This is a genomic window from Streptomyces sp. NPDC093795 (genome assembly GCF_044764665.1).
Lineage (GTDB): Bacteria > Actinomycetota > Actinomycetes > Streptomycetales > Streptomycetaceae > Streptomyces.
This window is the reverse complement of record NZ_JBIWIO010000007.1, coordinates 228,077-455,396: the sequence shown is the minus strand read 5'-3', so window position 1 is coordinate 455,396 and position 227,320 is coordinate 228,077. Positions and strand designations below refer to the sequence as shown.

The window sequence follows — 227,320 nt, the reverse complement described above, 5'->3', positions numbered from 1 at the left end:
CCGTTGACGATCTCGGTGTGGATCTCCTCCGTGACCGCCACGAAGGGGACTTCGCGATGCAGCTGCACCAGCGGCAGGCCCGCCGTCCGCGCCGTCTCCACTATCGTCGCCGGGAGCCGGGCGAAGCGCGGGCCCAGTTCGACGACGAGCGCCGCGATGCCCCGGTCCGCGAGCCGGCGTACGAAAGCGCGCTGTTCGGCCGGGCGGGTGCCCAGGCCGAGGCCCGTCGTGAGCAGCAGCTCGCCGCCCTTGAGCAGCGACGCCATGTTCGGCACCTCGCCCGCGTGCACCCAGCGCACCGTGCGGTGCAGCCGGTCGGCGCCGGCGACGACCTCCGGGAGCCCGCCGCGCAGCCCCGGGAGCTCGAGCGCCCGCTGCACGGTGATCCCGCCCTGATTGTCCATGGGGCCGGACGCTACCCGCGTCCGTGTTCCGGCGACATCACCCCACGGTTACGGCGCCGGACAGTTCGTACACCAGGGCGACAACTCGTCGTGTCGTGGCGTGAATTGTGCGACCGCATGTCGATTGTGGCCTGCGTCACTCGCGAGGATGCTCTCGCGCCATGGCAGAGAACTCCACCCCAGAGGTCCACCGGCTGAAGGCGAACTCGGTCGGGCTCGTCGGCGTCGTCTTCATGGCCGTGGCCACCGCGGCGCCGATCACGGCGATGACCGGCAACCTCCCCATCGCCGTCGGCTTCGGCAACGGCACCGGCGCACCCGCCGGCTATCTCTTCGCGACGCTCGTCCTGACCGTCTTCTCGGTCGGCTACGTCGCCATGGCCAAGCGGATCACGGCCGCCGGCGCCTTCTACGGCTACATCTCGCACGGCCTCGGCCGGATCGCCGGCATGGCCTCCGGCATGCTCGCGGTCCTCGCGTACATCGTCTTCGAGGCCTCCATCGTCGGGGTCTTCGCGTACTTCGCCAAGACGACGGTCGCCGACCAGTTCGGCGTGGACGTGCCCTGGATCCTGTACGCGGCCGTCATGCTCGCCGTGACGGCCGTCCTGTCGTACTTCGACATCAACCTGACCGCCAAGGCGCTCGGCGTGATGCTCGTGGCCGAGATCGCGGTCCTCTTCGCGGTCGCCACCGCCGTCCTGATCGCGGGCGGCGGCCCCGAGGGCATACCGGTCGAGCCGATCAACCCCGTGAACGCCTTCACCGGCTCCTCCGCGGGACTCGGACTCTTCTTCGCCTTCTGGTCCTGGGTGGGCTTCGAATCGACCGCCATGTACGGGGAGGAGTCGCGCAACCCCAAGAAGGTCATCCCGCGCGCCACCCTGATCTCCGTCATCGGCGTCGGCCTCTTCTACATCTACGTCTCGTGGATGACGATCGCCGGCAACGGCCTCGCCGAATCGGTGAAGCTGTCCGCCTCCGCCTCCCCGCTCGACCTGTTCTTCGCGCCCACCCAGAGCTTCATCGGCGCCTGGGCCGTCGACGCCTTCCAGTGGCTGCTGCTCACCGGCTCCTTCGCCTGCGGCATGGCCTTCCACCAGTGCGCCTCGCGCTATCTGTACGCCATCGGCCGCGAGGGCTTCCTCCACCCGGCGCTCGGCCGGACACACACCCGGCACGGCTCGCCGTACATCGCCTCGTACGTCCAGAGCGCGATCGCCGTCGGCCTCGTCGCCGCCTTCTGGCTCACCGGCCAGGACCCGTACATCCACCTCTACACCCTGCTCGCGATCCTCGGCACGATGGCGATCCTCATCGTCCAGACCCTCTGCTCCTTCGCCGTCATCGGCTACTTCCGCAAGAACCACCCCGAGGACCGGCACTGGTTCAGGACCTTCACCGCCCCGCTCCTCGGCGGGATCGGCATGATCGCCGTCGTCGTCCTGCTGATCATCAACCTGGAGACCGCGGCCGGACTCGCCGCCGACTCCCTCTTCTTCGACGCGATCCCCTGGATCGTCGGCCTCGTCTTCTTCGGCGGCCTCGGCCTCGGCCTCTACCTCAAGGCCAAGCGGCCCGAGCGCTACGAGATCATCGGCCGGATCGTCCTGGAGGACGCCACCGAGCGCGACGACGAACCCCGCACGGAACCCGCCCCCGTACCCCAGGCCTGACCTCCCCCTTCTCCTCCAGGAGCGCCCCATGGCACGCACCAACCCGATGCACCTCCTGAAGCGCCTCGCCGCCGAGCACGCCGACGCCCGACGGCTGAACCTCCCCGTCGACGAACTCCGGGGCATGAGAGCCGACGCCCCCGGGCGCCGGACCCTGCTCAAGTACGCCGCCGCGGCCGGAGTCGCCGTCGGCGTCGGCGCGGGCACGGCCGTCCCCGCCCGCGCCGCCGTCCCGGACCCGCCCGTCAGGAGCACCGCCCGGGTCGCCGTCGTCGGCGCCGGGATCTCCGGCCTCACCGCCGCCCTCACCCTCCAGGACGCCGGCCTCAGCCCCGTGCTGTACGAGGCCAACCCGTCCAGGGTCGGCGGCCGCATGTGGACGCAGCGCTCCCACTGGGCGTACGGGCAGACCTCCGAGATCGGCGGCGAGCTGATCGACACCAGCCACAAGAAGATCCTGGAACTCTGCCGCCGCTTCGGCCTCGACGTCGAGGACTTCCTCGGCGGCGGACCCCAGGGCGCCGAGGAGGTCCTCTGGTTCGACGGCGCCTACTACCCGCGCCACCAGGCCGACGAGGACTTCAAGGCCGTCTACCAGGCCCTGCGCCGCGACCTCTCCGAAGCGGGGGAGGTCCTCTGGAACCAGACCACCCCCACCGGCACCGCACTCGACAACATGTCGATATACGAATGGATCGAGACCCGGGTCCCCGGCGGGCACACCTCCCCGCTCGGCCAGTTCATCGACGTCGCCTACAACGTCGAGTACGGCGCCGACACCACCGAACAGTCCTCGCTCGCCCTCGTCCTGCTCATGGGCTACCAGACCAATCCCGGCAACTTCAACATCTGGGGCCTGTCCAACGAGCGCTACCACATCGTCGGCGGCAACGACCGCCTCCCGAACGCCATCGCCGGGGCGCTCGCCCCCGGCACCCTGCGCCACGGCTGGTCCCTGACCGCCGTACGGGCCAACGCCGACGGCACCCAGACGCTGACCTTCACCGAGGCCGGCGTCACCAGGACCGTCACCGCCGACCACACGGTCCTCTGCCTCCCGCTGCCGATCCTCAAGCAGCTCGACCTCTCCCTGGCCGGCTTCGACCCGCTCATGCGGAACCTGCTGCGGGACGCCCGCATGGGCCACTGCACCAAGCTGAACATGCAGTTCGGCACCCGCCCCTGGCGCGGCACGGGAGCCTGGCCCGGAGTCTCCGCGGGCGACTGCTTCACCGACACCGAGGTCCAGCAGACCTGGGACACCACCAAGCTCCAGGGCGGCACCGGCGGCATCCTCATCCAGTACGGCGGCGGCAGCCTGGCCAAGAACCTGAACCCGGCCGGGCCGTTCTCCACCGAGTCCGACCCGTACGTGCGGAGCCTCGTCACCCGCTACCTGGCGGGCATCGACGCCTTCTTCCCCGGGACCTCCAAGGCGTACACGGGCCGCGCCCAGCTCTCCGCCTGGCACAAGAACCCGTACACCCTCGGCGCGTACTCCTGCTGGCCCGTCGGCTACCTCCACCGGTACGCCGGCTACGAGGGCACCGCCCAGGGCAACGTCCACATCGGCGGCGAGCACTGTTCGTACGACTTCCAGGGCTTCATGGAAGGCGGGGCGACGGAGGGCGAGCGGGCCGCGCGGGAGGTGATCGACGCGCTGAGGTGAGCCTCGGGCGGCCGGTGCGCCCGTCCGCCGCGTAGGAGGCTCCCCCTACGCGGCGAACGGGTCGCGGGCCTCAGCCGCCGTACGCCCCGCTCGCCGTCAGCCGCAGTGCCGTGTCGATCAGCGGGACGTGGCTGAAGGCCTGCGGGAAGTTGCCCACCTGCCGCTGGAGCCTCGGGTCCCACTCCTCCGCGAGCAGCCCCAGGTCGTTGCGGAGCCCGAGCAGCTTCTCGAAGAGGGTGCGGGCCTCGTCCACCCTGCCGATCATCGCCAGGTCGTCCGCGAGCCAGAACGAGCACGCGAGGAACGCGCCCTCGTCGCCCTCCAGGCCGTCGACCCCGGCCTCCTCGCCGGCCGTGGGGTAGCGCAGCACGAACCCGTCCTCCGTGGACAGCTCCCGCTGGATCGCCTCGATCGTGCCGATGACCCGCTTGTCGTCCGGCGGCAGGAAACCCATCTGCGGGATCAGCAGCAGCGAGGCGTCCAGCTCCTTGGAGCCGTACGACTGCGTGAAGGTGTTCCGCTCGGGGTCGTAGCCCTTCTCGCAGACGTCCCGGTGGATCTGGTCGCGCAGCGCGTGCCAGCGCTCCAGGGGGCCGTCGGCGTCCCCGGACTCGATGAGCTTGATCGTACGGTCGACGGCCACCCAGGCCATCACCTTCGAGTGCACGAAGTGGCGGCGCGGGCCGCGGACCTCCCAGATGCCCTCGTCGGGCTGGTCCCAGTGCTTCTCCAGGTAGTTGATCAGCTTGATCTGGAGGAGCGAGGCGTAGTCGTTGCGGGAGAGCCCCGTCATGTGCGCGAGGTGGAGGGCTTCGGTGACCTCGCCGTAGACGTCCAGCTGGAGCTGGTTGGCGGCGCCGTTGCCCACCCGTACCGGACCGGAGTTCTCGTACCCCGGCAGCCAGTCGAGCTCCGCCTCGCCGAGCTCCCGCTCGCCCGCGATGCCGTACATGATCTGGAGGTTCTCCGGGTCGCCCGCGACCGCCCTGAGCAGCCAGTCCCGCCAGGCGCGGGCCTCCTCGCGGTAGCCGGTGCGCAGCATCGACGAGAGGGTGATCGCCGCGTCCCGCAGCCAGGTGTAGCGGTAGTCCCAGTTGCGGACGCCGCCGATCTCCTCGGGCAGCGAGGTGGTCGGCGCGGCCACGATCCCGCCGGTCGGCGCGTACGTCAGCGCCTTCAGGGTGATCAGGGAGCGGATCACCGCCTCCCGGTAGGGGCCGTGGTACGTGCAGTGGTCGACCCACTCGCGCCAGAAGTCGGCGGTCGCCTCGAGAGAGCCCTCGGGGTCGGGCAGAGCCGGCGGCTCACGGTGGGAGGGCTGCCAGGACAGCGTGAACGTGATCCGGTCCCCGGGATTGACGGTGAACTCGGAGTACGTCGTCAGGTCCTTGCCGTGGGTCTCGGCGTCCGTGTCCAACCACACCGAGTCGGGTCCCGCGACGGCGACCGTGCGCTCGCCGACCTTGTGGACCCACGGCACGATCCGGCCGTAGCTGAACCGCATCCGCAGCGCGGAACGCATCCGCACCCGGCCGGAGACGCCCTCCACGATCCGGATGAGCTGCGGCGCGCCGTCACGCGGGGGCATGAAGTCCGTCACCCGGACCGTGCCGCGCGGGGTGTCCCACTCGGACTCCAGGATCAGCGAGTCGCCACGGTAGCGGCGCCGGTCGGCCGCGGGCGGTTCGGCGTCGGCGGGCCCGGCGGGGCCCACCCGCCAGAATCCGTGTTCCTCGGTGCCGAGCAGCCCGGCGAAGATCGCGTGGGAGTCGAAGCGGGGGAGACACAGCCAGTCGACGCTGCCGTCGCGGCAGACCAGTGCGGCGGTCTGCATGTCTCCGATGAGTGCGTAATCCTCGATGCGCCCGGCCACGTGCTTCACTCCAGTCGAACGGCCACGTCCGCCCCGCGGGGCGCTTGCTCAGATGCTCCGGCCGGATGGCGGCCGGGTCTGCGTGTATCAGCGGTCAAGGGGTCTTCGACGAGCTCTTGGTCCGGAAGACGGGCGGGGTGGTGCCGCTGGCCGGCCGGCTCGGCGGGCTGTGTCCGAGCAGGATACTTCGCACCCTAGTGACCCGGTGATCACCCCGGTAACGGTGCTGCTCCGATCGGGTGAACCCGTCCTACTCGTAGTGCCCCACGCCGATGCGTGGTCCGTCCTGTCCCTGATGAGAGGGTCCCCCCTTTCCGTCGGGAGGGTCCGCCCCGCCCGCGCGTCGCCGTCCGTGTACACCCGACTGCCGCGTGTGGCCGGAAGCGGCCTCCCGATGTCGCTGATACCCTGGTACCCCGTGGACCGGTGGGAAACGGCGACAGCCGAGGACCCCGAAACCGCAGCGACGGCACCCCCCGATTCTTCCGGAGGGCACGCCGGTACGCACCTCCAGAACGCGACCACGGGAGCCCCCTCTTGGCGATGCCGCCCAAAACCACGACGACCAAGCACATCTTCGTCACCGGGGGTGTCGCCTCCAGCCTCGGCAAGGGCCTGACCGCCTCCAGCCTGGGTGCGCTCCTCAAGGCCCGGGGCCTGCGGGTCACGATGCAGAAGCTCGACCCGTACCTGAACGTCGACCCGGGCACGATGAACCCGTTCCAGCACGGCGAGGTGTTCGTCACCAACGACGGCGCCGAGACCGACCTGGACATCGGCCACTACGAGCGCTTCCTCGACGTCGACCTCGACGGCTCGGCCAACGTCACCACCGGCCAGGTCTACTCGCAGGTCATCGCCAAGGAGCGGCGCGGCGAGTACCTCGGTGACACCGTGCAGGTCATCCCGCACATCACCAACGAGATCAAGTCCCGGATCCGCCGCATGGCGACCGACGACGTGGACGTCGTCATCACCGAGGTCGGCGGCACGGTCGGTGACATCGAGTCGCTGCCGTTCCTGGAGACCGTCCGCCAGGTCCGCCACGAGGTCGGCCGCGACAACGTCTTCGTCGTGCACATCTCGCTGCTGCCCTACATCGGCCCCTCCGGTGAGCTGAAGACCAAGCCGACCCAGCACTCCGTCGCCGCCCTGCGGAACATCGGTATCCAGCCGGACGCCATCGTGCTGCGCGCCGACCGCGACGTCCCGACCGCCATCAAGCGCAAGATCTCGCTGATGTGCGACGTCGACGAGGCCGCCGTGGTCGCCGCCATCGACGCCAAGTCGATCTACGACATCCCGAAGGTGCTGCACACCGAGGGCCTGGACGCCTACGTCGTCCGCAAGCTCGACCTGCCCTTCCGCGACGTGGACTGGACCGTCTGGGAGGACCTCCTGGACCGCGTCCACAACCCGGAGCACGAGGTCACCGTCGCGCTCGTCGGCAAGTACATCGACCTGCCCGACGCCTACCTCTCGGTCACCGAGGCCATGCGGGCCGGCGGCTTCGCCAACAAGGCGCGGGTCAAGGTCAAGTGGGTCACCTCCGACGACTGCAAGACCCCGGCCGACGCCGAGAAGCAGCTCGGCGACGTCGACGCGATCCTCGTCCCCGGCGGCTTCGGCGACCGCGGTGTGAGCGGCAAGGTCGGCGCGATCCGGTACGCCCGTGAGAACAAGGTGCCGCTGCTCGGCATCTGCCTCGGCCTCCAGTGCATCGTCATCGAGGCGGCCCGGAACCTGGCCGACATCCCCGACGCCAACTCCACCGAGTTCGACCCGGCCACCGCGCACCCCGTCGTCTCGACGATGGAGGAGCAGCTCGCGTACGTCGAGGGCGCCGGCGACCTGGGCGGAACGATGCGCCTGGGCCTGTACCCGGCGAAGCTCGCCGAGGGCTCGATCGTCCGCGAGGTCTACGACGACCAGCCGTACGTGGAGGAGCGTCACCGTCACCGCTACGAGGTGAACAACGCCTACCGCGCGGAGCTGGAGAAGAAGGCCGGTCTGGTCTTCTCCGGCACCTCCCCGGACAACAAGCTCGTCGAGTACGTCGAGTACCCGCGCGAGATCCACCCCTACCTGGTCGCCACCCAGGCGCACCCGGAGCTCCGCTCCCGCCCGACCCGCCCGCACCCGCTCTTCGCGGGCCTGGTCAAGGCGGCCGTGGAGCGCAAGACCGCGAAGTAGCACGGCGCGTTAACGTTGCCGGGGTACGGGTCCCTCTCGGGGGCGCGTACCCCGGCTTTCGTATGTGGGAGGACGCAGATGGAGTTGCAGGACACCCCGGAGGAGTGGCGGGTCGTCGCCACGGTTACCCCGTTCCAGGGAAACAAGACGAGCGTCCGCACGGACGACGTGGTCATGCCGGGTGGCACGGTCGCGCGCCGCGACTACCAGGTCCACCCCGGGTCGGTGGCCGTCCTGGCCCTCGACGAGGAGGACCGGGTCCTGCTGCTCAAGCAGTACCGGCACCCGGTGCGGCAGAAGCTCTGGGAGATCCCGGCGGGGCTCCTCGACGTACCCGGTGAGAACCCGCTGCACGCGGCGCAGCGCGAGCTGTACGAGGAGGCGCACGTCAAGGCCGAGGACTGGCGGGTCCTGGCCGACGTGTACACGACGCCCGGCGGCTGCGACGAGGCGGTACGGGTCTTCCTGGCGCGGGATCTGTCGGACGCGGAGGGCGAGCGCTTCGAGGTCGCGGAGGAGGAGGCCGACATGGAGTTGGCGCGGGTGCCGGTCGCGGACCTCGTGCGGGGGGTCCTCGCGGGCGAGCTGCACAACAACTGCCTGGTCGTGGGGGTGCTGTCGCTGGCGGCCGCGCGGGCGGGGGAGGGCCTCGACGCGCTCCGCCCGGCCGAGGCGCCCTGGCCGGCGCGCCCGTTCGAGGCGTAGCGCCCCGAGGGTGAGGTGGTGTGACCATCCGCTGATCCGATCGGGCGACGTGTCCGCCCTGCTCCGCCGGGTCCGTGCCGTGCCCTGAACTACGCTCGGAATCGCCCGTGCGGAGACCCCCGCGGGATCGGCTCGTGCGCAGGTGGACGGGAGCGTGGCCCGTGACGGATCAGGCGGTGGCGACGGCCGGCAACCGGCAGTTCTTCGGCCGGCAGCGGGAGTTGAAGGCCCTGCGCGCCGACATCGAGCGGACCGGCCTCGACACCCTCACCGGCCGCAAGGCGCCCCGCGCCCGGGTCCTGCTCATCGCGGGCAAGCCCGGCTCCGGACGCACCGCGCTCGCCGAGGAACTGGCCGCGGGGCTCGCCGACCGCTACCCCGACGGGATCTTCCGGGCCCGGCTCACCGAGCCCGGCGGCGACCCGGTCCCCACCGCCCGCGCCGCCCAGGAACTCCTCGCCGTCCTCGGTGTCGCCGAACCCCCCGGCGCCGCCGAGGACGAACTGACCGAACTGGTCCGCGGCGCCCTCGCCGAACGCCGGGCCGTCCTGGTCCTCGACGACGCCGTGGACGCCGCACAGGCCGATCCGCTGATCCCCGACAACCCCGACGCCCTGGTGGTGGGCGTCTCCCGGGGCCCGCTCACCGGCATCGCCGACGTACGGCCCTGCACGCTCGGCGGGCTCGACCCCAAGTCGGCCATCGAGCTGCTCACCTCCTTCACCGGCTCCGTACGCATCACCGTCGACCCGCAGGCCGCCGAGGCCCTCGTCGAGGAGTGCGGCGGACTGCCCGGCGCGGTCGTCCTCGCCGGCGGCTGGCTCTCCACCCACCCCAAGACCTCCGTCGCCGACCTCGCCAAGCAGCTGCGCGGGCTCGGCGGCGACCCCCTCACCCGGGCCTTCCTGCTCGCCCACGAGGCGCTGCCCGCCACCGCCGCCCGGATACTGCGTTACCTGTCCCTGGCCCCGCTGGGCCGGGCCGACGCCCACACCGCCTCCGCCCTGGCCGGCTGCTCGGTCTCGGCCGCCGCCACCACCCTCGCCGACTTCGCCGCCCTGGGGCTCCTCGCAGGCGGCGAGGACGGGCAGTACGAGGTCCCCGGCCATCTCGTCCCCCTCCTGCGCGCCCAGCTGGAGGAGAGCGACCGGCCCGCCGAGGTCCAGCTCGCGCGGGCCCGGATGCTGGAGCGGACCGTACGGCTCCTCCAGTCCTGCCGTGCGGTCACCGAACCCGAGGGCTCGCCCGCCCGCCGGAAGCTGGCCGGGCTGCCGCGCGCCCTGCGCTTCCCGAACGCGGCCGCCGGGGCCGACTGGCTGCGTTCCCGGCAGCCCGTCCTCCTCGCCTCCGCCCGGCTCGCCGTCGCCGACGGCGAGCTCGACACCCTCGCTCGCCGCCTGGTCGCGTCCCTCGTCAGGGCGCTCGCCGCGCACCGGGGCGCCGAGGCGGCCGCGCCGGAGCTGTACGGCCTCCACCGGCTGGTCCTGGACGTGGCCGAGCGGCGCGGGCTGCACAGGGAGCGGGCCGCCGCCCTGCTCAACCTGGCCGATCTCGACGCCAGGACCGGCAGGACGAAGGACGCACTTCTGCGATATCGGTCGGCTTTGGAGGCCGGACGCACAGCAAATGACCCGTATGCGACCGGTCGCGCAATGGAATCCGTAGGTGGCTCCTATCAGGAGCTGGGGGACTGGCAGCGGGCCGGCGACTGGTACGGACGGGCGCTCGCTCAGCGCCTCGCCCGGGACGAGCGGGCCGACCAGGCCCGGCTCTACGCCCGCCTCGGCGCCGTGCAGACCTACGCGGGCCGGTACGGCGAGGCCCTGCGGAACTGGCGCGCCGCCGCGGCCGGCTACCGGCGGCTCGCCGATCTCCCGGGCTACGCACGGGCGTTGAGCGAGGCGGCCCGGGTCCAGGAGTACGCAGGGCGGCCCGAGGAGTCCCTGCGGACCTGCGAGGAGGCGGTGGAGTGGGCCCGGCGCGCCCAGGACACCCGGCTCCAGGCCGCGCTGCAGCTGCGGCTCGCCGACACCCTCGACCGGCTCGGGGACCCCGCGGCCGCCCGACTGCACCGGGCCGCCGCCGACAGACTGCTCGAAACAACAAGATCCGCCTACGAAATCCGCAGTGGGTCCGGCGAAGATTAGTACTTTGAAAGGCTAGACAGGGAGAACTCCTTCATTAGACTGGGTGCGCCGCGTTCGAACGTGGTCTGCCCCGGTGCGCCGCAGTGCATCCGGGTATGTATCGCAGTGCCCCAGATATCCCCCCTGATTCAAGGACCGTGATCGACGATGAAGGTCGGCATCCCCCGCGAGGTCAAGAACAACGAGTTCCGCGTGGCCATCACCCCTGCCGGTGTCCACGAGCTCGTCCGCCACGGCCACCAGGTCTTCGTCGAGCAGAACGCCGGTGTCGGCTCCTCGATCACGGACGAGGAGTACGTCTCGGCCGGCGCCGAGATCCTCCCCACCGCCGACGAGGTCTGGGCCACCGCCGACCTGCTGCTCAAGGTCAAGGAGCCGATCGCGGAGGAGTACCACCGCCTCCGCAAGGACCAGACGCTCTTCACGTACCTGCACCTCGCCGCTTCCAGGGAGTGCACGGACGCGCTCCTGGCCTCCGGCACGACCGCCATCGCGTACGAGACCGTCGAGACCGTCGGTCGCGCGCTTCCGCTGCTCGCCCCGATGTCCGAGGTCGCGGGCCGCCTGGCCCCGCAGGTCGGCGCGTACCACCTGATGCGCTCGGTCGGCGGCCGCGGCGTCCTCCCCGGCGGCGTCCCCGGCACCCACGCCGGCGAGTGCGTCGTCATCGGCGGCGGCGTCTCCGGCTGGAACGCCACCCAGATCGCCGTCGGCATGGGCTTCCACGTGACCCTGCTCGACCGTGACATCAACAAGCTCCGCGAGGCCGACAAGATCTTCGGCACCAAGGTGAAGACGATCGTCTCCAACGCCTTCGAGCTGGAGAAGGCCGTCGTCGAGGCCGACCTCGTCATCGGTGCCGTCCTCATCCCGGGCGCCAAGGCCCCGAAGCTGGTCACCAACGAGCTCGTCGCCAAGATGAAGCCCGGAAGTGTCCTTGTCGACATCGCGATCGACCAGGGCGGCTGCTTCGAGGACTCGCACCCGACCACCCACGCCGAGCCGACCTTCCAGGTCCACAACTCGGTCTTCTACTGCGTCGCCAACATGCCCGGCGCGGTCCCGAACACCTCCACCTATGCCCTCACCAACGCCACGCTGCCCTACATCGTGTCGCTGGCGAACAACGGCTGGGTCGAGGCGCTGCGCCGCGACGCCGCGCTCGGTCTCGGCCTCAACACCCATGACGGCAAGGTGGTTTACAAGGAGGTCGCCGAGGCGCACGGCCTCGAGCACGTCGAGCTGAGCAGCCTCCTGGGCTGACGCTCGCGGCATCGCCGTCAACGCGTGCCGTCAATCCGCGCCCCGGCCGGACCTTGTTCGACAAGGTCCGGCCGGACGTGTGTCCGGACCCGGCGGAACGTTCGGCCAACTCGCCTCGAACGTAACTGTTTAACCGTTTCGCACACCCCTGAAACGTGTGGATGCATGCCTGCGCACCCTTGACAGAGAGGTGTTCGGTTGCCGACACATCGGGCCGGGTCCGGCGGATTGTGTTGCTGCGGACCGGTGACACGCCATAGAGTCGCCAACCGTCGGCATGGTGCCACGCTGACCTATCGATAAATGTTCCTGGTGACATCCAAGGAGGTAAGACGACTTGTGAATGAGTCGACAATTACTCCCGGGAGCGGTGTACCAGGTGCTCCGTTCGGCTCCGTCGCGGTGCGGACCTTCGCGACGCACCAGCCCATGACGACAGCCCACACGATGAAGACGATGGACGGCCTACACGTGAACGCCACGGCCGGCAACGAGATGGGCCGAGAGTCCACCCACTTCGCCGCCTATGACGAGGTGCCCGAGGGGCACTTCTACGACCCCGACGCCGAGTACGAGCCCGATCCGGAGTACGCGGCCACCCTCGCACCCGACGCTGCCCGTCAGCGCCGTGAGCGGATCGGCCCCACCGGACGGCCGCTGCCGTACTTCCCGATCCCGGGTCCGCTGACCGACCACGGACCCGCGACGATCATCGCGATGTGCAACCAGAAGGGCGGCGTCGGCAAGACCACGTCGACCATCAACCTGGGCGCGGCGCTCGCCGAGTACGGACGACGGGTGCTGCTCGTCGACTTCGACCCGCAGGGAGCCCTGTCGGTCGGCCTCGGCGTGAACCCGATGGAGCTCGACCTCACCGTCTACAACCTGCTCATGGAGCGGGGCATGTCGGCGGACGAGGTCCTCCTCAAGACCGCGGTGCCCAACATGGACCTGCTGCCGAGCAACATCGACCTCTCGGCTGCCGAAGTCCAGCTCGTCAGCGAGGTCGCGCGCGAGTCGACGCTCCAGCGCGCCCTGAAGCCGCTGATGAACGACTACGACTACATCGTGATCGACTGTCAGCCCTCGCTCGGCCTGCTGACCGTGAACGCCCTGACGGCGGCTCACAAGGTCATCGTGCCGCTGGAGTGCGAGTTCTTCGCGCTGCGTGGAGTGGCGCTGCTGACCGAGACCATCGAGAAGGTCCAGGAGCGGCTCAACCCCGAGCTCGAACTCGACGGCATCCTCGCCACGATGTACGACTCGCGGACCGTGCACAGCCGTGAGGTCCTCGCGCGCGTCGTCGAGGCCTTCGACGAGCACGTGTACCACACGGTCATCGGGCGGACCGTGCGCTTCCCGGAGACCACCGTCGCCGGCGAGCCCATCACCACCTACGCCTCCAACTCCGTGGGCGCCGCCGCCTACCGCCAGCTCGCCAGGGAGGTGCTCGCCCGGTGTCACGCCGAGTGAGTCTGCCCGGCGCCGACGAACTCTTCCGTACGACCGGGGGGATGGCGCTCCAGGGCTCCGCGTCCCGCCGGGCTGTTCCGGCACCGGCGAGCGAGAGCGACCCGACGGCGGCCGAGGGCTCAGGCACGGCGGAGCACACGGCGGCGGACTCCGAGGCGGCGGAACCGCGCGCCAGGACGGCGGAGCCCGAGGGCGCCGCCCCCAAGGGCGCGCCCACCGCCGCCGTACCCGCCCCGGCGGCGCGGCGGCGCGGCGGCCGCGCCCCGAACCGGCGGCCCAGCGGTCGCGAGCGCCACGACGAGAAGATCACGGTCTACGTCTCCGCCGAGGAGCTGATGGACCTGGAGCACGCCCGGCTCGTGCTCCGCGGTGAGCACGGTCTCGCCGTCGACCGGGGCCGGATCGTCCGGGAGGCCGTCGCGGTCGTCCTGGCGGACCTGGAGTCCCGCGGCGACGCGAGCATCCTCGTCCGCCGTCTGCGCGGCCGCTGACGGTAGCCTGCGGGCTACCGCGCTCCCCGTTCTCCCCTGGACCTCCATGCACCACGCCTCCGACGAAACGTCCCGCCCACCACGCCGCCGCGTCCTGGGGCGGGGCCCGGACGCGGGGGAGGAGGCCGGTCACTCCGAGGCGAGCGCCGCAGCCTCCGCCGCCCCCGACGCGGGCAGTGCGCCGCCGGGCGACGCCGGGGGCGGCTCGGGTGATGGCGCCGGTGGCGCGGGCGAGGGTGGCGGCGCGGACGTCGACGGCGGTGGCCGGTTCACCGTGCGGCTCTCGAACTTCGAGGGGCCCTTCGATCTGCTGCTCCAGCTGATCACCAAGCACAAGCTCGACGTCACCGAGGTCGCCCTCTCCCAGGTCACCGACGAGTTCATGGCGCACCTGCGCGCCCTCGGGCCCGACGGGGACCTCGACCAGACCACCGAGTTCCTGGTCGTCGCCGCCACCCTGCTCGACCTCAAGGCCGCCCGGCTGCTGCCCGCCGCCGAGGTGGAGGACGAGGCCGACCTCGCGCTCCTGGAGGCGCGCGACCTGCTCTTCGCCCGGCTCCTCCAGTACCGGGCGTACAAACGCATCGCGGCGATCTTCGAGGAGCGCTGGGAGGCGGAGGGCCGCCGCCACCCCCGTACCGTCGGACTCGAACCGCACCACGCCGCGCTGCTCCCCGAGGTCGTCATCTCCATCGGCGCCGAGGGCTTCGCCCGGCTGGCCGCCAAGGCGATGCAGCCGAAGGCCGCACCCCAGGTGTACGTCGACCACATCCACGCCCCGCTCGTCAGCGTCCGCGAGCAGGCCGCCGTGGTCGTCGCGCTGCTGCGGGAGCGCGGGTCCGCGCTCTTCCGGGAGCTGGTCGAGGACGTGGGCGACGACACCCTGACCGTCGTGGCCCGCTTCCTGGCCCTCCTGGAGCTCTACCGGGAGAAGGCCGTCGCCCTCGACCAGGAGACCGCCCTGGGGGACCTCACGGTCTCCTGGACCGGCGGGGACGACGGTGACGAGGAGACCCGCGTCACGGACGAGTTCGACCAGGTACCCGAGCGAGAAACGGAGGCGCCGCGGTGAGCGACCTCAAGCCCGCACTCGAAGCCGTCCTCATGGTCGTCGACGAGCCCGCCACCGAGGCCCATCTGGCCAAGGTCCTGGAGTGCGCCCCCCGCGAGGTGGCCGACGCGCTGCGCGAGCTGGCCGACGAGTACACCGCCCAGGGCCGCGGCTTCGAGCTGCGTCAGGTGGCCGGCGGCTGGCGGTACTACACCCGCCCCGAGCACGCCCCGGCCGTCGAGGCCTTCGTCCTGGAGGGGCAGCAGGCCCGGCTCACCCAGGCGGCCCTGGAGACGCTGGCGGTCGTCGCGTACCGCCAGCCGGTCAGCCGTTCGCGGGTCTCCGCGGTCCGCGGAGTCAACTGTGACGGCGTGATGCGGACCCTCCTCCAGCGGGGTCTGGTGGAGGAGACGGGCGCGGAACCCGAAACAGGTGCGATCCTGTACAGGACGACGAACTATTTCCTGGAGCGGATGGGCCTGCGCGGTCTGGACGAGCTCCCCGAGCTGGCGCCCTTCCTCCCCGAGGCGGAGGCGGTCGAGCCGGACTCGCTGGAAGGGGTTCCGTCGTTCGATCCGGATGCACCGGATCGTGAGGACGACGACGACAAGACGGAAGTTTGATGCGAAGCAGCAGCGGCAGGAACAGCAGCGGAAACAACGGCGGGAGCCGTGGTGGCAACAGCGGCGGCCGCGGCGGCAGCAGCGGTGGCGGCCGCGGTGGCAGCGGTGCCGGCGGTGGCGGTGGCTACCGCGGCTCCGGTGGCAGCGGCAGCGGCAGCGGCGGTGGCGGCTACCGGGGCTCCGGTGGCGGCAGCGGCTCCGGCTCCGGTGGCGGTGGCTACCGGGGCGGCAGCAGCTCGGGTGGGAGCGGCTCCGGTAGCGGTGGCTACCGGGGCGGCAGCAGCTCGGGTGGGAGCGGCTCCGGCGGCGGTGGCTACCGGGGCGGCAGCAGCTCGGGTGGGAGCGGCTCCGGCGGCGGTGGCTACCGGGGCGGCGGCGGTGGTCGTGACGACCAGCGCCCCAGCAGCCCGCGCCGGCCTCGCCCCGAGGAGCGCTCCTACGACGTGAGCCCCCCCGCCGAGCCCCCGAAGAAGGGTCGCGGCACCGCGGCCCGCGGCGGCGCCAAGGGCGGCCCCAAGGCCCCCCAGGGCGGTACCCCGCCCCGTCGTGGCCCGCACGGGCAGCGGCAGGCCCCGGCCCGCTCGCGCGAGCTCGAGGCCAAGATCGAGCAGCGCAACCGGGAGCGGTACGAAGGCCGCCCGGAGATCAAGACCCCGAAGACCTTCCCCGGCGCCGAGCAGGAGGGCGAGCGGCTGCAGAAGGTCCTCGCCCGGGCCGGCATGGGCTCGCGGCGCGCCTGCGAGGAGCTCATCGAGCAGGCCCGCGTCGAGGTCAACGGCGAGATCGTCCTGGAGCAGGGCAAGCGCGTCGACCCGGAGAAGGACGAGATCAAGGTGGACGGCCTGACCGTCGCCACCCAGTCGCACCTCTTCTTCGCGCTGAACAAGCCCGCCGGTGTCGTCTCCACGATGGAGGACCCGGACGGCCGCCAGTGCCTCGGCGACTACGTCAACAACCGTGAGACCCGGCTGTTCCACGTCGGCCGGCTCGACACGGAGACCGAGGGCATCATCCTGCTCACCAACCACGGTGAGCTGGCCCACCGCCTCACGCACCCGAAGTACGGCGTGAAGAAGACCTACCTGGCCGCCATCACAGGACCGCTGCCCCGCGAGGTCGGCAAGCGGCTCAAGGACGGCATCCAGCTGGAGGACGGCTACGCCAAGGCCGACCACTTCCGCGTGGTCGAGCAGACCGGCAAGAACTACCTGGTCGAGGTCACGCTGCACGAGGGCCGCAAGCACATCGTGCGCCGCATGCTGGCCGAGGCCGGCTTCCCGGTCGAGAAGCTGGTCCGGACGGCGTTCGGCCCGATCGCCCTGGGCGACCAGAAGTCGGGCTGGCTGCGCCGGCTCACCAACACGGAGGTCGGCATGCTGATGAAGGAAGTCGGCATGTAGGGCCTCTGCCCACCGTGACGGGGAAGCCCGTGACCGCTCTGGCGGTCACGGGCTTCTCCGCGTTCCGGCCGCGATGTTCGGGCTTGTGGCCGGAGTCCGCGACCCTTTATAGTCAGGGTGACTCTTAAGGAGGCGGGCGTGAGCCTCGCGGACGTACTCGAACCCCTGCAACAACCGCTCTTCACCGTCCTGGACACCCCGGTCAGCTGGACCGAGGTCCTGGGATTCGGCAGCGGAGCACTCTGCGTCTGGCTCGTCGCCCGCCAGCACCTCGCCAACTGGCCGATCGGCATCGCCAACAACCTGTTCTTCGTCCTGCTCTTCACGCAGGCGGGGCTCTACGCCGACGCCGGCCTCCAGATCGTCTTCATCACCCTCGCCGTGTACGGCTGGTGGACCTGGACCCACGGGGGTGGACCAGGCTCCGACGCCCTCCCGGTGCGCCGCACCACGCGCACCGAGTGGACGTGGCTGCTCACGGCGGGGGTGGTGGGGACCCTCGCGCTCACCCTGCTGCTCGACCGTGCCACCGACTCGACCGTCCCCTTCTGGGACGCCGTCACGACCGCGCTCTCCCTCATGGCGACCTACGGCCAGTGTCGGAAGCGGTTGGAGTCCTGGTGGCTGTGGATCGCCGCCGACGTGATCTACGTACCGCTGTACGCCCACAAGGAGCTGTACCTGACCTCCCTGCTGTACGTCGGCTTCATGACGCTCTGCGTCCTCGGCCTGCGCAACTGGAACCTCTCCGTACGGCAGCGTCCGGTGGAGGCGACGGCGTGAAGCGCTTCGGACACGGCCTCGTCCTCGGCAAGTTCTATCCGCCGCACGCCGGCCACCACCATCTCGTCACCACCGCGCTGGGCCGCTGCGAGCGCCTCACCGTCCTCGTCTGCGCCTCCTCCGTCGAGTCCGTCCCGCTCGACGAGCGCGTCGCCTGGATGCGCGAGATCCACCCCGACGCCCTCGTCGTCGGCGCCGTCGACGACATCCCCGTCGACCTCCAGGACCCCGACGTGTGGGAGGCACACATGGCCGTCTTCCGGGCCGCCGTGCCCGAGCCCGTCGACGCCGTCTTCACCTCGGAGCCGTACGGGGAGGAGCTCGCCCGCCGCTTCGGCGCCGAAGCCGTCTGCGTCGACCCGGACCGCACCCGCTTCCCCGTCTCCGGCACGGCCGTCCGCGCCGACCCCGCCGGTTCCTGGGACTTCCTGGAAGCGCCGGTACGGGCCGCGCTCACCCGGCGGGTCGTCGTCCTGGGCGCCGAGTCCACCGGCACCACCACCATGGCCCGCGCCCTGGCCGACCACTACCGGCGGCGCGGCGGTGTCTGGGCCCGCACCCGGTACGTACCGGAGTACGGCCGCGAGTACAGCGAACTCAAGCTCGCCGAACTCCGTGCCGAACGCCCCGACGCGACCTGGGCCGACGTCGCCTTCCACTCCGCCGACTTCCCCGTCATCGCCCAGCGCCAGGCCGAACTGGAGGAGGAGGCGGCCCGCGAAGGTTCGCCCGTGCTCTTCTGCGACACGGACGCCTTCGCCACCACCATCTGGCACGAGCGGTACATGGGCACCGCAAGCCCCGCCACCGGCGAGATCGCCGCCCATGGCCGACAGCACCTCTGGCTGCTCACCGACCACCGGGGCGTCGACTTCGAGGACGACGGACTGCGCGACGGGGAGCACCTGCGGCCCTGGATGACCGCCCGCTTCCTCACCCAGCTCGCCCACAGCGGCCGCCGCACGGCTGTCCTCAGCGGGCCCCACGAGGAGCGGCTCGCGTCCGCCGTCGCCGCCGTGGACGCGCTGCTCGCCGAGGGCTGGCACTTCACCGACCCCCTGCCGGAGCGCCGATGACCGGCCACCGCGTGCCCGAGGGCTACGACCCGCGCGCCTTCGAGCCCTTCGCCGTCACCGTCGACCTCGCCGTCCTCACCCTCCGCGAGGAGCGCCTCCACGTCCTGCTCGTCGAGCGGGGCCAGGAGCCGTACGCCGGATCCTGGGCGCTCCCCGGTGGATTCGTGCTCCCGCCCGAGTCCGCCGAGCGGGCCGCCCGCCGCGAACTCGTGGAGGAGACCGGCCTCTCCGAGGCCACCGTCGCCGGGCTCCACCTCGAACAGCTCCGCACCTACAGCGAGCCGGACCGCGACCCGAGGATGCGGGTCGTCTCCGTCGCCTTCACCGCGCTCGTGCCCGACCCGCCGGAACCGCGCGGCGGCGGGGACGCGGCCCAGGCGCGGTGGCTGCCGTACGACACGGTCCAGGGCCTCGCCTTCGACCACGACCGGATCCTCGCCGACGCCCACGAACGGGTCGGCGCCAAGCTGGAGTACACCTGCCTCGCGACCGCCTTCTGCCCGCCCGAGTTCACCCTCGGCGAGCTGCGGCAGGTCTACGAGACGGTCTGGGGCGTCGAACTCGACCGCCCCAACTTCCGGCGCAAGGTCCTCACCACGCCCGGCTTCGTCCAGGCCGTGGAAGGACCCCCGCGCCTCACCGGCGGACGGGGGAAACCGGCCGCTCTCTACCGGGCGGGCGGGGCCACGGCCCTCCACCCGCCCCTCCTGCGACCGGAAGGACGATCCACGTGAACCTCGCACGCACCGCGACCAAGCAGGCCGCGACCGGCTCCCTGATCGGGCTGGCGCTCGGCGACGCGCTGGGACGACCCACGGAGTTCATCGACGTACAGCGTGCCATCAGCTGGTACGGCCCGTGGCGGGACATGGAGCTCCCCGACCCGGCCCTCGTCACCGACGACACCCAGATGGCCCTCGCCTTCGCCCGGGGCATCCGTACCGCCATGGACCGCGGAGTGCTCGACCCCGAGCGGCTCGCCGGGCCCGTCCGGGAGGAGTTCATCGCCTGGTACCGCTCCCCGGAGAACAACCGCGCCCCCGGGAACACCTGCCTTCAGGCCTGTCGGCTCCTGATGCTCGACACGCCCTGGCAGGACGCCAGCCAGATCGGTTCCAAGGGCTGCGGCGCCAACATGCGGGTCACGCCCGTCGGGCTCGTCCCCGGGCTGAGCGAGGAGCAGCGGGCGGGCGCCGCCCAGCTCCAGGCGGCCCTCACCCACGGTCACCCCACCGCGCTCGCCGCCTCCGACCTCACCGCCCGCGCCGTGTACCTCCTCGCCCAGGGCGTGGACCCGGCCGGCCTGGTCGGACAGCTGCGCTCGTACGCGTACGAGAACCGCTCCCGCTACCACGAGCACTGGCTCGGCGACCTCTGGACCCGCTCCCAGGACCCCTCCGCCGTCTCGTTCATCCAGCGCGGCTGGGACGAGTGCCTGGCGATCCTGGAGCGCCTGGACGCCGTCCAGCGCACCGCCGACCCGGAGCTCGACCCCTGTACGTACACCGGTGACGGCTGGATCGCGGAGGAGGCCCTCGCGACCGGGCTCCTCTGCTTCCTCCTCTTCCCCCACCAGCCGCTCACCGCACTGCGCAGGGCCGCCTGCACCCGCGGCGACTCCGACTCGATCGCCGCCCTCGCGGGCGCCTTCGCCGGGGCCCACCTCGGCGCCGACGCCTGGCCGAAGGAGTGGGCGGAGCGCATCGAGTACCGGAGCGACCTGCTGACCCTGGGCGCGCTCTGGGACGGGTGAGTCCGACGGTGTTCCGTCGTGGCGGTTTCCCGTGGAGCGTTCAGACGGCCGCTCGGCGGACGCGGATCAGGAAGTCCTCCACGCGTGCCTTGTCCGGGCCGGGCGGCAGCGGGGAGCCGGTGAGGGCGGTGTCCGCCTCGTCCTGGAGGCGGTTCATCCAGGACTCGACCTCCGGCCAGGAGACCTCGCCCCGCTTGACCGCCAGGAGACGCTCGCGGGCCTCGCCCACCTCGATCCGCAGTTCGCCGGTGCGCAGCAGGTCGCGGCAGCTCGTCAGCAGCCGCAGCAGGTGCATCGCGTGCTTCCAGCGCGGCTGCCCGTACTGACGCACGTCCGCGTCGAGCTTGCGGCGCTGGCCGTCCGCGTAACGGACGAAGGTCTGGTGGGCCTGCCGGGAGAGGAAGGCCCCGCGCAGGGAGAGGAGTTCCCGGCCCAGGTCGTCGACGCGCTCGACGACGGGGGAGTGCAGGCACTCCAGGACGTTCGGGTTGTTGCGCAGGGCCAGCTCGCAGAATCGCTCCAGCTCCCAGCTGAACTGGTCCTCGCCCGGGCCCTCCACATGGGCCGGGGGCTTGTCGAAGCGCCAGAAGAGGGGCGTCGGGGCGACATAGACGCCCCGCACGTCCGTGTCGCTGCTCTCGGTCGCGAGACCGAAGGCGCGCGAGCCCATCACGCAGGAATAGATCGTGCGGTCGCGCACCAACTCGTCCGGGGTCATGCGGAGAAGACTAGGCGAGGGTGATCGATTCTCCCGAGACAATAATCTGCTCGGCCGGGAGCGGGCGGGTGGCCGGGCCGTTCACCACCGAGCCGTCGGCGACGCGGTACTTGGAGCCGTGGCAGGGGCAGTCGATGGTGCCGTCCGCGACCTTGTTCACCAGGCAGCCCTGGTGGGTGCAGACCGCGGAGAAGGCCTTGAACTCGCCGGCGGCGGGCTGGGTGACGACCACCTTCCGCTCGGCGAAGACCATGCCGCCGCCGACCGGGATCTCGGAGGTCGTGGCCAGGGGCGGGGTGCCGGTCGGAGAGGGCGACGCGGGGGACGCCGTGGAGGATGTCGCGGGGGCGCTCGGGGTGGCCGGGGCGCTGGTGGTCGTACCGCCGTCGCCACCGTCACCCCCGCCGTCGGAGCCGCAGCCCGTCGTCAGGGCCGCGGCGGCGAAGAGGACGGTACGGCGGTTCGTGGCGCGTGAGGTCATGCCGCCCAGCTTGGCGGCGGGCCGGGCGGAGGGCCCGCAACACGCCTGTACCCGGGGCGTCGGCTCCCTCGCACGGCCGTCCGCTGTCGCGGCGGACCACCTGGGGCGCGGGTTCGTCGGCCGAGTGCACCGGCGTGTACCCCGAGTGGCGGAGTGGGGCGGTATGAGCGAAATGGGGCTCTGGCAGCCCGGCGCGCGCCCACCGCCCGTCTCGGAGGGCGGGCGCCGCGACGTGCCGCCCCACCGCTGACTAGGCTGAACGGAGCACTGACGCAGGCGAAGGAGCACGACGTGGCGGTACGAGCGGTCCGAGGAGCCGTCCAGCTGGAGCGGGACGAGGCCGGACACATGCGCGAGCAGGTCGAGGAACTGCTCACCGCCGTCCTCGCGCGCAACGACCTCACCGCCGACGACCTCATCAGCATCTGGTTCACGGCCACGCCCGACCTCCACAGCGACTTCCCGGCCGCCGCGGCCCGTGACATCGGGATCGTCGACGTACCCCTGATCTGCGCACAGGAACTCGACATCGAGGGCGCCATGCCGAGGGTCGTCCGGCTCCTCGCCCACGTCGAGACCGATCTGCCCAAGTCCCGGATCGCGCACGTCTACCTCGGTGCCGCGGCCGCCCTGCGCAAGGACATCGCCCAGTGAGAACAGCGCTCGTCATCGGCACCGGACTGATCGGCACCTCCGCCGCGCTCGCCCTCGCGGGCCGGGGCGTCACCGTCCACCTCCGCGACCACGACCCGGCGCGCGCCCGGACGGCCGCCGCGCTCGGCGCGGGCACCGACGAGACGCCCGAGGGGCGCGTGGACCTCGCGATCGTCGCCGTACCCCCCGCGCACGTGGCCACGACCCTCGCCGAGGCGATGTCGGCCGGTCTCGCGCGCGGGTACCTGGACGTGGCGAGCGTCAAGGGCGGGCCGAAGCGGGAGCTGGAGGCGCTGGGCCTCGACCTCACCGCGTACATCGGTTCGCACCCGATGTCCGGCAAGGAGCGCTCGGGGCCGCTGGCGGCGACCGCGGACCTCTTCGAGGGGCGGCCGTGGGTCCTCACGCCGACCCGGGACACCGACACCGAGGTCCTCAACCTCGCCCTGGAGCTCGTCGCCCTCTGCCGGGCCGTGCCCGTCGTCATGGACGCCGACGCCCACGACCGGGCCGTGGCGCTCGTCTCCCACACCCCGCAGCTGGTGTCCTCGATGGTCGCCGCGCGGTTGGAGGAGGCCGACGAGTCCGCCGTACGGCTCTGTGGGCAGGGCATCCGCGACGTCACCCGGATCGCGGCGTCCGACCCCCGTATGTGGATCGAGATCCTCTCCGCCAACCCCGGGCCCGTCGCCGACGTCCTCTCCGGCGTCGCCGCAGACCTCGACGAGACGGTCCGCGCCCTGCGGTCCCTCCAGTCCGCCGACGAGGAGAAGCGCCGGGACGGCGCCTCGGGCGTCGAGGACGTCCTGCGCCGGGGCAACGCGGGGCGCGCGCGCGTTCCCGGCAAGCACGGCGCCGCGCCCACGGTCTACGAGACCGTCGCCGTCCTCATCAGCGACCAGCCGGGTGAGCTGGCCCGGATCTTCGCCGACGCGGGTCGGGCCGGGGTCAACATCGAGGACGTACGCATCGAGCACGCGACCGGGCAGCAGGCGGGTCTGGTGCAGCTGATGGTGGAGCCGTCGGCGGCGGCGGTGCTGGGTGCGGCCCTCCAGGAACTGGGCTGGTCCTTGCGCACGAGCTGACGCCCGGCCGCCCGTCGAGAGCCGGCACCGGGCCCGGGGGCCTAGGCTTCCGCGCCTGTACCCGCACCCCGTGTGCGCCGCGCCTGGTGGTGCGGGTCCAGGCACCAGGGGCGGAGGCGCCGCCGAGAGCGCCGTCCCGTGTGCCCACCCGTCCCGCCCTGCGGGACGATTGCCCACACGGGGGGTGGGGGCGGGCGCGGGACGATTGCCCACGCGGGGGTGGGGGCCGGTGCGGGTCCGGGCACACGGGGACGGGGGCGGTGGTGCGGTGCGCCCGCGCGCCGGGGCAGTGGTGCGGCGCCCGCACCGCGCGGCGATGTGGACGTGTGGGGCGTGGGCGTGGGTGCTGGGCCGAATGGGTGCTGGGGACTCGGTAACCTTGTGGTGGCCCCCCGCATCTCCGCCGGGTCCCGCCCCTCACCCAGGAAGGTGTTCCCACCGTGGAATCCGTGATCGTCGCCATTGACGGGCCCTCCGGCACGGGCAAGTCCAGCACCTCCAAGGCGGTCGCCGCCAAGCTGGGGCTGAGCTACCTCGACACCGGTGCCCAGTACCGGGCGATCACCTGGTGGATGATCAGCAACGGCGTCGACGTGCACGACGCCGATGCCGTCGCCAACGCCGCCGCCAAGCCGGTCATCGTCTCCGGCACCGACCCGGCCCGGCCCACCATCACCGTCGACGGGGCCGACGCCGCGGGACCCATCCGTACCGAAGAGGTCACCTCCAAGGTCAGCGCCGTCAGCGCCGTCCCCGAGGTGCGGAGCCTGATCACGGAGCTCCAGAGGTCCATCGCCCGCGGCGCCGAGCACGGCATCGTCGTCGAAGGCCGGGACATCGGCACCACCGTCCTGCCGGACGCCGACCTGAAGATCTTCCTCACCGCCTCGCCCGAGGCCCGCGCCGCCCGCCGCTCCGGCGAGCTCAAGGGCGTCGACGTGCACGCCACGAGGGAAGCCCTGATCAAGCGGGACGCGGCCGACTCCAGCCGTAAGACCTCCCCGCTGGCCAAGGCCGACGACGCCGTCGAGGTCGACACCACCGACCTCACCCTGGACCAGGTCATCGAGTGCGTCGTCACCCTGGTGGACGAGAAGCGGGCGGCTGCCAAGTGACCCTGCCCTCCGGCAAGGGCGCCGCCGTCGGCCGTCGCATCGGCATCGGGCTGATGTACGGCTTCTGGAAGCCGCGCGTCCTCGGCGCCTGGCGGGTGCCGGCCTCCGGCCCCGTCATCCTCGCCGTCAACCACGCGCACAACATCGACGGACCCATGCTCATGGGCACCGCACCGCGTCCCGTGCACTTCCTCATCAAGAAGGAAGCCTTCGTCGGGCCCCTCGGGCCCTTCCTGGAGGGCATCGGGCAGGTCAAGGTGGACCGCGACAGCACCGACCGGAACGCGATAGGCAACGCCCTGGGCGTCCTGGAGCAGGGCGGCGTCCTCGGGATCTTCCCCGAGGGCACCCGGGGTGACGGCGACTTCGCCTCGCTCCGCGCGGGCCTCGCCTACTTCGCCGTCCGCAGCGGCGCACCGATCGTCCCCGTCGCCGTCCTGGGAAGCACCGAGCGCCGTGGACGGTTGGTCAAGGCACTGCCTCCGCTGCGCGGACGCGTCGACGTCGTCTTCGGCGACGCCTTCGAGGCGGGCGACGGCTCCGGCCGGCGCACCCGCAAGGCGCTCGACGAGGCCACCGTACGAATCCAGGGGAAGCTCACCGACCACCTGGAAAACGCCAGGCGTCTCACCGGGCGCTGAGCGAGACTTTCAGTAGTGGGCCCCGCGGCCCGGGGACCCACCGACCACGAATGATCAAGGAACGGACTTCATGAACGACCAGCACGACCACGGGGCACTTGGCGACGCCGAGTACGCGGAGTTCATGGAGCTCGCCGCGGAAGAGGGCTTCGACGCCGAAGAGGTCGAGGGCGCGATCGAGGAGGCCGGTCACGGCCCGCTCCCCGTCCTCGCCGTCGTCGGCCGCCCGAACGTCGGCAAGTCGACCCTGGTGAACCGCATCATCGGCCGCCGCGAGGCCGTCGTCGAGGACAAGCCGGGCGTCACCCGTGACCGCGTCACCTACGAGGCCGAATGGGCCGGGCGCCGCTTCAAGGTCGTCGACACCGGCGGCTGGGAGCAGGACGTCCTCGGCATCGACGCCTCCGTCGCCGCCCAGGCCGAGTACGCCATCGACGCCGCCGACGCCTGCCTCTTCGTCGTGGACGCCACCGTCGGCGCCACCGACACCGACGAGGCCGTCGTCAGGCTGCTCCGCCGCGCGGGCAAGCCGGTCGTCCTCGCCGCCAACAAGGTCGACGGCCAGTCCGGCGAGGCCGACGCCACCACGCTGTGGTCCCTGGGCCTCGGCGAGCCGTTCCCCGTCTCCTCGCTGCACGGCCGCGGCACCGGCGACCTCCTCGACGAGGTCCTGAGGAAGCTGCCCGAGGCCCCCGAGCAGCGCTTCGGCACCGCGGTGGGCGGCCCGCGCCGCATCGCCCTCATCGGCCGTCCGAACGTCGGCAAGTCCTCCCTCCTCAACAAGGTGGCGAACGAGGACCGCGTCGTCGTCAACGAGCTGGCGGGCACCACCCGCGACCCGGTCGACGAGCTGATCGAGCTCGGCGGCGTGACGTGGAAGTTCGTCGACACCGCCGGTATCCGCAAGAAGGTCCACCTCCAGGAGGGCGCGGACTACTACGCCTCCCTGCGGACGGCCGCCGCCGTCGAGAAGGCCGAGGTGGCCGTCATCCTCATCGACACCACCGACAACATCTCGGTCCAGGACCAGCGCATCATCACGATGGCGGTCGAGTCGGGCCGCGCCATCGTCATCGCCTACAACAAGTGGGACGAGCTCGACGAGGAGCGCCGCTACTACCTCGAGCGCGAGATCGAGACCGAGATGCAGCAGGTCGCCTGGGCGCCCCGCGTCAACGTCTCCGCGAAGACCGGCCGCCACATGGAGAAGCTGGTCCCGGCCATCGAGACCGCCCTCGCCGGCTGGGAGACCCGCGTCCCCACCGGCCGGCTCAACGCCTTCCTCGGTGAGATCGTCGCCGCCCACCCGCACCCGATCCGCGGCGGCAAGCAGCCCCGCATCCTCTTCGGTACGCAGGCGGGCACCAAGCCGCCCCGGTTCGTGCTCTTCGCCTCGGGCTTCCTGGAGGCGGGTTACCGCCGCTTCATCGAGCGCCGCCTCCGCGAGGAGTTCGGCTTCGAGGGCACCCCGATCCACATCTCGGTCCGGGTGCGTGAGAAGCGCGGCCGCAAGAAGTAGTCCTCACGCGCGCGAGGTGACATACGGCTGAGGGCCGGGGCTGATCGCCCCGGCCCTCAGCCGTGTCCCCCGTGCCGCGTTTCCCTTTTTCCCTGGAAGCTAGAAGCCCCTGCGTGGCGCCGGCGGCAGCGCCGCCTGCGTCGGCGTCGGGGAGTGCTGCGCCGACCACGCCGTCGGATACGCCGTCGCGTAGCGGTGCCCCTGCCCGTGTCCGTAGGCCCCCGTGCCCACCGTCGTACCGAAGGCCCGGAAGGTCACGTCCTCCTCGCCGCTGCGGTCACCCGGCAGCGTGCGGAACGACCTGCGGAACTCCGAGTACAGCGCGTCGTAGATCGGCGTGGGCGACGCGCCCGCCGTGACGTCCTGCGCGGGGCGCATCGAAGGGATCTGACTCGGATACGGCTGGGGGAAGGGGTCGTATGGGTGCACGTAGGTGCCAACGACCCCGCCGCCCGTCGGATGCGGGCGGCTCTCCGAATGGGACGCCCGCCGGGGACGCGGCACGGTCGGGACCCCCGGCGCCCCGGAGCCCGTCGGCCCCGTCGGTACGCCCGAGACCCGCGCCCACCCTATGCCCGGCCGGCCGTCGTCCATCAGGTACCGGCCAGCGGCATCGCGGCGGCGACCAGGCGCCCGTTCGCCGCGGCCTTCTCCAGCGCGTCGCGCAGCAGGTCCTCACGCGGCTGCTGGCCGATCGATCCCACGGGGGCGGCGAAGACGAGCACCGTATGCGACTTGTTGGCCGCCGCGCGCCAGCCCTCGGTGACCTGGAGCGGCTGGTGCGCCTGCCACCAGGCGGCCTGACCGGCGCCGCCGGGACCCGGCTGGAGGACGGAGTGCAGCTGGCCCATGGCGACCAGGACCGACCAGCCCGGCAGCGCCGCCGGTTTGTCGTTCAGGCTCATGACCTGGTGGAACCCCTGCTCGGCCAGGAGCGGCAGGAACTCGTCGGTGAGACCGTCCGAACCCGGGCGGGCCACCGGGGCGGTCGGTTCCACGACGAGCGCCGGGTGCAGCTCGCCCTCGATCAGGACGAGACCGCTGGTGACCCCGAGCACGGCCTGCTCGGGGTGGGCGGCGGTCAGCGCGTCGGCCGTGTCCGCGGCCGTGATGGAGGCGACAGCGCCCTGGAGCTGCTCCTCGGCGACCCGGACGACCTGCGACGGGATGCAGCTGGCGTGCGCGAACGCGAGGACCGCGGTCTCCTCGCCGACGAACAGCACCGTGCTGGTGCGCTCCTGCTCGGAGTCCCCCGGCGTGCGGCAGGAGGTGCAGTCGTAGCTGCCCGGGGCGTTGTCGCCGGCGAGCAGCCGGTCCGCTTCTTCGTCGCCGATCTCGGCGCGTACGTCCTCGCTGACGTCGAGCATGCGCGGCACGGGGGGCTCCCTGGACTCGGTACGGGCGGACGCCGGGCCGATCCCGGTCGTCTCATGCCGAGTTCAACGGGTCAGGCTCGGCCGGAGTCACGCGCGGAAGCGAGGTAACTTGCCGACGGCTCGTGCGGCGGGGCGGGTGACTCCGACCGGGTGGGGTGTGAACGGTGTTCCGCGCGGCTCGGACCGGGGCGCCGGGGCGGTGCCTAGCCTGCACCGATGTCGAAGATCCGATTTTGGACGACCGGTTCCCTCGTGGTGGCGTCCGCGGCCGCGCTGCTGACCCTGGCCCCGGCACCCGCCCAGGCCCGGGAGGCGCGGGGCGGGCCCCGGGTCGAGGCCGGCGTGCCCTCCTACCCCTGCGCGAAGGACCAGTGGCCGTGGGGCTGCATCGCCGAGTGCGAGAGCAGCGGCGACTGGCACATCAACACCGGCAACGGCTTCTACGGCGGACTCCAGTTCTGGCATCCGACCTGGGTCGAGCACGGCGGACTGAAGTACGCGCCCCGCGCCGACCTGGCGACCCGCCCGCAGCAGATCACCGTCGCGGAGGCGGTCCTCCGCACCCAGGGGTGGAAGGCCTGGCCCGTCTGCTCCAAGCGGTACGGGCTCAGCGGGCGCGTCCACACCGTCCAGCCGGGCGACACGCTCAGCTCCATCGCCCGCCGCTTCGGGATCAAGGGCGGCTGGAAGGCGCTGTACGAGGCGAACCGCAGCCTGATCGGGGCCGATCCGAACCGGATCGTCGTCGGGACCATGCTGCGGATCGACCCGCTCTGACGCCGCCCGTCCCGGTCAGGTGAGCTCGGCCGGCTCCCCGCTGAACGCGAGGGAGCCGCGCCGCAGCTCGTGCACCAGCGAGCCGGGCGGCAGCCCGTCCGGTACGCGCTGCTCCGCCAGGACCACGGCCGCGCCGCCCTCCACCGCGAGCGCCGCGAGGCTCCGGTACGTACGGGCCGCGATCGGCGGAGCCAGACCGAGCGACGGCTCGTCGACCAGCACCACGCGCGCGCGTACGGCGAGCAGGGCGCGGGAGAGCGCCAGCACGCGGCGCTCCCCGCCGGAGAGGGTCCCGGCGGTGCGGGACAGCAGGGGGAGGAGTTCCGGGTACGGGGGTGCGGCGCCGGGACCGCTCAGGGCGAGGTTCTCGGCGACGGTCAGGTTCGCGTACACCGCCTCCAGGTCGGGTACGAGGCACAGCCCCCGGCGCGCCCGTTCGTGGGCCGGCAGGCGGGTCACGTCGGTGCCGCGCCACACGACCCGGCCCGCGGAGAGCCGTACCGTGCCCGCGAGGGCGCGGAGGGCCGTCGTACGCCCCGAGCCGTTACGGCCCAGGAGAACGGTCACCGTACCGGCGGGCACGGGCAGGTCCAGGCCGTGCAGCGCCTCCAGCGGGCCGTAGCGGACCCGGGCGGCGCGCAGGGCGATCTCGACGCTCATGACACGATCCGGCCGCCTTCCATGGTGTGCACGGTGTGGGCGATCCCGGCGACGAGGTCCAGGTCGTGCTCGACGACGAGGACGGTCAGGCCGTCGGCGGCGAGGGCGGCGAGGATCCGGGCGAGTGCGGCCGTCTCCTCGGCGTCGAGACCGGCGGCGGGCTCGTCGAGCAGGAGGGTGTGCGGCTGCCCGGCGAGCGCGCGGGCCAGCTCGACCCGGCGCAGGGTCCTGGTGGGCAGGTCCGCCGCCGTCTCGTGCCGTACGGGTCCGGCGAGCCCGAGGAGACGCAGGCTGCGTTCGACGGCGGCGGGGTCCTCGCGGACGTGGCCCCGCTCCTCGCCGAGGCGGACGTTCTCCTCGACGGTGAGCGAGGGGAAGACGGCGAGCCGCTGGAACGTCCGGGCGATGCCGAGGCGGGTCCGGGCGTGGGCGGGTCGGGAGGTGATGTCGGCTCCGTCGAGGGTGATCCGCCCGTGGCGGGGGCGGGCGGTGCCGGTGAGGCAGTCGAAGAGGGTGGACTTGCCGGCGCCGTTGGGGCCGACGAGGGCGGTGATGCGGGAGGGGGCGAGGGTGAGGGTGACGTCGTCGAGGGCGGTGATCCCTCCGGGGTGGGTGAGGGTGAGGTGGTGGGCGCGGAGGGTGGGGGCGGGTGTCGGTGCGGGTGTGTGGGGATGCGTCCGGCCTTCGGCCGGACTGGGGTTCCCACCCGCACCACCCGTTCTACTGATCGACCGAGATGCGGGTCTTCCCTGTGGCAGCAGGTTCGTCAGAGGGGGGAGGCGGCCTGTGAGGGCTGCCAGGAGGCCCAGGAGGGCTGCTGCCGTGCCTGCTTGCGGGCCCGCGTCCAGGGTGGTCAGGAGGGCGGCGGCGGCCAGGGGGGTGAGGAGGCTGTCGGCGCCCAGGACCAGGACCGCGGCGAACCACAGCAGGCCGCGGACCGGGTCGTACGCCTCCGGGTCGAAGGCGCGCAGGCCCATGCCGAGGAGGCCGCCGCCCAGGGCCGCGAGGGCCGCGCCCAGGACGAACGCGAGCAGCTTGAGGCGGGGCACGGCGACGCCCGCCGCCTCCGCGCCCGGCTCGTGGTCCCGCAGCGCGGCGAGCGCCCTGCCCGTGCGGCCCCGCCGGAGCGCCGCCACCAGGGCCAGGCAGCCCGCGAGGACGACCAGTTCGAGGGCGTAGAAGGCGCGGTCGTCGGAGAAGCCCGCCGGGCGGCCGAGGGACAGGCCCGCCGTCGCGTACGGCTGGGTGAGGACGAAGCGGCTCACCGCCACCCCCGTCGCAAGCGTCACCAGCGCGAGCGCCAGACCGTGTCTGCGGATCGCCGGCCGGCCCGTCAGGAGTCCGACCGCGGCCACCAGCGGCACCGCGAGGCCGAGCGCCACGAGACCCGGTACCCCGCGCGCCGTCAGGAGCGCGGTGAACAGCGCGCCGAGGCCCGCGTACGCCGCCTGCCCCAGCGCGATCTGGCCGCCCCGCCCCGCCACCACGACCAGGGACAGCAGGATCACCGCGAGCGCCGGCACCTGGATCGCCGTGTGCAGGTCCGAGCCCGCGAAGCCGAGCGGGAGGAGGAACAGGACACCCACGACGACCCACAGTCCCCCCGGCACCCGCCCGGAACGCACCGGCGGCGGCAGCGCGTCCCTGCCCCTGCCGCCGACACCCGGCAGGACGAGGGCCGCGACCAGGAGCGCCACCACGAACAGGTTCGCCCCGACGGCCTGGAGCAGCGGGCCCGCCCAGCCCTCCGGGTGCAGCCGGGTCAGCTGGGCCTGGGCCACGCCGATCGCGAGCGCCGCCACCACCGCGACCGGCAGCGACCGCATCCGGGCGATGACCGCGACCGCGATCACCTCGACGACGAGCAGCGGCATCCCGTACGGGTCGAGGCGCACGTACGGGGCGAGCAGCACCCCGGTCAGGCCGGCGGTGAACGAGCCGAACGCCCAGCCGGCCGCCGCGACCCGGTCCGCGTCGATCCCGGACACCACCGCGAGCGGCCGGTTGTCGATCACGGCCCGCAGCTCCCGCCCGAACCGCGTCCACCGGGTCACCGCCCCCACCAGACAGGCGAGCGCCACCACCGCGCCGAGCTGCGCCCAGGGGTCGTCGCCGAGGAGCACCGGAACGTCGTCCCGCGCGCCGGGGCCCCACAGGAGCAGCGCCGCGCCCACGAGCAGGACGAACACGCCGACGGAGGCCACCAGGGGCTGGGCCGGGTTCGCCTCCCGCCGCGCGAGGGGCCGGAACACCACACGGTCCAGGACGAGCCCGATGCCGGGGGCGACCACCAGGAGGGTGACGAGCGCGGCCGGCGGCAGCGGCCAGCCCTCGACGACCACCAGCTGGCGGAGCACGTACGCGCAGATCATGGCGACGGCCCCGTGCGCCAGGTTCAGCACCCCGGTCGCCCGGTAGGTGACGACCAGGCCGATGCCGGTGAGCGCGGCGGCGCTGCCGACCGCGAGGCCGGCGAGCGTCAGCTCGTACGTCAGGGAGGCCACGGCTCACACACCGGACAGGGGCTCAGGGACGGGTCGTCCCCCGCCTCCACCGCCGTCGCCCGGCCCGCGACCAGCGGGCAGTCGGGCCGGTGCGCCAGGGTCCCGCCCGGGACCCGGAGCGGCGGGCCCTCGGAGGACGGGGACCCGGGGGGAGTCCCGTCCGCCTCGGGACGGCGCGGCTCCGGAGGCCGTACGGGAAGGGCGTACGCCGCCGTGACGAGCACCGCTCCCGCCACGAGCAGCGCCGCCCCCGGCACCGTGCACGAGGCCAGATAGGGCAGCTGCCGCTCCGCGAACCGCTCGCCGGAGATCCCGTACCAGCCGAGCACGCAGAGGACCGCGCCTCCGGCGGCCGCCGCGAGACCGCTCCACAGCAGGATCCGGGATGTCGGCACGGAGGCCTCCCTCGTCTCTTCCTTTGCACTATGCCCCGATACGCCCCACCCTGGAAGCATCCGGCCGCACGGCCCCGAAGGACACCCGGTGGTGAGCCAGATGGTTTCCGAACGACCCGGCCGACGCCCCCGGCTCGCCGCGCTCGCGGCCGCCGCCCTCCTGCTGCTCGCCCCCGCCGTCGCGAGCTGCGCCGACGACGGCGAGGGCCGCTCCGCGGACCTGGAGACCTCCGCCCCGCCCGGGATGACGGCCGAGGCCCCCTCCGAGGCCCCCGGCACCTCCGACGCCGACGAGCCCGACGACCCCGCCGCGGCCGAGGCGGAGATCACCGAGAACTGGACGAAGTTCTTCGACCCGAAGACCCCCGTCGCCGACAAGGCGAAGCTCCTGGAGGACGGGGAGCGGATGCGGGAGGTCCTCGGTGCCTTCGCCGGCGACAGGAACGCGGCCATGACCTCGGCGAAGGTCAAGGGCGTCGACTTCACCTCCGCCACCGGCGCCGACGTGACGTACGACCTGCTGGTCGGCGGAGCCCCGGCCCTGCCCGACGCGCGCGGCACCTCCGTCCTGGAGGACGACACCTGGAAGGTCTCCGTGAAGACCCTGTGCGGCCTGGTCGAGCTGAGCGGTGTCACCGTCCAGGGCTGCTGAGGCGGGAGCGGCGCTGCTCCTCGCGCTCGCGCTCCTCCTCCTCACGGCCTGCGGCAGCCGGCTCCCCGAGCGCGCCTTCGCGTCGCGGCCCGCCGCCCACCCCTCCGGCGGTGAGCCGCTCCGCGTCGGGATCATCACCAGCGCCACCAGCCCCGTCGGCGGGCAGGCGCTCACCGGCCCGCGCGACGGGGCCCGCGCCTACTTCGACGCCCTCAACGCCCGCGGCGGCCTCGACGGGCGCCGGATCGAGGTGGAGACCTGCGACGACGGCGGCAGCGGCGTCGGCAACAACACCTGCGTGCATCGGCTGGTCGACGAGCGCCGGGTCTTCGCCCTCGTCGCCACCACCGCCCTCGACTACGCGGGCGCCCCCCTCGTCGCCCGGGCGGGCGTCCCCGACATCGGCGGCCAGCCCCTCACCCCCGCGTACGACACGTACCCGCACCTCTACGGGATCTACGGCAGCTCCGCGCCGCGTACCGGCGGGGAGCCCGGCTGGGGCGGCGTCCTGTACGGCGGGACCGAGGTCTACCGCTGGTTCGCGCGGGAGCGTGACGCCAGGACCGCCGCCGTCGTCTCGTACAACCAGGCCGCGTCCGCCGCGTACGCCCGGCTGGTCACCCGGGGGCTGCGCGCCGAGGGCTACCGGGTCGTCGAGGAGCAGGTGGACTTCGCGCTGCCCAACTTCCGGGCGGTCGCCGCCGATCTGCGGGCCCAGCACGTCGACGTCCTCTTCGACGCCATGGACACCCACGGCAACGTGCGCCTGTGCGAGGCGATGGAGACCCTCGGGGTACGGGTCGCCGCCAAGGTCACCCACGCGCAGAACTGGTCCTCGTCCGTCGCCCGCGACTACGCCCGCGCCCCCGGCTGCCGGGACGCCCTGTGGGTGACCGGCGCCAGCCGCAACCACCAGGACACCGGGCATCCGGCGGTCCGCGAGTTCCGCGCGGCGATGGGCGGACGGGCGCTGTCCCAGTGGCAGCTGGAGGGATGGGCGGCGGCGATGTGGTTCACCGACGCGGCCCGCTCCTGCCTCGCCGGGGGCGGGCTCACCCGCGCGTGCGTGGAGCGGTTCATGAACCGTCCGGAGCCGTACACCGCGCGGGGGCTTCTGCTCCCCGTCCGCCACGAACGCCTGGAGCGACCGCCCGCGACCCGGAACACCTGTCTGTCGGTGGCCCGTTGGCAGGAGGGCAGGGGCTGGGTGCGCCAGGGCGAGATGACGGAGAACTGCGCGACCGTGCCCCAACTCGGCTACCGGCCGTGACCCCCGCTCGGCTGCGCCCGTGAACGGCGGCCCGTCACCGGCAGTACAGTCGAGCGACCGATCAACTCACCGGGGGGAACCGGCGGCGCGATGCGAATCTCCTTTCTGCTCCACAACGGCTACCACTACGGCGGCACGATCCGGACGACGTTCACCCTCGCCGAGGAACTGGCGGAGCGTCACGAGGTCGAGATCGTCTCGGTGTTCCGCCACCGCGACCGACCCCTCCTCGGCCTGCCCTCGGGGGTGACCCTGCGCCACCTCGTCGACCTGCGCGAGGACAGCCCCGGGTACGACGGCGAACACCCCGACTTCCGCCGCCCCGCCGAGGTCTTCCCGCGCGGCGACGGACGCTGGAAGCAGTACAGCGCCCTCACCGACGCCCGGATCGGGGAGCACCTGCGGGGCGTGGAGGCCGACGTCCTCGTCGGCACCCGCCCCGGACTCAACGTGCACCTCACCCGGCAGGCCCGGCGCGGCCCCGTCCTCGTCGGCCAGGAACACCTGATCCTCGACGGTCACAGCTTCCGGCTGCGCCGGGACATCGCCCACGAGTACGCGCTCCTCGACGCCGTCACGACGGTCACGGAGGCGGACGCCCGCGCCTACCGGAAGCTCGGGCTGCCCGGCGTACGGATCGAGGCCGTGCCCAACAGCGTGCCCGCGCCCGCCGGGCCGCCCGCCGACCCCGCGGCGAAGACGGTCGTCGCCGCCGGCCGGCTGACCCGCGTCAAGCGGTACGACCTGCTGATCGACGCCTTCGCCGAGGTGGCCGCCGACCACCCCGACTGGAAGCTGCGGATCTACGGCGCCGGTGACGCGGTCCAGAACGTCAAGGGGCCGCTGGCCCGGCAGATCAAGGACCGGGGCCTGGGCGCGCAGGTCTTCCTCATGGGCTCGGTGACCCCGCTGGAACCGGAGCTGGCCAAGGGCTCGATCGCCGCCGTGACCTCCCAGCGCGAGTCCTTCGGCATGACCATCGTCGAGGCGATGCGCTGCGGACTCCCGGTCGTCTCCACCGACTGCCCGCACGGGCCCCGCGAGATCATCGAGGACGGGGTCGACGGGCTCCTGGTGCCGGTCGACGACGTGGCCGCGTTCGCGCGGGCGCTGCGCCGGCTCGTCGAGGACGACGAGCTGCGCGCCAAGACGGCACGGGCGGCGCTCGGGGCCGCCGAGCGCTTCGACCCGGCCCGGATCGCCGCCCGGCACGAGGCGCTCTGGACGGAACTCGTCGAGCGCGGCGCGAGCCGGCGCAGCCACCCCGAGGGCAGGGCGTCGCTGCACCGGGGGGTCGGCCGGGCCGTCGACGCGGTCTACACCCTGAAGGCCAGGGCCGGCCGGCTGGTCCGCCGCTTCCGCTGACGCATCGCGCGCCCTTTGAGGACAGAAGTCGTCCGCGAGGGCTGGCAGACTCGGCGCCATGTTGGAGACCTCCGCACGGCTCTTGCGTCTGCTCTCGTTGCTCCAGGCCCACCGTGAGTGGTCCGGTGCCGACCTCGCCGAGCGGCTCGGGGTCACGCCCCGCACCGTACGGCGGGACGTCGACCGGCTGCGGGAGCTCGGGTACCCCGTCAACGCGAGCCCCGGCACCGGCGGCGGCTACCAGCTGGGCGCCGGGGCCGAGCTGCCGCCGCTGCTCCTCGACGACGAGGAGGCCGTGGCGGTCGCGGTCGGCCTGCGCGCCGCCGCGGGGCAGGGCGTCGAGGGCATCGGCGAGAGCTCCGTACGCGCCCTGGCCAAGCTGGAACAGGTGCTGCCCGGGCGGCTGCGGCGCCGGGTGAGCGCCCTGAACGCCTTCACCGTGCCGATGCTGCGCACTCCGCGCGAGCGGATCGACCCGGCCGTGCTCACCGAGCTCGCCAACGCCTGCCGGGACACCGAGCGGCTGCGCTTCGAGTACCGCGACCACGGCGGGACGGCCACCCGCAGGACCGTCGAGCCGCACCGCCTCGTGTGCAGCGAGCGCCGCTGGTACCTGGTCGGCTGGGACGTGGACCGGGCCGACTGGCGTACCTTCCGGGCCGACCGGATCACCCCGACCCCGCCGCACGGCCCCCGCTTCCCGCCGCGCGAGCCGCCCGCCGAGGATCTCGCCGCCTATGTGTCGAAGGGCGTGTCCACGGCCGTGTACGCGACCGAGGCGACGATCCGGCTGCATGTGCCGCTCGACGAGGCCGCCGCGGCCGTCGGCGCCGCCGCCGGTGTCCTGACGGCGGAGGGGGAGCACGCCTGTCTGCTGCGGACCGGCGCCCACAGCCTCGACGTGATGGCGATCCATGTGGCGATGATCGGCTTCGAGTTCGAGGTGCTCGACCCGCCGGAGCTCGTCGACCGGGTGCGGGCGCTCAGGGACCTGTTGTCCCGCGCTCTCGACCGGCCGGGCCGTCCTGCGGCGGACTCGTGACGTACGCCAGCTCGTACTCCGCGAACTCCGGGTGGTGCAGGTCGAAGGCGGGCGCCTCGGAGCGGATCCGGGGCACCGTCACGAAGTTGTGCCGGGGCGGCGGGCAGGAGGTCGCCCACTCCAGCGAGCGCCCGAAGCCCCACGGGTCGTCCACGTCGACCTTCGTCCCGTACCGCCAGGTCCGCCACACGTTGTAAAGGAAGGGCAGGGTGGACGCGCCGAGCAGGAAGGCGCCGATGGTGGACGCGGTGTTGAGGGCGGTGAAGCCGTCCGCGTCCAGGTAGTCGGCGTACCGCCGGGGCATGCCCTCCGCCCCGAGCCAGTGCTGCACCAGGAACGTCAGGTGGAAGCCGATGAAGAGGGTCCAGAAGTGGATCTTCCCGAGCCGTTCGTCGAGCATCCGGCCGGTGAACTTCGGCCACCAGAAGTAGAAGCCGGCGAAGGTCGCGAAGACGACCGTGCCGAACACCGTGTAGTGGAAGTGGGCGACCACGAAGTACGAGTCGGTGACATGGAAGTCCATCGGCGGCGAGGCGAGGATCACCCCGGTCAGGCCGCCGAAGAGGAACGACACCAGGAAGCCGACGGACCACAGCATCGGGGTCTCGAAGGAGAGCGAGCCCCGCAGCATCGTCCCGGTCCAGTTGAAGAACTTCACCCCGGTGGGCACCGCGATGAGGAACGACAGCATCGAGAAGAACGGCAGCAGCACCGCGCCCGTCACGAACATGTGGTGCGCCCAGACCACCACCGAGAGGCCGGTGATCGCCATGGTGGCGCTGATCAGCGTCGTGTACCCGAAGATCGGCTTCCGGGCGAAGACCGGGATGATCTCGCTGACGATCCCGAAGAACGGCAGCGCGATGATGTAGACCTCGGGATGGCCGAAGAACCAGAAGAGGTGCTGCCAGAGCAGCGCGCCCCCGTACTCCGGCTGGAAGACCACCGAGCCGAGGCGCCGGTCCGCCTCCAGGACGAGCAGGGCCGCGGCGAGGACCGGGAAGGCCATCAGGACCAGGACCGCGGTGAAGAGCACGTTCCAGGTGAAGATCGGCACCCGGAACATGGTCATGCCGGGCGCGCGCATCCCGATGATCGTCGCCAGGAAGTTCACCGAGGTGAGGATCGTGCCGAAGCCGGAGAGGGCGAGCCCCATGATCCACAGGTCGGCCCCGATGCCGGGGGAGCGTTCGAGGCTGTTCAGGGGCGCGTACGCGGTCCAGCCGAAGGCGGGTGGTCCGCTGGGCACGAGCAGCGAGCCCACCACCATCAGGCCGCCGAGGAGGAACAGCCAGTACGAGAGCATGTTCAGGCGGGGGAAGGCGACGTCGGGCGCGCCGATCTGGAGCGGCACCAGCTCGTTGGCGAAGCCGGCGAACGTGGGCGTCGCGAAGAGCAGCAGCATGATCGTGCCGTGCAGGGTGAAGGCCTGGTTGAACTCCTGGTTCGAGACGAGCTGGAGTCCCGGGCGGGCCAGCTCGGCCCGCATCAGCATCGCCATGATCCCGGCCATCAGGAAGAAGACGAACGAGGTCACCAGGTAGAGGTGGCCGATCTTCTTGTGGTCGGTCGTGGTGAGCCAGTCGATCAGCACGCGGCCGTGCCGCTGCCGGCCCGATTCGACGGTCGCGGTCAGTGTCCCGTTGCCCATCGCTGCCTCCGCCTCGCCGTCGTCCCGGCTCCGCGTCTCCGGGCGTCCGGACAGCGTAAGCATTGTGTAAGGGAAGAGTGAGCGCCCTGCGTGCGCGTCGCCGACACAATTCAGGGCGGATGCGGGGGAAGAGGGAATGACGTCCGTGCTATCGGCGCTTCGGCGCCGGATTCCGGACCCTTCGTGCGAACTGCCGGGAGTCCCCCGGAATTACTGGAGAAACGGCTGGAAAGCATCCCTCCGTGCGGCGGCGGAAGCACCAAACATATGTCGGTAACTTGTGACACAAGCGTGACCGCGAAGGTACTAACGTGAGGGTCATGGCACCCACATCGCGTACTCCCGAACCGCCCCGCGACAGCCCCGAGTCCTATGTGGGCCTGGACGCGGAAGGCGCCGCACAGCTCGCAAGGACGCGGGGCTGGAGCACCGTCAGGTCCCTGCCGCCCGGCTCGATCATCACGATGGAATACCTGGTCGGACGCATCAACTTCGAGGTCGAGAACGACACGGTCACCCGCTGCTGGGTCGGCTGAGGAGAACGCGAAGGGCCCCGGCCGATGACGGCCGGGGCCCTTTGTCGCTGACGTTTCCCCGTACCTCCGGGTACTTCTCCGAGGTGACGGAGGTCAGCCGCCGGTCGCCGGAGTGCGGCGGCCGGCCACTCCCACGGTCTCCCTGACCGGCTCCTCGGGCGCGGGGAAGAACCCCGGGCGGGGGCCGCCGGAGGCCACGGGCAGCGAGGGCACCAGCCGGCGACGGTCCCGCAGCCGTTCCCGTACCCGGTCACGCACGGCGAGGATCCAGGACTCCGCCACGGCCAGGACCGGCTCGCACCAGGGCAGCGCCAGGAGCACGAGCAGCCCGGCCGCCCAGCCGAGGAGGACGTCGCTCAGCCAGTGCGTGCCCAGGTAGACGGTGGTGAGACCGACGCCGAGCGCGACCACGGCGGAGAGCGCCGACAGATAGCGCCTGGCCCGCGGGGTGGTCGCCAGATAGGCGAGGATGCCCCAGGTCACCACCGCGTTGGCGGTGTGACCCGAGGGGAATATGTCGCCGCCCGCGAAGAGCTCGGCGGAGCCGACCTGGGTCGCGTAGTGGGGGCCGAGGCGGCCGAGTCCGAGCTTGACCGAGCCGACCGAGACGTTGAGCAGCAGCAGGGCGGCGCCGAGGCAGAGCAGGGGCCGCAGGGTGTGCTGGCGCCAGGAGCGCCAGCCCAGCCAGGCGGCCACCATGACGGCCGTGGGACCACGCTGACCGAGGACGACGTAGTAGTCGAGGAAGCCGTGGATCCCCGGCCACTGCTGGTAGGGCCGGAAGAGCATGATCTTCCAGTCGAGGGTCACCAGCCACGTCGAGAGCAGCACGGCGACGACCATGGCGAGATAGAACGCCGACGTCCCGCCGAAGAGGGCGAGACGCGTGCGGGTCATCCGCGGGACCTCTATCTTCGGCGGTTCCGGCTCCCGGTCCAGCCGGGCAAAGATGTCGGTACGCACCCAATCGACGTTACAGGGAGTGAGAAGCCGACCCGGTCGATCCGCCCCCTTCGTGATGTTGATGTGATGTGGAGTAGGTCTCAATGGCCGACCTATTCCGGGCGTCCGTCGGGAAATCCGATGACCTTCCGCCCTATTGCCGCACGGGCGATTCCGGAAGCGTGTTTGAACGCGCGGGAATTACTTCAAACAGACGTCCGTACGGAATTCCATGCGACGCGCGGCCCTTCCCGAGTGGCGTACGCCACACCGGCGGGGCCGTCGGGGTGAGAGCTGCACCACGCGCCGGGGGCGTGGACTCGCGTACGCTGACGGCTCACTCGCCCGTCGATGCCGGGCCGCCCCAGGGGCATAAGCCCTGGTCGGGGCCCGCCGAGCGCGAGAGCTTCACTGGGAGGTACGGACATGTCGCGGACGAACACGGCCCAAGGACCACCGCGCTCCGCCGTCGGAGCCGGAGCCAACCGCTGGGTCGTCCTCCTCGTCCTCTGCGTCAGTCTCCTCCTGGTCGCCCTCGACGCGACCATCCTCCACGTCGCCGTCCCCTCGCTCACCGAGGACCTGCGCCCCAGCTCCACCGCGCTGCTCTGGATCGTCGACGCCTACCCCCTGATCTGCGCCTCGCTCCTCATCCTCTTCGGCACCCTCGGGGACCGGGTCGGACGACGGAGAGTGCTCCTCCTCGGCTACGCCCTCTTCGGCGTCGCCTCGGCGGTCGCCGCGCTCGCCACCGAACCCTCCGTCCTCATCGCGGCCCGCGCGCTGCTCGGCGTCGGCGGCGCCATGATCATGCCCGCCACGCTCTCCATCCTCCGGACGGTCTTCCCCGACCGGCGGGAGCGCGCCACCGCCATCGGCGTCTGGACCGCGGTCGCCGCGGTCGGCGCCGCCGCGGGACCGGTGCTCGGCGGCTTCCTCGTGGAGCACTACTGGTGGGGCTCCGTCTTCCTCATCAACATCCCGCTGATGGCACTGATCCTGCCGCTCGGCCGCCGTCTCCTCCCCGAGTCCCGGGGCGCCGCCGACGGACCCTGGGACGTCCTCGGCGCGCTCATGGCCGCCGCCGGAGTGCTCGGCTGCGTCCTCGGGGTCAAGCGGGCCGGGGCCGGCGACCCGCTCCTCGCCCTCCCGACCGCGGGCCCGCTGCTGCTCGGCGCCGCGCTCCTCGTCCTCTTCGTACGGCGGCAGAAGCGGCGCCCGCACCCCCTGATCGACATGCGGCTCTTCTCCCGGGCGGCCTTCACCACCTCCGTCGGCTGCATCGTGCTCGCCATGCTGGCCCTGGTCGGCCTGGAGCTGATCGCCGTCCAGTACCTCCAGCTCGTCCTCGGCCTCACGCCCCTGGAGACCGGGCTCCGGCTGCTTCCGCTCACCTTCGCCGCCATGGCCGCCGGCGCCACCGGCTCGTACACCCTGCGCAGGATCGGACCGCGCCGGATGGTCGGCTGGGGCTTCGTGCTCACCGCGGCCGCCGTGCTGCTCCTCACCTTCATGGGGCAGCACGACCGGCCGCTGCTGCTCACGGTCGGCTTCGTCCTGCTCGGCTTCGGCCTGCAGACCACGCTCTTCTCGGCGTACGAGTCGATGCTCAGCGAGGCGCCGCAGCGGAGCGCGGGTGGCGCGGCCGCGATCGGCGAGACCTCGTACCAGCTCGGCGCGGGCATGGGCATCGCCCTGCTCGGCAGTGTGATGAACGCGGCGTACGCCCCCGGGCTCGCCGCCGTCCCCGGGGTGCCCGCGGAGGCGCGCACGGCCGCCGCGAACTCGCTCGGGGAGGCCTACCAGGTCGCGGAGCAGCTCGGCGGCGCGGCCGGCGGAGCCCTGCACCAGGCCGCCCGGCACTCCTTCGTGAACGGGCTGCACATCACGCTCTTCGTGAGCGCGGGGCTGCTGCTCCTCGGCGCGGCGATGGCGCGGCGCCTGCCCCGGGTGATGGACTGCCCGGTCGATCCGGAGGAGACGTCCGGTCCGGAGGAGACGGCGGGGACGGAGGAGACGGCGGAGTCGGCGGGGAAGCCGGCGACGGCGGCGAAGGTGGATCCGGCGGAGCCGGCCGTTCTGGTGGAGACCGCGGCCGCGTGGGCGGAGCCCTCCGGGCTCTCCCGGTCGTCCGAGCCGCGGGTGCCCGCGACCCGGGAAGCGATCGAGCCCGCCGGCTCCGGGCGTCCGGCGCACTGACCCGGTCGTCCGGGTGGTGTCCGGCCTGGCCGGCGGGCCCGCTCAGCTCTGGTTGAAGAAACCGTCCTGCCGGCGGCGGCCGCTCTCGCCGGTGACGATCTGGGTGTCGGCCGGAGTCAGCAGGAAGACCCGCGTCGCGACGCGCTCGATCGAACCGCGCAGACCGAAGGCGAGACCGGCGGCGAAGTCGACCACGCGCTTGGCGTCGCCCGGCTCCATCGCGGTCAGGTTCACGATCACCGGAACCCCGTCCCTGAAGAGCTCGCCGATGCCCCGGGCGTCCCGGAAGCCGTCAGGGGAGACGGTGGCGATCCGGCGTCCCCGGTCCTCGGCGGTGTCCGTGGCGACCCGCACCCGGGGGTCCGTCACCCAGGCGTCGCCGCCCTCGGCACCGTCGGCGTACTCGTCGTCGTAGTAACGCTCGTCGTTGTCCTCGACGAGTCCCAGCCAGGCGCTCGCCTTGCGCACCGATCCCATGGACGCCTCCTTTCAGCGCGGTCACTTGTGGTTCCGCATATCCCTATCGTCGTCCATGATGCGGATCGCGCGCCAAGTGGTTGGGCGTCGCGCCTTGGATTCGTGACGGTACTGGTGCAGAACGTGAGCACCGTTTCCTGGCGATTCGTCAGGAAACTTGCGGTATGCGGGGGCTGGGGGAGGGCCATGTAGCTGAAAATATGAAAGTCGGGCTGGAAGGGTGACGATGGGCGCGTACGGGTGAACACGCCCGCTCGCTACCATGCCGCGAGGCGCTCGACGGCGTCGCCGCAGTCAGTTCACGGGGGAGTCTCTTGTTCGGAATCGTCAGGCCCTGCGCCCACCGGCTCACCGACGGTCTGAAGGTCGAGTGGATGGCCCACCTCTGCGGCCTCTGCCTGGCACTTCGCGCCGACCACGGCCAGTTCGCCCGGGTCGTCACCAACTACGACGGGCTCATCGTCTCCGTCCTGACGGAGGCTCAGACCGGCGCCGTGACCAGCGGACGGCGCACCGCCGGACCCTGCCCGCTGCGCGGGATGAGGACCGCCCCCGTCGCCCAGGGGGAGGGCGCGCGCCTCGCCGCCGCCGTCTCGCTCGTCCTCGCCTCCGCGAAGGTACGGGACCACGTCGCCGACCGGGACGGCCTGTTGGCCCGCCGCCCCGTCGCCGCCGCGGCCCGCCGGGTCGCCCGCTCCTGGGACAAGGCCGGTGCGAGGACCGGCCGCGCCCTCGGCTTCGACACCGCCGTCCTCGTCGACGCCGTCGACCGCCAGACCGGGATCGAGGCCCTCGCGGGACCCGGCACCTCCCTGCTCGCCGTCACCGAACCGACCGAGACCGCGACCGCGGCCGCCTTCGCGCACACCGCCGTTCTCGCCGGCCGGCCGGGGAACGCGGAACCGCTCGCCGAGGCGGGCCGGCTCTTCGGGCGCCTCGCGCACCTCCTGGACGCCGTCGAGGACCAGACCGCCGACGCGGCGAGCGGCGCCTGGAACCCGCTCACCGCGACCGGCACCTCCCGCGAGGAGGCCCGCCGGCTCGCCGACGACGCCCTCCACGGCATCCGGCTCGCGCTGCGGGACGCCGAGTTCGCCGACGGCAAGCTGGCCCACGTCCTCCTCGCCCACGAGCTGCGCACCTCGGTGAACCGCGCCTTCGGCACGACGAGCTGCTCGCACGTGAGCCCGGGCGCGGGGGCGGGAGCGGGGGCGGGTCAGGGGCATGGGGCCGCTCACGGTCACGGGCCGGTGCCCGGGAACCCGTACGCCCCCGATGGCCCGGGCCCCGTCCCGGGTGGTCCGTACGCCCCCGGCCCGGGTGGTCCCGGCGGCCCCGGTGGCCCGTACGCCCCCGGCCCCGGTGGTCCGGGCGGCCCCGGCGGGCCGTTCCCGCCCGGGCCGCCGAACCGGCGCGGCCTGATAGCCGGATGCGCCCTCTGGGTCGGTCTGGCCTGCACCTGCCAGATGTGCTGCGGGACCTTCGAGGACCCCTGGAGCCGTGAGCGGCGCGGCGGGCTCTGCCAGCAGTGCGACCCCGGCAGCTGCTGCGACTGCTGTGACTGCTGCAGCAACTGCTCCTCCTGCTGCGAGGGGGAGGGCTGCTGCGGCGACTGCGGCTGCGGCTGCGACTGCTGACGACCCGTCCGTGATCCGCCCCGCCGGAGCCCGTCACCTCTCCGGTGCCGGGAGCTCCGGCGGGGAGATCCGCGAGCGTTCGATCCCCGAGGCCGTCACCCCCCACTTCCGCAGGATCCTGTCGTACGTCCCGTCCGCCTTCAGGCCGTTCACCGCGGCCTGGAAGGCGGGCGCGAGCGGGGTGCCCTTCCTGAAGGCGAAACCGACGTCGAGCCGCCGGTACTCGCCCAGGAACTTCACGTTCTTCTGCTGCGTCACCGCGTACCGCAGGCCGTTGATCGTGTTCATCACGACATCGCTGCGGCCCTGCTGGAGCGACATCCAGATCGCCCCCGTCTCGCTGTAGACGTTCACCTCGTACGGCGGCTTCCCGGCCTCCGCGCACCGGCCCTTGTTCTGCTCCAGGGTCCGTTCGAAGGTGGTGCCCGCGTTCACGGCCACCTTCAGGCCGCACAGCTGCGTGAGGTCGGTGACCGCCTTCAGCGGGCTGTCGGCCCGGCTCGCGAACCCCTGCCCGTCATTGATGTAGGTGACGAAGTCGATGGCCTTGCGCCGCTCCTCCGTCACGCCGAAGTTCCCTGTCCCGACGTCGTACTTGCCGCTGCCGAGCGCGGGCAGGATCGCCTCGAAGCCGACGACCTCACGCTTCAGCTCCAGGCCGAGGGCCTTCGCCACGGCGCCCGCGAAGTCGGCGTCCACGCCCACGACGGTCCTGCCGTCCGGCAGATACGCCGAGCTGGGCGGGGTCGCGACCGAGGCGGCGATCGTGAGGCTGCCCCGCTGCCGTACGCCGGCCGGGAGCAGCTTCGCCGCGGCCTCGTTCTTCGCGACCGCCGACACCACGTCCTCGGCCGGCAGCGCTCCCCCGGGGGCGCCCGCCGCCCCGGCCGGAGCCGTCGCGGGCTCGCCTCCCGCGCAGGCGGTGAGCGTGAGCGCGGCCGCTGTGATCAGCGCGAAGGCGAGGGTCGTGCGGGCTGTGCCGGGGCCGGCGCCGGTAGTGGTGCCGGTCCCCGTACTCGTACGCGTGCTCATGGCTTCGGTTTCTCCAGGAGTTTCTCGAACGGCAGCGGACCGATCGACTCGGGATCGGCGGTCAGGTCGAACAGCGGCCGGTAGCCACTCGCCAGGTAGAGGCCCCTGGCCTCGGGCTGGCGCGGGCCGGTCGTCAGGAAGAGGCGGGAGTAGCCGTGGCCGGCGGCCTCCCGTTCGAGCACGTCCAGGACGCGGCGGGCGAGCCCGCGCCTGCGGTGTGCCGAATCGGTCCAGATCCGCTTGAGTTCGGCGGTGTGCTCGTCGTAGCGGCGGTAGGCGCCGCCCGCCACGGGCCGGCCCTGCTCCAGGAGGAGCAGGAAGGCGCCGTGGGGAGGGGCGAACTCCTCCGCCGGGTAGCGGCTCAGATCGTCCGCGGAGCCGTACCGGGTCGTGTACTCGTGCGCCAGCTCGTCGAGGAGCGGGCGCGCCAGGGAATCGGTGGTCGTGGTCCGGTGCACGGACAACGCGAAGGTCATGACGGTCCTTCAGGGCGAAGGAGGGCGGCGTCGTCCCTCAGAAGGGAGGAGGACGGCAGGGCAGGGCGAGGGGAGGGGAGAGCTCAGGCACCCACGGGGGGCCCGTATGTGAAGGCGCCGCGGCGGACAGCACGCGGGCGGGGCAGAACAGCGGGTCGGCTCAACAGGAAGAGGACCACACACGACCGAAGTCGATGTGGGAGCGCGTGACCAGCTGCTGCTGCGGATGCATGGCCCCAGTGGAACAGGCATCCGTTCCTCCGTCAACCGCGATGAGACGTACGGCTCACAGTGCGGACACCCTTGACAGCGGGCCGTGTTGACCGCATAGCCTCGAAGGGCGGATCGGGCTGAGGGGCCCGCATCCGTGCTCAGCGCGTGTGAAGGCGCACCCCCGTGTTCGATCCGCCCCCTGGCATCCACGGAGCCTTCGCATGTCCGCGACCCTCGTCAAGATCCCCTCCACGGCCCCGCCGGCCGATCCACCCCTCCGTATCGTCCCCGCCCGCCGCGCAGGGCAGTGGACCGCCGCAGGGCTCCTGCTCGTCCTCCTCGCGCTCGGCCTCGTCTCGGTCGTCCGCAACGAGGCCTTCCAGTGGGACGTGGTCGCCGAGTACTTCACCTCCGCGTCCGTCCTGCGCGGCCTCGGCCTCACCCTGTGGCTGACGGCCCTCGTCATGGCCCTGGGCTTCGCCCTCGGGACCCTGCTCGCGGTACTGCGGCTCTCCGCCAACTCCGTTCTGAGAGCGGTGAGTTGGGGGTACGTCTGGTTCTTCCGGTCCACCCCGATCCTGGTCCAGCTGCTCTTCTGGTTCAACATCGGAGCGCTCTACCCGCAGATCCTCGGCGTGAACACGGTCAACCTCCTCGGCCCGGTCTCCGTCGCCGTCATCGGCCTCACCCTGCACGAGGCCGCCTACGCCGCCGAGGTCGTCCGCGGCGGCATCCTCTCCGTCGACCGGGGCCAGACCGAGGCCGCACAGTCCCTCGGGCTCGGCCGGTGGCGCAGGCTCTTCCGGATCGTGCTGCCGCAGGCCATGCGCGCGATCGTCCCGCCCGCCGGGAACATGCTGATCGGCACCCTCAAGGGCACGTCGATCGTCTCCGTCATCGCCGTCCAGGACCTGCTCTACTCGACCCAGCTCGTCTACCACCGCACGTACGAGATCATCCCGCTGCTGCTCGTCGCCACCCTCTGGTACGTCGCCGTCACCTCGGTCCTCGGCATCGGCCAGCACTACGTCGAGCGGCACTACGCCCGCGGCACGGCCGGTGCGCGATGAGCCCCGTCCCGACCGCCCCGGCCGCCTCGCGCACCCGGCGGCCCCGCCCCTCGATCGTGATCGTGGGCGCCGGACCGCGGGGGACCGGCCTCCTCGAACGCCTCGCCGCCAACCTCCCCGAGCTGTACGGCGAGGGCCCCCTCGACGTCCACCTCGTCGACCCGCACCCGCCGGGCCCCGGCCGCGTCTGGCGCACCGGGCAGTCCCCGCTGCTCTGGATGAACTCCCGGGCCGAGGACGTCACCATGTTCACCGACGAGACCGTGGACCTCGAGGGACCCGTCCGGCCCGGGCCCACCCTCGCCGCATGGGCCGGCATCGACGGCGGCACCTTCCCCACCCGCACGCAGCAGGGCGCCTATCTGCGCTGGGTGTACGAACGGGCCCGGGCCTCCCTGCCCGCCTCCGTCACCGTCCACGAACACCGCACCACCGCCCTCCGCGTCAGCGGCCCCCGCGAGGGACGCCAGCGGGTCTGGCTGGAAGGCGGCGCCGCGCCCCTCCTCGCCGACCTCGTCGTCCTCACCGTGGGCCACCTCGACGCCGAACCCGACCCGGAGCAGCGGGCCCTGGCCGGCTTCGCCGCCCGCCACCGGCTCGTCCACCTGCCGCCCGGCTTCACCGCCGACACCGACCTCGCCGTCCTGCCCGCCCGGGAACCCGTCCTCGTCCGCGGCCTCGGACTCGCCTTCGTCGACCTGATGGTGCTGCTCACCGAGGGCCGCGGCGGACGGTACGAGGGCGAGGGCGACACGCTCGTCTACGTACCGTCGGGTGAGGAGCCGGTGCTGCACGTCGGATCGCGGCGGGGAGTCCCGTACCACTCGAAGATCGGCTACCGCCTCGACGGCGAACGGCCACCACTGCCACGGTTCTTCGGGCCCGAGCAGACCGACGCCCTGCTGAAGCGGACCGGGCCGCTCGACTTCCGGCGCGATGTGTGGCCCCTCATCGACAAGGAACTCGGCTGGGCCCACTACCACCGGCTCTTCTCCACCCACCCCGAGCGGACCTCACTCGCCTGGAGCGACTTCGAGCGGGCGTACGAGGAAGCGCCGCCGCGCGGGGCCGAACTCGCCGCCGTCGTCGCCGCGGCCGTCCCCGACCCCGCCGACCGGCTCGACCTCGACGCCCTCGACCACCCCCTGGACGGCATCCGGTTCGCCTCCGCCGAAGCCCTCCAGCAGGGCCTGCGCGACTACATCACCGACGACCTGACCCGCCGACACGACCCCGCCCACAGCCCCGACGCCGCCGTCTTCGCCGGTCTCCTCTCCGTCTACGGACAGCTCCTGCGGCTCGGCGAGCGCCTCGACCCCGGCGCCTCGTGGCACGGCTTCTTCAGCTACCTCGCCTCCGGCCCGCCCGGACCGCGGCTGCACCAGCTCCTCGCCCTCTCGCGGGCCGGAGTGGTGCGCTTCCTCGGACCGGGGGTCACCGTCGAGACCGACGAGGAACGCGGGCTCTTCCGGGCCGCGTCCGCCGCCCTGCCGGGGGAGTGGACCGGGGCCCGCGCCCTGGTCGAGGCCCGACTGCCCGAGCCCACCCTCGAACGCACCGGCAGCCCGCTCCTTCGCGCCCTGCACGAGGACGGGGCGCGGGCCACCGCCGGCGGTCTGCTCGTCGTCGACCCCGCCGACGGCCGGGTCCTGGAGCGGGACGGACGACCGCACCCGCGCCGCTTCGCCCTCGGCCCGCACACCACCGCCCGTACCGGCGGGGCCTTCACCCGGCCCCGGACCGGCGGGGTCGCCTTCGGGCAGAACGACGTCACCGCGCGGGCCGCGCTGACCTTCCTGCGCGAGGACCGGCAGTGTCGGCGCCCGGTCCCCCTGAGCGCCTGACCCCACGCGCGCTCGCCCGCCGCCCGCGCCGCTCCTCCCGCCGCCCGACCCTTCTCCGAGGAACCGCCATGTCTCTCACCAGCGCCGACGTCGGCGTGAAAGACCCCACCACGCCACCCGCCGCCGCCCCCGCCGCGCTCGTGGTCGTCCCCGTACGCCACCCCTGGCGCTGGGTGGCCGTCGCCGCCACCGCCGTCCTGCTCACCCAGTTCGCCCACGGCCTGGTCACCAACCCCGGCTGGGAATGGGACGTCTTCGCCGCGTTCTTCACCACGGAGACGATCCTCCAGGCCGTCTGGGTCACCCTCCAGCTCACCTTCCACGGCACCGCGCTCGGCTTCGCCATCGGCATCGTGCTCGCCTTCATGCGCCTGTCGGCCAGCCCGTTCCTGCGGTCCGTCGCCTTCGGCTACATCTGGGCCTTCCGTTCCATCCCGCTCATCGTCCAGCTGCTCTTCTGGTTCAACCTCGCCTACCTCTACAAGGAACTGAGCATCGGCATCCCCTTCGGGCCGAGCTTCCTCTCCTTCGACACGACGGGCCTGGTCGGCGAGATGAGCGCCGCCGTCCTCGGCCTCGCCCTGCACCAGGCGGCCTACGCGGCGGAGATCGTCCGCGGTGGCGTACTCGCCGTGGACGAGGGGCAGTCGGAGGCCGCGGCCTCCCTCGGCATCCCGAGGCTCCGGCAGCTCCGGCGGATCGTGCTGCCGCAGGCGATGCGCTCGATCCTGCCCAACGCCGCCAACGAGATCATCTCGCTCTTCAAGGGCACCTCGATCGTCTCCGTCATGGCGATCGGCGAACTCTTCTACCAGGTGCAGGTCGTCTACGGCCGCAACGGGCGGGTCGTCCCGCTCCTGATGGTCGCCACCGCCTGGTACGTCCTGCTCACCACCGCGCTCTCCGTCGTCCAGCACTACGTCGAACGCCACTACGCGAAGGGGAGCGTCCGATGAGCTCCGTCACCACCAAGGACCCGAGGACGACCACCGCAAAGGTCGAGATCCGGGCCGTCCACAAGAACTTCGGCCCGCTCCACGTCCTGCGCGGCATCGACCTCGACGTCCGCGCCGGCGAGGTCACCGTCGTCCTCGGCCCCTCCGGCTCCGGCAAGTCCACCCTCCTGCGGACCATCAACCACCTGGAGAAGGTCGACAGCGGCACCGTCAGCGTCGACGGCACCCTCGTCGGCTACCGCCGCTCCGGGAACAAGCTCTACGAGCTGCGCGAGCGGGACATCCTCAAGCAGCGCACCCGGATCGGCTTCGTCTTCCAGAACTTCCACCTCTTCCCGCACCTGACGGTCCTGGAGAACATCGTCGAGGCCCCCGTCTCCGCCCTGAAGCGCCCCCGCAAGGAGGCCGAGGCCGCGGCCCGGCAGCTGCTCACGCGCGTCGGACTCGCCGACAAGGCGGAGGCGTACCCCAAGCAGCTCTCCGGCGGGCAGCAGCAACGGGTCGCCATCGCCCGCGCGCTCGCCCTCGAACCCGGCCTGCTCCTCTTCGACGAGCCGACCTCCGCGCTCGACCCCGAACTGGTCGGTGAGGTCCTCGACGTCATCAAGGACCTGGCCGCCTCCGGCACCACCATGATCGTCGTCACCCACGAGATCGGCTTCGCACGCGAGGTCGCCGACACCGTGGTCTTCATGGACGAGGGCCGGATCGTCGAGCAGGGACCGCCGGCCGAGGTGCTCGAAAGCCCACGCCACGAGCGGACTCGGGCCTTCCTCTCCAAGGTCCTCTGACTCTCCCCTTTTTCCCTTCGCTCTTTTCCCTTCTCTCCCAGGAGCATCGCCGTGAAGACCCGTCGTACCGCCCGTCCCGCCCTCACCGCCCTCGCCTCGCTCACCGCCCTCGGGGTCCTCACCGCCTGCGGCGCGGGTGACGCCGCCGTCGAGACGCTCACGCCGGCGGGACAGAAGGGCCCCGGCATCAACCTGAGCCCGGAGCAGAACCGCGTCCACACCCCCAAGGTCGACGCCCTCGCCGCGCAGCTGCCCGAGGCCGTCCGCGCGAGAGGCAGCCTCGTCCTCGGCGTCTCCGCGACCGGCAATCCACCGCTCGTCTTCCACGCCACCGACGACAAGACCCTGATCGGCGTCGAGGTCGACCTCGCCACCCTGGTCGCCGACGCCCTCGGTCTGAAGCCCGAGTTCCACCCGGTCTCCTGGGAGAACCTCTTCGTCGGCCTCGACAGCGGCAAGTACGACGCCGTCTTCTCCAACGTCACCGTCACCGAGGAGCGCAAGGACAAGTACGACTTCGCCACCTACCGCCTGGACGACCTCGCCTTCGAGGCGAAGAAGGGCTCCGGCTGGAAGGTGAAGGGCCCCGAGGACGTGGCCGGGAAGAAGATCGCCGTCGGCTCCGGCACCAACCAGGAGAAGATCCTCGTCGACTGGTCCGCGCAGAACGAGAAGGCCGGCCGCGAGCCGGTCGACATCACGTATTACCAGAACACCTCGGACTACTACCTGGCGCTCCAGTCCGGCCGGATCGACGGCTACCTCGGCCCCAACCCCGTCGCCGCCTACCACGTGCTCTCCGCCGGACAGACCGAGATCGTCGGCAGGTTCTCCGGGGCGGGCGCCGGACTCCAGGGCAAGATCGCGGCCACCACGAAGAAGGACAGCGGTCTCGTCGCCGCCTACGCGGCCGCCCTCGACCACGTCATCGAGAACGGCACCTACGCCCAGGTCCTCAAGCGGTGGGGCCTGGACGGCGAGGCCGTGAAGAAGTCGGAGATCAACCCGCCGGGCCTTCCCCGCACCGAGAACTGACGCCCCCTCCGCTCCGTCCCGGGAGAGACCGCATGACCAGCACCAGCACCAGCACCAGCACCAGCACCGGCACCCGTCCCCTCCACCTCGCCGCCGAGCTCACCCCGGGCCCCGGCGCCTCAGGCCTTGGCGTCTCAGGCCCCGGCGCCCCGGGCATCGCCCCTTCGACCGCCGCCGCGCGTACGGTCGCGCTCGCCCGGCTCGCCGAGGCCGCCGCGCTCGACTTCCTCACCCACGACGACTCCTTCGCCCGGCCCGGCCTCGACGCGCTCGCCGTCCTCGCCCGGGTCGCGCCCGAGACCCGTTCCGTCGGCCTCGTCCCGACCGTGACCACCACCCACACCGAGCCCTTCCACGTCCAGGCCGCCGTCGCCACCCTCGACTGGGTCAGCCGGGGCCGGGCGGGCTGGCGGATCGCGGTCTCCCCGACCGGGGCCGAGGCCCGGCTCTTCGGCCGCCGCGAAGCCCCTCCCACGGCCGCGCTCTGGCAGGAGGCGGGCGAGGTCGCCGAGGTCTCCCGCCAACTGTGGGACAGCTGGGAGGACGACGCCGAGATACGTGACGTGGCGACCGGACGGTTCGTCGACCGCCGCAAGCTGCACCACGTGAACTTCCAGGGCGCGACCTTCTCGGTCAAGGGCCCCTCGATCGTGCCCCGGCCCCCGCAGGGCAACCCGGTGACCGTCGTCGACGCCACCCGCCCCGCCGCCCGGGGCACCGCCGCCCACCACGCCGACGTGGCGCTGGTCCGGGCGTCGTCCGCCGAGGAGGCCGCGGCGCTCCGCGCCGAACTGCGGCGGGGAGCCCGCGCCCACGGCCGGGACCCCGGGCAGCTGCGCGTCCTGCTCTCGGCGACCGTCGACCTCGACACGTACGAGGGCGGGCCGGCGGCGCTCGCCGAACTGATCGCCGGCTGGCACGGCGGCGGCGCGGTCGACGGCTTCCACCTCGTACCGGCCGTGCCCGAACGGGACCTGGCGCGGTTCACCGCCGACACCGTGACCCGGCTCAGGGACCGGGGTCTCTTCCGTACCGCCTACGAGGGCGCCACCCTCCGCGACCACCTGGGGCTCACCCGCCCCGCCAGCCAGTACGCGACGACGGGAGCAGGCGCGTGAGCATCCCCGAGGGCCGGAAGCGGATCCATCTCGCCGCACACTTCCCCGGCGTCAACTCCACCACCGTCTGGGCCGATCCGCGCTCCGGATCACAGATCGACTTCTCCTCGTTCGAGCACCTCGCGAGGACCGCGGAGCGCGGCCTCTTCGACTTCTTCTTCCTGGCCGAGGGGCTGCGGCTGCGCGAGCACAACGGCCGCATCCACGACCTCGACGTCGTCGGCAGGCCCGAGTCGATCACCGTCCTGGGCGCGCTGGCCGCCGTCACCGACCGGCTCGGCCTGGCCGCCACGGTCAACGCCACCTTCAACGAGCCGTACGAACTGGCCCGGCGGTTCGCCTCGCTCGACCACCTCAGCGCGGGCCGGGCCGCCTGGAACGTCGTCACCTCGTCGGACGCCTTCACCGGCGAGAACTTCCGGCGCGGCGGCTACCTCGACCGGGCCGACCGGTACAGCAGGGCCGCGGAGTTCCTCGCCACCGCCCGGGAGCTGTGGGACTCCTGGACCCCGGACGGCACCCCGCGGCCCTTCGCCCACAGCGGGCCGCAGTTCGGGATCGAGGGCGAGTTCACCGTCCCGCGCTCCCCGCAGGGACATCCGGTCGTCATCCAGGCGGGAGACTCCGCCGAGGGGCGGGAGTTCGCCGCGTCGGCCGCCGATGTGATCTTCACCCGGCACTCCACCCTGGAGGCCGGCCGGGAGTTCTACGCCGACGTCAAGGGGCGGCTCGCCCGGTACGGGAGGGACCCGGGCGACCTGAAGATCATGCCGGGGGTGACGTACGTCCTCGGGGACACCGACGCCGAGGCGCGGGAGCGGGCCGCCGAGATCCGCCACCAGCAGGTCTCCCCGCAGAACGCGATCCTCGCCCTGGAGCAGATCTGGGGCCGCGACCTGTCCGGCCACGACCCCGACGGGCCGCTCCCGGACATCGACCCCGACCCCGATTCGACGCTCGTGCAAGGCCGGGTGCGGGTCGCCGACCCGCTGGCGGTGGCCGAGAAGTGGCGGGCGCTCTCCGAGGCGAAGGGGCTTTCGATCCGTCAGACGGTCGTCGAATCCTCCGCCCGCCAGTCCTTCGTCGGCAGTCCTGCGACGGTGGCGGCGGCCCTGGAGGAGTTCGTCGCCAAGGACGCCGCCGACGGCTTCATCCTCGTCCCCCACCTCACCCCCGGCGGCCTCGACGACTTCGTCGACCGGGTCGTCCCGCTGCTCCAGGAGCGCGGAGTGTTCCGTACGGAGTACTCCGGCACGACGCTCCGGGCGCACCTCGGGCTTCCCGAACCCGTATGGAAAGGTGGAACACCATGAGCACGGATCCCCAGCAGGACTGGCAGCACTGGCACGCACAGCGCGAGGCCGCGGTCTCCTCCTCGTACGGCCCGCTCTCCCTCTCGGGCACCCACTGGCTCGCGGACTTCCCGGAGGGGCGACTTCCGGCCGTTCCCGGTGAGTGGCGGGAGGACGGCGACGAGGTGCTCCTGTCGGCGGGGGCCGAGGACGCCCTCACCCTCGACGGCAAGCCCTTCACCGGCACGGTCCGGCTCACCGCCGACCACGGCCCGATCCACGAGTCCCGGGTCGGGTCGGCCGGCCGGCGGCTCGTGGTGCTGCGGCGCGAAGGCCTTTGGGCCGTACGGGACTTCGACCCCGGCTCGGAGGCGCGCCGCGCCTTCCGGGGCATCGAGGCCACCGCGTACGACGAGCGCTGGGTGGTGCCCGGCGTCTTCCGCCCGTACGGGGAGACCCGCAGCGTACGGGTCGAGAACGCCGACGGCAGGGAGCGCGGTCTCGGGCTCACCGGTGAGCTGGTCTTCGACCTGCACGGCGGCGAGCACACCCTCCAGGTGGCCGTCGAGGACGACGGTTCCCTGTGGGCGGTCTTCGCGGACGCGACCAGCGGCCGGGACAGCTACCGCTTCCGTTTCCTGCGCCCGGCGGCCCCGGCGGCGGACGGTTCGGTGACGGTGGACTTCAACCGCGCGCTGCTCCCGCCGTGCGCCTTCGCCGACCACTTCATCTGCCCCTTCCCGCCGCCCGGGAACACGCTCGACACCGCCGTCCCGGCGGGGGAGCGGCGACTGAACCCCTCCTGACCAGGGCTTCGACGGGGAGAGGGTGCGGATGACGGATGCCCCTGGCCAAGGCGGCGGGGGCATCCGTCCGTTCGGCGGTCTTGTGCGTCCGCTCAGGGAGGTCCACTATCGCTGACGGTGCATGTCAGGAACACGTCACCTGATAGCGCCTCGCGGGCCCGCCATCCACGGGCCCCTCCGCTTTTCCCAGAAGGAGAACTGTGAGGAGCACAGTGAGGAACACCCGCACCCGTCTGCTCGCCCTCGTCGCCGGTGTCGCGGCCGTGACGGCCGTCGGACTCCCCGGCGCCCAGGCCGCCCCCGTCCCCGGCCCGGCCGGAGCCGCCCAGCTCGCCCGCGCCGACGCCGCCGTCGACGCCGCGGGGGTCGGTGGCACCGCCTGGTACGTGGACAGAGCGGCCGGCCGGGTCGTCGTCACCGCCGACGCGACCGTCACCGACGCGGGGATCGCGAAGATCCGCGAGGCGGCCGGCGCCGACGCCGGGGCCCTCCGCGTCCAGCGCACCCCCGGCGTCTTCAAGCCCCTGCTCGGCGCGGGCGACGCCATCTACGGCAACGGCTACCGCTGTTCGCTCGGCTTCAACGTGCGCAGCGGCAGCACGTACTACTTCCTCACCGCCGGCCACTGCGGCAACGTCGTGAACACCTGGTACGCCAACTCGGCGCAGTCCACCCTGATCGGCGCCACCACCGGGTCCAGCTTCCCCGGCAACGACTACGCGCTCGTCCGCTACGACAACGCCTCGCTGACCCACCCCGGCGGCTTCACCGCGGCCAACGCCTACGTGGGGGAGCCGGTCAAGCGCTCCGGCTCCACCACCGGCACCCGCGGCGGCACCGTCACCGGCCTCGACGCCACCGTCCACTACTCCGGCGGCGGCACCGTCCGGGGCATGATCCAGACCAATGTCTGCGCCGAACCGGGCGACTCCGGCGGCGCGCTCTACGACGGCACCAAGGCCCTCGGCATCACCTCGGGCGGCAGCGGCAACTGCTCCACCGGCGGCACGACCTTCTACCAGCCGGTGCCGGAGGCCCTCGCCAAGTACAGGGTCAGCCTCTACTAGACGGCACGCGGGAGGAAGCGCGTAGGCCGGATCCGCCGAAGGCCCCCGCCGTGACGGGGGCCTTCTCCGTGTGCTGCGCGTCTCCCTGTGTCCTACGCGCGGACCCCGCCCACCTCCCCGGCGATCGGTTCCGCCCGTTCGGGCCCGCGCCTCAGCGAGGACATCACCAGGGTGACCGCCGCGCCGACGACCGCCCAGGCCGAGAGGACCAGCATCGAGCCGGTCATGTCGTTGCCCTTGAAGTACGCGATCGAGCGCGCCGCCCAGGTGCCCGCGCCCGGCGGCAGGGCGGGGCCGATCGCGTTCCAGAACGGCGGCAGCATGGGCAGGGGGAAGGCGCCGCCCGCGCTGGGGTTGCCCGCGATCACGATGAGCAGGATCGCCAGGCCGATGCCGACGATCCCGAAGACCGACTGGAGGGCGAGGGTGGCGGCGCCGACGGCGAAGACGACCAGGGCGCCGAGCCCCCACAGGGCGGCGACGCTGCCGGGCAGGGCGTTCAGGATCGGGCCGACGATGACCGCGCCGCCGAGGCCGCCGATGACCGAGTAGAGCGCGAGGACGCCGAGGCGGATGATCGCGCGCTCGCGGTTCGCGGGCCGGGAGCCCGCGCTGATCGCCAGGATCGCGGCGCAGATGTAGCCGCCGACGCACCAGCCGACGACGAGGTAGAAGGCGGAGAGGCCGTCGAAGTCGCCCGGCGATGCAGGGGCCACGTCGACCGTCCGCACGGTCCGCTGCTTGGCCCCCTCCACCTTAGTGAAGATCGTCTCCAGGGCCGAGGAGAGCACGGTGCCGCCGCCGGAGGCGACGAGCAGGGTGTCGGTGCGGCCGCCGGGGTCGACGATCAGGGCGCCGTCGAGGTCCCGGTTCAGGATCTGCTTCCGCGCCTCGGCCTCGTCGGCGACCGTGCGGGGGTCGAGCGGGTCGCCGGGGAGCTTCTCCAGCTGCCCGAGGAGCTGGGCGGAGACCTGTTGCGGCGCGACGACGCCGAAGGGCACGTCCCTCGGCTTCGGGTGGTGCAGCGCCCCGACGTACGAGGTGATGAACAGGAGCTGGAGGGCGAGGACACCGACGACCAGGAGGGCGGCTCGGGGCGTGACGGCGCTTTTCAGTTCGTCGACGAGGCTCATGCCCTCACGCTCCGGGGGAGGGGATGTTTCCGCAGGTGGGATACGCCCGAATGGCTGACGGGAGGTGGTCCCGCACGGCTTATCGTACAGACGTTCGAAATGGGTTAAGGTGAAGAACAAGGGGTGGGAACATACGTACGAATCGATGCGGGAGTGCGGGAGGTGCGCCATGCCGGGATTCACGCACCTGCACACCGCGTCGGGCTACTCCCTGCGATACGGCGCCTCGCACCCCCAGCGGCTCGCCGCCCGCGCCGCCGAGCGCGGCATGGACGCGCTCGCCCTGACCGACCGCGACACCCTCGCGGGCACGATCCGCTTCGCCAAGGCCTGCGCGAAGGAGGGCGTCCGCCCTCTGTTCGGCGTGGACCTGGCGTACGAGACGGCCGGAATCCCCGGGACCCCCGGTGTTCCGGGTGTCCCCGGCGTCCCGGGTGTCCCCGGATCCGCAGCCGCCTCTGGATCCGCGGCCGCCACCGGGTCCGCGGCCACCTCCAGATCCGCAGCCGCCTCCGGATTCGCAGCCGCCTCCAGATCCGCGGCCGATTCCGCCTCCGCCTCCGCCCGGCGGGTGCCCGTCCGGGGCGGGGCCTTCGTCGACGAGTCCGCGCCCCGCGCCCTCTTCCTCGCCCGCTCCCGTACCGGCTGGGCCTCCCTCTGCGCGATGGTCACCGCCGCCCACGCCGGAGACGGGGAGCAGCCCCTGCTGCCCTGGTCCGCCCTGCGCGACGACGACGTGTTCGTCCTGCTCGGCCCCACGTCCGACGTCGGCCGGGCCCTCGCCGCAGGACGCCCCGACCGGGCCGCCCGGCTGCTCGCCCCCTGGCGCGAGCGGTGCGGCGACGCGCTGCGGCTCATGGCCGTCGACCACGGCCGCGCCGGCGCCGGGCCCGGCTCCCTGCGCCTCGCCGCCCGTACCGTCGGCTTCGCCGCCGAGCAGGGCGTCCGGCCCGTCATCGGCAACGCCGTCCGCTACGCCGACGCCGGCCAGGGACAGGTCGCCGACGTCCTCGACTCCGCCCGCCGCCTGGTCCCGATCGACCCCCGCAAGGAGCTCGACAGCGGCGAGGCCTGGCTCAAGGGCCTCGAAGGCCCGGACGGCATGCTGGCCGCCGCCGAGCGGATCGTCGAGGCCGCGGGCTTCCGCCGGGACACCGCCCACCGGCTCCTCGAACAGACCGCGACGGTCGCCGCCGCCTGCCAGGTCGACCCCGAGGACGACCTCGGCATGGGCTCCGCCCACTTCCCCGAACCGCACCTCGTCGGCGCCGAGCACCGCACCGCCCAGCGCGTCCTCACCTCCCGGGCCGCCGCCGGCATGGTCCTGAAGGGGTACGAGAAGCGGCGCGACTACTGGGACCGGATGCATCGCGAGCTGGACGTCATCGCCCACCACCACTTCGCCACCTACTTCCTGACGGTCGCTCAGGTCGTCGACGACGTCCGGGACATGGGCATTCGGGTCGCCGCCCGCGGCTCCGGCGCCGGCTCCCTCGTCAACCACCTCCTCGGCATCGCCCACGCCGACCCGGTCGAGCACGGCCTGCTGATGGAACGCTTCCTCTCCAAGCGCCGCACCGCCCTGCCCGACATCGACATCGACGTGGAGTCCGCCCGCCGCCTGGAGGTCTACCGGGCGATCATCGACCGCTTCGGCACCGCGCGCGTCGCCACCGTCGCCATGCCCGAGACCTACCGGGTCCGCCACGCGGTACGGGACGTGGGCGCGGCCCTCTCCATGGACCCGGCCGAGATCGACCGGATCGCCAAGGCCTTCCCGCACATCCGCGCCCGGGACGCGCTCGCCGCCCTCGACGAACTGCCCGAGCTGCGCGAACTCGCGGGGGAGAAGGAGAAGTACGGGAAGCTCTGGGAGCTGGTCGAGGCGCTCGACGCGCTGCCGCGCGGCACCGCCATGCACCCCTGCGGGGTACTGCTCTCCGACGCCTCGCTGCTCACCCGTACCCCCGTGGTGCCCACCAGTGGCGAGGGGTTTCCCATGTCCCAGTTCGACAAGGAGGACGTGGAGGACCTCGGGCTGCTCAAGCTGGACGTCCTCGGGGTGCGGATGCAGTCCGCGATGGCCCATGCCGTCACCGAGGTCGAGCGGGCCACGGGCGCCCGCCCGGACATCGACGCGATCCCGGAGGGCGACCCCGAGACGTACCGGCTCATCCGCTCCACCGAGACCCTCGGCTGCTTCCAGATCGAGTCGCCGGGCCAGCGCGACCTGGTCGGCCGGCTCCAGCCCGCCACCTTCCACGACCTCGTCGTCGACATCTCGCTCTTCCGGCCCGGGCCGGTCGCCGCCGACATGGTCCGCCCCTTCATCGAGGCCCGGCACGGCCGCGCCCCCGTCCGCTACCCGCACCCCGACCTGGAGGAGACCCTGAAGGAGACGTACGGCGTGGTCGTCTTCCACGAGCAGATCATCGAGATCGTACGGATCATGACCGGCTGCCGCCGTGACGAGGCCGACCAGATCCGGCGCGGACTCTCCGACCCCGAGTCGCAGGGCCGGATCAGGCTCTGGTTCGCCCGGCAGGCCTCGGCGCGCGGATACGCGGACGAGGTCGTCGCCCGGACCTGGGAGATCGTGGAGGCCTTCGGGTCGTACGGCTTCTGCAAGGCGCACGCGGTGGCCTTCGCCGTGCCGACGTACCAGTCGGCCTGGCTCAAGGCGCACCACCCGGCCGCCTTCTACGCCGGGCTGCTCACCCACGACCCCGGCATGTACCCCAAGCGGCTGCTGCTCGCGGACGCGCGGCGGCGCGGGGTGCCGGTGCTGCCGCTCGACGTGAACCGGTCGGCGGTCGCTCACCGTATCGAACTGGTGTCTGATTCTCCTCCGGTGTGGGGACTCCGGCTCGGCCTCGGCGACGTCCACGGCATCGGCGGGACCGAGAGCGCCCGCATCGAGGCCGGACAGCCCTACGCCTCCCTCCTCGACTTCTGGGAACGCGCCCGCCCCCGCACCCCCGTCGCCGAACGGCTCGCCCAGGTCGGTGCGTTGGACGCCTTCGGCGCCAACCGCCGCGACCTCCTCCTCCACCTCACCGAACTCCGGCGCGTCCACCGGGGAGCCGCCTCCCACGGCGGACAGCTCCCGCTCGCCCAGGGCGGCAGGACCGCCCCCGTCGGCCTGCCCGACCTCGACGAGACGGAACGCCTCAGCGCCGAACTCGGCATCCTCGGCATGGACGCCTCCCGCCACCTCATGGGCGACCACCACGCCTTCCTCGAAGAGCTCGGCGTCGTCTCCGCCCAGCGCCTCCGTGAGACCCCGCACGGCCGGACCGTCCTCGTCGCGGGCGCCAAGGCCGCCACCCAGACCCCGCCGATCCGCTCCGGCAAACGGGTCATCTTCACCACCCTCGACGACGGCACAGGACTGGTCGACCTCGCCTTCTTCGACGACGCCCACGAGCGCTGCGCCCACACCGTCTTCCACTCCTGGCTGCTTCTCGTCCGGGGCGTGGTGCAGCGGCGCGGCCCGCGCAGCGTCAGCGTGGTCGGGGCCGCCGCCTGGAACCTCGCCGAACTGGTCGAACTGCGGGCGTCCGGCGGTCTGGACGCGGTCGGGGCACGCCTCGCCGAACCCGGTCCTTCCGGCGGAAACGGCGACTCCGGCCGCCGCATCACCCTGCCCACCGGCTACGAGCTGAACCCCTGGGCCGACCTCAAGCCGGCGGGCGAAGGGGCCCCGAGCGGAAGGAAGCTGTGGCACAGCAGTCCGGGGAGCGCGGGATGATCCTCTGTGTACGGTTCCGGCTCGAACCGATGTGGGAAGTTCTCTTCCCCCAACTCTGCGACCTCCTGGGCGAGTTCACCCCGACCGTCGAGGCCGCACCACCCGGCGAGGCGCTCGCCGACGTGCGCGGCGCACTGCGCTACTTCGACCGGACCCCGGCCGAGCTCGCCTCCGTGATCCGGGTCAGGGCGCTCGCCCTGTACGGCGTCGACTGCGTCATCGGCGCCGGGCCCAACCCGATGCTGGCCCGGATGGCCGCCCGCGAGGCCCGGCCAGGCGCGACGCTCGTCGTCGACGACCCCGCGGCCTTCCTGCGCGACCGCCCGGTTGTCGCGCTCGACGGCGTCGGCCGGACCACCGCGCGTACCCTCTGCGGCTACGGACTCGACTCCGCGGGACGCGTCGCGGACGCGCCGCTCGCCGTGCTCCAGCGACTCATCGGCGCGAAGGCCGGCCGCGAGGTGTGGGAACGGGCCCAGGGCATCGACCGCACCCCCGTCGTCCCGCACGCCGCCTCACGGTCGGTCGCGGCCGAACGCGCTTTCCCGCGCGACGAGACCGACCGGACGGAACAGCGCAGGGCCCTCCTCTCGCTCGCCGAGGAATTGGGCGCCCGGCTGCGGACGGAGGGGCAGGTGTGCCGCGGGCTCGCCGTCACCGTGCGGTACGCGGACCGGACCACGACCACCCGGAGCCGTACCCTGCCCGAACCCACCGCCCACTCCGCCGCGCTCACCACCCTCGCGTACGCCGTCCACGACTCCTTCGGCCTCCAGCGGGCCCGGGTACGGGGCATCGCCCTGCGCGCCGAGGGCCTGGCGGGCGCCGAGGGGGCCGCGCACCAGCTGTCCCTGGACCCGGCGGACGAGAAGGCCCGGCGGATCGAGGCGGTGGCCGACCGGGCACGGGCGAGGTTCGGTCCGCGAGCGATCCTCCCGGGCTCGCTCGCGGCCTAACAGCCTTGTCGCTAGGCCTTCTTGATGACGTATCACTTTTTACCGACGCGTAACTTCCCAGCCATGACTACTCGTGCGTAGCTTGGCTGAAGCGCATCCCCACTTGTGGTCCGGACCGCAGGGCGTCACACCCCACCTCTCCCTTGAGCCGCAAGGAGATCGCCCGATGCTGCCCCGGAACCCCTGGAAGCACGCCGTCAGAGCGCTGTCGGTCCTGCTCCTCACCGCCGCCGCCACGCTCGCCCCGACCACCGCCGCCTCGGCCCAGGCCGAGACCGCCACCACAAGCCGGGGCTGGAACGACTTCTCCTGCAAGCCCTCCGCCGCTCACCCGCGCCCCGTCGTCCTCGTCCACGGCACCTTCGGGAACTCCGTCGACAACTGGCTCGTCCTCGCGCCGTACCTGGTCAACCGCGGCTACTGCGTCTTCTCGCTCGACTACGGCCAGCTGCCCGACGTGCCGTTCTTCCACGGCCTCGGCCCCATCGCGAAGTCGGCCGAGCAGCTCGACACCTACGTCGACCGGGTCCTCGCCGCCACCGGCGCCCCCGAGGCGGACCTCGTCGGACACTCGCAGGGCGGCATGATGCCCCGCTGGTACCTCAAGTTCCTCGGCGGGGCCGAGAAGGTGAACGCGCTCGTCGGCATCGCCCCCGACAACCACGGCACCACCCTCCTCGGACTCACCAAGTTGCTCCCGCACTTCCCCGGCGCCGAGGACCTGATCAGCGCCACCACCCCGGGCCTCGCCGACCAGATCGCCGGCTCGCCCTTCATCACCAAGCTCAACGAGGGCGGCGACACCGTCGCGGGCGTCCGTTACCACGTCATCGCGACCCGGTACGACGAGGTCGTCACCCCGTACCGCTCGCAGTTCCTGTCAGGTCCCAACGTCACGAACGTCCTCATCCAGGACAAGTGCGCGCTCGACCTGTCCGAGCACGTGGCGATCGGCACGGTGGACCGGGTCACCTTCCACGAGGTCGCCAACGCCCTCGATCCGGCCCACGCGACCCCGACCACCTGCCTCTCGGTGATCGGCTAGCAGCCGTGTTCGCTCCGTCGGCGTAAGGAAGCCGCGCCCTGATGGCGCAGTGTCACAGGATGGGGGCTAATCGTGCTCAAGCGTGCGTTTCTGGCGCATCACGAGACAGCCACGGTGAACGCGTACGGAATGTTCACGAATGGAGCCTGTGACATGACCACCGACCTTCCCCCCACCCGTCCGGCGGAAGACGAGATAGAACCGACCGCGGGGCCCGCCCGAGGTCCGACCCTCCACTCGGCTGTCTCCCCACCCCCGGCACCCGGGGCGCCGCCCATCCCCGCCCGGCCGACGCTGCCCCCCGTCGTGCCGGCGGTCCCGGTCCTGACGGCGACCCCGGCCAAGGAGGCGCTTCCGGTCAGGGAGGAGCCCCCGGCCAAGGTGGAGCCTCCGGTCATGGACGCTCCGGTCAAGGTGGAGTATCCGGCCAGGGTGGAGTACCCGGTCAAGGTGGAGTCTCCGGTCAAGGCGGAGTCTCCGGTCAAGGTGGAGCCTCCGGTCATGGACGCTCCGGCCAGGGAGGACTCTCCGGCCAAGGAGGAGTCTCCGGCCAAGGAGGCGCCTCCGGTCATGGAGCCCCAGCTCAAGGGGGAGCCTCCGGTCGAGGAGCCCCAGGCCCAGGACGAGAACGGTGACGAGGCGGTCCACACGCTCCTGCGGACGGCCGCGACCGAGCGCCCGGTGGCCGAGGTCGCCGCACTGGTCGCACGACTCCAGGAGACCGGCGCCGTGTCCAGCCCCGCCGACGTGGCGCTCCGCGCGGCCGCCGTCACCCGCCCCCTGGACGAGGTACGACAGCTGCTCGCGCTCCTGAACGCCTCGGGGTACGACCTCCACCAGGCCGAGACCACGCTGCGCGCCGCGGCGGTGGGCCGGCCGATCGAGGACGTGGTGCGGCTCGTCGGCATCCTCGGGACCGACAGCAGCGACTGGCAGCCCGCCGGCGAGCGGAAGCCCGCACCCGGCCAGGACGCCGGAAACGCGGCCGCGGCCGCCACCGTCCCGAAGCGCGGCCGGGGCGCCGCCGAGCGGCCGAAGTCGACGCTGGACGGCGGCCTCGCCACGGGGCCCGGCAGCCACAGCAGCTCCCCGGCGCTGCGGTCGGCGCTGCGCTGGCCGACAGCCGTCGCGCTGTTCGTCTGCGGCCTCCTCCACCTGCCGACGGACCTCGCGGGTCTGCGCTCGGGCGGGGACGCGGAGACCGTGTCCGTGGTCGTCACCGTGCTCTGCCTGGTGGCCGCGGTGTGGCTCGCCGCACGGGACACCCTGCTCGTCTGGGCCGCCGTCGCGGGCCTCGCCATCGTCGTCATCGCACTCCACGGAGTCGCGAGCGCCCGCACCGTCGACCTGCTGAGCAGCAGCCTCGGCACCACCTTCGCCTGGGCCAAGGCCCTGGCGCTGCTGAGTGCCGTGGCCGTCGTCCTCCTGACCGGCACGGCGGTGGTCCGTCACACGAGGATGGCCGGCGCGGCGGACAGCACCTGAGGGCCGACCCCCGCACGCCATCTCCGCCCGGGCAGCCTCGCGCCGCCCGGGCGGACGCGCGTCCTAGGCCCGCCGACGCCGGGTCGCGCCGAAGAGGACGGCCGCGCCGGTCGCGAGCACGGCGGCGCCGCCGATCGCGAGGTACGGGGTGGCGGCGTCGCCACCGGTCTCGGCCAGCCGCTCACCGGAACCGGAACCGGCGGCGGGAGCGGGCGCGTTGGGCGACGACTCCTGCGAGGGCCCCTCGGTGGGCTCCTCGGCGGGCTCCTGCGCGGACGTGGGTTCCTGTACGGGAGCCTGCGTGGCAGAGCCGCCCGCAGCCGGGGCCGCCGCCGTCTCCTCCGCGCCCGTGGCCGGGTCGCCGTCCCCGTGCCCGCCGTGCTCGACGGAGGACTCGTCCTGGCCCTCCTCGATCTGCTCGTCGCTCGGGGCGGAGGCGGTCGGCGCCGGAGCCGTACCGCCGCTGTCCTGCCCGAACACCACGTCCGAGCAGGTGTAGAACGCCTCGGGGGAGTCGGAGCGCTGCCAGATCGAGTAGATCAGGTGCCGGCCGGACCTGTTCGGCACCGTGCCCTCGAAGACGTAGTCGCCGCTCTCCATCCGGGGGTCGGTCACCGTGGCGAACGGCTTCTCCTCCAGGTCCGACCACGTCAGCGGCTTCGACGGGTCGTAGCCGTCCTTCGTCACGTACAGCTCGAACGAGCCCCGGTGCGGCGCGGTCCCCTTGTACCGGAAGGTGTGCGCCCCGGACTTCATGCTGCTCGCCGGCCAGTCGGCCCGCGCCAGGTCGAGCCCCCGGTACTTGTCGTTGCCCGCGTTGCACAGCTTGCCGTCCGGGATCAGCTCGCGGTGCTTCCCGGCGGCGTTCGCGATGTTCACCGCGTTCCAGTCGTAGAACGCCTGCGCCCCGCTCGCCGCCACCGCGGCCTTGCAGGCCGCCGACCTCGGGGACTCGGGCCCCTCCGCGTAACAGGTCGAGACCCGGCTCACCGGATCGGTCATCGACCCGTGCGCGGACGCGGACCCGGCGGCGAGCCCGGACAGGACCAGCACGGTGCCGGCGGTGACGGCCGCGGAGAAACGACGAGAGGTCATGGGGGGACAGCTCCTTCACGAGGGTGAGGCGTGGGGGGTTGCCAAGGAAGCTAGCCGCCGCCACCCGCGAAAAAGCCGCTGGAGAAGGGGAGAAGACGATTCTTAGGACCGCTTTAAGGCGGAGGTAAGAGGCCCCTGAGGAACGCCCTGGGGAGCGTCTCGGGGAATGTTCTGAGGGACGTCCTGAGGACCGTCAGCCGAGCCGCCGGTAGCGCCGTTCCGGGCGCCCCGTGCCTCCGTAGCGCAGGGTGATCTCCGCGCGGCCCGTCTCCGCGAAGTACTCCAGGTAGCGGCGGGCGCTCACGCGGGACAGCGAGCCCGCCTCCGCGCACTCCGTGGCCGAGAGGCCCGCCGGGTGGGCGCGGAGGACCGAGTCGACCAGGTCGGCCGTGTGGGCGGCCAGGCCCTTCGGGAGTTCCCGGGAGCCGCGGGGGCGGGTGCCGAAGATCTGGTCGACGTCCTCCTGGCGGGCCTCCTCGAGCTCGTCGAGGCGGCTGCGCAGCGAGGCGACATGGCGGAGTTGCTCGTGCAGCGCCGCCTGGCTGAACGGCTTGATCAGATAGTGCAACGCCCCCGCCCGCAGCGCCGACCGGATCGTGTCCACGTCCCGCGCCGCCGTGATGAAGAGCGCGTCCATGCCCAGGCCCGCCGCGCGCATCTCCCGCAGCACCTGGACCCCGTCCATGTCGGGCAGGAAGACGTCGAGCAGTACCAGATCGGGCCGCAGCCGCTCGGCCGCGCGCAGTGCCTCCGCGCCGCTGTGCGCGACCCCGGACACCGAGAAGCCCGCCACCGCCGACACATAGCGGCAGTGCAGCTTGGCGACCATGAAGTCGTCGTCCACCACCAGCACTCTCGTCACGCCGACCCACGCTAGGTCCCGACCACAACGACCACAACGTCCGTTGATTGCGGAAGAGAGACAGCTTCTTAACGCGCAGGCAACATGTGGGCCACCTCACATCCCCCTACCCCTTCGAATCGAGAGGCGGCACACGTGCGGTTGCGCACCCCCTTCGCCCTCCTCGGGGCCGCGCTGCTCGTCCTGGTGGGTCCGCCGCTGCTCAGTCCGGGCAGCGGCACCGACACCGGCACGCGGATACCCGGACTGCGCTTCATGGTCCCCAACACTCCGGGCGGCGGATACGACATCACCGCCCGCACCGCGGCCAAGAACGCCGAGGAGGCGGACCTCACCGGCGACATCGAGGTCTTCAACCTGCCCGGAGCGGGCGGCACCGTCGGCCTCACCCGGCTCGTCGGCGAACGCGGCAACGGCCGCCTCGCCATGTCCATGGGCCTCGGTGTCGTCGGCGCCGTCCACACCAACGAGACCCCGATCACCCTCGCCGACACCACCCCGATCGCCCGGCTCACCGAGGAGCAGGACATCGTCGTGGTCGGCAAGAACTCCCCGTACACCACCATCCAGGAGCTCCTCGCCGCCTGGAGGGAGAACCCCGGCAAGCTGCCCGTCGGCGGCGGCTCCTCGCCCGGCGGCCCCGACCACCTCGCCCCGATGCTGATGGCCCAGGCCGCCGGGATCGCACCGAAGGACGTCAACTACGTGCCCTTCGACGGCGGCGGCGAGCTCCTCGCCTCCATCCTCGGCGACAAGGTCGCCTTCGGCGTCTCCGGCGTCGGCGAGTACCTCGACCAGATCAAGGCGGGCGAGCTGCGCCTCCTCGCGGTCACAGGACCGAAGCGGGTCCCCGGACTCGACGCCCCCACGCTCCGCGAGGCCGGCCTCGACACCGAGTTCACCAACTGGCGCGGCATCGTCGCCCCGCCCGGTCTCTCCGACGCCGAGCGCGACAAGCTCGTCACCCTGGTGACCGCCCTGCACGACTCCCCGCAGTGGCGCGCGTCCCTGAAGACCCACGGCTGGGACGACGCCTTCCTGCCCGGCGAGGAGTTCGGCGCCTTCCTCACCGAGCAGGACCGCCGCGTCGCCTCCGTCCTCAAGGAGCTCGGCCTGTGAAGACGCCCCAGAAGCCGACCCCGACCCCGCAGACGTCCCCGAGGACGCCCCTGAAGGCCTGGCTCCGCGAGCGCTCCGAGTTCGGTGTCGGCGCCCTCCTCTTCCTCCTCGGCGTCCTCGTCCTCACCGACGCCCTCACCCTCGACGCCGACCTCGCCGGCCGCGGCCCGGTCGGCCCCGCCACCGTCCCCCTCGTCGTCGGCTGCGGCCTGCTCGTCGTCGCCGTGCTCCTCTCCGTCGACGTGCTGCGCGGCGGCCGCGGCGAGGCCGAGGCAGGCGAGGACGTCGACCTGACCGAACCCGCCGACTGGCGGACGGTCCTGCTCCTCGCCGGTGTGTTCCTCGCCTTCGCCGTCCTCATCGGTCCCGTCGGCTTCCCCGTCGCCGGAGCGCTCCTCTTCTGGGGCGCGGCCTACGCCCTCGGCAGCCGCCACGTCCACCGCGACCCGCTCATCGCGGCCGCGCTCTCGCTCCTGACCTACGTCGTCTTCGACAAGCTGCTCGGCGTCCCGCTGCCCGGCGGCCCGCTGATGGGAGTGATCTGACCCATGGATTCCCTGAACTCCCTCATCGACGGCTTCGGGACCGCCCTCACCCCGATGAACCTGCTGTGGGCCGCGATCGGCGTGCTCCTCGGCACCGCCATCGGCGTCCTGCCCGGCATCGGCCCCGCCATGGCCGTGGCCCTGCTCCTCCCCGTCACGTACGGGCTGGAACCGACCGGCGCGTTCATCATGTTTGCCGGCATCTACTACGGCGCCATGTTCGGCGGCTCCACCACCTCGATCCTCCTCAACACCCCCGGGGAGAGCGCGGCCGTCGTCGCCGCCATCGAGGGCAACCCGATGGCCAAGGCGGGCCGTGGCGCGCAGGCGCTCGCCGCCGCCGCCATCGGCCACTTCGCCGGCGGCATGATCGGCACGATCCTGCTCGTCGTCCTCGCCCCGACGGTCGCCGCGCTCGCCGTCGACATCGGCGCCCCCGACTACCTCGCCCTGATGGTCCTCGCGTTCATCGCGGTGACCTCGGTCCTCGGCTCCTCCCGCATCCGCGGTCTCGCCTCCCTCCTCATCGGCCTCACGATCGGCCTGGTCGGCCTCGACCAGATGACCGGGCAGCAGCGACTCACCTTCGGCTCCCTCCAGCTCGCCGACGGCGTCGACGTCGTCATCGTCGCGGTCGGCCTCTTCGCCATCGGCGAGGCCCTGTGGGTCGCCGCCCACCTGCGCCGCACGGCGGGGGAGGCCATCCCGGTCGGACGCCCCTGGCTCGGCAAGGACGACGTACGGCGCACCTGGAAGCCCTGGCTGCGCGGACCGTTCATCGGCTTCCCGTTCGGGGCGATCCCGGCCGGCGGCGCGGAGATCCCGACCTTCCTGTCGTACGTCACGGAGAAGCGGCTCTCGAAGCACAAGGAGCAGTTCGGCAAGGGCGCCATCGAGGGCGTCGCGGGACCCGAGGCGGCCGCCTCGGCCTCGGCGGCGGGGACGCTCGTCTCCATGCTGACCCTCGGACTGCCCACGACCGCCGTCGCCGCCGTGATGCTGGCCGCGTTCCAGCAGTACGGCATCCAGCCCGGCCCGCTGCTGTTCGAGCGGGAGCCCGACCTGGTGTGGGGCCTGATCGCCTCCCTGTTCGTCGGCATGGTGCTGCTGCTCGCGCTCAACCTGCCGCTCGCGCCCGTCTGGGCCAAACTGCTTCGCATCCCGCGCCCGTACCTCTACGCCGGCATCCTGTTCTTCGCCGCCGTCGGCGCGTACGCGGTCGGCGGTGAGGCCCTCGACCTGGTCGTCCTGCTCGTCATCGGCCTGATCGGGCTCGGCATGCGCAGGTACGGGCTCCCCGTGCTGCCCGCCGTCATCGGGGTCATCCTCGGCCCGGCCGCCGAGCAGCAGCTGCGCCGCGCCCTGCAGATCAGCGACGGCTCGGTGACGGGCCTGGTGAACACCCCGTTCTCGGTCACCGTGTACGCGGTCGTGGTCCTGCTCCTGGCCTGGCCCCTGTTGAGGAAGGTGATCGTCCGCCGCCGTAATGTGACGGTATGACAGACACCTCGATCCGTCCCGCGGTCGCCGCGGACGTGCCCGCCGTGAAGGCCGTGACCGACGCGGCCTTCCACCACTACATCGAACGGATCGGTCTCGTACCGGCCCCGATGGAGTACGACCACGCGGCGAACGTGGCCGCGGGGCGGGTCTTCGTGACGGGCGAGCCGGTGGCCGGCCTCGTGGTGGTGATCCGCGAGGCCGATCACCTCTACCTCGACGAGGTCGCCGTACATCCCGACGCCCAGGGCACGGGCCTGGGCCGCCTGCTGCTCACCTGGGTCGAGCGGTACGCCCGCGAGCTCGGGCTGCCCGAGGTGCGGCTGTTGACCAACGCGCTGATGCGGGAGAACCAGAAGCTGTACGAGCGGTACGGCTACGAGGTCGTCGAGCGTCGTGCGGAAGGACCGTACGATCGTATCCACTACCGAAAGCGCCTCAACTCGCCCCCGATGGGGTGAGTTTCGGACACGCGGCGGCCGGATCGGATATCCCTGGCGGGCAGCACCATCCCCCCACCCCGAAAGGACCCCGCTCATGCGCGTCCGACTCGCCCTCGCCACAGGCGTCCTGCTGGCCTCCGCCGCCGCCCCCCTCGCCCACGCGGAAGGGGCCGCGGACCTCTCCGTCCACGCCTACGGAACCGTCGGCGAGGACAGCACGGTGACCCTCTACGGCAGCTACCGTTGCCTCGACGACAGCGCCGGCCCCGTCTTCGTCAGCTCCATCCTCGTCCAGGGCGACCACTCGGCCGGGATCGGCGGCGTCCGGGCCGTCTGCGACGGACACCTCCACGAGTGGACCAACACCGCCGTCGTGAAGGACCCCGCCTACCGGCCGGGCACGGCCCGGGTACAGGCCACCCTCATGCAGCTCACGGCCGGGAAGACGGGCCTGCCGACCCCCGACTTCCTCGCCGTCGAGGAGTCGACCGTCGAACTGCTCTGACCGTCCGGCGTGGCAGGCGGCCTCGGGTCGGCAGACGGCGCAGGCCGGTGCCTCCCTAGCCCAACAGGTCGATCAGGCCCTCACGGCCGAGCGCCTCCAGCTCGTCGAGGGCGACGACGGCACGCGCCGCCGCCTCCGGGTCGGAGGCGGCGAGCCCGCTCGCCGCGAACTCGTCCTCGTCGAGCCGCAGCACCTCGCTGCCGTCCGCCGACACCCACAGGTCCAGGTCAAGGTCGTCCACCACCACCCCGGAGCCGTCGATCACGGCCGGCCGCGTGATGTCGCAGTACCAGCCCTTGAGGGCGCCGTCGGCGGACCACACCTCCTTGACGGAGAACCAGCGGTCGCGCCAGTAGTGCTCCACGAAGACGTCGCCCGGCTCGAACCGCACGAAGCCGAAGTCCCGTACCCCCTCCGCCGCCCACGGAGCACGCACCGAGAGCCGGCTGCCGACCTCGGCGAGCACCTCGGCCGGGTAGCGGATCTTCGTCCGCCCCGCCTTCGTCAGGGTGACCTCAACCGATCGTCCGGACATGCCGTACCTCCGTCGCCCCGATCTCGTACCCGAACCACTCGTTGATCGCCAGCATCGGCCCGTTGGCGGCGTCGTTCCCCGTGAACGCCTCCGTGCAGCCCGCCGCGCGGGCCCGGTGCAGCGACGTGTTCTTCGCGAGTTTGGCGAGCCCCCGCCCGCGGAACGCCGGGGCCGTACCGGTCATCCCCGAGAAGTACCGGCCCAGACCGTCCGTCAGCGCCGCGCTGAACGCGGCCGGGACCCCGTCCACCACCGCCACCGTCGTCAGCGCCCGGTCGAAGAGAGGGTGCTCCCAGGTGGTCGTCCGCCAGTGCGCGTAGTCGTCCAACTGCGTCCCCACATCGCTCGGCTCATCGGCCGTCGTCACCGCGTCCAGCTCGAACAGCGGCCGCGGGTCGGCCGCGAAGTCCTCGGCCGTGAGCAGCTCGACCCCGGCCGGCGCCGCCTGGAGCGGCGGCAGCCCGGCCGCCGCCAGGTCGAGGCGGAGGAAGTGCGCGGAACGGCTCGGCGTGTAGCCTCGCCGCTCGGCCCAGGCGCGGTTCGCCGGTTCGTCCAGGACCCAGCTGAACAGGGAGCGCGCACCGCGCTCGGCCACGTGCTCCTCGCCGGCCCGCAGCAGCAGCGTCCCCGCCCCGCGCCCCGAGTGCGCCGGGTCCACGTACACGTTGACGAAGCCGATGCCCGGCTCCGCCGCCTCGTGGGCGATCCCCACCTGGGCGGTCCCGATGATCCCGCCGTCCTCGGTCACGGCGACCAGCGGACGGTAGTGGCTGTCGGGATGGGCGTGCGCCCAGTCGAACACGAGCTGCTCGGCGGTCGCGAGCATATAGGGGAGCGCTGCCCGCCGGACCCGGGCGAAACCCTCGGCGTCCTCGGCCCGTACGTCACGCACGATGACTGTCATGAGGCCGCACGCTACGGGCCGGGGGCGCACCGCCGCCTCCCCTTTTCCGGTGGGGTGGGGGCAGAATCGGCGGCGTGACACTCACCATCGCTGTGGACCACGAATCCACCACCGCTCCCTACGAACAGCTGCGTGCCCAGATCTCGGAGCGGGCCCGGTCGGGCGGACTGCCGGTCGGATACAAGCTGCCGACGGTACGAGGGCTCGCGGAGCAGCTGGGCCTCGCCGCGAACACGGTCGCCAAGGCGTACAAGGCGCTGGAGGCCGACGGGGTGATCGAGACGCGCGGCCGCCACGGGACCTTCGTCGCCGCGGCGGGCGACGCCGCGACCCGCCGGGCCGCCACCGCCGCCGCCCAGTACGCCGAGGAGGCCCGCCGCCTCGGCCTCAGCCGCGAGGCGGCGGAGGCGGCGCTGAGCGAGGCGCTGCGGGCCGCGTACGACAGCTGACACCGGGAGACGAAGGACCTACAGGTAGAGGCCGGCCCCCGCCGTGCGCGGTTCGGGAAGTTCCGTCGGGGGCGTGCCGCGGCGCAGGGCGAACAGCTCCGCGAGCGTCGCGCCCTCGCGCGGCACGCCCTCCTCGCGTCCGAGCCAGGTAACGGACTCCGCGCGGGTCAGCGGCCCCACCTCGATACGGGCCAGGCAGCGGCCCGGACGGACCACGGCCGGGTGCAGCCGCTCCAGGTCCTCGTTGGTGGTGACCCCCACCAGGACGTTGCGTCCCTGGCCCAGCAGACCGTCCGTCAGGTTGAGCAGCCGCGACAGGGCCTGACCGGCCGTGTGCTTCGCCTCGCCCCTGATCAGCTCGTCGCAGTCCTCCAGGAGCAGCAGCCGCCAGCGTCCCTTCGCCGTGCCCTCGTCCTCGCCGATGGCGATGTCCATCAGATAGCCGACGTCGTTGAAGAGCCGCTCCGGATCGAGGACGCAGTCCACCTGGCACCAGTCGCGCCAGGACCGGGCCAGCGTCCGCAGCGCGGACGTCTTGCCCGTGCCCGGCGGCCCGTGCAGCAGCAGGAGCCGGCCGGCGATCGAGTCGGGCGTCACCTTCATCAGCCGGTCCATGGACTCCGCCACCGGCGCCGAGTAGTTGGGCCGGACCTCCTCCCACGTCCCCGCGCTGATCTGCCGGGTCGTCCGGTGCGGGCCGCGCCGTGGCGACACGTACCAGAACCCCATCGTCACGTTCTCCGGCTGCGGCTCCGGCTCGTCCCTCGCCCCGTCGGTCGCCTCCTTCAGGACGCGCTCGGCGAGGTCGGCGTCGGCGGCCGTGACGGTGACGTCCGCCCCCCGGTTCCAGCGGGACACGAGCAGCGTCCAGCCCTCGCCCTCGGCGAGCAGCGCGCTGCGGTCGTCGTCCTTCGCTGCCCGCAGCACCGTGGCCCCCGTCGGGAGGAGCGTCGCCTCGGGCCTGACCCGGTCCAGGGTGGTGCTGTGGGAGTGGGGCTGCTCCCCGGTCGCGAAGCGGCCGAGGAACAGCGCGTCGACGACGTCCGAGGGCGAGTCGCTGTCGTCGAGGTTCAGCCGGATCGGCAGCGACCGCTGCGGCTCGGACGGTACCGGTGGGGTGTCAGCCATGGCGCCCATGATCCGGCAACCGGGCATGGCGCGCACGGTGTTTTGAACGGGACGCACCCCCGGCCGCCGGGCCCGCGCCACGTCAGATCCAGTGGCCCCGCACGGCCCCCCGGGCGCGCCGCGCGAGCGCGTACCCCTTCGTCATGACCCGGTCCGCGGCGAAGTTCCGCGCGATCGCCCGGCCCTCGACGAGCCGGGTGAACTCCTCGACGTCCGTCGACCGGCGCACGGTGACCCGCTCGATGGCGTACGGCCCCTGGCGGCGCCTGGCCAGCGCGTTGCCGACGGCGAGCGCCTGCGTGAAGCCGGCCTCCCGGACCGTACGGCGGACCCGGCGGCTGGAGTACCCGTACGGGTAGGCGAAGGAGACCGGGGCGGAACCGAGCTCCTCGCCGAGGATCTCCCGGCAGCGCAGCGTCTCGAACCGGAGCCGCCGCGCGTCGAGCTGGTCGAGCTGCGGATGGGTGTGGCTGTGTCCGCCGATCTCCGTTCCCGCGTCGGCCAGTTCACGGACCTGCGCCCAGTCGAGCATGGTGTCGAGGGCGCCGCCCGTCGTGTGCCGACCGGGCAGCCAGCCGGTGGAGACGAAGACCGTGCTGGTGAAGGAGTGCTTGGCGAGCACCGGCAGCGCGTACCGGTGCACGCCCTCGTACCCGTCGTCGAAGGTGACGAGCAGCGGCCGGGCGGGCAGCGGACCGCCGGTGCGCCAGGCGGCGGCGAGCCCGGCGGTGGTCAGCGGCGTGAACCCCCGCTCGGCGACCACCTCCATCTGCGCCGCGAACGCCTCGGGGGTGACGGAGAGCCCCAGCGTCGCGGGGGCGGGATCCGGGTCGACGGCGTGGTACATGAGGACCGGCACGGCGGCGGTGTCGTTCACGAGGCCGCCCCTTCGGAGGCCACTGGCCGCGCGGCTCCGGGAGCCTCCGCCCGGGCCCCTCCCCGGGCTCCCGCTCCGGCCCGTTCGATCGGTCCCCACGAGAAGGTCGTGCCGCTCCGCCGGGCGCGGAGCGAGCCGAGCGCGTAGCCGCCGGCCGCGACGGTCACGCCGGTCACGATCGCGCCGGCCCGGCCCGCGCCGCCGGGGCGGCCGTACAGCGCGTCACGGAGTCCGCGCAGGACACCCGAGGGCAACACCCGTGTCGAGTAACGCCGTTCGGACTCCAGGCCCTTCTGCGCGCCGACGCTCCGCGCGACGAGCGCCTTGGAGAGCCCCTCGGCGTAGACGCGGGTACGGAAGTAGCCGAAGCGCTCGCGGACGGCGGGCACCTTGTGGTGGATGACGGCACGGTCGTCGATGAGGAGGATCGCCCCGGGCAGTGCCTTGGCGAGCCGGATGCACAGCTCGGTCTCCTCGCCGCCGAGGGGCCGCCGGTCGCCGTCCCGTCCGATGCCGGTGGCGAAGCCGCCCGACGCGTCGAAGGCCGTACGGCGGAAGGAGGCGTTGCCCCCGAGCACGTTGCGCACGGGGACCCGGCCCGGGGGCAGGCCCCGGTACGTACAGCCGACGACCCAGTCGAACTCCTCCGGGAACCAGGCCGGGCGGCGGCCGGACGCCCAGGCGGGCAGGGTCCGGCCACCGACGGCCATGACGCGCGGGTCGTCGTAGGCGGCGGCGAAGTGGTGGAGCCAGTCCCGCTCCGCGACCGCGTCGTCGTCGAGGAAGGCCACGAACTCGCCCCTGGCGGCGCCGATCCCGGTGTTGCGGCCGGCGGAGAGGCCGCGGGGGCCCGCGTTGGCGAGCACCCGCACCTCCTCGTGGAGCCGCTGGTCCGCGTACTCCTCGGTGAGCCGGGAGAGGAGCCGCTCGTTGTGGTCGACCACGAGCAGCGTCTCCAGCGGCGGCAGTGACTGCTTCCGTACGGAGTCGACGGCGGCGAGGATGTCCTCCCACCGCTCCTCCGTGTAGACGCAGATCACCACCGAGAAGCCGTACGGGGACGTGCGGTCGCTCAAGAGACCTCTCCCCGGGGGATGTTGACCGAGAACGGGGCGGGCCGGCGGCGGGCCGCCTTGCTGACGGCCTTCTCCTTGAGGATGACCTTCAGGACGCGGATGCCGTCGCGCACGGCGTTGAGGTTGCTGACGCCGTGAATGCGGTTGTATTCGTGGCTCGGCACCTCCTGCACCTTGAGACCGGCCGTGACGACCCGGATGTTGATCAGGGTCTCTATCTCGAATCCGGTGCAGTCGAGCGTGATCTTGTCGAGGCAGTGGCGCCAGAAGGCGTTGTAGCCGTAGCAGAGGTCGGTGTACCGGGCGCCGAACTTGCGGTTGACGAGGCTGCAGAGGGCCCAGTTGCCGAGTCTGCGAATGGTCGTCATGTCGTCCGTGCCGCCGCCGTTGGCGAAACGGGAGCCCTTGGCGAAGTCGGCGCCGCCGACGAGGGCGGAGACGTAGGAGACGATCTCCTGGCCGTCGGCCGAGCCGTCCGCGTCGACCATGACGATGATGTCGCCGGTGCAGGCGGCGAAGCCGCTGATCAGCGCGTCGCCCTTGCCCTTGCCGGCCTGCTTGACGACTTTGACGTCCGGCCAGAGTTCACGGGCGACGTCCACCGTGTTGTCGGTGGAATTTCCGTCGACGAGGACGACTTCGTGAATCCATTCCGGCAGCGTCTTGAAGACGTACGGAAGATTTTCGGCTTCGTTCATCGCGGGAATGACGACGCTCACCGGCGGGGTGATCGCCAAATGCGAGGTGATGGCCCGGTACTGGGCGGCTATTCGACTCGGCTCGGTCAATTCGGGGCCCGTGGCGGATGGGCGCAGGAACGAGCTCATGGGTCTGGTTTCCCTCTCGTCCGGTGGGCCGCCCACCCCTTGGGCGGTCCGATGGTGTGTCCGGTTCGAAAGGGGGGTTCTCACCTCGCCCACACGGAAACGATCTCCTTGCGGGATCGATGAGTTGGCATGTCTGGCCGCGCGGTACCCGCGGCTCGGCGCACGTTCGAACACCGAGCACGGCACCCCCCTACCGCGCCCCACCCCGGATCCATCGCGACGCTAGAGCCCTCCCCTGAGCCGCTTTGCATGATGGACCGGTGCGGGTGAGATGTACGACGGTATTGATGAATGGGACTGTATGGCAAGTCCCGGATCTGTGGCCCGTTTTTCCGTGGTTTGGCGAAGCATCGCCGGTCAGATGTGCAACCGTCCCGATCGGATTCGATCAATCCGTTTGCAGGTGGGGGACGGTGAGACAGGATCACACTTCTGTGCATTGTTGTGTGAATGTGTCGCGATCCCGTTCGATCGTCCGGCGGGACCGGAGCCTCCGGTTCCCGTCCTGGCCGAATCTCGACTGTCGCTGACGGAGGATCGGAGAGCGTTCACTCCCAGTTTTGACATGAACACTTCCGGCGCGGCGGATCCGATGCTACTACCTGGTAGCGCAGAGATCCTGCTACAGGGAGGTTCCATGAGACTGTCCCGATTCACCGCCCTTTCGTCCTCTCTCCTGCTCGGTGCCGTCCTCGCCCTCACCGGGGCGGGAGCGGCCCAGGCGGCCGAGACCGCCGCACTCGACTACGTGGCGCTCGGGGACTCGTACTCCTCCGGTGTGGGCGCCGGGAGCTACGACAGCGCCAGCGGCGACTGCAAGCGCTCCACGAAGGCGTATCCGGTGCTGTGGAAGAACGCGAACGCCCCCTCCTCCTTCGCGTTCACCGCCTGCTCGGGCGCCCGAACGGGTGATGTGACCGCCAATCAGCTCGGACCCCTCTCGGCCGCCACCGACCTGGTCTCCGTCACGATCGGGGGAAATGACGCCGGTTTCGCCGACGTCATGACGACGTGTGTGCTGCAGTCCGAGGCCACCTGCATCAACCGCGTGAATCAGGCCAAGAGTTACGTGGACACCACGCTCCCCGGCAAGCTCGACTCCGTCTACACGGCCATCAGGAACAAGGCGCCCGCCGCCCGCGTGGTCGTCCTCGGGTACCCGCGCTTCTACCAGATCGGCGGCAACTGCGTCGCCGGCCTGAGCGAGAACGAGCGCCGCGCCATCAACGGCGCCTCCGACCACCTCAACGCCGCCGTCGCCAAGCGGGCGGCCGACCACGGCTACACCTTCTCCAGCGTCGTCTCCGCCTTCACCGGGCACGAGATCTGCTCCGGCTCCGCCTGGCTGCACAGCGTCAACTGGCTCAACATCGGGGAGTCCTACCACCCGACCGCCGCCGGACAGTCCGGCGGCTACCTGCCCAGCTTCAGGAACGCGGTGTAACCGGACCGCCGCCCGCGCCGTCCGTGGCGCCGGGGCCGGCCGGAGCGGTGCTCGTGACACCGCCCGGCACGGGCCCGGCGCCACGCTCGTCGTCCCGTACGACGTGATACGTCAGGGCTCCCGCGATCAGGAGCGCGCCGACCGCCCCGGCGAGGAGGACGCGGCCCCGACGGGGCGGCGTCGTCCGGCGGGGCGGGTGCGACGAGCCGCGAGCCGGTGAGGCGGAACCACGCGCCCGCGTGGGCCCGTTGTCGTTGCCTTGCCCGGGCCCTTCTGTGTTTCCTTCTCCGGGCCGCTCGGCGTCCCTCGGGGTGGAGGGCTCCGTCCGCAGGGGCCGGCTCCCGCCCGCGGCCAACCGTCGCAGCTCCTCCTCGGCCCGGGCCGCCGTCAGGGGCCGGGCCGGGTCCGGGTGGGACAGACCCTCGATCACGGCGCGGAGTGCCTCGGCCCGGTCGTCCATCGACAACAGCGTCGACGTCCCGGCCGCCGTGTCGAGCAGCGCCCCCAGGGACCTCAGCTCCGCCTCCGCCCCCGGCGCGTCCGCCGGCGCCGTACCGAAGCCGGTCACGACGATCCGCCCGTCGTTCGCGAGCAGGACGTGTCTCGGCTCCACGCCCCGGTGGGGGACGCCCGCCTCCCGTGCCGCCCGCAGGGCGGAGAGGACGTCGGCGCCGACGCGTGCGGCCTCGCGCGGGGGCAGTGGACCGGCCTCCAGCGTCTCGGCGAGGGTGAGGCCGCGGACGAGCTCGGTCACGACCCAGGGCCTGCCGTCCTCGGTGGCCACTCCGAGGCCCCGTACGACAGCGGGATGGGAGATCCGGGCGGCGGCCCGCGCCTCGCGCTCGCGCCGGGCGTAGAGGAGGGGCGCCTCGTCCGCCGGGAGTCCGGCCGGGGCGCGGAACTCCTTGAGGGCCACCTCGTGCCGGTTCGTCTCGTCCAGGGCGCGCCAGACGGTGCCCGTCGCCCCCTCGGCGAGGACGTCCAGAAGCCGGTAACGACCCGCGATCACCGTCATGCGTCCACGGTAGCCGAGGGGTGCCTTCCTGGCCCCGGTCCGCGACGGGGAAGAGCTGGAACGATCTTGGTGGTGGAGATCACACCGGCCCGGGTACTCATGGAGGAGGGCCCGGAGGGCAGGATGGTTCGTGACGGTTCGGCAGGTGTTCGAGTCCTGTCCAACTCGCCCTGGAATCAGATGGATTCGGACAGTGACCGTCAACCCTCGTACGAGTGCCGTCGATCCCGTCGGCGGGATACACGGGTGTCACGTCGGGGCGATAGGGTTAACCTGCCCTGGGTCGGGTGCCCTTGTACGGGTGGGGAGTGACATGGAACAGATAGCAATGCGCAGCAGGCCGCGAGTGCCTGCCATCACCTGCGGGAGCAGCGCGACGAGTTCGCGCCTCGACCGTCATCTCGCGGTGCTCGGCGGTCCCGCCGTGCCCCAGCGTGAGGTGGCCGAGGCGACGCTGCTGATGCGGGAGCTGACGGCGCGTACGCACGAGGCGCCGGTGCACAGTCACCGCAGCCGCAGCGCACGGGTCTCGCTCTTCGCCCCGCTCCGCCGCCTGCGCCGTTCCCTCTTCGGAACGCGCCGCTAGCGCGGAGGAGTCGGGTGCCGGGCCCCGCACCCCGAGGTTCCCGCCCGCTGCCGCCCGGCCGCCGTACGACTCCGACTGCGACACCGCCGGACGTGTCCCCACCCGTCCGGCGATCAGTCGTACCCGGCGGCGGATCCGCTGCCGGTAGAGGCGTCAGGCGCCCTCCTGTCCGCTCCGTAGAGGCGTCAGGCGCCCCCGGTCCGCGCGGCCGGCGGGGGCCTCAGGCGATCACCCCCGCGCTCCTCAGCTCCTTCACCTCCTCCTCCGGCACCCCGAGCCCCGCGAGCACCTCGTCCGTGTCCTGTCCGAGCGCCGGGATCCGGCCCATCCGCGGTTCCGGCGCGTCCGGGAACACGATCGGCGGCAGCAGCGAACGCAGCGGCCCGACCGGTGACTCCACCTCCCGCCAGCGGTCACGGGACGTCAGCTGGGGGTGCTCCGCGAGCTCCGCGACCGAGTTGAGCCGGGCGCAGGCGACGCCCGCCGTGTCGAGCCGGGCCAGCGCCTCGGGCGCGGTCAGCGGGGCGAGGGCCGACGCGACCACCGCGTCCGTCGCCGCCCGCCCGGCCACCCGCGCCGTGTTCGTCGCGAACGCCGGGTCGTCGGCGAGCTCCGGGCGGCCGATGACCTGCTCGGCGAGCCGTCGCCACTCCCGGTCGTTCTGCACGGAGAGCAGCACCAGCCCCCCGTCCGCCGTCGGATAGGCGTCGTACGGCGCGATCACCGCGTGCGCGAGCCCCGTACGCGCCGGGGGCGTGCCCCCGTGCATCCCGTGGTGCAGCGGATGCCCCATCCACTCGGCCAGCGAGTCGAGCAGCGAGACCTCCACCGGACCGCCACGGCCGGTCGTCCCCCGCCGTACGAGAGCGGCGAGGACACCCGAGAAGACGTAGGTCCCGGCCGCGATGTCGGCCGCCGGGATCCCCGACTTGACCGGTTGCTCCGGCGTGCCGGTCACCGACACCAGGCCCGCCTCGCACTGGACGAGCATGTCGTACGCCCGCTTGTGCGCGTACGGTCCCTCCGCCCCGTACCCCGAGACGTCCACCGCGATCAGCCGCGGGTGCGCGGCGCACAGGGTGGCGGCGTCGAGGCCGAGTCTGGCCGCCGCCCCCTGGGCCAGGTTCTGCACGAAGACGTCCGCGCCGGCCACGAGGCGCCGGACGAGGGCGAGGCCGCGGGGGTCCTTGAGGTCGACCGCCACGGACTCCTTGCCCCGGTTGCACCACACGAAGTGGGAGGCGAGGCCCCGGGCGGCCGTGTCGTACCCCCGGGCGAAGTCCCCGCCGTCGGGCCGCTCGATCTTGACGACGCGGGCGCCGAGGTCGGCGAGTTGCCGGGTGGCGAAGGGGGCGGCGACGGCCTGCTCGACGGCGACGACCGTGATGCCTTCGAGGGGGAGTGGCTGAGTGCTCATGAAAGCCCTGCCTACCCTGCGGGGCCGGTCCTTGTCACCAGGGGGTATGTCACTCCCGGCGGGTTCCGTCAGCCCCGGGCGTAGCGGCGTACCGCGAGCGGGGCGAAGAGGGCGATCAGGCCGAGCGACCAGAGCAGCGCCCCGGCGACGGGGTGGGCCACCGGCCAGGCCGCGTCCGCCGGGACGGGCGCGTTGCCGAAGAGGACCCGTACCGCCGTGGTGACCGCCGAGATCGGGTTCCATTCGGCGACGGTGCGGAGCCAGCCCGGCATGTTGTCGATCGGGATGTACGCGTTGGACAGCAGCGGCAGCATGAACGTGGCACTGCCGAGCTGCCCCGCCGCCTCCTCGCTCTTCGAGGCGAGGCCGAGCAGGATGCCCACCCAGGTCGTCGCGAAGCGGAAGAGGAGCAGCAGACCGATGGCGCCCAGGGCCTCCGCCGCCGTCCCCTCGATCCGCCAGCCCATGGCGAGGCCGACGAGGATCAGCGGGACCGTGCCGACGGCGCTGGCCACCAGATCGGCGAGCGCCTGCCCGAGGGGGACGGCGGCCCGGCTCACGGGCATGGTCCGGAAGCGGTCCATGACGCCCCGGTGGGAGTCCTGGGCGGCCTGGAACATGCCGGTCATGAGGCCGCCCGCCGCGGTCGCCACGAGCAGGCCGGGCACCAGCTGGGACCGGTACTCGGCGCCCGGCATGGCGAGCGCGCTGCCGAACACGTACCCGAAGAACAGCAGGAACACGATCGGCATCGTCTGCGTCATGACGGTGATCGCGGGCGCGTGCCGGATGCGCTGGAGGTGGCGGCCGAGGACGGCGGTCCCGTCGTGGACGAGGGTGCTCACGCGACGAGCTCCTTCCGGTCGGTGAGGCGCAGGAACACCTCGTCGAGGGTGGGCGGGCGCAGGGAGGCGTCGACGAGGAGGACGCCGGCGGCGTCGAGCTCGCGGACCATCCGGGGGAGGGTGAGCGTGGTGTCCGTGGTCACCGCGCCGGCCGTGCGGCGCTCGGCGTCCAGGGCGGGGGCCGAGCCGGTCAGCTGGTCGAGGACGGCGGCGGCCGCTTCGAGGGAGGACGGGTCGCCGACGACGACCTCGGCGTAGCTGCCGACGAGCGCCTTGAGTTCGGCCGGGGTGCCGCGCTGCGCGACCCGCCCCTCGTCGATCAGGACGATGTCGTCGGCGAGCTGGTCGGCCTCCTCCAGGTACTGCGTGGTGAGCAGCACGGTCGTGCCCTGGGCCGCCAACTCCCGTACGGCGTCCCAGATCCCGTTGCGGCTGTGCGGGTCGAGGCCGGTCGTCGGCTCGTCGAGGAAGAGGACACGTGGCGGTACGAGGAGGCTCGCCGCCAGGTCAAGCCGGCGCCGCATGCCCCCGGAGTACGTGCGGGCGGGCCGCCCGGCCGCCGGGGCGAGGCCGAACCGGTCCAGGAGTTCGTCGGCGCGGGCGCGCGGGGCGCGGAGCAGTCGGGCGAAGAGTCGCAGGTTCTCGGCGCCGGTGAGGTCGCCGTCGACCGAGGCGTACTGCCCGGTGACCGCGATCCGCTTCCGCACCCCGGCCGGGTCGCGGACCACGTCGTGCCCCGCGACCCGCGCGCTCCCGGCGTCGGGTGCGACGAGGGTGGTGAGGACGCGGACGGCGGTGGTCTTGCCGGCGCCGTTGGGGCCGAGGACGCCGCAGACCGAGCCCTCGGGGACGGCGAGGTCGAGGCCGCGGAGGGCGTGGACCTCGCCGTACCGCTTCTGCAGACCCTCACTAAGTACAGCGTACGTAGTTGTCATGGTGTGACCGTACCGCACTACGTACGCTGTACGTAACTAGGATGGGAGCGAGGTGATGATCCATGACGGGCCGAGCGGCCGAACCGGAAGTGATCTGGGCGCGCCCCGTGCGCGCGGGCCGAGGCCCCAAGCCGGCGTACAGCAGGAACGACATCGCGGCCGCCGCCGTGCGCATCGCCGACGCGGACGGCATCGACGCGGTCTCCATGCGGCGCGTCGCCACCGAACTCGGCTGCGGCACCATGTCGCTGTACAACTACGTCCCCCGCAAGGAGGACCTGTACGAGCTGATGGTCGACGCGGTCAGCGGCGAGTACGTGTACCCCGAGAAACCCAGTGGTGACTGGCGCGCCGACATGACGGGGATCGCCCACCAGAGCCGTGCCCTCATGTACCGCCACCCCTGGCTGCCCCGGATGATGACCACCGCCTACGGGTTCACGCCCAACGCCCTGCGCTTCCTGGAGTGGTGCCTGGGCTGCCTGGTCCCCCTGGACATCCCCGCCGGGCTGAAGATGCAGCTGATCGCCATGGTCAACGGCACGGTCATGGCGACCGTCGCCAACGAGCAGGCCGTCGCCGAGCGGGCCCGGGGACTGCCCTGGTCCGAGGAGGAGGAACAGGCGGTACGCGCCGCCTACCTCACGCGACAGGTGGCGAGCGGGGAGTACCCGCACCTCGCCGGACTGCTCGCCGAGGCCCCCGCACCCGTCGATGCGGACGAGATCTTCGCTCTCGGCATCGCCCGGCTCCTCGACTCGTTCGCGCCCGCGGGGGCGGTTCCTGTCACAGGAGCATGAACTGCCCCTCCGGGCCCTCCTCCTGGTGGTCCAGTACGGACGCGGGGCGGCGGGACGTGGGTGGCGGGGGCAGGATCCCCGCCGCCCGCAGCTCCGCCCGGCCGGTCGCTCCCGCTCCCTCGGCGAAGGCGGCCCGCTCCGGCTCCCGGGCCCCCAGCAGCGCGAGGACCGTGATCAGGTCGAGCAGCTCCGAGGTCCACTCCTGCGGCCAGGCCGCCGGTCCGATCGCCTCCAGGGAACCCGGCTCCGCCGGGGCCGTCCGCTGCGCGAACCACTGCTCGAGCACCCGCGCCCCGCCGACGCGGAACTCCCAGGCATCCTCCGGTACGGGTGAGATCCGGCCCTCGTCCAGGCACAGGGCCTCGTCCCCGCCGTCGTACGTCATCGTCCCCGGCCGCGCGGGGACCGCCGCCCGCACATAGGGGCGGCGCCCGCCCCGCAGCCGTGGCTTCGTCCCGCTCAGGGCGCCCCGCGCCTGGACGTCGACGAGCTCCCGGCCGAGCGCCACGCCCGCCGCCCAGGCCGCTGGGTCCGCCGGGAGCGGGACACGGCACCCGGCGGGGGAGGGCCGGGCCGCCGCCACGGTCCACGCGAGCCACTCCAGTGCGTCGACCTCGTGCCCGTACCGCTCCCCGAGGAGGGCGAGCAGGCCGGGCGCCACATTGGGCTCCCGACCTCCGGGGCGCCGGAACAGCGGGCGGATCCGGCCCGGCCGGCCGGCGGGGGAGCGGCCCTCGGGCAGCGCGGCCGTCACCAGGAGGGCGGGCCCCGCCGCCCCCGGCACGTACCCCTGCTCGACGGCGAAGAGCTGAGGCTCCCCGGCGACCCGCCACAGCTCGGGCCGGGCGGTGTCGATGAGCCGGTGGTCGGGCAGCAGCCACTGCTCGTCGAACGGACCGAGCGCGACCCGTACGGGCTCCGGGCACGGCCCCGACTCGCGGGCCCAGCGCCCGGTCGAGGTGCGCTGCCCGGGCAGCGCGGCCACCGCGCTCGCGGGCGTCCGCGCCCGGCTGGGCCGGAACAGGGCCTCCCGCTCCGCCCCCTCGGCGGCCACGAGACGGTCCCAGCGGGACCGCAGCGTCCGCGCGTCCGGCGCCACGATCCACGGGCGGCCGAACCGCAGCGGCGCGACGGACCACGGCATGAGGTCGTCGAGGAGGGGCGGGTCGTCGTCGTGCGCTCCGGGAACTTCCGTCACGCCCCGCATGCTAACGACTGCGGTGGGGCTCCGGCCGCCCCCGGGCTACTGGGCCTCCACCGTGACCGTGAAGGAGAAGCGGTCGCCGCGGTAGCGGATCCGCGCCACGTCGACGACCCTGCCGTCCGCGTCGTAGCTCACGCCGGTGTAGTGGAGGATCGGCGAGAGGAGCGGGACCTGGAGCAGAGCCGCCGTCTCGGGGTCGGCGAGACGGGCCTCGACCGTGTCCGTGATGCGGCTGATCCGCACCCCGACGACATCCCGCAGCACCTTCGTCATCGGCCAGCGCTCCAGATCGGCCGGGTCGATCGCGGCGGCGAGCTCGGGGCGCACCGCGTTCTCCGCCCAGTTCGTCGGCTCACCGCTCTCGCCGTCGCGGCGCAGCCTCCGGTACGCCACGATCTCCGTCACGTCCGGGAAGTACTCCGCGAGCTCACCCGGCACGTGTTCGGTGCCGTGCCCGAGGACCGTCGTCCGCTCGCCCGACTGCTGGGCCACGATCGCGTCGATCGAGCCGAGCAGCCGGCGCGGGGTGGAGCGTCGGGCGCCCGGCTCGATGAAGGTGCCGCGCCGCCGGTGCCGGCTGATCAGGCCCTCCTCCTCCAGTTCCTTGAGGGCCTGGCGCATCGTGAGCACGCTCACGCCGTAGTGGGCGGCGAGCTGCTCCTCGGTGGGCAGCCGCAGCGAGGCGTCGGGCGTGCGGCCCAGTATCGAGGCGCGCAGCGACTGCGAGACCTGATACCAGAGCGGCAGCTTGCGGTTCAGGACCAGCGAGTCGGGAGCGAAGGCGGTCACGGGTTCTCCGTACGAAGGCTACGGGCTTACGGCCGAGACACTACGGCCGGAAGTGGCGCTCAAGACCCTGCCATACGTCGTCGTACCCCTTCTGCAGATGGTCGGCCTCCGCGGCCTGCGAGGTCGTGGTCACCGGCCAGCGGGTCTCGAACATGAAGGCAAGACCGTCGTCGATCTTCTGCGGCTTCAGCTCGGCGGCGCTGGCCTTGTCGAAGGTGTCCCGGTCGGGGCCGTGCGCCGACATCATGTTGTGCAGCGAGCCGCCGCCCGGCACGAACCCACCCTTTCCGGCCGTCTTGGCGTCGTACGCGCCCTCGATGAGGCCCATGTACTCGCTCATCACGTTGCGGTGGAAGTACGGCGGCCGGAAGGTGTCCTCGCCGACCAGCCAGCGCGGGGCGAAGGCCACGAAGTCCACGCTCGCGAGCCCCGGAGTGTCGGAGGGCGAGGTGAGGACCGTGAAGATCGACGGGTCGGGGTGGTCGTAGGAGATCGACCCGATGACGTTGAAACGGTGCAGGTCGTAGACGTACGGGGTGTGGTTGCCGTGCCAGGCGACGACATCGAGCGGGGAGTGGCCGTACGTCGCAGACCAGAGGTTGCCGCAGTACTTGTTGACCACCTCGACCGGACCCTCGACGTCCTCGTAGGCGGCGACCGGCGCCCGGAAGTCCCGGGCGTTGGCCAGGCCGTTGGCGCCGATCGGGCCGAGATCGGGGAGCTGGAACGGAGCCCCGTAGTTCTCGCAGACGTACCCGCGGGCACTCTCGTCGAGGAGCTCGACACGGAAGCGGACCCCGCGCGGGACCAGCGCGACCTCACCGGGGCGGACGGCGAGCAGCCCCAGCTCGGTACGGAGGAGGAGGCCGCCGCGCTCCGGGACGATCAGCAGCTCCCCGTCCGCGTCGCCGAAGACCCGCTCCATGGAGGCGTTGGCGTGGTAGAGGTGCACGGCCATCCCGGCGCGCTGGGTCGCGTCGCCGTTGCCGCCGAGGGTCCACAGACCGGCCAGCCAGTCGGTGCCGGGCGCGGGCTCGGGCAGCGGGTCCCAGCGCAGCCGGTTGGGGTCGGGCACGGTCTCCGTGAAGGGGGCGCCGCGCAGCGCGCCGTTGTCGATCCGGGTGTACGGCGGGTGCGCGGCCGAGGGGCGGATCCGGTAGAGCCAGGAGCGGCGGTTGTGGGCCCGCGGCTCGGTGAAGGCGCTGCCGCTGAGCTGCTCGGCGTAGAGCCCGAGAGGGGCGCGCTGCGGCGAGTTGCGGCCGTGCGGCAGTGCGCCGGGGATCGCCTCCGAGCTGTGCTCGTTGCCGAAACCGCTGCTGTAGCTGAGCGCATCGGCCGTCTTCCTGGCCTGCTCCGTGGTCATCGCCGCTCCTGTCCTGAGCCCACAAGGGAATCCTATGGATGACCGTAGGATTCCGCGCGGCTCCCGTCAACGGGGCGCGGGCCGGGGGTCCCGGGGGGTTCTTGCCGGGGATCTAGGCGCGAGGGGGTCAAAAAAGATGAACATTGCTCTACTCTCACGCGCATGTCCTGGACCCGAAGGTTCGTCCTCGCGCTCTCGGTCGTGCTCGCGGCGCTCGCCGCGGCCCTGCTCACCGCCCCTGGGGCCCAGGCCCACGAGGAGCGGCCCGTCACCTTCCCCGACGGCTCCGGCACCGTGCCGAAGCTGCGCACCGGAGAGCCCGACCTCCTCGTCTGCAAGACCGGCCGGGCCGAGTTCGAGCGCCGGATCTCCGGCTTCCCGGCCCCTCTCAAGGCCCGCAACCTCGCCCTCCACGCGCGCTGCGTCCGCGACGGCTACCGCCACCTCCAGCAGGCCGTCGACGCCGTCGACCGGCCCGGGACGACGATCGCGATCCTCCCCGGCCTGTACGAGGAGGAGCCCTCACTGCCCCCGCCCACCGGGGCCTGCGCCACCCTCAAGGCCCCGAAGTCCGCGCTCGGCTACCAGATCCTCAGCTACGAGCAGCAGCGGCAGTGCCCGCACAACCAGAACCTCGTCGCCATCCTCGGCAAGAAGAACCTCCAGATCGAAGGCACCGGAGCCTCCCGCCTCGACGTCGTCATCGACGCCAAGTACCAGAAACTCAACGCCCTCCGCGCCGACCTCTCCGACGGCGTCTACTTCCGCAACTTCACCGCCCAGCGCACCACGTTCAACTCGCTGTACGTGCTCGCCGCCGACGGCTTCGTCATCGACGACGTCCTCACCCGCTGGAACGACGAGTACGGCTTCCTCACCTTCGCCTCCGACCACGGCCTCTACAAGAACTGCGAGTCCTACGGAAACGGCGACTCCGGCATCTACCCCGGCTCCGCCTCGAACATCAACGACGGCCGCGGCTACGACGTCCCCCGCTACTCCATCGAGATCACCGGCTGCCGCAGCCACCACAACATGGTCGGCTACTCCGGAACCGCCGGCGACTCCGTCTGGGTCCACGACAACGAGTTCGACCACAACATGGGCGGCGCCTCCATGGACTCCGCCTTCCCCGGCCACCCCGGACTGCCCCAGAACCACGCCAGGTTCGAGCGGAACCTCATCCACGACAACAACCAGAACTACTACCCGTACGTCGCCGACGGCACCTGCGCCCGCCCGCCCGTCGAACGCGGCTACGAACAAGGCGTCGTCTGCCCCCAGATCTCCATGCCCCCCGGCACCGGCATCATCACCGCCGGAGGCAACTGGAACCTCTACGAGGACAACTGGGTCTACGGCCATCAGCGCGCCGCCTTCTACCTGAACGCCGTCCCCGCCTTCATCCGCGGCGAGTCCGCCTGGGCCAAGCAGACCGACACCTCCCACCACAACCGCTACGCCGGCAACCACCTCGGCGTCGACCGGGCCGGCGCCTCCCGCCCCAACCGCAGCGACGTGTGGTGGGACGGCCAGGGCAGCGGCAACTGCTGGCAGACGGACACCGGCGCCGCCTCACCCGGCGCCCTGCCCGGCTGCGGGGCGCGCCGCGGCGAGGTCTCCGGGAACACCGACCGGCTCGTCGGCGAACCCGTCAAACTCGCCCAGCTCCTCGTCTGCGCCGACTACAACGTCCAGGCCCGCCGCCTCCCCGCCGGCTGCGACTGGTACGGCGCCCGCGGCCTCCAGCGCGTCGAGACCCAACTCGCCCTCGGCACCGCCCTCGTCCTCGCCCTGACCGGCACCGCCCTCTGGTGGCGCCGACTGCGCGGCAACCGACTCGCGGGCGCCGCCACCCTCATCGGCCTCGCAGGCCTCGCCCTCGACGTGGCCGGCTCGACCCTCGCCCTCACACCGACCGTCGTCCCGGCCCTCGCGCTCCTGCTCATCGGCGCCTGGTGGACCCTCCTCGGCCTCGCCCTGCGCCCCGACCGCCCCGTCTTCGCCTGGACCACCGTGGCCCTCGGCGCCCTCACCCTCCTCGACGCCTTCGACAAGGCGATCCTGATGGTCCCGGGCATCCCCCTGAGCCCCGCCTGGCTCCGCCTCCTGCTCGGCACCGTCTGGGTGCTGTGGGCGGTGGTGGCAGCGGGAAGCCGCACCCCCGGCACCCCGTCCCGGCCTGCGCCCCCGGACCAGGACAAGGAGCAGGAGCAGGACGAGGGCCGGGGCCAGGACCCCACCGCGAGGCCCGAACCGGAACCCGTGCCTGGCGTCGCCGGTGGCGGTGGCGCTGCCGGTGGCGGTGGCGAGCCCGGTCCCGGTGGCGAGCCCGCTGCCGGTGCTGACGCCGGTGCCGGGCACACCGAGGGGCGGCCGCGCGGGGAGGGAACGGCATGAGGCGGCCACGCGAGGCCAGGGCACCCCAGCCACGCCGGATGCCCCAGCCACGCCGGATACCCCGGTCACCCCGGATGTCCGCGGCGCTCCTGGTGCTGCCGGCCCTGGCCGTCGTGCTGGCCCTCGCGGGCTGCGGCGGGCGGGCCACCACCCACCACAAGCCCGGCACCAGCCACCAGGAGGCCACCGGGAGCAGCGGCACCCTGCTGCCGGCCCGGGACGAGGGTGGGCGCAGGCTCCGGGAGCTCCCGATGGCGGACGCGCCCACCGTCCGGGCCGAGGCCCGTCCCGACAGCGAGGGCGGCTGGAACGTCCACCTCACGGTGGAGAGGTTCCGGTTCACCCCCGAGAGCGCCGGCGGCGCCGCCCTCCCGGGCCGGGGCCACGCCCGCCTCCTGGTCGACGGCCGGGAGACGGCCCGCCTGTACGGCCCCTGGGCGTACGTCCCGGCGGGCGCCCGCACCGTGACCGTCCGGCTCCACGCGGACGACCACACGGTCTGGGCCGCCGCCGGCGCCCCCGTGCAGACCACCGTCCGCCTGGATAGCCCCCCGGTCCCGTCGACGCCCACCCCACCGACGCCTGCCCCGCCGACGCCCGCCCCGCCGGCCTCCGCCCCATCGACGCCCGCCACTTCCGCGCCGCCCGCCGGCACCCGCCCCACCAGCCCGCGCCCGCCCGAGCCCGGCCGGACCGTCGTCCTCACCGTCACCGGAACGACCGTCTCACCACCCCCTTCCCGCATCGAGTTGAAGAAGGGCGAGCGCCTCACCCTCCGTGTCACCGGCGACCGCGCCGACACTCTCCACGTGCACGGCTACGACCGCGAACTGCCGCTCTCCCCGGGGACCCCCGCCTCTCTCACCCTCACCGTGGACCGCACCGGCCTCTTCGAGGTGGAGACCCACGAGTCAGGACTCCTGCTGACCCAACTCGTCGTCCGATGACCGGCATCCACGCCCACGCCGCCCTCAACGCCCACGCCCACGCCCCCGCGCTCGGTCTTCCGCTCGCCCACGGCGTGGGCTCCCGGCACGACCTCCCCCTCTCTCCCTTCTACGCCTACGCGGGCGCCTTCGCCGCGCTCTTCGTCTCCTTCCTCGCCCTGGGGCTGCTCTGGTCCTCCTCCCGCTTCCGCGGCGACCTCGCCGGACGCCCGCTCCCCGCCTCCCTCCAGCGGATGGCCGACGCCCCCGCCACCCGCACCGCGCTCCGCCTGCTCGGAGCCGCCGCCGCCCTGGTCTTCCTCCTCCACCTCCTCCTCGGCCCGGACGACCCCGACCGCAACCCCGCGCCCGGCGCCCTCTACGTCCTGCTCTGGGTCGGACTCGTCCCTGCCTCCCTCCTCCTCGGCCCTGTCTGGCGCCTCCTCAACCCCCTGCGCGCCCTGCTCGCCCTCCACCCGCCCCGGAGCCCCCGCCCCCTGCCCGCCGCGCTCGGCATCCGCCCGGCCGCCGCCGGACTCCTCCTCTTCACCTGGCTCGAACTCGTCGCCCCCGACAACACCTCCTCCTCCACCCTCCTCATCGCCCTGACCGTGCACACAGGCGTCCAACTCCTCGGCGCCGCCCGCTACGGCGACCGGTGGTTCGCCCACGCCGACCTCTTCGAGGTGTACTCCTCCCTTCTCGCCCGGCTCTCACCGCTCGGCCGCCGCACCGACGGACGGCTGGTCCTGCGCTCCCCCTTCCACGGCCTCGACTCGACCCCGCAGACCTCCGGTCTCGTCGCCACCGTCTGCGTCCTGCTCGGCTCCACCGCCTACGACGGCCTCTCCGACAACCCCCGCTGGATCACCACCCTCCAGACCTCCTCCCTCGGCCCCACGCCCACCGCCACGCTCGGTCTCCTCGCCACCGTCGCCCTCGCCGCCGCCTGCTACGGACTCTGCGCCGGCGCCCTACGCCTGATGAACCCCGCCCTGACCAGTCCGCTCACCTCCTTCGCCCACTCGCTCCTGCCCATCGCCCTCGGCTACCTCGTGGCCCACTACTTCTCGCTCCTCGTCACCGAAGGACCACGCACAGTCATCATGGCAGGGGGCACTGACAACGCCCTCGTACCCGCCCCGTTCCTGGGTCCCGGGGGCCTCGCGACGCTCCAGGTCGCCGCGATCGTCACCGGCCACGTCCTCGGCGTCGTCGCCGCCCACGACCGGTCCGTACGTCTCTTCCCGCCCCACCGGGCCGTCGCGGGCCAACTCCCGCTGTTCGCGCTGATGATCGCCTACACCCTCGGAGGCATCGGCCTGCTGATCGCCTGAATCGGCCTGGAGTCCCCCGACCGGAGCGGCATCATGGTCCCCGTGCCCCAGACCCGCCCGCAGACCCCCGCCGTCCTCCGCCGCGCGCCCGTCCAGCAGCGCAGCGCCGAGCGGCTCGCCCGGATCCTCGACGCCTGCGCCGCGCTCCTCGACGAGACGGGGTACGAACAACTGAGTACCCGTGCCGTCGCCGGCCGCGCCGGAGTCCCCATCGGCTCCGTCTACCGCTTCTTCGGCAACAAGCGGGCGATGGTCGCCGCCCTCGCGCACCGCAACCTCGACGAATACGCACGACGGGTCTCCGAACGCCTCGCCGAGGCGCCGCTCCTCGACGCGTACGGGGCCATCGACGGCGTCCTGGACGAGTTCATCGCGATGAAGCGGACCGTCCCGGGGTTCGCGCTCGTCGACTTCGGGGTGCCCGCGGCCGCACCCGGCGAGAGCGGGAGCGAGGGCGGGGGCACGGGAGAGGCCGGCGACGGCGCAGACGACGGCGCAGACCGCGGCGCAGACGAGGGTGAGGCCGAGCCGGACCGCTCGCCGGGGGGCGCCGCCGAGGACCCCAACCGGCTGGTCGCCGAACGGCTTTGCGCACTCCTCGCCACCCATCTGAACCGGCCGGCCGACGAGGGCCTGCGACGGAAGGTCCTGGTCGGCGTCGAGACCGCCGACGCCCTCGTCCGGCTCGCGTTCCGCACCGACCCCGCCGGAGATCCCGCGCTGATCGACGAGACCCGTCACCTGCTGCACGCCTATCTGGCGCCCTCGCTCTCGTAACCTCCCGCAGACCACCTCCCGCAGACCCCTCCCGTACGTGCCTACCGGTCGGTATGCTCGGCCACCCGACGCCGCCCCAGGGAGACGCCATGCCCACCGCCCCGCGCATCTGCCCGCTCTGCGAAGCGACCTGCGGACTGACCCTGACGATCGAGGGGACCCGCGTCACCGGGGCGCGCGGCGACCGCGACGACGTCTTCAGCCAGGGGTTCATCTGCCCCAAGGGCGCCGCGTTCCCCGAGGTCGACGCCGACCCCGACCGGCTCCGCGCCCCCCTGGTCCGGAAGGACGGGCGGCTCCAGGAGGCCACCTGGGAGGAGGCGTTCGACACGATCGCCGCCAGAATCCGACCGATCATCGAGGAGTACGGCCCGGATGCCGTGGGTATCGTCCTGGGCAACCCCAATGTGCACACGATCGCCGGCGCCCTCTACCCACCCCTGCTGATCGGCGCGTTGCGCACCCGGAACCTCTTCACGGCGTCCACGCTCGACCAGATGCCCAAGCACGTCTCCAGCGGTCTGCTGTTCGGAGACCCCTTCGCCGTCCCCGTGCCGGACCTGGACCGCACCGATCACCTGCTGATCTTCGGAGCCAACCCGCTGGACTCCAACGGAAGCCTGTGCACCGCCCCCGACTTCCCCGGCAGGCTCAAGGCGCTGCGCCGGCGCGGCGGCACCCTCACCGTCGTCGACCCCCGGCGGACCCGCACCGCACGGCTCGCCGACCGGCACGTCGCGATCCGCCCCGGCGCCGACGCACTCCTCCTCGCCGCCCTCGCCCACACCCTCTTCGAGGAGGGCCTCACCGACCTCGGTCCGCTCGCCGCGCATGTGGAGGGGGTCGAGGAGGTGCGGGCTGCCGTACGGGAGTTCAGCCCCGAGGCGGTCGCCGCCGCCTGCGACGTGGACGCGGACACCATCCGCGCCCTCGCCAGGGAGCTCGCCGCCGCGCCCACCGCCGCCGTCTACGGGCGGATGGGCAGCTCCACCGTGGCATACGGCACCCTCGGCAACTGGCTCGTCGACGTCCTCAACATCCTCACCGGCAACCTCGACCGGCCCGGCGGCGCCCTCTTCCCGCTCTCCGCCACCGCGGCCGCCCCGCGCCCCGCCGGACCGGGGAAGGGCTTCGCCCTCGGGCGGCGGCACAGCAGGGTCTCGCACCACCCCGAGGCCAAGGGCGAGTTGCCGCTGGTCGCGCTCGCCGAGGAGATCGAGACCCCGGGAGAGGGGCGCGTCCGCGCGGTGATCACCATCGCCGCCAATCCCGTCCTCTCCGCGCCCGACGGGGACCGCCTCGACGCGGCCCTCGACTCCCTCGACCTCATGGTCGCCGTCGACCCGTACCTCAACGAGACCACCCGCCACGCCGATGTCCTGCTGCCCCCGCCGCCGCCCTCCCGCAGTGCCCACTTCGACTTCGCCTTCAACGGGTTCGCCGTCCGCGACCAGGTCCGCTACACCCCGGCGGCCGTACCCCTCGAAGCGGATCGCATGGACGAGTGCGAGATCCACGCCAGGCTCGTCCTCGCGGTCTCCGGGATGCGGGGTGCTCCTCCCTCCGCCGTCGACCAGCTCGCCATCGACACCACCCTCGCCAAGGCCGTGACGCAGGAGCACTCGCCGGCGTACGGCGCCGATCCCGAGGAGTTCGGGGCCCGGCTCACCGGGGACACCGGGGCCGAGCGCCGGCTCGACCTGATGCTGCGCCTCGGCCCCTACGGGCTCACCCTCGACGAGCTGAAGGCCCACCCGCACGGCATCGACCTCGGCCCGCTGAAGCCGCGCGTCCCACAGCTCCTCAAGACCCGCAGCGGACGGATCGAACTGTTCCCCGCGCCCCTCGCCGCCGACCTGCCCCGGTTGCGCGCCGCGCTCGACGCCGTACCCGACCCGGGCACCCTCCAGCTCGTCGGGCGCCGCCACCTGCGCTCGAACAATAGCTGGCTGCACAACACCCCCGCCCTCGGCGGCGGCTCGAACCGCTGCACCCTCCAGGTGCACCCCGAGGACGCCGCCCGGCTGCGGCTGGCCGACGGCGGACTCGCCCGCGTCAAGGGCGAGGGCGGCGAGCTGGAGGTGCCGGTCGAGGTCACGGACGGGGTGCGCCCGGGGGTCGTGAGCCTCCCTCACGGCTGGGGCCACGACCGGCCGGGCACCCGGCTGACCGTGGCGTCCGCCCGCCCCGGCGTCAACGTCAACCAGCTGCTCGACGGGACCCGGATCGACCCGCTGTCGGGTACGGCCGTGCTGAACGGCTTCCCCGTCGAGGTGTCGCCCCTGCCGTGACGTCCGCCGGGGCGCCGTCGTGACGCCTGCCGCGCCCCCGTCTGTCTCCCCTGCCGTGACCTGGGGTTTTGCTCGTATTGCTCACGCGTCAACATCTTGTTAACGGCAGAACGGGGCACCTACCGTCATCCGGACCGCCGCTCGGCGGCAGTTCAACGGTGAACGTGAGGTGCCCCATGCTGACCGTCCTCGGCTTCGCCATGATCGCGACCTTCCTGGTCCTGATCATGATGAAAAAGATGTCGCCGATCGCGGCGCTCGTGCTGATCCCCGCGCTCTTCTGCGTCGCGGTCGGACAGGGGGCCCAGCTCGGCGACTACGTCATCGAAGGCGTCGGCAAGCTGGCACCGACCGCCGCGATGCTGATGTTCGCCATCGTCTACTTCGGCGTCATGATCGACGTCGGCCTCTTCGACCCGATCGTCCGGGGCATCCTGCGCTTCTGCAAGGCCGACCCCGTACGGATCGTCGTGGGTACGGCGGTGCTCGCCGCGATCGTCTCGCTGGACGGCGACGGCTCCACCACCTTCATGATCACCGTCTCGGCGATGTATCCGCTCTACAAGCGGCTCGGCATGAGCCTCGTCGTCATGACAGGTGTCGCCGCCACCGCCAACGGCGTCATGAACACCCTGCCCTGGGGCGGCCCCACGGCCCGCGCCGCGACCGCGCTGAAGCTGGACGCCGCCGACATCTTCGTACCGATGATCCCCGCGCTCGGCATGGGCCTGCTCTTCGTCTTCGTCCTCGCGTACGTCCTCGGTCGCCGCGAGCGCAAGCGCCTCGGCTACCTCACGCTCGACGAGGCCCTGGTGCCGGAGACCGAGACCGTGCTCGTCGCGGCGGGCGGCGGCGGCACTGCCACCGGTTCCGGCGACGGCTCCCCGGGCAAGCCGACGGGCTCCGGCGCGGCATCCGGCGGGGGCGGCGGCGGGGCAGCCGGCGAGGACGGCGGCTTCCAGGGCCTCGACCCCAACCGCGCGACGCTCCGCCCCAAGCTGTACTGGTTCAACGCCGGACTCACGCTCGTGCTGCTCACCGCGATGATCCTCGAACTGCTGCCGATCCCGGTGCTGTTCCTCCTCGGCGCCGCCCTCGCGCTCACCGTCAACTACCCGAACATGGCCGAGCAGAAGGCGCGTATCGCCGCCCACGCCGACAACGTCCTCAACGTCTCCGGCATGGTCTTCGCCGCGGCCGTCTTCACCGGTGTCCTGACCGGTACGGGCATGGTCAAGCACATGGCCGACTGGCTCGTCGGCGCCATCCCCGAGGGCATGGGCCCGCACATGGCCGTGGTCACCGGCGTGCTCAGCCTCCCGCTCACCTACTTCATGTCGAACGACGGCTTCTACTTCGGCGTGCTGCCGGTCCTCGCCGAGGCGGGCGCCGCCCACGGCGTGTCGCCCCTGGAGATCGCCAGGGCCTCGCTGGTCGGCCAGGCGCTGCACATGTCGAGCCCGCTGGTGCCCGCCGTGTACGTCCTGGTCGGCATGGCGAAGGTGGAGTTCGGCGACCACACCAGGTTCACGGTGAAGTGGGCCGCGCTGACCTCGCTGGTGGTACTCGCGGCGGGGATCCTCTTCGGGATCATCTGAGCCGGGGCGGGGCTAGCCGGGCTGTTACGGGGGGCCGGCAGGGCCGGTACGAGAGCCCGCTGGGCCGGACGGGGGAAACGGAGGGTGGCGACGCGCATGTCGCCACCCTCCGTGCTCATGTCGTGACCGATAGTCAGACTATCGGTTGAAATGTCCGCCGACATCTTCCCGGAGGAATCCGCATGTCCGTTCGCCTCGCCCGGCCCCTGGCCGCCACCGCCGCCGCTCTCACGCTCAGCGGCCTCGCCCTCGCGGGCGCACCCGCCGCTCTCGCCGCCCCCGGCGACAACGGCGACGTCAAGATCCACCACGCCGGGCGCCCCGACGAGCCGCCCCGCACGGGGGAGACCGATCAGCGCAACGAGCCCAAGGTCTGCACGTTCTACATCTCCGCGCTCGGCTTCGACGGGCTCGCGCTGCTCAACTGGACGATCTCGCCGCAGCCCCCGAAGGGCGGCGCGGTCAGAGTCGGCGCGATCACCGTCGACATGTCCGGCAACGGGTACACCCCGGACATCGAGCTCCCCGACGGCATGTACAAGGTCGAGTGGACCTGGACGGGGCAGCAGGGGGCCAAGAAGAGCAAGGTCTTCAAGGTCGACTGCGACCGCTTCACCAACCCGCCGAACGGCGGCAACGGCAACAACGGCGGCCACAACGGCGGCAACGGTCACCACAAGCCCCCGCACGGCCCGGTCGGCGCGGGCGGCGGCGGCAGCGCGGTGATCGCCGCCGAGGACTCCTCCACCTTCGGCGTCGGGGCGGCCGTCGCCGCCGGCATCGCCGGTACGGCCGGACTCGTCCTGATCCGCCGCTCGCGCCGCCGCAACGATGGCGCCGCGTAGGTCGTCCCGCCTCACGCGCAGGCGCCGGCGCCTGTTCCGGCTCGCCAGGACCGTGACCGTCACCGTGGTCCTGGTGACCGGAGGCGTCTGGTGGGCCGGCGACGAGGAGCCGGCCCCGCCGGCGCTCGCCGCCGGCCCGGCCGCACCCGGCGAGACCGGCCAGACCGGTGAAACCGGCGAGGCCGGCGGTGCCGGGGCGGCCGCGGCGGCCGGAGCGCCGGCCGCCCAGGCCCAGGACCACAAGGCGCGGACCGGGGTGCGGCCGAAAGCCACACCACCACCCCGGCCGAAGGCCGTGCCACCGCCCCGGCCGGCGGCTCCGCCCGCGCCGCTGGCCCGGTCACGTCCCACCACCCTCGCCGTGCCGGCCATCACCATCGAGGCACCCGTCATCGAGCTCGGTCTCGACGCCACGGGACGGCTCGCCACGCCGCCCGTCGACAACCCCCGGGTCGTCGGCTGGTACGCGAAGGGCGCCACGCCGGGGGAGCGGGGGACCGCCATCGTCGTCGGCCACCGCGACACCCGCACCGGGCCTGCCGTCTTCCTGAACCTCGACGCGCTCAGCCCCGGCAACACCATCAGGGTCGCCCGCGCCGACGGCAGGGTCGCCGTCTTCACGGTCGACCGCATCCGTACGTACACCAAGGCCGAGTTCCCCGACAAGGAGGTCTACGGCTCCACCGGGCGGCCCGAACTGCGGCTGCTGACCTGTGGCGGAGCCTTCGACCGCGAGACGGGCTACGAGGCGAACATCGTCGTCTTCGCCCACCTCACCGACACCGCCCAGAAGATCTGACCCACGGTCCCGACGGACCCAGCCGCTCCGTCGGGCCCCTCCCCGCCGCGTCCGGTGGGCCCGCCACCCGGCGCGCGCCCACCGGACGCGTCGGCGCGTCCCCGATCCACCCGGCCCACCCCACCCCACCCCACCCCACCCCACCCCACCCCACCCCACCCCACCCCACCCCACCCCACCCCACCCCACCCCACCCCACCCCAGCCCACCCCACCCGACCCGCCAGCCCTCGCGCCCCCGCCCCCGCCCTGTCCAGGAGCCCCGCGCCAGTTCCGGCCACCTGCGTCAGTCCGGTCCCGCCGTGGACAGGGTCCGCGCCGGGGCGGCACGATCGGTCCCGTACCGGCTACTGAGACCGGGGGCACGCCCCGGGGCCCTGGCGCCGAAAAACTAACAGCGCTAGTTTGGGTCGACGCCGCCGAACCGCTCGGCCGGGTGAGGAGAGGGAAGCGCATGAAGGCCCACGACGCGCACGACGCGATGTACATCGGCGGGGAATGGCGCCCCGCCTCCGGCCCCGACACGATCGCCGTCATCAACCCGGCGGACGAGCAGGTCATCGGCCATGTCCCGGCCGGCACGGCCGAGGACGTCGACGCCGCCGTACGCGCCGCCCGCGCCGCGCTCCCCGGCTGGGCCGCGACCCCGCCCGCCGAGCGAGGCGCCCGTATCGCCGCCCTGCGCGACGCGCTCGCCGCCCGCGCGGAGGAGATCGCCGCCACCGTCACCGCCGAACTCGGCGCGCCGCCGCAGCTCGCCGCCGCCGTCCACGCCGGACTGCCGATCGCCGTGGCAGGCTCGTACGCCGAACTGGCCGCCACCCACCCCTTCGAGGAGAAGGTCGGCAACTCGACCGTCTTCTCCGAGCCGGTCGGTGTCGTCGCCGCGATCACCCCCTGGAACTACCCCCTCCACCAGATCGTCGCCAAGGTCGCCCCCGCTCTCGCGGCCGGCTGCACGACCGTCCTCAAGCCCGCCGAGGACACCCCGCTCACCGCCCAGCTCTTCGCCGAGGCCGTCCACGAGGCGGGCCTGCCCGCCGGTGTGTTCAACCTGGTCACCGGCCTCGGCCCGGTCGCGGGGCAGGCGCTCGCCGAGCACCCGGACGTGGACCTCGTCTCCTTCACCGGCTCCACCGCCGTCGGCCGCCGCATCGGCGCCCTCGCGGGTGGGGCCGTCAAGCGGGTCGCCCTCGAACTCGGCGGCAAGTCCGCCAACGTGATCCTGCCGAGCGCCGACCTCCCCAAGGCCGTCGCCGTCGGCGTCGCCAACGTGATGTCCAACTCCGGCCAGACGTGCAGCGCCTGGACCCGGATGCTGATCCCCGCCGACCGGTATGAGGAAGCGGTGGCGCTCGCCGCCGAGGCCGTCGCCAAGTACGTCCCCGGCGAGCGCGTCGGCCCCCTGGTCAACGCCAAGCAGCAGCAGCGCGTCCGCGGCTACATCGAGAAGGGCGTCGAGGAGGGCGCCCGGCTCGTCGCCGGCGGCCCCGAGGCCCCGCGCGAGACCGGCTACTACGTCTCCCCGACCGTCTTCGCCGACGTCACCCCGGAGATGACCATCGCCCAGGAGGAGATCTTCGGGCCCGTCGTCTCGCTCCTGAAGTACGAGGACGAGGCCGACGCCCTCGCGATCGCCAACGGCACCGTCTACGGCCTCGCCGGAGCGGTCTGGGGCGAGCCGGACGAGGCCGTGGCCTTCGCCCGCCGCATGGAGACCGGTCAGGTCGACATCAACGGAGGCCGGTTCAACCCGCTTGCCCCCTTCGGCGGCTACAAGCAGTCCGGCGTGGGCCGGGAGCTCGGCGCGCACGGTCTCTCCGAGTACCTCCAGACCAAGTCCCTCCAGTTCTGACCCCCCGGCCCTCCGCGCAGAAGGAGCAACGAGCGTGATCCGCGCCGCAGTCCTGCCCGCCGTCGGCTCTCCGCTGGAGATCACCGGCATCGAGCTCCCCGAGCCCGGCCCCGGCCAGGTCCGCATCCGGCTCGCCGCCGCAGGCGTCTGCCACTCCGACCTGTCCCTCACCAACGGCACCATGCGCCTGCCGGTCCCCGCCGTCCTCGGCCACGAGGGCGCCGGAACCGTCGTCTCCGTCGGTGAGGGCGTCACCCATATCGCCGCCGGTGACGACGTCGTCCTCAACTGGGCCCCGTCCTGCGGGACCTGCCACCCCTGTTCGCTCGGCGAGGTCTGGCTCTGCGCCAGCGCCCTGGCCGGCGCCGCGAACATCCACGCCCGTACCCAGGACGGCACGGAGCTCCACCCCGGTCTCAACGTCGCCGCCTTCGCCGAGGAGACGGTCGTCGCCGCGAACTGCGTCCTGCCCGCCCCCGAAGGGGTGCCGCTCGCCGACGCGGCCCTGCTCGGCTGCGCCGTCCTCACCGGCTGGGGCGCGGTCCACCACTCCGCGCGGGTCCGCGAAGGCGAGTCCGTCGCGGTGTTCGGCGTCGGCGGGGTCGGTCTCGCCACCCTCCAGGCCGCCCGGATCGCGGGCGCGTCGACGATCGTCGCCGTCGACGTCTCCCCGGAGAAGGAGGCCCTCGCGAGGGCGGCGGGCGCCACCGAGTACGTCGTCGCCTCCGACAACACCGCCCGGGAGATCCGGAAGCTGACCGGCGGCCAGGGCGTCGACGTGGCCGTCGAGTGCGTGGGCCGTGCCGTCACCATCCGTACCGCCTGGGAGTCCACCCGGCGCGGCGGCCGCACCACGGTCGTCGGCATCGGCGGCAAGGACCAGCAGGTCACCTTCAACGCCCTGGAGATCTTCCACTGGGGCCGTACCCTCGCGGGCTGCGTCTACGGCAACTCGAACCCGGCCGTGGACCTGCCGGTCCTCGCCGAGCACATCAGGGCGGGCCGGTTCGACCTCGGCGCGCTCGTCACCGAGCGGATCACCCTGGACGGCATCCCGGGCGCCTTCGACAACATGATCGCCGGCAAGGGCGGCCGGGCCCTCGTCATCTTCGACTGACCGCCCGCCCGACCGCCAGCCCACCCGACCGTCCGCCCGCCCGACCGACAGCGTGCGGAAGCCCGTACCGGCGAACATGCCGGTACGGGCTTCCGCGCTCACAGGTCCAGGGTCAACCGGGGCCCGCGTGAGCGTCCCACACAGATCATCATGGTCGTCCCCGAGGCCTTCTCCTCCTCACCGAGGACGGAGTCATGATGCTCGGGCGTCCCGGCGAGCACCTTCGTCTCACAGGTGCCGCACCAGCCCTCCTCGCAGGAGTACGCCACACCCGGCACGGCCTCGCGCACGGCGTCGAGCAGCGTCCGGCCGGGATCCACGCGCAGGGTCCGCCCGGTCCGCCGCAGCTCGACCTCGAAGCCGCCCGCCACGGTGGCCTCCTCGGAGGGCGGCGCCACCCCGAACCGCTCCATGTGGAGGGGACCCGGCCACCGTTCCTCCACCGCCCGCAGCAGCCCCTCCGGGCCGCAGCAGTACACGGCCGTCTCCGCCGGCAGGCCGGCGAGGACACCGTCCAGGTCGGGCAGCCCCGCCGTGTCCTGCGGGACGAGCGTGACCCCCGGGAGGCCGGTGAGCTCCGCGCGGTACGCCATGGAGGCGAGACTCCGCCCCCCGTACAGCAGCGACCACGACCCCGGCGGCAGCGAGCGGACCATCGGAAGGAGCGGGGTGATGCCGATGCCTCCCGCGACGAACAGATACCGCTCGGCGGGCACCAGCGGGAAGCGGTTGACCGGGCCCCGGACCCCGAGGACCGTGCCCTCGCCGACCGAGGTGTGGATCTCCGCGGAGCCGCCCCGGCCCGCCGGCTGGCGCAGCACCCCGAGCCGGTACGCGCCCCGGTCCGCCGGGTCGCCGCAGAGCGAGTAGTGCCGCACCGCCCCGGACGGCAGCGTCACCTCCACGTGCGCGCCGGGCTCCCACGGGGGCAGCTCCCCGCCCGCCGGGTCGACGAGCAGCAGCCCCAGGACGCCCTCCGCCTCCCGGACGACCGACCGGACCGTCAGCCGGGCCGCCGGCCGGTCCGTCAGCATGGCCATGGCGTCACCTCCCAGCTCGCGTCGGCGGGAGAAGCGGCTCCGGCCATACGCGGCACAGCGCCCCGTACAGCGCGGCCGCGACCACGAAGGAGGCCGGCAGGCTCAGGTCGACCCCGTCCGTGAGCCCGGTCAACGGCCCGGTGTACAGGGGGTTGTTGACCCAGAGCACGCCGACGACGGAACCGGCCGTGAAGGCCGCGGCGGCCCGCGCGTTGACCCCGCCCGTGTACCAGTACCGCCCGCCGCCGCCCGTGGTGAAGCTGCGCAGCGCCTCCGTGTCGTAACGGCCCCGGTGCAGCACGTACCCGACGGAGAGCACGGCCGCCCACGGGGCGACGACCGTGAGCAGCAGCGTCACGAACGCCGACATGGCGTCCATGGCGTCGTACACCACCGCCCCGAGGTACAGCACGGCCGCCGCGAGCAGCGCGACCACCGTGGTCACGGCGGCCCGCGAGGAGCGCCAGAACACCGAGTTGGCGGAGAGCCCGGCCGCGTACAGACACAGCCCCGCCTGCGGCAGGGTGCCCGCGAAGCCGAAGATGACGACCGCCACCGCGAACCAGCCGGGCACCGCGTCCGTCAGGCCCTGGAGCCACGGTTCGTCGGGCACGGGGAAGAGGGTCGTCACGTACGCGCCGGTGAGCAGCGCGGCGAGACTGCTGAGGAACATGGAGACCCCGCTGGCCCGTACCACCCGGCCGGTGGGGGTGGAGGAGGGCATGAAACGGGTGTAGTCGCCCTGGAAGGTGGCGTACGACAGGGGCACGGTGGCGGATGCGGTGGCCGCGAGCAGCCAGGTGTGGAAGGCGCTGTCGAGCGCGAGCGTCCCGCCGGCGTAGCCCGCGTCGAAGTCCGGGGCGAGGACGAGCACGGTGCCGAGGAGGACCACGCCGCCGGTGACCGCGGTCACCTTGTAGGTGCGGACGAGCGTCTGGTGTCCGCGTACGGCGACCAGCGCGACCGCGGCCGCCGTCACGAACATCGCGGCGGTCAGCGCGCCGGGGCCCGTGGGGGTGCCGAGGAGCCGGTGTCCCGCGACCATGACGGCGGTGCCGCCCGTCCACACGGCGATCGCGAAGAACCCGAGCGCGGTCACCACGGTGAGGGCGTTGCCGACGACCCGGCCCCGCACGCCGAAGTGCGCGCCGCTCGCCACCGGATCGTTGGTGCCGGTACGGACGCCGAACCGGGCCAGCGGGGCGAGCAACACCGTGCCGACGGCGACGCCCACGGCGATGGCGCTCGCCGAGGCCCACCAGCCAAGGCCGAAGACGACGGGCAGCGCACCGAGGACGACCGTGCCGAACGAGAACTGCGCGGAGGGCCAGATCCAGCCGAAGTCGCCCGGTGTCGAGGTGCGTTCGGCCTCGGGCACCGGCGCGATGCCGTCGTGGTCGGCCCCCGCACGGGGCGGCGCCACGGTGGACGCCGCCCCGGTCGGAGTGGTGGTCATGAGGCGCCCCCGGCGGGCTCGCCCGGCAGTACGTCGAGCACCCGCAGGGCCGCGCAGGCCGCGCCCGACGTGCGCTCCCCGCTCGTCAGGTCGAAGGTCGTGTGGTGCAGGGGGCAGGTGATCCGCAGCCTGTCCCCGTCGACCCTGCCGTACTTCAGCCGGCCCCCGCGGTGCGGGCAGACGGCGGCCGCGAGGACCTTGCGGCCCCCGACCTCGACCAGGACCAGGTCCTCGGTCACCTGGCGGACGGTCGGCTCGTCGGAACCCCGCCGCCCGGCGGGCACGGCCGTCACGCGACGGTCTCCCGCGCCCGGGCGACGGCCGCCTCCGTGGCCGTGCCGACGATGTCGGAGGCCAGCCGGACCCCCGCCCAGATCTTCGCCAGGTCCGGCTCCTCGAGGGAGCGGATCGCCGTACGCATGTGGTTGCTGTGGTAGGAGTCGATGTAGAGGTGCTCGGTGTAGTAGGCGTCGTGGGCGATCCCGAGCCGCCGCGCCGCCCGCGCGAAGCTCTGGAAGGCGTACAGCACACTGGTCTCGAAGTAGGCGTACGCGCCCAGGAAGTACTGGGGCGAGGGCGCCCGGCTCGCCAGCCAGTGGAACATGTTGACGTACGCGAAGCACTCCGGGACCGTCTCGTCGAGGTAGTCGTCGAGCCGGAGGCTCATGCCGAGCTCGGTGAGCAGGTCGCGGTAGAGCTGGGAGTGCGCCTTCTCCTCGTTGCCGCAGCCGAGTTCGTCGATGAGGACCCGGAAGACCGCCATCGCCGAGCGGTACGGCAGCCGGGGCACCACCGGCAGCAGCGACTCGGACTCCGTGAGGCCGTCGAGCGCGAACTGCCGCACCACGACCTTGAACTGGTCGAGCGTCGCGTGCTCGGCGAGGAAGGTCGCGCTCTCGGGCAGCGCGGCCTCCTCCTCGGCGAGGAACTGCTTGAGCGCCTGGAGCAGCTCGCCGGCCGAGTCGAAGCGGGGCGCCGAGGTCTCGTACGCCCGCGCCTTGGGCAGGATCCACCGCTCCTCGATGGCGGTCATCGACCCGTAGTCGCCGAGGTTGGGAACCCTCCGGTAGAGGCTGTGCAGTTCGCGCTGCGCGGTCGCGGCCGGGGCCGCGATCGAATGCGCGGCCACCGGGACGGACAGGTGGGACGAGGGCGTGCTCATGCCGCCTTCGCCTCCTCGTGGGTGGTGGGGGAGGCGATGACGCCACGCTGGTGCAATTCCTTCTTGACCCAGCGGTACCAGTCGTCGCGGAAGACTCCGTACCGCTCGCAGACGGTGTTGATCTCCGCCTGGCGGTCGGGGGTCGGGTCGACCAGCATCGCGTTGCACAGGGCGGGTTCCAGGTTGGCGAGCGGGCCGATGAAGCCCTGGATGCCGCGGGCGTCGACGAGCAGGTTCTCCCAGCCCTCGAAGACCGGGATGCCGGTGCCGGCCTCGGCCATCTTCCGGGTGAAGGCGGCGTCGCCGCTGGACTCCTTGATGCCGACGATCCCGGGGATCTCCGCGCAGATCCGCACCAGGGTGTCGAACTCGATCCGGTTGCCCGACAGCGCTTCCTCGTTGTAGAGGAAGATCGGTATGTCGAGGGCCGTGCGGATGGCCCGGTAGTGCGCGACGATCTGGTCCTGCGTCACGTCGGCGCCGAACGGCGTGGTGACGACGACCGCGTCGGCGCCGATCTCCGCGGCCGTGCGCGCCCGGTCGATCACCGAGGCGGTGTCGGGGAGCTGGATGCCGGCGAGCACGGGGAGGCCGTCGGCGTGCTTGACGGTGTACGTGACGACGTCCTGCCACTGCCGGGCGTCGAGCTTCCAGCCCTCCCCGGAGGTCAGGGCCGGCATGAGGCCGGTGACCTCGGCCCGGATGTGGTCCAGGAGGCGGGCGACGCTCTGCTCGTCGACGGTGCCGTGCTCGTCGAGGGGGGTGATCAGCGGGACGACGGTCCCGGAGTAGGAGTGGGTGTCAGGCATGAGAGGGGTGCCTTTCGGAATGCCTTCAGAGGTTTTCGGAGACGACCGTCAGCACCAGCGACCGCTGGTAGAGGTCTTCCAGGTACGAGGGGAACGTCGTTTCCCCGAGCGGGCCGGCTGAGCCGTCCGGCACGATCGGTACGACTGGCAGGCCGGCCCTCGCCGTGAGCCGGGGGCTCGCGGTGTGCAGGACGCCCCCGCGGCCGGCGACCTGGGCGAGCAGCAGCCGTTCGTGGGTGGGGAGGCCGTCGAACCCGGGCGTGGTGCAGGCCCGGCGGATGTCGTCCTCGGTGTAGGCGGCGCGCTCGATGGCAAGGTCGGTGTGGAGGACGTCCATGAAGGGGTAGTACTCGTCCTGCACCCCTCGTTCGTAGCCCCACACCAGGTCGTCGCAGCGGCCGACCTGCTCCCAGCTCATGACGACCCCGCCGGCGTCCCCCGCGGCCAGCCGGCCGGCGAAGAAGGCCTTGGCGGCCAGGCGGACGGTGTCGTCCTTGCTGTGCATGCCCATGAAGAGCGTGGCATCGACGAACACGGCCGGGTTCGCGCCGGGCCGCGTGGCGCTCGGGTCGGGCCGCACGGCACTGGGGTCAGGCCGCATAGCGCTCGAGCACCTTCCGCATCCGCTCCATCGCGCCGGCGAACACCTCGGGCTCGCGGGCCAGTGCCAGGCGGATGAAGCGCTCGCCCTTCTCCTTGGTGTTCCAGTAGAAGAACGTCCCCGGTAGGACGTACACCTCCTCGTCGAAGAGGACGGCCTGGAGCCGGGTGGCGGTCAGGTGCTCCGCCGTGATGCGGAACCAGGCGACGCTGGTGCCCACGACCGGCTCCTGGAACTCCAGGATCGTGCCGCTGAGGGCCGCGCGGGCGGCGTCGCCGTTGGTCCGGATGATGTCGCGGACGGAGGCGAAACCGTCGGAGATGGAGTCCTCGACGTACTGGGTGACCATGTTGAGGACGAAGGGCGAGACGTTCAGGAGGACGCTCGTGTGGAGGTTGTAGACCTCCTCCTGGATGTCCCGGCTGGCCGTGATCATGGCGCACTTGGCGTCCTGGATCGGCCAGGTCTTCCCGGTGTCCTCCATGACCATGTACGTGACGCCCGACTCCTCCAGGAGCCGGTAGATGTCGACCCGGCCGATGCCCTCGTCGCAGAGCGCGAAGGAGGCGAAGCAGAAGTCCATCACCAGGACCTTGTCGTGGTCCACGCAGTAGCGGACCACCTCGCGGAAACCGTCCAGCTTCTCGGCGAGCAAGGTGAACCCGGTGGGGTTGTTGGGGTCGACGAGGTAGAGGGCGTCGGCGTCGACCTGCTCGACGAGCCGCTCGTAGATGGCGTCCTTGTCGTGCAGCGCCGACTCGGCGAGCGGGGAGATCGGCACCTGCATGTTGCGCAGCAGGTCGACCAGGTTGTCGAAGCAGGGCTCGACCAGCTGCACCGACTTCCCGCGCTGCTTCAGGAACATGCCGGCGACCATGGTCGACACACTGGCGGAGTAGGAAAGGAGCGTGCGGTCCATCGCACGGGCGGTGGGCTGCTGGTGCAGTCGGAAGAAGGCGTCGATGAACTGGCGCTCGAAGTGCGCCTGCTGCTTCGACTCGGACTCGTGCCAGAGCTCGGGGAGGCGCGAGACGATCCGCTCCTGGGACGCGGACTGACGCTGGTGGGTGTGCGCGTCGGCCAGATTGAACCGGGTCTTCAGGGCTTCGATCTCGTGCTGGGTGAGGTCGACGAACGTGCTGACGTCTGCCTTGTCGGTCAACGACATGAAGAACTCCCGCTGTCGATACGAATCTCCGTCCGGAATTCCGGCGGCGTGAACGACTGTAGGAGCTTCGACCGGCCTTGCGAATAACGACCGGGTCACGCAATTAATAATCACCGCGATGTTCTCCCGGCGTAAAAAAGGAACGACGGTCGGGCATTCCTCGAAAGGAATGCCTGACCGTCGTTCCCCTTGTTCTCGCGCTTGTCCTGCCGCTTTGGGCAGCCTTTCAACTATTCAGTGGCGGCCCTCAGCAGGATGTCCTCGTATACCTTCGGGTCGTCCGAGTGGATCACCGGCCAGCCGATGCCGTACGAGCCCTCCCAGCCCACGTCGATGCCGGGGTTGGCCTGGTCCGAGCCGTCGGGCAGGAACAGATGGGGGCTGCAGTTGACCCGGTCGGTCCGGGACAGGGCGGCCTGGTCCGCGAGCGCCCGGCGCGCGCGCCCGTCGTCCAGCGCCTCGGTGAGGGCGTCGACGTCGACCGCGCCGGTGTCCGCGGCCACGTCCAGGATCACCTTGCGGTGGCTGATGCAGCGCGACTCGGCCCAGAAGGCCCGGCGCAGCCCGAGGTCGAGCTGTTCGGACGCGTTCAGGCTCTGTTCCTTGGCGGCGAGCACCGCTTCCAGGGCGGGCAGGGTCGTGGAGGGGTAGAGCCAGTCCTTGGCCTGCCACAGCTGCCAGCCGGCGGACGGCTCGAGACTGGCCATCCGGGCGACCTCGCTGTCCGTGCCGGGGCGCGGGCTCGGGGCGTCGTTGAGCAGTTCCAGGGGGAAGGCGCGCAGGTCGAAGGAGACCTGCTCCTCCAGGCCGAGACGGGCCCGGGTGGCGTGCAGCCGGTGGATGGCGATGTGCGCGAAGGAACACCAGATGTCGGAGAAGACGGTGACGACTCCGCGCGGCGGGGTCAGGTCGGCGGTGGTCGGGTCGAGCATGGTTCTCCTCGGTGGGTACGCGGGCGGAGCGGGCTCAGCCGGCGGGGGACTCGATGGTGTCGAGCGCCGCCTCGAGGTCGAGGTCGGCGCCCGGCAGCCAGGCGGGCAGGGAGGGGATGCGGGCCATCGCCCGGAAGAGTCGCGGTACCGCGTCCTCGCGGACGGTCGGGCCGTGGGCGCTGAGCAGCCGCGTGGGACGCAGGGCCGCCAGTTCGCGCACGGGGCGGAGGAATTTCGCCTCGTCGACAAGTGCGGTCCACGGAGCTATGGCCCGGTTCAGCACGTCGAAGCCGTGGAAGAATTCCTCCTCGGAGAGATCGGCGAAGTCCTCGCTGATTTCCTCGACGACGGTACCGAAACTGTCGGAGCTGTAGAGCGTTCCATCGGAGTGGTCGAACACGGCGAGAGTTCCGGGTGAATCGAAGGTGGGCGGCCGGTGGAAACTCAGCTCACGGTCGCCGATTTTCACCCGGCTTCCCGGGTTCGCGGTCACCACCCGGCCCTGCGGAATGCTGAACTCTTCCGATATTCGCGTCACCGATAACGCGTTGGTGAGCACCTTCGCGTGCGGCGCGGCCGCCAGGATGCCCGCGAGGGCTCCGGTGTGGTCGCGGTCGTCGTGGGTGACGACGACCCAGCGCAGATCGCCGGGCTCGATCAGCGACCAGAGGGAGTCCAGGAAGTCCTCCCGGTCCACGGGCATGCCGGTGTCCACGAGGAGCGGCTGACCGGAGCGTACGAGGAAGGCGTTCACCGGCTGGTCGCCGAGGCCCGGTATGGGCAGCGCCGAGGGGAGGACGTGGATGTCCGGCCCGGCGGTGTAGGACGCTTTCATGACACACCTTTCATGACGCGCGATCGGGCCGCGGTCAGACGAGCTGGATGGTCAGGGATCCGGCGATCAGCAGGACGAGACCCAGGGCGCGCGGCTTCGTGAGGGAGCGCTGGGGGAGCTTGAAGAGGCCCTTGTGGTCGATGAGGGCCGAGGTGAGCTGCTGTCCCGTCACGGTGAGCGCGATGGTCACCGCCGCCCCGATGGAGGGGATGAGCAGGAAGGTCCCGGTGACGTAGGCGGCGGCGCAGGCGCCCCCGAGCCAGCCCCACCAGGGCATCTTCTTCAGCGGCGCGATCTTCGGCTTGGGGGTGCGCCGGGTCGCGTAGAGCACGAGCAGGACGACGGCGATGGTGAAGGTCGCCACGGCGAAGCTGATCACGGCGACGGTGATGGGCTCCTTGAGCTGGGCGCGCAGCTGGGCGTTGACCGCGCCCTGTACGGGGAGCACGGCGCCGGCGACGACACCGAGGGCGAGCCAGCCGACGCGGCCGGCGCTCGACATCCTGGGCGCGCCGGGAGGGGCGGCGGCCTTCATGCCCCGGATGATCACGACGATGCCGGCGAGCACGGCCAGGGCGCCGATGACGATCCCGGCGCTGAGGTCCTTCCGTTCGAGCCCGAGGAGACCGAAGAGGTCGAGCGCGAGCGAGGCGAACATCTGGCCGGTGACGAAGAGCCCGACGGCGGCGAGGGCTCCGAGCCGGGGGAAGAGCAGGATGCCGCTGGTGATGTAGAGCGGACTGGCCAGACCGCCCAGGAGCTGCCAGGCCTCGACGTCGGGCAGTTTGCCGAGCGCGCCGAGGGCTCCGGCCGCCACCGCGAGCACGGTCAGCAGACCGGTCGCGACGCCGAGCTGGATGGTCGAGGCGCCGTACGGGGTGCCGACGGCCGAGTTGAGCTGGAGGTTCACCGAGGCCTGGACGGCCAGGAGGCAGCCGACCAGCAGGGCCGCGGCGAGGAGCGCGGTGTGCATCTTGATCTCCCTGGGGCGGGATGGCGAGCGAGTAAGTGGACACTGAGTCCGTTTAGCATGCCATGACACCCAGCAAGCGGACAAGGTGTCCACTTAGCTCGAGGGGAAGTAAGGTCTGGTCCATGAGCGAGGACGAGCAGCGCGGTCGTGGAGCCGCCTCCGTGCACCGGGTCGGCGGGCTCCTCGGCGATCTCCAGGCGGTCGACGAACAGCCGGTCGCCCCGCGCCGGCGCGCGGACGCGGAACGCAACCGCGCCCAGATCCTGTCCGCGGCCGAACGGCTCTTCGCCGAGCAGGACCCGCGATCGGTCACCATGGACAAGATCGCCAAGGCTGCCGGGGTGGGCCGCGCCACCCTGTACCGGAGCTTCCCCGACCCGTCGTCGGTCGCCGTCGCGCTGCTCGACGAGCACGAGCGCCGGCTCCAGGGGCAGCTCATCTACGGTCCGCCGCCGCTCGGCCCCGGCGCCCCCGCCGGGGAGCGGCTCGCGGCCTTCTACCTGGCGATGCTCGACCTGCTCGAACGGCATCTGCCGCTGGCGCTGGGGGCGGAGACCGGCCCCGCGCGCTTCCGGACGGGCGCCTACGGCTTCTGGCGCGTCCACGTCCGCACCCTGCTCGTCGACCACAAGGTCCAGGACCCGGACCCGCTGATCGACATCGCGCTCGGCCCGCTGTCACCCGAGCTCTTCCAGTTCCAGCGGCACGAACTCGGCCTGTCGACCGAGCGCATAGGCCGTTCCCTCGCGCTCTTCGCCCGCCAGCTGCTGCGCTCGGGGGAGTGAGCCGGGTCAGCGCCTGGGAGGTGCCCGGCGGATCGGGGCCGGATACGCCCAGGGAATGTGTGGGGCCGGGTGGACCGGGCCGTATGCCCAAGGGAATGTGTGGGGCCGGGTGGATCAGGCCCACAGGTCCTAGGGGACGTGCGGGGCCGGGTGGACCAGGCCCGGCAGGATCAACTTCCAGATGCGGCCGAGCCGTTGCTCGGCCGGGCAGTGCAGCGCGCCGGTCTCGGCGGTCCTGGGCTCCTCATCGGTGGACCAGGCCTCGTCCGACGGTGTGCTCGGGCAGCGCATCTCCAGCTCGACCCCGGTGATCACATAGCCGATCAGCGCCGCGACCGCCGTCGCGTCGACGCCGGGGCGCAGGGCCTTCTCGGCCGCGGCGAAGCGCGCCAGGCGGGCCACCTCGCGGCGCCAGGGGCAGTCCCCGGATAAGCCGGGGTCGGTCAACTGGAGCTCCCGCGCGAGGCGTTCTCCGGCCCGCGCCATGGGATCGGTCTCGAAGAGCCGGATCAGCGCGTGCGTGGCGATCACCAGCTTGTCGATCGCGGTGCCGCCCACACCCTCGGTGGACAGGCAGGCCGACTCGACGGTGATCCGGGTGACCGCGCGGGCCCGCCCGCGGACCGCCGTCGCCAGATCCGCCTTCGTCGCGAAATGGAAGACGAGCGCCCCGGTGGTGACCCGGGCCTCGCCGGCGATCCTGGCCAGGGATGCCCGCTCGTACCCGAGCCCGTCGAACACCCTGGCCGCTGCCGACAGGATTTCCTGTCTCGTACGTTCCGCCCGCTGCTGTATCGCCATGAGCTCCCCCGTCGAGCTTGCGAGAAGGTGCCGGAGCGTTATGTTCCGGCCCATGCCTGTGACCGACTCGAAACTATCCGGCCGGGAGACGACGAAACGTACCTCGCCGTCCCAGGGGCCGAAACTGGGGCTTGACGGGCATCTCCGCTCCAGGTCGCGGGCGCCCGCCGCACGCCACCCGTCCGTGAAGTGACCGGAACCGGAGGTATGGCCTGTCAGGTGGATCCGGCCGTTCCGGCGGCGACCGAAGCCCGTGACCTCGAGCGCGAAACGGCCACACCGGCCAGACACAGCGCGCCTCCGGCGAGGGTGAGCAGCTCCGGCAGCTCGCCCAGGAACACCCAGGCCATCACCACGACGAGAGCGGGCACGGCGTACGTCGTCGCGCCCATCCGCCCGGCGGTCGTACGCGCCAGGGCGTAGGCCCAGGTCGTGAACGCGAGCGCGGTCGGGAACACGCCGAGATAGACCATGTTGAGGGTCGCCGACAGCGGGGCGCGGCCCGCCTCCTCCACCAGCTGCCCGGCGAACGGCAGACAGGCCACCGCCCCCACCAGGCACCCGAAGGTCGTCACCTGGAGCGCGCTGCCGTGCGCGAGCGCCGGCTTCTGGGCCACGACCCCGCCCGCGTACGCCATCGCCGCCAGGACGCAGAGCAGCACTCCGAGGACCGAGGCGTGCCCGCCGGAGGAGGCGGCGGACATCGAAAGGCCCACGGTCACCGCGCCGGCGAAGGATACCGCCATGCCCGCGAGCAGCCGTGGCGGCAGCGACTCCTTGAGGAACCGGGCGCCGAGCAGCGCGATCAGGATCGGCCCGATGTTCACCACCATCGCGGCCGTGCCCGCGTCGACCTCCTGCTCGCCCCAGTTGAGCACCACCATGTACACCCCGAACCAGAGCAGGCCCGAGACCACGATCCCCGGCCAGGCCGCCCGCGGCGGCAGCCCCTCCCGCCGGACCAGGAGGACGGTCCCGAGGACCAGGACCCCCGCGAGCAGCCGGCCGAGGGCGAGGGCGCCGGGCGAGTAGGCCTCCCCGGCGCTGCGGATGGAGACGAAGGCGGAGGCCCAGAGGACGACGGTGACACCGGCGGCCGCGAAGGCGAGCCGCGAGGATTGCTTCTGCATGGCCCGACCGTAGGACGCGGACACTTCGGCGGTCACCGCAATATCGCGCGGCCGCCGGCCGGGACCGCCGCCGCCCCGACCCGCCGCGATGTCACCGCAGTTCCGCCGGGGCGATGCCCAGGGACGCGTACAGCGCGCTCTCGCCCTCCTCGGTCACCCTCACGGCCCGCTCCGAGCCGATCCGTACGCACCATCCGGCCTCCAGCGCGTGCCCGCACAGCGCGGCGCCCGCGATCCCCGCGAGGTGCGGCCGCCGCTCGGTCCAGTCGAGACAGCCGCGCGCGACGGGCCGCCGCCCCCGGCGTACGAGGGGAACGCCCAGCTCGTCGAACCAGGCGAGGCCCCGGTCCGTCAGCGCGAAGCCGGTGTCCTGGCGCAGCAGCCCGCGCACGGTCATCGCCTCGGTGACGACGATGCCGAGCCGTCCGGCGAGGTGGTCGTAGCAGGTCCGCCCCCGGGCCATCGCCCGCCCGGCGCTCGCCGCCCCCAGGGAGCGGGGCGGCGCGGCCACCGCCGGTTCGGACCGGGCGGCGAGGTCCTCGACGAGATGCGCGATCCCGGGATCGGCGAGGCGTACGTACCGGTGGCGCCCCTGCCGTTCCTCCGTGAGCACCCCGCCGGAGACGAGCTTGCCGAGGTGCTCGCTCGCGGTGGACGGCGCCACGCCCGCGTGCCGGGCGAGCTCCCCGGCGGTCCAGGCCCGTCCGTCGAGCAGGGCGAGCAGGAACGCGGCGCGGGTCTCGTCCGCGAGGAGCGCCGCGAGCGCGGCGAGGTCACTGGCAGCCATGCGCCAAGGCTCCCGCACTCACGCTTCGGTGGTGGCCGAAGCGTCGATCGAGGTCCCCGGTCGGCGGCCGAGGGCTGCGTACTGGAGCCGCAGCCCGTCGAGCAGGGCCCGCAGCCCCGTGTCGAAGGCGCCCTCGTCGACCTTCTGGCGGTGCTCCGCGAGGAGGTGCGCCTGGCCGAGGTGGGGGTAGTCGGCCGGGTCGTAGGCCGACACGTCGTCGACGAAGCCGCGGGCGAAGGAGCCCAGCGCGGACCCGGTGATGAAGTACCGCATCAGCGCGCCGATGGAGGTGGCCTGGGCCGGTGGCCAGCCCGCGCGGACCATCGCGCCGAAGACGGCGTCCGCGACGCGCAGACCGGCCGGGCGGCGGCCGGGTCCCTGGGCGAGGACCGGGACGATGTGCGGATGGTCGGCGAGGGCGGCGCGGTAGGACACGGCCCAGTCCCGCAGTGCCGTCACCCAGTCCCGGCCGTCCGTCTCCGTGAACATCGACAGGTCGATCTTCGCGCTGACCGCGTCGGCGACGGCGTCGAGGATCTCGTCCTTCGTGCGGAAGTGGTTGTAGAGCGAGGGTCCGCTCACCCCGAGTTCGGCCGCGAGCCGGCGGGTGGAGAGCGCGCCGAGGCCCTCCGCGTCCACGAGCGCGCCCGCCGTCTCGACGATGCGGTCTCGGCTGAGCAGGGGCTTGCGCGGTCGGGCCATGGCGCACATAGTAGGCCCGCGCAGAAAAAACTAGCAGTGGTAATTAATGAGCCGGGCAGCGGCCCGAGTGAGGGGTGCACGGTGGATCTGGCGCTGAGCGAGGAGCAGGAGGCCGTACGGCGGCTCGCCGAGGACTTCGTCGCGCGCGAGGTGACCCCGCACGCCGTGGCGTGGGACCGCGCCGAGGAGGTCGACCGGGCCATCGTGAAGAAGCTCGGTGCCGTCGGCTTCCTCGGGCTCACCATCCCGGAGGAGTACGGCGGCTCGGGCGGCGACCACCTCGCATACTGCCTCGTGACCGAGGAACTCGGGCGCGGCGACTCCTCCGTGCGCGGCATCGTCTCCGTCTCCCTCGGCCTGGTCGCCAAGACCGTCGCCGCGTGGGGCAGCGAGGCACAGAAGCGGGCGTGGCTGCCCCGGCTCGCCTCCGGTGAGGCGCTCGGCTGCTTCGGCCTCACCGAACCCGGCACCGGCTCCGACGCCGGGAACCTCGCCACCAGGGCCGTACGGGACGGGGACGACTACGTCCTCGACGGCACCAAGATGTTCATCACCAACGGCACCTGGGCCGACGTCGTGCTGCTCTTCGCCCGCACCAACGACACCCCCGGCCACAAGGGCGTCTCCGCCTTCCTCGTCCCCGCCGACACCCCCGGCCTCACCCGCCGCCCCGTCCACGGCAAGCTCGGCCTGCGCGGCCAGGCCACCGCCGAGCTCGTCCTCGACGGCGTCCGCGTCCCGGCCGACGCGATGCTCGGCCCGGAGGGCAAGGGCTTCACCGTCGCCATGTCCGCCCTCGCCAAGGGGCGCATGTCGGTCGCCGCGGGCTGCGTCGGCATCGCGCAGGCCGCGCTCGACGCCGCCGTACGGTACGCGGGGGAGCGCGAGCAGTTCGGAAAGCCCATCGCCTCGTACCAGCTCGTCCAGGAACTGATCAGCGACATCGCCGTCGACGTGGACGCCGCCCGGCTGCTGACCTGGCGGGTCGCCGACCTGATCGACCGCGGCCAGGACTTCGCGACCGCCGCCTCCAAGGCGAAGCTGTACGCCTCCGAGGCCGCCGTCCGCGCCGCGAACAACGCCCTCCAGGTCTTCGGCGGCTACGGCTACATCGACGAGTACCCGGTCGGCAAACTGCTCCGCGACGCGCGCGTGATGACCCTCTACGAAGGCACGAGCCAGATCCAGAAGCTCATCATCGGACGGGCGCTGACGGGGGTGTCGGCCTTCTGAACCCCGGCTTCTGAGTACGTCGATGAGTACGCGGACGGATGTGGCACCGGCCACATCCGGCCGATGCTGTCCGGCATGAGCGACACACCGGTCAAGCAGCAGAACACCGCCGCCTACTACACGCAGGCCGTCCTCTCCTTCGGGCTCGCCCTCGCGGCCGTGTCCATCGGGATCTTCCAGCTGGAGGCGAGCGCCTGGGTGCGCGCCTTCCTCGCCGTCTCGGTCCTCTACCTCACGACCTCGGCCTTCACGCTCGCCAAGGTGGTCCGCGACCGCCAGGAGGCCGGGCAGATCGTCAGCCGCGTCGACCAGGCCCGGCTGGAGAAGCTCCTCGCGGAGCACGACCCCTTCCAGAAGCTCTGAGCCGCCGGGACCCGGCCGTCGGCCGTGACCTCCGAGCCGCCGAGCTCTAAGCGCTTGCTCACCCTCGTTGTATGGTGGCGTCCTGACGGGGTCCGAGGAGGAGTGTGGGATGAGCGCGGCGGAGGAGACCCCCGGGGTCGAGGACATGCCCTGGGGCGAGGTCACGCCCGAGGCTGCCCGGCGGCTGCTGGTGGCCGCCGTCGAGGCGTTCGCCGAGCGCGGCTACCACGCCACCACCACCCGGGACATCGCCGGCCGTGCCGGGATGAGCCCGGCCGCGCTCTACATCCACTACAAGACCAAGGAAGAGCTGCTCCACCGGATCAGCAGGATCGGTCACGACAGGGCCCTGGAGATCCTCACGGCCGCGGCCGACGCCGACGGCACGGCCGCCGAGCGCCTCGCCGACGCCGTCCGCTCCTTCGTCCGCTGGCACGCCGAGCGCCACACGACGGCCCGGGTCGTCCAGTACGAACTCGACGCCCTCGGCCCCGAACACCGCGCCGAGATCGTGGAACTGCGCCGCAGGTCGGACGCCGTGGTGCGCCGCGTCATCAACGAGGGCGTGGCGGCGGGCGAGTTCGACGTGCCCGACGTGGCCGGCACGACGGTCGCCGTGCTCTCCCTCTGCATCGACGTCTCGCGCTGGTTCAACACCCAGGGCCGCCGGACGCCCGACGAGGTCGGCGCGCTCTACGCCGACCTCGTCCTGAGGATGGTCGGCGCTCAGAAGTAGTAGCGGGAGACCGACTCGGCGACGCAGACCGGCTTCTCGGCGCCCTCGCGCTCCACCGTCACCGCCGCCGTCACCTGCACGCCGCCGCCCGCCTCCTCGACCTTCGTCAGGACGGCCGTGGCCCGCAGTCGCGAGCCGACCGGCACGGGAGCGGGGAAACGCACCTTCTCCGTGCCGTAGTTGACGCCCATCTTCATGCCCTCGACCGTCAGGAGCTGCGGGACGAACAGCGGCAGCAGCGACAGGGTCAGATAGCCGTGCGCGATGGTCGTCCCGAACGGGCCGGAGGCCGCGCGCTCCGGGTCCACGTGGATCCACTGGTGGTCCCCGGTCGCCTCCGCGAAGAGATCGATCCGCTTCTGGTCGATCTCCAGCCAGTCGCTGTGTCCCAACTGCTCGCCGACCCCCGCGCGCAGCTCCTCGGCGGAGGTGAAGATCCTCGGCTCGGCCATGTTCCTGTTCCCTTCGGTACGGCATACCCAACGGTCGGTATCTAAGCGCTTGCTCAGCATGTGGGGGTGAGGGGGGCGCTGTCAACGGACGGGCGGGGGTGGCCGGTCGACGGACCAGTAGGGTCGCGGGGTGCCGCAGATTCCAGAGAAGATCCACGAACTCACCGTCGGCCAGCTCTCCGCCCGTAGCGGGGCCGCCGTCTCCGCCCTCCACTTCTACGAGGCGAAGGGGCTCATCAGCAGCCGCCGCACCACCGGCAACCAGCGCCGCTACGGCCGCGACACCCTGCGCCGGGTCGCCTTCGTCCGCGCCGCGCAGCGGGTCGGGATCCCGCTGGCCACGATCCGTGAGGCGCTCGCCCAGCTCCCCGAGGAACGCACCCCCACCAACGACGACTGGGCGAAGCTCTCGGCCGCCTGGCGCGCCGAGCTCGACGAGCGCATCACCCAGCTCGGCCGGCTCCGCGACCACCTGACGGACTGCATCGGCTGCGGCTGCCTCTCGCTCGAGACCTGCGTCCTGTCCAACCCCGACGACGTCGTCGGCGAACGCATCGCGGGCTCCCGCCTGCTGCCGGTCCGCCGGCCGGGCCCGGACGCGCCCTAGCTGCCGAGAGCTGTCGTCACGAGCTCGGCGTTGGAGCGTGCCGGGGTGCCGTCCGGCAGCAGCAGGGTGTCCTCGAACCCGATCCGGGCCGCGAGGCCGAGACGGCGGGCGAGCCGCAGCACCGGCCACGCGCCGCCCTCCTCGCCGTGGAGCAGCACCGGGACGCCGGGCGGGAGGACGAGCGCCGCCAGGAGCGAGCGCGCGGCGGCCTCGATCTCGGCCTCTGTCTTCGTCTCCGGGTACGGCACTGCCGCGGCGATCCGCCGTACCCGGGGCGCGAGGGGGGAGCGGGCGAACCGGGCCGGGCCGTCCGTGCCCGACCGCAGCGCGGCCTCGACCCCGACGCCCCGCTGGAGGAGCGCCGCCGCCACCTCCTCGGCGTCCGGCTCGTGCCAGTCCACCGACACGAGGTCGGGCAGCACAGGCCAGGAGTGGATCCGCTCCACCCGGCACCCCGGATCGGTCTCGGCGGCCACCGCCGTCGCGACCCGGACCCTGGCGCCCGCGACGCCGTCCGCGGCCGCGGTACGGGTGCCGACCGCGGCCCGGACCGCGTCCAGGAGCGGGGTGAGCACCCGGGGCGAGAGCGAGGACGCCCCGCACGGCGTACGGGCGTACACGCGCACCTCCCGGGCCCCGGCCGCCACCGCCCGCGCCGCGGACTCCGCGAGCGACTCCGGCGACACCGGGACCGCCGCCGAATCACCGGGCCCGCGCAAGCCGTTGAGACACGCCTGAAGCACCTGAGTCACCTGGGGCACCTGAGACGCCTCAAGCACCTGAAGCCCCCGAGCGCCCGTGGCACCCGAGCCCCCGTGGCACCGGACGTACCAGGCACACCTGACGCACCGGACGCCCCAGCCGCCCCGCTCACGCCGCCGACGCCAGCGACCTGTTCCGTTCCCCGCGGGCGCGGGCCAGCGCCCCCGAGGTGAGCACCGTACGCGGCACGCCCACCCCGCAGTCCCCGCAGACCGGGCCGAGCCACGGCTCGTACGGCTCGGCGGGACCGGCCCACTCGATCCGCGGCCCCGCGCACACCGGGCACCGCTCACCAGGCCCGCGCTCCAGGGCCGTGATCAGCCGCCGCAGCACCTCCGGCAGCGGGTCCGACGGGTGCACCGCGGGATCACCGCACCGCACCACCCCGTTGCCGCCCCAGACCCGGCGGTGCCAGTCGTCGACCGCCCCGAGGCCGCGCAGGCCCTCCTGCTTCTCACGCCGCCGCCGGGCGGCGAACTCCTCCTCGTACGCGAGCCACACGGCCCGCGCCTCCTCCAGCTCGTCGAGCGCGGCGATCAACCGCCCCGGGTCCAGCTCCCGGTCCTCGGGTCCGAACCTGTGCCGCCGGCACAGGTGGTCCCACGTCGCCCGGTGCCCGTACGGCGCGAACCGCTCCAGGCATTTGCGCAGCGAGTACCTGCGCAGCGCCGTGTCGCACCCCGGATCGCGCACCTGTCTCGCGAGACTCCGGAAACCGGCCATCTCCCGCCACCTCCGTCGCTGGTCCTTCCGCGGTATCAGAGGGACGAACGAGCGGCCCGCCGTGTTCCATCGAAATTCGGATGGCAGCCATCACTGGTGCGCGAGAGGCCCCTGACACCCGGCGGAACGCATGCGTCCGCCAAGGCCGCGCAAACCTCTGAGCGGACCCCTGACCAGGCCCTGACCAGGCCCTGACCAGGCGTTCGACCAGGCATCCGCCCAGGCCCTAGCGGCCCGCCCGTGCCGCCGACACCACCACCCGGGCCAGCTCGGGACGGCAGATGTCGCTGTGCGAGAGAACGACCTCCGCCGCGTCCACGCTCACGCACCCCGACGCCGGCACCCCCTCGCGCAGGACCGCCGCCAGGGTCCGTACCACCGTGCCCGGTACCGCCTGGACGCCGTCGTGACCGATCGCGCCCCAGCGCGGATCGCCCGAGCCCAGCAGGCCGGGCGCGGCGGCCCCGAGCGACTCGGAGTCGCGCGCGAGCCGGGACGCCAGCGGGTACATCACCCCGAGTGCCGTGTCGTGCCGCGAGTAGCAGGCCACCAGGGGCCCCCTGACCCGCTCCTGCATGTCCCGCAGCGAGCCGGACCGCCGGGGGTCGTGCGGCAGCCGCCCCGCGAACGCGTAGTGCGAGAAGGCGCCCTGGAGGAGGGTCACGGAGGCGACGGGACGAGCCCCGGAGGGCAGCCCCTTCAGCGCGTGCGCGACGAGCCGGGCGCCCATGCTGTGGCCCACGAGATGGACGCGGAGGCCGGGGGCGGCCCGGGCGACCTCACCGAGCAGGGGCCCGAGCCCGGACTCGCCGACCTGCCCGGCCCGCTTCTTCATCACGTAGTACGTGGCCTGCCGAAGCGCCTCCCGGCCGCCCTTCCAGTACCGCGTGAGGCCCTCCCCGAAGCCCTCCGTCGGTACGGCGCCCCCGCCCCCCTCCAGCGCCTCCGTGAACAAGGCGCAGACCTCCACCGGGTCCGCGACCAGGAACTCCGGCACCGGCTCCCCGGGCCCGGCGGCGCTCTCCCGGTCGCCACCGCCGGACACGTCCGTCAGCTCCCGCAGCAGCGCCCCGAACTCGGCGAACGCGCCCGCGTCCGCCGGTGCCGTGACGAGGAGTTCGGTGATCCGGTCGAGGACCGGTTCCTTCTCCGGGAGGACCGTCACGAGGGCCCGGTAGTCGGGGACCGGCTCGCCGGTGAACATCATCGACGGCCACATCACCCCCGCGTACCCGACCTCGGTCCCGGGGGCGAGCAGGCCGGGGAAGGGAGCGAAGAAGTCGGAGCAGAGGCGGGTGGCGCCGGAGGGCGAGTTGTTCCACCCGTGCGCGAGGACCACCAGGTCGGTGACCCCTCGCCGGGCCAGTGCGGCGAGGGCCGCGGTCTGCCCCGGCGGCCCGTCGCCCTCCTTGTCGAAGCTGATCTCCTGGTACGGCTCCACACTCATCCCGGCCACGGCCCGACCGTCCCTCCACGTCGAGGGGGCCGCGACGCCGGGTGCGCCCGTGCGCGGGCGGCGGCTCCAAGGCCAGCATGCCCGCGCACGGCCCCGTCCAGACGCGCGGCGCGCTGTCAGCGCAGCCGGGCCGCCGTGATCCGGGGGAAGTGGACGAGGAGGTCGTACGCGGTGGAGAGGCGGACCGGGGCGACGGCGCCGGGCCACGGGTACGCGGTCCCGATGCCCCGGGTCGGCCGGTGCGTGCCGAGCCAGTCGCGCGCCGCCGGTGTCGTGCGCCTGAGGTCCAGGTAGAAGGCGCCGGGCGCGACCCGGTCGAGGGTGTGGGCGCTGCTGTCGGGACCGAGCGCGCCGACGGTGAAGGGCCGCAGCGGCTCGCCCGGGGCCTCGGTGTCGTGCGCGTTGAAGGAGCCCTGTCCGAAGGAGGTGCCGACGCTCACGTAGTCCCGGCCGAGGGCGTCCCGGAGGAAGGCGCCCTGGAGCCGCGGGTACTGGTCCGGCTTCGTGGTCTCGTAGCCGACGTGCCCGTTGTGCGCGGAGAGCAGGATCCGGTCGCCGGTCCGCCGCTGCCACCACACGGTGTTCTCGGCCATGACCCGGTCGCGGTAGAGCATCGCCTCGGCGACCCCGGTGTCCGTCAGGATGTCGTGGGCGTACTCGGTGCCGACCTGGGCGATGGATCGCGCGTGCTGGACGGCCCACGCGGCGGCCTCGCGCGCGCGTGCGTCCGTCCCGGGGCGCTGCCGCTCCAGGAGGGCGAGGGCGGTGTTCACCTCGGCGGCCATCCGCTGCCGTTCGGGCCGCGGCTTCTCCATGTACCCCTTCATCCACGCCTCCACCTCGCCGGTGGGGCGCGAGGCCCGGTACAGCTCCTGGAAGCGGGGGAGGAGCGCCGGGTGGACACGGGACACGTACGAGGTCACCTCGTCGAAGACGTTCACGCCCGCGTAGCCGAGGTCGTTGCCCATGAAGCGGACCTGGTGCCCGGGGTGGAGCTGGTTGTGCCGCCGCATCCACTGGAACAGGTCGAGGTACTCCTCGGTGTTCCAGAGGCGGTACGACTCCTGGAACTCGTCCCGCATGATCTTCCGGATGTCGCCGCGGCCGGTGCGCACCCACTCGTCGACGAGCAGTCCGGTCGACCAGTTGGCCTCCAGGGCGAAGGTGGTGAAGCCCCGCCGCTCCACGAGGTGTTCGAAGATCCGGTGCTTGGCGGTGAAGAACTCCGCCGAGCTGTGGGTGGCCTCGCCTATCCCGACGACCTTGGCCGAGCCGATCATCCGGTCGAGCGGGCGAAGATCGGTCAAGGGCTGTGCGGTCCGGGCGAGTTCACGTGCGGGATCGGGCGCGGCCGGGGCCGCGGTGGCGCCGGCGGCGGGCGCCAGGGTGCCGAGACAGGCGGCGAGCAGGAGTCCGACGAGGGGCAGCCGGCGGCGTAAGGAGAAGTTCATGGGGCCAGCGTGGTCGGCGAGACGCCTGGGGAACATCCCGCCCGCACCCGTTCCGACCGGGGGACAGCCCCCGGTCGCCCTCGCCTCACCGGTAGAGCAGGTACTCCTTCCGTACCGCCCGGAACGCCGCCAGGTCGGCCTGCCACGCCCCCACGGTCTCGTCCACGCCCGCGCCGGCGTCGATCATGGTCCGTACCCGGGTCGACCCGGTCAGCTTGTCGATCCAGTGGTCCGCCCGCCAGGCGAAGCCGGACCACGAGCTCCGGGCGGTGACCAGGAGCGCGATCCCGGTCCGTACCGGGTCGAAGGAGTCCCGGTCGTGGACGTGCAGCTGCACCCCGCCCACCGTCTTCCCCTGGAACTTGGAGAAGGTCGGCGCGAAGTACGCCTCACGGAACCGCACCCCGGGCAGACCGAGCGCGTTCGCCGCATCCGCCCACCGCCGGTCGATCCCCTCGGCGCCGAGGAGTTCGAAGGGGCGGGTGGTGCCCCTGCCCTCGGACAGGTTCGTCCCCTCGAAGAGGCAGGTGCCGGAGTACACGAGCGCGGTGTCCGGCGTCGGCATGTTGGGGCTGGGCGGCACCCATGGCAGCCCCGTCGCGTCGAAGAAGTCCGTACGCCGCCACCCCGACATCCGTACCGTCTCCAGGGCGAGGGGCGCGGTCAGGAACTCGCCCTCGAAGAGACGGGCCAGCTCGGCCACCGTCATGCCGTGCGCCTGCGCGATCGGCTCGCGTCCGACGAACGTGGCGAACGCCCGGTCGAGGACCGGGCCGAGGGCCGCCCGCCCGGTCACCGGGTTCGGCCGGTCCAGGACCACGAACCGCTTCCCGGCGAGGGCGGCGGCGGCCATGCAGTCGTACAGCGTCCAGATGTAGGTGTAGAAGCGGGCGCCGACGTCCTGGATGTCGAAGACGACGGTGTCCACCCCGGAGGCGGTGAAGACGTCCGCGAGCGGCTGTCCGCTCTTCAGGTACGTGTCGTAGACGGGCAGTCCGGTCGCCGGGTCGTCGTACCGCCCCTCGGAGCCGCCCGCCTGGGCCGTGCCGCGGAAGCCGTGTTCGGGGCCGAAGACGGCGACCAGGTCCACCCGCTCGTCGGCGTGCATCACGTCCACGATGTGCCGCGCGTCCCGGGTGACGCCGGTCGGATTGGTGACGACGCCGACCCGCTCGCCGTCGAGGAGGGCGTACCCGTCGGCCGCGAGCCGCTCGAACCCGGTGCGTACCCCGTGCCGGCCCGACCGCTCCCCGGCCGCCGAGGCGGGCTCCGAAGCGGTGGCCGCGCCGGCCTGCGAAGCCGATGGCGTGGCCGCCGCAGCGGTGGGCGCGGTGGCCGCCACCGCCCCGAGCGCGCCTCCGGCGGCCAGCAGACTCCGTCGCGACAGGCTCATGCGGAAACCTCCTCGATCGCCGTCCCCGGCCGGGGCGCGTGACATGGGCACGCACGCTAGCGCTCCTGACGCCCCCGGGGAACGAGGCGTGCGGGACCCGCCGGGTCCGGCTCGTCCGTCACCCCCACCCGGTCCCTTCCCTCCCGACATACCGACCGGTTAGTCTGCCGGTCGACAGGTCAGGGTCGTCGTCGCGGAGAGGTGGATCACGCCATGGGTGCGGGTACGAGCGGGAGCACGGACGCGAGCGGGAGCACGGGCGTCGTCCGGGGCGCCGGAGTGGTCGTCACGGGAGCGGGCGGTGGCATCGGCGCCGCCCTCGCCCGCCGGTTCGCCGCCGAAGGGGCCCGGGTCGTCGTCAACGACCTCGACCCCGTCCGCACGAAGGCCGTCGCCGAGGAGATCGGCGCCCTCGCCGTCCCCGGTGACGCCTCCGCCGTCGTCGACGAGGCCCGCGAGGCCCTCGGCGGCACCGTCGACGTCTGGTGCGCCAACGCCGGTCTTTCCTCGCCCGGCGACGCCTTCGCCGACGAGGACGTGTGGGCCGCCGCCTGGGACGTCAACGTCATGGCCCATGTCCGCGCGGCCCGCGCCCTCCTCCCGGAGTGGCTGGAGCGCGGCAGCGGCCGGTTCGTCTGCACCGTCTCCGCCGCCGGACTGCTCACCATGATCGGCGCCGCGCCGTACAGCGTCTCCAAGCACGGCGCGTACGCCTTCGCCGAATGGCTCTCCCTCACCTACCGGCACCGCGGCCTCAAGGTCCACGCCATCTGCCCGCAGGGCGTCCGTACGGACATGCTCACCGCCGCCGGAACGGCCGGCGAACTCGTCCTCGCCCCCACCGCCATCGAGCCCGAGGACGTCGCCGACGCCCTCCTCGACGCCGTCGCGGCCGACCGCTTCCTCGTCCTGCCGCACCCCGAGGTCGCCGGCTACTACCGCAACCGGGCCACCGACCCCGAGCGCTGGCTCTCCACCATGAACCACGTCCAGCAGGCCTGGGAGACGGGCACCCGATAGCCCTCGTCGGCGCGGACCCCGGCGGATGGGAAGATCTACCGGCGGGAACACGTTCCCCATGACCGAAAACGATCACCACGGAAGGCGGCGGAGCATGGCCAGGACGACGGACGGGAGCGGCACCCCCGTCCCCCAGAGGCTCCTCGCCGCCGCCACCCGGCTCTTCGCCGAGCAGGGCTACGACCGCACTTCCGTCCAGGAGATCGTCGAGGCCGCCGGGGTCACCAAGGGCGCCCTCTACCACTACTTCGGCTCCAAGGAGGACCTCCTCCAGGAGGTCTACTCCCGCGTCCTGCGCCTCCAGCAGGAACGCCTCGACGCGTACGCGGACGCCGACGCGCCCATCGAGGACCGGCTGCGCGACGCCGCCGCCGACGTCGTCGTCACCACCATCGAGAACCTCGACGACGCCGCCATCTTCTTCCGCTCCATGCACCACCTCAGCCCGGAGAAGAACAAGCAGGTCCGATCCGAGCGCCGCCGCTACCACGAACGGTTCCGCGCCCTGATCGAGGAGGGTCAGCAGGCCGGGGTGTTCTCCTCGGCGACCCCCGCCGACCTGGTCGTCGACTACCACTTCGGCTCGGTGCACCACCTCTCCACCTGGTACCGCCCGGACGGCCCGCTCACCCCCGAGCAGGTCGCGGGCCACCTCGCCGACCTCCTGCTCAGGGCGCTCCGGCCGTAGGGCCGGACGCGACGGAGGGGCCCACGACCGAACGGTCGTGGGCCCCTCCCTCGTGCAGCCACCGCTACAGGTACTTCTTCAGCTCCCGCCGCGCCAGCGACCGCTGGTGCACCTCGTCCGGCCCGTCCGCGAGCTTCAGCGTGCGCGCCGCCGCCCACAGCTCGGCCAGCGGGAAGTCCTGCGACACCCCGCCCGCCCCGTGCGCCTGCACGGCCTTGTCGATGATGTCGACGACCGCGCGCGGAGTCGCGATCTTGATGGCCTGGATCTCGGTGTGCGCGCCACGGTTGCCGACGGTGTCCATCAGCCAGGCCGTCTTGAGGACGAGGAGCCGCAGCTGCTCGATCGTCACCCGGGCGTCCGCGATCCAGTTCTGCACGACGCCCTGCTGGGCGAGCGTCTTGCCGAAGGCGGTACGGGAGACCGCGCGCCGGCACATCAGCTCGACGGCCCGCTCGGCCATCCCGATGAGCCGCATGCAGTGGTGGATGCGGCCCGGGCCGAGCCGGGCCTGCGCGATGGCGAAGCCGCCGCCCTCCTCGCCGATCAGGTTCGCGGCCGGGACCCGCACCCCGTCGAAGAGCACCTCGGCGTGGCCGCCGTGGGAGTGGTCCTCGTACCCGTACACCCGCATCGCGCGCCGCACCTCGACACCGGGGGTGTCGCGGGGCACGAGGATCATCGACTGCTGGCGGCGCGGGTCGGCGCCGTCGGGGTCGGTCTTGCCCATCACGATGAAGATCGCGCAGTCGGGGTTCATGGCCCCGGAGATGTACCACTTGCGGCCGTCGACGACGTACGAGTCGCCGTCGCGCCGGATCCGCGTCTCGATGTTCGTCGCGTCGGAGGAGGCGACCTCGGGCTCGGTCATCGCGAACGCCGAGCGGATCTCGCCCGCGAGGAGCGGCTCGAGCCACTGCTTCTTCTGCGCCTCGTCGGCGAACTGGGCGAGCAGCTCCATGTTCCCGGTGTCCGGGGCGGCGCAGTTGAGGGCGGTCGGGGCCAGGTGCGGGCTGCGGCCGGTGATCTCGGCGAGCGGCGCGTACTGGAGGTTGGTGAGCCCCGCCCCGTACTCCTCGTCGGGAAGGAAGAGATTCCACAGGCCCTGCCGCCTGGCCTCGGCCTTGAGCTCGTCGACGACCGCCGGGGTGTCCCAGGGGGAGGCGAGCAGGGCGCGCTGCTCCTCGGCGACCACCTCGGCCGGGTACACGTGCTCGTCCATGAAGGCGAGGAGTTTCGCCCGCAGTTCCTCGGTGCGGGCGTCGTACGCGAAGTCCATGACGGATCAGCCTTCCTGGAGGGTGGTGAGGCCGTGCTCGATGAAGACGGGGACGAGGTCGCCGATGCGGTCGAAGCCCGCGCCGACGGTCTGCCCGAGGGTCCAGCGGTAGTGGATGCCCTCCAGGATCACGGCGAGCTTGAACCAGGCGAAGGCCGTGTACCAGGCGAGGGCGGAGGTGTCGCGGCCCGAGCGGGCCGCGTAGCGCTCGACGAGCTCGGCGGCGCTCGGGTGTCCGGGGGCCGTGGCGGTCGTGGAGACGGGGGAGTCCGGCAGGTCGAGCGGCGTGCTGTACATGACGAGCAGACCGAGGTCGGTGAGCGGGTCGCCGAGGGTGGACATCTCCCAGTCGAGGACGGCCCGGATGCGGTCGTCGCCGTCGATGAGGACGTTGTCGAGCCGGTAGTCGCCGTGGATCACCGTGGGCGCCCCGGACGGCGGGAGCGATCGGCCGAGGGCGGCGTGCAGCTCGTCGATCCCGGCGAGTTCACGGCCGCGCGAGGCGTCGAGCTGCTTGCCCCAGCGGCGCAGCTGCCGGTCGAGGAAGCCCTCGGGGCGCCCGAAGTCGCCGAGACCGACGGCGGCCGGGTCCACGGCGTGCAGGTCGACGAGGGTGTCGACCAGGCCGAGGAGGGCGGCGCGGGTGCGCTCGGGGCCGAGCGGGGCGAGTTCACGGGCCGAGCGGTACGGCGTGCCCTCGACGAACTCCATGACGTAGAAGGGCGCCCCGAGCACGGAGTCGTCCTCGCAGAGCAGCAGCGTCTCCGGGACGGGTACGTCCGTGCTGTGCAGGGCGCTGATGACGCGGTGCTCGCGCCGCATGTCGTGGGCGGTGGCGAGGACGTGGCCGAGCGGCGGCCGGCGGACGACCCAGCGCCCGGCGCCGTCGGTCACGACGTACGTCAGGTTCGACCGGCCGCCCTCGATCAGCCGGGCTTCGAGGGGGCCGGACACCAGGCCGGGGCGCTCGCGGTCGAGGAAGCGGCGCAGCTGCTCGGGGTCGAGGCCTGGCGGCGGGGCGGAACTCATACGTACGTACCTCCGGATCGGCTTCGGTCGGCGTTCATGATGACCGACCAGTCGGTATGTCGTCCAGAGGGGGCACGGGAAAGCCCTGCCGGGCTCTGGTGTCGAGTCGTATCCCTGAATAGGGTTCACATATGGATGCGAAGCTGATCGTCGACGAAGTCCGGCTGACCCCGATCCTCATCTCCGACCCGCCTCTCCTCAACGTCCAGGGAGTCCACCAGCCCTACACGCCCCGGCTGGTCGTCGAAGTGATCACCCGGGGAGGGGTCAGCGGCCTCGGGGAGACATACGGCGACAGCGTGTACCTGGACCTCGCCCGGCCGCTGGCCGAAGCGCTCCCGGGCCACCCGGTCACGGACGTGAACGCCCTCTTCGCCCTGGCCGCAGCAGCGGCGCCGGCCGGGGCCGTCCAGGAACCGGACGCGGGCGTCGACGCCGCCGGACTGCGCGGGGTCCGCACCGCCGACAAGCTCCGCCTCTCCGTCGTCTCCGCCTTCGAGACCGCCTGCCTCGACGCACTCGGCAGGACGCTCGGCCTGCCCGTCCATGCCCTGCTCGGCGGCAAGGTCCGCGACACCGTCGAGTACAGCGCCTACCTCTTCTACCGCTGGGCTGCCCACCCGGACGCGGGCGGCCGGGACCTGCCGACGGACGACTGGGGTCCGGCCCTCGACCCCGCCGGAATCGTCGCCCAGGCCCGCCGCTTCGACCGCCTCCACGGCTTCCGTTCCTTCAAGCTCAAGGGCGGGGTGTTCGAGCCCGAGCAGGAGATCGCCGCGATCCGCGCGCTGGCCGAGGCCTTCCCCGGCCGCCCGCTGCGCCTCGACCCCAACGGCGCCTGGTCCGTGGAGACCTCGCTCGCCGTGGCGCGCGAACTCGAGGACGTACTCGAATACCTGGAGGATCCCGCGAGCGGCACCGACGCCATGGCCGGGATCGCCGCCCGCACCGACGTGCCGCTCGCCACCAACATGTGCGTGACCACCTTCGAGGAGGTCCCGGAGGCCTTCGCGAAGGGGGCGGTACGGATCGTCCTGTGCGACCACCATTACTGGGGCGGGCTCGGGCGCACCCGCGAACTGGCCGCGCTCTGCCGGACGTACGGCGTCGGGCTCTCCATGCACTCCAACACCCACCTGGGCATCAGCCTCGCCGCCATGACCCAGGTCGCCGCCACTCTGCCCGCGCTCCATCACGCCTGCGACACCCACTACCCGTGGCAGACCGAGGACGTCGTCACCACCCGCCCCGTCTTCCGCGACGGACACCTCACCGTCTCCGACGCCCCCGGCCTGGGCGTCGACCTCGACCGCACGGCACTCGCCGCCCTCCACCGCCGCTGGCTCGAAGACGACGGCACCCTACGAAACCGCGACGACAGGGCGGCGATGCGACGATCGACCCCGGAATGGCAACAGCGCACGTGGTGACGGGTGCCTCCTGCCCCCCCCGTGTGGGCAATCGTCCCGCAGGGCGGGACGGGTGGGCACACGGGACGGCGCGCCGGCGAGCGCCCCCGCCCCTGGTCCCCGCCGCCCAGAGGCCCCGCACGCCAACAGGACCCCGCACACAGGCCTCGCCGCCGCGCGCTCAAGCGCTACGCGTGACAGGCCACCGGCACCCCACCATTCATCGCCGCCATGTCGCCGAACACCACGGCCGGGTCCAGCGGGCAACCCTCCGGCAGACCCTCGAGCTCCGCGTACGCCCGGTGCAGGTTCGCCACGAGCCGCTCGCTCTCCCGCCACGCGGCGAACTCGCCGAGCTCCGCCCGCCGCGCCGTCTCCAGCGGCGCCGCCCCCCTCGCGTACCCCTCGGCGGCCAGCTCCCGCACCCAGAGCAGATACCGCTCCGTGGTGTCGTACACCGAGGGGTCGGCCACCGGCCCGTGCCCCGGGACGACCGTCGGCGCGTCGAGCGACCGCAGCAGCTCCAGCGCGCGCAGCGACCCGGCGAGCGAACCCATCGGCACGAACGGCGTCCCGCCGTGGAAGACCAGGTCACCGGTGAAGACCACGCCCTGCGCGGGGAGATGCACGATCGAGTCGCCGGTGGTGTGCGCGACGCCCGGGTGGATCAGCCGCACCTCGATGTCCCCGACGTACAGCGTCAGCCGTTCGCGGTAGGTGACGGACGGCGGCAGGATGTCGACCTTGCCGAAGTCGGTCCGCGGCCACAGGAGATGGAGCTGGTGGCCGGCCGCGAGCTGCTCGCTCCGGCAGTTCTCGTGCCCCACGATCCGCGCCTCCGGCAGGAACACCCCGTTGCCGTAGGTGTGGTCGCCGTGGTGGTGGGTGGAGACGACGGTCCCCGGCAGCGGAAGTCCCTCGGCGAGCACCGCCTCGCGCAGCAGCCGCGCCCGCCGCTCGGTGGCGGCGGTGTCGACGAGCAGCGACTCGCGCGCGTCGCCGAGGAAGCCGGCGTTGTTCAGGCACCACCCGCCGTCGGGCTGGACGAAGGCGTGGACCTTCGGAGCGAGCGCGACCACATAGGGATCGGTGGCAGACACAGGAGTTCCCCCGGTTGAGAGCCCGACTGGACAGGCGCAGCCTGCCAGTCGGCCCGAGCCCGGGGGAAGTCGGCACGGCTCAGTGATCGTCCCAGTGGCCGTCGTGGGCCGCGTGCCGGTGCCCGTCGTGCACGTAGTCGACGTGGTTCCCGTGCGTCACCGCCTGGTGTCCGCACTCCGGCCCGTGCTCGTGCGCGTGCCCGTCGTGGGCGACGTGGCCGGACTTCTCGCACTCGTCCCAGTGTCCGGAGTGCTCGCGGTGCAGATGCCCGTCGTGCGCGTAGTCGACGTGGTCCTCGTGGGTCACCGCCGGGTGGCCGCAGTCCGCGCCGTGGGTGTGGGGGTGCGTGGGGTGTTCGCTGTGGAGAACGGTCATGACATGGCCTCTGTGAGGGGTCGGCTGACACACCCCAGGCTAGCCGCGAATGCACTGCTGGTCCCGGTTTGCCCCTCCCGTCCGGCCTGTCCGATCCGCCCAACCTGTCCGGCTCGTGTCGTGCCTGTCTCCCCGGCCCACGGGCCCCGGGTCACCAGATCATCGCCGCCCCGAAGACGGCGAGCGCGATCGTGCACACCGTCGCGAACAGCGCGCCCCGGTGCGAGAGGGGCCGCGGCCTGGCCGCGCTCAGGGACCGGATCCGGCGATGGGCGACGGCCAGGAAACCGATCCACACGAGCGCCGAGAGCGCGAGCCCGGTCAGCCCCACCGCCGTGACGTCGCCGTGGACGGCCAGTTTGACGGCGAGGACCGCCACCACCGTGCACGACAGGGTCGTACGCCGCCACGCGAGCCGCGTCCGCTCCGGCTGAAGCCCGGGATCACGTGCCTCGGCCGCCCCGGCCCCGGGATCACGCGCCTCGGCCGCCCCCGCCCCGGGATCACGTGCCTCAGCCCCGCCCCCCGGATCGGAGCCCTCCGTCACCGCCCCGTCCAGCCGAAGACCACGACCACCACCATCGTGAGCGCCACCACCGCCACGGCGAGGCTCAGCAACGCCGGGAACCGGGACCCGGGCAGATCCTCGCCGCGCCGCATCGCCCGCTCGCAGCGCACCCAGTGGTTCACCGCCCGCAGCGCGCACAGGACCCCGGCCGCGAGCAGCGCGAGCGCCAGCCCGACCCGCACGCCCCAGCGCAGGTCCGGCAGGAACTGGTCCACGGCGAACCCGCCGCCGACCAGGGCGAGCGCGGTCCGGATCCAGGCGAGGAAGGTCCGCTCGTTGGCGAGGGAGAAGCGGTAGTCGGGGGTCTCTCCCTCGTCCCGGATCCGCTGCGGGGCGAACCACAGCCGCAGGCTCTGTACGAAGTCGCTCACACGTGCACCCTAACGGCCGGCCCCGCGCCCGCCGCCCGCCCCACGGTCCCGCAGCCGCTCATACGCGTCGAGCCCGTCCGGCACCCACTCCCAGGTGCCGAGCCGCTCGGCCAGTTCCCCGTCGGTGAGGAAGCCGTGCCAGGCGACCTCCTCCACCTGAGGGTGGACGGGCAGCTCGCAGCGGACCTCGTACACCGCCGACCACCACTTCCCGGCCACGCCCTCGGAGTCGTACAGGAAACGCATGACCGGCTCGGGCCGGGGCAGCCCGGAGACCCCCAGCTCCTCCTCCGCCTCCCGCAGCGCGGCCTCGTCGTAGGACTCGCCCGCGCCGACGACCCCGCCGACGAACATGTCGTACAGGGAGGGGAAGACCAGCTTCGTCGGGGTCCTGCGATGGACGAAGATTCGGCCCTCGGCGTCCCTGACCCGGACGAAGACGCAACGGTGGATCAGGCCTCGCGCGTACACCTCACCGCGCGGGGCCTGTCCGATCACCCGGTCGTGCTCGTCGACGACATCGAGAATCTCCTCAGCGGCGCTCATGCCCCCATCCAAGCAAAAGCGCCGACGGGCCTCACTGCCCCATGACGTACTTGACCGTCGGGCCGGTGGTCCAGCCGCCGTCGACGGCGAGTTCGGCGCCGGTCACGTACGAGGCGGCGTCCGAGAGCAGGAAGACGACCGCGCCCGCGATCTCGTCGGCCTCGCCGACCCGGCCCATCGGCGTGTTCGGGTACTTGCCCTCGCCGCGTTCGATGCCGACGGAGGCCGTCATCGGGGTGTACGTCATGCCCGGGTGGACGGAGTTGACGCGGATGCCCGCCGTTCCGAGCTCCACCGCGCCGATCTTCGTCAGCCCCCGCACACCCCACTTCGCGGCGCCGTATCCGGCGGTCAGGGCCAGGCCCATCAGGCCGGCGGCCGAGGAGATGTTGACGATCGAGCCGCCGCCCGCCTCCCTCATCGCCGGTATCGCGGCCTTCATGCCGATGAAGACGCCGGTCAGGTTGATGTCGAGGACCTTGCGGAAGCGCTCGACGGACTCGCTCTCCAGGAAGCCGCCGGTCGAGATCCCCGCGTTGTTGACCAGGCCGTGCAGCCCGCCGAACTCCGCCACGGCGTACGCGACGGCCGCCGCCCACTCCTCCTCGGAGGTCACGTCGTGGTGGAGGAAGCGGGCCCGCTCGCCGAGCGCGTCCGCGGTCGCCCTGCCCTCCTCGTCCAGGACGTCGGTGATCACGACGTTCGCGCCCGCCGCCACCGCCTGCCGGGCGGCCTCGGCCCCCAGGCCGCGGGCGCCGCCGGTGATGAGCACGGTCCTGCCGGTGAGGTCGTTCATGGAAGATCCTTTCGGGGAAGGGGAGGTGCCTGCTCCGGCTGCGCGGCACGCAGCAGGGCGGTGGTGGTCTCGACCAGATCGGCGAGGAAGAGCGCCTCGCCGGTGAGGGGTTCCGTGCCGTCGAGGTACTGCCGGGCCCGGTCCGCCATCGCCGCGCCCACCACGGTCAGCGCCAGGTCGAGACGCTCCAGGAGCAGGGGCTCCGGCAGCCCGTCGACGGCCAGGCGGTCCGTGATCCGCTCGATCAGACGCCAGTAGCCGGTGCCGGCGAGCGTGGGATGGGGGGTGCGGGCGCGCACACCGCTCTCATGGCTGAGCTGCGCGGAGATCCGCAGACAGCGCCGCCCCGACTCGGTGCCCAGCTCGCTCGCCTCCGCCGTGACGAGGGCCGTGACCAGGGCGCGCAGCTCGTCGGGGGCCGCCGCGAGCAGCGGGGCGAGCACACTCTCCGTACGCGCCTGGCGGCCTCTCATCACCGCGTCGAGCAGCCCGGCCCGGGAGCCGAAGTGGTACTGCACGGCAGAGGGGTTGGCCTGCCCGGCGCGGCCCACGATGTCCCGCAGCTGCGCCCCGAGCACGCCCTGGGCGGCGAAGAGTTCCTCCGCCGCACGGATCAGCTTCTCCCGGGTCTCGGGCCCCGATGTTCTCGCCATGGACTCATATTAATGCCGGACATTAGAAAACGGGAAGGGTCGCCGATCGGTGAAACGGTTGACTCGATACATTCGTGTATCCAAGATGCGGTCCATGTCCTACGACGCTGATGTGATCGTGATCGGGGCCGGCCTCGCCGGGCTCGTCGCCACCGCCGAGCTGGTCGCCGCCGGCCGCACCGTGATCCTGCTCGACCAGGAACCCGAACAGTCCCTCGGCGGCCAGGCCCACTGGTCCTTCGGCGGGCTCTTCCTCGTCGACTCGCCCGAGCAGCGCAGGATGCGCGTCAAGGACAGCCACGCCCTCGCCCTCCAGGACTGGTACGGCACCGCGGGCTTCGACCGGACCGAGGACCACTGGCCGAGGAAGTGGGCCGAGGCGTACGTCGACTTCGCCGCCGGAGAGAAGCGCTCCTGGCTCCACGCGCGCGGGGTGCGCTTCTTCCCCGTCGTCGGCTGGGCCGAGCGCGGCGGCTACGACGCCAACGGCCACGGCAACTCCGTACCCCGCTTCCACATCACCTGGGGTACGGGCCCCGGCCTCGTCGCCCCCTTCGAGCGCACGGTCCGCGAGGGCGTCGCCCGGGGCCTCGTCCAGTTCCGCTTCCGCCACCGGGTCACCGCCCTCGGCCGCACCGCCGGAGCCGTCGACACCGTCACCGGCGAGATCCTGGAACCCTCCACCGCCGCCCGGGGCACCGCCAGCACCCGCACCACCACCGGCACCTTCGAACTCCGCGCCCAGGCCGTGATCGTCACCTCCGGCGGCATCGGCGGCAACCACGACCTGGTCCGCGCCCAGTGGCCCGAACGCCTCGGCACCCCGCCCGCCCGGATGCTCTCCGGCGTGCCCGCCCACGTCGACGGCCTGATGCTCGGCGTCGCCGAGAAGGCCGGCGCCCGGCACATCAACCGCGACCGCATGTGGCACTACACCGAGGGCATCGAGAACTGGAACCCCATCTGGGCCCGGCACGGCATCCGCATCCTGCCCGGACCGTCCAGCCTCTGGCTCGACGCCACCGGCAAGCGGCTGCCCGTCCCCCTGTTCCCCGGCTTCGACACCCTCGGCACCCTCGAACACATCACGCGGACCGGCCACGACCACACCTGGTTCGTCCTCGACAAGAGGATCATCGGCAAGGAGTTCGCCCTCTCCGGCTCCGAACAGAACCCCGACCTCACCGGCAAGTCCGTCCGGGACGTCCTCGGCCGCGCCCGCGCCGACGTGCCGGGCCCGGTCCAGGCGTTCATGGACAAGGGCGTCGACTTCGTCGTCGAGAACGACCTCCCGGCCCTCGTCCGGGGCATGAACGCGCTCACCGACGAGCCCCTCATCGACGAGGCGGCCCTCCGCCGCGAGATCACCGCCCGCGACCGCGAGATCGCCAACCCCTTCACCAAGGACCTCCAGATCACGGCGATCCGAGGCGCCCGCAAGTACCTGGGCGACAAGCTCATCCGCACGGCCGCCCCGCACCGCATCCTCGACCCCAAGGCGGGCCCGCTCATCGCCGTCCGCCTCAACATCCTCACCCGCAAGTCCCTCGGCGGCCTGGAGACCGACCTCGACTCCCGCGTCCTGACGGAGGACGGCGAACCCCTGGAGGGCGTGTACGCGGCCGGCGAGGCGGCCGGCTTCGGCGGCGGCGGAGTCCACGGCTACCGCTCCCTGGAAGGCACCTTCCTCGGCGGCTGCATCTTCTCGGGCCGCGCGGCGGGCAGGGCGGCGGCGAGGGCGGTCGGCTGACGCGAGGCCCCGGACCGGGGCAAGATGACGGCGTGACAAAACGTGTACTGCTGATACTCGTCGGCGGCGTCGTGGCCCTCGGCGGCCTGGCGGCCTTCCTCGTCCTCCAGGGCCTGGACGCCGCCGACAAGTGGAGCAGCGTCCTGAGCCTGTTCTTCACGATCGCGGGCTGCGCGCTGACCCTGGTGGGCCTGCTCAACCGCCCCTCCGCGCAGTCGGCGGACCAGACCGTGACCGGGGGATCGCTGCACCAGATCAGGAACGTCACCGGCGACGTGGTGATCGGGACCGGCGGCGCCACGACCGCCCCTCCGACCGCCTCCACCCCTGCCGAGGGGCAGGGCGCCGGGACGCAGTCGGCCCACGGAGCCCGGACGGCGGGGGACCTGCACCAGATCGACGGGGTGGGCGGCTCGGTCCGCATCGAAGCACCGCCGTCCGCCACGCCGTGAGGGGCTTCTTCCAGCGCCGGAAGGCGGCGCAGACGGCGTCGGGAGCCACGGTCCAAGGCCCCCTCACCCAGATCAGCGGCGTACAGGGCGATGTCCACGTCACGCTCGCATCGGTCCCACCCCAGCACGGATCACCGGAGATCGAGGCGGCCCGAGAGGCCTACGCCACCCGCGTCCGCCAGCGCTACGGCCGCCTCGACCTGGAGGTCCTCACCCCGCTCCGGGAGCAGGACGAGCGCCCGGTCCTGCGGCTGCGGGACGTCTTCGTCCCCCAGTCCGTACGGGCCGACCCGCCGCCCGTCGAACTTCCCCAGGAGCTGCTGCGCCGTCTCATGGACCCCGCGGAGGCCGAGCTCCACGACCTGCCGCCCGGCATCGACCGGGAGACGGTCGACCGGGTCCGCCGCGCGTACCAGGAGCGGCCACCGCTGCCCGTACTCGACGTCCTGACCACGCCCAAGCACGACCGTGTCGTCCTGCTCGGCCACCCGGGCTCCGGCAAGTCCACCCTGGCCCGCTACCTGGCACTCGTCCTCACCTCCCCCGAACCCCCGCCGGGCCTCGACGCACTGCACGGCAGCCTCCCGCTCATCGTCGAACTCCGGGAGTACGCACAACCCGCCTGGCGCGAGCGGACCTTCGAGGACTTCCTCGCCCACCAGTACGCGACGGAGGGACTCGGGCTGCCGCCGGAGACGCTGACCGCGCTCCTCGCGGGGGAGGGTCCGTACACCGCCCTCGTGATCTTCGACGGCCTCGACGAACTCTTCGAGAAGGACATCAGGGACGCGGTCACCCGCCGGATCGCGGGCTTCGCCGCCCGCCACCCCCGGGCCCGGATCGTCGTCACCTCACGCGGCTACGGCTACCAGCGGGCCGTCCTGGACGGCGCGGGGTTCACCAACTTCATGCTCCAGGAACTCGACCGGGAGCAGATCGGCGCGTTCGCGGGACAGTGGTTCGCGCTCGCGTGCCCGGACGACCCGGATCAGGCCCGGAAACTGATCGAACGCGTCACGACGGCCGTCGACGCGTCCACCTCCGTCCGGGAACTCGCGGGCAACCCGCTGATCCTCACGATCCTGGCGATCATCGGCCGCCGCCGTGAACTCCCGCGCGACCGGCGTACGGTGTACGAGCACGCGGTCGAGGTCCTGGTGGAGCACTGGGACCCCAGCAAGTACCTCAGGGACCGTCAGGTCGAGGAACACCTCCCGTACCTCGGCCCCGAGGACAAACGCGAACTCCTGCGCCTCATCGCCCGCCAGATGCAGGAGGGCCACGGCGGCATCTCCGGCAACCACATCGCGGGCCCGGACCTCCTCAGGAGCTTCGAGGAGTACCTGAAGGACCGCTACGCCCTCCCGCCGGACCGCGCGGCGACGGCGGCCCGCGTGATGCTCGACCAGTTCCGCCACCGCAACTTCATCCTCAGCCGCTACGGCGGCGAGATCTACGGCTTCGTCCACCGCACGTTCCTGGAGTACCTGGCGGCGACGGACCTGGCCCACCGCTTCCACCACGAACGAACCCTGTCGGAGGAGGACCTCCAGGAGCTCTTCGCGACGAAGGTCCACGACCCGACGTGGCACGAGATCCTGCTGTTGCTGGTGGGGCTGCTCGACGAGCGCTTCGTGGCGGGGGTGATCGACCGGCTGCTGGCGCCGAAGCTCATCGAGACACCGGTGGGAGACCGTACGGACGGGGCCTTCGCCGGAGTGGCCTTCGTCGCCCGCTGCCTGGCGGAGACCCGCCGCATCGGGGCATTGGCCCCGCAGAGCAGGGCACTGGTGCGGCGGACGATCCGGCTGTTCGAGTTCACCCGAGAGCTGGGCGTCGCCACCTTCCATCCCTCCGAGCACGTGAAGTCCCTGGGGCCGACGCTGACGTCTCTCGGCGCCGACTGGGCGGGCCGGGACGACTATCTGCGGTGGTGCGAGTCGTGGACCCGAGGGGACCGGGAGGATTGGCTGGTGCTGGACGGCTCCATCAGCCGGCTCGCCATGCGGATCCACCTGTTCCTGCACGGTGGTGGGGAGCCGCCCAGCACCGAACTCCTCGCCGACACAGCCCTGACCGGATCCGGCAGGGCGGCGCGGCTCAGTGCGGCGGGCCTGCTCATGGACAGGGCGGGCCGTGACACGGCGTCGGGGGAGCGGCTGGCGCACTGCCTTCGGCAGGAACCGAGTGCCGCGATGAGGGCGGCGCTCATGAGACGCCTGAAGTACAGCGAGGACGCCGCCCCCGACTGGGTGGCCCGGCTCGCCGTGGAGCGGCTCGGTGACGCGGACACGGATGTGCGCGAAGCGGCGCTCGAATGTCTGGAGCGTCACCGGATCGCCACGCCGGAAGCCCGGGTCGCGCTCGACGGGTTGCGCGACGATCCCCACCTGCGTGACCCGGTCGTACGGGCGCTCGCCCTGCACGCCGAGGACGGAACAGAAGCGGTCGAGCTGCTGCGGTCCGCGCTGGAGGACGTCGATCCCGTGCTCCGCGGTACGGCACTGACCGCCGTGGTGACGAGGACCGGCGACGAGCCGGCGGTCCGTGCGCTCGTCCAGGACCTGCTGAGGAAGGACGGCAGCCCCGAGGTGGTGTCCGCCGCGATCGACGCCGTACGGGAGATCGGGTCGGACGAGCCGGGCACGCACGCGCACCTCTGTGAGCTGACCCGGCACGAGCACCTCTCCGTGCGCTGGGCCGCCCTCCGCTGCCTGGCCGAGGCGGGGATCCCGGACGGGCCGTTGGCAGACCTGTTCACTGATCGGCTGACGTGCGACGAGTTCGGCTGGATCCGTCAGTACGGCTTGGATCTCCTGGTGGCACACGGCGAGAACGAGGTGGCGGTCCGGGACTTCCTCTTCGACCGGGGTCGGAACGACGTGAGTCCGGAGGTCCGCGCCCAGGCTCTGATGTGGCTCGAGTCCCTGGATCACGAGGGGGCGCACGGCCTGGCCGTCGACCTTGCGCGGAACCACCCCGACGCGGACGTGCGCGTCGCGGTGGTCGGACACTTGATGACCGAGGACGACGACGGCGTGGAGGCGGTGCGCCTGGCCCACGACCTCGCCGTGCGGGACGAGGCGGGTGAGGTACGGGCCACCGTCCTGGGGTACCTCCTGGAGTGCGCCGGCGGCCCTGAGCTGGCGGCCCTGGCCCAGGACCGTGTCGCCCACGACCCCGACCCCTCGGTCCGGCTCACCGCCTTCCGGGTCCTCGCGGACCTCCGCCGCGACGACCCCGAGCTCCTTCCCCTCCTCCGCCGGGCAGCCGCGACCGACGACCACCGGGAGATCCGAGAACTCGCGCAGCGCCTCCTCACGGTCCTCGCCCCTCAGCCCTCCTGAATCAACTCCACCACCCTGAACCGCTCCACCACCACCATCGTCGAGTCGTCCACCGTGAACCCGGGGTCCCCCAACCCCTCCCGCATCTCCGCGCTGTGCCAGAAGCGCTCGTGCGCCTCCCGCCAGTCCGCGACCGACAGGAAGCCCTCGCCCTCGTCGAGCGCGAGCCGCAGGTCCGCCTCGCCCAGGGGCAGGACCTGGACCTCCGTCACCTCGACGACCGCGACCTCGCGGCCGTCGGAGTCGATGAGCGCCGAGCGTTCGCCGGGCTCCGGCAGTTCCTCGTTCTCGATCTCGTACTCCACGAGGAGGCCCGTCGTGGCGACCTTCTCGCCGGAGAGGACCGCGGCGACGAGCCGGTCCCGCAGCGGACCCGGGAAGGCGAGGAGGAAGGGCTTGAGCGCGTGAGGGCCGGTCATGGCCGACAGTCTGTCAGCCACGACCGGCCCGCACGGGTGTACGCACCGTTCAGGTCACAACACCAGCGACAGCAGCAGCACGAACACGATGCCGACGACCGAGATGATCGTCTCCATGACCGACCAGGTCTTGATGGTCTGGCCGACGCTCATGCCGAAGTACTCCTTCACCAGCCAGAACCCGGCGTCGTTCACGTGGCTGAAGAAGAGCGAACCCGCGCCGATCGCGAGCACGAGCAGCGCCGTCTCGCTCGTCGACATGCCCGCCGCCAGCGGAGCGACAAGCCCGGCCGCCGAGATCGTCGCCACCGTCGCCGAGCCCGTCGCGAGCCGGATCGCGACCGCGATCAGCCAGGCGAGGAGGAGCGCCGGGATCGACCAGTCCTTGGAGAAGTCCAGGATCATCTGGCCGACGCCGATGTCGATGAGGGTCTGCTTGAAGCCGCCGCCCGCGCCGACGATGAGCAGCACGCCGGCGATCGGGGCGAGGGACTTCTCGACGGTCGAGGAGAGCCGTTCCTTGGTGAAGCCGGCCGCGCGGCCCAGCGTGAACAGGGCCACTATGACGGCGGCGAGCAGCGCGATCAGGGGCGAGCCGATGACGTCGGTGACCTTCTGGACACCGTTCTCCGGGTCGTCCACGACGATGTCGACGAGCGCCTTGACCAGCATCAGGACGACCGGCAGCAGCACGGTCGCGACGGTGACGCCGAAACCGGGGCGCTTCTCCAGGTCCTCGGAGGGCCGGGCGGGGATCATGTGCTCCGGGGCCGGGATGTCGACCCAGCGGGCCGCGTACCGGGAGAAGAGCGGACCGGCGATGATCACGGTCGGGACGGCGACGACGAGACCGAGCGCGAGGGTGACACCCAGGTTGGCGCCGACCGCGTCGATCGCGACGAGCGGGCCGGGGTGCGGCGGGATCAGCCCGTGCATGACCGACAGACCGGCGAGGGCCGGGATGCCGATCCGCATCAGGGAGTAGTTGCCCCGCTTGGCGACCATGAGGACCACCGGGATCAGCAGCACGATGCCGACCTCGAAGAACAGCGGCAGGCCGATCACGGAGGCGATCAGGACCATCGCCCAGGGCATGGCCCTGCCGCTGGCCCTGGCCAGGATCGTGTCGACGATCTGGTCGGCGCCGCCCGAGTCGGCGAGGAGCTTGCCGAGGATCGCGCCGAGGGCGATCAGCACGCCCACACCGGCGACGGTGCTGCCGAGCCCGGCGGTGAACGACTTGATGGCGTCGGCGAGCGGCGCCCCGGCGAACGCGCCGAGCGCGAGCGAGCCGATGGTCAGCGCCAGGAACGCGTGCAGCTTGAACTTGGTGATGAGCAGGACGATGACGGCGATGCCGGCGAGCACGGCGATCCCGAGCTGGGCGTTGCCTGCCGAGGTGATCGGTTCGGCGGCGTCCGCTGCCAGGATCTCGACGCTGAGACTGGTCACGGTGGAGTCCTTCGTACGAGCGGGGGAAGGGGACGGGGTACGGGAGTCAGCGGACGGCGAGGCCGCGCAGCGCGACGACGGCCCGGGCGGCGATGTCCTCGGGGGTGCCGGAGACGTCGACGGCGACACCGGCCTCGTCGTCCTGCAACGGCTGCAGGGTGACGAACTGGGAGTCGAGGAGCGCCGTCGGCATGAAGTGCCCCTCGCGGGAGCCCATGCGCCGCTCGATGAGCTCCCGGTCGCCGGTCAGATGGAGGAAGACGACACCGGGCGCCGCCGCACGCAGCCGGTCCCGGTAGACCCGCTTGAGGGCGGAGCTGCTCACCACGCCGCCGAGTCCGGCCCTGCTGTGCGCCCAGGCGCCGATCGCGTCGAGCCAGGGGCCCCGGTCCTCGTCGTCCAGGGGGACGCCGGCCGACATCTTGGCCACGTTGGCCGGAGGGTGGAAGTCGTCGCCCTCCGCGTAGGGGAGGCCGAGGGCTTCGGCGACCAGCGGGCCGATCGTGGTCTTGCCGGTCCCGGCGACGCCCATCACGACGACGACTGTCCTCGTCCTGGGCTGGGGGGTGGTGCTCATGGGTGGTGCCTCGCTGTCTTCTTCGACATCGATCCGTCGCGCCCATGAAACCCATTGGGTACGACGTATTCAAGAGACTGTGACATAAAAGTAGTACTTTTAATTCCCGATGTGATCACCCGGCCGGGCCCGCATAGGCTTGCCACCATGACGACACCGGCCCAGGGGCTTCACTCGCACGTCCTCGCCACCCTGGGTCTCGCGATCACCGCCGGGGAGTACCCACCCGGCACCGTGCTGCGCACCGACGAGGTCGCCCAGCGCTTCGACGTCTCCCGGACCGTGGTCCGCGAGGTCGTCCGCGTCCTGGAGTCCATGCATCTCGTCGAGTCCCGCCGCCGCGTCGGCGTGACCGTCCTCCCCACCCCCAGCTGGAACGTCTACGACCCCCAGGTCATCCGCTGGCGCCTGGCCGGCGCCGACCGCCCCCGCCAGCTCCGCTCGCTCACCGTCCTGCGCTCGGCCGTCGAACCCGTCGCCGCCGGCCTCGCCGCCGAGAACGCCACCCCGGACCAGTGCCGCGAGCTCACCGAACACGCCCTGGGCATGGTCGCCACCTCGCGCGGCCGACGTCTGGAGGAGTACCTCGTCCACGACGTCGCCTTCCACCGGGTCGTGCTCGACGCCTCGGGCAACGAGATGTTCGCCCGCCTCGGTGACGTCGTCGCCGAGGTCCTCACCGGCCGCACCCACCACCACGTGATGTTCGAGGACCCCGACCCGGCGGCCGTCACCCTCCACGTCCAGGTCGCCGAGGCCGTACGGGAGCGGGACGCGGCCCGCGCCGAGGAGCTCACCCGCCAGATCGCGGTCGGAGCCCTCCATGAACTGGACGTCCTGGCTCCGTGAGACGTCGTAAGGCGCCGGTCAGGCACCCGTAAGGCGCGCGTAAAGCTCTGAACTAGCTCAAATATGGGCGTTCAGTGACATGCGCCACAGTCAGGTGGCACCCCTTGCCGTGAGGATGTCCGCTGGCCGTGCCGGGAGACCCCCACGAGGCACGGCCGGGTCCGCACAGCCCCCTCACGAAGGCGAACAACTCCATGAGTGACCGCGTCATCGCGGCCGACCCGCTGTCCGCCCCTCCGGCGAACCCGGCCGCCCCCCACGTCGACGCCGGCGACGCCGGATACCGCAAGGACCTCAAGTCCCGGCACATCAACATGATCGCCATCGGCGGCGCCATCGGCACCGGCCTCTTCCTGGGCGCCGGCGGCCGGATGTCCCAGGCCGGCCCCTCCCTCTTCATCGCCTACGCGGTCTGCGGCGTCTTCGCCTTCTTCGTGGTGCGGGCCCTCGGCGAGCTGGTCCTGTACCGCCCCTCCTCCGGCGCCTTCGTCTCCTACGCCCGTGAGTTCATGGGCGAGAAGGGCGCCTACACGGCCGGCTGGCTGTACTTCCTCAACTGGTCGACCACCGCCGTCGCCGACATCACCGCGGCCGCCACCTACGCCCACTTCTGGGCGATGTTCAGCGACGTCCCGCAGTGGATCCTCGCCCTGATCGCCCTCGCGGTCGTCCTCGCCGCCAACCTCATCTCCGTGAAGTACTTCGGCGAGATGGAGTTCTGGTTCGCGATCGTCAAGGTCGGCGCCCTGGTCGCCTTCATGCTCATCGGCATCTTCCTCATCGTGACCTCGCACGACGTCGGCGGCCACACCCCGGGCCTCGCCAACATCAGCGACAACGGCGGCATCTTCCCCAACGGCATGATGCCGATGCTGCTGCTCATCCAGGGCGTCGTCTTCGCCTACGCCTCCGTCGAGCTGTGCGGCGTCGCCGCCGGCGAGACCGAGAACCCCGAGAAGATCATGCCGAAGGCGATCAACTCGATCATGTGGCGCGTGGGGCTCTTCTACGTCGGCTCCGTCGTCCTGCTCGCGCTGATCCTCCCGTACACCGCGTACTCCGGAGACCAGAGCCCCTTCGTCACCGTCTTCGACAAGCTGGGCGTCCCCGGCGCCGCCGGCGTGATGAACCTGGTCGTCCTCACGGCCGCGCTCTCCAGCCTCAACTCGGGCCTCTACTCCACCGGCCGCATCCTGCGCTCCATGTCGCTCTCCGGCTCCGCGCCGAAGTTCACCGGCGTCATGAACAAGGGCGGCGTCCCCTACGGCGGCATCCTGCTCACCGCCGCCTTCGGCGTCATGGGCGTCGCGCTCAACTACGTGATGCCCGGCGAGGCCTTCGAACTGGTCCTCAACTTCGCCTCCATCGGCATCATCGGCACCTGGGCCATGATCATGGTCTGCTCGCTGCTGTTCTGGCGCAACGCCGAGCAGGGCAAGCTCACCCGCCCCGGCTACAACCTGCCCTGGGCCCCGTACACCCAGATCGTGACCCTCGTCTTCCTCGGCTCCGTCCTCGTCCTCATGTGGATGGACGGCGGCATCAGCCGCACCACCGTCAACTGCCTGCCGCTCATCGCGGCGGCCCTGGTCGGCGGCTGGTTCCTCGTCCGCAAGCGCGTCCGTACGACCGCCGCGGCGAACCGCGACTGACGACCTCCCCCCACGGGATACGGCGAGACCCCCGCAGGCACGGCCTGCGGGGGTCTCGCCTTTTGTCAGGAGATAGTGGTACGCAAGAGCCTTACAAGATCCGGTCGGAGGAAGGGAAGGTCGCGATGCCACAGCACGTCCAGGGGGTCATCGCCCCCGGCAGGAACGAACCGGTACGGGTCGAGACGATCGTCATCCCCGACCCCGGCCCCGGCGAGGCCGTCGTGAAGATCCAGGCCTGCGGCGTCTGCCACACCGACCTCCACTACAAACAGGGCGCCATCAACGACGAGTTCCCCTTCCTCCTCGGCCACGAGGCCGCCGGAATCGTCGAGTCCGTCGGCGAGGGCGTCACCGACGTGACCCCCGGCGACTTCGTGATCCTCAACTGGCGTGCGGTGTGCGGTACCTGCCGCGCCTGCCTGCGCGGCCGCCCCTGGTACTGCTTCGACACCCACAACGCCAAGCAGCGGATGACCCTGCTCGACGGTACGGAACTCTCCCCGGCCCTCGGCATCGGCGCCTTCGCCGAGAAGACCCTCGTCGCCTCCGGCCAGTGCACCAAGGTCGACCCCGCCGTCGCCCCCGAGGTCGCGGGCCTCCTCGGCTGCGGCGTCATGGCCGGCATCGGCGCCGCCCTCAACACCGGGAACGTCGGCCGCGGCGACACCGTCGCCGTCATCGGCTGCGGCGGCGTCGGCGACGCGGCGATCGTCGGCTCCCGCCTCGCCGGAGCCGCGAAGATCATCGCCGTCGACATCGACGACCGGAAGCTGGAGACCGCGAGGAGGATGGGCGCCACCCACACCGTCGACTCCCGCTCCGCCGACCCCGTCGAGGCGATCCGCGAACTCACCGGAGGCTTCGGCGCCGACGTCGTCATCGAGGCCGTCGGCCGCCCCGAGACGTACCGGCAGGCCTTCTACGCCCGCGACCTCGCCGGCACCGTCGTCCTCGTCGGCGTCCCCACCCCCGAGATGAAGCTCGAACTCCCGCTCCTCGACGTCTTCGGCCGCGGCGGCGCCCTCAAGTCCTCCTGGTACGGCGACTGCCTGCCCTCCCGCGACTTCCCCCTGCTCGTCGACCTGCACCAGCAGGGCCGCATCGACCTCGCCGCCTTCGTCACCGAGACCATCGGCCTCGACGACGTCGAGAAGGCCTTCGCCCGCATGCACGAGGGCGACGTCCTCCGCTCGGTGGTGGTGCTGTGATGGCCGCCCGCATCGACCACCTCGTCACCTCCGGCACCTTCAGCCTCGACGGCGGCACCTGGGACGTCGACAACAACGTCTGGATCGTCGGAGACGACACCGAGGCCATCGTCATCGACGCCGCCCACGACGCCCGCGCGATCCTCGCCGCGCTCGACGGCCGGACGCTGCGCGCCATCGTCTGCACCCACGCCCACGACGACCACATCGACGCGGCCCCCGCGCTCGCCGCCGCCACCGGCGCCCGCATCCTGCTCCACCCCGCCGACCAGCCGCTGTGGAAGCGGACCCACCCCGACCACAGCCCGGACGGCGACCTCGCCGACGGCCAGGTCCTCACCATCGCCGGCATCGACCTCACGGTCCTCCACACCCCGGGTCACGCCCCCGGAGCGGTCTCCCTGTACGCCCCCGAGCTCGGCACGGTCTTCACGGGCGACACCCTCTTCCAGGGCGGCCCCGGCGCCACCGGCCGGTCCTTCTCGGACTTCCCGACGATCATCGACTCGATCCGCGGGAAGCTCCTCACCCTGCCCCCGGAGACGGTGGTACGGACCGGGCACGGCGACCCGACGACGATCGGCGCCGAGGCACCGCACCTGGAGGAGTGGATCAACCGAGGGCACTGAGAGCCAGCCGGCTCTCGAAGCGCATCCCGCGGCCCGTGACCGGGTCGGTGAACTCCAGCGTCCGCGCGAGCAGTTGCAGCGGACGCGAGAAGTCCTCCGGCCCGTCCTCACGGACCACCGGATAGATCGGATCGTGCAGGATCGGCAGCCCGAGCGCGTTCATGTGCACCCGCAGCTGATGCGTCCGCCCGGTCTCCGGCACCAGCCGGTACCGGCCGAGCCCGCCCCGCCGCTCCAGGAGCGCGATCCGGCTCTCGCTGTTCGGTTCGCCCGGCACCTCCCGGGCGGCCATCACCCCGCGCTCCTTCTCGATCCGGCTCCGCACGGTCACCGGCAGCCCGACCGCCGGATCGTACGGCGCCACCGCCTCGTACTCCTTGGCGATGAGCCGGTCCCGGAACAGCGTCTGGTACGCCCCCCGGTCCTCCGGCCGTACGACACAGAGCACCAGGCCCGCGGTCAGCCGGTCGAGCCGGTGCGCGGGCTGGAGGTGCGGAAGGCCCAGCTCCCGCCGCAGCCGCGCGAGCGCGGTCTCCGTCACATGCCGCCCCCGGGGCATCGTCGCCAGGAAGTGCGGCTTGTCCGCCACCACGATCCGCTCGTCACGGTGCACCACCCCGATCGGGAAGGGCACCGGCGTCTCGGCGGGAAAGTCCCGGTGGAACCAGAGGTACCGCCCCACGACATACGGCTCGTCCCCGCCGACGGGGCCGTCCGTCCCCACGAAGCGGCCCCCCAGCAGCATCTCCTCGACCCGCCCGGCACCGATGGCGCCCGCGTACCGGTCGAGCAGATGCTCCCGTACGGTTCCCCAGACCCCCTCGGGATCATCCGGCAACCGCACCCGCGCCGGATCGATCCCGTCCCGCTGGGGGAGGGGAGAAGAAGGGGCCTTGGATCTGCGTCGCACCGGGTCCTACCGCCGTAAACAAGAAAGACCCCACATCATGTGGGGTCTTCCGCTGGTGTCCGAGGGGGGACTTGAACCCCCACGCCCGATAAAGGGCACTAGCACCTCAAGCTAGCGCGTCTGCCATTCCGCCACCCGGACAAGGTGTCTGTCTTCCTGGCCGCTGGGCCCTTCCGACGAGGAAAACCATAGCAAACATTCGGGGTGGCCGATCACCACCCCCGGGCTGCCCCCCTTGGGTGGGAAGGGGGGCGCGCGGGAGTATGGGGCGAGCACCGAAGCAATCACGTGGGGCACGTAGTGGGAGGAAGCAGCGTGAGCGAGTCGAACACGGGCCGAAGCGTCACCGCCGAGAGTGAGGTCGTGGACCTCTGCAGCGAGCTCATCCGCATCGACACCAGCAACTACGGCGACCACTCGGGACCGGGGGAGCGCGTGGCGGCCGAGTACATCGCCGAGAAGCTCGCGGAGGTCGGACTCGACCCGAAGATCATCGAGTCGCACCAGGGGCGGGCCTCCACCGTCGCCCGCATCGAGGGGGAGGACCCGTCGCGGCCGGCCCTGCTCATCCACGGCCACACCGACGTCGTCCCGGCCAACGCCGAGGACTGGACCCATCACCCCTTCTCCGGGGAGATCGCCGACGGCTGCGTCTGGGGCCGCGGCGCCGTCGACATGAAGGACATGGACGCGATGACCCTCGCGGTCGTACGGGACCGGCTGCGCAGCGGCCGCAAGCCCCCGCGCGACATCGTCCTCGCCTTCCTCGCCGACGAGGAGGCCGGCGGCACGTACGGCGCCCGGCACCTGGTCGACAAGCACCGGGACCTCTTCGACGGGGTGACCGAGGCCATCGGCGAGGTCGGCGGCTTCTCCTTCACCGTCAACGAGAACCTGCGCCTCTACCTGGTCGAGACGGCCCAGAAGGGCATGCACTGGATGCGGCTCACCGTCGAGGGCACGGCCGGCCACGGCTCGATGACCAACGACGACAACGCCATCACCGAGCTCTGCGAGGCCGTGGGCCGTCTCGGCCGCCACCAGTGGCCGGTGAGGGTCACCAAGACGGTGCGTTCCTTCCTCGACGAGCTCTCGGACGCCCTCGGCACCCCCCTCGACCCCGAGGACATGGACGGCACCCTCGCCAAGCTCGGCGGCATCGCCAAGATGGTGGGCGCCACCCTGCGCAACTCGGCCGCACCGACCATGCTCGGCGCCGGGTACAAGGTGAACGTGATCCCCGGCCAGGCCACCGCGCACGTCGACGGACGCTTCCTGCCCGGGTACGAGCAGGAGTTCCTCGCCGACCTCGACCGCATCCTCGGGCCGAAGGTGAGGCGTGAGGACGTGCACGGCGACAAGGCCCTGGAGACCGACTTCGACGGCGCCCTGGTGGACGCCATGCAGCTGGCGCTGCGCGCCGAGGACCCGATCGCCCGCGCCGTGCCGTACATGCTCTCCGGCGGCACCGACGCCAAGTCCTTCGACGACCTCGGCATCCGCTGCTTCGGCTTCGCGCCGCTCCAGCTGCCGCCGGAGCTCGACTTCGCCGGCATGTTCCACGGTGTCGACGAGCGGGTGCCGGTGGACGGTCTGAAGTTCGGCGCCCGGGTCCTGGACCGCTTCATCGACGCCTGCTGAATTCGGGCACGCGTTTGTATGTAGCCGGAAAGAGTGAATGAACTTGGGGGCTCGTAGCCCCCTCCTGTCCCCCTCGTTACAGGTGTGCGGTCCGCGGCTGGGGCCGCATTTCCAACTAGGAGGAACAATGTTCAAGAAGGTCGCTGCTGCTGCGGCTGCCACTGGCGGTCTCGTTCTCGCGGGTGCGGGCATGGCCGTCGCGGACTCGGGTGCCCAGGGTGCCGCCATCGCTTCCCCCGGCATCATCTCGGGCAACGTCGTCCAGGTTCCGGTTCACGTCCCGGTGAACGTGTGCGGCAACACGGTCAACGTGATCGGCCTGCTGAACCCCGCCTTCGGTAACACCTGCGTCAACGCCTGACGTTGTGCCTCGCCCCATGAGGGTGTGAGCCGGTCCGGCCCCGGAGTGCGTGCCATGCACTCCGGGGCCGGTGGCTATTTCCGCCCCGGACGTTCCGCCCGGTGGCATTTCGAAGCTGAGCAGGCAGGGAACAAGCTATGCGACAGGTCACGCGCAAGGGCCTTATCACCGTTGCGGCCGCCGGAGGCGTTTTCGCCGCGGTCGGCGGCGGCGGTTATGCGCACGCCGATTCCGGTGCGAACGGTACGGCCACGAATTCGCCGGGCATCGCGTCCGGAAACTCCGTCCAGGCCCCGGTCCATGTACCGGTGAACGTCTGCGGCAACACCGTCAGCGTCGTCGGACTGCTGAATCCGGCGTTCGGCAACACGTGTGCCAACACCTCGAAGCCGGCCAAGCCCGGCAAGCCGGGCGGCGGTGCCTCCGCCGACGGGCACACGAGCAACTCCCCGGGAGTGGGCTCCGGGAACAACGTCCAGGCGCCCGTCCACGTCCCGGTGAACGTGTGCGGCAACAGCGTCTCGGTCGTCGGTCTGCTGAACCCGACGATGGGCAACGACTGCGGCAACGGCATCGAGCCGACGCACCCGGGGGAGCCCGGGAACCCGGGGAACCCCGGCAATCCGGGGAACCCGGGTAACCCTGGTAACCCTGGTAACCCGGGCAACCCTGGGAATCCGGGTAACCCCGGTAACCCGGGCAATCCTGGCAACCCCGGCACCCCGGGCAACCCCGGGACCCCTGGTGACCCCGGCACCCCCGGTAACCCGGGCACCCCCGGCCTCCCCGGGGACGACGGCGGCTCGAACACTCCGAGTGAGCACGGCCTCACCCCGCCCCGCGCCGTCGAGGAGCTCGCCGAGACCGGTTCCGGTCCGCTCGGCGTGGTCGTCCCCGTCGGTGCCGGTCTGCTGCTCGCCGGCTCGCTGATCTACCGCCGCGCCCGCAGCGCCGCCTGAGCCCGCCGCGTCGCGCACCACGCACAGGGGCCCCGCACACCGCGGGGCCCCTTCTCGTTGTCCTGTTTCCCTGCTACCAGGTCGCCCGGACCTGGCGGATGATCCGCCGCTTCAGCCGCACCCTGCGGCTCCCGTCCCGGTGCAGGGTCAGACGGTCCAACTCCCAGTGTCCGTACTCGGCATGGTCGGTAAGCAGCCGCGTCGCCTCCTTGCGGGAGACACCGCGCGGCACGTACACGTCGACAAATTCGTATTCCGGCATCGCATCTATTGTGCGGGCACAGGCCCGGTACGGATAGCGTCTGTCCCATGTCTGATGCTGCGCAGCCCACCGCTGCCGAGGTACGTGCCGCCGCCGAGGCGGTCAAAGCCGCACTGGACCTCCACCTCGCGGCGGTCGAACGCCGCACGGGGGACGACGACACGGCCGTCTACGAAGCCTTCAACGCCCTCGCCACGGCGGCCGAGACGTACGACGAGATCCTCTACGACCGCTACGACGAGGTCACTCCCTTCGAGATCCCCGGAGCGGACGGCGCCCTGCCGCCGTACGCCGGACCTGACGAACCACACGCCCTCAGCATCCTGATCCGCCGCGACTACGCCGTGGCGGAGCCGCAACGACTGCTCGCCCAGGCCCGCCGCATCGCGGAGATCGACGGCGACCCGGACGCCCCCGGGCCTGCCGCGCGGGCCGGGGTCTCGCCGCTCGCCGCGCTCGGTGTGCTCTTCGGCGAGTACGAACCGGACGAGATCGCCTCCCGGCACAAGGAGTTCGGTCTGGAGGAGGGCGACTCCACGCTCTGGGTCACGGCGGCCGAAGAACTCCCGGAACCGGGGGAGTGGCTCAACGCCCCCTTCGAGCACGCCGATCCGGAGCGGATCATCTGCCGCTTCGACGTCAGCGCCGTCTTCGACGAGGAAGAGGACGAGGACGAGGACGAGGACATCGAGGATGCCGGAGGAGAGGCCGGCGGCCCCGGCTCCTGAGAGACAGCAGAGACGGCAGAGACAGCAGACGGCGGAGGGCCGGGGCACCGCGATCGGTGCCCCGGCCCTCCGCCGTACCGCCCGGCTGCTCCTACTCCTCGGGCGTGGCCAGCAGCGCCTCCAGGAGCGGCCGCAGCCGGGTCGTACGCTCCGGAGCCACCCCCTCGGCCACCGCGCGGGGCAGCGCCTGGTCCACACCGTGCACGACCGACAGATGGCGCTCCGCCCGGCCGAAGGCCGTGTACACCCACGGCCTGCTCAGGCCCCCGGCGGCGTCCCCCGGCAGCACCGCGACCACCGCGGGCCAGCGCGTCCCGGCCGCCTGGTGCGCGGTCAGCGCCCAGCCGTGCCGCAGGGCCGACTCCACCCGATCCTTCGGTACGAGGAGCTCCCCGTCCCCGCAGCGCAGCCGCAGCCCCTCGGCGTCGGCCGCAAGCACCGTGCCCGTCACCGTCCGCCCCGGCACCTGCGCGTACGCCACGCGGTCGCCGATGTCGTAGCCGCCGAAGCGGCCGGGGCCCGGGTTGAGCCGCTGCTTGAGGGCCGCGTTCAGCGCGCGCGTACCGGCCGAGCCGCCGTGGCCGACCGTCACGACCTGCGTCTGCTCGGGCGGCACCCCGATCGCCCGCGGCACCGAGTCGGCCACCAGCTGGACCGTACGGTGCACCGCCTCGCCCGCGTCCCGCACCGGGACGATCACGATCTCCTTGCCGGGTGCCTCCACCTGGTTCAGCTCCCCGGCGCCGATGCCCGAGACCAGCTCGCCGAGCGGCCCCGGGTCGGGCAGCCGCGAGGCGATCCGCGGACACACCCGGGCCGCGAGCACATCGGCGAAGACCTGGCCCGCCCCCGGCGCGCCGAGCACCCCCGGGTCGCCGCTCAGCACAAGCCGGCAGCCGTCGGGCAGCGACTCCACGAGCATCGCGGCGGTCTCCACGTCCAGTTGCGGCGCGTCGAGCACCACGAGGAGGTCCAGAGCGAGGGCGCCCTCCTCGTCGCGGCCGGGACCGGCCGCCCCGGACAGCAGGGCGGCGACCGTCACCGCGTCCGCCCCCGCGGTGCCGAGCGCGCGCCGGCCGTCGTCCGTGTGGACGGCGACCAGGGTGCGCAGGCCGCGCTCACGGGCCGCCGCGGCGAGTGCCACCGGCTCGGCGCGGGACGCCTCGCCGCCCGTGTGCAGGACGAGGCCGTGCGCACCGGCGGCACGCTGCAGCTCGGAGCCCTCCCACTGCGTGGGCGTCACGGTCCTGGCCAGCCGGGCGAGCGCGTCCGCGAGGCTCTCCTCGGCCATCGCGTACCGGTCGAGACCGAGCAGCACGGGCGAGGCGGGCGCCTCGGCGACGGCCTCCGTCGGCTCCTCGTCGCCCTCGGGCTCCTCCTCCGCCGTCTCCTCCTCCTGGAAGACGAGGACCGCGCCCGCGGCGACGGCCTCCTCGACCGCGGAGTCCGGATCGGGCACCGCGTGTCCCGTGAGTCCGGCGCGCACGGCCTGGATCTCCTGCGCCGTGTGTCCCTGGAGCGCGGCCCGCTCCAGGAGCCACACCGTCAGGGCGACCGTCCGGCGCGGGTCGTCGGGACCGCACGCGGGGCCGAGCAGCGCCCGTGCGAAGCCGTCGGCCTGCTCCGGGCGCACCCCGGGCACCGCGAGCAGCTGCCACGGGTCGTCGAGGAGGGCCGGGGCCGCGCCCTCGCCGAGCGTGGTGGCGACCTGCCCGGCCAGCGTCTCGGGGGCGCCGCCCTTGGCGAGCACCTCCCGCACGGCGGCCGTGGTGCCGGGCGCGGGCGCGGATGCCCGCTCCGGCGCGGGGGGCCGGACGGTCACGGCCGGGGCCGCCTCGGGCGCGGGGCGCCGGGGCGCGGGCTCGGGGGCCTCGTGGAACGCGCCGCCCGAGGCCGCGCCGCCCTCCACGGCCCGGACGGCCGCGAGCAGGTCGGCGGCCGTGCCGCTCAGCTTGGCGCCACTCGCCAGGGGCCCGTCCTTCTCGGCCTTCCGCGCCTCGATCCTGGCCCGCAGCTCCCGCTGCGCGGCGATCTCGGCCTGAGCGTCACTCAACTCGGCCGCGGCGGCGGCGTCGGCGGCGGGCTCCTGAGCCGCGCCGGCCGCCTCCGGGGCCTCCGCGGCGTCGGGGACGTCGTTCCCCTCGGCGGCGGGCGTATCGGCCCCTTCCGCACCCGGCGTATCGGTCTCCTCCGCACCGGGTGCGTCGGCTCCCTCGGACGCGTCGGGCTCCTGAGCCGTCCCCGGCTCCTCCGTCTCGGCGGCGTCCCCCCGTACGTCCTCCTGGACGTCCTCGGTGGGCTCCACGTCCTCGGGTGCCTCGGGCGCGGTCTCCCCGGAAGGCTCGGTCACAAGGTGCTCCAGTCGTGATCCGGATAGCGGTGCACGGGCGCCGACACATCGTCCAGCGCCCGACAGATCTCGTCAGGAAGACTAAGGGTCTCCACCGACAACGCGGCCGTGAGCTGCCGCGCCGTGCGCGCGCCGACGATCGGCGCGGTCACCCCCGGCCGGTCCCGGACCCACGCGAGCGCCACGTGCAGCGGGGTCGTGGCGAGGCCCTCGGCCGCCGTCGCCACCGCGTCCACGATCCGGCGCGCCGCCTCGTCCAGGTACGGCTCCACGAACAGTGCCATCGTCTCCGAGGCGCCCCGCGAGTCCGTGGGGGTCCCGCCGCGGTACTTGCCCGTCAGGACCCCGCGTCCAAGGGGCGAGGAGGGCAGCAGGCCTATCCCGAGGTCCTGCGCGGCCGGCAGCACCTCGCGCTCCACGCCCCGCTGGAGCAGCGAGTACTCCAGCTGCGCCCCCGCGAGCCGCGTCCGGTCCCCGGCGAGCTGCCAGGTGCCGGCCTTGGCGAGCTGCCAGCCGCAGAAGTTCGCCACGCCCGCGTACCGGGCCCGCCCGCTGCGTACCGCGATGTCCAGCGCCTGGAGGGATTCCTCCAGGGGCGTGTGCGGGTCGAAGGCGTGCAGCTGCCACAGGTCGACGTAGTCGGTGCCGAGGCGGGCGAGGGAGGCGTCGAGCGCGGCGAGCAGATGCCCGCGCGAGCCGTCCGTCCGCCGGTCGGGGTCCGGCACGCTGCCGGCCTTCGTCGACAGGACGAGGTCCTGCCGGGACACGAGCCGCTCCATGAGCCGCCCGAGCAGATACTCCGCCTCGCCCCCGCCGTACACGTCGGCGGTGTCCACGAGCGTGCCGCCCGCGTCCCAGAACGTCTTCAGCTGCGCGGCGGCGTCGTGCTCGTCGGTGTCCCGGCCCCAGGTGAGGGTGCCGAGTCCGATGCGCGACACACGCAGGCCCGTACGTCCGAGATGCCTCTGCTCCATGGGCGCGAGATTACTGGCCACGGCACCACGCGGAGAGAGCCTGTGGACAACCACGCCCTGACGGATGCCCCGGCCGCGCGCTAGAGTCCGGCCCACAAGGACGTTACCGATGGGTAAGGGGTGCGTGGACATGCGGCTCGGCATCAACCTCGGCTACTGGGGCGCCGGTATGGACGGCGACAACCTCGCCGTCGCCCAGGAGGCGGACCGCCTCGGCTACGACGTCTGCTGGGCCGCCGAGGCCTACGGCTCCGACGCCCCCACCGTCCTCGCCTGGGTCGCGGCGAAGACCGAACACATCGACGTCGGCTCCGCGATCATGCAGATCCCCGCCCGGCAGCCGGCCATGACGGCGATGACCGCCGCCACCCTCGACTCGCTCAGCGGCGGCCGCTTCCGCCTCGGCCTCGGCGTCTCCGGACCCCAGGTCTCCGAGGGCTGGTACGGCGTGAAGTTCGACAAGCCGCTCGCCCGCACCCGCGAGTACGTCGACATCGTCCGCAAGGCCATGTCCCGCGAGCGCCTCACCCACGACGGCGAGCACTGGACCCTGCCGCTCCCCGACGGCCCCGGCAAGCCCCTCAAGCTCACCGTCCACCCGCAGCGCGAGCACATCCCGCTGTACATCGCCGCCATCGGCCCCAAGAACCTGGAGCAGACCGGCGAGATCGCCGACGGCGCCCTGCTGATCTTCCCCTCCGCCGCCCACCTGGAGGAGACCGCGCTCCGGCCGCTGCGCGCCGGCCGCGAGAAGGCCGGCCTGACGATGGACGGCTTCGACGTCTGTCCCACCGTGCCGCTCGCCCTCGGCGACGACGTCGAGGCCCTCGCGGACGTGTTCCGCCCGTACACCGCGCTCTACGTCGGCGGCATGGGCAGCCGCAAGCAGAACTTCTACAACCAGCTCGCGCGGCGCATGGGCTACGAGAAGGAGGCCGCCGAGATCCAGGACAAGTACCTGGCCGGCGACAAGACGGGCGCCGCGGCCGCCGTACCGCACAGCCTCATCGACCAGACCGCGCTGCTCGGCTCCGTCGAGCGGATCGCCGAGCGGATGACGGCCTACGCCGAGGCCGGGGTCACCACCCTCACCCTCGCCCCGGCCGGCTTCACCCTGGACGAGCGGGTGGCGGCCCTGCGGGCGGGCGTGGAGGCCATGGAGCGTGCGGGCCTCGCGTAACACCGGGGGAAAGTCTGCGGCCGTGGTGGGGGCTCGGGGGTCTTCCCCGCCACGGCCGTCATCCAGCACAACGGCTCCACCGGGCCCCCGGTTACGGCCCGGGGCTCACTCTTTCGGCCGAGTCGTACGGCCCTCCTGTTGCCCGCCGACGCCGACCGCATTTGACTCGTGGTCCCGGGGGCGTACGAAGTGCGGACACGCGCACGGAGGTGGCGGCGATGCTCACGGCCAAGGGTCTGTTCCAGGAAATCATCGACAACGACGAGTCGTTCCGGCTCTTCTGCTCCATCGCGGCCAGCGGTGAGACCCAGGGAGGCTGGGAGAACGCCCGGATCGCGGCCCTCGTCGCGCCCGGCATGAGGGACCTCACGCCCAAGATCACCCGGCACGGCGCCGACGAGGACAAGCACGGCCGGATCTTCGACGCGTTGATGAGGAAGCGCGGCCTCGCACCCGTCCCCGTACCGTCCGACACCGACTACACGATGCTGCTCGAACAGCGCGGCATCGGCCTCGCGCACGACAAGCTCCGCCGCGAGGAACCGCTGACCGAGCAGGACATCGTCGTCTACCTCGCCCACAGCCGGGTCACCGAGCAACGGGCCGCCGACCAGATGGACATGCTCGTCACGTACTTCGGGAACCACCCCGAACTCGGCAAGGCCATCCACATGATCGACAACGACGAGGCGAACCACCTCGCCTACTGCCACGAGGAACTGCTGCGCCTCGCCCGCGAGGGCCACGGCAGGCTCATCCAGCGGACCCTGCGCGACTCCGCCCTCGTCGAGATCCAGGTCTACCGTGACGTCAGCCTCGCGGTGATGCGCCACATGGGGCGGATCCTGCGCTGGCCCCGGCCCAAGGCCGCCGCCCTCGCCGCCGGCATCCGCGGCATGTACGCGTACGAGCGCGCCGCCGGGTGGCACCGGATGGTCGACCTGCGGATGCCCGAGCGGCTCGACGCCCTCGGCGGGCCCGCGACCCCCGCCCCCGCCTTCTGAGGGGCGGCGCGGGCGGCGCCTCACATCCAGCCGCGCCGCTTGAACATCCGGTACAGCATGAAGACGATGCCCGACATCACGACGATCACCACCGGGTACGAGGCCACCCAGCGCAGCTCCGGCATGTGGTCGAAGTTCATGCCGTAGATCCCGGCCACCATCGTGGGGACCGCCGCCATCGCCGCCCACGCCGAGATCTTCCGCATGTCGTCGTTCTGCCGCACCCCCATCTGCGCGAGATGGGCCGACAACACGTCGGACAGGAGCCGGTCGAGCCCCTCCACCTGCTCGTTGGAGCGCAGCAGATGGTCGTTGACGTCCCGGAAGAACGGCTGCGCGCGCTCGTGCACGAACGGCACCGAACCGGCTGTCAGCCGGGCCAGCGGACCCGCGAGCGGACCGCTGGCCCGCCGGAACTCCAGCACCTGCCGCTTCGCCGTGTAGATCCGCTCCGCCGTGTTCGCCGGATTGCCCCCGGTGGGCGCGAAGACGTCCGCCTCCAACTCCTCCAGGTCGACCTGGAGCTCACCCGCCACATCGAGGTAGTGGTCCACGATCGCGTCGCTCACCGCGTACAGCACCGACGTCGGCCCGTGCTTCAGCAGCTCCGGGTCCGCTTCCAGCCGGCGGCGCACCTCGGCGAGCGGCGCGCCCTCGCCGTGCCGAACCGTCACCACGAACGAGTCGCCCACGAACAGCATCAGCTCGCCCGAGGACACCCGGTCGCTCTCCGGCTCGTACACGATCGGCTTGAGCACCGCGAACAACGAGTCGTCGTAGACCTCCAGCTTGGGCCGCTGGTGCGCCTTCAGGGCGTCCTCCACGGCCAGCGGGTGCAGCGCGAACTCGGAGGTGACGTGGTCGAACTCCGCCTCCGTCGGCTCGTGCAGCCCCACCCATAGAAAGGCGTCCCCGGCGGCCCGCGCCTCGTCGAGCGCGTCGGAGAGGTCCGCGGGGCCGTCCGTACGGCGCCCGTCACGGTAGATGGCAGAGTCGACAATCACGCGCCGCATTCTCCCCCCGAACGGCTCCGCCATGCACGCGGGGATCCGCCCGGATCCTCTCGCCGCCGGATTCGGCGGGGCACCGCCTAGGCTGGCCGGCATGGCCACGCTGATCCTCGTCCGGCACGGACGCTCCACCGCCAACACCTCCGGGGTCCTCGCCGGACGCACGCCCGGGATCTCCCTCGACGAGCGGGGGGCCGCGCAGGCCGCCGCGCTCCCCGGGCGCCTCGCGGACCTCCCGCTCGCCGCCGTCGTCTCCAGCCCCCTCCAGCGCTGCCGGGAGACCGTACGGCCCCTCCTCGGCGCCCGCCCGGACCTGCCGCTGCACGTCGAGGACCGGATCAACGAGTGCGACTACGGCGACTGGTCGGGCCGCAAACTGGCCGAACTGGGCGACGAACCCCTCATGGAGGTCGTGCAGGCGCACGCCTCGGCCGCCGCCTTCCCCGGCGGTGAGTCCATGCGCGCCATGCAGGCCCGCGCCGTCGACGCCGTCCACGACTGGAACGCCCGGATCGAGGCCGAGTACGGCGAGGACGCCTGCTACGTCATGTGCTCGCACGGCGACATCGTCAAGTCGATCGTGGCCGACGCCCTCGGCCTGCACCTCGACCTCTTCCAGCGCCTCCACGTCGACCCCTGCTCGGTCACCGTCATCCGCTACACGCGCCTGCGCCCCTTCCTCCTGCGCCTCGGCGACACCGGGGACTTCGCCGGTCTCGCGCCCCGCGACCACCCCGACAGCAGCGGGACGGCCGCGGTCGGGGGCGGTGCGGGCGCACCGTGATCGCTTCGCGCAGTAGGGTGGACGCGCCGTTGTAGTACGACTGTCGAGACGCAAGGGAGCCGGGAAACGTGTCCCGTCAGGTGTTCCTCTACGACCCACCGGAGCGTTTCGTGGCCGGTACGGTCGGGCTGCCTGGCCGCCGTACGTTCTTCCTCCAGGCGTCCGCCGGCGGCCGGGTCACCAGCGTCGCCCTGGAGAAGACACAGGTCGCCGCCCTCGCCGAACGCATGGACGAACTCCTCGACGAGGTCGTGCGCCGCACCGGGGGCAACGCGCCCGTCCCCGCCGTCGCCCCCGCCGAGGTCGCCGACACCGCCCCCCTCGACGTACCCGTCGAGGAGGAGTTCCGCGTCGGCACCATGGCGCTCGCCTGGGACGGCGAGGAACAGCGCATGATCGTCGAGGCGCAGGCGCTCGTCGAGCTCGACGTGGAGTCCGAGGAGGACCTGGCCGAGGCCGAGGAGCGACTCCTCCAGGACGAGGAGAACGGCCCGCCGATGCTCCGGGTCCGCCTCAGCGGCGCCCAGGCACGCGCCTTCGCCAAACGGGCCCTGGACGTCGTCAACGCCGGCCGGCCGCCGTGCCCGCTGTGCAGCCTGCCGCTCGACCCCGAGGGGCACGTCTGCCCGCGCCAGAACGGATACCGTCGCGGAGCATGACCAGCAGCCCCTCGACGCCGCCGGACGCCGAGCTGCTCGCCCACGGTGAGCTGACCGTCCGCGGCCAGGTCCGCGAGGCCTCCAACGCCGTCCTGTACTGCTCCGTCGCCCACGGCGGACGGGAGGCGGCCTGCGTCTACAAGCCGGTCGCGGGGGAGCGGCCGCTGTGGGACTTCCCCGACGGCACCCTCGCCCAGCGCGAGGTCGCCGCGTACGAGATCTCCGAGGCCACCGGCTGGGGCCTCGTCCCGCCGACGGTGCTCCGCGACGGCCCGTACGGCGAAGGCATGGTCCAGCTGTGGATCGAGGCCGACCCGGAGGCGCGTCTGCTCGCCCTCACCGAGGACGAGGAGGCGGGCGCGGGCTGGAAGGCCGTGGGGCCCGCCCAGCTCGACGAGGAACGCACCGCGCTCCTCGTCCACGCCGACACCCCCGCGCTGCGACGGCTCGCGGTCCTGGACGCCGTCATCAACAACGGCGACCGCAAGGGCGGCCACCTGTTGCCGGCACCCGACGGACGCCTCTACGGCATCGACCACGGGGTCAGCTTCCACGTCGACGACAAGCTGCGCACCCTGCTGTGGGGCTGGGCGGGCGAAGAGCTGCCCGCCGAGACGGCCGGGGTGCTCGACGCCCTCGACCGCTCCCTGGCGCCGGGAGCGCCCCTCGCCGCCCGTCTGGCCCAACTGCTCACCGCCGCGGAGGTCGCGGCGGTACGCGCCCGCGTGGAGGCCCTGAGGGCCAGCGGACGGCACCCGGTGCCTTCGGGGGAGTGGCCCGCGATCCCCTGGCCCCCGGTCTGAGCGAATGGCCCCGGTCCGAGCGAGCCGAAAGGTTTCGGCCAAGGCGGAGGCGAGGGGCCCCGAGTGTGTCTGCACCCCTGGGGGGTATGCACGTACCCCCTTCGACCCGCAAGAGCGCCTAATCGGTCAAGATCCCGGATCCGGTTCGTATCCGGAACACCTGTCCGGTTACGCTCGGGTCATGCATGCCTGGCCCGCTTCTGAGGTCCCCGCCCTTCCCGGCAAGGGCCGCGACCTCCGGATCCACGACACCGCGACCGGCGGACGAGTCACCCTCGCCCCCGGCCCCGTCGCCCGTATCTACGTCTGCGGCATCACGCCGTACGACGCGACCCATATGGGTCACGCGGCGACCTACAACGCGTTCGACCTCGTTCAGCGCGTGTGGCTCGACACCAAGCGGCAGGTGCACTACGTCCAGAACGTCACGGACGTGGACGACCCGCTCCTTGAGCGCGCGATCCGCGACGGCATCGACTGGGTAGGCCTCGCCGAGCGCGAGACCGCCCTCTTCCGCGAGGACATGACCGCCCTGCGGATGCTGCCCCCGCAGCACTACATCGGCGCCGTCGAAGCCATACCCGGCATCGTCCCGCTCGTCGAGCGCCTCCGGGACTCCGGCGCCGCCTACGAGCTCGAGGGCGACGTCTACTTCTCCGTCGACGCCGACCCGCACTTCGGGCAGGTCTCGAACTACAGCACCGAGCTGATGCGCCACCTCTCCGCCGAACGCGGCGGCGACCCGGAGCGCCCCGGCAAGAAGAACCCGCTCGACCCCATGCTCTGGATGGCCGCCCGCGAGGGCGAGCCGAGCTGGGACGGCGCGAGCCTCGGCGCCGGCCGGCCCGGCTGGCACATCGAGTGCGTCGCCATCGCCCTCGACCACCTCGGCATGGGCTTCGACGTGCAGGGCGGCGGCTCCGACCTGATCTTCCCGCACCACGAGATGGGCGCCTCCCACGCCCAGACCCTCACCGGCGAGTTCCCCATGGCCAAGGCGTACGTCCACGCCGGCATGGTCGCCCTCGACGGCGAGAAGATGTCCAAGTCCCGGGGCAACCTGGTCTTCGTCTCCAAGCTCCGCCGGGACGGCGTCGACCCCGCCGCCATCCGGCTCGCGCTCCTCTCCCACCGCTACCGCGACGACTGGGAGTGGACCGACCAGGTCCTCCAGGACGCCGTCGAGCGCCTCGGCCGCTGGCGCGCCGCCGTGTCCCGCCCCGACGGCCCGTCCGCCGACGCGCTCGTCGAGGAGCTCCGCGAGGCCCTCTCCGACGACCTCGACACCCCCACCGCGCTCGCCGCGGTCGACCGCTGGGCCGCGCTCCAGACGGCCGACGGCGGCACCGACGACTCCGCCCCCGGTCTCGTCTCCCGCGCCGTCGACGCCCTCCTCGGCGTCGCCCTCTAGCACGCACGAGAAACGGGAGGGGCGGCCGCGCCACCCCTCCCGTATCTCTTTCCTCTTACTCCTCGGTGTCGCCGGCCGTGCCCTCGGCGGGCGGCTCGGGCTCCGCGCCCGGCTCGGACTCCGTACCGGCCTCCGGGGTCTTGCCCGGTCCCGGCTCGGGAGTCGGCTGGTCGGTGCCCGGTACCGCCTCCGGGCCCGGCTGCTCCGGCTTCGGGGGCCTCGTACGGCCGCTCCCGGCGTCCCGCAGGAACGGCGAGTCGCCGCCCTCCGTCGCCACGCCAGGTCCCGGCCCGCTGCCCGGCTCACGGCGCCGCAGATACCGCTCGAACTCGCGGGCGATCGCCTCGCCCGAGGCCTCCGGCAGCTCCGCCGTGTCCCGGGCCTCCTCCAGCGTCTGCACGTACTCGGCGACCTCGCTGTCCTCGGCGGCCAGCTGGTCCACGCCCACCTGCCAGGCCCGCGCGTCCTCGGGCAGCTCGCCCAGCGGGATGCGCAGACCGATCAGGTCCTCAAGGCGGTTGAGGAGCGCGAGCGTCGCCTTCGGGTTCGGCGGCTGCGACACGTAGTGCGGCACCGCCGCCCACAGGCTCACCGCCGGCACGCCCGCGTGGGTGCACGCCTCCTGGAGGATGCCCACGATGCCCGTCGGGCCCTCGTACCGGGTCTCCTCCAGGTCCATCGTGCGCGCCAGGTCCGGGTCCGAGGTCACCCCGCTGACGGGGACGGGCCGGGTGTGCGGGGTGTCCCCGAGCAGCGCGCCCAGGATCACGACCATCTCCACGCCCAACTCGTGGGCGAAGGCGAGCAGCTCGTTGCAGAAGGAGCGCCAGCGCATCGAGGGCTCGATCCCGCGCACCAGCACCAGGTCGCGGGGCTTGTCGCCGCCGACCCTGACCACGGAGAGCCGGGTCGTCGGCCAGGTGATCTTCCGTACGCCGTTCTCCAGGAAGACCGTCGGCCGGTTGACCTGGAAGTCGTAGTAGTCCTCGGCGTCGAGTGCCGCGAAGACCTCGCCCTTCCATTCCCGGTCCAGGTGGGCGACCGCGGTGGAGGCGGCGTCGCCGGCGTCGTTCCAGCCCTCGAACGCGGCCACCATGACCGGGTCGATCAGCTCGGGTACCCCCTCGAGCTCGATCACCCAGCGCCTCCTTTTCGAAGTTCCTGTCGTACGGACCAACCTTAAGGCTTCTCGGAGGTCCGCCCGCAGCCCCCGGACATCCCCGAGAACCCGTGCGGCCTTGATCGACTACCCAGGAACGCACCTCTGCACACGACAAGCGCGAGGGGCGGTTCCTCCCCGAGGAACCGCCCCTGTGCCCGCGGGAGTTACTTCCCCAGCATCGCGTCGACGCCGGCGCGGACCTCGTCCGTCGCCAGACCCCGGATGGTCAGCGTCGTACGGCGGCGCAGCACGTCGTCCGCCGTCTCGGCCCACTCGTGGTCACGGGCGTAGGCGACCTGCGCCCAGATCTCCGGCGCCTCCGGGTGGATACGGCGGGCCAGGTCCGGGTTCTCGTTCGCCATGCGCGCGATGTCGAAGGAGAGCGAGCCGTAGTGCGTCGCCAGGTGCCTGGCGGTGTCGGCGGCCATCCGGGGGCCGGGCGCCGGGCCGTCCACGAGCAGCCGGTGCGCGACCGCGTTCGGGTTGGCGATGCCGGGCAGCGGCAGCCGCTTCGGCAGCGTCGACACCGACTCGTAGTCCTCGCCCAGCGGGTGGCCCGGAAGCTGCTCCAGCTTCCTCATCACCGTACGGCCGATGTGGCGGAAGGTCGTCCACTTGCCGCCGGCCACCGACAGCATGCCGCCGCGGCCCTCGGTGACGACCGTCTCGCGCTTGGCCTTGGAGGTGTCCCCGGGACCGCCCGGGAGCACCCGCAGACCGGCGAACGAGTAGGTGATCAGGTCGCGCGACAGCTGCTGGTCGCGGATGGAGAAGGCGGCCTCGTCCAGGATCTGGGCGGTGTCCTTCTCGGTGACCTCGACCTGGCCGGGGTCGCCCTCGTACTCCTCGTCGGTGGTACCGAGCAGCAGCATGTCCTCCCAGGGGAGGGCGAAGGTGATGCGGTACTTGTCGATGGGGGTGGCCAGGGCGGCCTTCCACGGCGAGGTCCGCTTGAGGACCAGGTGCGCGCCCTTGGAGAGGCGGATGGAGGGGGCCGCGTTCGGGTCCTCCATCTTCCGCAGGTGGTCGACCCACGGGCCGGTCGCGTTGAGCACGAGGCGGGCGCTGACGCCGAACTCGTCGCCGCTGGTGCGGTCCTTGAGCTCGGCGCCGGTCACCCGGCCCCGGGTGAAGCGAAGGCCGGTGACCTCGGCGTGGTTGAGGACGGTGGCACCGGCGTCGACCGCCGCGCGGACCGTCATCAGGGCCATGCGGGCGTCGTTCATCTGGTCGTCGCCGTACACGGCCACGGCCTTGAGGTTGTCCGTACGCAGCTCCGGCACGTCCTGCGCGGCCTTGGCGGGGGAGAGCAGGTGCCCGACGCCGTCACCGAACGCCGAGAGGGCGCTGTACGCGAAGACGCCGGCGCCGAGCTTGGCCGCGCCGTGCGGGCCGCCCTTGTACACGGGCAGGTAGAAGGTGAGGGGGTTTGCGAGGTGCGGTGCCACCTGACGGGAGACCGCACGCCGCTCGAAGTGGTTCTCCGCCACCAGCTTCACCGCGCCGGTCTGCAGGTACCGCAGACCGCCGTGGAGCAGCTTCGAGGAGGCGGAGGAGGTGGCGCCGGCGAAGTCGCCGGCGTCCACCAGGGCCACCCGCAGGCCCGACTGTGCGGCGTGCCAGGCGGTGGAGATGCCCAGGATGCCGCCGCCGATCACCAGGAGGTCGTACGTCGCCTTGGAAAGCCGGTCCCGGGTCTCGGCGCGGCTCGGGAGGGAGCCGGACGCCGGGCGCGTCCCAAGGGCGGGGACGCTCTGCAGGGTGGTCATGTCTTACTCCTCGGATGCGTCATCGAGCCAGCCCATGGAACGTTCCACGGCCTTGAGCCAGCTCTTGTACTCGCTGTCACGCCTGCCGGCGTCCATGCGAGGGGTCCATTCCGCGGCGCGGCGCCAGTTGGCGCGCAGCGCGTCGGTGTCCGGCCAGAAGCCGACGGCGAGGCCGGCGGCGTAGGCGGCGCCGAGGCAGGTGGTCTCGGCGACCATCGGACGCACGACGGGCGCGTCCAGGAAGTCCGAGAGGGTCTGCATCAGCAGGTTGTTGGAGGTCATGCCGCCGTCGACCTTGAGCGCGGTCAGCTCGACGCCGGAGTCCTTCGTCATGGCGTCGGTGATCTCGCGGGTCTGCCAGGCGGTGGCCTCCAGGACGGCGCGGGCGATGTGCGCCTTCGTCACGTACCGGGTGAGGCCGGCGATCACGCCACGGGCGTCGGAGCGCCAGTAGGGGGCGAAGAGGCCGGAGAAGGCCGGCACGAAGTAGGCGCCGCCGTTGTCCTCGACCGAGGACGCGAGGGTCTCGATCTCGGCGGCGGACTTGATGAGGCCCATCTGGTCGCGCATCCACTGCACCAGCGAACCGGTGACGGCGATCGAGCCCTCCAGGGCGTAGACCGGCTTCGCGTCGCCGATCTGGTAGCCGACCGTGGTCAGCAGGCCGCTGTAGGAGTTGATGATCTTGTCGCCGGTGTTCATCAGCATGAAGGTGCCGGTGCCGTACGTCGACTTCGCCTCGCCCTCGGCGAAGCAGGTCTGGCCGAAGAGGGCCGCCTGCTGGTCACCGAGCGCCGAGGCGACCGGGACACCGGCGAGGGCGCCGTCCTTGACGTGGCCGTAGACCTCGGCGGAGGACCGGATCTCGGGGAGGACGTTGAGGGGGACCCCCATCGACTCCGCGATCTTCTCGTCCCAGGCCAGGGTGTGCAGGTTCATCAGCATGGTGCGCGAGGCGTTGGTGACGTCGGTGACGTGCACGCCGCCGTCGGCGCCGCCCGTGAGGTTCCAGATGACCCACGAGTCCATGGTGCCGAAGAGGATGTCGCCGGCCTCGGCGCGCTCCCGCAGGCCCTCGACGTTGTCGAGCATCCAGCGGATCTTCGGGCCGGCGAAGTAGCTCGCGAGGGGCAGGCCGGTCTCGCGGCGGAAGCGGTCCTGGCCGACGTTGCGGCCGAGCTCCTTGCAGAGCGCGTCGGTGCGGGTGTCCTGCCAGACGAGGGCGTTGTGGACGGGCTCACCGGTGTTCTTGTCCCAGAGCAGCGTGGTCTCGCGCTGGTTGGTGATGCCGATGGCCTTGACGTCGGTGGCGGCGATGCCGCCCTTCGTCAGGGCGCCGGCGACGACCTCCTGGACGTTGGTCCAGATCTCTGCGGCGTCGTGCTCGACCCAGCCCGGCTTCGGGAAGATCTGCTCGTGTTCCTTCTGGTCGACCGAGACGATCCGGCCGTCCTTGTCGAAGACGATGCAGCGGGAGGAGGTGGTGCCCTGGTCGATGGCCGCGATGAAGGGGCCGGAGGTGTGTGCGTCGGTCACGGTGTGCTCCTGGGTGAGTCTGGGAGAAGGACGGCTACGGCTCAGGCGAACGCGATGGAGTAGATACCCGCGGCGACGGCGCCACCGACCAGCGGTCCGACGACCGGGATCCAGGCGTAGCTCCAGTCGGAGCCGCCCTTGTTCGGCAGCGGCAGCAGGGCGTGCACGATGCGCGGGCCGAGGTCACGGGCCGGGTTGATCGCGTAGCCGGTCGGGCCGCCGAGCGAGAGGCCGATGGAGACCACGACGAACGCGGTGATCAGGGCGCCTATGACGCCGAGGCCCTTGCCGCTGTCGTTGAGGCCCTGGGTGAGCACGGCCAGGACGAGCACGACGGTGCCGATGATCTCGGTGGCCAGGTTCTGCCAGGTGTTCCGGATCTCGGGGCCGGTGGAGAAGATGCCGAGCACGGGGCCGGGGCCCTCGATCGGCTTCTTCGCGGCGGCCTCCGGGTCGGTGAGGTGCGCCTGGAACTGGCCGTAGTAGGCCACCCAGACCAGTGCGGCACCGATCATCGCGCCGAGCAGCTGGCCCGCGATGTAGACGGGGACGTCGCCCCACGCGCCGTCCTTGATCGCGATTCCGACCGTGACGGCGGGGTTCAGATGGGCGCCCGAGAGGGAAGCCGTCATGTAGACGGCCGTCATGACGGCGAAGCCCCACCCGAAGGTGATCGCGAGCCAGCCCGCGTTGCGGGCCTTGGAGCCCTTGAGCGTGACGGCGGCGCACACACCGCCGCCGAGCAGAATCAGAACGGCGGTACCGATGGTCTCGCCGAGGAAGATGTCGGAGCTGGACACCCGCGACTCCTTTGTCCTTCGTCCGGGGGAACGGCGGACCCCGGGTCCCTCCGGAAGTCCGCACCCTCGTGTGAGGGCTGTTTCCGGCCCTTGGCACTGCCACACTCTAGCGCGTATTGCCGTTAGGTGTTCGGCAATGCCGACCGGTGAACGGAAGTTTTGCCCCCGGGTTAACAGCGCGTCAAGGCCTCGGGAAGTGAAAAACCCGCCGATAACGCGATCGTTACCGGCGGGTTCAGTCAGGTCGGGGGCGCGGGGGCCCCAGGGTCAGAAGCGCCCGGCCCCCAGATCCCGGGAGACCGCGCGGGCGCAGTCCCGTACCGCCGCGACGAGTTCGGGACGCAGCTCCCCGGCCGGGCACAGCCGCTCCACCGCGCCCGTCACCGCCACCGCGCCCACCGGCATCCGCCGCCGGTCGTGGATCGGCGCCGCCACCGAGGCCACGCCCTCCCAGGTCTCCTCCACGTCCGCGGCCCAGCCCCGGGCCCGCGTCATGTCGAGCAGCGACTCGAAGTCGGCGAGGCCCGTGGTCGTCCGGGGTGTGAACGCCTCCCGCTCGGCCTCCACCACCTCGCTGTGCGCCACCGGGTCGTACGCCGAGAGGACCTTGCCCAGACCCGTGGAGTGCAGCGGCTGCATGGCCCCCACCTCCAGGACCTGGCGGCTGTCGTCCGGCCGGAAGACGTGGTGGACGATCAGCACGCCCTGCTGGTGCAACACCCCCAGGTGCACGCTCTCGCCGCTGGACCGCGCGAGGTCGTCCGTCCAGACCAGGGCCCGGGCCCGCAGCTCGTGCACGTCCAGATAGCTGTTGCCGAGCCGCAGGAGTTCCGCGCCGAGCTGGTAGCGGCCCGAGGCCGCGTCCTGCTCCACGAAGCCCTCCGCCTGGAGGGTGCGGAGGATGCCGTGGGCGGTGCCCTTGGCGAGCCCGAGCGAGGACGCGATGTCCGACAGGCCGAGCCGGCGCTCGCCGCCCGCGAGCAGTCGCAGCATGGCCGCCGCCCGTTCAAGCGACTGGATGTTCTTCGCCATCGCCCGGCCTTCTCCCATCTAACGTTGTTCGACAATGCTGAACACTATCGGTCGATGCCGACCTCATGTGACACATGACAGTGTCGGACAAGAACGGCCCGGAGCGGGAGTCCCCGCACACAGGATGCCGTCCGGCCCGTGGGACGCCTTGTCCACCCCGGGCCGAGCGCGGTTACGCTGGCCCCGTGCACCCTCCTCCGAAGGTGCAAAGCCGACAGCCGTCGCATCCCAGGGAGCTCATCCATGGCCTCGTTGCCGACCCCTTCCGCCGACAGCCGGAACCGCGTTGCGGCCCTCCGCGAGGCACTCGCCAGCCGAGTGGTCGTCGCCGACGGCGCCATGGGCACCATGCTCCAGGCACAGGACCCCACCCTCGAGGACTTCGAGAACCTCGAAGGCTGCAACGAGATCCTGAACATCACCCGGCCCGACATCGTCCGCTCGGTCCACCAGGAGTACTTCTCCGCCGGCGTCGACTGCGTCGAGACCAACACCTTCGGCGCCAACCACGCCGCCCTGGGCGAGTACGACATCCCCGAGCGCGTCCACGAGCTCTCCGAGGCCGGCGCGCGCATCGCCCGCGAGGTCGCCGACGAGTTCACCGCCACCACCGGCCGCCAGCGCTGGGTCCTCGGCTCCATCGGCCCCGGCACCAAGCTCCCCACCCTCGGCCACGCCCCCTACACCCTGCTGCGCGACGCCTACCAGCAGAACGCCGAGGGGCTCCTCGCCGGCGGCGCCGACGCCCTGCTCGTCGAGACCACCCAGGACCTGCTCCAGACCAAGTCCTCCGTCATCGGCGCCCGCCGCGCCCTCGACGCCCTCGGCGCCGACGTGCCGCTCATCGTCTCCGTCACCGTCGAGACCACCGGCACCATGCTCCTCGGCTCCGAGATCGGCGCCGCGCTCACCGCGCTCGAGCCGCTCGGCATCGACATGATCGGCCTGAACTGCGCCACCGGCCCCGCCGAGATGAGCGAGCACCTCCGCTACCTCGCCCGCCACTCGCGTATCCCGCTCTCCTGCATGCCCAACGCCGGCCTGCCGGTCCTCACCTCCGACGGCGCCCACTACCCGCTCAGCCCCGCCGAGCTCGCCGACGCCCAGGAGACCTTCGTCCGCGAGTACGGCCTCTCCCTCATCGGCGGCTGCTGCGGTACGACCCCGGAGCACCTGCGCCAGGTCGTCGAGCGGGTCCAGGGGCTCACCCCCGGCTCGCGCGACCCCCGCCCCGAGCCCGGCGCCGCGTCGCTGTACCAGACCGTGCCGTTCCGCCAGGACACCGCGTACATGGCGATCGGCGAGCGCACCAACGCCAACGGATCCAAGAAGTTCCGCGAGGCGATGCTCGAAGCCCGCTGGGACGACTGCGTCGAGATGGCCCGCGACCAGATCCGCGAGGGCGCGCACATGCTCGACCTCTGCGTCGACTACGTGGGCCGTGACGGCGTCGCCGACATGGCGGAGCTCGCCGGCCGCTTCGCCACCGCCTCCACCCTGCCCATCGTGCTCGACTCCACCGAGGTGGACGTCCTGCGGGCCGGCCTGGAGAAGCTCGGCGGCCGCGCCGTCATCAACTCGGTGAACTACGAGGACGGCGACGGCCCCGAGTCCCGCTTCGCCAAGGTCACCCGGCTCGCCCAGGAGCACGGCGCCGCGCTCATCGCCCTCACCATCGACGAGGAGGGCCAGGCCCGTACGCCCGAGCACAAGGTGGCCATCGCCGAACGGCTCATCGACGACCTCACCGGCAACTGGGGCATCCACGAGTCCGACATCCTCATCGACACCCTGACCTTCACCATCTGCACCGGTCAGGAGGAGTCCCGCAAGGACGGCATCGCCACGATCGAGGCGATCCGCGAGCTGAAGCGCCGCCACCCGGACGTCCAGACCACGCTCGGCCTCTCCAACATCTCCTTCGGTCTGAACCCGGCCGCCCGCATCCTCCTCAACTCCGTCTTCCTCGACGAGTGCGTGAAGGCCGGCCTCGACTCGGCGATCGTCCACGCGAGCAAGATCCTGCCGATCGCCCGCTTCGACGACGAGCAGGTCACCACCGCCCTCGACCTGATCTACGACCGCCGCGCCGAGGGCTACGACCCGCTGCAGAAGCTGATGGCCCTCTTCGAGGGCGTCAACACCAAGTCGATGAAGGCAGGCAAGACCGAGGAGCTCCTCGCCCTGCCGCTCGACGACCGTCTCAAGGCCCGGATCGTCGACGGCGAGAAGAACGGCCTGGAGGCGGACCTCGACGAGGCGCTGACGATCCGGCCGGCCCTGGAGATCGTCAACGAGATCCTGCTCGACGGCATGAAGACGGTGGGCGAGCTGTTCGGCTCGGGCCAGATGCAGCTGCCGTTCGTGCTCCAGTCCGCCGAGGTCATGAAGACGGCCGTGGCGCATCTGGAACCGCACATGGAGAAGACGGACGCGGACGGCAAGGGCACGATCGTCCTCGCCACGGTCCGCGGCGACGTCCACGACATCGGCAAGAACCTCGTCGACATCATCCTGTCCAACAACGGCTACAACGTCGTCAACATCGGCATCAAGCAGCCGGTCTCCGCGATCCTCGAAGCGGCAGAGGAGCACAAGGCCGACGTGATCGGCATGTCCGGTCTCCTCGTGAAGTCCACCGTGATCATGAAGGAGAACCTGGAGGAGCTGAACCAGCGCGAGCTGGCCGCCAAGTACCCCGTGATCCTCGGCGGCGCCGCCCTCACCCGGGCGTACGTCGAACAGGACCTCCACGAGATCTACCAGGGCGAGGTCCGCTACGCCCGGGACGCCTTCGAGGGCCTGCGCCTCATGGACGCCCTCGTCGCCGTCAAGCGCGGCGTTCCCGGAGCCGTACTCCCCGAGCTCAAGCAGCGCCGGGTCGCGAAGTCCGACGCCCCCGCGCTCCAGGTGTCCGAGCCCGAGCCCGGCGGCCGCTCCGACGTCGCCACCGACAACCCGGTGCCGACCCCGCCGTTCTGGGGCACCCGGGTCGTCAAGGGCATCCCGCTCAAGGACTACGCCTCCTGGCTCGACGAGGGCGCCCTCTTCAAGGGCCAGTGGGGCCTCAAGCAGAACAGGGCCGGCGACGGACCCTCGTACGAGGAGCTCGTCGAGACCGAGGGCCGGCCCCGGCTGCGCGGCTGGCTGGAGCGCCTCCACACCGAGAACCTCCTGGAGGCGGCCGTCGTCCACGGCTACTTCCCCTGCGTGTCCAAGGGCGACGACCTGATTATCCTGGACGAGGCCGGCAACGAGCGGACCCGCTTCACCTTCCCGCGCCAGCGCCGGGGCCGCCGCCTCTGCCTCGCGGACTTCTTCCGCCCGGAGGAGTCCGGCGAGACCGATGTCGTCGGCCTCCAGGTCGTGACCGTCGGTTCGAGGATCGGCGAGGCCACGGCCGAGCTGTTCGCCTCCGACTCCTACCGCGACTACCTGGAGCTGCACGGCCTCTCCGTCCAGCTCGCCGAGGCCCTCGCCGAGTACTGGCACGCCCGTGTCCGCGCCGAGCTGGGCTTCGCCGGGGAGGACCCGGCCGACGTCCGGGACATGTTCGACCTCAAGTACCGCGGCGCCCGCTTCTCCCTGGGCTACGGCGCCTGCCCCGACCTGGAGGACCGCGCGAAGATCGCGGATCTGCTGCGGCCGGAGCGGATCGGTGTGCACCTGTCGGAGGAGTTCCAGCTGCACCCGGAGCAGTCCACGGACGCCATCGTGATCCACCACCCCGAGGCGAAGTACTTCAACGCCAGGTGACCGTCCACAGGTAAATCCGTACGTCCGCGCTGATCGGGACGTACACTTGTCGGTCCAGTGCAGGCCGGTCGTCCTCCCCGTACGGGGGGATGACCGGCCTTCTCGTCCCTCCATGGAGGTGTCCGGATGACCAGTACGGTCCCCGCGTCCCTGATCCGTACGAACGGAAGCTCCGCCCTGCAGGCCGTCTTCCTCGACATGGACGGGACCCTCGTCGACACGGAGGGCTTCTGGTGGGACGCGGAGGTGGAGGTCTTCGCCGACCTCGGGCACCGGCTCGACGAGGCCTGGCGGGACGTCGTCGTCGGCGGCCCGATGACCCGCAGCGCGGGCTACCTCATCGAGTCGACCGGCGCCGACATCACCCTCGCCGAGCTGACCGTCCTGCTCAACGAGAAGTTCGAGCAGCGCATCGACCGGGGCGTGCCGCTCATGCCGGGCGCCGACCGGCTCCTCGCCGAGCTGGCCCGGCACTCCATCCCGACCGCCCTCGTCTCCGCCTCGCACCGGCGGATCATCGAGCGGGTCCTCGACTCGCTCGGCCGTGACCGCTTCGCCCTCACCGTCGCGGGGGACGAGGTCGTCAGGACCAAGCCGCACCCCGAGCCGTATCTGACGGCCGCCCGTGGCGTCGGGGCCGATCCCGCGCTCTGCGCCGTCGTCGAGGACACGGCGACCGGTGTGGCGGCCGCGGAGGCGGCGGGCTGCCGGGTCGTCGCGGTGCCCTCCGTCGCCCCGATCGCGCCCTCGCCCGGCCGGGTCGTCGTGCGTTCCCTCGAAGAGGTCGACGTGCCGTTTCTCCGCACTCTGATCACCGGGATCTGAGCCTTCCCTGAGCTTTCCCCGGACTCGGTCGATGGAATGCGCCGACGCCCGGCAAAAACGATCAGGCCATTCACCGAAAGGGCCTCCGCGTGACCTTGGTCACCCAGAGTGCCTGGCGGTGGGTGGCCTTCCTCGTGCTCGCGCCCGAAAAGGGAGAGTTTCGGCGTCCCCATGTGTCCCGATTCGCTCGCCGCCGTCCGCATCCTCCGACGCATGACTATCGAGCGCCCCGCATTCATGATCACTGTGCGATTACCCCCACGCGCGCCCGTGGTCCGGCAATAGCTGCGCTGCCCACTAATCTTTCGCGAGTACTTCGCCGCATATCCGCGTGCACCGGCGCACACCCAAGTCGCCGAGAACACAGGACCGATCGCAACACCCGGCCCGATCGCTCCCGCCCCGACCGGGCGGCCGGCGGCGGAGTTCCCACTGACCGCTGTATCCCAGTGCCGGATGAGGAGATCGTCCCTGATGAACCGCAAGACCCTGGTGCTGCCGGCCGTGGCCGGACTGCTCGCCCCCCTGCTCGCCGCCTGCGGCGGAGCGCAGGACGGTGACACGATCGTCGTCGGCACCACGGACCAGTTCATCGCCACCGCGGACGCCCCCGCACCGCTCGACCCGGCCTTCGCCTACGACACCGGCGCCTGGAACATCCTGCGGCAGACCGTCCAGACCCTGATGCACGTGCCCCGCGGCGGCGGCGAGCCCGTCCCCGAGGCCGCCCAGAGCTGCGGATTCTCCGACCGGGCCAGCGAGAGCTACCGCTGCAAGCTCCGCTCCGGCCTCACCTTCGCGGACGGCACCCCGATCACCGCCGAAGACGTCAAGTACTCCGTCGACCGCGTCCTGAAGATCAAGTCGGACAACGGCACGGCCGCCCTCCTCTCGAACGTCGACACCGTCGAGACCAAGGGCACCGACGAGGTCGTCTTCCACCTGAAGACCCCCGACGCCACCTTCCCGTACAAGCTCTCCACCCCGGTCGCCGGCATCCTCAGCAAGGACAAGTACGCCGCCGACAAGCTCCGCGACGGATTCGACGTCGACGGCTCCGGCCCGTACACGATGAAGGTCGAGCGCGACGGCGAGAAGGCCACCCGCTTCGTCTTCACCAAGAACCCCGCCTACAAGGGCGACATCACCCTCCGCAACGACCAGGTCGAACTGCGCCCCTACGCCGACGCGGACACCATGGGCCGGGCCCTGGACGGCGACGACATCGACATGATGGCCCGCTCCCTGTCGCAGCAGCAGGTCAAGGACCTCACCGAGACGCCCAAGGAGGGCATCGAGATCATCGAGGTCCCCGGCCTCGAGATCCGCTACCTCGGCTTCAACACCAAGGCCCCCGCCGTCCAGGAGAAGGCCGTACGCCAGGCCATGGCCGCCGTCGTCGACCGCGGCGCCCTCGTCGACCTGGTCTACGGCCCCACCGCCGAACCCCTGTACTCGCTGATCCCCTCCAGCATCACCGGCCACACCACCCCCTTCTTCGACGCGTACGGCGAGCCCGACCGCGCCCGTGCCGCCAAGCTCCTCAAGGACGCGGGCGTCAAGACGCCGGTCAAGGTCACGCTGAACTACACCACCGACCACTACGGCGCCGAGACCGCCAAGGAGTTCGAGGCGCTCAAGAAGCAGCTCGTCGCCACCGAACTCTTCGACGCCACCGTCCAGGGCACCGAATGGTCGAAGTTCCGCACCGCCCAGAAGCGCGGCGACTACGCCGTCTACGGCCTCGGCTGGTTCCCGGACTACCCGGACCCGGACAACTACATCGCGCCCTTCCTGGACAGCGACAACTTCCTCAACACCCCGTACGTGAACAAGGTCGTCCGCGACCAGCTCATCCCGCGCTCGCGCCGCCAGGCCGACCGCACCGCCGCAGGCCCCGTCTTCAACCAGATCCAGAAGATCGTCGCCGAGGACGTACCCGTCCTGCCCCTGTGGCAGGGCAAGCAGTACGTCGCCGCCCGCGACGACCTCAACGGAGTCGAGTACGCCCTCAACACGTCCTCCGACCTCCTGCTCTGGGAACTGGGCCGCGGCACCGCATAACCCCGTCGACTGGGTCGGTTACACCGGCCGCGCACCCGCGCGCGGCCGGCCTGACAAGAGATCACGAGGCACGTTCTGTGAAGACGCACAACAAGTGGCTGACGGCCCCCCTCGCCGCCGGCCTGTCCGCCGCCCTCCTCAGCGGCTGCGGCACCGAACAGGGTGGCGCCGGAGACTCCGGCAACGCCATACGCGTCGGCATGTCCGACGAGATCCTCAGCCCCGACCCGGCGGCCGGCTACGACCCCGGCTCCTGGCTGCTGTTCAACAACGTCTTCCAGTCCCTGCTCGCCTTCCCCAAGGGCGGCTCCCAGCCCGAGCCCGAGGCCGCCGACAAGTGCGGCTTCGGCACGGGCAGCACCGTCTACACCTGCACCCTGCGCGACGGCCTCACCTTCTCCAACGGCAACAAGCTCACCTCCAAGGACGTCAAGTACTCCTTCGAGCGGGCCCTCAAGATCGCCGACCCCTCCGGCCCCGCGCCGCTGCTCTCCACCATCAAGACCATCGAGACCCCCGACGAGCGGACCGTCGTCTTCCGCCTCAAGGTCCCGGACGCCACCTTCCCCAGCAAGATCGCCTCCGGCGCCGGCTCCATCATCGACCACCGCGAGTACCCGGCCGACGCCCTCCGCACCGACGGCAAGGCCACCGGCTCCGGCCCGTACAAGCTGGACTCCCTCAGCGACTCCGAGGCCACCTTCTCCGCCAACCCCGGCTACCGGGGCACCGCACGGCTCAAGAACGACGCCGTCACCCTCAAGCTCTACCGCGGCGACCGCTCCGCCCTCTCCAAGGCCCTCACCGCCGGAGAGATAGACGTCGCCTACCGAGGCCTCTCCGCCGAGGACATCGCCACCCTCGAAACCTCCGAGACCACCGACGACAAGGGCATCGAGGTCATCCCCGGCAGCAGCGCCGAGGTCCAGCACCTCGTCTTCAACATGAAGGACCCGGTCCTCGGCAAGCTCGGCGTCCGCCAGGCCATCGCCCACCTCGTCGACCGCGAGGCCCTCGTCGAAGGCGTCTACAAGTCGACGGCCACGCCGCTCTACTCGATCGTCCCGGCCGGCATCGCAGGACACAACACCGCCTTCTACGACACCTACGGCGCCCCCGACAAGGCCAAGGCCAAGAAGGCCCTGCGCGCGGCCGGCATCACCGACAAGGTGAAGCTCACCCTCTGGTCCACGCCCAGCCGCTACGGCCCGGCCACCGACCAGGAACTCAAGGCCATCGCCGGCCAGCTCAACACGAGCGGCCTCTTCGACGCCGACGTCAAGTCCGTCGCCTACGACCAGTACGAGAAGGACATCGCCGACGGCAAGTACGGCGTCTACGTCAAGGGCTGGGTCCCCGACTACCCCGACGCCGACAACTTCACCGCCCCCTTCTTCGGCAAGGGCAACGTCCTCGGCAACCACTACGAGAACACCACCATCACCGGCAGCCTCCTCCCGAAGACGGCCGCCGTCCCGGACCGCGCCGCCACCGCCGACGAGTACGGCAAGCTCCAGGACCTCGTCGCCGACGAACTCCCGCTGCTCCCGCTCTGGCAGGGCAAGCAGTACGCCGTCGCCCGCGACGACGTCACCGGCCTCGAATGGACCCTCGACTCCTCGACCGTCTTCCGCTTCTGGGAGATCCGCAAGGGCTGACCCGCACACGGCGGAGGGGCCCGGCGCGCGCACGCGCACCGGGCCCCTCCGCCGTAGCCGCTACTGGCCGCCCGCGCCCGGCCGCACCAGACCGCTCTCGTACGCGTACACCGCGGCCTGCACCCGGTCCCGCAGCCCCAGCTTCGTCAGCACATGACCCACATGCGTCTTCACCGTCGTCTCGCTGACGAACAGATCCGCCGCGATCTCCGCGTTCGACAGACCACGCGCCACCAGCTTCAACACCTCCACCTCACGGTCCGTCAAGGTGTTCAGCGTGTCCGGCATCTGCTCCTCGCCCGTCGGCAGATGCGCCGAGTACTTGTCGAGCAGCCGACGCGTGATCGACGGCGCCAGCATCGCCTCACCGGCCGCCACCACCCGGATCGCCTGCACCAGCTCGGTCGCCGGAGCGTCCTTCAGAAGGAAACCGCTCGCACCCGCCCGCAGCGCCTCCACCACGTACTCGTCCAGATCGAAGGTCGTCAGCACCAGCACCTTCGCCGGACCGTCCCGCCCCGGACCCGTGATCTGCCGGGTCGCCTCCACCCCGTCCATCCGCGGCATCCGGATGTCCATCAGCACCACGTCCGGCTGCAACGCCCGCACCTGGTCCTGCGCCTGGAGACCGTCCCCGGCCTCACCCACCACCGCGATGTCCTGCTCCGCCTCCAGAATCATCCGGAAGCCGGTGCGCAACAGCGGCTGATCGTCGACCAAGAGGACGCGGATCGTCACAAGGGCTCCTTCACGGGACCTGAGCTCACGAGGTACGCCGACGCTACGGCGCCGGCGGGGCCAGGCCCATTCTGCCCTGACCCGATTCGCCCGACTCCGGCGGGCACACGGAAACGATCTTCAGCGGATAGACCGGGGGAGTCCCCCCGAACTCGGGACACACCGCCTGATGATCACACCAACCGCACAGCTTCGTCGGCCGCGGCCGCCAGTCACCCGAATCCGTCGCCAGCCGGATCGCCTCCCACAGCGCGAGCAGCTTCCGCTCCACCCGCAGCAGATCCGCCTCCACCGGGTCGTACGTCAGCACCTCCCCGCTGCCCAGATAGACCAGCTGCAGCCGCCGCGGGATCACCTGCCGCAGCCGCCACACCACCAGCGCGTAGAACGTCATCTGGAACAGCGCGCCGTCCCGGTACTGCGGCCGCGGCGCCTTCCCCGTCTTGTAGTCGACGATCCGCACCTCACCCGAGGGCGCCACATCGATCCGGTCGATCACCCCACGCAGCCGCAACCCCGAATCCAGCTCCGTCTCCACGAAAAGCTCACGCTCGGCCGGCTCCAGACGCGTCGGATCCTCCAGCGTGAACCACCGCTCGACCAGCCGCTCCGCCTCACCCAGCCACTCCGCGAGCCGCTCGCCTTCCGGATCCTCCGCGAACAGCTCACCCAGCTCCGGCTTCGACTCGAGGAGCCGGTCCCACTGCCCCGGAACCATCGCCCGCGCCCGCGGAGCCGTACGCTCCACCGCCGGATCGTCGAAGAGCCGCTCGAGCACCGCATGCACCAGCGTGCCCCGCGTCGCCGCCGCACTCGGCCGCTCCGGCAGCCGGTCGATCACCCGGAACCGGTACAGCAGCGGACACTGCATGAAATCGCTCGCCCGCGACGGCGACAACGACATGGGCGCCCGGGGCTCCGCCGGCACCTGCTCGCTCGTACTCATGACAAAGACCCTACGACCCGCCACCGACAACGAGGGCCTGTCCGGTGGATCAGGGCCGGGTCCGCGGCGCCTGGCACGGCACCTGGCCGCGTTGCCGAAATGCCCGAATAGCTCCGCTATTAGGACACTCCGGCGCCTTGCCATGCACCGCACCAGACGCCGCGGCCTGACCGACCCTGATCCACCGGACAGGCCCCAGCGGAATACCATCGACCCGAGGCCCCGTCGCACTGCATGATCGAACCGTGACACACCGACGTGGGTCACACCCCCGCGACGAAAGGAACCCGTGAACCAGGACGAGCCCAAGCCGCAGCGCACCGAGGAACCCGGCGGCGGGATCCTCATGGGCCGGCCCTTCGGCGTGCCCGTCTACGTCGCCCCCAGCTGGTTCCTCGTCGCCGCCCTCATCACCTGGGTCTTCGGCGACCAGATCGAACGCGTCCTGCCCGAACTCGGCGCCGCCCGCTACCTCGTCTCCCTCTTCTTCGCCATCGCCTTCTACGCCTCCGTGCTCGTCCACGAACTGGCCCACACCATCGCCGCGCTCCGCTTCAAACTCCCGGTGCGCCGCATCCAGCTCCAGTTCTTCGGCGGCGTCTCCGAGATCGAGAAGGAGACCGAGACCCCCGGCCGCGAATTCGTCCTCGCGTTCGTCGGCCCCCTCCTCTCCCTCGTCCTCGCCGGCGTGTTCTATCTCTCCCTGTACGCCGTCGAGCCCGGCACCGTCCCCGGCGTCCTCCTCGCCGGCCTGATGATCTCCAACCTGATCGTCGCCGCCTTCAACCTGCTCCCCGGCCTCCCCCTGGACGGCGGCCGCATGCTCCGCGCCGTCATCTGGAAGATCACCGGCAAGCCCATGAGCGGCACCGTCGCCGCCGCCTGGGTCGGCCGCGCCCTCGCCGTCCTCGTCCTCGTCGGCCTCCCCCTGCTCACCCGCACCGGGGCTCTCGGCAACTCCACCGACGACATCAGCGGCCTCGACACGGTCACCGACGCCCTGCTCGCCGCCATCCTCGCCGCCATCATCTGGACCGGCGCCGGCAACAGCCTCCGCATGGCCCGCCTGCGCGAACACCTCCCCGAACTCAGCGCCCGCAGCCTCACCCGCCGCGCCATCCCCGCCGAACCCGGCGCCCCCCTCTCCGAGGCCCTCCGCCGCGCCAACGAAGCCGGCGCCCGCGCCCTCGTCGTCGTCGACGGCCACGGCGACCCCACCGGCATCGTCCGCGAGGCCGCCATCGCCGCCGTCCCCCAGCACCGCCGCCCCTGGGTCGCCGTCAGCACCCTCGCCCAGGACCTCACCGACGGCATGCGCGTCCCCGCCGAACTCACCGGCCAGCCCCTCCTCGACCACCTCCGCGCCAGCCCCGCCACCGAGTACCTCGTCGTCGAGGCCACCGGCGAGATCTACGGCGTCCTCGCCACCACCGACGTGGAACGCGCCTTCGTCAAGGCCATGGCACGACCCGGTTCGTAACCCCGGTAGTCGGCTTCCGAGCACGGTCGACCGTCGGCGCCGACTCGAGCGGCCCGGAGGTGAGGAAGCCCTTGATAAGGTGCTCGTATGTCCGAACCGACCGGTGCCGCCCGCCGACGCGGGCCCTTCAAGGTCGGGGACCAGGTTCAGCTGACCGACCCCAAGGGCCGTCACTACACGTTCACGCTCGAAGAGGGAAAGAACTTCCACACCCACAAGGGTTCCTTCCCGCACGACGAACTGATCGGCGCCCCCGAGGGCAGCGTTGTCCGCACCACCGGAAACGTCGCCTACCTCGCGCTGCGCCCCCTGCTCCCCGACTACGTCCTGTCCATGCCCCGCGGCGCCGCCGTGGTCTACCCCAAGGACGCGGGGCAGATCCTGGCCTTCGCCGACATCTTCCCCGGCGCTCGCGTCGTGGAAGCCGGGGTGGGCTCGGGATCGCTCAGCAGCTTCCTCCTGCGCGCCATCGGCGACAGCGGCATGCTGCACTCCTACGAGCGCCGCGAAGACTTCGCCGAGATCGCGAAGGGCAACGTCGAACGCTACTTCGGCGGCCCCCACCCCGCGTGGCAGCTCACCGTGGGCGACCTCCAGGACAACCTGTCCGACACCGACGTCGACCGCGTCATCCTGGACATGCTCGCTCCCTGGGAGTGCCTGGAGGCCGTCTCCAAGGCCCTCGTCCCCGGCGGCATCCTCTGCTGCTACGTGGCCACCACCACCCAGCTCGCCCGCACCGTGGAGTCCATCCGCGAGTTCGGCTGCTACGCCGAGCCGCAGCCCTGGGAATCCATGATCCGCAACTGGCACGTCGAGGGCCTCGCCGTCCGCCCCGATCACCGCATGATCGGCCACACCGGCTTCCTCGTCACCGCCCGCCGCCTCGCGGACGGCGTCGAGCCCCCGATGCGCCGCCGCCGCCCCGCCAAGGGCGCCTACGGCGAGGACTACGAAGGCCCCAACAAGGGCTGACGTCCCGACAACCACGGAGCGCCGCCGCCGAGTTCCCCGCCCACGGCAGGGAAGTCGACGGCGGCGCCCCCATGTTCGGCGGACGCCCGTACCCCCGCCCGCGGCCGACCCACCTGTTCCGTCCCCCTGTGACGTATGGCACGATGCCCGGAAACCACCGCGCCACCCCCACAGGAGACGTCTCGCGTGCAGCCCTCCGCCGCCCCGGACCTCGCGGACCTCGCCCACACCAGGGCCCGACCGGCCCACTGGCTCGCCATCGCCACCGCGACCGCCGCGGTCGTCGCCCTCGCCGGCCTGCTCCAGCCGGGCCCCGCCGAAGCCACCACGGCCCCTGCCGCCGCCCCGGGCCCCGCACCCGCCCCCGAGGCCGCCGGAGCCGACTACCCCCTGGACTGCCGGGGAGGCCCCCGCAAGATCGCACAGCAGGCGTCAGGGGACCTCGACGGCGACGGAAACCCCGAGACCGTTGCGGTCGTGCACTGCGAAGCCGGCTCCGGCACCCCGCCGAGCGGCGTCTACGTCCTCACCCGCGGCAAGGAGACCGGCCCCCGCGCGCGCGTGGTGGCCACCCTCGTCGCGCCCGAGCTGCACAAGAGCGTCACCGAGCTCGACGTACGCGAGGGAGTGGTCCTCGCCACCCTGCTCGGCTACTCGTCGCCGGACGTTCCCAGCTGCTGCCCCGACGAGAAGGAGCAGGTCGGCTGGCGTTGGCAGGGCGGCACCTTCGTACGCGACGGCCGGGCCGGCGCGCAGAGCGCCTGATCGTCACTCCGCGTCGGGGCCGTACACCTCGACCTTGTCCGCGGCCCGGCGCACATGGATGCAGTCGCCCGGGCACTCCTTCGCGGAGTCCACCACGTCCTGGAGCAGCGTCAGCGGAACCGGCGTCGTGGCGCCCGCGTCCTGAAGGAGCTCGTCGTCGGCACTCTTCACATACGCGAGCCCGTCGATGTCCAGCTCGAAGACCTCGGGAGCGTACTGCACGCAGATCCCGTCCCCGGTGCACAGGTCCTGGTCGATCCAGACCTCCAGCGCCTCGTCGGCGCCCGTGGAAAGGACCTCGTCCTGCACGGTCATATCTCCTGCCGTCCCTGCTTCTCGTATCGCTTCTCGCGGGTAAGTCGGGCCCCCTCCGACGGGTGTTGGCCCAAGACGACGATACAACCGCCCGCTTTCAAGCCGTGAAGGGTGGGTATTCCTCCTGGCGAGAGGGGAAGCGCAAGGGTGAAGATCGGACACACCTCGGAGTCTTTTTGATCTAGGGGTTTCAATCACCACCCACGCAGGTAGGGTCAGGAAGCGTCCAGCTCCCCTTGGAGGAGGTGAGGACCGTGGCAGCCCACGACGACGACATCAACCGCGGCATCCGGCCGGGGCGAGGGTCTGAAGACCCCGCCGGTCAGGTTGCCTATCTCGAGCAGGAAATCGCCGTCCTGCGCCGCAAGCTCGCCGACTCTCCGCGACACACGAGGATTCTCGAAGAGCGGATCGTCGAGCTGCAGACCAACCTGGCCGGCGTGTCCGCGCAGAACGAACGACTCGCGAACACGCTCCGTGAGGCCCGCGACCAGATCGTGGCCCTCAAGGAGGAGGTCGACCGGCTCGCACAGCCGCCGGCCGGCTTCGGTGTCTTCCTGCAGGCCAACGAGGACGGCACATGTGACATCTTCACCGGGGGCCGCAAGCTCCGGGTGAACGTCAGCCCGAGCATCGAGCTCCCCGAGCTCAAGCGCGGCCAGGAAGTCATGCTCAACGAAGCGCTCAACGTGGTCGAGGCCATGGAGTACGAGCGCGCCGGGGACATCGTCACCCTCAAGGAGATCCTCGAGGACGGCGAGCGCGCCCTGGTGGTCGGGCACACCGACGAGGAACGGGTGGTGAGGCTCGCCGAGCCTCTGCTGGACGTCACCATCCGCGCCGGTGACGCCCTGCTGCTCGACTCCAGGTCCGGCTACGTCTACGAGGTGGTCCCCAAGAGCGAGGTCGAAGAACTCGTTCTGGAAGAGGTCCCGGACGTCGACTACGAGAAGATCGGCGGTCTGGGCGGCCAGATCGAGATGATCCGCGACGCGGTCGAGCTTCCCTACCTCCACCCGGACCTCTTCAAGGAGCACGAACTGCGGCCGCCCAAGGGCATCCTGCTCTACGGGCCGCCCGGCTGCGGCAAGACGCTGATCGCGAAGGCCGTGGCCAACTCCCTGGCCAAGAAGGTCGCCGAGGTGACCGGTCAGCCCGCGGGGAAGTCCTACTTCCTCAACATCAAGGGCCCCGAGCTCCTCAACAAGTACGTCGGTGAGACCGAGCGGCACATCCGCCTCGTCTTCCAGCGTGCCCGGGAGAAGGCGAGCGAGGGCACCCCCGTCATCGTCTTCTTCGACGAGATGGAATCCCTCTTCCGCACCCGCGGCTCCGGTGTCAGCTCGGACGTGGAGAACACCATCGTCCCGCAGCTCCTCGCCGAGATCGACGGTGTGGAGGGCCTGGAGAACGTCATCGTCATCGGCGCCTCCAACCGCGAGGACATGATCGACCCCGCGATCCTGCGGCCCGGCCGGCTCGACGTCAAGATCAAGATCGAGCGTCCGGACGCGGAGGCCGCGAAGGACATCTTCGCGAAGTACCTCACGGCCACCCTGCCGCTGCACGCCGACGACCTTTCCGAGCACAGCGGCTCCAAGGCCGCCGCCGCCCACGGAATGATCCAGTCCGTCGTCGAGCAGATGTACGCCGAAACCGAGGAGAACCGCTTCCTCGAAGTCACGTACGCCAACGGCGACAAGGAAGTCCTCTACTTCAAGGACTTCAACTCCGGCGCGATGATCCAGAACATCGTCGACCGGGCCAAGAAGATGGCCATCAAGGCCTTCCTCGACCACAACCAGAAGGGCATCCGCGTCTCCCACCTCCTCCAGGCCTGCGTGGACGAGTTCAAGGAGAACGAGGACCTGCCCAACACCACCAACCCCGACGACTGGGCCCGGATCTCCGGAAAGAAGGGCGAGCGGATCGTGTTCATCCGCACCCTCGTCACCGGAAAGCAGGGCGCGGACACCGGACGCTCCATCGACACGGTGGCCAATACCGGTCAGTACCTGTAAAACGCCCACCGGCTGCGGATGTCCGGAAACCGGGCATCCGCAGCCGACGCATTCCATCCAGCATTTCCCCCGGCATCACAGGGAAATACGCAAACGATCTCCCCACCAGCGCGGAGCCGCTCTAGGCTCATCGGTACCGCCGAGTCGCGCACAGTGAGCGCCGCCGGGCAAGGAGGGCCGCATGACCGTACGGCGAGTAATGGGCATCGAGACGGAGTACGGGATCTCCGTCCCGGGACACCCGAACGCCAATGCCATGCTCACCTCGTCCCAGATCGTCAACGCCTACGCGGCGGCGATGCACCGGGCGCGCCGCGCCCGCTGGGACTTCGAGGAGGAGAACCCGCTGCGGGACGCCCGCGGCTTCGACCTCGCCCGCGAGGTGGCCGACTCCAGCCAGCTCACCGACGAGGACATCGGCCTGGCCAACGTGATCCTCACCAACGGAGCACGGCTCTACGTGGACCACGCCCACCCGGAGTACAGCTCGCCCGAGGTCACCAACCCGCTCGACGCCGTCCTCTGGGACAAGGCCGGCGAGCGGATCATGGCGGAGGCCGCCGAGCGCGCCGCCCAGCTCCCCGGCGCCCAGCCGATCCACCTCTACAAGAACAACACCGACAACAAGGGCGCCTCCTACGGCACGCACGAGAACTACCTGATGAAGCGGGAGACCCCCTTCTCGGACATCGTGCGCCACCTCACCCCCTTCTTCGTCTCCCGCCAGGTCGTGACCGGCGCGGGACGGGTCGGCATCGGCCAGGACGGCCGTGAGCACGGCTTCCAGATCAGCCAGCGCGCCGACTACTTCGAGGTCGAGGTGGGCCTGGAGACCACCCTCAAGCGCCCCATCATCAACACCCGGGACGAGCCGCACGCCGACGCCGAGCGCTATCGCAGGCTGCATGTGATCATCGGCGACGCGAACCTCTCCGAGATCTCGACCTACCTCAAGCTGGGCACCACCGCGCTGGTCCTGTCGATGATCGAGGACGGGTTCATCACCGTCGACCTCGCCGTCGACCAGCCCGTACGGACCCTCCACCACGTCTCGCACGACCCGACGCTCCAGTACCTGATCACGCTCCGCAGCGGCCGGACACTCACCGCGGTGCAGCTCCAGATGGAGTACTTCGAGCTGGCCAGGAAGTACGTGGACGAGCGGTACGGCACGGACGCGGACGAGCAGACCAAGGACGTCCTGATCCGCTGGGAGGACACCCTCAACCGGCTCGAGAACGATCCGATGAGCCTGGCCGGCGAGCTCGACTGGATCGCCAAGCGGGAGCTCATGGAGGGCTACCGGCGCCGGGACGGCCTGGAGTGGGACGCCGCACGCCTGCACCTGGTGGACCTCCAGTACGCGGACGTACGCCCCGACAAGGGCCTCTACAACCGTCTGGTGGCCCGCGGGCGCATGAAGCGGCTCCTGGACGAGGCGGACGTGGAGCGGGCCGAGACGGCGCCTCCCGAGGACACCCGGGCCTATTTCCGGGGCCGCTGCCTGGAGCAGTACGCCGACGACGTCGCCGCCGCCTCCTGGGACTCGGTGATCTTCGACCTTCCCGGTCGGGACTCCCTCCAGCGCGTCCCGACCCTGGAGCCGCTGCGCGGCACCAAAGCCCATGTGAAGTCGCTCCTCGACCGCTGCCGGACGGCCGAGGAACTGGTCCGAGTACTCTCCGGCGGCTGATCGGAGGCCCTCCACGGGCCTGAAATGCCCCGGCGCTGGGAATCATGGAAACAGTGCCCGGGCGTTGTGGAAACCACGGGGCCGAAGTCGGACCCCACGTATAGGGTCTGATCTTGTACGGACTCAACCGAGCGGGCCGATTCGAGCGGGGTGAGGTTTATGGCGACCAAGGACACCGGCGGCGGACAGCAGAAGGCGACGCGTTCCACGGAGGAGGTCGAGGAGACCACCACGGAGGCGAGCTCCGACCTCCAGGAGCGCCAGGAGAAGCTGAGCGAGGACGTGGACTCCGTCCTGGACGAGATCGACGACGTACTCGAGGAGAACGCCGAGGACTTCGTGCGGTCCTTCGTGCAGAAGGGCGGCGAGTAGCCGCTCCACGCACCTGTCGTCCTCCGTCCCCGGAGCCCCGGAGAAAGCCGTGGGTCCGGGGACGGATGACAAGCGGTGGCACGGGTAAGGTCCGTGCACAGCAACCAAGATCGGCCCGCGCGTCCCACGGCGGGCCGACTCTCCCACCCGGAAGGAATCGCGTGGAAGCCAACCCTCGTAGCACCGGGCGTCTGCCGGCGGCCTTCCTCACGCCGGGGTCGTCCTCGTTCATGGACTTCCTGTCCGCGCACTCGCCGGATCAGCTCCCCGGCAACCGGAGGCTGCCGGAGGGCGTCGTCGAGGCCCCGCACGGGACGACCATCGTGGCCGCGACGTTCCCCGGCGGCGTCGTGCTCGCCGGTGACCGGCGGGCCACCATGGGGAACATGATCGCGCAGCGGGACATCGAGAAGGTCTTCCCGGCCGACGAGTACTCCGCCGTCGGCATCGCCGGCACCGCGGGTCTCGCCGTCGAGATGGTCAAGCTGTTCCAGCTGGAGCTGGAGCACTTCGAGAAGGTGGAGGGCGTCACGCTCTCCCTCGAGGGCAAGGCGAACCGCCTCTCCACCATGATCCGGGGCAACCTCGGCATGGCCATGCAGGGACTCGCCGTGGTGCCGCTCTTCGCGGGCTGGGACGAGGCCAAGGAGAAGGGCCGGATCTTCTCGTACGACGTGACCGGCGGCCGCTCCGAGGAGCACGGGTTCGCCGCCACCGGCTCCGGCTCGATCTTCGCGCGCGGTTCGATGAAGAAGCTGTACCGCGCCGACCTGACCGAGCAGGAGGCCACCACCCTGGTCGTCCAGGCGCTCTACGACGCGGCGGACGACGACTCGGCGACCGGCGGCCCCGACATGGCACGCCGGATCTTCCCGATCGTCACGGTCATCACGGACGAGGGCTACCGCAGGCTCACCGAGGCCGAGTCCTCCGAGCTGGCCCGGTCGGTCACCGCACGGCGCCTGGAGCAGCCCGACGGGCCGCGCGCCGCCCTGCTCTGACCACTCGTCGCTCTGTAGAAGCCCAGAAGAAAGGGACGGACCGCCGGTGTCCACTCCGTTCTACGTCTCACCCCAGCAGGCCATGGCCGACCGGGCGGAGTACGCCCGCAAGGGCATCGCCCGAGGCCGCAGCCTGGTCGTCCTCCAGTACACCGACGGCATCGTCTTCGTCGGCGAGAACCCGTCCCGCGCGCTGCACAAGTTCAGCGAGATCTACGACCGGATCGGCTTCGCCGCCGCCGGCAAGTACAACGAGTACGAGAACCTCCGCATCGGCGGCGTGCGCTACGCCGACCTGCGGGGCTACACCTACGACCGGGACGACGTCACCGCGCGCGGCCTGGCCAACGTCTACGCCCAGACGCTGGGCACGATCTTCTCCAGCGCGGGGGAGAAGCCGTACGAGGTCGAGCTGGTCGTCGCCGAGGTCGGGGAGGAACCGTCGGGCGACCAGATCTACCGGCTTCCGCACGACGGCTCGATCGTGGACGAGCACGGCTCGGTCGCGGTCGGCGGGAACGCGGAGCAGATCGGCTCCTTCCTGGACCAGCGGCACCGGGACGGCATGTCCCTCGCCGAGGCCCTGAAGCTGGCCGTGCAGGCCCTGTCGCGGGACACCAACGGCAGCGAGCGGGAGATCCCCGCGGAGCGCCTCGAGGTGGCGGTCCTGGACCGTACGCGTCCGCAGCAGCGCAAGTTCAAGCGGATCGTCGGCCGTCAGCTGTCGCGCCTCCTCCAGGCGGACAACGCGGCGGTGGCGAAGACGGACGAGCCCTCGGACGAGGCTCCCGAGGAGTAGTCCCGACGCTCGGAAGGGGGCCCGGTCCATGGCGACCGGGCCCCTTCGGCGTACCCGGGCTCTCCGGCCCTCCGGGCCGGCCTCAGGGGGCCGGTGCGGGGCCCGTGGAGCCGCGGGGGACGAGGGCGACGGGCAGGGAGACCGGCTCGGGGCGTTCGCCCGCGAGGACGGCGAGCAGCGCCTCCATGCCCCGCCGGCCGAACTCCTCGGCGGGCAGCCGGACCGTCGTCAGCTCCGGCTCGACCACGGTCGCGAGCGCCATGTCGTCGAAGCCGGTGACCGACAGGTCCTCGGGGACCCGCAGCCCGAGCCGGCGCGCGGCCTTGCAGACGCCGGCCGCGAGGATGTCGTCGTCGCAGATCACCGCCGTGGGCCGGGGGCCGGGCGCGGCGAGGGCGGACCCGGCGACCTCCCCCGCGTCCGCGACGTTCAGCGGTGACCGTACGGTGCGCACCTCCGTCCCGCGCAGGGCGTGGGCGAGCGTGGCGGCCCGCACGTCGAACGTCCAGGACGGGGCCGCCGACGCCAGGTGCAGAAAATCGCGGTGGCCGAGGCCGAGGAGATGGTCGGTCACCCGGAGCATGCCGTCGGCGACGTCGAGGTTCACATGGGCGGCGGCGCCGGCGTCCGCAGGGTCGCTGTCGAGCATGACGAGCGGCAGGTCGGTGCCCCGGAAGGCCGCCAGGGCGTCGGTGGCCATCGAGGAGGCGATGACGCCGTCGAGCGCGGCCGGCGCCGAGGCGAAGGGGTCACGGGCGGGGCCCAGGCCGTCGGGGGAGGGGTAGAGGACGACGCCGAAGCCGTGCCGGGCAGCCGCCGCCGCGGCGCCCGTGTAGACGTGGGCGAAGAACTCGTTGGTGAGCGCCGGGACCACGAGGAGGGCGGTCCGGGTGCGGCCGAGACGGAGGTTGCGGGCGGCGAGGTTGGGCCGGTAGCCGAGGCTCCGGGCGGTCTCACGGACGGCCTCCGCTGTGCGCTCCGACACCCGGCCGCGCCACTTGTCGCCGAGCACGAGGGAGACGGTGGCCTGGGAGACGCCCGCGGCCCGGGCGACGTCCCGGCTGGTGGGGCGGGCGCCGCCGAGCGGCTCCGGGGTCTGCACTGGGGCCTCCGCGTCGAACGGTTCAGGGGGCGCGGGCCGGACCCGCGTACAACGGTCGAGCAGCGCGGGCTGGACCCGCGTACAGCCGACATGGTACGTATGACGACGGAAGTTATACGTAAAACCTCGGGCTCGTCCGAGGCGAGGGGAGACCACATGGCCACCGAGGCCCCGGCACGCGGCGGCTATCTCGACATACTCCGGGCGCCACACGCCGCCCGGCTGCTCGCCGGCACCCTGCTCGGACGCCTGCCCAACGGCACCGGCCCCATCGCCCTCACCCTCTTCGTCCGCGACCAGGGCGGCAGCTACACCCTCGCCGGCGGCCTCATCGCCGCCTACGGCGTCGCCACCGCCGTCGGACAGCCCCTCCTCGGCCGCGCCGTCGACCTCAAGGGCCAGCCCCGGGTCCAACTGCCCGCCGCGGTCCTCTCCGCCCTCGGCATGGCCCTGCTCGCCCTCACCGGCATCGGCCACCTGCCGCTCGCGTACGCGGCCGTCGTCCTCGCCGGGCTCTTCACACCGCCCCTGGAGGGCGGGCTGCGCGCCCTCTGGCCGAGCGTCCTGGGCCGCGAGGACCGGGTCCACCGGGCGTACGCACTCGACGCGGTGGCGCAGGAGGTCATGTTCACCGCGGGCCCCCTCCTGCTGACCCTCCTCGTCTCCCTCTGGTCGCCCGCCGCCGCCCTCCTCGTCATCAACCTCCTCGGCGTCCTCGGCGCCCTCGCCGTCGTCCTCTCCGCGCCCTCCCGCACCTGGCGCTCCGCACCCCGGGAGGCCCACTGGCTGGGCGCCCTGCGCTCACCGGGGCTCCTCGCCCTCCTCGGCTCCTTCTTCTTCGTCGGCCTCGCGCTCGGCTCCATCACCGTCGCCGCCGTCGCCTACGCCGACGACCGGGGCACCCCGTCGGTCTACGGCTGGCTGATGGCCGCCCTCGGCCTCGGCGCGCTCCTCGGCGGCGTCGCCTACGGCGCCCGCCGGTGGACCGGCACCCCCGAGCGCCGCCTGCGCGTGCTCGTCCTGCTCCTCGCCGTCTGCTACCTGCCGCTCGTCCTCACGCCGGGCCCCGTCGCCATGACCGGTCTCTCGGTCCTCTCCGGCGTGTTCCTGGCGCCCGCCCTCGCCTGCGCCTTCATCGTCGTGGACCGGCACGCGCCGCGCGGCACCGTGACCGAGGCCTTCTCCTGGCTCGTCACCACCTTCGGCGTCGGCTCGGCCCTCGGCTCCGCCGTGGCGGGCCCCGCCGTCGAACTCGCGGGGACCGTCACCGGATTCGCCGTCGCCGGGGCGGGCGGCCTGATCGCCTTCCTCGTCCTCCTGGCCACCGGCCGCGTCCTCGGCGCGCCCGTGGCCCCCGACGCCCCCGCCGTCGACGCGCGACACGCCGTCGGTGCGGGCGCCCCCACCCCCGTACACAGCGAAAAGAACACGCACTGATCGGAAAATGATCGAAACGGGAACGTCCAACCCGGTTTCAGCACAGGCCGTCAGGCGTAATGTTCAGACATGGACCGCCGCATTTTCGGGCTGGAGAACGAGTACGGCGTCACGTGCACGTTCAGGGGACAGCGCCGACTGTCTCCTGACGAAGTGGCGCGCTACCTCTTCCGCCGTGTCGTGTCATGGGGCCGCAGCAGCAATGTCTTCCTGCGGAACGGCGCCCGCCTGTACCTGGACGTGGGTTCGCATCCGGAATACGCCACACCGGAATGCGACGACGTGACCGAACTGGTCACCCACGACAAGGCCGGTGAGCGCATTCTCGAGGGCCTGCTCGTCGACGCCGAACGCCGCCTGCACGAGGAGGGAATCGCGGGCGACGTCTACCTCTTCAAGAACAACACCGACTCGGCCGGAAACTCCTACGGCTGCCACGAGAACTATCTCGTCGCCCGCCACGGAGAGTTCTCCCGGCTCGCGGACATCCTCATTCCGTTCCTCGTCACCCGGCAGCTCATCTGCGGCGCGGGGAAGGTCCTCCAGACCCCCCGGGGCGCGGTGTTCTGCGTCTCCCAGCGCGCCGAGCACATCTGGGAGGGCGTCAGCTCCGCGACCACCCGCTCGCGGCCCATCATCAACACCAGGGACGAGCCGCACGCCGACGCCGAGCGCTACCGCCGGCTGCACGTCATCGTCGGCGACTCGAACATGTCCGAGACGACCATGCTGCTCAAGGTCGGCGCCACCGACCTGGTGCTCCGCATGATCGAGGCGGGCACGGTGATGCGCGACCTGACCCTGGAGAACCCCATCCGGGCCATCCGCGAGGTCAGCCACGACATCACCGGACAGCGCAAGGTCCGGCTCGCCAGCGGCCGCGAGGCCTCCGCCCTGGAGGTCCAGCGCGAGTACTACGAGAAGGCCGTCGACTTCGTCGACCGGCGCGGGATCCGGTCCGGCACCGTCGCCCAGGTCCTGGAGCTGTGGGGACGTACGCTCGACGCGATCGAGAGCGAGCGGCTCGACCGCATCGAGACCGAGATCGACTGGGTCATGAAGCACCGGCTCATCGAGCGCTACCGGGCCAAGCACAACATGACCATGTCGAACCCGCGGGTCGCGCAGATAGACCTCGCGTACCACGACATCCACCGTCGTCGTGGGCTCTACTACCTGCTCCAGAAGAACGGGCAGGCGGCGCGGATCTGCAACGACCTGAAGATCTTCGAGGGCAAGTCGGTGCCCCCGCAGACCACTCGGGCGCGACTGCGCGGCGACTTCATCCGCCGCGCCCAGGAGCAACGACGGGACTTCACCGTCGACTGGGTCCACCTCAAGCTGAACGACCAGGCGCAGCGCACGGTGTTGTGCAAGGACCCGTTCCGCTCCGTCGACGACCGGGTGGAAAAGCTGATCGCCGGAATGTAGGCAGATCGTATCGACCGGCAGGGCCCCGCACGTTTGGCGTGCGGGGCCCTCGACGTGACAGGAGGGTCCCCTAGAGTGTCGGCACAACTACTTGTGCCGTCTGAGATCTGAGGAACACGTGCGCCGACTTGCCGGCCTTCTCGTCGTCCCGCTGCTGCTGCTCTCGACAGCGGCGTGCGGCAGCGACGACAAGGGCTCCGATTCCGCTTCGATGACGAACGGGCTGCCCGCCATCACCGCGGGGGCCAAGTTCGGCGAGAAGCCGACCCTCGCCAAGGGCGAGGGCGCCCCGCCCAAGGAACTCAAGGTCAACGTCATCAGCGAGGGCAAAGGCGCGGTGACGAAGAAGGGCGACGCGATCCAGGTGAACTACCTGGGTCAGGCCTGGGACTCCACCACCCCCTTCGACAACAGCTTCGACCGCGGTCAGCCGTTCGACCTGACCCTCGGTGCCGGCAGCGTCATCAAGGGCTGGGACCAGGGCCTCGAAGGGCAGAAGGTCGGCAGCCGCATCGAGATCGGCATCCCGCCGGAGCTCGGTTACGGCGCGCAGGGCCAGGGCGACATCAAGCCCAACGCCACCCTCGTGTTCGTCGTGGACATCCTGAAGTCCGTCACCATCCCGAAGTCCGCCACGGGCACCCCGGTCGCCCAGGAGAACAAGGACCTGCCGAAGGTCGGCACCAACACCGACGGCAAGGCGCCCACGCTGACGGTGCCGAAGTCCGCCCCGCCGACCAAGCTCGTCTCGAACTACGTGATCGAGTCCACGGGCGAGGCCGTGAAGCCGACCGACACGGTCGTCGTCAACTACGTCGCCGCCCTCTGGAAGGACGGCAAGGTCTTCGACTCGACGTACACCACCGGCAAGCCCACGAACTTCCCGCTCGCGAACCTCACGCTGAAGGGCCTCAAGGACGGTCTCGTCGGCAAGAAGGTCGGCAGCCGCGTCCTGATCGTCGCCCCGCCGTCGGAGGCGTTCGGCAACGAGGAGAAGCAGGGGATCCCGAAGAACTCCACGCTGGTGTTCGCCGTGGACATCCTGACGAAGATGTAAGACTGTCCCGATCACGCAGTTCATCAGTATGAGGAGCAGTCCAGTGAGCATCGAGAAGCCCGAGGTCGACTTCCCGGGTGGCGAGCCGCCGAAGGACCTGAAGATCAGGGACATCTGGGAGGGCGACGGCGCCGAGGCCAAGGCCGGCGCCAACGTCCGCGTCCACTACGTGGGCGTCGCCTTCTCCACCGGCGAGGAGTTCGACTCCTCCTGGAGCCGCGGCGAGCCGCTCCAGTTCCGGCTCGGCGTCGGCCAGGTCATCTCCGGCTGGGACCAGGGCGTCCAGGGCATGAAGGTCGGCGGCCGTCGCGAGCTGATCATCCCCGCCCACCTCGCCTACGGCGACCGTGGCGCCGGCGCCAAGATCGCCCCGGGCGAGACGCTGATCTTCGTCTGCGACCTGGTCGCCGTCTGATCGGTCGTGTCCGACCGGTGACGGTCCTCCGAGGGCCCCTGCCATCCGTGGCGGGGGCCCTCGGCCTCGTACGCGACAGTCCGCGGCCTCGTACGCGACAGTCCGCGGCCCCTGCGACCGCCCGCGGCGAGCCCTCGGCTTTGGCCCCGACACCCCGGGGCGGTACGGTCGGACGTCCGACAAGTGGATCCGGTAAAAGAGGTGCGGGGCGTCGATGGCGATTGCCAAGTCCGAGCGGCTGATGAATCTCGCGCTGTGCCTCCTCGGGACACGCCGCCCGCTGAGCAAGCGTGAACTCCGCGGCTCCATCGAGGCCTACCTCGAAGCCGGCGCCGACGACGCCTTCAACCGTATGTTCGAGCGCGACAAGGACGATCTGCGCGAGCTCGGCCTCGTCATCGAGACCGTCGAGAACCTGGAGGGCGAGACCGGCTACCTCGCCCGCCGCGACTCCAACCGGCTGCCGCCCATCACCCTCGACGCCGAGGAGGCCGCCGCGCTCGGCCTCGCCGCGAAGGTCTGGCAGCAGGCCCGCCTCGCCGGCGCGGCCAGCGGAGCCCTCCAGAAACTCCGCGCCGCGGGCATGCCGGAGGCGGAGGACTCGTACGACATCCAGCCCAGCGCCCTCGAACCCCGCATCCCCGTCCACGAGGCAGCCTTCGAACCGCTGATGCTGGCCTGCCGCGACCGCCGCCTCGTCGTCTTCGACTACCGCAAGGCCAACGCCGCCCGCCCCGAGACCCGCCAGGTCGAACCCTGGACCCTCGAATGCTGGCGCGGCCACTGGTACCTGGCCGGCTGGGACCGCGACCGGGGCGCCGAGCGCGTCTTCCGCCTCTCCCGGATCACCGGCAAGGTCCGCTCCCGGGCCGGCGCCTACACCGCGCCCGTACCCGATGTCGTCACCGTCCGGGAGACCGTCGAGAGCTGGGCGGGCGAGACCGCCACCCGCTCGGCCCGGATCCGGCTGCGCACCGGCTGCGGCTACCCGCTGCGGGCCCGCGCCCAGTCCGTACGCGAGGGCGCCGACGGCTGGGACGAACTCGAGATCCCGTACGGGCACGGGCTCGACGCCTGGCTCGTCGAGTTCGGCCCCGATGTCGTCGTACTGGAACCGGCCGATCTGCGCGCCGATGTGGTCGACCGGCTCCGTGCCGTGGCCAAGGGCTGAGGGGAAGACGAACCGCATGGCTGCCAACGCGATCGACCAGACGAGGCGGATGCTCTCGCTCGTCACCTACCTCCGGGAGCGCCCCGGCGCCCACGTCGCCGACGTCGCGCGCGCCTTCGGGATCACCGAGGACGAGCTGATCTCCGACCTGGACGTGCTGCCCATGTGCGGCACCAGCTTCCGCGGCGGCGACCTCCTCGACATCGACACCGACGGCGACCGGATCTGGTGGCACAACCCGGACGACGTCGCGGCCCCGCTGCGGCTCGCCGCCGACGAGGCGACGGCCCTCCTGGTCGCCGCCCGTGCCGTCGCCACCCTGCCCGGGCTCCGCGAGAGCGACCGGGAGGCGCTCCTCCGCGCCACCGCCAAGCTGGAGGCCGCGGCCGGCGAGGCCGCCGGGGCCAGCTCCCGGCTCTCGGTGACCTTCGAGTCCGAGGGCGGGGTCTTCGCCGAGGTCGACCGGGCGATCTCGGAGCGCCGACGCCTCTGGGTGCGCTACTACTCGCCGGCGCGCGACGAGCTCACCGAACGCGAGGTCGACCCGATCCGGCTGTTCGCCGTCGGCCACACGTACATGGAGGCGTGGTGCCGGCTCACCGAGGCGCGCCGCACCTTCCGGCTCGACCGGGTCGCCGAGATCCGCATCCTCGACGAGCACGCGGCGCCGCCGGAGCTGGAGCTGCGCGACCTCTCCGAGGGACTCGTCCAGCCGTCCGCCGACGACCCCGAGGTGGTTGTCGAGGTCGGTCCCGGCGGGCGATGGGTCGCCGAGTACTACCCGCACGACCGGGCCGACGAGCTGCCCGACGGCGGGCTCCGGGTCACCCTCCGAACGCCGGACCCGGCCTCGCTGCGCCGGCTCGCGCTGCGGCTCGGCAGCGACGGGCGGATCGTCGCCCCGCAGGAGCTCGCCGACAACGCGAGGACGGCGGCCGCCGCCGCACTCGCCGCGTACGAAGGCGAGTGACGTTTCCCGCCCGGGGGACGCTGTAACGGACGTGGCCGCTGGTGCGGATGCGGCTGAGGACGCACGCGGTGCGAACGCGGCTACGGGCGCACGCGGCAAGTGAGTGCGTGGGTGCGCCTGCGCACGCGGTCAGTGAGCGCGGGAGACGAGAGATGAGGGAAATGTCCGTGACGCACGGTCTCAAGGCGACGATGGCCCCGGTCCTCTTCAAGGCCGCCTGCCCCGACTGCCGCTCCCGCTTCGAACTCTCCGCGAGCGCCCTGCGCCTGGCCATCGGCGCCAGCCGCCGCACCACCTTCTACTCCTTCACCTGCCCCGAGTGCGGCAGCTCCGTCCGCAAGCCCGCGGGTGAGCGCATCGTCGAACTCCTCACCGGCGGCGGCGTCCGGACCCTGCGCCTCCACACCACGGTCTGAGCGCCCTCCGCCCCCGCCGACCGCGCACCTTCGAACGCCGCCCGCCCAAGGTCTAGGCTCAGCACATGTTCTGGCCCATGCTCGCCATCGCCCTCGGCTTCCTCGGCCTCGCCGTCCTCGGCGTCCTCGCCATCAAGGTGTTCCTCGAGGTCCAGCGCCTCGGCCGTCAAGTGGCCCACACCACACAGCGGATCAACCAGGCCGCCGAAGAGCTCGAAACCGCCGCCGTCGGCCTGGCCAGAACCGGCGAGACCCTGCGCTGAGTCCGTGCCGTACGCTGCATGAAGCGGCCCTCGGCCGGGCACGCGGGACGCAATCGGGAGTATGCACGGGCATTGCCCTGTGTTTACTCCTGCGGGTTACGATCGCAGGCAGCGCGGTGGCCGGACACCTGTCCGACCCGCCGGGCACGCACTCCATGTCGCCTCGGTGAAGAAGGTACACAGCTATGGGTAGGCTCGGCCCCACCGAGATCATTCTGATCCTCGTCGTCATCATCCTGCTGTTCGGTGCCAAGAAGCTCCCGGACATGGCTCGCTCGCTCGGCAAGTCCGCCCGCATCCTCAAGAGCGAGGCCAAGGCGATGAAGTCGGACGACCAGCAGAGCGCCCCCGCCGACCCGCCGCACGCCGGCACAGCGACCACCGCCCAGGACCAGCCCGCCCCGCGTACCATCCAGGCCGCTCCCGGAGACGTGTCCAGCTCGCGTCCCGTGACCGAGCCCTCGGACACCACCAAGCGCTGACCCGGTCCGCCGCGGCCGCCGCACCGGGCGGCGGCCTGCCGCACGAGATGAGGACGTGGGTTGCCCAAGTCTGCCCGCAAGCAGGAGAAGGATCCCGAGGGCCGGATGCCCCTCGTGGAGCACCTGCGTGAACTCCGCAACCGACTGGCGAAGGGTCTCCTCGCCGTCGCAGCGGTGACGATCGTGGCCCTCGTGTACAGCGAGGAGCTCATGCAGTTCCTGACGCAATCGGTGCCCACCTGCGCACAAGGCGTCACCAGCGATGGCGGCAACTGCGCGATCGTCTCCTTCAACACGCTCATGGCCCCGTTCAGCACGACGATCCAGCTGTCGCTGACCGCGGGCCTCGTCGTCGCGAGCCCCGTCTGGCTCTACCAGCTCTGGGCCTTCGTCGCGCCCGGACTGCACAAGAGCGAGAAGAAGTACACGTACGCCTTCGTCGGCGCGGCCGTGCCGCTCTTCTCCGCAGGCGCCTACCTCGCCTACCTCATCCTCCCCATCAGCGTGAAGGTCCTCATCAGCCTCACGCCCAGCGGCTCCGCGAACATCCTCTCGCTCGGTGACGTCCTCGACTTCACCCTGCGCATGGTGCTCGTCTTCGGCCTCGCCTTCGAGCTGCCGCTCGTCCTCGTGATGCTCAACCTCACCGGTGTCCTCACCGGCCGCCGCATGGCCGGCTGGTGGCGCGGCGTGATCATGGGCGTCTTCGTGTTCGGCGCCGTCATCACCCCGACCACCGACCCCGTCGGCATGATCGCCCTCGCCGGACCCATCACCGTCCTCTACTTCGGCGCCGTCGGCTTCTCCCTCCTCAACGACCGGCGACGCAGGCGCAACAACCCCGACGCCGAACTCGACGACGACGAGGCGTCCGCGCTCGACCTCAGGCCCGCGCCCGTCGCCGCCGTCGAACCGGTCGCCGCCTCCCGCGCCCTGCCCGAGCAGGCCACCGGAGAGCACGGCGGAACCAGCGCGCACCGGGTCAACGGTTACGACGACATCACCTGATCTTGTAAGGTCCCCCCAGACTCCGTCCGGGGGGACCGCCCATGACCAGCGACATCACCCTCTTCGTCAACCCCACCGCGGGCCGCGGCCGCGGCGCCCACGCGGCCCAGCCCGCAGCCCGCGCCCTCAGGGACGCGGGCTTCGCCGTCCGTACCGTCCTCGGACACGACGCCGCCGACGCCCTGCGACGCGCCCGCGAGGCCGTCGCCGAGGGCACCGGCGCCCTCGTCGCCGTCGGCGGCGACGGCATGATCTCCCTCGCGCTCCAGGCCGTCGCGGGCACCCGCACCCCCCTCGGGGTCATCGCCGCGGGCACCGGCAACGACTTCGCCCGCACCCTCGGCCTGCCCGTCCGCGACCCGGCCGCCGCGGCACGGGTCACTGCCGAGGTCCTCAAGACGTCCGGCGGCCGGAGCATCGACCTGGGACGGATCCGCGGCGGAACGGCCGACGCGGGGGACCGCACCCACGCGGAAGGCCCCACCCGCGCAGGAGCCCTCGCCCCTGCCACCACCCGCACTCGCTCCCGCTGGTACGGCACCGTCCTCGCCTCCGGCTTCGACTCCCGCGTCAACGACCGGGGCAACCGCATGCGCATCCCCGCCGGACGCTTCAAGTACGACCTCGCGATCCTCGCCGAGCTCGCCGGCTTCCGGCCCGTCCCCTACCGCCTCACCCTCGACGACGGGCACGTCGTCGAGACCGACGCCACCCTCGTCGCCGTCGGCAACGGCAGCTCCTACGGCGGCGGCATGCGCATCTGCGCCGACGCCCGCACCGACGACGGACTCCTCGACGTCACCGTCGTCGGCGACTGCGACCGCCGCACCCTGATCAAGGTCTTCCCCCGCGTCTACAAGGGCACACACCTCGACCACCCCAAGGTCACCACCTACCGCGTCCGCTCCCTCACCCTGGACGCCCCCGACACCACCGGCTACGCCGACGGCGAGCCCCTCGGCCCCCTGCCCCTCACCGTCGAATGCGTCCCCGGCGCACTGCGCGTCCTGGCCCCCCACCAGGGCCCCGCCACATCCCTCCGATAAAGATCGCGTCACTGTCACAGGGGCCGGGTAGGCTCGAAGACAAGATGACAGAAGACCTCACACCCGCCCAGGCATACGCGGCCGCCCTCGCCCGCAACGCCGAGCAGGCCACCGCACTGGCCCCCTTCCGCGAGATGTACGAGTTCGGTCTGGACCCCTTCCAGATCGAGGCCTGCAAGGCCCTCGAAGCGGGGAAGGGCGTGCTCGTCGCCGCGCCCACGGGCTCCGGCAAGACCATCGTCGGCGAGTTCGCCGTCCATCTCGCCCTCGCCCAGGGCCGCAAGTGCTTCTACACGACGCCCATCAAGGCGCTGTCGAACCAGAAGTACGCCGACCTCGTCAGACGGTACGGCGCCGACAAGGTCGGCCTCCTCACCGGCGACAACAGCGTCAACGGCGGCGCGCCGATCGTGGTCATGACCACCGAGGTCCTCCGGAACATGCTGTACGCGGGATCCCAGGCCCTCTCCGGCCTCGGATACGTGGTCATGGACGAGGTCCACTACCTCTCCGACCGCTTCCGTGGCGCCGTCTGGGAGGAAGTGATCATCCACCTCCCCGAATCCGTCACCCTCGTCTCCCTCTCCGCGACCGTGTCGAACGCCGAGGAGTTCGGCGACTGGCTCGACACCGTCCGCGGCGACACCGAGGTCATCGTCTCCGAGAGCCGCCCCGTCCCCCTCTGGCAGCACGTCCTCGCCGGACGCCGGATGTACGACCTCTTCGAGGAGGAGACCGACCACGGCGGCCGCGGCGCCTCCCGACGCGAGGTCAACCCCGACCTCCTCCGCCTCGCCCGCACCGAGAACACGCGCACGTACAACCCGCGCGACCGGCGACGCGGCAAGATGGTCCGCGAGGCCGACCGCGAGCGCGAACGCCGCCAGCGCTCCCGTATCTGGACCCCCGGCCGCCCCGAGGTCATCGAGCGCCTCGACGCCGAAGGGCTCCTGCCCGCCATCACGTTCATCTTCAGCCGCGCCGCCTGCGAGGCCGCCGTCCAGCAGTGCCTCTACGCCGGACTCCGCCTCAACGACGACGACGGCCGCCGCCGCGTCCGCGAGATCGTCGAGGAACGCACCGCCGCCATCCCCAGCGAGGACCTTCACGTCCTCGGCTACTACGAATGGCTCGAAGCCCTGGAGCGGGGCATCGCCGCCCACCACGCCGGCATGCTCCCGACCTTCAAGGAGGTCGTCGAGGAGCTCTTCGTCCGCGGCCTCGTGAAGGCCGTCTTCGCCACCGAGACCCTCGCCCTCGGCATCAACATGCCCGCGCGGACCGTCATCCTCGAAAAGCTCGTCAAGTGGAACGGCGAACAGCACGCCGACATCACCCCCGGTGAGTACACCCAGCTCACCGGCCGCGCCGGACGCCGAGGCATCGACGTCGAAGGCCACGCCGTCGTCCTCTGGCAGCGCGGCCTCGACCCCGAGCACCTCGCCGGACTCGCCGGCACACGCACCTACCCCCTGCGCTCCAGCTTCAGACCCTCGTACAACATGGCGGTCAACCTCGTCGACCAGTTCGGCCGGCACCGCTCCCGCGAACTCCTCGAAACCTCCTTCGCCCAGTTCCAGGCCGACCGCTCCGTCGTCGGCATCTCCCGACAGGTGCAGCGGAACGAGGAAGGACTCGACGGCTACCGCCAGGGCATGACCTGCCACCTCGGTGACTTCGAGGAGTACGCGCGGCTCCGCCGCGATCTCAAGGACCGCGAGACCGAGCTGGCCAAGCAGGGCGCCGCCCAGCGCCGCGCCCAGGCCGCAGGATCCCTGGAGAAGCTCAAGCCCGGCGACGTCATCCACGTCCCGACGGGCAAGTTCGCCGGACTCGCCCTCGTCCTCGACCCCGGCATCCCGGCGGGCCGCACCAACGGCCACCGCGGCTTCGAGCACCACGACGGACCACGCCCCCTCGTCCTCACCGCGGAACGGCAGGTCAAAAGGCTCGCCTCCATCGACTTCCCCGTACCGGTCGAGGCACTGGAGCGCATGAGGATCCCCAAGTCCTTCAACCCGCGCTCCCCGCAGTCCCGCCGCGACCTCGCCTCCGCGCTGCGCAGCAAGGCCGGACACATCAACCCGGAGCGCCACCACAAACAGCGCTCCGCCGCCGCCGACGACCGCGAACTCGCCCGGCTGCGCACAGAGATCCGCGCCCATCCCTGCCACGGCTGCGACGAGCGCGAGGACCACGCCCGCTGGGCCGAGCGCTACCACCGTCTCCAGCGCGACACCCAGCAGCTGGAACGGCGCATCGAAGGCCGCACCAACACCATCGCCCGCACCTTCGACCGGATCGTCGCGCTCCTCACCGAACTCGACTACCTCCGGGCCAACGAGGTCACCGACAACGGCAAGCGGCTCGCCCGGCTCTACGGCGAACTCGACCTGCTCGCCAGCGAATGCCTCCGCGACCGCGTCTGGGAGGGCCTCACCCCGGCCGAACTCGCCGCATGTGCCTCCGCGTTGGTGTTCGAGGCGCGCCAGTCCGACGACGCCGTCGCACCCAAGCTGCCCGCCGGCAACGCCAAGGCCGCGCTCGGCGAGATGGTCAGGATCTGGGGCCGCCTCGACGCCCTCGAAGAGGAGTTCAAGATCAACCAGGCGGAGGGGGTCGGCCAGCGCGAACCCGACCTCGGATTCGCCTGGGCCGCCTACCAGTGGGCCTCCGACAAGAGCCTCGACGAGGTGCTGCGCGAGGCCGAGATGCCCGCCGGAGACTTCGTCCGCTGGTGCAAGCAGGTCATCGACGTCCTCGGCCAGATCGCGGCGGCGGCGCCCAAGGAGAACAGCACCGTCTCCAAGAACGCCCGCAAGGCCGTGGACGCGCTGCTGCGCGGCGTCGTCGCCTACAGCTCGGTGGGCTGACGGCGCGGCCCCCAGCCCTCCCTTCCCTTCGGGGCGAGTGCCCGTGGCGACTGCGCCACGGGCACTCGGCGTTCCCGGGGTGGAGTTGTCCACAGGTCGTTGTCCACAGGGGTGGCGCGGTCAGGAGCCTTCCGCTTGCATGGGACTCACAGGCAGGGCAGGCCAGTTGGGGAGGGACACACATGACCACGCAAGCCGGTCATCCGCACGCCGGGACACGCGGCGACACGCCACCGCCGTCACCGGACATCGCGGAAGGCCCCCGGGGAGTACCCCTCCTCGGGAACCTGCCCGCGTTCGGCAAGGACCCCCTCGGCTTCTTCGAACAGCTCAGGGACCGCGGCGACTTCGTCCGCTGGCGCTTCGGACGCAAGCCCTGCCTCTTCATCGCCCACCCCGACACCGTCGGCGAACTCCTCACCGAAGTCGAGCGAAGCTTCGACCAGCCCGACCTCGGCATCGCCTTCCGCACCCTCCTCGGCAACGGCGTCATCGTCTCCAAGGGAGCCGACTGGCGACGCAAGCGCTCCCTGGTGCAGCCCTCGGTGCGCCCCAAGCAGGTCCGCTCCTACGCGGCGACCATGACCGAATGCGCCGTCGCCCTCGCCGACCGGTGGACCGACGGACAGCAGGTCGACATCAAGAAGGACATGGCCGCCCTCACCCAACTCGTCGCCGTCCGCACCATCTTCGGCGTCGACACCGCCGCCGACGCCGAAGCCATCGGCCAGGCCATGGACATCGCCCAGAAGGAGATCGGCGCCGAGTTCAGCGGCATCGGAGCCGTGCTGCCCGACTGGGTCCCCACGCCCGGACGCGCCCGCATCAAGCGCGCCACCGCCGTCATCGACGCGGAAGTCTCCCGTGTCGTCTCCCGCCACCGGGACGGCGAGGCCGAGCGCCCCGACCTCCTCAGCCGGCTCCTCGCCGCCAGGGACGAGACCGGCGCACCCCTCTCCGACCAGGAGATCCGCGACGAGACCGTCACCCTCTACATCGGCGGCCACGAGACCACCAGCTCCACCCTCGTCTGGGCCTGGTACCTGCTCTCCCGGAACGCCCGGGTCCGCGACGCCCTCGGCGAGGAACTCGACCGGGTCCTCCCCGACCACGAACCCGGCTACGACGACTACGCGTCCCTCACCTACACCCAGGCCGTCATCAAGGAAACCCTGCGCCTCTACCCGACGATCTGGCTCATCACCGGCCTGGCCAAGGAAGGTGCGACCCTGGGCGGCAGGGCCGTCCCCGCCGGCACCCGCGTCTGGTCCAGCCAGTGGGCCACCCATCGCGACCCCCGCTGGTACGGCGACGCGGAAGCCTTCCGCCCCGAGCGCTGGCTCACCACCGAGGACGGCGAACCCGCCGAGGAGATACCCGAATACGCCTGGTTCCCCTTCGGCGGCGGCCCGCGCGTCTGCCTCGGCACCCGCTTCGCCCTCGTCGAAGCCGTCCTCGTCCTCGCGGTCCTCGCCCGCCGCTACCACCTGGACCTCACCACCGACGGCATCCACCCGGTCCCGAGCCTCACCCTCCAACCGGACCGCGACGTCCTGGCGACGGTCCACGCGCGGGACCGAGGTTCCGACGACGCCCAGACCACCTTGTAAAGCAGCTATCCGGCAATCTCGTGGTGCCGAACGCATTCCAGGCACTCGCTGCTCCCTTCTACCGCCGTCTACACGCCTGGTGTCGGTTTCCGTATCGGCCCGTTCACTCGTCGGGCCCACCCCGCCCGGACCGCCAGGAACAGGGGCAGGCCGATGGGGGAGAGGAGGATCGTCAGGAGGAGGAGGGGAGCCATCAGGAGGGGTGGGACGGAGAGGCGCCGACCCTCTCGGTACATCCACTGGCCGAGCAGCAGGTCCCAGGCGATGATCTGCGCCCAGACCGCCCCGGCCCCGTTCGCGAGCGCCGCCAGCTCTCGGAAGGTGTCGAGGTCGGGGCTGCTGACCGCCGCCCACAGTTCGGGCAGGACGGGCGCCGCCAGGACCGCCCAGACGGCCAGGATCGGCAGGACGGTCAGGGGCGAGGCCGCGAGGCGTTCGGTGAGGCGCCAGGCCGGGGCGCAGATCATCAGCAGCCAGACGGGCGCCGCCAGAAAGAACGTCAGCTCGAAGAGGAAGCCCGTCATGACGCGACCTCTTCGGGGCGGGTGGGGGAGGAGGGGGAGGGAGGGGAGGGGGAGGGGGAGGGCCCCCTGAGGGACAGGGCGGTGGCGGCGGCGCCGAGCAGCGCGATCGCTCCCGCCGCGGCGAGCGTCACGCCGTCCGGTGAGAACAGGGCCTGGCCGCGCAGCGCCTGCCAGGTGAGGAGGACGAAGGTCGCCGCGTACACCCCCGCGGCGGTCAGCGTGAGCCGGAGGCGGACCCGCTCGTCGGCGAGTCGGGCGAAGCGCGGCGCGAGAGCGGCCAGGACGATCAGGAGCAGCGGGAGCAGCTGGAGCGCGTGCATGCCGAAGAAGTGAGGGATGCGCAGGTCGCCGCCGGTGGTCGACCAGCCGGTCAGCGGCATCGAGGGGCCGCCGTCCGGGACTCCGACGCTGTGGGCGCCACTGATCGGGGAGTCGTCGACCGCCAGCTGTTCCGGGGTCGGAGACGTCATCAGGAAGCCCACGGCGGCGCCCGCGAGGGCGATGAGTGAGGAGAGGCGGACGGCCCAGGCGGTGGCGCGGTCGAGGATCCGGGCGCGCAGCAGGAGTACCGCGATGACCAGGGCGCTCAGCCACAGGACGGCGATGCTGGCTCCCATGATCTGGAAGACGGCGTTGTCGAAGGGAGTCGCGTGGTTGAAGTGGCTCTGAGTGCCGCGGACCACCTGGAGGGTGATGAGCACCATCTCGGCCGTCAAGGTGCCGGCGGCGACGGTTCCGGCCCACCAGCCCACGCGGTGGGCGCGGGAGGTCGGGGCGAGCAGGGAGAGCATCCAGGCGAGCGAGAGCGTGTAGGCGAACAACGAGACCGAGAACTTGAACGGCTTGGTCCAGATCGGCACGCCCACCAGGATCCGGTCGTCGATGAGCAGGCCGACGGCGGAGACGAGCGCGAGGACGACCATCGAGCCGGCGAACCAGACCAGCGGGCGGTGCAGCCGGGTCAGTGCGCGCAGCGGGCCGAGCGGGCCGAGCGGGGTCGGGTCGGGTGAGGTCGTGCTTGATGAGGTCGTGCCGAGTGAGGACATACGGATCCCCCCGTAGGAAAGTATAGATAGTGGCACTCGCCGCTATCTGATAGCGCCACTATCTATGATGGGAGTGTCGGTCGGCAAGGCCGGAGCAAGGCCAGGAAGGTGAACACGCGGTGCGCATCGGAGAGTTGAGTCGCAGGACAGGGGTGTCCGTGCCGACGATCAAGTTCTATGTACGGGAAGGGCTACTGCCGGCCGGAGAACTGACGAGCCCGAACCAGGCCTCGTACGGGGAGACGCACGTCCAGCGCCTCCGCCTGATCCGGGCGCTTCTCGATGTGGGCGGTCTGTCGGTCGCGGGCATCCGCGAGGTGATCGTCGCGATCGACGACCCGGAGCGGCCGGTGCACAAGGTGCTGGGCGCTGCCGCGGACCGGATGGTGCCGCGCTACGAGCACGAGCCCGGCGCCGGGATCGAGGAGGCGCGCGAGCGGGTCGCGGCGCTGATCGCCAAGCGGGGCTGGCGCGTCTACCCGGACAGCCAGGCGTCGGAGGGCCTCGCGGTGGCCCTGGTGGCCCTCGAAGAGGTCGGCCACGGCGCGTTCACCGAGGTCCTGGACACGTACGCGGACGCGGCGGAGCGGGTGGCGGTGGCGGACCTGGAGTACGTGGCGCACCACGTGGCGCGTGAGGAACTCGTGGAGAGCGTCGTCATCGGCACGGTCCTCGGCGACGCGATCTTCTCGGCGTTGAGGCGCTTGGCCCAGATCGACGCCTCGGCCCGTTTCTTCGGCAGCGCGACGTAACCGGCGGACAGGCGGGAGCGGAGGGGGAACGAGCGGGCGGGGAGCGAGCGGGGGGGGGGGGGGGGGGGCGCGCCCCCCCCCCCCCCCCCCCCCCCCCCCCGCTCGCCCTGCGGTTCAGCTCTCCTGCTCGCGCTCCACCTGGTCGTTCCACTCGCGCTTGATCGCGCGCCACGCCTCGTCCGACTTGCCCAGACGCCAGTAACCCGAGATCGACAGGCGCTCGCGCGCTACCCCGCGGTCGAGCCGCAGGTGCCGGCGGAGTTCCTTCACGAAGCCGGCCTCGCCGTGGACGAACGCGTGCACGTCGCCCGCCGGGAAGTCCAGGGCCTGCACGGCCTCCACGAGGGCCTGGCCCGTCGGCCGGCCGCCGCGGTGCAGCCATGTCACGTCGATACCCGACGCCGTCGCGAACTTCTGCTCCTCGGCCGCGTCCGCTATCTCCACGAAGGCGTGCACCCGCGCCCCGGCGGGCAGGGCCTCCAGGGCCACCGCGATCGCCGGCAGTGCGCTCTCGTCGCCCACGAGCAGGTGCCAGTCGGCCGCCGGGTCCGGCGCGTAGCCGCCGCCGGGGCCCAGGAAGCGCACCGTCTCGCCCGCCGTGGCCCGCGCCGCCCACGGACCCGCGAGGCCCTCGTCGCCGTGGACCACGAAATCGACGGTCAGCTCGCGGTGGACCGGGTCCCACGCCCGTACCGTGTACGTCCGCGTCGTCGGCCACTGGTCGCGGGGGAACTCCGCCCGGATCCGCTCCATGTCGAACGGCTCCGGGTAGGCGACCCCCTCCGGGGCGAACAGCAGCTTCACGTAGTGGTCGGTGTACGCGCCGACCTCGAAGGCGTCGAGGCCGGGACCTCCCAGGACTACCCGCACCATGTGCGGGGTGATCCGCTCGGTGCGCACCACACGCGCTTCGGTGGCCTTCGGTGCCTTGCGGGCCGGCTGCTCTGCCACGAGGGGCTCTCCTGACTCGACGTTCCTTGACGTGCCTCGACGTACCTCGGCGTACTGACGTACCTCGGCGTACTGACGTACCTCGGCGTACTTAGGTATGCCTAAGCTAGCATCCCGGGGCGCGGTCGACCCAGTGCCGAGCCTTTCCCGTCAGCGCCCCAGGACCGGCAGCAGCCGCCCGACCGCCCCGCCGAGACCCCAGCGCTTCACCAGCGCGTCGAGCGCCGCCGGGTCACGGGGGGCCGTCGGCAGGGCCGGGTCGAACTCCGGCAGCGGTACGTCCCCGGCGACCCGCACCACCGTCGGCGCCACGTCCAGATACGCGGCCGCCTCCACGATCCCGCGGCGCTTGGCCGGCGTCAGCTTCGACGTCCGGTCCACGGCCGCCGCCCGCACCCCCGCCAGATCCCCGTACTCCGTGATCAACTGCGCCGCCGTCTTCTCGCCGATGCCCTTCACCCCGGGGAGCCCGTCACTGGCGTCCCCGCGCAGCGCCGCGAAGTCCGCGTACTGATCCGGGCGCACCCCGTACTTCGTACCGATCAGGTCCGCGTCCACCAGGTCGCAGTCCCCGACACCTTTGCGCGGGTACAGCACCCGCACGCCCCGCGCGTCGTCCACCAGCTGGAACAGGTCCCGGTCACCCGTGACGATGTCCACGGGGCCCCCGGCGCGCGCCGTCAGCGTCCCGATCACGTCGTCCGCCTCGTACCCCGCCGCCCCGACCCGGGCGATGCCCAGAGCCGCGAGGACCTCCTCGATCACCGGCACCTGCGGGGACAGCGTGTCCGGGATCTCCTCCTCGTCCGGGCCGGTCTCCGTCACCACGGCCACCCGGTGCGCCTTGTACGAGGGAATCAGGTCCACCCGCCACTGCGGCCGCCAGTCGTCGTCCCAGCAGGCCACCAGATCGTCCGGACGGTGGTCCTGCACGAGCCGGGTGATGAAGTCGAGCAGCCCACGCACGGCGTTCACCGGCGAGCCGTCGGGCGCCCGGACGGAGTCCGGTACGCCGAAGTAGGCACGGAAGTAGAGGCTTGCGGTGTCGAGAAGCATCAGACGTCGAGTCACCCCCGTCATTTTAGGGCTCGGTGCGCGCTATGGGCGGGCGCGCTCGGGGAACGAAGGGACGAAGGCCCCGTGCCCCCCGCCGTGACCCCCGTCACCTTTGCGTTTGCACCCCCAGGACCCGGGCAGGCGCGAGCCCGGAGCGGAACCCGGTACGGGATTCAACAAGGAAATCCCCTGTACGAGACGGGCCCGCGGGCCGATCCCGCCCGCTCCACGGCCCGGCCGCGCGGGGGTGGCGGGCCGTTCTCGTTGCTACCCGTGAGGTATATGTGTCCAGGCTCCAGGCCGATCACCTGTTCAAGGTGTTCGGCAGACGACCCGACGAAGCCGTCCGCAGGCTCGTCGACGGCGCCGACCGCGAGGAGCTGCGCGCCGAGGGGACGACCGCAGCCGTCGTGGACGCCGGCTTCACCGTCGAACCCGGTCAGATCTTCGTCGTGATGGGACTCTCCGGGTCCGGCAAGTCCACTCTCCTGCGCATGCTCAACGGTCTGCTCGAGCCCACCGCGGGACGGGTCCTCTTCGACGGCCGTGACCTCACCGCGCTCTCCCCCCGCGAACTGCGCACCGTCCGCTCCACCAAGATCAGCATGGTCTTCCAGCACTTCGCGCTCTTCCCGCACCGGAACGTCCTGGAGAACGCCGCCTACGGCCTGGAGGTCCAGGGCATCCCGCGCGCCGAGCGGGAGACCCGGGCCACCGAGGCCCTCGAACTGTGTGGTCTGGCCGGCTGGGAGAAGTCCTGGCCCGACGAGCTCTCCGGCGGCATGCAGCAGCGGGTCGGTCTCGCCCGCGCCCTCGCCACCGACGCCGACCTGCTCCTCATGGACGAGTCCTTCAGCGCGCTCGACCCGCTGATCCGCCGCGACATGCAGGACCAGCTCCTCGTCCTCCAGCAGCGGCTGAAGAAGACGATCGTCTTCATCACCCACGACCTCAACGAGGCCATGCGCCTCGGCGACCGGATCGCCGTCATGCGCGACGGCCGGATCGTGCAGCTCGGCACCGCCGAGGACATCCTCGTCCGGCCGGCCGACGACTACGTCGCCTCCTTCATCCAGGACGTCGACCGCTCCCGGGTGCTCACCGCCGCCGCCGTCATGACCGACGGCGCCGTCCCTGCCGACTGCCCCGCCGACTGCGCCTGCCAGGCCGTCGGACCCGACACGCTCGTCGCCGACCTCTGCGCCGTCGCGGCCCGCGCCCCGCACCCCGTGACCGTCCAGGACCCGGACGGCACCGTCCTCGGAGTCGTACCGCAGGACCGGCTCCTCGCCGCCATGGGCGGCCTCACCGACGAGAAGGTGACCGCCCATGCCTAGGCTTCCCCTCGGGCAGTGGGTCGACAGCTCCGTCGACTGGCTCCAGGCCCAGTTCTCCTGGCTCTTCGACGCGGTCAGCACCGGCGTCACCGGCCTGTACGACGGCATCGACGCCGTCCTGTCCGCGCCCCAGCCGCTGCTCCTCGCCGGCATCCTCGCCGTCGTCGCCTGGTGGCTGCGCGGCCTCGCCGCCGGTGTCCTCGCCTTCGCCGGATTCGCGCTCGTCGACGCGGTCCAGCTGTGGGACGAGGCCATGGCGACGCTCTCGCTCGTCCTCGTCGCCACCCTGGTGACCCTGGTGATCGCCGTACCGCTCGGCATCTGGGCGGCCCGCTCGAAGACCGTGAGCGCCGTCCTCCGGCCGGTCCTCGACTTCATGCAGACCATGCCGGCGATGGTCTACCTCATCCCCGGCATCATCTTCTTCGGCGTCGGCGTCGTCCCCGGCATCATCGCCACCATCATCTTCGCGCTGCCCCCGGGCGTCCGGATGACCGAGCTCGGCATCCGTCAGGTCGACGGCGAACTCGTCGAGGCCGCCGAGGCGTTCGGCACCACCCCGCGCAACACGCTGCTGCGCGTGCAGCTGCCCCTGGCCCTGCCGACGATCATGGCCGGCATCAACCAGGTCATCATGCTCGGCCTGTCCATGGTCGTCATCGCCGGCATGGTCGGCGGCGGCGGGCTCGGCGGCGCCGTCTACCGGGCCATCGGCAACGTCGACATCGGTCTGGGCTTCGAGGCGGGCGTCTCCATCGTCGTCCTCGCCATGTACCTGGACCGGATGACCGGCGCCCTCGGCCGCCAGGTCTCCCCGCTGGGCCGCCGCGCCGCCGCCAAGGCCCGCGCGGCGCTGAGCGCGAAGCGGAGCGGCGCCAAGGTCTGGGCCCACCGCCCGCAGCCCGTCACCGCCCTCGTCGGTGTCGTCGTCCTCGCCCTCGTCGCCGGAGGAACGGGCTTCCTCGGCGGCTCCGGCGCCACCTCCACCGCCGCCGCGGGCGCGGACGGCGGCCAGGGCAAGAAGATCAGCATCGGCTACATCCCGTGGGACGAGGGCATCGCCTCCACGTACCTGTGGAAGGAACTCCTGGAGCGGCGCGGCTACGAGGTCGAGACCAAGCAGCTGGAGGCCGGTGCCCTCTACACGGGCCTGGCCGGCGGGCAGCTCGACTTCCAGACGGACTCCTGGCTCCCCGTCACCCACGCCCAGTACTGGGAGAAGTACAAGAACAAGCTGGAGGATCTCGGCTCCTGGTACGGCCCCACCTCCCTGGAGCTGTCCGTCCCCTCGTACGTGAAGGGCGTCGACTCCCTCGACGACCTCAAGGGCAAGGCCGGACAGTTCAAGGGCCGGATCGTCGGCATCGAGCCCAGCGCCGGAATGATGGGCATCCTCAAGGACAAGGTCCTCAAGGAGTACGGCCTGGAGGGCGAGTACGAGGTCGTCGACGGCTCCACGCCCGGCATGCTCGCCGAGCTGAAGCGCGCTTACGAGCGCAAGGAACCCGTCGTCGTCACCCTCTGGTCGCCGCACTGGGCCTACTCCGCCCACGACCTGAAGAAGCTCGCCGACCCCAAGGGCTCCTGGGGCAAGGGCGACGGTGTCCACACGCTCGCCCGTAAGGGATTCACCGGCGACAACCCCGAGGTCGGCGCCTGGCTGAAGAACTTCTCGCTGACCGAGAAGCAGCTCACGGACCTGGAGGCCGTCATCCAGGAGACCGGCAAGGGCAAGGAACAGCAGGCCGTCCGCAGCTGGCTGGACCGCAACCCGGGCCTCGCCGAGAAGCTCGCCCCGCAGTAGACCCCACCGCAGTAATCCCACCGCAGTAACCCGACAGCCCGACGCGCGACAGCCGACTGCTGTCCGAAAAGGGGTGGTCGCCGAACGTATTCGGCGGCCACCCCTTTTCGTCACGACGCGAAACCCCGGCCCAAAGCTGCGTAAGGTTCAGGTAACCGCCCGGTACGGGTACGCACGAGGCACGAGGGAGGGGGCCGACATGGACGAGAAGGAATCACCCCGCGTGGGCGCGGCCGTCAAGAGGCGACGCAGAGCGCTCCAGCTCACCCTGGCCGTCGTCTCCTCCCGCAGCGGTCTCTCCGTTCCCTTCCTCAGCCAGGTCGAGAACGACCGGGCCCGCCCCAGCCACCGCTCCCTGGAACTCGTCGCCGAGGCCCTGGAGACGACGGCCGGCGAGCTCCTCGCCGCCGCCGAGGCCTCCCGTACCGTCGACGTCGTACGGTCGGACGAACACTCCCCGGCCCTGCCCGCGGGCGTACGGGCGCTCGTCCGCGGCCGCCACCAGCTGCACGCCCTGGAGTTCAGCGGCGAGCAGGACGCCGGGCGCGAGTTCCAGCACCGGAACGACGAACTGCTGTACGTGGCCGACGGCGCCGCCGAGATCGAGGCCGAGGGCCGCGCGTACCGGCTGGGTCGCGGTGACACCCTCTATCTCTCCGGCGGAGTACGACACCGCTGGCGCGCCACCGAACCCGGCACGCGCCTGCTCGTCGTCGCCGTGGCCGACCACGTCGAGGCCGAGGTGGAATGACGGCCTCACCACCATGAGAGTCGTCTCGCTCGTGCCCTCCCTGACCGAGGCCGTCGCCGTCACCGCGCCGGGTGTCCTCGTCGGCGCCACCGAATGGTGCAGCCACCCCGACGGCCTCGACGTCGTACGGATCGGCGGCACCAAGAACCCCGACGTCCCCGCGATCACCGCGCTCCGCCCCGACCTCGTCCTCGCCAACGAGGAGGAGAACCGCGCCCCCGACCTCGCCGCCCTGCGCGCCGCCGGACTCGAGGTCCTCGTCACCGAGATCCGCACCCTCGACCAGGGCCTGCGGGAACTCCGGCGGGTCCTCGCCGCCTGCGGCGTGCCCGGGCGGCCCCGCTGGCTCGACGAGGCCGGGGCGGCCTGGGAGGCGGTGACACCGCTGGTGACCTCGCCCGGAGGAGGGCCGCTCACCGCCGTCGTGCCGATCTGGCGCCGCCCCTGGATGGTCCTCGGCAGCGACACCTTCGCCGGCGACCTGCTCGCCCGCCTCGGCGTGCGCAACCTGTACGCCGACCACCCGGAGCGCTATCCACGCCTCCCGCTCGACACCCTCCGCGCCGCCGCCCCCGACCTGGTCGTGCTGCCGGACGAGCCGTACCGCTTCACGCGGGACGACGGCCCCGAGGCCTTCCCCGGGACCGCCGCCGCCCTCGTCGACGGGCGTCTGCTCACCTGGTACGGGCCGTCCCTCGTCGAAGCGCCGAAGGCACTGGCGCGGGCCCTGCGAGCAGCGCACCGCTGACGAGACCGCGCACGGTGTGCCGCCCGGCCACCAGCCAGGCCGCGACGAGGAACCCGTACAGGCCGATCGCGAGCCAGCCGAAGACGGCGAGACCGGTGTGCCGGGCCAGCCCCTCGGCGCCCGTCACGCACGTCCCGACGGGGAAGGTGAACGCCCAGAAGGTCATCGCGAAGCCCATGCCCTGTCGGCGCGCCCGCAGCACCATCGCCCCGGCGAGCGCCAGCCACAGCAGCGCGAAGCCCACCACGGGCACCCCGTAGAGAACGGCGAGGGCGGCGAAACCGTGCGCGTACGGCGCGGGCAGGACGCCGGGCGCCACGTCGGCGAACGAGTTCGCGGCCGTCGTCGACTGGCCGAGCGGACCGAGGACGAGGAAGAGGGTGGGGGTGAGCGCGAGCGGCAGCGGCCCGCCCGTCACGAGCCGGCCGAACACCAGCGGCAGCATGACCAGGGTCGCGAGCAGGCTCACGCCGAACATCGCCCAGCAGACGATGAGGAGCGTCTCCTGCGCCTGCCCGGCGGGCAGATGGGGCACGAGCAGCGGGCCGAGGGCGGCGGAGACCATGGGGGCGACGACCGGCAGCAGCCACACCGGGGACGCGTTCTCGATCTTGTGGTGCACGACCATGAGGTACGGGATGCCGACCGCGGCCGCCAGGCCGACGACCGTCCCGGCGGTGAACAGGACGGTGTCGAGCGCCACGGCCGCCGGGAGACCGATCCAGTCCCGGCCCACGATCATCGCCCCGCCGCCGACCGCGAGCAGTGCCATCGACACGCATCCGTAGAACGGCGCCACGGCGGGGTCCAGGAGATGGGCCCGGGCCTGGTCGTGGTGGCGGAGCCAGTGCGCCGCGCGGGCGGCGACCAGGACGAGCAGCATCGCGAGCGACAGGACCCAGATCGCCGCGCAGACCGTACGGAGGCCGGGGATGTGGGCAGGGAGGCCGGCGCCGGCGTTGGCCACGATGGCCGTGCCCATCACGGGGGCGTACCAGTTGGGTCCGAGGTGACGGACGGAACGGGCCGGGGAGGCGGCCGGCCGGGCGCCGGGGGTGGTGGCGCGGATGGCCGGAAGGGGAGGTGCGAGGCTTGCCATGGCTCCACCGTCGTCCGATTCCCCGGCCCCCACCAGGGATCTTGCGGCTATGACGTCATAAGCTGGCTTTATGAGCAGCAGCGGGGAGTATCGCGGGGAGCGGCACGGGGAGCAGCACACGGGTGGGCGTCGGACCGAGGTGTACGGCTCCGACGTCAGGGCCCAGCTCCACCACCGGGTCCCGGACCTCGGCGCGCTCGAACTGCTCCTCGCCGTCGCCCGGCACGGCAGCCTCGGCGCCGCCGCCCGCGAGGTCGGCATCACCCAGCCCGCCGCCAGCAGCCGCATCCGCTCGATGGAACGACAGCTCGGCGTCGCCCTGGTCGACCGTTCGCCGCGCGGCTCGCGGCTCACCGACGCGGGCGCGCTCGTCACCGACTGGGCACGGCGCATCGTGGAGGCGGCGGAGGCCTTCGACGCGGGAGCCCAGGCCCTGCGCGGGCGGCGGGACTCCCGGCTGCGGGTGGCCGCGTCCATGACGATCGCCGAGTACCTGCTGCCGGGCTGGCTGATCGCGCTGCGCGCCGACCGCCCCGACACGGCGGTGTCGCTGCAGGCTGGAAACTCGGCGGTGGTCGCGGAACGGCTCCTGGCGAACGAGGCGGACATCGGTTTCGTGGAGGGGCTCGCCGTGCCGGACGGTCTCGACGGGGTGGTCGTCGCGCACGACCGGCTCGCGGTCGTCGCCGCCCCCTCGCACCCGTGGGCCCGCCGCCGGGGCCCGCTGGACCCGGCGGAGCTGGCGGCGACCCCGCTGGTCCTGCGGGAACGCGGCTCCGGCACCCGGCAGGTCCTGGACGCGGCGCTGTCCGACCACGGCGGCCTCGCGCAGCCGCTCCTCGAACTCGCCTCCACGACCGCGGTGAAGGCGGCCGCCGTCACCGGGGCCGGGCCGGCCGTCCTCAGCGAACTCGCGATCGCCGAGGAGCTGGCCTCCCGCCGTCTGGTCGCCATCCCCGTCCGGGGGGTTCAGCTCCGCCGCGACCTCCGCGCCGTCTGGCCCACCGGCCACCGCCCCACGGGCCCGGCCCGCGACCTGCTGTCCCTGACCCGTGGCTAGGGCGACACGCGGCTGGGGCGTGTCCGGCGGATCATGGCCGCGACCCCGGTCGGGCGCGCGGACGGGGCGGGGACCACTGCCCCGCCCCGCCCGCAGAGGGGCGTTCCCGCCTGTCGCGCCGGGGAGCACCCGCTCACCGGGTTCACCGCCGTGACGTCAGAGGTCCGTCGCGCGGAACGTCACCCGGCCGTCCACCGCCGTCAGGCGGACCGGGACGTCCGGCAGTTCCGTCGACGGAGTCGACAGGGGGTCGGCCGCCAGGACCGTCAGGTCGGCGCGGAAGCCCAGGGCGAGGCGGCCCGCCTCGTACTCCTCGCCCGCCGCGTACGCCGGCGCCGTCGTCATGCCCCGCAGCGCCTCAAGGGCCGTGAGCGCCAGCTCGGGGCCGTGCGGCGGCCGGTCGAGATCGCGGCTCGGGCGCCGGTGCCGGGCCCCGGCCATCACGCCCAGTGGCGGGAACGGCGCGATCGGCCAGTCCGAACCGAGGAGCACCGTGGCTCCGGAGTCCGCCAGGTCGCGGCAGCGCCACGCGCGCGAGGCGCGCTCCTCCCCGAGGCGGCGCGACCAGTTGTCGGTGTGGTCGGCGCGGGTGAAGTCGCAGCAGTGGGTGGGCTGCATGGACGCGAGGACGCCCAGGTCGGCGAAGCGTCGCAGGGTGTCGTCCGGCACGGTCTCGATGTGCTCGACCCGGTGCCGCACCTCGCCCCCGCCCCCCCCGTGGCCCGCGCCTTCTCCACGGCGTCGAGCACGTGCCGGACGGCCGCGTCCCCGATCGCGTGCGTGGCGGTCGGCACCCCCGCCCGGTGCAGTTCCCCGACGACGCGGGTGTACGCGGTGGGATCCGGCCAGAACGCGTGCGTGGACTCGCCGTGGCAGTCGGGGCGCTCCAGCCACGCGGTGCCGTTGTCGATGGTCCCGTCCATGAAGAGCTTCACCCCCGCGACCCGCCACAGCGACCCGCCCGTGCCCTGCTGCCCGATCAGGGCCCGTACGCCGTCCATGTCGGTGCCGGGCTGGCACCAGGGCGCCACCCGGAGCCGTAGCGGCAGCTCACCGGCCGCGTCGAGCTCCCCGTACAGCGCGAGGCTGTCGCCGTTGGCGTCCATGGCGTGACCGCCGGTGAGCCCGGCCGCCGCCATGGACCGCAGCGCCGTCGCGAGCCGCTCCCGGCTCTCCTCGCGCGTCGGACGCGGGGCGACCCGGCGCCTGAACACCCGGGCGGGTGGCCCCCCACCCACGGGCCCGACACTTGGGGGGCCCAGGGGCTCGCTCACCCCCGCCGGGCGCTCGCCGCCTCCACCAGCCCCCGCATCACCCGCAGGTCCTCGCCCATCTCCGGGTGCCACTGGACGCCGAGGGCCCAGGCCGGATCGGCCAGTTCCACCGCCTCCACCGTGCCGTCCTCCGCGTGGGCCGAGGGCGCGAGGCCCGTGCCCAGCCGGTCCACGGCCTGGTGGTGGTAGGTCGGTACCTCGGTGAGTTCGGGGACCAGGGAGCCGTACCGGCTGCCCGGCACCGGCTTCACCGCGTGCCGGCCGATCACCCCGATCGCCTCCACGTGCCCGTCCAGGTGCTGGACCAGCGTCCCGCCCAGTGCCACGTTCAGCAGCTGCATGCCCCGGCAGATGCCCAGCAACGGGGTCCCGGAGGCCAGAGCCGCGTCGATCAGGGCCAGCTCCCAGGAGTCCCGCTCCCGGGCCGGCGGGCCGGTGCGGAGGTCGCGCTCGGCCCCGTACCGTACGGGCTCGACGTCCGCCCCGCCCGCGACGACCAGTCCGTCGAGCCGGGCCACGACCCCCGCGGCGGCGGCCGGCCCGTCCGGCGGGAGCATCACCGCGAGCCCGCCACTCTCCTGGACGAGCCGCGGGTACCGCGCGGGAAGCAGGGTGGCCCGCATGTCCCACACGCCCCAGCGCGCCTGGTCGAGATAGGTGGTCACGCCGATGAGCGGCTTGGACACGGAATTTCCTCCAGGAGAGAGACGGGGAGCGGGGAGGTGAGGCCTCAGTCGCGTGCGAGGTCGGCCTCGGCCGCGGCGAGCGCCGCGAACTCCTCCTCGGGCGCCGAGGCCACCAGATGGTGCCGACTGTAGAACGCGAAGTAGGCGAGGGCGATCACGTACACCCCGAGCGCCATGAACGCCGCCGTCCGGTCCACCAGGAAGGTCGCGACCAGGGCCGCCAGGGCAAGGACGAAGGCCACGGAGGAGGTCACGACCCCGCCGGGCGTGCGGTACGGCCGGTGTAGCCCCGGTTCGCGGCGCCGCAGCACGATGTGGGAGAGCGCCATCAGGGCGTACGAGATGGTGGCGCCGAAGACGGCGATGTTCAGCATCCGGGCCCCGTTACCGGTCCCGGCGGCGAGCGCGAAGCCGATCGCGCCCGGGATGAGCAGCCCCAGGTACGGCGACTTGCGGCGGCTGGTGAGGGAGAGGAAGCGGGGCAGGTAGCCGGCCCGGGAGAGGGCGAAGAGCTGGCGTGATCCGGCGTAGATGAGTGAGAAGAAGGAGGCGACGAGACCCGCGAGGCCCGCGTAGTTCACGAACCGGCTGAGCGTCGTCGGCTTCCCGTCGCCCTGGAGCGCCGTGACCAGCGGGTTGCCGTCCGTCTGGATGATCGCCGAGCCGCGCGCGCCGGTGGCGGCGAGGAAGGTCACGACGGCGAGCAGTACCAGGATGCCCAGGGAGATCGCGAGCGCCTTCGGCAGCGACCGCACCGGGTCCTTCGCCTCCTCGGCGGCGAGCGGCACCCCCTCGACGCCCAGGAAGAACCACATCCCGAAGGGGAACGCGGCCCAGATCCCCAGCAGACCGAACGGCAGCCAGGAGTTCGACCCGAAGGCCTCGCCGTCGACCGGGATGTCGTTGAGCCCGCTGACGTGGAAGTCGGTGAGCGCGCCGATCGCGAAGACGACCAGCGCCGCGACGGCGATGGCCGTCACGATCAGGCTGAAGCGCAGCGCCTCGCCCACGCCCCACAGGTGGATGCCGATGAAGAGCGCGAAGCAGACCAGGTAGACCGGCCAGCCGGACTTCAGGCCGAAGAGGCCGAGGGTCTCGACGTAGTCGCCGATGAAGATGGAGATCGCGGCGGGCGCGAGGATGTACTCGATGAGGATCGCGGTGCCGGTGAGGAAGCCGCCCCAGGTGCCGAGCGCCCGGCGGGCGAAGCCGTAGCCGCCGCCCGCCGTGGGCAGGATGGCGGAGAGTTCGGCGAGCGCGAAGACCAGACAGGCGTACATGGTGCCCATCAGGACGGTGGCGATGGCGAGTCCGCCGAAGCCGCCCTTCGACAGGCCGGTGTTCCAGCCGGCGAAATCGCCGGAGACGACGTACGCGACACCGAGCCCGGTGAGCAGCAGCCAGCCGGCGCTGCCGCGGCGCAGGGCCCGGCGTTCGAGGTAGTCGTCCTTGGGTGGTGTGGTGCCCCCGGGCGTGCTCCCGGTCGTGTCTTCGAGCGTCATTGGCGGTGTCAGCTCCCCGCAGCGGGCCCAATGGATTGGTGCCATACCTTTGCGGTGGAGGACGGGGGAGCGCAACCCCCGTGCGTTACTTTCGGGTTACGCGCGACGGGAGGCGTTCCTCAGGTCAGGAACCCCCGCAGCAGCGCTGCCGTCCCCGCGCAGTGCTCCCGCATCACCTCGCGCGCCGCGTCCGCGTCCCCGTCGAGGACCGCCTCCACCAGCGCCGTGTGCTGGTGCTGCGAGTGCTCCAGATTGCGTACGAGCAGGGGGATGCAGTCCAGGAGGTCGTTCACCGTGGCCCGTACGGCCGCGTACTGGGCCGTCAGTGTCGGCGAGCCGGACAGCTCGGCGAGCGTGAGGTGGAGCAGGGTGTCCTGGCGGCGGTAGTCGGCGAGCGGCGCGTCGTGCGTCGCCGCCACCGCGGCCCGCAGCCGCTCGGCGGCCGCCGTGTCGAGGCCGTGGGCCGCGCACAGCCCGGCGGCCCCCACCTCCAGTACCTCCCGGAAGCGCAGGGTGTCCTCCATGTCGACCGAGGCGATCCGGCGGCGCAGCTCGTCCTCGTCGGCCGTCTGGACGCGGGGCAGCACGAACGTTCCGCCGTACCGGCCGCGCCGGCTCTCCACGAGCCCCTGCTCCTGGAGGACCTTGAGGACCTCGCGCAGGGTGACCCGGCTGATCCCCATCCGGTCGGCCAGCTCCCGCTCGGCGGGCAGTCGCTCCCCGCCGGGCACGAGCCCGAGCCGTACCACCTGGAGGATCTGCTCCAGGGCCTCCTCGAAGCCGTTGCCCGCCCGCACCGGCCGCAGCACGGGCGTCAGCCGGTCCGCCGATTCACTCGTACTGGCCACGTTCTCGTTTCCCCTTCTCAAGGACCTTCCCAAGTAATGGTCTTCCGCAATACCTTATGACTTCCGGCAGGCCGAAGGAGGAGCAATCCCGTGGCAGACCGCAAACCCCCGCTCACCGTCGAGGAGCTCCGTGCCCTCGTCGCGAGCGGCGAGATCGACACCGTCGTCCTGGCCTTCCCCGACATGCAGGGGCGGCTCCAGGGCAAGCGGTTCGCCGCCCCGTTCTTCCTGGACGAGGTACTCGGCCACGGCACCGAGGGCTGCAACTATCTTCTGGCCGTCGATACCGAGATGAATACCGTCGAGGGCTACGAGATGTCCTCCTGGGACCGGGGGTACGGCGACTTCGCCATGCACCCCGACCTCAGCACCCTCCGCCGCCTCCCCTGGAACGAGGCCACGGCCGCGGTGACGGCGGACCTCGCCTGGGCCGACGGCACCCCGGTCGTCGCGGCCCCCCGGCAGATCCTCCGCCGCCAGCTGGAGCGCCTCGCGGAGCACGGCTTCAGCGCCCACGTCGGCACCGAACTCGAGTTCATCGTCTTCAAGGACAGCTACGAGCAGGCCTGGGACGCGAACTACCGCGGCCTCACCCCCGCCAACCAGTACAACATCGACTACTCCGTCCTCGGCACCGGACGCGTCGAGCCCCTCCTGCGCCGCATCCGCAACGAGATGACGGCGGCCGGACTCACCGTCGAGTCCGCCAAGGGCGAGTGCAACCCCGGCCAGCACGAGATCGTCTTCAAGTACGACGAAGCCCTCGTCACCTGCGACCAGCACGCCGTCTACAAGACGGGTGCCAAGGAGATCGCCGCCCAGGAGGGCTACTCGCTCACCTTCATGGCGAAGTACAACGAGCGCGAGGGCAACTCCTGCCACATCCACCTCTCCCTCCAGTCCATCGAACAGCCGGGGACGAACGTGATGGCCGGGGACGACCGGCACGGGATGTCCGCGACCATGCGGCACTTCCTCGCCGGACAGCTCGCCGCCCTCCGCGACTTCTCCCTCCTCTACGCCCCCAACATCAACTCCTACAAGCGGTTCCAGCCCGGTTCCTTCGCGCCGACCGCCGTCGCCTGGGGCCACGACAACCGCACCTGCTCGCTCCGGGTCGTCGGCCACGGCCGCTCCACCCGCTTCGAGAACCGCCTCCCCGGCGGAGACGTCAACCCCTACCTCGCCGTCGCCGCCATGGTCGCGGCCGGACTGCACGGCATCGAGCAGCAGCTCGAACTGCCCCCGCCCTGCGCCGGGAACGCGTACACCGAGGAGTACGCGCACGTGCCCACCACCCTGCGCGAGGCCGCCGAACTGTGGGACACCAGCGAGATCGCCAAGGCCGCCTTCGGCGCCGAGGTCGTCGCCCACTACCGCAACATGGCCCGCGTCGAGCTGGAGGCCTTCGACGCCGCGGTGACCGACTGGGAACTGCGCCGCTCCTTCGAACGCCTCTGATCCGGACCTTCCCGCGTACGCCTCTGAGAGGAACGAGTTGCTCCAGGTACTGAACCCGGCGACCGAGGAGCTGGTCGCCACCGTCCCCGGCGCCACCCCCGCCGACGTCGACGCCGCCGTCGCACGGGCCGCCGCCGCCCAGCGCGGCTGGGCCGCCGCCGCGCCCGCCGACCGGGCCCGGCTGCTCCGCCGCTACGCCGCCGTCGTCGACGAGCACATCGAGGAACTCGCCCGCCTGGAGGTCACCGAGGCCGGCCACACGATCGGCAACGCCCGCTGGGAGGCCGGCAACGTCCGCGACCTCCTCGACTTCGCCGCCGGGGGAGTGGAGCGCCTCAACGGCCGCCAGATCCCGGTGGCCGGCGGCCTGGACATCACGATCCTCGAACCGCTCGGGGTCGTCGGCGTCATCGCCCCCTGGAACTTCCCCATGCCGATCGCAGCCTGGGCCACCGCACCCGCCCTCGCCGCCGGCAACGCCGTGATCCTCAAGCCCGCCGAGACCACCCCGCTCACCGCGCTCCGCCTCGCCGAACTCGCCCTGGAAGCGGGCCTGCCCGAAGGTCTCTTCCAGGTCCTGCCCGGCACCGGCCCGGTCGCCGGGAACGCCCTCGTCGAACACGCAGGCATCGCCAAGATCGTCTTCACCGGCTCCACCAAGGTCGGCAAGTCGATCATGGCCAAATGCGCCGACCAGGTGAAGCGGGTCACCCTCGAACTCGGCGGCAAGAGCCCCAACATCGTCTTCGCCGACGCCGACATCGAGGCGGCCGCCGCGGCGGCGCCCATGGCCTTCCTCGACAACAGCGGCCAGGACTGCTGCGCCCGCACCCGCATCCTCGTCCAGCGGAGCGCGTACGACCGCTTCCTGGAGCTCCTCACCCCCGCGATCGAGGAGATCGTCGTCGGCGACCCCGCAGACGAGCGCACCCAGATGGGCCCGCTCATCTCCCGCGCCCAGCTCGACCGCGTCCGCTCCTACGTCACGGACGGACTCGAAGGCATCCGCGGCAAGGCCCCGGAAGGCCCCGGCTTCTGGTTCCCGCCGACCGTCCTCACCGGCGTACCCGAGGACGCGCCCTGCGCCGTCGAGGAGATCTTCGGACCCGTCGCCGTCGTCCTCCCCTTCGACGACGAGGCCGACGCGATCCGCCTCGCCAACGCCACCGAGTACGGCCTGTCCGGCTCGATCTGGACCCGGGACGTCGGCCGCGCCCTGCGCGCCTCCCGGGCCGTCCGGGCCGGCAACCTCTCCGTCAACTCCCACTCCAGCGTCCGCTACTGGACGCCGTTCGGCGGCTACCAGCAGTCCGGCCTCGGCCGCGAACTGGGACCCGACGCCCTGACCGCCTTCACCGAAACCAAGAACGTCTTCATCAGCACGGAGGGCCCCGCACTGTGAGCAACGAGATCATCTGCCGCCGCCTGGTCGGCCGCACCGCCGTCATCACCGGAGCCGGCAGTGGCATCGGCCTCGCCACCGCCCGCCGCCTGGCCTCCGAGGGCGCCAACGTCGTCTGCGGCGACATCGACGAGGAGGCCGGCAAGGCCGCCGCGGAGGAGGTCGGCGGCACCTTCGTGAAGGTCGACGTCACCGACCCGGAGGAGGTCGAGGCGCTGTTCAAGACCGCCTTCGACACCTACGGCTCCGTCGACATCGCCTTCAACAACGCGGGTATCTCGCCCCCCGACGACGACTCCATCCTGGAGACCGGCCTGGAGGCCTGGAAGCGCGTCCAGGACGTCAACCTGACCTCCGTCTACCTCTGCTGCAAGGCCGCGCTGCCCTACATGCGCCGCCAGGGCAAGGGCTCCATCATCAACACCGCGTCCTTCGTGGCGATCATGGGCGCGGCCACCAGCCAGATCTCCTACACCGCCTCCAAGGGCGGCGTCCTCGCCATGTCCCGCGAACTGGGCGTCCAGTTCGCCCGCGAGGGCATCCGCGTCAACGCCCTCTGCCCCGGGCCCGTCAACACCCCGCTGCTCCAGGAGCTGTTCGCCAAGGACCCCGAGCGGGCCGCGCGCCGCCTCGTCCACATCCCGGTCGGCCGCTTCGCCGAGGCCGACGAGATCGCCGCCGCCGTCGCCTTCCTCGCGAGCGACGACTCCTCCTTCGTCAACGCCAGCGACTTCCTGGTCGACGGGGGCATCGCGGGCGCGTACGTGACGCCGCTCTAACCCGCCGCGGCCGGGCGCCGTGAGGCGCCCGGCTACAGGAGCCGCAGACCGGAGCCCGCCAACGACCTCAGAGGAAGGTCCGGCCCTCGCCCCGATACGTCGGCACCGTCGCCGTGATCCGATCACCCTCGATCAGCTGAAGACTCTCGAACCGCTCGCACAACTCACCGGCCTTCGCGTGCCGGAACCACACCTTGTCGCCGATCCGCAGATCGTCGGCCGGCGAGCCGAGCAGCGGCGTCTGCACCTCGCCGGGGCCCTCCTGCGGGTCGTACCGCAGCCCCTCCGGCAGATACGGCACCGGCAGCCGGTCCCGGCCCGCCGCCCCGGACGCCGGGTATCCGCCCCCGAGGACGGTCACCACCCCGACGCCCGGACGGCGGACGACGGGCTGTGCGAAGAGCGCGGCGGGCCGCCCGCTGAACGAGGTGTAGTTGTCGAAGAGCCGCGGCACGAACAGTCCCGAACCCGCGGCGATCTCCGTCACCGCGTCCTCGGCGGCCGTGTGCTGCACGCTGCCGGTGCCGCCACCGTTCACGAACTCCAGGTCCGGCGCCACCGCCCGCACGGCCCGCACCACGGCCGCCCTGCGCTCCACCAGCTCCCTGCGGGCCGCCGCCTGCATCAGCCGGATCGCCCGTGAGCGCAGCGGGTGTCCCGCGACCGCGTCGCCGACGCCCGCGACATGCCCCTCGTACGCCATGATCCCGACCAGGCGGAACCCGGGGCGCCGCGCCACCGAGCGGGCCAGCTCGGCCAGTTGGGCGGGCTCCCGCAGCGGCGAGCGGCGCGCCCCGAGCCGTATCCGGCCGCCGAGCAGGTGCAGCGCCGTGTCCAGCTCCAGGCAGACCCGCACCTCCTCCGTCCCGCCGGCGCGAGCGGCGTCGATCAGGTCGAGCTGCGCCACGTCGTCGACCATCACGGTCACGGTGGCGGCGAGCTTCGGATCCCGCGCGAGCTCCGCGAAGCCGGTACGGTCCGCCGACGGATAGGCGAGGAGCACGTCCTCGAACCCCGCGCGGGCCAGCCACAGCGACTCGTCGAGCGTGAACGACATGATCCCGGCGAAGCCCTCCCGCGCGAGCACCCGCTCCAGGAGCGCCCGGCACCGCACGGACTTGCTCGCCACCCGCACGGGCTTGCCCCCGGCCCGGCGCACGAGGTCCGCCGCGTTGGCGTCGAACGCCTCCAGGTCGACGACCGCCAAGGGAGCGTCGAGATGTGCGGTGGCCCGGTCGTAACGGGCCCGGTCGGCGGCACGGGGAGTCATGGCCCGAGCTTGCCAGACGGGTTTACGGGTGGGTAGCCCCTCTGTTCCCGCGCCGGCGGGAACAGCCCGTAGAGTGACGGGCATTGTCGACACGAGCGGGGGGACGGGGATGACCGGCGAGCAGCGTCCCCCCACGCCCTCCCGCATCACGGACGCCCTCCTCCCAACGCCCCCCACCCCCGAACCGACCCCGACGGAAACCACCACCCGCCTCCGAACGATCCGCCCGAACGACCCGCCGCCGGGGACCGCCCGGACGGCGCCCGCGCACGCGGGCGGGGCGGCGCCGGGGCGCCAGGCGACGGGGGGCGAGGCGCAGGGGCGGCCGACCGTGACGGGGTCCGAGGCGCAGGGGTGCCCGACCGGGTCCGAGGCGCCGGTGCGGCCGACCGTGACCGGGTCCGAGGCGCCGGAGCGCCCGACCGGGACCAGGGCCGAGGCATCGGAGCGCCCGATGCACGGGGCCGGAGCGCCGACGACCCCGGGCACCGGGGCCCCGATACGGACGGCGTCCGGCACAGGCCCTTCGGCCGCCCCCAGCCAGGCCTCGGGCCGGCCGGCTCCGGCGCCGCCGCGCCCGCTGTCGACCCCGGGCGCTTCTCCCTCCGCGCCGCCGCCGCGTCCGGCGACCCGCCCGGTCGCTTCGGCGTCCGGTACGTCGTCCCGCCCTGCGCCGGGCCCTGAGGCTTCGTCTTCTGCGCCGCCGCGTCCGGCGACCCGGCCGGTCGCTTCGGCGTCCGGTACGTCGTCCCGCCCTGCGCCGGGCCCTGAGGCTTCGTCTTCTGCGCCGCCGCGTCCGGCGACCCGCCCGGTCGCTTCGGCGTCCGGTACGTCGTCCCGCCCTGCGCCAGGCCCGGACGCTCCGGCGCCCGCGGCTCCTCCGCTTCCAGCAGCCCGTCCCTGGGCTCCGCCGTCCGGAGTTCCGGCCCGGCCGGTGCGCGGTCCCTCGGCTCCGGGGTCCGGCCGGTCGGCGGGCAGTGCTGGGTACGCCCCGATGGCCGGCCCGTACGCCCAGCCCCCCGCCGACCCGTTCGGTCACGGCGCCCTGCCGCCCCAAGCGCCCGGTGAGACCACCACCCGTCTCCGGCCCGTACGCGAGCGGCGTACCGGGCGGCGGGTCGCCGTCGTGGTCTGCGCCGTGCTCGGCGTCGGGCTCATCGGTGGCGCCCTCGCCGGGATGTGGCTGGCCGCCGCCGAGCCCGGGAAGCCCGCCGAACCCGCCGGGTACACCGAGGCGATGGACCTCTGGCACAACGCCCCCGTCGACACCCTCTTCCCCCGCACCCTCACCGGCCCGGGCGCCGGCCCCGGCGCCTCCGCGCGCACCTGGACCCGGATCGTCGTCGCCCCGGACGCCGCCTGCTCGCCCGCCGTCCTCGCCAAGGGCCTGCTCGCCACCCTCGGTCCGCTCGGCTGCGAGCGCGTCCTGCGCGCCACGTACACCGACGCCACCGCCAGCAGCGTCATCACCGTCGGCCTCGTCTTCACCCGCGCCGACGCCACCGCCCAGCGCACCCTCGGCGAGCGCGGCGGCCTCACCACCCGCCTCGGCGCGGACGTCCCCCCGGCGCTCTCCGGCGACGGCACCGTCGCCGCCCGCTTCGGCGCCGGCCAGCGCGCCAGCTGGTGGCTGAACGCCCCCGCCGACCTGCCCGTCGTCGTCACCGCCGTCTCCGGCTTCGCCGACGGCCGGGCCGTCGCAAGCCCTCAGCCCGCCGACCGGGCCATGGCCGCCGGCCGTACCGACGCCACCGCGCAGTCCGGCCTCGGCCACGAGGCCAAGGGCATCACGGTGCGCTTCGAGCGGCTGCTGCGCACGACGGTCGCCGCGGCGGCGAAGGAGAAGAACGCCCGATGACTCGCCCCAAACGCCCCACCCGCACCGTCGCCGCCCTCCTCCTCGCCACCGCCTTCTCCGTCCTGCCCGCCACCACCACGCCCGCGTACGCCGACACCATCCGGGCCCGCCAGTGGGGCCTCGAAGCGCTCCACACCACGGAGGCCTGGCGCACCACCAAGGGCGAGGGCATCACGGTCGCCGTGCTCGACACCGGCGTCGACGCCGAGCACCCGGACCTCGAGGGTTCGGTCCTCCCGGGCCGCGACCTCGTCGGCTTCGGCGCGTCCAGGGGCGACCGCGCCTGGGCCCGGCACGGCACCGCCATGGCCGGCATCATCGCCGGACACGGCCACGGATACGACGGCGACGACGGCGTCCTCGGCATCGCCCCCGAGGCGAAGATCCTCCCCGTACGGGTCATCCTCGAAGGCACCGACAAGGCCCGCGACAAGGCCCGCAAGACCCGAGGCACCGCCCTCGCCGAAGGCATCCGCTGGGCCGCCGACCACGGCGCCGACGTCATCAACCTCTCCCTCGGCGACGACTCCAAGTCCGCCCACCCCGACGCGGGCGAGGACGCCGCCGTCCAGTACGCGCTCGCGAAGGGCGTCTCCGTCGTCGCCTCCGCCGGCAACGGCGGCGAGAAGGGCGACCACATCTCGTACCCCGCCGCGTACCCCGGCGTCATCGCCGTCACCGCCGTCGACCGCTACGGCACCCACGCCTCCTTCTCCACCCGCCGCTGGTACGCCACCGTCAGCGCCCCCGGCGTCGACATCGCCATCGCCGACCCCGACCGCCGCTACTACGAGGGCTGGGGCACCAGCGCAGCCGCCGCGTTCGCCTCGGGAGCCGTCGCCCTCGTCCGCGCCGCCCACCCCGACCTCACCCCGGCCCAGATCAAGCGACTGCTCATCGACACCGCCCGCAACCGGCCGAAGGGCGGCCGCAGCGACGCCAAGGGGTACGGGACGGTCGACCCGGCCGCCGCCATCGAGGCCGGCGCCCGGCTCAAGGCCGGCGACCCCAAGAACACCACCAGCGGCTACCGGGGCCAGTACTTCGGCCCCGGCCCGCTCCCCGCCGTCGAGGAGAGCCGCCCCATCGGCCTCCTCGCCCCCCTCGCGGGCGGACTCGGCGCCCTGCTGCTCCTGACGGCCGTCGCCCTGCGCCGCGCCCACCGGACCCACTAAGACCTCGGGCCCGGCAGCCACGCGTCCCGGCGCGACGGTTAGGCTCGGTCCGTGGCGCTCAAGAACATCCCGGACCCCGGTTTCTCCGACGACGACGGCACCGCCGACCCGCGGCTCACCGCGGCCCTCGCGGCCTGGGCGGAGGACAGAACCGCCCACGGCCCGGTCCTCGACGCGCTGCGGAACGCCCGGCTGCTCGTCCCCGTCGTCGCCGTCCTCGGCGAGGTCGAGACCGACGAGAACGGCCTGCGCCGCGAGAAGACCAGCGACATGGCCGTCCCCACCCTCACGGCTGGTGACCGGCGCGCTCTGCCCGCCTTCACCTCGATCGCCTCCCTCGCCCTGTGGGACCCGGAGGCCCGGCCCGTCGCCGTACCGCTGCACCAGGCGCTCCAGGCCGCCGCGCACGAGAAGGCGGACACGGTCGTCCTCGACCTCGCGGGCCCCGTGCCGTACCAGCTGACCGGCCCCGCCCTGCTGGCCCTGGCCGAGGGCCGTACCAGCGCCGACCCGCTCGACGACCCCGCCGTACGGGACGCGGTACGGGCCGCCGTCGCCGCCGAGCCCGCGGTGCTCCGCGCCCACCTGGGCCCCGGCACGGCCGACGGCACCCTCGCCCTGGTCCTCGCCGGGGACGCCTCTCCTGCGGAGACCGCCCAGCGGGTGGCCCGCGCCCTCGCCGCCGACGAAACACTGAGGGCCCGCCTGGTGCGGGGCCTCGACCTGGCACTCCTGCCGGCCTCGGCCACGCCTCCGGGCGAGCCCTTCTACGTAAAGCTGTAAGAGAAGTCCTGGCCGTACCCGGGCCCCGTGACTGCTCTTCCTGGGCCCTAGCCGTACACCGGCCCCGTGTACTTCTCGCCCGGCCCCTGGCCCGGCTCGTCCGGGACGACCGACGCCTCGCGGAAGGCGAGCTGGAGGGACTTCAGGCCGTCCCGCAGGGGAGCCGCGTGGAAGGAGGAGACCTCCGTCGCGCCGGCGTCGAGCAGGCCCGCGAGCGCGTGCACCAGCTTGCGGGCCTCGTCGAGGTCCTTGTACTTGTCGCCCTCCTCGGTGAGCCCGAGCTTCACCGCGGCGGCGCTCATCAGGTTGACGGCGACGGTCACGATCACCTCGACCGCGGGGACCTCCGCGATGTCGCGGGTCATGGCGTCGAAGTCGGGAGAATCGGGGGAGTCCGGGGAGTCCGCGGACTCGTTCTGGGGCGTCTCGCTCATGGCTCATACGATATGCCGGTCCTCGGTTAGCGGAGACCGCCGGGTCCTGCTAACCTTGTGTAACGACCGGCCGGACACCTGTGTGCCCGGCCCACAAGTGGAGGCTCCGACTTCCCACCTGACCACCCTCGCGGGTGGCGGGTCACCGGTCAGGTGGCGACCATCGTTCCGTACGGACGATGGAGCCGCCCGATGTGCGCCCCGCGGTTGACCGCGGCGGTGTTCCGGTATTTCCCTGGAGCCCCGCCTGTGTCCCGTCCGGGGCGTTTTTCATGTTCCGGCTCGGTTGGTCTCACAGAAACAGACGTTGCGCGTCCGTCCGCCAGGCGGTCGCGTGGTGCTACCTAGGAGGATCCATCAGCGCCGAGCCCCGCATCAACGACAGGATTCGCGTTCCCGAGGTGCGACTTGTCGGACCCAGCGGCGAGCAGGTCGGGATTGTTCCGCTTGCCAAGGCCCTGGAGCTCGCACAGGAGTACGACCTCGACCTCGTCGAGGTCGCGGCGACCGCCCGTCCGCCCGTGTGCAAGCTCATGGATTACGGGAAGTTCAAGTACGAGTCGGCCATGAAGGCCCGTGAGGCGCGCAAGAACCAGGCGCACACGGTCATCAAGGAGATGAAGCTCCGGCCGAAGATCGACCCGCACGACTATGACACCAAGAAGGGTCACGTCGTCCGGTTCCTCAAGCAGGGTGACAAGGTCAAGATCACGATCATGTTCCGTGGTCGTGAGCAGTCTCGTCCCGAGCTTGGTTTCCGGCTGCTGCAGCGGCTGGCGTCGGACGTCGAGGAGCTTGGCTTCATCGAGTCCAACCCGAAGCAGGACGGCCGGAACATGATCATGGTTCTCGGCCCGCACAAGAAGAAGACCGAGGCCATGGCCGAGGCGCGTGAGGCCCAGGCCGCACGCAAGGCCGAGCGCCAGGGCGTCACCGCCGAGGAGACGCCCGAGGCTCAGGCCGACGAGGCTCAGGCCCCCGAGGCCGAGGCTCCGGTCGCCGAGGCCCCGGTCGCCGAGGCCGACGCTCCGGCCGAGAACCCCGAGGCGTGACCCGACGGGCTGCCACCCAGGCAGCCCCGGGCCCCGCCCGGACCCACCAGACGAAGAATTGACGCTCCCGGAAGTCCGGTGCCCATACCGGGGGGAGCGCCACTGACGAGGAGATACGGCGCGATGCCGAAGAACAAGACGCACTCCGGTGCCAAGAAGCGCTTCAAGGTCACCGGCACCGGCAAGATCATGCGCGAGCGCGCCGGCAAGCGCCACCTGCTCGAGCACAAGTCGTCCAAGCTGACGCGTCGCCTCACCGGCAACGCCGAGATGGCCCCGGGCGACGCGGCCAAGATCAAGAAGATGCTGGGCATCTGATCTGATCACCCGCCCCCGGCGACGGGGGCTACCGGCCAAGTCCGGGACCCATTCGTTTTTCGGGTCGTGTGAGTCCAACCACGACCCCGCTACAAGGAGTTAACAAGTGGCACGCGTCAAGCGGGCAGTCAACGCCCACAAGAAGCGCCGGGCGATCCTCGAGGCGGCCAAGGGCTACCGCGGTCAGCGTTCGCGCCTGTACCGCAAGGCCAAGGAGCAGGTCACCCACTCGCTGGTCTACAA

At 72.2% G+C, this 227,320-nt stretch carries 211 protein-coding genes, 1 tRNA gene and 1 pseudogene (2 of these 213 cut by a window edge); 125 read left to right on the top strand and 88 right to left on the bottom strand.

Annotated features, from left to right (window positions below):
- On the bottom strand, positions 1-404 hold the 5' portion of the coding sequence (locus ACIRB7_RS21740) for a PucR family transcriptional regulator (protein ID WP_403600984.1). The gene continues 1,225 nt to the left of window position 1, outside the view; 404 of the gene's 1,629 nt are visible here — the first part of the coding sequence; its start codon is at positions 402-404; the stop codon falls past the left edge of the window.
- A 161-nt stretch (positions 405-565) separates the two neighbouring features.
- Here ACIRB7_RS21740 and ACIRB7_RS21735 point away from each other — a divergent pair, with 161 nt between their 5' ends.
- A complete protein-coding gene (locus ACIRB7_RS21735) occupies positions 566-2,080 on the top strand; it encodes an APC family permease (RefSeq protein ID WP_403600981.1) in 1,515 nt (504 codons plus the stop codon).
- Between the two features lie 28 nt (positions 2,081-2,108).
- Positions 2,109-3,749, top strand: coding sequence for a flavin monoamine oxidase family protein (locus tag ACIRB7_RS21730; protein WP_403600978.1), 1,641 nt, complete (start codon positions 2,109-2,111; stop codon positions 3,747-3,749).
- A 70-nt stretch (positions 3,750-3,819) separates the two neighbouring features.
- Here the strand turns inward: ACIRB7_RS21730 and ACIRB7_RS21725 are convergent, their stop codons facing one another.
- Positions 3,820-5,622 carry a glycoside hydrolase family 15 protein gene (locus ACIRB7_RS21725; RefSeq protein ID WP_403600975.1) on the bottom strand — a complete coding sequence of 601 codons (1,803 nt, stop codon included), beginning with the start codon at positions 5,620-5,622 and terminating at the stop codon, positions 3,820-3,822.
- Between the two features lie 543 nt (positions 5,623-6,165).
- Here ACIRB7_RS21725 and ACIRB7_RS21720 point away from each other — a divergent pair.
- The 13 genes from ACIRB7_RS21720 (at position 6,166) to ACIRB7_RS21660 (ending at position 20,580) form a co-directional block, all read left to right on the top strand.
- A complete protein-coding gene (locus ACIRB7_RS21720) occupies positions 6,166-7,815 on the top strand; it encodes a CTP synthase (RefSeq protein ID WP_351219932.1) in 1,650 nt (549 codons plus the stop codon).
- Between the two features lie 78 nt (positions 7,816-7,893).
- Entirely contained in the window at positions 7,894-8,520 is a 627-nt protein-coding gene (locus tag ACIRB7_RS21715) for an NUDIX domain-containing protein (RefSeq protein WP_403600972.1), read from the top strand.
- A gap of 161 nt (positions 8,521-8,681) precedes the next feature.
- A complete protein-coding gene (locus tag ACIRB7_RS21710; RefSeq protein WP_403600969.1) occupies positions 8,682-10,667 on the top strand; it encodes a tetratricopeptide repeat protein in 1,986 nt (661 codons plus the stop codon).
- A 147-nt stretch (positions 10,668-10,814) separates the two neighbouring features.
- Positions 10,815-11,930, top strand: a complete 1,116-nt coding sequence (ald, locus tag ACIRB7_RS21705; RefSeq protein ID WP_403600966.1) for an alanine dehydrogenase — start codon at positions 10,815-10,817, stop codon at positions 11,928-11,930.
- A 447-nt stretch (positions 11,931-12,377) separates the two neighbouring features.
- The gene (locus tag ACIRB7_RS21700; RefSeq protein WP_403601072.1) at positions 12,378-13,403 is read left to right on the top strand and encodes a ParA family protein; all 1,026 of its coding nucleotides are present in this window, start codon (positions 12,378-12,380) and stop codon (positions 13,401-13,403) included.
- Positions 13,388-13,894 (top strand): hypothetical protein, encoded by a 507-nt coding sequence (locus tag ACIRB7_RS21695; RefSeq protein WP_403600963.1) that lies wholly within the window; start codon positions 13,388-13,390, stop codon positions 13,892-13,894. Before ACIRB7_RS21700 ends, ACIRB7_RS21695 begins: the two co-directional genes overlap by 16 nt.
- A gap of 46 nt (positions 13,895-13,940) precedes the next feature.
- Entirely contained in the window at positions 13,941-14,966 is a 1,026-nt protein-coding gene (locus tag ACIRB7_RS21690; RefSeq protein ID WP_403600960.1) for a segregation and condensation protein A, read from the top strand.
- Positions 14,963-15,568, top strand: coding sequence for an SMC-Scp complex subunit ScpB (gene scpB / locus ACIRB7_RS21685; protein ID WP_403600957.1), 606 nt, complete (start codon positions 14,963-14,965; stop codon positions 15,566-15,568). The genes ACIRB7_RS21690 and scpB overlap by 4 nt, the downstream gene beginning before the upstream one ends.
- Entirely contained in the window at positions 15,568-16,968 is a 1,401-nt protein-coding gene (locus ACIRB7_RS21680; protein ID WP_403600955.1) for a pseudouridine synthase, read from the top strand. Before scpB ends, ACIRB7_RS21680 begins: the two co-directional genes overlap by 1 nt.
- A gap of 138 nt (positions 16,969-17,106) precedes the next feature.
- On the top strand, positions 17,107-17,751 hold the full coding sequence (gene pnuC, locus ACIRB7_RS21675; protein ID WP_403600952.1) for a nicotinamide riboside transporter PnuC: 645 nt from the start codon (positions 17,107-17,109) through the stop codon (positions 17,749-17,751).
- Positions 17,748-18,827, top strand: coding sequence for an AAA family ATPase (locus tag ACIRB7_RS21670; protein ID WP_403600949.1), 1,080 nt, complete (start codon positions 17,748-17,750; stop codon positions 18,825-18,827). Before pnuC ends, ACIRB7_RS21670 begins: the two co-directional genes overlap by 4 nt.
- On the top strand, positions 18,824-19,561 hold the full coding sequence (locus tag ACIRB7_RS21665; protein ID WP_403600946.1) for an NUDIX hydrolase: 738 nt from the start codon (positions 18,824-18,826) through the stop codon (positions 19,559-19,561). The genes ACIRB7_RS21670 and ACIRB7_RS21665 overlap by 4 nt, the downstream gene beginning before the upstream one ends.
- The gene (locus tag ACIRB7_RS21660; RefSeq protein WP_403600943.1) at positions 19,558-20,580 is read left to right on the top strand and encodes an ADP-ribosylglycohydrolase family protein; all 1,023 of its coding nucleotides are present in this window, start codon (positions 19,558-19,560) and stop codon (positions 20,578-20,580) included. Before ACIRB7_RS21665 ends, ACIRB7_RS21660 begins: the two co-directional genes overlap by 4 nt.
- Positions 20,581-20,620: 40 nt before the next feature.
- Here the strand turns inward: ACIRB7_RS21660 and ACIRB7_RS21655 are convergent, their stop codons facing one another.
- Positions 20,621-21,298 carry a DNA polymerase beta superfamily protein gene (locus ACIRB7_RS21655; protein WP_403600941.1) on the bottom strand — a complete coding sequence of 226 codons (678 nt, stop codon included), beginning with the start codon at positions 21,296-21,298 and terminating at the stop codon, positions 20,621-20,623.
- A gap of 10 nt (positions 21,299-21,308) precedes the next feature.
- Positions 21,309-21,779 (bottom strand): Rieske (2Fe-2S) protein, encoded by a 471-nt coding sequence (locus ACIRB7_RS21650; RefSeq protein WP_403600938.1) that lies wholly within the window; start codon positions 21,777-21,779, stop codon positions 21,309-21,311.
- Between the two features lie 291 nt (positions 21,780-22,070).
- On the opposite strand from ACIRB7_RS21650, the gene aroH reads away from it, so the two are divergent.
- The 5 genes from aroH to der all read left to right on the top strand — a co-directional run bounded on the left by aroH (position 22,071) and on the right by der (position 26,793).
- Positions 22,071-22,433 carry a chorismate mutase gene (gene aroH / locus ACIRB7_RS21645; protein WP_389682391.1) on the top strand — a complete coding sequence of 121 codons (363 nt, stop codon included), beginning with the start codon at positions 22,071-22,073 and terminating at the stop codon, positions 22,431-22,433.
- Positions 22,430-23,518 carry a prephenate dehydrogenase gene (locus ACIRB7_RS21640; RefSeq protein ID WP_403600935.1) on the top strand — a complete coding sequence of 363 codons (1,089 nt, stop codon included), beginning with the start codon at positions 22,430-22,432 and terminating at the stop codon, positions 23,516-23,518. The genes aroH and ACIRB7_RS21640 overlap by 4 nt, the downstream gene beginning before the upstream one ends.
- Positions 23,519-23,967: 449 nt before the next feature.
- The gene (gene cmk / locus ACIRB7_RS21635) at positions 23,968-24,633 is read left to right on the top strand and encodes a (d)CMP kinase (RefSeq protein WP_403601069.1); all 666 of its coding nucleotides are present in this window, start codon (positions 23,968-23,970) and stop codon (positions 24,631-24,633) included.
- Positions 24,630-25,274: a lysophospholipid acyltransferase family protein gene (locus ACIRB7_RS21630; RefSeq protein WP_403600932.1), complete on the top strand. Its 645-nt coding sequence runs from the start codon at positions 24,630-24,632 to the stop codon at positions 25,272-25,274. Before cmk ends, ACIRB7_RS21630 begins: the two co-directional genes overlap by 4 nt.
- Positions 25,275-25,344: 70 nt before the next feature.
- Complete coding sequence (der, locus tag ACIRB7_RS21625; RefSeq protein WP_403600929.1) at positions 25,345-26,793, top strand: ribosome biogenesis GTPase Der; 1,449 nt, start codon at positions 25,345-25,347, stop codon at positions 26,791-26,793.
- Positions 26,794-26,892: 99 nt separating this feature from the next.
- Here der and ACIRB7_RS21620 read toward each other — a convergent pair whose 3' ends face one another.
- A complete protein-coding gene (locus ACIRB7_RS21620; protein ID WP_403600926.1) occupies positions 26,893-27,171 on the bottom strand; it encodes a hypothetical protein in 279 nt (92 codons plus the stop codon).
- Positions 27,172-27,386: 215 nt separating this feature from the next.
- Positions 27,387-28,169, bottom strand: a complete 783-nt coding sequence (locus ACIRB7_RS21615; protein WP_403600923.1) for a hypothetical protein — start codon at positions 28,167-28,169, stop codon at positions 27,387-27,389.
- A gap of 216 nt (positions 28,170-28,385) precedes the next feature.
- On the opposite strand from ACIRB7_RS21615, the gene ACIRB7_RS21610 reads away from it, so the two are divergent.
- Positions 28,386-28,946: a transglycosylase family protein gene (locus ACIRB7_RS21610; protein ID WP_403600921.1), complete on the top strand. Its 561-nt coding sequence runs from the start codon at positions 28,386-28,388 to the stop codon at positions 28,944-28,946.
- Between the two features lie 15 nt (positions 28,947-28,961).
- Here ACIRB7_RS21610 and ACIRB7_RS21605 read toward each other — a convergent pair whose 3' ends face one another.
- Genes ACIRB7_RS21605 through ACIRB7_RS21595 form a run of 3 tightly spaced genes read right to left on the bottom strand, consistent with a single transcriptional unit; the run spans position 28,962 to position 32,505 of the window.
- Positions 28,962-29,606, bottom strand: coding sequence for an ATP-binding cassette domain-containing protein (locus tag ACIRB7_RS21605; protein ID WP_403600918.1), 645 nt, complete (start codon positions 29,604-29,606; stop codon positions 28,962-28,964).
- Positions 29,603-32,110 carry an ATP-binding cassette domain-containing protein gene (locus ACIRB7_RS21600; RefSeq protein WP_403600915.1) on the bottom strand — a complete coding sequence of 836 codons (2,508 nt, stop codon included), beginning with the start codon at positions 32,108-32,110 and terminating at the stop codon, positions 29,603-29,605. The genes ACIRB7_RS21605 and ACIRB7_RS21600 overlap by 4 nt, the downstream gene beginning before the upstream one ends.
- A complete protein-coding gene (locus ACIRB7_RS21595; protein ID WP_403600912.1) occupies positions 32,098-32,505 on the bottom strand; it encodes a hypothetical protein in 408 nt (135 codons plus the stop codon). Before ACIRB7_RS21595 ends, ACIRB7_RS21600 begins: the two co-directional genes overlap by 13 nt.
- A 100-nt stretch (positions 32,506-32,605) precedes the next feature.
- Here ACIRB7_RS21595 and ACIRB7_RS21590 point away from each other — a divergent pair, with 100 nt between their 5' ends.
- From ACIRB7_RS21590 to ACIRB7_RS21575, 4 genes are all read left to right on the top strand, one after another.
- Positions 32,606-33,157, top strand: a complete 552-nt coding sequence (locus tag ACIRB7_RS21590; RefSeq protein ID WP_403601066.1) for a hypothetical protein — start codon at positions 32,606-32,608, stop codon at positions 33,155-33,157.
- Complete coding sequence (locus ACIRB7_RS21585) at positions 33,135-34,427, top strand: ABC transporter substrate-binding protein (RefSeq protein WP_403600910.1); 1,293 nt, start codon at positions 33,135-33,137, stop codon at positions 34,425-34,427. Before ACIRB7_RS21590 ends, ACIRB7_RS21585 begins: the two co-directional genes overlap by 23 nt.
- 90 nt (positions 34,428-34,517) lie before the next feature.
- Complete coding sequence (locus ACIRB7_RS21580; protein ID WP_403600907.1) at positions 34,518-35,792, top strand: glycosyltransferase family 4 protein; 1,275 nt, start codon at positions 34,518-34,520, stop codon at positions 35,790-35,792.
- A gap of 58 nt (positions 35,793-35,850) precedes the next feature.
- Positions 35,851-36,834: a helix-turn-helix transcriptional regulator gene (locus ACIRB7_RS21575; RefSeq protein WP_403600904.1), complete on the top strand. Its 984-nt coding sequence runs from the start codon at positions 35,851-35,853 to the stop codon at positions 36,832-36,834.
- Here the strand turns inward: ACIRB7_RS21575 and ctaD are convergent.
- Positions 36,776-38,485, bottom strand: a complete 1,710-nt coding sequence (gene ctaD, locus ACIRB7_RS21570; RefSeq protein WP_403601063.1) for a cytochrome c oxidase subunit I — start codon at positions 38,483-38,485, stop codon at positions 36,776-36,778. The genes ACIRB7_RS21575 and ctaD overlap by 59 nt on opposite strands.
- Before the next feature lie 320 nt (positions 38,486-38,805).
- Here ctaD and ACIRB7_RS21565 point away from each other — a divergent pair, with 320 nt between their 5' ends.
- Positions 38,806-39,021 carry an I78 family peptidase inhibitor gene (locus ACIRB7_RS21565; protein WP_403600901.1) on the top strand — a complete coding sequence of 72 codons (216 nt, stop codon included), beginning with the start codon at positions 38,806-38,808 and terminating at the stop codon, positions 39,019-39,021.
- Positions 39,022-39,114: 93 nt separating this feature from the next.
- Here the strand turns inward: ACIRB7_RS21565 and ACIRB7_RS21560 are convergent, their stop codons facing one another.
- Positions 39,115-39,984, bottom strand: a complete 870-nt coding sequence (locus ACIRB7_RS21560; RefSeq protein WP_403600898.1) for a phosphatase PAP2 family protein — start codon at positions 39,982-39,984, stop codon at positions 39,115-39,117.
- A gap of 405 nt (positions 39,985-40,389) precedes the next feature.
- Here ACIRB7_RS21560 and ACIRB7_RS21555 point away from each other — a divergent pair, with 405 nt between their 5' ends.
- Positions 40,390-42,162 carry an MFS transporter gene (locus tag ACIRB7_RS21555; RefSeq protein ID WP_403600895.1) on the top strand — a complete coding sequence of 591 codons (1,773 nt, stop codon included), beginning with the start codon at positions 40,390-40,392 and terminating at the stop codon, positions 42,160-42,162.
- A gap of 42 nt (positions 42,163-42,204) precedes the next feature.
- Here the strand turns inward: ACIRB7_RS21555 and ACIRB7_RS21550 are convergent, their stop codons facing one another.
- Complete coding sequence (locus ACIRB7_RS21550) at positions 42,205-42,639, bottom strand: cell division protein SepF (protein WP_403600892.1); 435 nt, start codon at positions 42,637-42,639, stop codon at positions 42,205-42,207.
- 314 nt (positions 42,640-42,953) lie between these two features.
- Here ACIRB7_RS21550 and ACIRB7_RS21545 point away from each other — a divergent pair, with 314 nt between their 5' ends.
- Positions 42,954-44,276: a DUF5685 family protein gene (locus tag ACIRB7_RS21545; RefSeq protein WP_403600889.1), complete on the top strand. Its 1,323-nt coding sequence runs from the start codon at positions 42,954-42,956 to the stop codon at positions 44,274-44,276.
- A 33-nt stretch (positions 44,277-44,309) separates the two neighbouring features.
- On the opposite strand, the gene ACIRB7_RS21540 is transcribed toward ACIRB7_RS21545, so the two are convergent.
- Both ACIRB7_RS21540 and ACIRB7_RS21535 read right to left on the bottom strand, forming a co-directional pair.
- Complete coding sequence (locus ACIRB7_RS21540) at positions 44,310-45,308, bottom strand: ABC transporter substrate-binding protein (protein ID WP_403600886.1); 999 nt, start codon at positions 45,306-45,308, stop codon at positions 44,310-44,312.
- Complete coding sequence (locus ACIRB7_RS21535; protein WP_403600883.1) at positions 45,305-45,784, bottom strand: GNAT family N-acetyltransferase; 480 nt, start codon at positions 45,782-45,784, stop codon at positions 45,305-45,307. The genes ACIRB7_RS21540 and ACIRB7_RS21535 overlap by 4 nt, the downstream gene beginning before the upstream one ends.
- 434 nt (positions 45,785-46,218) lie before the next feature.
- Between ACIRB7_RS21535 and ACIRB7_RS21530 the strand changes: the two genes are divergently transcribed.
- From ACIRB7_RS21530 to ACIRB7_RS21490, 9 genes are all read left to right on the top strand, one after another.
- Positions 46,219-47,067, top strand: a complete 849-nt coding sequence (locus tag ACIRB7_RS21530; RefSeq protein ID WP_403600880.1) for an amino acid ABC transporter permease — start codon at positions 46,219-46,221, stop codon at positions 47,065-47,067.
- Positions 47,064-48,911, top strand: a complete 1,848-nt coding sequence (locus ACIRB7_RS21525) for an FAD/NAD(P)-binding protein (RefSeq protein ID WP_403600877.1) — start codon at positions 47,064-47,066, stop codon at positions 48,909-48,911. Before ACIRB7_RS21530 ends, ACIRB7_RS21525 begins: the two co-directional genes overlap by 4 nt.
- 68 nt (positions 48,912-48,979) lie before the next feature.
- Complete coding sequence (locus ACIRB7_RS21520; protein ID WP_403600874.1) at positions 48,980-49,867, top strand: amino acid ABC transporter permease; 888 nt, start codon at positions 48,980-48,982, stop codon at positions 49,865-49,867.
- Complete coding sequence (locus ACIRB7_RS21515; protein WP_403600870.1) at positions 49,864-50,658, top strand: amino acid ABC transporter ATP-binding protein; 795 nt, start codon at positions 49,864-49,866, stop codon at positions 50,656-50,658. Before ACIRB7_RS21520 ends, ACIRB7_RS21515 begins: the two co-directional genes overlap by 4 nt.
- A 51-nt stretch (positions 50,659-50,709) precedes the next feature.
- A complete protein-coding gene (locus ACIRB7_RS21510; protein ID WP_403600867.1) occupies positions 50,710-51,693 on the top strand; it encodes an ABC transporter substrate-binding protein in 984 nt (327 codons plus the stop codon).
- 32 nt (positions 51,694-51,725) lie between these two features.
- The gene (locus tag ACIRB7_RS21505) at positions 51,726-52,811 is read left to right on the top strand and encodes an LLM class flavin-dependent oxidoreductase (protein WP_403600865.1); all 1,086 of its coding nucleotides are present in this window, start codon (positions 51,726-51,728) and stop codon (positions 52,809-52,811) included.
- A gap of 23 nt (positions 52,812-52,834) precedes the next feature.
- Complete coding sequence (locus tag ACIRB7_RS21500; protein WP_403601060.1) at positions 52,835-54,124, top strand: NtaA/DmoA family FMN-dependent monooxygenase; 1,290 nt, start codon at positions 52,835-52,837, stop codon at positions 54,122-54,124.
- The gene (locus tag ACIRB7_RS21495) at positions 54,121-54,909 is read left to right on the top strand and encodes a DUF1684 domain-containing protein (protein WP_403600862.1); all 789 of its coding nucleotides are present in this window, start codon (positions 54,121-54,123) and stop codon (positions 54,907-54,909) included. The genes ACIRB7_RS21500 and ACIRB7_RS21495 overlap by 4 nt, the downstream gene beginning before the upstream one ends.
- A gap of 200 nt (positions 54,910-55,109) precedes the next feature.
- Positions 55,110-55,976 (top strand): S1 family peptidase, encoded by an 867-nt coding sequence (locus ACIRB7_RS21490; protein ID WP_403600859.1) that lies wholly within the window; start codon positions 55,110-55,112, stop codon positions 55,974-55,976.
- 92 nt (positions 55,977-56,068) lie between these two features.
- On the opposite strand, the gene ACIRB7_RS21485 is transcribed toward ACIRB7_RS21490, so the two are convergent.
- Positions 56,069-57,109 carry a DUF3533 domain-containing protein gene (locus ACIRB7_RS21485; protein ID WP_403600856.1) on the bottom strand — a complete coding sequence of 347 codons (1,041 nt, stop codon included), beginning with the start codon at positions 57,107-57,109 and terminating at the stop codon, positions 56,069-56,071.
- Positions 57,110-57,278: 169 nt separating this feature from the next.
- Here ACIRB7_RS21485 and ACIRB7_RS21480 point away from each other — a divergent pair, with 169 nt between their 5' ends.
- From ACIRB7_RS21480 to ACIRB7_RS21465, 4 genes are all read left to right on the top strand, one after another.
- A complete protein-coding gene (locus tag ACIRB7_RS21480) occupies positions 57,279-60,860 on the top strand; it encodes a DNA polymerase III subunit alpha (protein WP_403600853.1) in 3,582 nt (1,193 codons plus the stop codon).
- Positions 60,857-61,816, top strand: a complete 960-nt coding sequence (locus tag ACIRB7_RS21475; protein WP_403601057.1) for a hypothetical protein — start codon at positions 60,857-60,859, stop codon at positions 61,814-61,816. The genes ACIRB7_RS21480 and ACIRB7_RS21475 overlap by 4 nt, the downstream gene beginning before the upstream one ends.
- Before the next feature lie 166 nt (positions 61,817-61,982).
- Positions 61,983-62,861: an esterase/lipase family protein gene (locus ACIRB7_RS21470; protein ID WP_403600851.1), complete on the top strand. Its 879-nt coding sequence runs from the start codon at positions 61,983-61,985 to the stop codon at positions 62,859-62,861.
- Between the two features lie 153 nt (positions 62,862-63,014).
- Complete coding sequence (locus ACIRB7_RS21465; protein WP_403600848.1) at positions 63,015-64,346, top strand: hypothetical protein; 1,332 nt, start codon at positions 63,015-63,017, stop codon at positions 64,344-64,346.
- Positions 64,347-64,409: 63 nt separating this feature from the next.
- Here ACIRB7_RS21465 and ACIRB7_RS21460 read toward each other — a convergent pair whose 3' ends face one another.
- Both ACIRB7_RS21460 and ACIRB7_RS21455 read right to left on the bottom strand, forming a co-directional pair.
- Entirely contained in the window at positions 64,410-65,441 is a 1,032-nt protein-coding gene (locus ACIRB7_RS21460) for a lytic polysaccharide monooxygenase (protein ID WP_403600845.1), read from the bottom strand.
- Positions 65,442-65,634: 193 nt separating this feature from the next.
- Complete coding sequence (locus ACIRB7_RS21455) at positions 65,635-66,303, bottom strand: response regulator (RefSeq protein WP_403600842.1); 669 nt, start codon at positions 66,301-66,303, stop codon at positions 65,635-65,637.
- Between the two features lie 135 nt (positions 66,304-66,438).
- On the opposite strand from ACIRB7_RS21455, the gene ACIRB7_RS21450 reads away from it, so the two are divergent.
- The 5 genes from ACIRB7_RS21450 (at position 66,439) to ACIRB7_RS21430 (ending at position 70,415) form a co-directional block, all read left to right on the top strand.
- A complete protein-coding gene (locus ACIRB7_RS21450; protein WP_403600839.1) occupies positions 66,439-67,422 on the top strand; it encodes a Bug family tripartite tricarboxylate transporter substrate binding protein in 984 nt (327 codons plus the stop codon).
- Positions 67,419-67,967: a tripartite tricarboxylate transporter TctB family protein gene (locus ACIRB7_RS21445; RefSeq protein WP_403600836.1), complete on the top strand. Its 549-nt coding sequence runs from the start codon at positions 67,419-67,421 to the stop codon at positions 67,965-67,967. Before ACIRB7_RS21450 ends, ACIRB7_RS21445 begins: the two co-directional genes overlap by 4 nt.
- Positions 67,968-67,970: 3 nt before the next feature.
- Entirely contained in the window at positions 67,971-69,467 is a 1,497-nt protein-coding gene (locus ACIRB7_RS21440; protein WP_403600833.1) for a tripartite tricarboxylate transporter permease, read from the top strand.
- On the top strand, positions 69,464-69,928 hold the full coding sequence (locus ACIRB7_RS21435; RefSeq protein ID WP_403600831.1) for a GNAT family N-acetyltransferase: 465 nt from the start codon (positions 69,464-69,466) through the stop codon (positions 69,926-69,928). The genes ACIRB7_RS21440 and ACIRB7_RS21435 overlap by 4 nt, the downstream gene beginning before the upstream one ends.
- Positions 69,929-70,004: 76 nt before the next feature.
- Positions 70,005-70,415 (top strand): DUF6299 family protein, encoded by a 411-nt coding sequence (locus ACIRB7_RS21430; RefSeq protein ID WP_403600828.1) that lies wholly within the window; start codon positions 70,005-70,007, stop codon positions 70,413-70,415.
- Positions 70,416-70,470: 55 nt separating this feature from the next.
- Here the strand turns inward: ACIRB7_RS21430 and ACIRB7_RS21425 are convergent, their stop codons facing one another.
- Both ACIRB7_RS21425 and ACIRB7_RS21420 read right to left on the bottom strand, forming a co-directional pair.
- On the bottom strand, positions 70,471-70,950 hold the full coding sequence (locus tag ACIRB7_RS21425; RefSeq protein WP_403600825.1) for a DUF402 domain-containing protein: 480 nt from the start codon (positions 70,948-70,950) through the stop codon (positions 70,471-70,473).
- Complete coding sequence (locus tag ACIRB7_RS21420) at positions 70,931-71,854, bottom strand: GNAT family N-acetyltransferase (RefSeq protein WP_403600822.1); 924 nt, start codon at positions 71,852-71,854, stop codon at positions 70,931-70,933. Before ACIRB7_RS21420 ends, ACIRB7_RS21425 begins: the two co-directional genes overlap by 20 nt.
- Before the next feature lie 74 nt (positions 71,855-71,928).
- On the opposite strand from ACIRB7_RS21420, the gene ACIRB7_RS21415 reads away from it, so the two are divergent.
- Positions 71,929-72,303, top strand: coding sequence for a GntR family transcriptional regulator (locus tag ACIRB7_RS21415; protein WP_403600820.1), 375 nt, complete (start codon positions 71,929-71,931; stop codon positions 72,301-72,303).
- A gap of 18 nt (positions 72,304-72,321) precedes the next feature.
- Here ACIRB7_RS21415 and ACIRB7_RS21410 read toward each other — a convergent pair whose 3' ends face one another.
- The 4 genes from ACIRB7_RS21410 to ACIRB7_RS21395 form a co-directional block, all read right to left on the bottom strand.
- Entirely contained in the window at positions 72,322-73,440 is a 1,119-nt protein-coding gene (locus tag ACIRB7_RS21410; protein WP_403601054.1) for a DUF5925 domain-containing protein, read from the bottom strand.
- A 73-nt stretch (positions 73,441-73,513) separates the two neighbouring features.
- Positions 73,514-74,308, bottom strand: coding sequence for a polysaccharide deacetylase family protein (locus ACIRB7_RS21405; protein ID WP_403600817.1), 795 nt, complete (start codon positions 74,306-74,308; stop codon positions 73,514-73,516).
- On the bottom strand, positions 74,305-75,384 hold the full coding sequence (locus ACIRB7_RS21400; RefSeq protein ID WP_403600814.1) for a glycosyltransferase family 2 protein: 1,080 nt from the start codon (positions 75,382-75,384) through the stop codon (positions 74,305-74,307). The genes ACIRB7_RS21405 and ACIRB7_RS21400 overlap by 4 nt, the downstream gene beginning before the upstream one ends.
- Positions 75,381-76,211: a glycosyltransferase family 2 protein gene (locus ACIRB7_RS21395; protein ID WP_403600811.1), complete on the bottom strand. Its 831-nt coding sequence runs from the start codon at positions 76,209-76,211 to the stop codon at positions 75,381-75,383. The genes ACIRB7_RS21400 and ACIRB7_RS21395 overlap by 4 nt, the downstream gene beginning before the upstream one ends.
- Before the next feature lie 637 nt (positions 76,212-76,848).
- Here ACIRB7_RS21395 and ACIRB7_RS21390 point away from each other — a divergent pair.
- Complete coding sequence (locus tag ACIRB7_RS21390; protein ID WP_403600808.1) at positions 76,849-77,655, top strand: SGNH/GDSL hydrolase family protein; 807 nt, start codon at positions 76,849-76,851, stop codon at positions 77,653-77,655.
- On the opposite strand, the gene ACIRB7_RS21385 is transcribed toward ACIRB7_RS21390, so the two are convergent.
- Entirely contained in the window at positions 77,639-78,670 is a 1,032-nt protein-coding gene (locus ACIRB7_RS21385) for a protein kinase (protein WP_403600805.1), read from the bottom strand. The two genes, ACIRB7_RS21390 and ACIRB7_RS21385, sit on opposite strands and share 17 nt — an antisense overlap.
- Positions 78,671-78,983: 313 nt before the next feature.
- On the opposite strand from ACIRB7_RS21385, the gene ACIRB7_RS21380 reads away from it, so the two are divergent.
- Positions 78,984-79,256, top strand: a complete 273-nt coding sequence (locus ACIRB7_RS21380) for a hypothetical protein (protein ID WP_359207301.1) — start codon at positions 78,984-78,986, stop codon at positions 79,254-79,256.
- Between the two features lie 220 nt (positions 79,257-79,476).
- Here ACIRB7_RS21380 and ACIRB7_RS21375 read toward each other — a convergent pair whose 3' ends face one another.
- The 3 genes from ACIRB7_RS21375 to ACIRB7_RS21365 all read right to left on the bottom strand — a co-directional run bounded on the left by ACIRB7_RS21375 (position 79,477) and on the right by ACIRB7_RS21365 (position 82,453).
- Positions 79,477-80,673: a CaiB/BaiF CoA transferase family protein gene (locus tag ACIRB7_RS21375; RefSeq protein ID WP_403600802.1), complete on the bottom strand. Its 1,197-nt coding sequence runs from the start codon at positions 80,671-80,673 to the stop codon at positions 79,477-79,479.
- Between the two features lie 68 nt (positions 80,674-80,741).
- The gene (locus ACIRB7_RS21370; protein WP_403600799.1) at positions 80,742-81,518 is read right to left on the bottom strand and encodes an ABC transporter permease; all 777 of its coding nucleotides are present in this window, start codon (positions 81,516-81,518) and stop codon (positions 80,742-80,744) included.
- Positions 81,515-82,453, bottom strand: a complete 939-nt coding sequence (locus ACIRB7_RS21365; RefSeq protein WP_403600796.1) for an ATP-binding cassette domain-containing protein — start codon at positions 82,451-82,453, stop codon at positions 81,515-81,517. The genes ACIRB7_RS21370 and ACIRB7_RS21365 overlap by 4 nt, the downstream gene beginning before the upstream one ends.
- A 62-nt stretch (positions 82,454-82,515) precedes the next feature.
- On the opposite strand from ACIRB7_RS21365, the gene ACIRB7_RS21360 reads away from it, so the two are divergent.
- Entirely contained in the window at positions 82,516-83,253 is a 738-nt protein-coding gene (locus ACIRB7_RS21360) for a TetR/AcrR family transcriptional regulator (RefSeq protein ID WP_403600793.1), read from the top strand.
- On the opposite strand, the gene ACIRB7_RS21355 is transcribed toward ACIRB7_RS21360, so the two are convergent.
- Genes ACIRB7_RS21355 through hmgA form a run of 3 tightly spaced genes read right to left on the bottom strand, consistent with a single transcriptional unit; the run spans position 83,240 to position 86,609 of the window.
- Positions 83,240-84,460 carry a type ISP restriction/modification enzyme gene (locus tag ACIRB7_RS21355; RefSeq protein ID WP_403600791.1) on the bottom strand — a complete coding sequence of 407 codons (1,221 nt, stop codon included), beginning with the start codon at positions 84,458-84,460 and terminating at the stop codon, positions 83,240-83,242. The genes ACIRB7_RS21360 and ACIRB7_RS21355 overlap by 14 nt on opposite strands.
- A 36-nt stretch (positions 84,461-84,496) precedes the next feature.
- Positions 84,497-85,246, bottom strand: coding sequence for a GntR family transcriptional regulator (locus ACIRB7_RS21350; protein ID WP_403600788.1), 750 nt, complete (start codon positions 85,244-85,246; stop codon positions 84,497-84,499).
- A gap of 40 nt (positions 85,247-85,286) precedes the next feature.
- Complete coding sequence (gene hmgA, locus ACIRB7_RS21345) at positions 85,287-86,609, bottom strand: homogentisate 1,2-dioxygenase (protein WP_403600785.1); 1,323 nt, start codon at positions 86,607-86,609, stop codon at positions 85,287-85,289.
- A 162-nt stretch (positions 86,610-86,771) separates the two neighbouring features.
- On the opposite strand from hmgA, the gene ACIRB7_RS21340 reads away from it, so the two are divergent.
- The 10 genes from ACIRB7_RS21340 to ACIRB7_RS21295 all read left to right on the top strand — a co-directional run bounded on the left by ACIRB7_RS21340 (position 86,772) and on the right by ACIRB7_RS21295 (position 100,553).
- Entirely contained in the window at positions 86,772-89,009 is a 2,238-nt protein-coding gene (locus ACIRB7_RS21340; protein WP_403600782.1) for a right-handed parallel beta-helix repeat-containing protein, read from the top strand.
- Positions 89,010-89,083: 74 nt separating this feature from the next.
- Positions 89,084-89,956, top strand: coding sequence for a hypothetical protein (locus ACIRB7_RS21335; protein WP_403600779.1), 873 nt, complete (start codon positions 89,084-89,086; stop codon positions 89,954-89,956).
- Entirely contained in the window at positions 89,953-91,272 is a 1,320-nt protein-coding gene (locus tag ACIRB7_RS21330) for a hypothetical protein (RefSeq protein WP_403600777.1), read from the top strand. The genes ACIRB7_RS21335 and ACIRB7_RS21330 overlap by 4 nt, the downstream gene beginning before the upstream one ends.
- A gap of 33 nt (positions 91,273-91,305) precedes the next feature.
- Positions 91,306-92,049, top strand: coding sequence for a TetR family transcriptional regulator (locus tag ACIRB7_RS21325; RefSeq protein WP_403600774.1), 744 nt, complete (start codon positions 91,306-91,308; stop codon positions 92,047-92,049).
- Between the two features lie 89 nt (positions 92,050-92,138).
- Complete coding sequence (locus tag ACIRB7_RS21320; protein WP_403600772.1) at positions 92,139-94,340, top strand: molybdopterin oxidoreductase family protein; 2,202 nt, start codon at positions 92,139-92,141, stop codon at positions 94,338-94,340.
- Positions 94,341-94,516: 176 nt separating this feature from the next.
- Positions 94,517-95,938, top strand: a complete 1,422-nt coding sequence (locus ACIRB7_RS21315; RefSeq protein ID WP_403600770.1) for a CitMHS family transporter — start codon at positions 94,517-94,519, stop codon at positions 95,936-95,938.
- A gap of 182 nt (positions 95,939-96,120) precedes the next feature.
- The gene (locus tag ACIRB7_RS21310) at positions 96,121-96,783 is read left to right on the top strand and encodes a hypothetical protein (RefSeq protein ID WP_403600768.1); all 663 of its coding nucleotides are present in this window, start codon (positions 96,121-96,123) and stop codon (positions 96,781-96,783) included.
- On the top strand, positions 96,770-97,582 hold the full coding sequence (locus ACIRB7_RS21305; RefSeq protein WP_403600765.1) for a class F sortase: 813 nt from the start codon (positions 96,770-96,772) through the stop codon (positions 97,580-97,582). The genes ACIRB7_RS21310 and ACIRB7_RS21305 overlap by 14 nt, the downstream gene beginning before the upstream one ends.
- A gap of 453 nt (positions 97,583-98,035) precedes the next feature.
- On the top strand, positions 98,036-99,436 hold the full coding sequence (locus ACIRB7_RS21300; protein WP_351217739.1) for an aldehyde dehydrogenase family protein: 1,401 nt from the start codon (positions 98,036-98,038) through the stop codon (positions 99,434-99,436).
- Positions 99,437-99,470: 34 nt separating this feature from the next.
- Positions 99,471-100,553: a Zn-dependent alcohol dehydrogenase gene (locus tag ACIRB7_RS21295; RefSeq protein WP_403600762.1), complete on the top strand. Its 1,083-nt coding sequence runs from the start codon at positions 99,471-99,473 to the stop codon at positions 100,551-100,553.
- A gap of 98 nt (positions 100,554-100,651) precedes the next feature.
- On the opposite strand, the gene ACIRB7_RS21290 is transcribed toward ACIRB7_RS21295, so the two are convergent.
- From ACIRB7_RS21290 to ACIRB7_RS21245, 10 genes are all read right to left on the bottom strand, one after another.
- Positions 100,652-101,593, bottom strand: a complete 942-nt coding sequence (locus ACIRB7_RS21290; RefSeq protein ID WP_403600760.1) for a PDR/VanB family oxidoreductase — start codon at positions 101,591-101,593, stop codon at positions 100,652-100,654.
- Between the two features lie 4 nt (positions 101,594-101,597).
- Complete coding sequence (locus ACIRB7_RS21285) at positions 101,598-103,049, bottom strand: purine-cytosine permease family protein (protein WP_403600757.1); 1,452 nt, start codon at positions 103,047-103,049, stop codon at positions 101,598-101,600.
- Positions 103,046-103,342 carry a Rieske (2Fe-2S) protein gene (locus ACIRB7_RS21280; RefSeq protein WP_351217731.1) on the bottom strand — a complete coding sequence of 99 codons (297 nt, stop codon included), beginning with the start codon at positions 103,340-103,342 and terminating at the stop codon, positions 103,046-103,048. The genes ACIRB7_RS21285 and ACIRB7_RS21280 overlap by 4 nt, the downstream gene beginning before the upstream one ends.
- Entirely contained in the window at positions 103,339-104,211 is an 873-nt protein-coding gene (locus ACIRB7_RS21275) for an iron-containing redox enzyme family protein (RefSeq protein ID WP_403600753.1), read from the bottom strand. Before ACIRB7_RS21275 ends, ACIRB7_RS21280 begins: the two co-directional genes overlap by 4 nt.
- Complete coding sequence (locus ACIRB7_RS21270) at positions 104,208-105,020, bottom strand: dihydrodipicolinate synthase family protein (RefSeq protein WP_403600750.1); 813 nt, start codon at positions 105,018-105,020, stop codon at positions 104,208-104,210. Before ACIRB7_RS21270 ends, ACIRB7_RS21275 begins: the two co-directional genes overlap by 4 nt.
- A gap of 25 nt (positions 105,021-105,045) precedes the next feature.
- Entirely contained in the window at positions 105,046-105,621 is a 576-nt protein-coding gene (locus ACIRB7_RS21265) for a DUF6190 family protein (RefSeq protein ID WP_403600747.1), read from the bottom strand.
- The gene (locus tag ACIRB7_RS21260; RefSeq protein ID WP_403600744.1) at positions 105,611-106,789 is read right to left on the bottom strand and encodes an aminotransferase class I/II-fold pyridoxal phosphate-dependent enzyme; all 1,179 of its coding nucleotides are present in this window, start codon (positions 106,787-106,789) and stop codon (positions 105,611-105,613) included. Before ACIRB7_RS21260 ends, ACIRB7_RS21265 begins: the two co-directional genes overlap by 11 nt.
- A 230-nt stretch (positions 106,790-107,019) precedes the next feature.
- Positions 107,020-107,721: a DsbA family protein gene (locus tag ACIRB7_RS21255; protein WP_403600741.1), complete on the bottom strand. Its 702-nt coding sequence runs from the start codon at positions 107,719-107,721 to the stop codon at positions 107,020-107,022.
- A gap of 34 nt (positions 107,722-107,755) precedes the next feature.
- Positions 107,756-108,556, bottom strand: coding sequence for an MBL fold metallo-hydrolase (locus ACIRB7_RS21250; protein WP_403600738.1), 801 nt, complete (start codon positions 108,554-108,556; stop codon positions 107,756-107,758).
- 34 nt (positions 108,557-108,590) lie between these two features.
- Positions 108,591-109,529 carry a DMT family transporter gene (locus tag ACIRB7_RS21245; RefSeq protein WP_403600735.1) on the bottom strand — a complete coding sequence of 313 codons (939 nt, stop codon included), beginning with the start codon at positions 109,527-109,529 and terminating at the stop codon, positions 108,591-108,593.
- A gap of 122 nt (positions 109,530-109,651) precedes the next feature.
- Between ACIRB7_RS21245 and ACIRB7_RS21240 the strand changes: the two genes are divergently transcribed.
- A complete protein-coding gene (locus ACIRB7_RS21240) occupies positions 109,652-110,314 on the top strand; it encodes a TetR/AcrR family transcriptional regulator (protein ID WP_403600732.1) in 663 nt (220 codons plus the stop codon).
- A 129-nt stretch (positions 110,315-110,443) separates the two neighbouring features.
- Here the strand turns inward: ACIRB7_RS21240 and ACIRB7_RS21235 are convergent, their stop codons facing one another.
- From ACIRB7_RS21235 to ACIRB7_RS21220, 4 genes are all read right to left on the bottom strand, one after another.
- A complete protein-coding gene (locus ACIRB7_RS21235) occupies positions 110,444-111,115 on the bottom strand; it encodes a TetR family transcriptional regulator (RefSeq protein ID WP_403600729.1) in 672 nt (223 codons plus the stop codon).
- A 215-nt stretch (positions 111,116-111,330) separates the two neighbouring features.
- A complete protein-coding gene (locus tag ACIRB7_RS21230) occupies positions 111,331-112,245 on the bottom strand; it encodes a DMT family transporter (protein ID WP_403600726.1) in 915 nt (304 codons plus the stop codon).
- A 91-nt stretch (positions 112,246-112,336) separates the two neighbouring features.
- Complete coding sequence (locus ACIRB7_RS21225) at positions 112,337-113,032, bottom strand: ArsR/SmtB family transcription factor (protein ID WP_403600724.1); 696 nt, start codon at positions 113,030-113,032, stop codon at positions 112,337-112,339.
- A gap of 18 nt (positions 113,033-113,050) precedes the next feature.
- Positions 113,051-113,743 (bottom strand): TetR/AcrR family transcriptional regulator, encoded by a 693-nt coding sequence (locus tag ACIRB7_RS21220; RefSeq protein WP_403600721.1) that lies wholly within the window; start codon positions 113,741-113,743, stop codon positions 113,051-113,053.
- A 72-nt stretch (positions 113,744-113,815) separates the two neighbouring features.
- Between ACIRB7_RS21220 and ACIRB7_RS21215 the strand changes: the two genes are divergently transcribed.
- The 3 genes from ACIRB7_RS21215 to ACIRB7_RS21205 all read left to right on the top strand — a co-directional run bounded on the left by ACIRB7_RS21215 (position 113,816) and on the right by ACIRB7_RS21205 (position 116,066).
- Positions 113,816-114,967, top strand: coding sequence for an acyl-CoA dehydrogenase family protein (locus ACIRB7_RS21215; RefSeq protein WP_403600719.1), 1,152 nt, complete (start codon positions 113,816-113,818; stop codon positions 114,965-114,967).
- Positions 114,968-115,042: 75 nt separating this feature from the next.
- Complete coding sequence (locus ACIRB7_RS21210) at positions 115,043-115,330, top strand: YiaA/YiaB family inner membrane protein (RefSeq protein ID WP_351217703.1); 288 nt, start codon at positions 115,043-115,045, stop codon at positions 115,328-115,330.
- A gap of 109 nt (positions 115,331-115,439) precedes the next feature.
- Entirely contained in the window at positions 115,440-116,066 is a 627-nt protein-coding gene (locus tag ACIRB7_RS21205) for a TetR/AcrR family transcriptional regulator (RefSeq protein WP_403600716.1), read from the top strand.
- On the opposite strand, the gene ACIRB7_RS21200 is transcribed toward ACIRB7_RS21205, so the two are convergent.
- Positions 116,057-116,518, bottom strand: a complete 462-nt coding sequence (locus ACIRB7_RS21200; protein WP_403600713.1) for a MaoC family dehydratase — start codon at positions 116,516-116,518, stop codon at positions 116,057-116,059. The two genes, ACIRB7_RS21205 and ACIRB7_RS21200, sit on opposite strands and share 10 nt — an antisense overlap.
- A gap of 130 nt (positions 116,519-116,648) precedes the next feature.
- On the opposite strand from ACIRB7_RS21200, the gene soxR reads away from it, so the two are divergent.
- Positions 116,649-117,125, top strand: a complete 477-nt coding sequence (gene soxR, locus ACIRB7_RS21195) for a redox-sensitive transcriptional activator SoxR (protein ID WP_403600711.1) — start codon at positions 116,649-116,651, stop codon at positions 117,123-117,125.
- Here the strand turns inward: soxR and ACIRB7_RS21190 are convergent.
- From ACIRB7_RS21190 to ACIRB7_RS21170, 5 genes are all read right to left on the bottom strand, one after another.
- Positions 117,122-117,868 carry a 3-keto-5-aminohexanoate cleavage protein gene (locus tag ACIRB7_RS21190; RefSeq protein ID WP_403601051.1) on the bottom strand — a complete coding sequence of 249 codons (747 nt, stop codon included), beginning with the start codon at positions 117,866-117,868 and terminating at the stop codon, positions 117,122-117,124. The two genes, soxR and ACIRB7_RS21190, sit on opposite strands and share 4 nt — an antisense overlap.
- 127 nt (positions 117,869-117,995) lie before the next feature.
- Positions 117,996-118,610, bottom strand: coding sequence for a hypothetical protein (locus tag ACIRB7_RS21185; protein WP_403600709.1), 615 nt, complete (start codon positions 118,608-118,610; stop codon positions 117,996-117,998).
- A gap of 226 nt (positions 118,611-118,836) precedes the next feature.
- A complete protein-coding gene (locus tag ACIRB7_RS21180) occupies positions 118,837-120,057 on the bottom strand; it encodes an alpha/beta hydrolase (RefSeq protein WP_403601048.1) in 1,221 nt (406 codons plus the stop codon).
- A gap of 125 nt (positions 120,058-120,182) precedes the next feature.
- Positions 120,183-121,517 (bottom strand): erythromycin esterase family protein, encoded by a 1,335-nt coding sequence (locus ACIRB7_RS21175; RefSeq protein ID WP_403600707.1) that lies wholly within the window; start codon positions 121,515-121,517, stop codon positions 120,183-120,185.
- Between the two features lie 85 nt (positions 121,518-121,602).
- Entirely contained in the window at positions 121,603-122,910 is a 1,308-nt protein-coding gene (locus ACIRB7_RS21170) for an exo-beta-N-acetylmuramidase NamZ domain-containing protein (protein ID WP_403600705.1), read from the bottom strand.
- Positions 122,911-123,123: 213 nt separating this feature from the next.
- On the opposite strand from ACIRB7_RS21170, the gene ACIRB7_RS21165 reads away from it, so the two are divergent.
- Both ACIRB7_RS21165 and ACIRB7_RS21160 read left to right on the top strand, forming a co-directional pair.
- Positions 123,124-123,930: an SDR family oxidoreductase gene (locus ACIRB7_RS21165; RefSeq protein WP_403600702.1), complete on the top strand. Its 807-nt coding sequence runs from the start codon at positions 123,124-123,126 to the stop codon at positions 123,928-123,930.
- A 94-nt stretch (positions 123,931-124,024) separates the two neighbouring features.
- The gene (locus ACIRB7_RS21160) at positions 124,025-124,618 is read left to right on the top strand and encodes a TetR/AcrR family transcriptional regulator (RefSeq protein ID WP_403600699.1); all 594 of its coding nucleotides are present in this window, start codon (positions 124,025-124,027) and stop codon (positions 124,616-124,618) included.
- A 64-nt stretch (positions 124,619-124,682) separates the two neighbouring features.
- On the opposite strand, the gene ACIRB7_RS21155 is transcribed toward ACIRB7_RS21160, so the two are convergent.
- Together ACIRB7_RS21155 and ACIRB7_RS21150 are read right to left on the bottom strand one after the other, a co-directional pair.
- Entirely contained in the window at positions 124,683-125,897 is a 1,215-nt protein-coding gene (locus ACIRB7_RS21155) for an acyl-CoA dehydrogenase family protein (protein ID WP_403600696.1), read from the bottom strand.
- 6 nt (positions 125,898-125,903) lie between these two features.
- Complete coding sequence (locus ACIRB7_RS21150) at positions 125,904-126,926, bottom strand: phosphotransferase (protein ID WP_403600693.1); 1,023 nt, start codon at positions 126,924-126,926, stop codon at positions 125,904-125,906.
- Between the two features lie 131 nt (positions 126,927-127,057).
- Between ACIRB7_RS21150 and ACIRB7_RS21145 the strand changes: the two genes are divergently transcribed.
- Positions 127,058-128,356, top strand: coding sequence for an enolase C-terminal domain-like protein (locus ACIRB7_RS21145; protein ID WP_403600690.1), 1,299 nt, complete (start codon positions 127,058-127,060; stop codon positions 128,354-128,356).
- 167 nt (positions 128,357-128,523) lie between these two features.
- Here the strand turns inward: ACIRB7_RS21145 and ACIRB7_RS21140 are convergent, their stop codons facing one another.
- The 7 genes from ACIRB7_RS21140 to ACIRB7_RS21110 all read right to left on the bottom strand — a co-directional run bounded on the left by ACIRB7_RS21140 (position 128,524) and on the right by ACIRB7_RS21110 (position 132,745).
- Positions 128,524-129,435 carry an MBL fold metallo-hydrolase gene (locus ACIRB7_RS21140; protein WP_403600687.1) on the bottom strand — a complete coding sequence of 304 codons (912 nt, stop codon included), beginning with the start codon at positions 129,433-129,435 and terminating at the stop codon, positions 128,524-128,526.
- 79 nt (positions 129,436-129,514) lie between these two features.
- Positions 129,515-129,811, bottom strand: a complete 297-nt coding sequence (locus ACIRB7_RS21135; protein ID WP_403600684.1) for a hypothetical protein — start codon at positions 129,809-129,811, stop codon at positions 129,515-129,517.
- Between the two features lie 151 nt (positions 129,812-129,962).
- Positions 129,963-130,358 carry a DUF202 domain-containing protein gene (locus ACIRB7_RS21130; RefSeq protein ID WP_403600681.1) on the bottom strand — a complete coding sequence of 132 codons (396 nt, stop codon included), beginning with the start codon at positions 130,356-130,358 and terminating at the stop codon, positions 129,963-129,965.
- On the bottom strand, positions 130,355-130,750 hold the full coding sequence (locus tag ACIRB7_RS21125; RefSeq protein ID WP_351217672.1) for a DUF202 domain-containing protein: 396 nt from the start codon (positions 130,748-130,750) through the stop codon (positions 130,355-130,357). The genes ACIRB7_RS21130 and ACIRB7_RS21125 overlap by 4 nt, the downstream gene beginning before the upstream one ends.
- A gap of 9 nt (positions 130,751-130,759) precedes the next feature.
- On the bottom strand, positions 130,760-131,296 hold the full coding sequence (locus ACIRB7_RS21120; protein WP_403600676.1) for an NUDIX domain-containing protein: 537 nt from the start codon (positions 131,294-131,296) through the stop codon (positions 130,760-130,762).
- A 31-nt stretch (positions 131,297-131,327) separates the two neighbouring features.
- Positions 131,328-132,092 (bottom strand): glucose 1-dehydrogenase, encoded by a 765-nt coding sequence (locus ACIRB7_RS21115; protein ID WP_403600673.1) that lies wholly within the window; start codon positions 132,090-132,092, stop codon positions 131,328-131,330.
- A complete protein-coding gene (locus tag ACIRB7_RS21110) occupies positions 132,089-132,745 on the bottom strand; it encodes a TetR/AcrR family transcriptional regulator (RefSeq protein WP_403600670.1) in 657 nt (218 codons plus the stop codon). The genes ACIRB7_RS21115 and ACIRB7_RS21110 overlap by 4 nt, the downstream gene beginning before the upstream one ends.
- Before the next feature lie 94 nt (positions 132,746-132,839).
- On the opposite strand from ACIRB7_RS21110, the gene ACIRB7_RS21105 reads away from it, so the two are divergent.
- From ACIRB7_RS21105 to ACIRB7_RS21095, 3 genes are read left to right on the top strand one after another with little or no spacing between them, the layout of a single operon-like run.
- On the top strand, positions 132,840-134,495 hold the full coding sequence (locus ACIRB7_RS21105) for an FAD-binding dehydrogenase (protein ID WP_403600667.1): 1,656 nt from the start codon (positions 132,840-132,842) through the stop codon (positions 134,493-134,495).
- 32 nt (positions 134,496-134,527) lie between these two features.
- Complete coding sequence (locus tag ACIRB7_RS21100) at positions 134,528-134,947, top strand: hypothetical protein (RefSeq protein WP_403600664.1); 420 nt, start codon at positions 134,528-134,530, stop codon at positions 134,945-134,947.
- A complete protein-coding gene (locus ACIRB7_RS21095; protein WP_403600662.1) occupies positions 134,944-138,294 on the top strand; it encodes a HEAT repeat domain-containing protein in 3,351 nt (1,116 codons plus the stop codon). Before ACIRB7_RS21100 ends, ACIRB7_RS21095 begins: the two co-directional genes overlap by 4 nt.
- Here ACIRB7_RS21095 and ACIRB7_RS21090 read toward each other — a convergent pair.
- The 3 genes from ACIRB7_RS21090 to ACIRB7_RS21080 are packed head-to-tail and all read right to left on the bottom strand — an operon-like array spanning position 138,282 to position 140,742.
- A complete protein-coding gene (locus ACIRB7_RS21090; protein WP_403600660.1) occupies positions 138,282-138,713 on the bottom strand; it encodes an ASCH domain-containing protein in 432 nt (143 codons plus the stop codon). The genes ACIRB7_RS21095 and ACIRB7_RS21090 overlap by 13 nt on opposite strands.
- 54 nt (positions 138,714-138,767) lie before the next feature.
- Positions 138,768-140,165 (bottom strand): gluconate:H+ symporter, encoded by a 1,398-nt coding sequence (locus ACIRB7_RS21085; RefSeq protein ID WP_403600657.1) that lies wholly within the window; start codon positions 140,163-140,165, stop codon positions 138,768-138,770.
- Between the two features lie 46 nt (positions 140,166-140,211).
- Positions 140,212-140,742, bottom strand: a complete 531-nt coding sequence (locus ACIRB7_RS21080) for a gluconokinase (protein WP_403600654.1) — start codon at positions 140,740-140,742, stop codon at positions 140,212-140,214.
- 147 nt (positions 140,743-140,889) lie between these two features.
- On the opposite strand from ACIRB7_RS21080, the gene ACIRB7_RS21075 reads away from it, so the two are divergent.
- From ACIRB7_RS21075 to ACIRB7_RS21060, 4 genes are all read left to right on the top strand, one after another.
- Positions 140,890-141,591 carry a FadR/GntR family transcriptional regulator gene (locus ACIRB7_RS21075; protein WP_403600651.1) on the top strand — a complete coding sequence of 234 codons (702 nt, stop codon included), beginning with the start codon at positions 140,890-140,892 and terminating at the stop codon, positions 141,589-141,591.
- Between the two features lie 194 nt (positions 141,592-141,785).
- The gene (locus ACIRB7_RS21070; protein ID WP_403600649.1) at positions 141,786-143,243 is read left to right on the top strand and encodes an amino acid permease; all 1,458 of its coding nucleotides are present in this window, start codon (positions 141,786-141,788) and stop codon (positions 143,241-143,243) included.
- A gap of 125 nt (positions 143,244-143,368) precedes the next feature.
- The gene (locus tag ACIRB7_RS21065) at positions 143,369-144,454 is read left to right on the top strand and encodes an S-(hydroxymethyl)mycothiol dehydrogenase (RefSeq protein WP_403600646.1); all 1,086 of its coding nucleotides are present in this window, start codon (positions 143,369-143,371) and stop codon (positions 144,452-144,454) included.
- Positions 144,454-145,083: an MBL fold metallo-hydrolase gene (locus ACIRB7_RS21060; RefSeq protein WP_403600643.1), complete on the top strand. Its 630-nt coding sequence runs from the start codon at positions 144,454-144,456 to the stop codon at positions 145,081-145,083. The genes ACIRB7_RS21065 and ACIRB7_RS21060 overlap by 1 nt, the downstream gene beginning before the upstream one ends.
- Here the strand turns inward: ACIRB7_RS21060 and ACIRB7_RS21055 are convergent.
- Both ACIRB7_RS21055 and ACIRB7_RS21050 read right to left on the bottom strand, forming a co-directional pair.
- The gene (locus tag ACIRB7_RS21055; protein WP_403600640.1) at positions 145,067-145,993 is read right to left on the bottom strand and encodes an RluA family pseudouridine synthase; all 927 of its coding nucleotides are present in this window, start codon (positions 145,991-145,993) and stop codon (positions 145,067-145,069) included. The genes ACIRB7_RS21060 and ACIRB7_RS21055 overlap by 17 nt on opposite strands.
- A gap of 53 nt (positions 145,994-146,046) precedes the next feature.
- Positions 146,047-146,134: transfer RNA gene (locus ACIRB7_RS21050), tRNA-Leu, on the bottom strand.
- A 174-nt stretch (positions 146,135-146,308) separates the two neighbouring features.
- Here ACIRB7_RS21050 and ACIRB7_RS21045 point away from each other — a divergent pair.
- The 3 genes from ACIRB7_RS21045 (at position 146,309) to ACIRB7_RS21035 (ending at position 148,954) form a co-directional block, all read left to right on the top strand.
- Positions 146,309-147,634: a M20/M25/M40 family metallo-hydrolase gene (locus ACIRB7_RS21045; RefSeq protein WP_403600637.1), complete on the top strand. Its 1,326-nt coding sequence runs from the start codon at positions 146,309-146,311 to the stop codon at positions 147,632-147,634.
- Between the two features lie 127 nt (positions 147,635-147,761).
- A complete protein-coding gene (chpH, locus tag ACIRB7_RS21040) occupies positions 147,762-147,995 on the top strand; it encodes a chaplin ChpH (protein WP_403600634.1) in 234 nt (77 codons plus the stop codon).
- A gap of 137 nt (positions 147,996-148,132) precedes the next feature.
- Entirely contained in the window at positions 148,133-148,954 is an 822-nt protein-coding gene (locus ACIRB7_RS21035; protein ID WP_403600631.1) for a chaplin, read from the top strand.
- A gap of 73 nt (positions 148,955-149,027) precedes the next feature.
- On the opposite strand, the gene ACIRB7_RS21030 is transcribed toward ACIRB7_RS21035, so the two are convergent.
- A complete protein-coding gene (locus tag ACIRB7_RS21030; RefSeq protein ID WP_073915128.1) occupies positions 149,028-149,216 on the bottom strand; it encodes a DUF5703 family protein in 189 nt (62 codons plus the stop codon).
- Positions 149,217-149,263: 47 nt separating this feature from the next.
- Between ACIRB7_RS21030 and ACIRB7_RS21025 the strand changes: the two genes are divergently transcribed.
- A complete protein-coding gene (locus tag ACIRB7_RS21025) occupies positions 149,264-149,944 on the top strand; it encodes a hypothetical protein (protein ID WP_403600628.1) in 681 nt (226 codons plus the stop codon).
- Positions 149,945-150,035: 91 nt separating this feature from the next.
- Here ACIRB7_RS21025 and ACIRB7_RS21020 read toward each other — a convergent pair whose 3' ends face one another.
- Positions 150,036-152,294, bottom strand: coding sequence for a helix-hairpin-helix domain-containing protein (locus tag ACIRB7_RS21020; RefSeq protein ID WP_403600625.1), 2,259 nt, complete (start codon positions 152,292-152,294; stop codon positions 150,036-150,038).
- Positions 152,291-153,268, bottom strand: coding sequence for an aldo/keto reductase (locus tag ACIRB7_RS21015; protein WP_403600622.1), 978 nt, complete (start codon positions 153,266-153,268; stop codon positions 152,291-152,293). The genes ACIRB7_RS21020 and ACIRB7_RS21015 overlap by 4 nt, the downstream gene beginning before the upstream one ends.
- A gap of 130 nt (positions 153,269-153,398) precedes the next feature.
- Here ACIRB7_RS21015 and ACIRB7_RS21010 point away from each other — a divergent pair, with 130 nt between their 5' ends.
- Positions 153,399-154,448 (top strand): LLM class F420-dependent oxidoreductase, encoded by a 1,050-nt coding sequence (locus ACIRB7_RS21010; RefSeq protein ID WP_403601045.1) that lies wholly within the window; start codon positions 153,399-153,401, stop codon positions 154,446-154,448.
- A 218-nt stretch (positions 154,449-154,666) separates the two neighbouring features.
- Positions 154,667-155,452 (top strand): ferritin-like domain-containing protein, encoded by a 786-nt coding sequence (locus tag ACIRB7_RS21005; protein ID WP_403600619.1) that lies wholly within the window; start codon positions 154,667-154,669, stop codon positions 155,450-155,452.
- 20 nt (positions 155,453-155,472) lie between these two features.
- On the opposite strand, the gene ACIRB7_RS21000 is transcribed toward ACIRB7_RS21005, so the two are convergent.
- The gene (locus ACIRB7_RS21000) at positions 155,473-156,465 is read right to left on the bottom strand and encodes a magnesium and cobalt transport protein CorA (RefSeq protein ID WP_403600616.1); all 993 of its coding nucleotides are present in this window, start codon (positions 156,463-156,465) and stop codon (positions 155,473-155,475) included.
- A 91-nt stretch (positions 156,466-156,556) separates the two neighbouring features.
- On the opposite strand from ACIRB7_RS21000, the gene ACIRB7_RS20995 reads away from it, so the two are divergent.
- The 4 genes from ACIRB7_RS20995 to mshC all read left to right on the top strand — a co-directional run bounded on the left by ACIRB7_RS20995 (position 156,557) and on the right by mshC (position 160,119).
- Positions 156,557-157,246, top strand: coding sequence for a histidine phosphatase family protein (locus ACIRB7_RS20995; protein ID WP_403600613.1), 690 nt, complete (start codon positions 156,557-156,559; stop codon positions 157,244-157,246).
- 68 nt (positions 157,247-157,314) lie between these two features.
- Complete coding sequence (locus ACIRB7_RS20990) at positions 157,315-157,905, top strand: DUF3090 domain-containing protein (protein WP_351217621.1); 591 nt, start codon at positions 157,315-157,317, stop codon at positions 157,903-157,905.
- On the top strand, positions 157,869-158,708 hold the full coding sequence (locus ACIRB7_RS20985; protein ID WP_403601043.1) for an SCO1664 family protein: 840 nt from the start codon (positions 157,869-157,871) through the stop codon (positions 158,706-158,708). The genes ACIRB7_RS20990 and ACIRB7_RS20985 overlap by 37 nt, the downstream gene beginning before the upstream one ends.
- A 181-nt stretch (positions 158,709-158,889) precedes the next feature.
- Positions 158,890-160,119, top strand: coding sequence for a cysteine--1-D-myo-inosityl 2-amino-2-deoxy-alpha-D-glucopyranoside ligase (mshC, locus tag ACIRB7_RS20980; RefSeq protein WP_403600610.1), 1,230 nt, complete (start codon positions 158,890-158,892; stop codon positions 160,117-160,119).
- Between the two features lie 55 nt (positions 160,120-160,174).
- Here the strand turns inward: mshC and ACIRB7_RS20975 are convergent, their stop codons facing one another.
- The 5 genes from ACIRB7_RS20975 to ACIRB7_RS20955 form a co-directional block, all read right to left on the bottom strand.
- Positions 160,175-161,257 (bottom strand): PAC2 family protein, encoded by a 1,083-nt coding sequence (locus ACIRB7_RS20975; RefSeq protein ID WP_403600608.1) that lies wholly within the window; start codon positions 161,255-161,257, stop codon positions 160,175-160,177.
- A gap of 188 nt (positions 161,258-161,445) precedes the next feature.
- Complete coding sequence (locus tag ACIRB7_RS20970; RefSeq protein WP_403600605.1) at positions 161,446-163,050, bottom strand: FAD-dependent oxidoreductase; 1,605 nt, start codon at positions 163,048-163,050, stop codon at positions 161,446-161,448.
- Positions 163,051-163,053: 3 nt separating this feature from the next.
- Entirely contained in the window at positions 163,054-164,586 is a 1,533-nt protein-coding gene (gene glpK / locus ACIRB7_RS20965) for a glycerol kinase GlpK (RefSeq protein ID WP_403600602.1), read from the bottom strand.
- A gap of 41 nt (positions 164,587-164,627) precedes the next feature.
- On the bottom strand, positions 164,628-165,386 hold the full coding sequence (locus tag ACIRB7_RS20960; RefSeq protein ID WP_403600600.1) for an MIP/aquaporin family protein: 759 nt from the start codon (positions 165,384-165,386) through the stop codon (positions 164,628-164,630).
- 267 nt (positions 165,387-165,653) lie between these two features.
- The gene (locus tag ACIRB7_RS20955; protein WP_403600597.1) at positions 165,654-166,436 is read right to left on the bottom strand and encodes an IclR family transcriptional regulator; all 783 of its coding nucleotides are present in this window, start codon (positions 166,434-166,436) and stop codon (positions 165,654-165,656) included.
- A gap of 225 nt (positions 166,437-166,661) precedes the next feature.
- Here ACIRB7_RS20955 and metH point away from each other — a divergent pair, with 225 nt between their 5' ends.
- From metH to ACIRB7_RS20935, 4 genes are all read left to right on the top strand, one after another.
- Complete coding sequence (metH, locus tag ACIRB7_RS20950) at positions 166,662-170,174, top strand: methionine synthase (RefSeq protein ID WP_403600594.1); 3,513 nt, start codon at positions 166,662-166,664, stop codon at positions 170,172-170,174.
- A 126-nt stretch (positions 170,175-170,300) separates the two neighbouring features.
- Positions 170,301-170,999: an HAD family phosphatase gene (locus tag ACIRB7_RS20945; protein ID WP_351217603.1), complete on the top strand. Its 699-nt coding sequence runs from the start codon at positions 170,301-170,303 to the stop codon at positions 170,997-170,999.
- Positions 171,000-171,473: 474 nt separating this feature from the next.
- On the top strand, positions 171,474-173,063 hold the full coding sequence (locus ACIRB7_RS20940; RefSeq protein ID WP_403600591.1) for an ABC transporter substrate-binding protein: 1,590 nt from the start codon (positions 171,474-171,476) through the stop codon (positions 173,061-173,063).
- A gap of 77 nt (positions 173,064-173,140) precedes the next feature.
- Complete coding sequence (locus ACIRB7_RS20935; RefSeq protein ID WP_403600589.1) at positions 173,141-174,721, top strand: ABC transporter substrate-binding protein; 1,581 nt, start codon at positions 173,141-173,143, stop codon at positions 174,719-174,721.
- Positions 174,722-174,781: 60 nt separating this feature from the next.
- On the opposite strand, the gene ACIRB7_RS20930 is transcribed toward ACIRB7_RS20935, so the two are convergent.
- Positions 174,782-175,459, bottom strand: a complete 678-nt coding sequence (locus ACIRB7_RS20930; protein WP_351217595.1) for a response regulator transcription factor — start codon at positions 175,457-175,459, stop codon at positions 174,782-174,784.
- Between the two features lie 43 nt (positions 175,460-175,502).
- Positions 175,503-176,405, bottom strand: coding sequence for a RecB family exonuclease (locus ACIRB7_RS20925; protein ID WP_403600586.1), 903 nt, complete (start codon positions 176,403-176,405; stop codon positions 175,503-175,505).
- Positions 176,406-176,751: 346 nt separating this feature from the next.
- Here ACIRB7_RS20925 and ACIRB7_RS20920 point away from each other — a divergent pair, with 346 nt between their 5' ends.
- From ACIRB7_RS20920 to ACIRB7_RS20910, 3 genes are all read left to right on the top strand, one after another.
- Positions 176,752-177,885, top strand: coding sequence for a site-2 protease family protein (locus ACIRB7_RS20920; protein WP_403601040.1), 1,134 nt, complete (start codon positions 176,752-176,754; stop codon positions 177,883-177,885).
- Between the two features lie 87 nt (positions 177,886-177,972).
- Positions 177,973-178,860, top strand: a complete 888-nt coding sequence (locus tag ACIRB7_RS20915) for a tRNA (adenine-N1)-methyltransferase (protein ID WP_015032448.1) — start codon at positions 177,973-177,975, stop codon at positions 178,858-178,860.
- Positions 178,861-179,046: 186 nt separating this feature from the next.
- The gene (locus ACIRB7_RS20910; RefSeq protein ID WP_403600583.1) at positions 179,047-179,625 is read left to right on the top strand and encodes a hypothetical protein; all 579 of its coding nucleotides are present in this window, start codon (positions 179,047-179,049) and stop codon (positions 179,623-179,625) included.
- A gap of 3 nt (positions 179,626-179,628) precedes the next feature.
- Here ACIRB7_RS20910 and ACIRB7_RS20905 read toward each other — a convergent pair whose 3' ends face one another.
- Positions 179,629-179,940, bottom strand: coding sequence for a ferredoxin (locus tag ACIRB7_RS20905; RefSeq protein ID WP_403600580.1), 312 nt, complete (start codon positions 179,938-179,940; stop codon positions 179,629-179,631).
- A gap of 254 nt (positions 179,941-180,194) precedes the next feature.
- Here ACIRB7_RS20905 and arc point away from each other — a divergent pair, with 254 nt between their 5' ends.
- The 5 genes from arc to prcA all read left to right on the top strand — a co-directional run bounded on the left by arc (position 180,195) and on the right by prcA (position 185,826).
- A complete protein-coding gene (gene arc, locus ACIRB7_RS20900; RefSeq protein WP_403600577.1) occupies positions 180,195-181,961 on the top strand; it encodes a proteasome ATPase in 1,767 nt (588 codons plus the stop codon).
- A 181-nt stretch (positions 181,962-182,142) separates the two neighbouring features.
- Positions 182,143-183,654 carry a depupylase/deamidase Dop gene (dop, locus tag ACIRB7_RS20895; RefSeq protein ID WP_403600574.1) on the top strand — a complete coding sequence of 504 codons (1,512 nt, stop codon included), beginning with the start codon at positions 182,143-182,145 and terminating at the stop codon, positions 183,652-183,654.
- A gap of 159 nt (positions 183,655-183,813) precedes the next feature.
- On the top strand, positions 183,814-184,026 hold the full coding sequence (locus tag ACIRB7_RS20890) for a ubiquitin-like protein Pup (RefSeq protein WP_030213091.1): 213 nt from the start codon (positions 183,814-183,816) through the stop codon (positions 184,024-184,026).
- Positions 184,027-184,187: 161 nt separating this feature from the next.
- Positions 184,188-185,027: a proteasome subunit beta gene (gene prcB, locus ACIRB7_RS20885; protein ID WP_403600571.1), complete on the top strand. Its 840-nt coding sequence runs from the start codon at positions 184,188-184,190 to the stop codon at positions 185,025-185,027.
- Positions 185,028-185,073: 46 nt separating this feature from the next.
- A complete protein-coding gene (prcA, locus tag ACIRB7_RS20880) occupies positions 185,074-185,826 on the top strand; it encodes a proteasome subunit alpha (RefSeq protein ID WP_250765582.1) in 753 nt (250 codons plus the stop codon).
- 82 nt (positions 185,827-185,908) lie between these two features.
- On the opposite strand, the gene ACIRB7_RS20875 is transcribed toward prcA, so the two are convergent.
- Positions 185,909-186,928, bottom strand: a complete 1,020-nt coding sequence (locus ACIRB7_RS20875) for a LacI family DNA-binding transcriptional regulator (RefSeq protein ID WP_403600567.1) — start codon at positions 186,926-186,928, stop codon at positions 185,909-185,911.
- A 156-nt stretch (positions 186,929-187,084) separates the two neighbouring features.
- Here ACIRB7_RS20875 and ACIRB7_RS20870 point away from each other — a divergent pair, with 156 nt between their 5' ends.
- From ACIRB7_RS20870 to ACIRB7_RS20810, 13 genes are all read left to right on the top strand, one after another.
- Positions 187,085-188,365, top strand: coding sequence for an MFS transporter (locus tag ACIRB7_RS20870; RefSeq protein ID WP_403600563.1), 1,281 nt, complete (start codon positions 187,085-187,087; stop codon positions 188,363-188,365).
- A 69-nt stretch (positions 188,366-188,434) separates the two neighbouring features.
- Complete coding sequence (gene pafA / locus ACIRB7_RS20865) at positions 188,435-189,796, top strand: Pup--protein ligase (protein ID WP_384897356.1); 1,362 nt, start codon at positions 188,435-188,437, stop codon at positions 189,794-189,796.
- A gap of 118 nt (positions 189,797-189,914) precedes the next feature.
- Entirely contained in the window at positions 189,915-190,853 is a 939-nt protein-coding gene (locus ACIRB7_RS20860; protein WP_403600560.1) for an FKBP-type peptidyl-prolyl cis-trans isomerase, read from the top strand.
- A 43-nt stretch (positions 190,854-190,896) separates the two neighbouring features.
- The gene (locus ACIRB7_RS20855; protein ID WP_403600557.1) at positions 190,897-191,268 is read left to right on the top strand and encodes an FKBP-type peptidyl-prolyl cis-trans isomerase; all 372 of its coding nucleotides are present in this window, start codon (positions 190,897-190,899) and stop codon (positions 191,266-191,268) included.
- Positions 191,269-191,482: 214 nt separating this feature from the next.
- A complete protein-coding gene (locus tag ACIRB7_RS20850) occupies positions 191,483-192,439 on the top strand; it encodes a helix-turn-helix transcriptional regulator (protein WP_403600554.1) in 957 nt (318 codons plus the stop codon).
- Between the two features lie 16 nt (positions 192,440-192,455).
- The gene (locus tag ACIRB7_RS20845; RefSeq protein ID WP_403600552.1) at positions 192,456-193,409 is read left to right on the top strand and encodes a helix-turn-helix transcriptional regulator; all 954 of its coding nucleotides are present in this window, start codon (positions 192,456-192,458) and stop codon (positions 193,407-193,409) included.
- Between the two features lie 152 nt (positions 193,410-193,561).
- Positions 193,562-193,825 (top strand): hypothetical protein, encoded by a 264-nt coding sequence (locus ACIRB7_RS20840; protein ID WP_403600549.1) that lies wholly within the window; start codon positions 193,562-193,564, stop codon positions 193,823-193,825.
- 65 nt (positions 193,826-193,890) lie between these two features.
- Positions 193,891-194,088 carry a hypothetical protein gene (locus ACIRB7_RS20835; RefSeq protein WP_403600547.1) on the top strand — a complete coding sequence of 66 codons (198 nt, stop codon included), beginning with the start codon at positions 193,891-193,893 and terminating at the stop codon, positions 194,086-194,088.
- Between the two features lie 185 nt (positions 194,089-194,273).
- The gene (gene tatA, locus ACIRB7_RS20830) at positions 194,274-194,570 is read left to right on the top strand and encodes a Sec-independent protein translocase subunit TatA (protein ID WP_403600544.1); all 297 of its coding nucleotides are present in this window, start codon (positions 194,274-194,276) and stop codon (positions 194,568-194,570) included.
- 105 nt (positions 194,571-194,675) lie between these two features.
- Positions 194,676-195,578 carry a twin-arginine translocase subunit TatC gene (tatC, locus tag ACIRB7_RS20825; RefSeq protein WP_351217801.1) on the top strand — a complete coding sequence of 301 codons (903 nt, stop codon included), beginning with the start codon at positions 194,676-194,678 and terminating at the stop codon, positions 195,576-195,578.
- Between the two features lie 41 nt (positions 195,579-195,619).
- Positions 195,620-196,624, top strand: coding sequence for a diacylglycerol kinase (locus tag ACIRB7_RS20820; protein WP_403600541.1), 1,005 nt, complete (start codon positions 195,620-195,622; stop codon positions 196,622-196,624).
- A 44-nt stretch (positions 196,625-196,668) separates the two neighbouring features.
- Entirely contained in the window at positions 196,669-199,497 is a 2,829-nt protein-coding gene (locus ACIRB7_RS20815) for a DEAD/DEAH box helicase (protein ID WP_403600538.1), read from the top strand.
- Positions 199,498-199,679: 182 nt separating this feature from the next.
- A complete protein-coding gene (locus ACIRB7_RS20810; protein ID WP_403600535.1) occupies positions 199,680-201,107 on the top strand; it encodes a cytochrome P450 in 1,428 nt (475 codons plus the stop codon).
- A gap of 68 nt (positions 201,108-201,175) precedes the next feature.
- Here ACIRB7_RS20810 and ACIRB7_RS20805 read toward each other — a convergent pair whose 3' ends face one another.
- Positions 201,176-201,631, bottom strand: a complete 456-nt coding sequence (locus ACIRB7_RS20805; protein ID WP_403600532.1) for an ABA4-like family protein — start codon at positions 201,629-201,631, stop codon at positions 201,176-201,178.
- Complete coding sequence (locus ACIRB7_RS20800; protein ID WP_403601038.1) at positions 201,628-202,554, bottom strand: hypothetical protein; 927 nt, start codon at positions 202,552-202,554, stop codon at positions 201,628-201,630. The genes ACIRB7_RS20805 and ACIRB7_RS20800 overlap by 4 nt, the downstream gene beginning before the upstream one ends.
- A 281-nt stretch (positions 202,555-202,835) precedes the next feature.
- Between ACIRB7_RS20800 and ACIRB7_RS20795 the strand changes: the two genes are divergently transcribed.
- Positions 202,836-203,429 (top strand): MerR family transcriptional regulator, encoded by a 594-nt coding sequence (locus ACIRB7_RS20795; RefSeq protein ID WP_403600529.1) that lies wholly within the window; start codon positions 202,836-202,838, stop codon positions 203,427-203,429.
- Positions 203,430-203,543: 114 nt separating this feature from the next.
- Here the strand turns inward: ACIRB7_RS20795 and ACIRB7_RS20790 are convergent, their stop codons facing one another.
- The gene (locus ACIRB7_RS20790; protein WP_403600527.1) at positions 203,544-204,380 is read right to left on the bottom strand and encodes a siderophore-interacting protein; all 837 of its coding nucleotides are present in this window, start codon (positions 204,378-204,380) and stop codon (positions 203,544-203,546) included.
- A 150-nt stretch (positions 204,381-204,530) separates the two neighbouring features.
- Positions 204,531-205,436: a 5'-3' exonuclease H3TH domain-containing protein gene (locus ACIRB7_RS20785; RefSeq protein WP_403601035.1), complete on the bottom strand. Its 906-nt coding sequence runs from the start codon at positions 205,434-205,436 to the stop codon at positions 204,531-204,533.
- 284 nt (positions 205,437-205,720) lie between these two features.
- On the opposite strand from ACIRB7_RS20785, the gene ACIRB7_RS20780 reads away from it, so the two are divergent.
- From ACIRB7_RS20780 to ACIRB7_RS20765, 4 genes are all read left to right on the top strand, one after another.
- The gene (locus ACIRB7_RS20780) at positions 205,721-206,773 is read left to right on the top strand and encodes a glycine betaine/L-proline ABC transporter ATP-binding protein (RefSeq protein WP_403600524.1); all 1,053 of its coding nucleotides are present in this window, start codon (positions 205,721-205,723) and stop codon (positions 206,771-206,773) included.
- On the top strand, positions 206,766-208,577 hold the full coding sequence (locus ACIRB7_RS20775) for an ABC transporter permease/substrate binding protein (RefSeq protein WP_403600521.1): 1,812 nt from the start codon (positions 206,766-206,768) through the stop codon (positions 208,575-208,577). Before ACIRB7_RS20780 ends, ACIRB7_RS20775 begins: the two co-directional genes overlap by 8 nt.
- 199 nt (positions 208,578-208,776) lie before the next feature.
- Positions 208,777-209,328, top strand: coding sequence for an XRE family transcriptional regulator (locus ACIRB7_RS20770; RefSeq protein ID WP_351220738.1), 552 nt, complete (start codon positions 208,777-208,779; stop codon positions 209,326-209,328).
- A 13-nt stretch (positions 209,329-209,341) separates the two neighbouring features.
- Positions 209,342-210,076: a helical backbone metal receptor gene (locus tag ACIRB7_RS20765; protein WP_403600518.1), complete on the top strand. Its 735-nt coding sequence runs from the start codon at positions 209,342-209,344 to the stop codon at positions 210,074-210,076.
- On the opposite strand, the gene ACIRB7_RS20760 is transcribed toward ACIRB7_RS20765, so the two are convergent.
- Complete coding sequence (locus tag ACIRB7_RS20760; protein ID WP_403600515.1) at positions 210,003-211,175, bottom strand: TDT family transporter; 1,173 nt, start codon at positions 211,173-211,175, stop codon at positions 210,003-210,005. The two genes, ACIRB7_RS20765 and ACIRB7_RS20760, sit on opposite strands and share 74 nt — an antisense overlap.
- Before the next feature lie 70 nt (positions 211,176-211,245).
- Between ACIRB7_RS20760 and ACIRB7_RS20755 the strand changes: the two genes are divergently transcribed.
- Complete coding sequence (locus tag ACIRB7_RS20755; protein ID WP_403600512.1) at positions 211,246-212,235, top strand: LysR family transcriptional regulator; 990 nt, start codon at positions 211,246-211,248, stop codon at positions 212,233-212,235.
- Between the two features lie 156 nt (positions 212,236-212,391).
- Here the strand turns inward: ACIRB7_RS20755 and ACIRB7_RS20750 are convergent.
- The 4 genes and pseudogenes from ACIRB7_RS20750 to ACIRB7_RS20735 all read right to left on the bottom strand — a co-directional run.
- Positions 212,392-213,437 (bottom strand): annotated as a pseudogene (locus ACIRB7_RS20750) (amidohydrolase); the annotation flags it as partial.
- A gap of 68 nt (positions 213,438-213,505) precedes the next feature.
- The gene (locus ACIRB7_RS20745; protein WP_403600509.1) at positions 213,506-214,195 is read right to left on the bottom strand and encodes a gamma-glutamyl-gamma-aminobutyrate hydrolase family protein; all 690 of its coding nucleotides are present in this window, start codon (positions 214,193-214,195) and stop codon (positions 213,506-213,508) included.
- Between the two features lie 44 nt (positions 214,196-214,239).
- Positions 214,240-215,697 carry an ethanolamine permease gene (eat, locus tag ACIRB7_RS20740; protein WP_403600506.1) on the bottom strand — a complete coding sequence of 486 codons (1,458 nt, stop codon included), beginning with the start codon at positions 215,695-215,697 and terminating at the stop codon, positions 214,240-214,242.
- A 119-nt stretch (positions 215,698-215,816) separates the two neighbouring features.
- Positions 215,817-216,545 carry a FadR/GntR family transcriptional regulator gene (locus ACIRB7_RS20735; RefSeq protein ID WP_403600503.1) on the bottom strand — a complete coding sequence of 243 codons (729 nt, stop codon included), beginning with the start codon at positions 216,543-216,545 and terminating at the stop codon, positions 215,817-215,819.
- Between the two features lie 90 nt (positions 216,546-216,635).
- On the opposite strand from ACIRB7_RS20735, the gene ACIRB7_RS20730 reads away from it, so the two are divergent.
- From ACIRB7_RS20730 to ACIRB7_RS20720, 3 genes are read left to right on the top strand one after another with little or no spacing between them, the layout of a single operon-like run.
- The gene (locus ACIRB7_RS20730) at positions 216,636-218,006 is read left to right on the top strand and encodes a glutamine synthetase family protein (RefSeq protein WP_403600501.1); all 1,371 of its coding nucleotides are present in this window, start codon (positions 216,636-216,638) and stop codon (positions 218,004-218,006) included.
- A 37-nt stretch (positions 218,007-218,043) separates the two neighbouring features.
- Entirely contained in the window at positions 218,044-219,408 is a 1,365-nt protein-coding gene (locus ACIRB7_RS20725; protein ID WP_403600498.1) for an aldehyde dehydrogenase family protein, read from the top strand.
- Complete coding sequence (locus tag ACIRB7_RS20720) at positions 219,405-220,187, top strand: 3-oxoacyl-ACP reductase (RefSeq protein ID WP_403600495.1); 783 nt, start codon at positions 219,405-219,407, stop codon at positions 220,185-220,187. Before ACIRB7_RS20725 ends, ACIRB7_RS20720 begins: the two co-directional genes overlap by 4 nt.
- Positions 220,188-220,254: 67 nt before the next feature.
- Here the strand turns inward: ACIRB7_RS20720 and ACIRB7_RS20715 are convergent, their stop codons facing one another.
- Positions 220,255-221,457 (bottom strand): amino acid deaminase/aldolase, encoded by a 1,203-nt coding sequence (locus ACIRB7_RS20715; protein ID WP_403600492.1) that lies wholly within the window; start codon positions 221,455-221,457, stop codon positions 220,255-220,257.
- Positions 221,458-222,451: 994 nt separating this feature from the next.
- Between ACIRB7_RS20715 and ACIRB7_RS20710 the strand changes: the two genes are divergently transcribed.
- The 3 genes from ACIRB7_RS20710 to ACIRB7_RS20700 are packed head-to-tail and all read left to right on the top strand — an operon-like array spanning position 222,452 to position 225,273.
- Positions 222,452-223,315 (top strand): hypothetical protein, encoded by an 864-nt coding sequence (locus ACIRB7_RS20710; RefSeq protein ID WP_403600489.1) that lies wholly within the window; start codon positions 222,452-222,454, stop codon positions 223,313-223,315.
- The gene (mycP, locus tag ACIRB7_RS20705) at positions 223,312-224,490 is read left to right on the top strand and encodes a type VII secretion-associated serine protease mycosin (protein ID WP_403600486.1); all 1,179 of its coding nucleotides are present in this window, start codon (positions 223,312-223,314) and stop codon (positions 224,488-224,490) included. Before ACIRB7_RS20710 ends, mycP begins: the two co-directional genes overlap by 4 nt.
- Before the next feature lie 51 nt (positions 224,491-224,541).
- Positions 224,542-225,273 carry an SseB family protein gene (locus tag ACIRB7_RS20700; RefSeq protein WP_403600483.1) on the top strand — a complete coding sequence of 244 codons (732 nt, stop codon included), beginning with the start codon at positions 224,542-224,544 and terminating at the stop codon, positions 225,271-225,273.
- A gap of 47 nt (positions 225,274-225,320) precedes the next feature.
- Here the strand turns inward: ACIRB7_RS20700 and ACIRB7_RS20695 are convergent, their stop codons facing one another.
- Positions 225,321-225,707: a DUF1844 domain-containing protein gene (locus tag ACIRB7_RS20695; protein WP_403600481.1), complete on the bottom strand. Its 387-nt coding sequence runs from the start codon at positions 225,705-225,707 to the stop codon at positions 225,321-225,323.
- 272 nt (positions 225,708-225,979) lie between these two features.
- On the opposite strand from ACIRB7_RS20695, the gene infC reads away from it, so the two are divergent.
- The 3 genes from infC to rplT all read left to right on the top strand — a co-directional run.
- Positions 225,980-226,759, top strand: a complete 780-nt coding sequence (infC, locus tag ACIRB7_RS20690) for a translation initiation factor IF-3 (RefSeq protein WP_403601033.1) — start codon at positions 225,980-225,982, stop codon at positions 226,757-226,759.
- A gap of 123 nt (positions 226,760-226,882) precedes the next feature.
- Positions 226,883-227,077, top strand: a complete 195-nt coding sequence (gene rpmI / locus ACIRB7_RS20685) for a 50S ribosomal protein L35 (protein WP_024760685.1) — start codon at positions 226,883-226,885, stop codon at positions 227,075-227,077.
- Positions 227,078-227,183: 106 nt separating this feature from the next.
- Positions 227,184-227,320 carry the start of a 50S ribosomal protein L20 gene (gene rplT, locus ACIRB7_RS20680; RefSeq protein ID WP_351220722.1) on the top strand. 250 nt of this gene lie beyond the right edge of the window, so 137 of the gene's 387 nt are visible here — the first part of the coding sequence; its start codon is at positions 227,184-227,186; the stop codon falls past the right edge of the window.

Coding starts and splice junctions, on each gene's coding strand:
- ACIRB7_RS21470 (WP_403600851.1), top strand. CDS start 61,983: ATGCTGCCCCGGAACCCCTGGAAGCACGCCGTCAGAGCGCTGTCGGTC.
- ACIRB7_RS21555 (WP_403600895.1), top strand. CDS start 40,390: ATGTCGCGGACGAACACGGCCCAAGGACCACCGCGCTCCGCCGTCGGA.
- ACIRB7_RS21565 (WP_403600901.1), top strand. CDS start 38,806: ATGGCACCCACATCGCGTACTCCCGAACCGCCCCGCGACAGCCCCGAG.
- ACIRB7_RS21425 (WP_403600825.1), bottom strand. CDS start 70,950: ATGTCCGGACGATCGGTTGAGGTCACCCTGACGAAGGCGGGGCGGACG.
- ACIRB7_RS21030 (WP_073915128.1), bottom strand. CDS start 149,216: ATGCCGGAATACGAATTTGTCGACGTGTACGTGCCGCGCGGTGTCTCC.
- ACIRB7_RS21620 (WP_403600926.1), bottom strand. CDS start 27,171: ATGCGCCCCGCGCAGGACGTCACGGCGGGCGCGTCGCCCACGCCGATC.
- ACIRB7_RS21070 (WP_403600649.1), top strand. CDS start 141,786: ATGAGTGACCGCGTCATCGCGGCCGACCCGCTGTCCGCCCCTCCGGCG.
- ACIRB7_RS21495 (WP_403600862.1), top strand. CDS start 54,121: ATGAGCACGGATCCCCAGCAGGACTGGCAGCACTGGCACGCACAGCGC.
- ACIRB7_RS20945 (WP_351217603.1), top strand. CDS start 170,301: ATGACCAGTACGGTCCCCGCGTCCCTGATCCGTACGAACGGAAGCTCC.
- ACIRB7_RS21505 (WP_403600865.1), top strand. CDS start 51,726: ATGACCAGCACCAGCACCAGCACCAGCACCAGCACCGGCACCCGTCCC.
- ACIRB7_RS20905 (WP_403600580.1), bottom strand. CDS start 179,940: ATGACCGTGCAGGACGAGGTCCTTTCCACGGGCGCCGACGAGGCGCTG.
- ACIRB7_RS21155 (WP_403600696.1), bottom strand. CDS start 125,897: ATGGACTTCGCGTACGACGCCCGCACCGAGGAACTGCGGGCGAAACTC.
- ACIRB7_RS21255 (WP_403600741.1), bottom strand. CDS start 107,721: ATGCTCGACCCGACCACCGCCGACCTGACCCCGCCGCGCGGAGTCGTC.
- ACIRB7_RS21185 (WP_403600709.1), bottom strand. CDS start 118,610: ATGGCCGGTTTCCGGAGTCTCGCGAGACAGGTGCGCGATCCGGGGTGC.
- ACIRB7_RS21010 (WP_403601045.1), top strand. CDS start 153,399: ATGCGGCTCGGCATCAACCTCGGCTACTGGGGCGCCGGTATGGACGGC.
- ACIRB7_RS21530 (WP_403600880.1), top strand. CDS start 46,219: ATGTCCGCGACCCTCGTCAAGATCCCCTCCACGGCCCCGCCGGCCGAT.
- ACIRB7_RS21460 (WP_403600845.1), bottom strand. CDS start 65,441: ATGACCTCTCGTCGTTTCTCCGCGGCCGTCACCGCCGGCACCGTGCTG.
- ACIRB7_RS21680 (WP_403600955.1), top strand. CDS start 15,568: ATGCGAAGCAGCAGCGGCAGGAACAGCAGCGGAAACAACGGCGGGAGC.
- ACIRB7_RS20755 (WP_403600512.1), top strand. CDS start 211,246: ATGAGCAGCAGCGGGGAGTATCGCGGGGAGCGGCACGGGGAGCAGCAC.
- ACIRB7_RS21205 (WP_403600716.1), top strand. CDS start 115,440: ATGAGCGCGGCGGAGGAGACCCCCGGGGTCGAGGACATGCCCTGGGGC.
- ACIRB7_RS20995 (WP_403600613.1), top strand. CDS start 156,557: ATGGCCACGCTGATCCTCGTCCGGCACGGACGCTCCACCGCCAACACC.
- ACIRB7_RS21605 (WP_403600918.1), bottom strand. CDS start 29,606: ATGAGCGTCGAGATCGCCCTGCGCGCCGCCCGGGTCCGCTACGGCCCG.
- rpmI (WP_024760685.1), top strand. CDS start 226,883: ATGCCGAAGAACAAGACGCACTCCGGTGCCAAGAAGCGCTTCAAGGTC.
- ACIRB7_RS21575 (WP_403600904.1), top strand. CDS start 35,851: ATGTTGGAGACCTCCGCACGGCTCTTGCGTCTGCTCTCGTTGCTCCAG.
- der (WP_403600929.1), top strand. CDS start 25,345: ATGAACGACCAGCACGACCACGGGGCACTTGGCGACGCCGAGTACGCG.
- ACIRB7_RS20810 (WP_403600535.1), top strand. CDS start 199,680: ATGACCACGCAAGCCGGTCATCCGCACGCCGGGACACGCGGCGACACG.
- mshC (WP_403600610.1), top strand. CDS start 158,890: ATGCATGCCTGGCCCGCTTCTGAGGTCCCCGCCCTTCCCGGCAAGGGC.
- ACIRB7_RS21150 (WP_403600693.1), bottom strand. CDS start 126,926: ATGAGTTCCGCCCCGCCGCCAGGCCTCGACCCCGAGCAGCTGCGCCGC.
- ACIRB7_RS21250 (WP_403600738.1), bottom strand. CDS start 108,556: ATGAAAGCGTCCTACACCGCCGGGCCGGACATCCACGTCCTCCCCTCG.
- ACIRB7_RS21550 (WP_403600892.1), bottom strand. CDS start 42,639: ATGGGATCGGTGCGCAAGGCGAGCGCCTGGCTGGGACTCGTCGAGGAC.
- ACIRB7_RS21375 (WP_403600802.1), bottom strand. CDS start 80,673: ATGAGCACTCAGCCACTCCCCCTCGAAGGCATCACGGTCGTCGCCGTC.
- ACIRB7_RS20805 (WP_403600532.1), bottom strand. CDS start 201,631: ATGACGGGCTTCCTCTTCGAGCTGACGTTCTTTCTGGCGGCGCCCGTC.
- ACIRB7_RS21485 (WP_403600856.1), bottom strand. CDS start 57,109: ATGAGCCTCGTCGACGAACTGAAAAGCGCCGTCACGCCCCGAGCCGCC.
- ACIRB7_RS21090 (WP_403600660.1), bottom strand. CDS start 138,713: ATGACCGGCCCTCACGCGCTCAAGCCCTTCCTCCTCGCCTTCCCGGGT.
- ACIRB7_RS21265 (WP_403600747.1), bottom strand. CDS start 105,621: ATGCGGCCTGACCCCAGTGCCGTGCGGCCCGACCCGAGCGCCACGCGG.
- ACIRB7_RS21115 (WP_403600673.1), bottom strand. CDS start 132,092: ATGAACGACCTCACCGGCAGGACCGTGCTCATCACCGGCGGCGCCCGC.
- ACIRB7_RS21160 (WP_403600699.1), top strand. CDS start 124,025: ATGGCCAGGACGACGGACGGGAGCGGCACCCCCGTCCCCCAGAGGCTC.
- ACIRB7_RS21270 (WP_403600750.1), bottom strand. CDS start 105,020: ATGCCTGACACCCACTCCTACTCCGGGACCGTCGTCCCGCTGATCACC.
- ACIRB7_RS20925 (WP_403600586.1), bottom strand. CDS start 176,405: ATGAGTACGAGCGAGCAGGTGCCGGCGGAGCCCCGGGCGCCCATGTCG.
- ACIRB7_RS20770 (WP_351220738.1), top strand. CDS start 208,777: ATGGACGAGAAGGAATCACCCCGCGTGGGCGCGGCCGTCAAGAGGCGA.
- ACIRB7_RS20765 (WP_403600518.1), top strand. CDS start 209,342: ATGAGAGTCGTCTCGCTCGTGCCCTCCCTGACCGAGGCCGTCGCCGTC.
- ACIRB7_RS20915 (WP_015032448.1), top strand. CDS start 177,973: ATGTCCGAACCGACCGGTGCCGCCCGCCGACGCGGGCCCTTCAAGGTC.
- ACIRB7_RS21515 (WP_403600870.1), top strand. CDS start 49,864: ATGAGCTCCGTCACCACCAAGGACCCGAGGACGACCACCGCAAAGGTC.
- hmgA (WP_403600785.1), bottom strand. CDS start 86,609: ATGACCACGGAGCAGGCCAGGAAGACGGCCGATGCGCTCAGCTACAGC.
- ACIRB7_RS21540 (WP_403600886.1), bottom strand. CDS start 45,308: ATGAGCACGCGTACGAGTACGGGGACCGGCACCACTACCGGCGCCGGC.
- ACIRB7_RS21080 (WP_403600654.1), bottom strand. CDS start 140,742: ATGAGCACCACCCCCCAGCCCAGGACGAGGACAGTCGTCGTCGTGATG.
- ACIRB7_RS21035 (WP_403600631.1), top strand. CDS start 148,133: ATGCGACAGGTCACGCGCAAGGGCCTTATCACCGTTGCGGCCGCCGGA.
- ACIRB7_RS21580 (WP_403600907.1), top strand. CDS start 34,518: ATGCGAATCTCCTTTCTGCTCCACAACGGCTACCACTACGGCGGCACG.
- ACIRB7_RS21525 (WP_403600877.1), top strand. CDS start 47,064: ATGAGCCCCGTCCCGACCGCCCCGGCCGCCTCGCGCACCCGGCGGCCC.
- ACIRB7_RS21000 (WP_403600616.1), bottom strand. CDS start 156,465: ATGCGGCGCGTGATTGTCGACTCTGCCATCTACCGTGACGGGCGCCGT.
- chpH (WP_403600634.1), top strand. CDS start 147,762: ATGTTCAAGAAGGTCGCTGCTGCTGCGGCTGCCACTGGCGGTCTCGTT.
- metH (WP_403600594.1), top strand. CDS start 166,662: ATGGCCTCGTTGCCGACCCCTTCCGCCGACAGCCGGAACCGCGTTGCG.
- ACIRB7_RS21355 (WP_403600791.1), bottom strand. CDS start 84,460: ATGCGGGGCGTGACGGAAGTTCCCGGAGCGCACGACGACGACCCGCCC.
- ACIRB7_RS21360 (WP_403600793.1), top strand. CDS start 82,516: ATGACGGGCCGAGCGGCCGAACCGGAAGTGATCTGGGCGCGCCCCGTG.
- ACIRB7_RS20835 (WP_403600547.1), top strand. CDS start 193,891: ATGTTCTGGCCCATGCTCGCCATCGCCCTCGGCTTCCTCGGCCTCGCC.
- ACIRB7_RS21165 (WP_403600702.1), top strand. CDS start 123,124: ATGGGTGCGGGTACGAGCGGGAGCACGGACGCGAGCGGGAGCACGGGC.
- ald (WP_403600966.1), top strand. CDS start 10,815: ATGAAGGTCGGCATCCCCCGCGAGGTCAAGAACAACGAGTTCCGCGTG.
- ACIRB7_RS21210 (WP_351217703.1), top strand. CDS start 115,043: ATGAGCGACACACCGGTCAAGCAGCAGAACACCGCCGCCTACTACACG.
- ACIRB7_RS21230 (WP_403600726.1), bottom strand. CDS start 112,245: ATGCAGAAGCAATCCTCGCGGCTCGCCTTCGCGGCCGCCGGTGTCACC.
- ACIRB7_RS21715 (WP_403600972.1), top strand. CDS start 7,894: ATGGAGTTGCAGGACACCCCGGAGGAGTGGCGGGTCGTCGCCACGGTT.
- ACIRB7_RS21290 (WP_403600760.1), bottom strand. CDS start 101,593: ATGGCCATGCTGACGGACCGGCCGGCGGCCCGGCTGACGGTCCGGTCG.
- ACIRB7_RS21385 (WP_403600805.1), bottom strand. CDS start 78,670: ATGACGGTGATCGCGGGTCGTTACCGGCTTCTGGACGTCCTCGCCGAG.
- tatA (WP_403600544.1), top strand. CDS start 194,274: ATGGGTAGGCTCGGCCCCACCGAGATCATTCTGATCCTCGTCGTCATC.
- ACIRB7_RS20845 (WP_403600552.1), top strand. CDS start 192,456: ATGGCTGCCAACGCGATCGACCAGACGAGGCGGATGCTCTCGCTCGTC.
- ACIRB7_RS21590 (WP_403601066.1), top strand. CDS start 32,606: ATGGTTTCCGAACGACCCGGCCGACGCCCCCGGCTCGCCGCGCTCGCG.
- ACIRB7_RS20815 (WP_403600538.1), top strand. CDS start 196,669: ATGACAGAAGACCTCACACCCGCCCAGGCATACGCGGCCGCCCTCGCC.
- ACIRB7_RS21380 (WP_359207301.1), top strand. CDS start 78,984: ATGGAACAGATAGCAATGCGCAGCAGGCCGCGAGTGCCTGCCATCACC.
- ACIRB7_RS21690 (WP_403600960.1), top strand. CDS start 13,941: ATGCACCACGCCTCCGACGAAACGTCCCGCCCACCACGCCGCCGCGTC.
- ACIRB7_RS21475 (WP_403601057.1), top strand. CDS start 60,857: ATGATCCTCTGTGTACGGTTCCGGCTCGAACCGATGTGGGAAGTTCTC.
- ACIRB7_RS21275 (WP_403600753.1), bottom strand. CDS start 104,211: ATGAGCACGCCCTCGTCCCACCTGTCCGTCCCGGTGGCCGCGCATTCG.
- ACIRB7_RS21285 (WP_403600757.1), bottom strand. CDS start 103,049: ATGACCACCACTCCGACCGGGGCGGCGTCCACCGTGGCGCCGCCCCGT.
- ACIRB7_RS21650 (WP_403600938.1), bottom strand. CDS start 21,779: ATGACCTCACGCGCCACGAACCGCCGTACCGTCCTCTTCGCCGCCGCG.
- ACIRB7_RS20955 (WP_403600597.1), bottom strand. CDS start 166,436: ATGGGAGAAGGCCGGGCGATGGCGAAGAACATCCAGTCGCTTGAACGG.
- ACIRB7_RS21520 (WP_403600874.1), top strand. CDS start 48,980: ATGTCTCTCACCAGCGCCGACGTCGGCGTGAAAGACCCCACCACGCCA.
- ACIRB7_RS21440 (WP_403600833.1), top strand. CDS start 67,971: ATGGATTCCCTGAACTCCCTCATCGACGGCTTCGGGACCGCCCTCACC.
- ACIRB7_RS21105 (WP_403600667.1), top strand. CDS start 132,840: ATGTCCTACGACGCTGATGTGATCGTGATCGGGGCCGGCCTCGCCGGG.
- ACIRB7_RS21335 (WP_403600779.1), top strand. CDS start 89,084: ATGTCCGCGGCGCTCCTGGTGCTGCCGGCCCTGGCCGTCGTGCTGGCC.
- ACIRB7_RS21235 (WP_403600729.1), bottom strand. CDS start 111,115: ATGGCGATACAGCAGCGGGCGGAACGTACGAGACAGGAAATCCTGTCG.
- mycP (WP_403600486.1), top strand. CDS start 223,312: ATGACTCGCCCCAAACGCCCCACCCGCACCGTCGCCGCCCTCCTCCTC.
- ACIRB7_RS20760 (WP_403600515.1), bottom strand. CDS start 211,175: ATGGCAAGCCTCGCACCTCCCCTTCCGGCCATCCGCGCCACCACCCCC.
- ACIRB7_RS21610 (WP_403600921.1), top strand. CDS start 28,386: ATGTCGAAGATCCGATTTTGGACGACCGGTTCCCTCGTGGTGGCGTCC.
- ACIRB7_RS20715 (WP_403600492.1), bottom strand. CDS start 221,457: ATGACTCCCCGTGCCGCCGACCGGGCCCGTTACGACCGGGCCACCGCA.
- ACIRB7_RS21430 (WP_403600828.1), top strand. CDS start 70,005: ATGCGCGTCCGACTCGCCCTCGCCACAGGCGTCCTGCTGGCCTCCGCC.
- ACIRB7_RS20840 (WP_403600549.1), top strand. CDS start 193,562: ATGAGGGAAATGTCCGTGACGCACGGTCTCAAGGCGACGATGGCCCCG.
- ACIRB7_RS21145 (WP_403600690.1), top strand. CDS start 127,058: ATGGATGCGAAGCTGATCGTCGACGAAGTCCGGCTGACCCCGATCCTC.
- ctaD (WP_403601063.1), bottom strand. CDS start 38,485: ATGGGCAACGGGACACTGACCGCGACCGTCGAATCGGGCCGGCAGCGG.
- ACIRB7_RS21135 (WP_403600684.1), bottom strand. CDS start 129,811: ATGACCGTTCTCCACAGCGAACACCCCACGCACCCCCACACCCACGGC.
- ACIRB7_RS21120 (WP_403600676.1), bottom strand. CDS start 131,296: ATGAGCGCCGCTGAGGAGATTCTCGATGTCGTCGACGAGCACGACCGG.
- ACIRB7_RS20890 (WP_030213091.1), top strand. CDS start 183,814: ATGGCGACCAAGGACACCGGCGGCGGACAGCAGAAGGCGACGCGTTCC.
- ACIRB7_RS20870 (WP_403600563.1), top strand. CDS start 187,085: ATGGCCACCGAGGCCCCGGCACGCGGCGGCTATCTCGACATACTCCGG.
- ACIRB7_RS21240 (WP_403600732.1), top strand. CDS start 109,652: ATGAGCGAGGACGAGCAGCGCGGTCGTGGAGCCGCCTCCGTGCACCGG.
- ACIRB7_RS21200 (WP_403600713.1), bottom strand. CDS start 116,518: ATGGCCGAGCCGAGGATCTTCACCTCCGCCGAGGAGCTGCGCGCGGGG.
- ACIRB7_RS21435 (WP_403600831.1), top strand. CDS start 69,464: ATGACAGACACCTCGATCCGTCCCGCGGTCGCCGCGGACGTGCCCGCC.
- pafA (WP_384897356.1), top strand. CDS start 188,435: ATGGACCGCCGCATTTTCGGGCTGGAGAACGAGTACGGCGTCACGTGC.
- tatC (WP_351217801.1), top strand. CDS start 194,676: ATGCCCCTCGTGGAGCACCTGCGTGAACTCCGCAACCGACTGGCGAAG.
- ACIRB7_RS21025 (WP_403600628.1), top strand. CDS start 149,264: ATGTCTGATGCTGCGCAGCCCACCGCTGCCGAGGTACGTGCCGCCGCC.
- ACIRB7_RS20785 (WP_403601035.1), bottom strand. CDS start 205,436: ATGCTTCTCGACACCGCAAGCCTCTACTTCCGTGCCTACTTCGGCGTA.
- ACIRB7_RS21535 (WP_403600883.1), bottom strand. CDS start 45,784: ATGACCTTCGCGTTGTCCGTGCACCGGACCACGACCACCGATTCCCTG.
- ACIRB7_RS21330 (WP_403600777.1), top strand. CDS start 89,953: ATGACCGGCATCCACGCCCACGCCGCCCTCAACGCCCACGCCCACGCC.
- ACIRB7_RS21325 (WP_403600774.1), top strand. CDS start 91,306: ATGGTCCCCGTGCCCCAGACCCGCCCGCAGACCCCCGCCGTCCTCCGC.
- ACIRB7_RS21015 (WP_403600622.1), bottom strand. CDS start 153,268: ATGGAGCAGAGGCATCTCGGACGTACGGGCCTGCGTGTGTCGCGCATC.
- ACIRB7_RS20920 (WP_403601040.1), top strand. CDS start 176,752: ATGGGCCGGCCCTTCGGCGTGCCCGTCTACGTCGCCCCCAGCTGGTTC.
- ACIRB7_RS21420 (WP_403600822.1), bottom strand. CDS start 71,854: ATGACAGTCATCGTGCGTGACGTACGGGCCGAGGACGCCGAGGGTTTC.
- ACIRB7_RS21340 (WP_403600782.1), top strand. CDS start 86,772: ATGTCCTGGACCCGAAGGTTCGTCCTCGCGCTCTCGGTCGTGCTCGCG.
- ACIRB7_RS20940 (WP_403600591.1), top strand. CDS start 171,474: ATGAACCGCAAGACCCTGGTGCTGCCGGCCGTGGCCGGACTGCTCGCC.
- ACIRB7_RS21720 (WP_351219932.1), top strand. CDS start 6,166: ATGCCGCCCAAAACCACGACGACCAAGCACATCTTCGTCACCGGGGGT.
- ACIRB7_RS20710 (WP_403600489.1), top strand. CDS start 222,452: ATGGCCGGCCCGTACGCCCAGCCCCCCGCCGACCCGTTCGGTCACGGC.
- ACIRB7_RS20820 (WP_403600541.1), top strand. CDS start 195,620: ATGACCAGCGACATCACCCTCTTCGTCAACCCCACCGCGGGCCGCGGC.
- ACIRB7_RS21730 (WP_403600978.1), top strand. CDS start 2,109: ATGGCACGCACCAACCCGATGCACCTCCTGAAGCGCCTCGCCGCCGAG.
- ACIRB7_RS21175 (WP_403600707.1), bottom strand. CDS start 121,517: ATGAACTTCTCCTTACGCCGCCGGCTGCCCCTCGTCGGACTCCTGCTC.
- ACIRB7_RS21735 (WP_403600981.1), top strand. CDS start 566: ATGGCAGAGAACTCCACCCCAGAGGTCCACCGGCTGAAGGCGAACTCG.
- ACIRB7_RS21390 (WP_403600808.1), top strand. CDS start 76,849: ATGAGACTGTCCCGATTCACCGCCCTTTCGTCCTCTCTCCTGCTCGGT.
- ACIRB7_RS20850 (WP_403600554.1), top strand. CDS start 191,483: ATGGCGATTGCCAAGTCCGAGCGGCTGATGAATCTCGCGCTGTGCCTC.
- ACIRB7_RS21320 (WP_403600772.1), top strand. CDS start 92,139: ATGCCCACCGCCCCGCGCATCTGCCCGCTCTGCGAAGCGACCTGCGGA.
- ACIRB7_RS21410 (WP_403601054.1), bottom strand. CDS start 73,440: ATGGGCGCCATGGCTGACACCCCACCGGTACCGTCCGAGCCGCAGCGG.
- ACIRB7_RS21700 (WP_403601072.1), top strand. CDS start 12,378: ATGAAGACGATGGACGGCCTACACGTGAACGCCACGGCCGGCAACGAG.
- ACIRB7_RS21260 (WP_403600744.1), bottom strand. CDS start 106,789: ATGTCGTTGACCGACAAGGCAGACGTCAGCACGTTCGTCGACCTCACC.
- ACIRB7_RS21110 (WP_403600670.1), bottom strand. CDS start 132,745: ATGGCGAGAACATCGGGGCCCGAGACCCGGGAGAAGCTGATCCGTGCG.
- eat (WP_403600506.1), bottom strand. CDS start 215,697: ATGACGCTCGAAGACACGACCGGGAGCACGCCCGGGGGCACCACACCA.
- ACIRB7_RS21245 (WP_403600735.1), bottom strand. CDS start 109,529: ATGCACACCGCGCTCCTCGCCGCGGCCCTGCTGGTCGGCTGCCTCCTG.
- ACIRB7_RS21315 (WP_403600770.1), top strand. CDS start 94,517: ATGCTGACCGTCCTCGGCTTCGCCATGATCGCGACCTTCCTGGTCCTG.
- ACIRB7_RS21170 (WP_403600705.1), bottom strand. CDS start 122,910: ATGAGCCTGTCGCGACGGAGTCTGCTGGCCGCCGGAGGCGCGCTCGGG.
- dop (WP_403600574.1), top strand. CDS start 182,143: ATGACCGTACGGCGAGTAATGGGCATCGAGACGGAGTACGGGATCTCC.
- ACIRB7_RS20970 (WP_403600605.1), bottom strand. CDS start 163,050: ATGACCACCCTGCAGAGCGTCCCCGCCCTTGGGACGCGCCCGGCGTCC.
- ACIRB7_RS21075 (WP_403600651.1), top strand. CDS start 140,890: ATGACGACACCGGCCCAGGGGCTTCACTCGCACGTCCTCGCCACCCTG.
- ACIRB7_RS21655 (WP_403600941.1), bottom strand. CDS start 21,298: ATGACCCCGGACGAGTTGGTGCGCGACCGCACGATCTATTCCTGCGTG.
- ACIRB7_RS21060 (WP_403600643.1), top strand. CDS start 144,454: ATGGCCGCCCGCATCGACCACCTCGTCACCTCCGGCACCTTCAGCCTC.
- ACIRB7_RS21310 (WP_403600768.1), top strand. CDS start 96,121: ATGTCCGTTCGCCTCGCCCGGCCCCTGGCCGCCACCGCCGCCGCTCTC.
- ACIRB7_RS21305 (WP_403600765.1), top strand. CDS start 96,770: ATGGCGCCGCGTAGGTCGTCCCGCCTCACGCGCAGGCGCCGGCGCCTG.
- ACIRB7_RS21480 (WP_403600853.1), top strand. CDS start 57,279: ATGCCGGGATTCACGCACCTGCACACCGCGTCGGGCTACTCCCTGCGA.
- infC (WP_403601033.1), top strand. CDS start 225,980: ATGTTCCGGCTCGGTTGGTCTCACAGAAACAGACGTTGCGCGTCCGTC.
- ACIRB7_RS21465 (WP_403600848.1), top strand. CDS start 63,015: ATGACCACCGACCTTCCCCCCACCCGTCCGGCGGAAGACGAGATAGAA.
- ACIRB7_RS20695 (WP_403600481.1), bottom strand. CDS start 225,707: ATGAGCGAGACGCCCCAGAACGAGTCCGCGGACTCCCCGGACTCCCCC.
- ACIRB7_RS20800 (WP_403601038.1), bottom strand. CDS start 202,554: ATGGTCGTCCTCGCGCTCGTCTCCGCCGTCGGCCTGCTCATCGACGAC.
- ACIRB7_RS21065 (WP_403600646.1), top strand. CDS start 143,369: ATGCCACAGCACGTCCAGGGGGTCATCGCCCCCGGCAGGAACGAACCG.
- ACIRB7_RS21180 (WP_403601048.1), bottom strand. CDS start 120,057: ATGAGTGTGGAGCCGTACCAGGAGATCAGCTTCGACAAGGAGGGCGAC.
- ACIRB7_RS21220 (WP_403600721.1), bottom strand. CDS start 113,743: ATGTGCGCCATGGCCCGACCGCGCAAGCCCCTGCTCAGCCGAGACCGC.
- ACIRB7_RS21225 (WP_403600724.1), bottom strand. CDS start 113,032: ATGGCTGCCAGTGACCTCGCCGCGCTCGCGGCGCTCCTCGCGGACGAG.
- ACIRB7_RS21005 (WP_403600619.1), top strand. CDS start 154,667: ATGCTCACGGCCAAGGGTCTGTTCCAGGAAATCATCGACAACGACGAG.
- ACIRB7_RS21365 (WP_403600796.1), bottom strand. CDS start 82,453: ATGACAACTACGTACGCTGTACTTAGTGAGGGTCTGCAGAAGCGGTAC.
- ACIRB7_RS21300 (WP_351217739.1), top strand. CDS start 98,036: ATGAAGGCCCACGACGCGCACGACGCGATGTACATCGGCGGGGAATGG.
- ACIRB7_RS21395 (WP_403600811.1), bottom strand. CDS start 76,211: ATGAGCTCGTTCCTGCGCCCATCCGCCACGGGCCCCGAATTGACCGAG.
- ACIRB7_RS20775 (WP_403600521.1), top strand. CDS start 206,766: ATGCCTAGGCTTCCCCTCGGGCAGTGGGTCGACAGCTCCGTCGACTGG.
- ACIRB7_RS21665 (WP_403600946.1), top strand. CDS start 18,824: ATGACCGGCCACCGCGTGCCCGAGGGCTACGACCCGCGCGCCTTCGAG.